Source organism: Psychroserpens damuponensis (assembly GCF_000826655.1).
GTDB lineage: Bacteria > Bacteroidota > Bacteroidia > Flavobacteriales > Flavobacteriaceae > Psychroserpens > Psychroserpens damuponensis.
This window is the reverse complement of sequence record NZ_JXJO01000016.1, coordinates 235,001-437,291: the sequence shown is the minus strand read 5'-3', so window position 1 is coordinate 437,291 and position 202,291 is coordinate 235,001. Positions and strand designations below refer to the sequence as shown.

General features: G+C 32.7%; 189 protein-coding genes and 1 other RNA gene (1 of these 190 only partly in view). 101 read left to right on the top strand and 89 right to left on the bottom strand.

What is annotated here, in order from left to right; genetic code table 11:
• The 8 genes from TD29_RS08845 to dnaK all read right to left on the bottom strand — a co-directional run.
• Positions 1 to 4,042: vWA domain-containing protein (locus tag TD29_RS08845; RefSeq protein ID WP_040280106.1), on the bottom strand; the 4,042-nt coding region annotated here is incomplete at its 3' end.
• A 355-nt stretch (positions 4,043 to 4,397) separates the two neighbouring features.
• The gene (locus TD29_RS08840) at positions 4,398 to 4,718 is read right to left on the bottom strand and encodes a YtxH domain-containing protein (RefSeq protein ID WP_040280104.1); all 321 of its coding nucleotides are present in this window, start codon (positions 4,716 to 4,718) and stop codon (positions 4,398 to 4,400) included.
• Positions 4,719 to 4,841: 123 nt separating this feature from the next.
• Positions 4,842 to 6,092 carry an RNA polymerase sigma factor gene (locus TD29_RS08835; protein ID WP_040280103.1) on the bottom strand — a complete coding sequence of 417 codons (1,251 nt, stop codon included), beginning with the start codon at positions 6,090 to 6,092 and terminating at the stop codon, positions 4,842 to 4,844.
• Entirely contained in the window at positions 6,092 to 6,439 is a 348-nt protein-coding gene (locus tag TD29_RS08830) for a YciI family protein (protein ID WP_040280102.1), read from the bottom strand. Before TD29_RS08830 ends, TD29_RS08835 begins: the two co-directional genes overlap by 1 nt.
• A gap of 78 nt (positions 6,440 to 6,517) precedes the next feature.
• Entirely contained in the window at positions 6,518 to 7,798 is a 1,281-nt protein-coding gene (locus TD29_RS08825; protein WP_241485260.1) for a HipA domain-containing protein, read from the bottom strand.
• Between the two features lie 78 nt (positions 7,799 to 7,876).
• The gene (locus TD29_RS08820; protein WP_040280101.1) at positions 7,877 to 8,824 is read right to left on the bottom strand and encodes an NAD(P)H-dependent flavin oxidoreductase; all 948 of its coding nucleotides are present in this window, start codon (positions 8,822 to 8,824) and stop codon (positions 7,877 to 7,879) included.
• Between the two features lie 56 nt (positions 8,825 to 8,880).
• Positions 8,881 to 10,110 carry a class I SAM-dependent rRNA methyltransferase gene (locus TD29_RS08815; protein WP_040280100.1) on the bottom strand — a complete coding sequence of 410 codons (1,230 nt, stop codon included), beginning with the start codon at positions 10,108 to 10,110 and terminating at the stop codon, positions 8,881 to 8,883.
• Between the two features lie 212 nt (positions 10,111 to 10,322).
• A complete protein-coding gene (gene dnaK, locus TD29_RS08810; RefSeq protein ID WP_040280099.1) occupies positions 10,323 to 12,230 on the bottom strand; it encodes a molecular chaperone DnaK in 1,908 nt (635 codons plus the stop codon).
• Between the two features lie 282 nt (positions 12,231 to 12,512).
• Here dnaK and TD29_RS17885 point away from each other — a divergent pair, with 282 nt between their 5' ends.
• Positions 12,513 to 16,070 carry a choice-of-anchor I family protein gene (locus TD29_RS17885; RefSeq protein WP_052467039.1) on the top strand — a complete coding sequence of 1,186 codons (3,558 nt, stop codon included), beginning with the start codon at positions 12,513 to 12,515 and terminating at the stop codon, positions 16,068 to 16,070.
• A 122-nt stretch (positions 16,071 to 16,192) separates the two neighbouring features.
• Positions 16,193 to 17,617 (top strand): L-serine ammonia-lyase, encoded by a 1,425-nt coding sequence (locus TD29_RS08800; RefSeq protein WP_040280098.1) that lies wholly within the window; start codon positions 16,193 to 16,195, stop codon positions 17,615 to 17,617.
• A gap of 37 nt (positions 17,618 to 17,654) precedes the next feature.
• Here TD29_RS08800 and TD29_RS08795 read toward each other — a convergent pair whose 3' ends face one another.
• Entirely contained in the window at positions 17,655 to 18,134 is a 480-nt protein-coding gene (locus TD29_RS08795) for a nuclear transport factor 2 family protein (RefSeq protein WP_040280096.1), read from the bottom strand.
• 104 nt (positions 18,135 to 18,238) lie between these two features.
• Here TD29_RS08795 and panB point away from each other — a divergent pair, with 104 nt between their 5' ends.
• Positions 18,239 to 19,057 (top strand): 3-methyl-2-oxobutanoate hydroxymethyltransferase, encoded by an 819-nt coding sequence (gene panB, locus TD29_RS08790; protein WP_040280095.1) that lies wholly within the window; start codon positions 18,239 to 18,241, stop codon positions 19,055 to 19,057.
• A 31-nt stretch (positions 19,058 to 19,088) separates the two neighbouring features.
• Positions 19,089 to 19,799 (top strand): RluA family pseudouridine synthase, encoded by a 711-nt coding sequence (locus TD29_RS08785; RefSeq protein WP_040280094.1) that lies wholly within the window; start codon positions 19,089 to 19,091, stop codon positions 19,797 to 19,799.
• A gap of 15 nt (positions 19,800 to 19,814) precedes the next feature.
• Here the strand turns inward: TD29_RS08785 and TD29_RS08780 are convergent, their stop codons facing one another.
• From TD29_RS08780 to TD29_RS08745, 8 genes are all read right to left on the bottom strand, one after another.
• Positions 19,815 to 20,633: a sensor histidine kinase gene (locus TD29_RS08780; RefSeq protein ID WP_084203422.1), complete on the bottom strand. Its 819-nt coding sequence runs from the start codon at positions 20,631 to 20,633 to the stop codon at positions 19,815 to 19,817.
• Positions 20,585 to 21,295 (bottom strand): hypothetical protein, encoded by a 711-nt coding sequence (locus tag TD29_RS08775; RefSeq protein ID WP_040280092.1) that lies wholly within the window; start codon positions 21,293 to 21,295, stop codon positions 20,585 to 20,587. Before TD29_RS08775 ends, TD29_RS08780 begins: the two co-directional genes overlap by 49 nt.
• Positions 21,296 to 21,306: 11 nt before the next feature.
• Positions 21,307 to 21,831: a hypothetical protein gene (locus TD29_RS08770; protein ID WP_040280164.1), complete on the bottom strand. Its 525-nt coding sequence runs from the start codon at positions 21,829 to 21,831 to the stop codon at positions 21,307 to 21,309.
• 90 nt (positions 21,832 to 21,921) lie between these two features.
• Positions 21,922 to 22,770 (bottom strand): 5-oxoprolinase subunit C family protein, encoded by an 849-nt coding sequence (locus TD29_RS08765; protein WP_040280091.1) that lies wholly within the window; start codon positions 22,768 to 22,770, stop codon positions 21,922 to 21,924.
• A complete protein-coding gene (gene pxpB, locus TD29_RS08760; protein ID WP_040280090.1) occupies positions 22,763 to 23,494 on the bottom strand; it encodes a 5-oxoprolinase subunit PxpB in 732 nt (243 codons plus the stop codon). Before pxpB ends, TD29_RS08765 begins: the two co-directional genes overlap by 8 nt.
• A gap of 7 nt (positions 23,495 to 23,501) precedes the next feature.
• Complete coding sequence (gene pxpA / locus TD29_RS08755) at positions 23,502 to 24,236, bottom strand: 5-oxoprolinase subunit PxpA (protein WP_040280089.1); 735 nt, start codon at positions 24,234 to 24,236, stop codon at positions 23,502 to 23,504.
• Positions 24,237 to 25,448, bottom strand: a complete 1,212-nt coding sequence (locus TD29_RS08750; protein ID WP_040280087.1) for an Nramp family divalent metal transporter — start codon at positions 25,446 to 25,448, stop codon at positions 24,237 to 24,239. It lies immediately after the preceding gene.
• Positions 25,441 to 26,559, bottom strand: a complete 1,119-nt coding sequence (locus tag TD29_RS08745; protein ID WP_040280086.1) for a DUF2891 domain-containing protein — start codon at positions 26,557 to 26,559, stop codon at positions 25,441 to 25,443. The genes TD29_RS08750 and TD29_RS08745 overlap by 8 nt, the downstream gene beginning before the upstream one ends.
• A gap of 304 nt (positions 26,560 to 26,863) precedes the next feature.
• Here TD29_RS08745 and TD29_RS08740 point away from each other — a divergent pair, with 304 nt between their 5' ends.
• The 5 genes from TD29_RS08740 to TD29_RS17880 all read left to right on the top strand — a co-directional run bounded on the left by TD29_RS08740 (position 26,864) and on the right by TD29_RS17880 (position 31,867).
• Positions 26,864 to 27,610, top strand: a complete 747-nt coding sequence (locus tag TD29_RS08740) for an SDR family NAD(P)-dependent oxidoreductase (RefSeq protein WP_040280085.1) — start codon at positions 26,864 to 26,866, stop codon at positions 27,608 to 27,610.
• A gap of 9 nt (positions 27,611 to 27,619) precedes the next feature.
• On the top strand, positions 27,620 to 28,441 hold the full coding sequence (locus TD29_RS08735) for an SMP-30/gluconolactonase/LRE family protein (protein WP_040280083.1): 822 nt from the start codon (positions 27,620 to 27,622) through the stop codon (positions 28,439 to 28,441).
• Positions 28,442 to 29,683: a glycosyltransferase family 2 protein gene (locus TD29_RS08730; protein ID WP_040280082.1), complete on the top strand. Its 1,242-nt coding sequence runs from the start codon at positions 28,442 to 28,444 to the stop codon at positions 29,681 to 29,683.
• A gap of 41 nt (positions 29,684 to 29,724) precedes the next feature.
• Positions 29,725 to 31,005 (top strand): ATP-grasp domain-containing protein, encoded by a 1,281-nt coding sequence (locus TD29_RS08725; protein WP_040280081.1) that lies wholly within the window; start codon positions 29,725 to 29,727, stop codon positions 31,003 to 31,005.
• Between the two features lie 94 nt (positions 31,006 to 31,099).
• Positions 31,100 to 31,867 carry a hypothetical protein gene (locus TD29_RS17880; RefSeq protein WP_052467037.1) on the top strand — a complete coding sequence of 256 codons (768 nt, stop codon included), beginning with the start codon at positions 31,100 to 31,102 and terminating at the stop codon, positions 31,865 to 31,867.
• A gap of 8 nt (positions 31,868 to 31,875) precedes the next feature.
• On the opposite strand, the gene TD29_RS08715 is transcribed toward TD29_RS17880, so the two are convergent.
• The 5 genes from TD29_RS08715 to TD29_RS08695 all read right to left on the bottom strand — a co-directional run bounded on the left by TD29_RS08715 (position 31,876) and on the right by TD29_RS08695 (position 38,500).
• Positions 31,876 to 33,414 carry a YifB family Mg chelatase-like AAA ATPase gene (locus TD29_RS08715; RefSeq protein ID WP_040280080.1) on the bottom strand — a complete coding sequence of 513 codons (1,539 nt, stop codon included), beginning with the start codon at positions 33,412 to 33,414 and terminating at the stop codon, positions 31,876 to 31,878.
• 78 nt (positions 33,415 to 33,492) lie between these two features.
• Positions 33,493 to 34,647: a hypothetical protein gene (locus TD29_RS08710; RefSeq protein ID WP_152611490.1), complete on the bottom strand. Its 1,155-nt coding sequence runs from the start codon at positions 34,645 to 34,647 to the stop codon at positions 33,493 to 33,495.
• A gap of 5 nt (positions 34,648 to 34,652) precedes the next feature.
• Positions 34,653 to 35,054 (bottom strand): hypothetical protein, encoded by a 402-nt coding sequence (locus TD29_RS08705; protein WP_040280078.1) that lies wholly within the window; start codon positions 35,052 to 35,054, stop codon positions 34,653 to 34,655.
• A gap of 17 nt (positions 35,055 to 35,071) precedes the next feature.
• Entirely contained in the window at positions 35,072 to 35,896 is an 825-nt protein-coding gene (locus TD29_RS08700; protein ID WP_040280077.1) for a hypothetical protein, read from the bottom strand.
• Between the two features lie 12 nt (positions 35,897 to 35,908).
• Positions 35,909 to 38,500 (bottom strand): hypothetical protein, encoded by a 2,592-nt coding sequence (locus TD29_RS08695; RefSeq protein WP_040280076.1) that lies wholly within the window; start codon positions 38,498 to 38,500, stop codon positions 35,909 to 35,911.
• A 260-nt stretch (positions 38,501 to 38,760) separates the two neighbouring features.
• On the opposite strand from TD29_RS08695, the gene TD29_RS08690 reads away from it, so the two are divergent.
• On the top strand, positions 38,761 to 40,230 hold the full coding sequence (locus TD29_RS08690; protein WP_040280075.1) for an SLC13 family permease: 1,470 nt from the start codon (positions 38,761 to 38,763) through the stop codon (positions 40,228 to 40,230).
• A 6-nt stretch (positions 40,231 to 40,236) separates the two neighbouring features.
• Here TD29_RS08690 and TD29_RS08685 read toward each other — a convergent pair whose 3' ends face one another.
• The 6 genes from TD29_RS08685 to TD29_RS08660 form a co-directional block, all read right to left on the bottom strand.
• Positions 40,237 to 41,223: an aldose epimerase family protein gene (locus tag TD29_RS08685; RefSeq protein WP_040280074.1), complete on the bottom strand. Its 987-nt coding sequence runs from the start codon at positions 41,221 to 41,223 to the stop codon at positions 40,237 to 40,239.
• Complete coding sequence (locus tag TD29_RS08680; RefSeq protein ID WP_040280073.1) at positions 41,224 to 44,742, bottom strand: T9SS type A sorting domain-containing protein; 3,519 nt, start codon at positions 44,740 to 44,742, stop codon at positions 41,224 to 41,226.
• A 36-nt stretch (positions 44,743 to 44,778) separates the two neighbouring features.
• Complete coding sequence (locus tag TD29_RS08675; protein ID WP_040280071.1) at positions 44,779 to 45,744, bottom strand: YheT family hydrolase; 966 nt, start codon at positions 45,742 to 45,744, stop codon at positions 44,779 to 44,781.
• 23 nt (positions 45,745 to 45,767) lie between these two features.
• Complete coding sequence (gene ade, locus TD29_RS08670) at positions 45,768 to 47,411, bottom strand: adenine deaminase (protein ID WP_040280069.1); 1,644 nt, start codon at positions 47,409 to 47,411, stop codon at positions 45,768 to 45,770.
• Positions 47,412 to 47,494: 83 nt separating this feature from the next.
• Positions 47,495 to 48,766: a tRNA lysidine(34) synthetase TilS gene (tilS, locus tag TD29_RS08665; protein ID WP_241485259.1), complete on the bottom strand. Its 1,272-nt coding sequence runs from the start codon at positions 48,764 to 48,766 to the stop codon at positions 47,495 to 47,497.
• Between the two features lie 106 nt (positions 48,767 to 48,872).
• Entirely contained in the window at positions 48,873 to 50,174 is a 1,302-nt protein-coding gene (locus TD29_RS08660; protein ID WP_052467036.1) for an anthranilate synthase component I family protein, read from the bottom strand.
• An 86-nt stretch (positions 50,175 to 50,260) separates the two neighbouring features.
• On the opposite strand from TD29_RS08660, the gene TD29_RS08655 reads away from it, so the two are divergent.
• Together TD29_RS08655 and TD29_RS08650 are read left to right on the top strand one after the other, a co-directional pair.
• On the top strand, positions 50,261 to 51,622 hold the full coding sequence (locus TD29_RS08655; protein ID WP_040280067.1) for a DEAD/DEAH box helicase: 1,362 nt from the start codon (positions 50,261 to 50,263) through the stop codon (positions 51,620 to 51,622).
• Between the two features lie 91 nt (positions 51,623 to 51,713).
• Positions 51,714 to 52,493, top strand: a complete 780-nt coding sequence (locus tag TD29_RS08650; RefSeq protein WP_040280066.1) for a S1/P1 nuclease — start codon at positions 51,714 to 51,716, stop codon at positions 52,491 to 52,493.
• 126 nt (positions 52,494 to 52,619) lie between these two features.
• Here the strand turns inward: TD29_RS08650 and TD29_RS08645 are convergent, their stop codons facing one another.
• The 4 genes from TD29_RS08645 to TD29_RS08635 all read right to left on the bottom strand — a co-directional run bounded on the left by TD29_RS08645 (position 52,620) and on the right by TD29_RS08635 (position 54,819).
• Positions 52,620 to 53,447, bottom strand: coding sequence for a mechanosensitive ion channel family protein (locus TD29_RS08645; protein WP_040280065.1), 828 nt, complete (start codon positions 53,445 to 53,447; stop codon positions 52,620 to 52,622).
• A 21-nt stretch (positions 53,448 to 53,468) separates the two neighbouring features.
• Positions 53,469 to 53,612 carry a hypothetical protein gene (locus TD29_RS18655; protein WP_162483906.1) on the bottom strand — a complete coding sequence of 48 codons (144 nt, stop codon included), beginning with the start codon at positions 53,610 to 53,612 and terminating at the stop codon, positions 53,469 to 53,471.
• Positions 53,613 to 53,644: 32 nt separating this feature from the next.
• A complete protein-coding gene (locus tag TD29_RS08640; protein WP_040280064.1) occupies positions 53,645 to 54,220 on the bottom strand; it encodes an RNA polymerase sigma factor in 576 nt (191 codons plus the stop codon).
• Positions 54,221 to 54,396: 176 nt separating this feature from the next.
• A complete protein-coding gene (locus tag TD29_RS08635) occupies positions 54,397 to 54,819 on the bottom strand; it encodes a MotA/TolQ/ExbB proton channel family protein (protein ID WP_040280062.1) in 423 nt (140 codons plus the stop codon).
• A gap of 336 nt (positions 54,820 to 55,155) precedes the next feature.
• Here TD29_RS08635 and TD29_RS08630 point away from each other — a divergent pair, with 336 nt between their 5' ends.
• From TD29_RS08630 to TD29_RS08620, 3 genes are all read left to right on the top strand, one after another.
• A complete protein-coding gene (locus tag TD29_RS08630) occupies positions 55,156 to 56,070 on the top strand; it encodes a sensor histidine kinase (protein WP_241485258.1) in 915 nt (304 codons plus the stop codon).
• The gene (locus TD29_RS08625; RefSeq protein ID WP_040280060.1) at positions 56,063 to 56,779 is read left to right on the top strand and encodes a LytR/AlgR family response regulator transcription factor; all 717 of its coding nucleotides are present in this window, start codon (positions 56,063 to 56,065) and stop codon (positions 56,777 to 56,779) included. Before TD29_RS08630 ends, TD29_RS08625 begins: the two co-directional genes overlap by 8 nt.
• Before the next feature lie 70 nt (positions 56,780 to 56,849).
• Positions 56,850 to 57,440 carry a hypothetical protein gene (locus TD29_RS08620; RefSeq protein ID WP_040280059.1) on the top strand — a complete coding sequence of 197 codons (591 nt, stop codon included), beginning with the start codon at positions 56,850 to 56,852 and terminating at the stop codon, positions 57,438 to 57,440.
• Between the two features lie 43 nt (positions 57,441 to 57,483).
• Here TD29_RS08620 and TD29_RS08615 read toward each other — a convergent pair whose 3' ends face one another.
• From TD29_RS08615 to TD29_RS08575, 9 genes are all read right to left on the bottom strand, one after another.
• Positions 57,484 to 58,197, bottom strand: coding sequence for a hypothetical protein (locus tag TD29_RS08615; protein WP_040280058.1), 714 nt, complete (start codon positions 58,195 to 58,197; stop codon positions 57,484 to 57,486).
• A gap of 24 nt (positions 58,198 to 58,221) precedes the next feature.
• A complete protein-coding gene (locus TD29_RS17875) occupies positions 58,222 to 59,004 on the bottom strand; it encodes a DUF6090 family protein (RefSeq protein WP_052467035.1) in 783 nt (260 codons plus the stop codon).
• On the bottom strand, positions 59,001 to 59,735 hold the full coding sequence (locus tag TD29_RS18650) for a hypothetical protein (protein ID WP_162483905.1): 735 nt from the start codon (positions 59,733 to 59,735) through the stop codon (positions 59,001 to 59,003). Before TD29_RS18650 ends, TD29_RS17875 begins: the two co-directional genes overlap by 4 nt.
• A gap of 17 nt (positions 59,736 to 59,752) precedes the next feature.
• The gene (locus TD29_RS18645; protein ID WP_162483904.1) at positions 59,753 to 60,451 is read right to left on the bottom strand and encodes a hypothetical protein; all 699 of its coding nucleotides are present in this window, start codon (positions 60,449 to 60,451) and stop codon (positions 59,753 to 59,755) included.
• A 35-nt stretch (positions 60,452 to 60,486) separates the two neighbouring features.
• Positions 60,487 to 61,251, bottom strand: a complete 765-nt coding sequence (locus tag TD29_RS17865) for a DUF6090 family protein (RefSeq protein WP_052467033.1) — start codon at positions 61,249 to 61,251, stop codon at positions 60,487 to 60,489.
• Between the two features lie 244 nt (positions 61,252 to 61,495).
• Positions 61,496 to 62,893, bottom strand: a complete 1,398-nt coding sequence (gene lpdA, locus TD29_RS08590) for a dihydrolipoyl dehydrogenase (protein WP_040280055.1) — start codon at positions 62,891 to 62,893, stop codon at positions 61,496 to 61,498.
• Positions 62,894 to 63,122: 229 nt separating this feature from the next.
• Positions 63,123 to 63,893: a LuxR C-terminal-related transcriptional regulator gene (locus tag TD29_RS08585; RefSeq protein WP_040280053.1), complete on the bottom strand. Its 771-nt coding sequence runs from the start codon at positions 63,891 to 63,893 to the stop codon at positions 63,123 to 63,125.
• Positions 63,894 to 63,940: 47 nt separating this feature from the next.
• The gene (locus tag TD29_RS08580) at positions 63,941 to 64,567 is read right to left on the bottom strand and encodes a CPBP family intramembrane glutamic endopeptidase (RefSeq protein WP_040280052.1); all 627 of its coding nucleotides are present in this window, start codon (positions 64,565 to 64,567) and stop codon (positions 63,941 to 63,943) included.
• A 17-nt stretch (positions 64,568 to 64,584) separates the two neighbouring features.
• Positions 64,585 to 65,046, bottom strand: a complete 462-nt coding sequence (locus TD29_RS08575; protein WP_040280155.1) for an Lrp/AsnC family transcriptional regulator — start codon at positions 65,044 to 65,046, stop codon at positions 64,585 to 64,587.
• A gap of 138 nt (positions 65,047 to 65,184) precedes the next feature.
• Between TD29_RS08575 and TD29_RS08570 the strand changes: the two genes are divergently transcribed.
• Positions 65,185 to 66,270 carry a flavin-containing monooxygenase gene (locus tag TD29_RS08570; RefSeq protein ID WP_052467032.1) on the top strand — a complete coding sequence of 362 codons (1,086 nt, stop codon included), beginning with the start codon at positions 65,185 to 65,187 and terminating at the stop codon, positions 66,268 to 66,270.
• Between the two features lie 37 nt (positions 66,271 to 66,307).
• Here the strand turns inward: TD29_RS08570 and TD29_RS08565 are convergent, their stop codons facing one another.
• A complete protein-coding gene (locus TD29_RS08565) occupies positions 66,308 to 66,853 on the bottom strand; it encodes an HNH endonuclease (protein ID WP_040280153.1) in 546 nt (181 codons plus the stop codon).
• 331 nt (positions 66,854 to 67,184) lie between these two features.
• Between TD29_RS08565 and TD29_RS08560 the strand changes: the two genes are divergently transcribed.
• The 6 genes from TD29_RS08560 (at position 67,185) to TD29_RS08535 (ending at position 72,331) form a co-directional block, all read left to right on the top strand.
• Positions 67,185 to 68,411 carry an aminotransferase class I/II-fold pyridoxal phosphate-dependent enzyme gene (locus TD29_RS08560; protein WP_040280051.1) on the top strand — a complete coding sequence of 409 codons (1,227 nt, stop codon included), beginning with the start codon at positions 67,185 to 67,187 and terminating at the stop codon, positions 68,409 to 68,411.
• 313 nt (positions 68,412 to 68,724) lie between these two features.
• Positions 68,725 to 70,398, top strand: a complete 1,674-nt coding sequence (locus tag TD29_RS08555) for a Na+/H+ antiporter NhaC family protein (RefSeq protein ID WP_040280050.1) — start codon at positions 68,725 to 68,727, stop codon at positions 70,396 to 70,398.
• 202 nt (positions 70,399 to 70,600) lie between these two features.
• A complete protein-coding gene (locus tag TD29_RS08550) occupies positions 70,601 to 71,245 on the top strand; it encodes a peroxiredoxin (protein WP_040280049.1) in 645 nt (214 codons plus the stop codon).
• A gap of 7 nt (positions 71,246 to 71,252) precedes the next feature.
• Positions 71,253 to 71,561 (top strand): thioredoxin family protein, encoded by a 309-nt coding sequence (locus TD29_RS08545; protein ID WP_040280048.1) that lies wholly within the window; start codon positions 71,253 to 71,255, stop codon positions 71,559 to 71,561.
• Between the two features lie 44 nt (positions 71,562 to 71,605).
• Positions 71,606 to 71,863, top strand: coding sequence for a DUF6952 family protein (locus TD29_RS08540; RefSeq protein WP_040280047.1), 258 nt, complete (start codon positions 71,606 to 71,608; stop codon positions 71,861 to 71,863).
• 141 nt (positions 71,864 to 72,004) lie between these two features.
• Positions 72,005 to 72,331 (top strand): DMT family transporter, encoded by a 327-nt coding sequence (locus TD29_RS08535; protein ID WP_040280046.1) that lies wholly within the window; start codon positions 72,005 to 72,007, stop codon positions 72,329 to 72,331.
• 15 nt (positions 72,332 to 72,346) lie between these two features.
• Here the strand turns inward: TD29_RS08535 and TD29_RS08530 are convergent, their stop codons facing one another.
• The gene (locus TD29_RS08530) at positions 72,347 to 72,973 is read right to left on the bottom strand and encodes a LysE family translocator (protein WP_040280045.1); all 627 of its coding nucleotides are present in this window, start codon (positions 72,971 to 72,973) and stop codon (positions 72,347 to 72,349) included.
• Positions 72,974 to 73,080: 107 nt separating this feature from the next.
• Between TD29_RS08530 and TD29_RS08525 the strand changes: the two genes are divergently transcribed.
• The 10 genes from TD29_RS08525 (at position 73,081) to TD29_RS08480 (ending at position 82,032) form a co-directional block, all read left to right on the top strand.
• Positions 73,081 to 73,962: a LysR substrate-binding domain-containing protein gene (locus tag TD29_RS08525; RefSeq protein WP_040280044.1), complete on the top strand. Its 882-nt coding sequence runs from the start codon at positions 73,081 to 73,083 to the stop codon at positions 73,960 to 73,962.
• Positions 73,963 to 74,039: 77 nt separating this feature from the next.
• The gene (locus TD29_RS08520; RefSeq protein WP_040280043.1) at positions 74,040 to 75,275 is read left to right on the top strand and encodes a cytochrome-c peroxidase; all 1,236 of its coding nucleotides are present in this window, start codon (positions 74,040 to 74,042) and stop codon (positions 75,273 to 75,275) included.
• Complete coding sequence (locus tag TD29_RS08515; RefSeq protein ID WP_241485257.1) at positions 75,244 to 76,581, top strand: sulfatase-like hydrolase/transferase; 1,338 nt, start codon at positions 75,244 to 75,246, stop codon at positions 76,579 to 76,581. The genes TD29_RS08520 and TD29_RS08515 overlap by 32 nt, the downstream gene beginning before the upstream one ends.
• A 59-nt stretch (positions 76,582 to 76,640) precedes the next feature.
• Entirely contained in the window at positions 76,641 to 77,192 is a 552-nt protein-coding gene (locus TD29_RS08510; RefSeq protein ID WP_040280042.1) for a TetR/AcrR family transcriptional regulator, read from the top strand.
• A gap of 53 nt (positions 77,193 to 77,245) precedes the next feature.
• Positions 77,246 to 78,106 carry an SDR family oxidoreductase gene (locus tag TD29_RS08505; RefSeq protein ID WP_040280041.1) on the top strand — a complete coding sequence of 287 codons (861 nt, stop codon included), beginning with the start codon at positions 77,246 to 77,248 and terminating at the stop codon, positions 78,104 to 78,106.
• 237 nt (positions 78,107 to 78,343) lie between these two features.
• Complete coding sequence (locus TD29_RS08500) at positions 78,344 to 78,907, top strand: TetR/AcrR family transcriptional regulator (RefSeq protein ID WP_040280040.1); 564 nt, start codon at positions 78,344 to 78,346, stop codon at positions 78,905 to 78,907.
• 56 nt (positions 78,908 to 78,963) lie between these two features.
• Complete coding sequence (locus TD29_RS08495; RefSeq protein ID WP_161792613.1) at positions 78,964 to 79,959, top strand: alpha/beta fold hydrolase; 996 nt, start codon at positions 78,964 to 78,966, stop codon at positions 79,957 to 79,959.
• A gap of 12 nt (positions 79,960 to 79,971) precedes the next feature.
• On the top strand, positions 79,972 to 81,279 hold the full coding sequence (locus tag TD29_RS08490; RefSeq protein WP_040280039.1) for a beta-propeller fold lactonase family protein: 1,308 nt from the start codon (positions 79,972 to 79,974) through the stop codon (positions 81,277 to 81,279).
• 11 nt (positions 81,280 to 81,290) lie between these two features.
• Positions 81,291 to 81,626, top strand: a complete 336-nt coding sequence (locus TD29_RS08485; RefSeq protein WP_040280038.1) for a TfoX/Sxy family protein — start codon at positions 81,291 to 81,293, stop codon at positions 81,624 to 81,626.
• Between the two features lie 7 nt (positions 81,627 to 81,633).
• Complete coding sequence (locus tag TD29_RS08480; protein ID WP_152611489.1) at positions 81,634 to 82,032, top strand: hypothetical protein; 399 nt, start codon at positions 81,634 to 81,636, stop codon at positions 82,030 to 82,032.
• A 123-nt stretch (positions 82,033 to 82,155) separates the two neighbouring features.
• Here TD29_RS08480 and TD29_RS08475 read toward each other — a convergent pair whose 3' ends face one another.
• On the bottom strand, positions 82,156 to 82,587 hold the full coding sequence (locus tag TD29_RS08475; protein ID WP_040280036.1) for a winged helix-turn-helix transcriptional regulator: 432 nt from the start codon (positions 82,585 to 82,587) through the stop codon (positions 82,156 to 82,158).
• Between the two features lie 157 nt (positions 82,588 to 82,744).
• Here TD29_RS08475 and TD29_RS08470 point away from each other — a divergent pair, with 157 nt between their 5' ends.
• The 5 genes from TD29_RS08470 (at position 82,745) to TD29_RS08450 (ending at position 88,283) form a co-directional block, all read left to right on the top strand.
• The gene (locus TD29_RS08470) at positions 82,745 to 83,611 is read left to right on the top strand and encodes an SDR family oxidoreductase (protein WP_040280035.1); all 867 of its coding nucleotides are present in this window, start codon (positions 82,745 to 82,747) and stop codon (positions 83,609 to 83,611) included.
• Positions 83,612 to 83,619: 8 nt separating this feature from the next.
• Complete coding sequence (locus TD29_RS08465) at positions 83,620 to 84,360, top strand: SDR family oxidoreductase (protein ID WP_040280034.1); 741 nt, start codon at positions 83,620 to 83,622, stop codon at positions 84,358 to 84,360.
• 18 nt (positions 84,361 to 84,378) lie between these two features.
• Entirely contained in the window at positions 84,379 to 84,726 is a 348-nt protein-coding gene (locus tag TD29_RS08460) for a nuclear transport factor 2 family protein (RefSeq protein ID WP_040280033.1), read from the top strand.
• Between the two features lie 279 nt (positions 84,727 to 85,005).
• Positions 85,006 to 85,917 carry a HamA C-terminal domain-containing protein gene (locus TD29_RS17860; protein WP_052467030.1) on the top strand — a complete coding sequence of 304 codons (912 nt, stop codon included), beginning with the start codon at positions 85,006 to 85,008 and terminating at the stop codon, positions 85,915 to 85,917.
• Complete coding sequence (locus TD29_RS08450; protein WP_040280032.1) at positions 85,884 to 88,283, top strand: DEAD/DEAH box helicase; 2,400 nt, start codon at positions 85,884 to 85,886, stop codon at positions 88,281 to 88,283. Before TD29_RS17860 ends, TD29_RS08450 begins: the two co-directional genes overlap by 34 nt.
• Positions 88,284 to 88,326: 43 nt before the next feature.
• Here TD29_RS08450 and TD29_RS18205 read toward each other — a convergent pair whose 3' ends face one another.
• Entirely contained in the window at positions 88,327 to 88,467 is a 141-nt protein-coding gene (locus tag TD29_RS18205; RefSeq protein WP_174435342.1) for a hypothetical protein, read from the bottom strand.
• A gap of 80 nt (positions 88,468 to 88,547) precedes the next feature.
• Here TD29_RS18205 and TD29_RS18515 point away from each other — a divergent pair, with 80 nt between their 5' ends.
• From TD29_RS18515 to TD29_RS08415, 8 genes are all read left to right on the top strand, one after another.
• Positions 88,548 to 88,718: a hypothetical protein gene (locus TD29_RS18515; RefSeq protein ID WP_161792612.1), complete on the top strand. Its 171-nt coding sequence runs from the start codon at positions 88,548 to 88,550 to the stop codon at positions 88,716 to 88,718.
• 123 nt (positions 88,719 to 88,841) lie between these two features.
• Positions 88,842 to 89,435 carry a sigma-70 family RNA polymerase sigma factor gene (locus tag TD29_RS08445; protein WP_052467029.1) on the top strand — a complete coding sequence of 198 codons (594 nt, stop codon included), beginning with the start codon at positions 88,842 to 88,844 and terminating at the stop codon, positions 89,433 to 89,435.
• A gap of 112 nt (positions 89,436 to 89,547) precedes the next feature.
• Positions 89,548 to 89,793, top strand: coding sequence for a thioredoxin family protein (locus tag TD29_RS08440; RefSeq protein WP_040280031.1), 246 nt, complete (start codon positions 89,548 to 89,550; stop codon positions 89,791 to 89,793).
• On the top strand, positions 89,794 to 90,768 hold the full coding sequence (locus TD29_RS08435; protein WP_040280030.1) for a permease: 975 nt from the start codon (positions 89,794 to 89,796) through the stop codon (positions 90,766 to 90,768).
• Positions 90,769 to 90,771: 3 nt separating this feature from the next.
• A complete protein-coding gene (locus TD29_RS08430) occupies positions 90,772 to 91,134 on the top strand; it encodes a hypothetical protein (RefSeq protein WP_040280029.1) in 363 nt (120 codons plus the stop codon).
• Between the two features lie 11 nt (positions 91,135 to 91,145).
• Positions 91,146 to 91,481, top strand: a complete 336-nt coding sequence (locus TD29_RS08425; RefSeq protein ID WP_040280028.1) for a heavy-metal-associated domain-containing protein — start codon at positions 91,146 to 91,148, stop codon at positions 91,479 to 91,481.
• Positions 91,482 to 91,485: 4 nt separating this feature from the next.
• Positions 91,486 to 92,556, top strand: a complete 1,071-nt coding sequence (locus tag TD29_RS08420; RefSeq protein WP_262501113.1) for an ArsO family NAD(P)H-dependent flavin-containing monooxygenase — start codon at positions 91,486 to 91,488, stop codon at positions 92,554 to 92,556.
• A 280-nt stretch (positions 92,557 to 92,836) separates the two neighbouring features.
• Positions 92,837 to 93,748, top strand: coding sequence for an NAD(P)/FAD-dependent oxidoreductase (locus tag TD29_RS08415; protein WP_040280026.1), 912 nt, complete (start codon positions 92,837 to 92,839; stop codon positions 93,746 to 93,748).
• Positions 93,749 to 93,850: 102 nt separating this feature from the next.
• Here the strand turns inward: TD29_RS08415 and TD29_RS08410 are convergent, their stop codons facing one another.
• The 3 genes from TD29_RS08410 to TD29_RS08400 form a co-directional block, all read right to left on the bottom strand.
• Positions 93,851 to 94,324 (bottom strand): ankyrin repeat domain-containing protein, encoded by a 474-nt coding sequence (locus TD29_RS08410; protein WP_040280025.1) that lies wholly within the window; start codon positions 94,322 to 94,324, stop codon positions 93,851 to 93,853.
• A 71-nt stretch (positions 94,325 to 94,395) separates the two neighbouring features.
• Positions 94,396 to 96,621, bottom strand: a complete 2,226-nt coding sequence (gene katG, locus TD29_RS08405; RefSeq protein ID WP_084203421.1) for a catalase/peroxidase HPI — start codon at positions 96,619 to 96,621, stop codon at positions 94,396 to 94,398.
• A 209-nt stretch (positions 96,622 to 96,830) separates the two neighbouring features.
• Entirely contained in the window at positions 96,831 to 97,355 is a 525-nt protein-coding gene (locus TD29_RS08400) for a fasciclin domain-containing protein (RefSeq protein ID WP_040280145.1), read from the bottom strand.
• Positions 97,356 to 97,773: 418 nt separating this feature from the next.
• Here TD29_RS08400 and TD29_RS08395 point away from each other — a divergent pair, with 418 nt between their 5' ends.
• Positions 97,774 to 98,010, top strand: a complete 237-nt coding sequence (locus TD29_RS08395; protein WP_040280024.1) for a putative signal transducing protein — start codon at positions 97,774 to 97,776, stop codon at positions 98,008 to 98,010.
• A gap of 50 nt (positions 98,011 to 98,060) precedes the next feature.
• Here the strand turns inward: TD29_RS08395 and TD29_RS08390 are convergent, their stop codons facing one another.
• Entirely contained in the window at positions 98,061 to 99,686 is a 1,626-nt protein-coding gene (locus TD29_RS08390; RefSeq protein ID WP_040280023.1) for an ABC-F family ATP-binding cassette domain-containing protein, read from the bottom strand.
• A 258-nt stretch (positions 99,687 to 99,944) separates the two neighbouring features.
• Between TD29_RS08390 and TD29_RS08385 the strand changes: the two genes are divergently transcribed.
• The gene (locus TD29_RS08385) at positions 99,945 to 101,348 is read left to right on the top strand and encodes a TlpA family protein disulfide reductase (protein WP_152611488.1); all 1,404 of its coding nucleotides are present in this window, start codon (positions 99,945 to 99,947) and stop codon (positions 101,346 to 101,348) included.
• Positions 101,349 to 101,531: 183 nt separating this feature from the next.
• Here the strand turns inward: TD29_RS08385 and fsa are convergent, their stop codons facing one another.
• The 4 genes from fsa to ffs all read right to left on the bottom strand — a co-directional run bounded on the left by fsa (position 101,532) and on the right by ffs (position 103,826).
• Positions 101,532 to 102,185: a fructose-6-phosphate aldolase gene (gene fsa / locus TD29_RS08380; RefSeq protein WP_040280021.1), complete on the bottom strand. Its 654-nt coding sequence runs from the start codon at positions 102,183 to 102,185 to the stop codon at positions 101,532 to 101,534.
• 90 nt (positions 102,186 to 102,275) lie between these two features.
• Positions 102,276 to 102,701 carry a hypothetical protein gene (locus tag TD29_RS08375; protein ID WP_040280020.1) on the bottom strand — a complete coding sequence of 142 codons (426 nt, stop codon included), beginning with the start codon at positions 102,699 to 102,701 and terminating at the stop codon, positions 102,276 to 102,278.
• A gap of 47 nt (positions 102,702 to 102,748) precedes the next feature.
• Positions 102,749 to 103,552, bottom strand: coding sequence for an SDR family oxidoreductase (locus tag TD29_RS08370; RefSeq protein WP_040280019.1), 804 nt, complete (start codon positions 103,550 to 103,552; stop codon positions 102,749 to 102,751).
• Positions 103,553 to 103,727: 175 nt separating this feature from the next.
• An RNA gene (ffs, locus tag TD29_RS18195) (signal recognition particle sRNA small type) lies at positions 103,728 to 103,826 on the bottom strand.
• Positions 103,827 to 103,924: 98 nt separating this feature from the next.
• Here ffs and TD29_RS08365 point away from each other — a divergent pair.
• From TD29_RS08365 to TD29_RS08335, 7 genes are all read left to right on the top strand, one after another.
• Positions 103,925 to 104,956 carry a glutaminyl-peptide cyclotransferase gene (locus TD29_RS08365; RefSeq protein ID WP_040280018.1) on the top strand — a complete coding sequence of 344 codons (1,032 nt, stop codon included), beginning with the start codon at positions 103,925 to 103,927 and terminating at the stop codon, positions 104,954 to 104,956.
• An 83-nt stretch (positions 104,957 to 105,039) separates the two neighbouring features.
• Positions 105,040 to 105,786: a carboxypeptidase-like regulatory domain-containing protein gene (locus TD29_RS08360; protein WP_040280017.1), complete on the top strand. Its 747-nt coding sequence runs from the start codon at positions 105,040 to 105,042 to the stop codon at positions 105,784 to 105,786.
• A gap of 2 nt (positions 105,787 to 105,788) precedes the next feature.
• A complete protein-coding gene (locus tag TD29_RS08355) occupies positions 105,789 to 106,868 on the top strand; it encodes a carboxypeptidase-like regulatory domain-containing protein (RefSeq protein WP_040280016.1) in 1,080 nt (359 codons plus the stop codon).
• 39 nt (positions 106,869 to 106,907) lie between these two features.
• Positions 106,908 to 107,294: an acyl-CoA thioesterase gene (locus TD29_RS08350; protein ID WP_040280015.1), complete on the top strand. Its 387-nt coding sequence runs from the start codon at positions 106,908 to 106,910 to the stop codon at positions 107,292 to 107,294.
• A 97-nt stretch (positions 107,295 to 107,391) separates the two neighbouring features.
• A complete protein-coding gene (locus TD29_RS08345; RefSeq protein WP_161792611.1) occupies positions 107,392 to 108,129 on the top strand; it encodes a carboxypeptidase-like regulatory domain-containing protein in 738 nt (245 codons plus the stop codon).
• A 119-nt stretch (positions 108,130 to 108,248) separates the two neighbouring features.
• Positions 108,249 to 109,811: a hypothetical protein gene (locus TD29_RS08340; protein ID WP_040280013.1), complete on the top strand. Its 1,563-nt coding sequence runs from the start codon at positions 108,249 to 108,251 to the stop codon at positions 109,809 to 109,811.
• A 120-nt stretch (positions 109,812 to 109,931) separates the two neighbouring features.
• Positions 109,932 to 110,861 (top strand): alpha/beta hydrolase, encoded by a 930-nt coding sequence (locus TD29_RS08335; RefSeq protein ID WP_161792610.1) that lies wholly within the window; start codon positions 109,932 to 109,934, stop codon positions 110,859 to 110,861.
• A 640-nt stretch (positions 110,862 to 111,501) separates the two neighbouring features.
• Here the strand turns inward: TD29_RS08335 and glyA are convergent.
• Complete coding sequence (gene glyA / locus TD29_RS08330) at positions 111,502 to 112,773, bottom strand: serine hydroxymethyltransferase (RefSeq protein ID WP_040280011.1); 1,272 nt, start codon at positions 112,771 to 112,773, stop codon at positions 111,502 to 111,504.
• A gap of 199 nt (positions 112,774 to 112,972) precedes the next feature.
• On the opposite strand from glyA, the gene fahA reads away from it, so the two are divergent.
• Both fahA and TD29_RS08320 read left to right on the top strand, forming a co-directional pair.
• The gene (fahA, locus tag TD29_RS08325; protein WP_040280010.1) at positions 112,973 to 114,265 is read left to right on the top strand and encodes a fumarylacetoacetase; all 1,293 of its coding nucleotides are present in this window, start codon (positions 112,973 to 112,975) and stop codon (positions 114,263 to 114,265) included.
• 422 nt (positions 114,266 to 114,687) lie between these two features.
• Entirely contained in the window at positions 114,688 to 115,872 is a 1,185-nt protein-coding gene (locus TD29_RS08320) for a hypothetical protein (protein ID WP_040280009.1), read from the top strand.
• Between the two features lie 64 nt (positions 115,873 to 115,936).
• Here the strand turns inward: TD29_RS08320 and TD29_RS08315 are convergent, their stop codons facing one another.
• From TD29_RS08315 to TD29_RS08300, 4 genes are read right to left on the bottom strand one after another with little or no spacing between them, the layout of a single operon-like run.
• Positions 115,937 to 116,467, bottom strand: coding sequence for a hypothetical protein (locus TD29_RS08315; protein WP_040280008.1), 531 nt, complete (start codon positions 116,465 to 116,467; stop codon positions 115,937 to 115,939).
• Entirely contained in the window at positions 116,460 to 116,867 is a 408-nt protein-coding gene (ytxJ, locus tag TD29_RS08310; RefSeq protein ID WP_040280007.1) for a bacillithiol system redox-active protein YtxJ, read from the bottom strand. The genes TD29_RS08315 and ytxJ overlap by 8 nt, the downstream gene beginning before the upstream one ends.
• 36 nt (positions 116,868 to 116,903) lie before the next feature.
• Positions 116,904 to 117,320, bottom strand: a complete 417-nt coding sequence (locus tag TD29_RS08305) for a response regulator (protein WP_040280006.1) — start codon at positions 117,318 to 117,320, stop codon at positions 116,904 to 116,906.
• A gap of 2 nt (positions 117,321 to 117,322) precedes the next feature.
• Positions 117,323 to 120,556 carry a PAS domain S-box protein gene (locus TD29_RS08300; protein ID WP_161792609.1) on the bottom strand — a complete coding sequence of 1,078 codons (3,234 nt, stop codon included), beginning with the start codon at positions 120,554 to 120,556 and terminating at the stop codon, positions 117,323 to 117,325.
• A gap of 429 nt (positions 120,557 to 120,985) precedes the next feature.
• On the opposite strand from TD29_RS08300, the gene clpB reads away from it, so the two are divergent.
• Together clpB and TD29_RS08290 are read left to right on the top strand one after the other, a co-directional pair.
• Positions 120,986 to 123,595, top strand: coding sequence for an ATP-dependent chaperone ClpB (gene clpB / locus TD29_RS08295; RefSeq protein ID WP_040280004.1), 2,610 nt, complete (start codon positions 120,986 to 120,988; stop codon positions 123,593 to 123,595).
• Between the two features lie 162 nt (positions 123,596 to 123,757).
• Positions 123,758 to 124,162 carry a hypothetical protein gene (locus TD29_RS08290; protein ID WP_241485255.1) on the top strand — a complete coding sequence of 135 codons (405 nt, stop codon included), beginning with the start codon at positions 123,758 to 123,760 and terminating at the stop codon, positions 124,160 to 124,162.
• Here TD29_RS08290 and mqo read toward each other — a convergent pair.
• Positions 124,152 to 125,642: a malate dehydrogenase (quinone) gene (mqo, locus tag TD29_RS08285; protein ID WP_052467028.1), complete on the bottom strand. Its 1,491-nt coding sequence runs from the start codon at positions 125,640 to 125,642 to the stop codon at positions 124,152 to 124,154. The two genes, TD29_RS08290 and mqo, sit on opposite strands and share 11 nt — an antisense overlap.
• An 85-nt stretch (positions 125,643 to 125,727) precedes the next feature.
• Here mqo and TD29_RS08280 point away from each other — a divergent pair, with 85 nt between their 5' ends.
• The 3 genes from TD29_RS08280 (at position 125,728) to TD29_RS08270 (ending at position 128,073) form a co-directional block, all read left to right on the top strand.
• Positions 125,728 to 126,588, top strand: coding sequence for a TraB/GumN family protein (locus TD29_RS08280; RefSeq protein WP_040280142.1), 861 nt, complete (start codon positions 125,728 to 125,730; stop codon positions 126,586 to 126,588).
• A gap of 225 nt (positions 126,589 to 126,813) precedes the next feature.
• Entirely contained in the window at positions 126,814 to 127,476 is a 663-nt protein-coding gene (gene deoC / locus TD29_RS08275) for a deoxyribose-phosphate aldolase (RefSeq protein ID WP_040280002.1), read from the top strand.
• Between the two features lie 69 nt (positions 127,477 to 127,545).
• On the top strand, positions 127,546 to 128,073 hold the full coding sequence (locus tag TD29_RS08270; protein WP_040280001.1) for a SixA phosphatase family protein: 528 nt from the start codon (positions 127,546 to 127,548) through the stop codon (positions 128,071 to 128,073).
• On the opposite strand, the gene TD29_RS08265 is transcribed toward TD29_RS08270, so the two are convergent.
• Positions 128,066 to 128,845: a DUF6503 family protein gene (locus TD29_RS08265; RefSeq protein WP_040280000.1), complete on the bottom strand. Its 780-nt coding sequence runs from the start codon at positions 128,843 to 128,845 to the stop codon at positions 128,066 to 128,068. The two genes, TD29_RS08270 and TD29_RS08265, sit on opposite strands and share 8 nt — an antisense overlap.
• A gap of 83 nt (positions 128,846 to 128,928) precedes the next feature.
• Here TD29_RS08265 and smpB point away from each other — a divergent pair, with 83 nt between their 5' ends.
• The 3 genes from smpB (at position 128,929) to TD29_RS08250 (ending at position 132,462) form a co-directional block, all read left to right on the top strand.
• Entirely contained in the window at positions 128,929 to 129,387 is a 459-nt protein-coding gene (gene smpB, locus TD29_RS08260; RefSeq protein ID WP_040279999.1) for an SsrA-binding protein SmpB, read from the top strand.
• Positions 129,388 to 129,554: 167 nt separating this feature from the next.
• Positions 129,555 to 132,014, top strand: coding sequence for a DUF5686 and carboxypeptidase regulatory-like domain-containing protein (locus tag TD29_RS08255; protein ID WP_040279998.1), 2,460 nt, complete (start codon positions 129,555 to 129,557; stop codon positions 132,012 to 132,014).
• A gap of 4 nt (positions 132,015 to 132,018) precedes the next feature.
• A complete protein-coding gene (locus TD29_RS08250) occupies positions 132,019 to 132,462 on the top strand; it encodes a cytochrome c oxidase assembly factor Coa1 family protein (RefSeq protein ID WP_040279997.1) in 444 nt (147 codons plus the stop codon).
• A gap of 118 nt (positions 132,463 to 132,580) precedes the next feature.
• Here TD29_RS08250 and TD29_RS08245 read toward each other — a convergent pair whose 3' ends face one another.
• Positions 132,581 to 133,222: a protein-L-isoaspartate(D-aspartate) O-methyltransferase gene (locus TD29_RS08245; RefSeq protein ID WP_040279996.1), complete on the bottom strand. Its 642-nt coding sequence runs from the start codon at positions 133,220 to 133,222 to the stop codon at positions 132,581 to 132,583.
• A 184-nt stretch (positions 133,223 to 133,406) separates the two neighbouring features.
• On the opposite strand from TD29_RS08245, the gene TD29_RS08240 reads away from it, so the two are divergent.
• The 12 genes from TD29_RS08240 (at position 133,407) to TD29_RS08190 (ending at position 144,018) form a co-directional block, all read left to right on the top strand.
• Positions 133,407 to 134,366, top strand: coding sequence for a Gfo/Idh/MocA family oxidoreductase (locus tag TD29_RS08240; protein WP_040279995.1), 960 nt, complete (start codon positions 133,407 to 133,409; stop codon positions 134,364 to 134,366).
• A 10-nt stretch (positions 134,367 to 134,376) separates the two neighbouring features.
• Entirely contained in the window at positions 134,377 to 134,553 is a 177-nt protein-coding gene (locus TD29_RS18510) for a hypothetical protein (protein ID WP_161792608.1), read from the top strand.
• A gap of 75 nt (positions 134,554 to 134,628) precedes the next feature.
• On the top strand, positions 134,629 to 135,519 hold the full coding sequence (locus TD29_RS08235; RefSeq protein ID WP_040279994.1) for a 3-hydroxyacyl-CoA dehydrogenase family protein: 891 nt from the start codon (positions 134,629 to 134,631) through the stop codon (positions 135,517 to 135,519).
• 85 nt (positions 135,520 to 135,604) lie between these two features.
• Entirely contained in the window at positions 135,605 to 135,973 is a 369-nt protein-coding gene (locus tag TD29_RS08230; RefSeq protein WP_040279993.1) for a four helix bundle protein, read from the top strand.
• A 26-nt stretch (positions 135,974 to 135,999) separates the two neighbouring features.
• Positions 136,000 to 137,238, top strand: a complete 1,239-nt coding sequence (locus TD29_RS08225) for a DUF1015 domain-containing protein (RefSeq protein WP_040279992.1) — start codon at positions 136,000 to 136,002, stop codon at positions 137,236 to 137,238.
• Between the two features lie 38 nt (positions 137,239 to 137,276).
• Complete coding sequence (locus TD29_RS08220) at positions 137,277 to 137,792, top strand: hypothetical protein (RefSeq protein ID WP_052467027.1); 516 nt, start codon at positions 137,277 to 137,279, stop codon at positions 137,790 to 137,792.
• A 17-nt stretch (positions 137,793 to 137,809) separates the two neighbouring features.
• On the top strand, positions 137,810 to 138,481 hold the full coding sequence (locus TD29_RS08215; RefSeq protein ID WP_040279991.1) for a YggS family pyridoxal phosphate-dependent enzyme: 672 nt from the start codon (positions 137,810 to 137,812) through the stop codon (positions 138,479 to 138,481).
• 100 nt (positions 138,482 to 138,581) lie between these two features.
• Positions 138,582 to 139,946 (top strand): exonuclease domain-containing protein, encoded by a 1,365-nt coding sequence (locus tag TD29_RS08210; protein WP_040280140.1) that lies wholly within the window; start codon positions 138,582 to 138,584, stop codon positions 139,944 to 139,946.
• Positions 139,947 to 139,954: 8 nt separating this feature from the next.
• Positions 139,955 to 141,916: a DUF3857 domain-containing protein gene (locus tag TD29_RS08205; protein ID WP_040279990.1), complete on the top strand. Its 1,962-nt coding sequence runs from the start codon at positions 139,955 to 139,957 to the stop codon at positions 141,914 to 141,916.
• 21 nt (positions 141,917 to 141,937) lie between these two features.
• Positions 141,938 to 142,804, top strand: a complete 867-nt coding sequence (locus tag TD29_RS08200) for an ion transporter (protein ID WP_040279989.1) — start codon at positions 141,938 to 141,940, stop codon at positions 142,802 to 142,804.
• Between the two features lie 11 nt (positions 142,805 to 142,815).
• Positions 142,816 to 143,736 (top strand): tRNA (adenosine(37)-N6)-dimethylallyltransferase MiaA, encoded by a 921-nt coding sequence (miaA, locus tag TD29_RS08195; protein ID WP_040279988.1) that lies wholly within the window; start codon positions 142,816 to 142,818, stop codon positions 143,734 to 143,736.
• Positions 143,737 to 143,826: 90 nt separating this feature from the next.
• A complete protein-coding gene (locus TD29_RS08190) occupies positions 143,827 to 144,018 on the top strand; it encodes a cold-shock protein (protein ID WP_040279987.1) in 192 nt (63 codons plus the stop codon).
• Positions 144,019 to 144,086: 68 nt separating this feature from the next.
• On the opposite strand, the gene TD29_RS08185 is transcribed toward TD29_RS08190, so the two are convergent.
• From TD29_RS08185 to TD29_RS08105, 17 genes are all read right to left on the bottom strand, one after another.
• Positions 144,087 to 144,797, bottom strand: coding sequence for a response regulator transcription factor (locus tag TD29_RS08185; protein WP_040279986.1), 711 nt, complete (start codon positions 144,795 to 144,797; stop codon positions 144,087 to 144,089).
• Positions 144,798 to 144,800: 3 nt separating this feature from the next.
• Positions 144,801 to 146,345: a sensor histidine kinase gene (locus TD29_RS08180; RefSeq protein WP_084203419.1), complete on the bottom strand. Its 1,545-nt coding sequence runs from the start codon at positions 146,343 to 146,345 to the stop codon at positions 144,801 to 144,803.
• 99 nt (positions 146,346 to 146,444) lie between these two features.
• Positions 146,445 to 147,044 carry a dephospho-CoA kinase gene (gene coaE, locus TD29_RS08175; RefSeq protein ID WP_040279984.1) on the bottom strand — a complete coding sequence of 200 codons (600 nt, stop codon included), beginning with the start codon at positions 147,042 to 147,044 and terminating at the stop codon, positions 146,445 to 146,447.
• Entirely contained in the window at positions 147,041 to 148,006 is a 966-nt protein-coding gene (locus TD29_RS08170; RefSeq protein WP_040279983.1) for a CdaR family protein, read from the bottom strand. The genes coaE and TD29_RS08170 overlap by 4 nt, the downstream gene beginning before the upstream one ends.
• Positions 147,996 to 149,009, bottom strand: coding sequence for a glycosyltransferase (locus TD29_RS08165; protein WP_040279982.1), 1,014 nt, complete (start codon positions 149,007 to 149,009; stop codon positions 147,996 to 147,998). Before TD29_RS08165 ends, TD29_RS08170 begins: the two co-directional genes overlap by 11 nt.
• A 74-nt stretch (positions 149,010 to 149,083) precedes the next feature.
• Positions 149,084 to 150,661 carry a T9SS type A sorting domain-containing protein gene (locus tag TD29_RS08160; protein ID WP_040279981.1) on the bottom strand — a complete coding sequence of 526 codons (1,578 nt, stop codon included), beginning with the start codon at positions 150,659 to 150,661 and terminating at the stop codon, positions 149,084 to 149,086.
• A 204-nt stretch (positions 150,662 to 150,865) separates the two neighbouring features.
• Positions 150,866 to 153,583 (bottom strand): T9SS type A sorting domain-containing protein, encoded by a 2,718-nt coding sequence (locus tag TD29_RS08155; RefSeq protein ID WP_040279980.1) that lies wholly within the window; start codon positions 153,581 to 153,583, stop codon positions 150,866 to 150,868.
• A 369-nt stretch (positions 153,584 to 153,952) separates the two neighbouring features.
• Positions 153,953 to 156,544, bottom strand: a complete 2,592-nt coding sequence (locus TD29_RS08150) for a fibronectin type III domain-containing protein (RefSeq protein ID WP_040279979.1) — start codon at positions 156,542 to 156,544, stop codon at positions 153,953 to 153,955.
• Positions 156,545 to 156,683: 139 nt separating this feature from the next.
• Complete coding sequence (locus tag TD29_RS08145; RefSeq protein WP_084203418.1) at positions 156,684 to 158,390, bottom strand: FG-GAP-like repeat-containing protein; 1,707 nt, start codon at positions 158,388 to 158,390, stop codon at positions 156,684 to 156,686.
• A gap of 102 nt (positions 158,391 to 158,492) precedes the next feature.
• Positions 158,493 to 159,308, bottom strand: coding sequence for an enoyl-ACP reductase FabI (locus TD29_RS08140; RefSeq protein WP_040279977.1), 816 nt, complete (start codon positions 159,306 to 159,308; stop codon positions 158,493 to 158,495).
• A gap of 50 nt (positions 159,309 to 159,358) precedes the next feature.
• Complete coding sequence (gene recN, locus TD29_RS08135; RefSeq protein WP_040279976.1) at positions 159,359 to 161,011, bottom strand: DNA repair protein RecN; 1,653 nt, start codon at positions 161,009 to 161,011, stop codon at positions 159,359 to 159,361.
• 57 nt (positions 161,012 to 161,068) lie between these two features.
• Complete coding sequence (gene porD / locus TD29_RS08130; RefSeq protein WP_040279975.1) at positions 161,069 to 161,956, bottom strand: type IX secretion system protein PorD; 888 nt, start codon at positions 161,954 to 161,956, stop codon at positions 161,069 to 161,071.
• Positions 161,949 to 163,163 carry a bifunctional phosphopantothenoylcysteine decarboxylase/phosphopantothenate--cysteine ligase CoaBC gene (gene coaBC, locus TD29_RS08125; RefSeq protein WP_040279974.1) on the bottom strand — a complete coding sequence of 405 codons (1,215 nt, stop codon included), beginning with the start codon at positions 163,161 to 163,163 and terminating at the stop codon, positions 161,949 to 161,951. Before coaBC ends, porD begins: the two co-directional genes overlap by 8 nt.
• 7 nt (positions 163,164 to 163,170) lie before the next feature.
• Complete coding sequence (locus tag TD29_RS08120; RefSeq protein ID WP_040279973.1) at positions 163,171 to 163,500, bottom strand: DNA-directed RNA polymerase subunit omega; 330 nt, start codon at positions 163,498 to 163,500, stop codon at positions 163,171 to 163,173.
• 12 nt (positions 163,501 to 163,512) lie between these two features.
• Entirely contained in the window at positions 163,513 to 164,328 is an 816-nt protein-coding gene (locus TD29_RS08115; protein WP_040279972.1) for an outer membrane protein assembly factor BamD, read from the bottom strand.
• 120 nt (positions 164,329 to 164,448) lie between these two features.
• Positions 164,449 to 165,330 carry a 4-hydroxy-tetrahydrodipicolinate synthase gene (gene dapA, locus TD29_RS08110; protein ID WP_040279971.1) on the bottom strand — a complete coding sequence of 294 codons (882 nt, stop codon included), beginning with the start codon at positions 165,328 to 165,330 and terminating at the stop codon, positions 164,449 to 164,451.
• Complete coding sequence (locus tag TD29_RS08105) at positions 165,331 to 165,849, bottom strand: DUF6913 domain-containing protein (RefSeq protein ID WP_040279970.1); 519 nt, start codon at positions 165,847 to 165,849, stop codon at positions 165,331 to 165,333.
• 72 nt (positions 165,850 to 165,921) lie between these two features.
• On the opposite strand from TD29_RS08105, the gene TD29_RS08100 reads away from it, so the two are divergent.
• Together TD29_RS08100 and TD29_RS08095 are read left to right on the top strand one after the other, a co-directional pair.
• A complete protein-coding gene (locus TD29_RS08100; RefSeq protein ID WP_040279969.1) occupies positions 165,922 to 166,680 on the top strand; it encodes a 5'-nucleotidase C-terminal domain-containing protein in 759 nt (252 codons plus the stop codon).
• Positions 166,681 to 166,684: 4 nt separating this feature from the next.
• Positions 166,685 to 167,599: a bifunctional metallophosphatase/5'-nucleotidase gene (locus TD29_RS08095; protein ID WP_040279968.1), complete on the top strand. Its 915-nt coding sequence runs from the start codon at positions 166,685 to 166,687 to the stop codon at positions 167,597 to 167,599.
• A 2-nt stretch (positions 167,600 to 167,601) separates the two neighbouring features.
• On the opposite strand, the gene TD29_RS08090 is transcribed toward TD29_RS08095, so the two are convergent.
• Entirely contained in the window at positions 167,602 to 168,210 is a 609-nt protein-coding gene (locus TD29_RS08090) for a hypothetical protein (protein ID WP_152611486.1), read from the bottom strand.
• Positions 168,211 to 168,527: 317 nt separating this feature from the next.
• Here TD29_RS08090 and TD29_RS08085 point away from each other — a divergent pair, with 317 nt between their 5' ends.
• Positions 168,528 to 168,911: a DoxX family membrane protein gene (locus TD29_RS08085; protein ID WP_040279966.1), complete on the top strand. Its 384-nt coding sequence runs from the start codon at positions 168,528 to 168,530 to the stop codon at positions 168,909 to 168,911.
• On the opposite strand, the gene TD29_RS08080 is transcribed toward TD29_RS08085, so the two are convergent.
• Together TD29_RS08080 and ligA are read right to left on the bottom strand one after the other, a co-directional pair.
• Complete coding sequence (locus TD29_RS08080; RefSeq protein WP_040279965.1) at positions 168,908 to 169,648, bottom strand: hypothetical protein; 741 nt, start codon at positions 169,646 to 169,648, stop codon at positions 168,908 to 168,910. The genes TD29_RS08085 and TD29_RS08080 overlap by 4 nt on opposite strands.
• 98 nt (positions 169,649 to 169,746) lie before the next feature.
• Entirely contained in the window at positions 169,747 to 171,741 is a 1,995-nt protein-coding gene (gene ligA / locus TD29_RS08075; RefSeq protein ID WP_040279964.1) for an NAD-dependent DNA ligase LigA, read from the bottom strand.
• A gap of 48 nt (positions 171,742 to 171,789) precedes the next feature.
• Here ligA and TD29_RS08070 point away from each other — a divergent pair, with 48 nt between their 5' ends.
• The 3 genes from TD29_RS08070 (at position 171,790) to TD29_RS08060 (ending at position 177,323) form a co-directional block, all read left to right on the top strand.
• Complete coding sequence (locus TD29_RS08070; RefSeq protein ID WP_040279963.1) at positions 171,790 to 174,081, top strand: beta-N-acetylhexosaminidase; 2,292 nt, start codon at positions 171,790 to 171,792, stop codon at positions 174,079 to 174,081.
• Between the two features lie 73 nt (positions 174,082 to 174,154).
• Complete coding sequence (locus tag TD29_RS08065; RefSeq protein ID WP_040279962.1) at positions 174,155 to 174,862, top strand: copper homeostasis protein CutC; 708 nt, start codon at positions 174,155 to 174,157, stop codon at positions 174,860 to 174,862.
• The gene (locus TD29_RS08060) at positions 174,852 to 177,323 is read left to right on the top strand and encodes a beta-mannosidase (RefSeq protein WP_040279961.1); all 2,472 of its coding nucleotides are present in this window, start codon (positions 174,852 to 174,854) and stop codon (positions 177,321 to 177,323) included. Before TD29_RS08065 ends, TD29_RS08060 begins: the two co-directional genes overlap by 11 nt.
• Before the next feature lie 86 nt (positions 177,324 to 177,409).
• Here TD29_RS08060 and prmC read toward each other — a convergent pair whose 3' ends face one another.
• Together prmC and TD29_RS08050 are read right to left on the bottom strand one after the other, a co-directional pair.
• Positions 177,410 to 178,279, bottom strand: coding sequence for a peptide chain release factor N(5)-glutamine methyltransferase (prmC, locus tag TD29_RS08055; protein ID WP_040279960.1), 870 nt, complete (start codon positions 178,277 to 178,279; stop codon positions 177,410 to 177,412).
• Entirely contained in the window at positions 178,276 to 178,767 is a 492-nt protein-coding gene (locus tag TD29_RS08050) for a GNAT family N-acetyltransferase (RefSeq protein ID WP_040279959.1), read from the bottom strand. Before TD29_RS08050 ends, prmC begins: the two co-directional genes overlap by 4 nt.
• A 53-nt stretch (positions 178,768 to 178,820) precedes the next feature.
• On the opposite strand from TD29_RS08050, the gene TD29_RS08045 reads away from it, so the two are divergent.
• The 5 genes from TD29_RS08045 to TD29_RS08025 are packed head-to-tail and all read left to right on the top strand — an operon-like array spanning position 178,821 to position 182,464.
• Positions 178,821 to 179,285, top strand: a complete 465-nt coding sequence (locus tag TD29_RS08045) for an NDR1/HIN1-like protein (RefSeq protein ID WP_040279958.1) — start codon at positions 178,821 to 178,823, stop codon at positions 179,283 to 179,285.
• Positions 179,282 to 180,379: a bifunctional diaminohydroxyphosphoribosylaminopyrimidine deaminase/5-amino-6-(5-phosphoribosylamino)uracil reductase RibD gene (gene ribD / locus TD29_RS08040; RefSeq protein ID WP_040279957.1), complete on the top strand. Its 1,098-nt coding sequence runs from the start codon at positions 179,282 to 179,284 to the stop codon at positions 180,377 to 180,379. Before TD29_RS08045 ends, ribD begins: the two co-directional genes overlap by 4 nt.
• A complete protein-coding gene (locus tag TD29_RS08035; protein WP_040279956.1) occupies positions 180,366 to 180,983 on the top strand; it encodes an HAD-IA family hydrolase in 618 nt (205 codons plus the stop codon). Before ribD ends, TD29_RS08035 begins: the two co-directional genes overlap by 14 nt.
• Positions 180,983 to 181,843 (top strand): DMT family transporter, encoded by an 861-nt coding sequence (locus TD29_RS08030; protein ID WP_316931852.1) that lies wholly within the window; start codon positions 180,983 to 180,985, stop codon positions 181,841 to 181,843. The genes TD29_RS08035 and TD29_RS08030 overlap by 1 nt, the downstream gene beginning before the upstream one ends.
• Positions 181,844 to 182,464: an IMPACT family protein gene (locus TD29_RS08025; protein ID WP_040279954.1), complete on the top strand. Its 621-nt coding sequence runs from the start codon at positions 181,844 to 181,846 to the stop codon at positions 182,462 to 182,464.
• On the opposite strand, the gene TD29_RS08020 is transcribed toward TD29_RS08025, so the two are convergent.
• Positions 182,461 to 182,871 carry an acyl-CoA thioesterase gene (locus TD29_RS08020; protein ID WP_040279953.1) on the bottom strand — a complete coding sequence of 137 codons (411 nt, stop codon included), beginning with the start codon at positions 182,869 to 182,871 and terminating at the stop codon, positions 182,461 to 182,463. The genes TD29_RS08025 and TD29_RS08020 overlap by 4 nt on opposite strands.
• A 190-nt stretch (positions 182,872 to 183,061) precedes the next feature.
• Between TD29_RS08020 and dnaA the strand changes: the two genes are divergently transcribed.
• The 4 genes from dnaA to TD29_RS08000 all read left to right on the top strand — a co-directional run bounded on the left by dnaA (position 183,062) and on the right by TD29_RS08000 (position 187,154).
• Complete coding sequence (dnaA, locus tag TD29_RS08015) at positions 183,062 to 184,489, top strand: chromosomal replication initiator protein DnaA (RefSeq protein ID WP_040279952.1); 1,428 nt, start codon at positions 183,062 to 183,064, stop codon at positions 184,487 to 184,489.
• Between the two features lie 6 nt (positions 184,490 to 184,495).
• On the top strand, positions 184,496 to 184,951 hold the full coding sequence (locus TD29_RS08010) for a low molecular weight protein-tyrosine-phosphatase (protein WP_040279951.1): 456 nt from the start codon (positions 184,496 to 184,498) through the stop codon (positions 184,949 to 184,951).
• Between the two features lie 74 nt (positions 184,952 to 185,025).
• A complete protein-coding gene (locus TD29_RS08005) occupies positions 185,026 to 186,435 on the top strand; it encodes a PQQ-dependent sugar dehydrogenase (protein ID WP_040279950.1) in 1,410 nt (469 codons plus the stop codon).
• 2 nt (positions 186,436 to 186,437) lie between these two features.
• On the top strand, positions 186,438 to 187,154 hold the full coding sequence (locus tag TD29_RS08000) for an SAM-dependent methyltransferase (RefSeq protein ID WP_040279949.1): 717 nt from the start codon (positions 186,438 to 186,440) through the stop codon (positions 187,152 to 187,154).
• 59 nt (positions 187,155 to 187,213) lie between these two features.
• Here TD29_RS08000 and TD29_RS07995 read toward each other — a convergent pair whose 3' ends face one another.
• From TD29_RS07995 to dapF, 5 genes are all read right to left on the bottom strand, one after another.
• Positions 187,214 to 187,900, bottom strand: a complete 687-nt coding sequence (locus tag TD29_RS07995) for a hypothetical protein (protein ID WP_040279948.1) — start codon at positions 187,898 to 187,900, stop codon at positions 187,214 to 187,216.
• A gap of 107 nt (positions 187,901 to 188,007) precedes the next feature.
• Positions 188,008 to 188,931, bottom strand: a complete 924-nt coding sequence (locus TD29_RS07990; protein ID WP_084203417.1) for a DUF2279 domain-containing protein — start codon at positions 188,929 to 188,931, stop codon at positions 188,008 to 188,010.
• Positions 188,931 to 189,974, bottom strand: a complete 1,044-nt coding sequence (gene mltG / locus TD29_RS07985) for an endolytic transglycosylase MltG (protein WP_040279947.1) — start codon at positions 189,972 to 189,974, stop codon at positions 188,931 to 188,933. Before mltG ends, TD29_RS07990 begins: the two co-directional genes overlap by 1 nt.
• A complete protein-coding gene (locus tag TD29_RS07980; RefSeq protein ID WP_040279946.1) occupies positions 189,964 to 190,494 on the bottom strand; it encodes a GNAT family N-acetyltransferase in 531 nt (176 codons plus the stop codon). Before TD29_RS07980 ends, mltG begins: the two co-directional genes overlap by 11 nt.
• On the bottom strand, positions 190,494 to 191,267 hold the full coding sequence (gene dapF / locus TD29_RS07975; protein ID WP_040279945.1) for a diaminopimelate epimerase: 774 nt from the start codon (positions 191,265 to 191,267) through the stop codon (positions 190,494 to 190,496). Before dapF ends, TD29_RS07980 begins: the two co-directional genes overlap by 1 nt.
• Positions 191,268 to 191,424: 157 nt before the next feature.
• Between dapF and TD29_RS07970 the strand changes: the two genes are divergently transcribed.
• The 10 genes from TD29_RS07970 to murQ form a co-directional block, all read left to right on the top strand.
• Complete coding sequence (locus tag TD29_RS07970; RefSeq protein WP_040279944.1) at positions 191,425 to 192,843, top strand: trypsin-like peptidase domain-containing protein; 1,419 nt, start codon at positions 191,425 to 191,427, stop codon at positions 192,841 to 192,843.
• 169 nt (positions 192,844 to 193,012) lie between these two features.
• Entirely contained in the window at positions 193,013 to 194,461 is a 1,449-nt protein-coding gene (locus TD29_RS07965; protein ID WP_040280138.1) for a glyceraldehyde-3-phosphate dehydrogenase, read from the top strand.
• 140 nt (positions 194,462 to 194,601) lie between these two features.
• Positions 194,602 to 195,225: a hypothetical protein gene (locus tag TD29_RS07960; protein WP_040279943.1), complete on the top strand. Its 624-nt coding sequence runs from the start codon at positions 194,602 to 194,604 to the stop codon at positions 195,223 to 195,225.
• Positions 195,226 to 195,367: 142 nt separating this feature from the next.
• Positions 195,368 to 195,808: a GNAT family N-acetyltransferase gene (locus TD29_RS07955; RefSeq protein ID WP_040279942.1), complete on the top strand. Its 441-nt coding sequence runs from the start codon at positions 195,368 to 195,370 to the stop codon at positions 195,806 to 195,808.
• A 73-nt stretch (positions 195,809 to 195,881) separates the two neighbouring features.
• Positions 195,882 to 196,559: a tRNA (guanosine(37)-N1)-methyltransferase TrmD gene (gene trmD, locus TD29_RS07950; RefSeq protein WP_040279941.1), complete on the top strand. Its 678-nt coding sequence runs from the start codon at positions 195,882 to 195,884 to the stop codon at positions 196,557 to 196,559.
• An 11-nt stretch (positions 196,560 to 196,570) separates the two neighbouring features.
• Positions 196,571 to 196,906, top strand: a complete 336-nt coding sequence (locus TD29_RS07945) for a hypothetical protein (RefSeq protein ID WP_040279940.1) — start codon at positions 196,571 to 196,573, stop codon at positions 196,904 to 196,906.
• A 298-nt stretch (positions 196,907 to 197,204) separates the two neighbouring features.
• Complete coding sequence (gene rplS / locus TD29_RS07940; RefSeq protein WP_040279939.1) at positions 197,205 to 197,555, top strand: 50S ribosomal protein L19; 351 nt, start codon at positions 197,205 to 197,207, stop codon at positions 197,553 to 197,555.
• 783 nt (positions 197,556 to 198,338) lie between these two features.
• Positions 198,339 to 198,911: a pentapeptide repeat-containing protein gene (locus tag TD29_RS07930; RefSeq protein WP_040279937.1), complete on the top strand. Its 573-nt coding sequence runs from the start codon at positions 198,339 to 198,341 to the stop codon at positions 198,909 to 198,911.
• Positions 198,912 to 199,066: 155 nt separating this feature from the next.
• On the top strand, positions 199,067 to 201,286 hold the full coding sequence (locus TD29_RS07925) for an NADP-dependent isocitrate dehydrogenase (RefSeq protein ID WP_040279936.1): 2,220 nt from the start codon (positions 199,067 to 199,069) through the stop codon (positions 201,284 to 201,286).
• 261 nt (positions 201,287 to 201,547) lie between these two features.
• Positions 201,548 to 202,291, top strand: partial view of an N-acetylmuramic acid 6-phosphate etherase gene (gene murQ, locus TD29_RS07920; protein WP_040280136.1) — the 5' portion only. The gene runs 75 nt beyond the window's last position; only the first 744 of its 819 coding nucleotides appear in the window; its start codon is at positions 201,548 to 201,550; its stop codon lies beyond the right edge, outside the window.

The following is a 202,291-nucleotide window of genomic DNA, read 5'->3' as shown; positions in this document are numbered from 1 at the left end:
CTGGTGTAACTTCATATGCTGATACGGTTAAGACTGTTTTGTATGAACATCCATTTACATCTGTTCTTGGGATATCATAAGAGCCTACTGCATATTCTGTACCTTCATAATTAAATGTACTCCCTACACAAACTTCTCCTGCAGCTGTGTCGTCTGGTGTAACTTCATATGCTGATACGGTTAAGACTGTTTTGTATGAACATCCATTTGCATCGGTTCTTGGAATATCATAAGAGCCTACTGTATACTCTGTACCTTCATAATTAAATGTACTCCCTACACAAACTTCTCCTGTAGCTGTGTCGTCTGGTGTAACTTCATATGCCGATACGGTTAAGACTGTTTTGTATGAACATCCATTTCCATCGGTTCTTAGAATATCATGTGATCCTACTGTATACTCTGTACCTTCATAATTAAATGTACTCCCTACGCAAACTTCTCCTGTAGCTGTGTCGTCTGGTGTAACTTCATATGCCGATACGGTTAAGACTGTTTTGTATGAACATCCATTTGCATCTGTTCTTGGAATATCATGTGATCCTACTGTATACTCTGTACCTTCATAATTAAATGTACTCCCTACGCAAACTTCTCCTGAAGCTGTGTCGTCTGGTGTAATTGGATAAATTTCTATATCATCACTTGCAGAATTTGAACACCCATTTTCATCTACAAAATCATAGGTTATTGTATGAACCCCTGCTCCAACGACTGCAGGATCAAAACTATAAGTCATTCCATTACCATCATCTGTTACACCTACTCCAGAATAGACTCCACCTTGTGGAATACCACCATATAAATCGCTTTGCACACCTACTTCTAAGCACACATCTTCGGGTGCAGTAAAATTGACTATTGGTAGTGTATTAACTGTTAACTCAAATGTTGCTGTAGCTGCAGTACACAAACTGCCTTGAGGATCTGGATTATTAGTTACTACTGTTATTGTAACTACATTACCTTCGTCCCCAACTACTGGTGTATACATAAAACTAAAAGGAGATGTTGTTGCTGAATAGACATCTAATGCTCCTGCTCCATCTGTTGTAATACTTTCAACAGCTGTAGCACCTCCTCCAAATGTATTTCCGAAAATTGTTATAGGAGTGTCCACACACGTTGCTTCAATTCCTGTAGACAAAGCTAATGTTGGTGGATTATCACAAATTACAATTACGTCTACTATAATATTTCTTACGTCAATAATGCAAGAATTATTAGGATGAGTAATGGTTACCTCGTATGTTCCCGCATTGGCTGAAGTAACCACACCAAAATCAAATGTTTGCCCATTTGGACCAGATTCGGTTGGTGCTATTGAAACTGGGCCTGAACCATTATCAAAAGTCCATGTATAGACCAAATCGTTTGTAGAATCTATAGCTGATGGTGCAAAATAATCAGGAGTAAAAGGCGTTGTCGTACTATAAACATCTGTAGATATAGAAGTTGCATCAGAATTAAGGATAAAGGAATCTCCTTGATTAAGAACTATAGTTCCATCAATTAATGTATCTTCTAAATAATTTACTGGTGTAATTGTAGCTGTAGTATTTAATTGACCTCCATTAGCATCATTTGGTACACCTAAAAAATTAACATCTGTTTGCGTAATATTATTAGAACTTCCACCATTACTACCTCCAGTTAAAATATTTGGTGCAGGTAAATTTTGAAAAGCCTCCAACGCGTCGGGACAGCCATCATTATCGCTATCTGTATCAATATTATTTGGTAGACCGTCACCATCTGTATCATCACAGTCTGTTGAAGTTAACCTCATAAAGTCTATATATAATGACTCATCACCAGAATCATTAGGTCCAGTAGTAGCTTGTAGTCCATAAAAAATATCTCCGCCATTATATACAAAAGAGGCATAGAAATCTTTCCAATCATCTGCATTTCCTTCTCGAAAATTTGTAGAACCCCAAGATCCAGGGAGCACTGTTTCTGTAGGAGTCGAAGGTATTGTAGCACTCGTCACAACACCGTTTCCATACCAAATATTAAGTGTTGTATCATCGTCAGATTTTCTACCTGCAAAATAATTAAAACCTGGAGCATACTTAACTGTAACATTCAAAACATCTCCTACCATTACACCTTTATCAGCCAATTCGGAAGCTGTCAAGGTTACAAAAACACCATCATTAGCATATGTATTTGTTCCTGGAATATTATTTTTTGCTTGTAACCAAGCAAATGAATCTCCTTGAGGTACAGCATACCATGGAGAATCTATAGCATCTGCTGCATAATCTGGGGTTCCTAAAGTAAAATCCACATCATCTATAACCAAAAAGTTGAAATCTGAGAACCAATGATTACGAGGATCACCTTCGGGATAAATAGTCACTCTCTCTTGCTGCCCATCAAATCCAATAGGTATAATTAAATTTATTCCACAATCATCATCATCTAAAATACCATCATTATCATCATCTAAGTCACAGATATCGTTGATACCGTCACCATCTGTATCAACTCCCGAAGGATCTGTACAAGGATCTACACAATCAACAACTTCTACGCTATTAGTTGCAAAACATCCATTATCAATATCTGTTACTGTAAGCACGTATTCTCCTACTTCATTTACAGTGATATCTTCGGTTGACTCACTAAAACCATTTGGTCCACTCCATGAAAACGATAAATTTGAATTTACATTTGTGGAACTTCCTGAACCATCTATGTTAACTTCTAAAGTCGAACAATCTAATGCTACATCTGCTCCTACTAATGCAATTGGAACATCTTTATTAACCGTTACTGTGGTTTGATCCACTTCACTTATACAGCCAGATGAGCTATCAGTAACTATTAAACTATAATCGGTAGTTATTATTGGTGTCGCTGTAGGTTGAGCTAATGTAGCATCATCCAAACCTGTTGATGGTGTCCATAAATAGGTATAACCTGTTTGGGCGGCTGTTCCTAATTGAACACTCGTAATATTACAATCTATTGTATGATCATCTCCTGCATTTGCAATTGGATCACTTGTTTCTATTACAACGCTCACGTTTCCTTCTAAGTAGCAACCGTCATCTGATTCAACTTTTACATCATATATTCCTGCGTCTAAATTGGAAATTGAAAATAAGACTTGTGCTGTTCCAAAAGGAGCTACATATGTTGGACCACCTGTCACTGTTACTGTAAAAGGTCCTTGAGCAAGTGTAGTTAATTGTATATCTATAACACCATCTGAAGCTCCTTCACATATTGTAGAACCTTCACTCTCTACAATTATTGAGCAAATGTTATTTGCTATATTTCGGAAACAAGCTGCAAGATTTGCAAAATTTGGATCTATTTCATAGTCTGAATCTGAGATTTGATCTCCAACACCAGGATTGTATTCATTTGTTCCAGTTATACTTGGAATGTAGGTAGCATCAACATTTCCAACACCTAACACAAACATATGTGTGTTTTTTGCTTTTATCAAATTGGCAACTATAGCTGCATTATAAATCTCAGCCTCTTCTGTCTCAGCACCATCATCACAAAAATCATAACTTGATCCTGGATTATTAGCATTTGGTGAATATGTAGTGGGCTTACCATCTGTAAACATTAACAGTAGGTCTGCATTTGGTAAAGCATTTGCCCGCAATAAAGCGGCTTGCCAATTAGTACCTCCTAGTTGATTGTTAGAAAAATTATCTGGTGTATAAGTATTACCATTAAACCCTACATTATCGTCAAAATAATCCTCCATATCAGGCAAAACACTCGCTACTGATCTATAGGTTGGTACAACATAATTAGCTACAGAACCAAATTCTATAATAGCCACATTAACTGGTTTGCATTCTAATTCAGTAAGAAAAGCTAAAACACCATCTTCAACCTGATCTTCGAGCGTTTGAGAATCTATAGAATTAGATTCATCTATTATTAATATAACATCAATTTCATCCTCACAATTTACCAACATATCTGGATTGATACTTACGGGTATTGTAGGACAATCATCACAACCTCTACCAGGAATATCCTCGCAAAACGTTTGTGCAGATGTCATAAAAAAACTTAGACTCAATATTGCAAGCAATAGTGATCTTTTACCCAACAATATATTGTTTGGGCAACAATACATGATGTGTGAAATAATAGCAATGATTTTCATAGTGTTTTAGTTTAAATGTTAAACCACAACAGTATAGAAAAGTCATACGTAGACTTGGTTGATGTCGCTATTAATCAACCATATTTAAAATGCTATTATTTCATTCTTATTTCTAATAATCTAGAAATAAGACGTTAGGGAAAGCTGTAAATATAGATGTATTATATTTGAGTATAGAAATTAATTCGTTGAAATACATTGTTTTACTGTGGAAATGTAAACAATACAAAAATTATCTAAACAATGATTTTCAACTTGTCTTTTGTAATGTTTTATTTTTTTCTTTTAAAATTGCTAATTGCTTTTCTAAGAATGTAATGGCTTGTTCTGTCTTATAACTTGTTTTAGACGCTATATCATTAAATTCTCTTTTTAAAACGTCTTTCCCAGAATTCGCAGCTTTGGATAAATCATCTTTAACTTCAGTTAAATCACTAGATAATTGTTCTTTTATCTCTTTGCTTTCTTTTTTCAGCTTTGCTCTTGTAGCACTTCCTTTTTCCGGAGCTAATAAAACACCAGCTGCTGCACCAATTAACACTCCTAATATTATAGTTCCTTTATTAATCATAATTTATTTTTTTAGTTTAGCGTATTTATATATCAGTAGTAAAACTCATTACAATGTTACAAACAAACTCTATACCAAATACTTGAAAGTTGATTGGCTCACATCATTTTAGCCTGAGAACTTTCAAAAATTATATGTATTTAACCATCTTAATTTTTTTTGCTCAAGAAATGCTTTTTCAAAACTATTTGTAACCGTATTGATTGCTAAGTCTAAATATTTAATAGCTTTATTACAATTATTTATGACATAGAAATAATCTGATTTTGCTGCGTAAAACAGGTACATTCTCTGGGCAAAATCTTCAGGATTAAGTTGATTAAATAATGATTCTGCCTCTTTATAACTAGAGTTTTGCACACAAATTACTGCCATTGTTAAAACGTGTATTGGCATTGGTTGTAGTTGATTGAGTTGTTCGTACCAGTATAAGATTTTATTCCAATTTGTGTCCTTAAAAGTTTTAGCTTGTAGGTGTTCTGCAGCAATTGCAGATTCAAAATGATAATGTGAAAAGTTAGTCGTTTCTACTGCTTTGTTCATCATCGAATTCCCTAATGCAATTAATGGAAAATGCCAAAGACTTCTATCTTGATGTTTTAAATCTAAGAGTTCATTTTCAGAATTAATTTTAGCATCTAATCGAGATGAATGAAAACACATTAGTGCAAAAAGAGCGTAAACGTCTGGTGTTCTCAAAGATTCTCGTTTTAATAGTAACTGGCATAATCGCATGGCCTCACCACATAAATCTTTACGAATTAATTGCTGTTGAGAATTAGAATGAAATCCTTCATTGAAAATAAGATATAAGACTTCCATGACGCTTTCTAAACGATTTTGAAGCATTTTACCTTGAGGAATCCGGAACCTTAAATCGTTTTTTAGAATTGATTTTCTTGCTCGTGATAAACGCTTTTTTATAGTGTCCTCTTTGGTTAATAATGCAGAAGCTATCTCTTTAATACTAAATCCTGAAACCGTTTTCAATGCAAATGAAATACGATCTCTAGGATCTAGTTTAGGATGACAAGCTGTGAAGATCATTCTCAATTGAGCATCTTCTATTTCGGTATCTAAAAATAATTCACTGATGGCTATGGTTTGAATGCCATGCGTAAGGTTAGGTGAATAATTTGTTTCAGATTTGAGCTTTCTAAAAATATCAACAACTCTATTTTTTGCTGCTTGAGTTAGCCATGCTTCTGGGTTTTCTGGTTGTTTAGTTCTCCAACTTATACTGACTTTTAAAAAAGTATCTTGTACAGCATCTTCAATAATCTCTAAATTAGTAAATCCAAAAATTCGGATTAAAACAGAGACCATCTTACCACTATGATGACGAAATAGATGGTCTATGTTATTGTTATCCATTAGTTGTCAAATACCATAATTTCACGTATTTCTACTGTATTTCCTAAATCGTAGTCTGGGAAATCTTTGGCAATCTCTTGCACTTCATCAAAATCTTTTGCTTTAATCAAGTAAAAACCACCTACAATCTCCTTAATTTCTGCAGAGGTTACATCGGTCACGGTTCTATTTTTACCAGTAATACGCCTAATTTTAGGTGTTAAGGCTTCACCTCCATTCAAAATACCTGCTTTTTCCATTTTTGCTCCCCAAGCAAACCATTTTTCCATTCTGCCTTGTAACTCATCTGGTGATAAACCTAAATCAACGTACTCTTTACCGACAAAAATCATCATAAAATTTTTCATAATCTTTAAAATTTGATTGTTTATACTATTAAGACGTATCTCGAATAATAAAAGGGGACATTTTTTTGAGTTAATGTATTAGTTTTTCATCTCACATTCAAAACACTGCATTACATGTGATGGTAAATTTAAGTCTTCAGAGCCTTTCAAAGGTTGGTCAAGCTCACCTTGGTTATCCACTTCCTGTTTTAAGGCTCTAGCATATTTTAAAAGCTTATCTCGCCTACTTTTAATTTTAGTTGCTATCTCTTCTCCATTGAGTTCTATAATATTTTTAGGCCATACCAAAAGTGCTTGATCTATCACATCATCAGTCAATACCTTTTGAATATGTAAGGCTTCGTTAACAAATAAACTTTCAGGACTATTTAAGAGAAAATACCGATCAAACGGATATACTAAACCTTCTATATAATCAATATCATCTTCAAAAGGCCTAAGTTTTGGTACTACATTTTCATTAGATAGTATTGATGGAATAATGCCATCTGTATCAAAAAACGCATTATCTCTGTCACCTGCAATGGGTATCGCCAAATACTCATTTGCTTTCTTTTGCACAGCCCAACCCCATTGTTTAGAATGTCTATCCCAATCTCCTATCAAAAAATCGAATAATCGCAATCTTATCAAGCCTTGTTTATCAATGCTTAAGTTCTCGCCAAACTCTAGTTTAAGTTCCTGTAATCCTTCAGTCTCAACAATGGTAATGATATCACGATAATCTGTCCAATTCACATCACTTTCAGTTTCATATTCTAATAAAAACATCCGGTTGCCAAATTTGGTGTTAAAATCTTTGAGGAGTTTTTGTTTTGGAAGAAATACAACTTTAGGATGTGTATGTAACACCTCTAAAGTTTCAGATAATTTGGCTGCTAAAAGTGCTCCATAAGGATGCTGTGCAGAAATTCCGTCAACAATAATGTTTTCGAGACCTAAGGTTTTAGCAAATTCTGGAACAAGAGCTTGAGGATCTTTATTTATGCTTCTCAAAGTATACATGATACCATTGTTAGCTTTTAATTTTAACGAATGCGTTTGTTTCCCTCCTCCTTCTTTAATAATAGTTGCACCACCAAACAAGGTATCTAAAAACAATACAGGAACTTTTATAGGAGCCGCCCAAACGTCTCGATAATGTTCTCCTTGCATTAAAATTTTAACTTCATCAGCATCATATAAGGTAGTTGCAGCAACCATTACAGAGTCGTAATCCTTAAAATTAATCGAGTTTACATTTTCGATATTGATGAGTTCGCTTCGTTTATTGTTTTTATCTGTGCTTGATAACGACCAATACATTAACATGATAAAAACAACGGTAGCTACGATAAATCCAATGAGTAATTTCTTCAAGTTATAAGATAAAAGTTATGGATTAAATTTAACCTTATTTATTGAAGTAACAGAACTCTAATCTTAATTAATTTGGTTTTAGTTCACCAAATTAGCAACAATAGCTTTAACGGGAAGAATTTCTTTAGTATGCTCAATACTTGGTCCTGCAACCCAAACCGTTTTATATGTTGCTTTTTTGGCTGCATTTTCGGTAGCTTTCATTCCTATTGAAAACCGTACCATTTTCACCCATTTCTTTAAACTCTTATTTTTATTGAGTAAACTTTCTAACCAAGTGGCTTTAGTTCCTATTTTTTGTACATAAGGTGTATTGATTACTGTACAAGGTGTGCCAGAAATACGTTCTGTCATTATAATATCTTTTTCACCATAATCAACGCAAGCTTGTTTATATTCTTCTGTAACTCCAGCTTCTATTGATGCTATAAACGGGCTCCCAACACTAACGCCTTCGGCACCATAACTAAGCATTGTATCAATATCTGCTCTACATCCTACACCACCTGCAGAAATCACAGGAATACTAAGTTCTTTACTGAGTAAGTTGGTTAATTCTTCTGGAGACAAATTACCTCTATGACCACCAGCTTCATTATTTACAGCTATGGCTGCATCTGCTCCTAATTGTTCTACTTTTTTAGCAAATCGTAAATCGGTGACATCACAAAACACTTTAATACCAGCAGCATGAGCTTGATTTATAGTTTCTTCTGGACTACCAAGAGAGGTAATAATAAAATCACAACCTTCATTACAAATTACTTCTAATTGGTCTTTATATTTAATGTTAGATTTATTTACAATCAAATTAAACCCAAATGAACCGCCTTCAACTTTATTCGATTTTAATTCACGAATTGCAGCACGAAGCTCATCAAGCGTTCTATAATTTAGGGCTGGAATACAACCTGCAATCCCGCCCTTCATAGCTTCTGTTACCATGGCAACATTAGACACTAAAAACATTGGCGCTTGTATAATTGGGTATGTTATATTTAAGAGTTGTGTGATTTTGGTTTGCATAAATATTAAATTGAGTACTACAAATATAATAAATATTATGCATGCATAGTAGTTTACTAGTCTTGAAATCTATAATATCCGGTTTTTAAATAGGAGCCTTCAGGAAAACCAACAGGATGGTCAATATCATGTTGCGTTTTTTGTTCTACAGAAAATGAACGTTTAGTAGATATTAACGTTTGTTCATTAATATCATAAAATGCTCTAGCTGTCACTCTAGACGAACATGACGCTAGTACTAACAAGCCTTCTCTAGCAGTAAGTTTCTCTCCTAATCGAGCTAATTGTGCATACTTTTTTTTAGCAAGTAGAATTTCAGATTGTTGTTTGGCAAAACTTGGCGGATCGATAACAACCACATCAAATCTTTTTCCTTCGGAAATGAGCTGCTCCAATATTTTAAAAGCATCACCAGCAAGTGTGATATGTTTACCAGAATACGTATTTAATGTCCCGTTTTGAACTGCTATTTCTAAGGCTTGTGAACTTATATCTAAGCTAGACACTTCTTTTGCTCCATTGGCAAGTGCATGTACTGAAAATCCGCCAGCATAAGAAAACACATCTAAAACGGTTTTGTTTTTACTTAACAATCCTACTTGACGTCTATTCTCTCTATGATCTAAAAAGTAACCCGTTTTATGACCTTTAATCACATTTGCCGAAAACTTAACGCCATGTTCTACAAATTCTACCACCTCATTTTCTAGAGTTCCATAAACCACTTCTCCATCTTTTAGTTGATGTGAGCTAGATTGTTGAAGACCACGACTCAATCTAATAACTACGGTTTTGCAACCAGATACATGCACTAAACTTTCTAAAATAGTGTTTAGATAAGGTAGCCAGATTTCAGAATAGAGTTTTACCACTAAAACAGAATTATAAACATCTGCAATGAGCGAAGGGAAACCGTCGTTCTCTCCAAATAATAATCTGTAACTAGTGGTTTCGGTCTTTAATAATGGAAGACGTTTTTGATATGCATTTTCAATGTTCCGAAGAAAAAAAATAGCATCTATTTGTGTTGGTTTCCCTTCATTATAAATCATTTTAATTCTTATTGGAGACTCGGCGTCGTATAAACCTATACCAATCATGCCGTTTTTACGCTTTCCGAAGATAATAGCTAAGTCACCACTTTTTGCATCTGCATTGAATTTCACAATACTTTCTGAAAACACCCAAGGATGTCCTTGTTGCACATAATTTTCTCCTTTTGCCGTTAGTTTTATGGCTAGGCGTTTGGGTAGAAGTGTCGTTTTAATAGATGCTGAAAATGTCATGTTTGCAAATTAACGAGTTTTATATATCATTTTAGCTGTATGCATAAAAAAACGCAATCATTTCTGATTGCGTTTTTTCAAATGTTAAGTAATATTACTTTGTGAGATGCTAAAAACTAGTTCAGCATGACGTTGTGTATATTTGAGATCCCAAAACTAATTTGGGAGCAGTGATTCGCTCAAGTTTTATGTTTCAAAACTTGGCTATCTACTTACTTCACTTCTTCGAAATCTACGTCTTCCACATCACTTCCTTCTGCTTCACCATTTTGGCTTGCATCTGGTCCTGGTTGACCTTGTGCTCCTCCTTGAGCTTCGGCTTGTGCTTTGTACATTTCTTCACTAGCTACTTTCCAAGCTTCGTTGATTTTATCTAAAGCTGGAGTTATTACTTCAACGTCTTTAGTTTCGTAAGCTTTTTTCAACTCTTCAAGTGCTTCTTCAATTGGTTGTTTTTTATCATCAGATAATTTATCACCAAATTCCTTTAATTGATTTTCTGTTTGGAAAATCATAGCATCTGCTTCGTTTAATTTCTTAGCGTTTTCTACTGCTTTAGCATCTGCATCTGCATTTGCTTCTGCTTCTTGCTTCATTTTAGCAATTTCATCTTCTGTTAATCCAGATGATGCTTCAATACGAATATCTTGCTTCTTCCCTGTTGCTTTATCTTCTGCAGAAACTTTAATGATACCATTAGCATCAATATCAAAGATAACTTCAATTTGAGGTGTTCCTCTTTGTGCTGGTGGAATACCATCTAAATGGAAACGACCAATTGTTTTATTATCTGCTGCCATTGAGCGCTCTCCTTGTAATACATGGATTTCTACTGATGGCTGATTATCTGCTGCTGTTGAGAATACTTGTGATTTCTTTGTAGGAATCGTTGTATTTGCTTCAATCAATTTTGTCATTACATTACCCATAGTTTCGATACCTAGAGATAAAGGTGTAACGTCTAATAACAATACATCTTTTACATCACCAGTTAATACTCCACCTTGGATTCCTGCTCCTAAAGAAACAACCTCATCAGGATTAACACCTTTACTTGGTGTTTTTCCAAAGAATTTCTCTACAGCTTCTTGTACTGCAGGAATACGTGTTGATCCTCCTACTAAAATAACTTCGTCAATATCACTTTTTGATAAACCTGCTGCTTTTAAAGCTGATGCACATGGCTCAATTGTACGTTTTACTAAATCATCAATTAACTGCTCAAATTTAGAACGTGTTAATGTACGTACCAAGTGTTTTGGTCCTGATGCTGTAGCTGTAACGTAAGGTAAGTTGATTTCTGTTTGCTCAGAAGATGATAATTCAATCTTTGCTTTTTCAGACGCTTCTTTTAAACGTTGTAAAGCCATAGGATCTTCACGTAAATCAATACTTTCTTCTCCTTTAAACTCTTCTGCTAACCAGTTAATGATTTTTTGATCAACATCATCACCACCTAAATGTGTATCACCATCTGTAGATAATACTTCAAATACACCATCACCTAATTCTAAGATAGATACATCATGTGTTCCTCCACCAAAATCGAAAACAACGATTTTTTGATCAACACCTTTTTTGTCCATACCATAAGCTAAAGCTGCTGCTGTAGGTTCGTTGATAATTCTACGAACTTTTAAGCCTGCAATTTCTCCAGCTTCTTTAGTTGCTTGACGTTGAGAATCATTAAAATAAGCTGGCACAGTAATTACTGCTTCACTTACTGATGTTCCTAAATAGTCTTCGGCAGTTTTCTTCATTTTTTGAAGAATCATAGCCGATAATTCTTGAGGTGTGTATAAACGACCATCAATATCTACTCTTGGTGTATCGTTATCACCTTTTACCACTGTATATGGTACACGTTCTGCTTCTTTTTTAGATTCAGAATATTTGTTACCCATAAAACGCTTAATAGAATAAACTGTTTTTGTTGGGTTTGTTACTGCTTGTCTTTTAGCTGGATCTCCAACTTTAATTTCTCCACCTTCTACAAAGGCAATTACTGATGGTGTTGTTCTTTTACCCTCAGCATTTGGGATAACTACTGGCTCGTTACCTTCCATTACAGAAACGCAAGAGTTGGTAGTTCCTAAATCGATTCCAATAATCTTACTCATAATTATATTTGTTTTAAAGTATTTCCTTTTACTTCGGAAATGTTATGTTCATTTTTGTTTACGTTTTCTATATGGCAATCTTTATGCCATGACAAAATATATGACATGATGTCATAATATGTAATTGTTAACTAAGCTTTAATTAATTAACACTACATATTGAGATTATTACGTCTTAATGGATTGACACACAAATTTGTTTAAGGTTTCTTAATCTACACTTTATTTTCTATAAACGTTTGGGTAATAATTTCACGAAAAAATTAATCCAACTATCTTATTATGAAAAAACTTGTACTCTTATTACTATTTCTTATCACTAATCAATTGTTTGCACAATTAGATAGTGGTGACATGGCATTTATAGCATTTAATGCTGATAATGACGATGATTTTGCAATGGTTACCTTTGTAGATATACCTGTAAACACAACGCTTTATTTTACGGATTCTGAATGGACCGGAACCGCATTTGGAACTGATGAAAATGACTTCTCTTGGAACTCTGGAAACTCAATTATTACAGCTGGAACAGTAATTACCTTTAACACTATTAGTGCTACCGTACCTTCAGTATCTGTTGGGACAATTACAGGAGAACCTGGAGGTATCTCTGCAAGTGCAGAAGCCATTTTTGTATTTCTAGTAAATGATGCCAACGAACCCAGAGTACCATCTACATTTATCGCTGCTGTAGCAAACTCTAGCTCTGGATATGGAAGTTTAGATGGTACTAACCTTATAGAGGGTACAACTGCCATAACTTACCCAAGCGGTACAGACGTTGCTCAATATGTTGGCCCTAGAACTGGCTTACAAGCCAATGGCTATTTAGTCGCTTTAAATGACATGACTAATTACACACTAGATGACGCAAGTGGTGACCAAAGCGCGTTAGTTTTACCTTTTGACACCACTTCTTTTGTAATGTCATCCATAGATACTACTGCACCTTCGGTTAGTACAGTTAATATAACTAGTGCAACAACTTTAGATATCGTATTTTCTGAAGACCTCACTCCTGTATCTGCAGAAAACTTAACCAACTACGCTATTACTAATGGTGTCACTATTACTACTGTTTCCTATAATACTAGTACTCATACTGCAACTGTGACACACTCTGGCTTCTTAACAGGTATTGCATACCAACTTACAGTTAATGATATTGAAGACTTGTCGTCTAATATGCAAAATGCGCCATTTCAAAGTGATGATCTATTTTTTAATACTCTTACATCAGGATTAGTTATTACTGAAATCATGTACAATACTGCATCAGATAATGATGCACTTGAATTTTTAGAAATTTATAACGCATCCTCATCTGCCATTAATTTAGGAGGTATACAGGTTAAAGACGAAAGTAATTTCATTTTTACATTTCCGCAGCAAACCTTAGCACCACAAGAAATCGTACTACTAGCAACCGATAAAACTACAGCAGATGCCTTTTATGGAGTTACTTTTTTAGATATGCCTCAAGGCATTTCTAATGCTTTAGGAAATGGTGGTGAAGTTTTACAGATACTAAACTCTGAACAAACTCTAATTTTTGAGATGGAATACAGTGACGATGAACCGTGGCCAACATCTGCTGATGGTGATGGACCATCATTAGAGTTGCAAAATCCAAATGGAAATTTTAATGAGGGTACAAACTGGGTTCCTGCAACAAATTTGGTTGGTATTGACAACGGATTTGATGTTTTCGCTTCTCCAGGAGTTTTTGAGCCAAATACAAATGTGGCACCAGAGATTACCTTTGCCGAAACTGTATATAATGTTTCTGAAAACGATTCTAGTATTTCTATTGTTATTGAAACTAGTACTGCATCAACAAATGACATTACCGTTGATGTCGCTTTGGTAACAGAATTGCAAACCGCAACATTAACTACAGATTTTACATTTACGAATCAAACTGTTACAATTCCTGCTAATAGCACTGCACCTATCACTTTAACCATTGAAATTATTGATGATATCACTTTTGAAGCCGATGAGTTATTTTTGTTAGAATTAACAAATCCTATCAACGCAACATTAGGCAGCAATACTGTTATTGGTATTTATATTCTTGATAATGATGTGGTAGTACCTGCTGCTTCCAACTTATTAGATATTAACTTTGCTACAAGCTATTTGGTAGATGATGCTGGTTCTGCTGAAATCTCTGCATATGATGCAGCCACACAACGTTTATTTGTATTAAACTCTACAGGTGCTAAGATTGAAATTTTAGATTTTTCAGATTTAACAGCAATCAATACCATAACCTCTATTGATTTATCTGCTTATGGTACAGAAGGACCAACAAGTGTTGCTACTCATAATGGATTTGTAGTTGCTTCAGTTTCAAATGGACCTACAGCAGATGGTATCGTTCTGTTTATGGATACAAATGGTACTATTACTTCTACTGTTACCGTCGGAAATTTGCCAGACATGGTCACGTTCTCTCCAGATGGTACAAAGGTATTGGTTGCAAATGAAGGCCAACCAAATAATGATTATACCATAGATCCGGAAGGCAGCATCACTGTAATAGACGTCACTGGCGGATTAGAAAATATTACACAAGCTAATGTTATACACATCAACTTTAATAATTTTGATGCAGATTTAGCGAGTTTAAAAGCTGAGAACGTTAGAATCTTTGGTCCTGGATCATCAGTATCTCAAGATTTAGAACCTGAGTATATTACGTTTTCTGAAGATTCGCAAACGGCTTGGGTCTCTTTACAAGAAAATAATGCAATTGGTGTTATTGATCTTACCACCAATACAATTACAGATATTATGCCTTTAGGCTTAAAGGATCATAGCCTATCCAGAAATACAATTGATACATCTAATGATACCAATTTTATTTTTATGGCTAATTGGCCAATAAAAGGAATGTATATGCCAGATGCCATTGCATCTTATAACATTGGAGACATTACATATTTAGTAACAGCAAACGAAGGTGATGCCAGAGAATACGATGCTTTTGAAGAAGAAGTATCTCTAGGAGATATAACGTTAGATCCTGCCGTTTTTAATAACCAAAATCAATTAGCATTAGATACCAATCTAGGAGCGCTTTCTATCACAAATGCAACTGGAGATATCGATAATGATGGAGATTTTGATGAAATCCATGTATTTGGAACTCGTTCGTTTAGTATATGGAACACAACAACTGGTGCATTAGTTTATGATAGTGGTGACGATTTTGAGCGTATTACTGCTGCAGATCCTATTTATGGAGCACTATTCAATGCAAGCAATAGTAATAATACGTTTAAAAATCGAAGTGACAATAAAGGCCCTGAACCAGAAGGGGTAACTGTTGCTCAAATTGATGGAGAATTTTACGCTTTTATCACCTTAGAACGTGTTGGCGGATTCATGACTTACAATGTTACAAATCCTGAAAACCCAGTTTTTGAGAGCTATGTGAATAATAGAGATTTAGGAAACGATGAAGGTGGTGATTTAGGTCCAGAAGGGATACTTTATATTTCTCCAGAAGATAGCCCTAGTAATACTGCATTAATTGTCTTATCAAATGAAGTAAGCTCTACTGTAAGCGTTTATTCTTTAGATAAGGTGAAATTAAGTAGTAATGAAATCTCTAGCACAGATAACAACTTGAAACTATTTCCTAATCCAAGTGCAGCCAACCAGACTGTGTTTTTCAATAAATTAGTAGATGTTACTCTATTTGACATTCAAGGTAGAGTGATTACATCTCAGTTACAAACGGGATCACTTAAAATACCAAATGTTATTTCGGGCACTTATATTTTAAAAACAAATACTGGAGAAACTAAAAAAATAATTATTAAATAAACCTCTAGTTTAAGTATTTACTAAAGCACTTTCAACATATTTGAAAGTGCTTTTTTATTTTATAATTGTGGTACTAAAATTCAATATATACTTTATATTTGCGCACTTAAACGATTTCGTAAATGGAGTGTATTTCTGTCTTTGACATGCTCAAAATTGGCGTTGGCCCATCAAGTTCTCATACATTAGGACCTTGGAGAGCTGCCGAACGTTGGATTAAAGATCTTAAACTTACCAAGAAATTTGATAAGGTTGAACACATAACAGTGGATCTTTTTGGGTCTTTATCTTTAACAGGTAAAGGTCATGCTACAGATTTTGCGGTTATACTTGGTTTAAGTGGTGCTGACCCTGAATATGTTCCTGTTGAATCAATTGATATAATTGTTGCTTCTGTAAAAAACACTAATACGCTTTTATTTAATAACGAACGTACCATAGAATTTGATATTAAAAATGATATTGTTTTTAATAGAAAATTTTTACCATTTCACTCTAACGGAATGACATTTACCGCAACAATTAATGGTAGACGTTATAAATCTACTTATTATTCTATTGGTGGTGGATTTGTAGTACAAGAAGAGCGCAAAGTTTCAAAGAAAAATAAAATCACCTTTTACTGTACATTTCCTTATCCTATTGAAAACGGCGTACAATTATTAAAATTTTGTCATCAACTAGATTTACCAATTTCTGGTGTTGTTTTAGAGAATGAAAAATCTATACGATCAATAGAGACTATAGATTCTGAAATTCAACGTGTTTGGGATACGATGTTAGAATGCATGTATGTTGGCTGTCACACCGAAGGCAATCTTCCTGGTGGCTTAAATGTAAGACGTCGTGCTTATGACATGCATCAAAAATTAAAAGGAGATGTGCCTTATACAAATCCAGTAGAATGGCTCTACTCTATTAGAGGAACTGAAGTAAAATTTAGACAAATCTTAAAATGGGTTAGCTGTTTTGCCTTAGCAGTAAATGAAGTTAATGCTTCACTAGGACGCGTTGTCACTGCGCCTACTAATGGTAGTGCAGGAGTAATTCCTGCTGTACTAATGTATTATTTGGTTATAGAAAACCACGATGCTAATTTTGAAGATATCAAACGCTTTTTACTTGTTGCAGGAGAAATAGGAAGTATCTTTAAAAAAGGAGCTACAATAAGTGCTGCAATGGGTGGTTGTCAGGCTGAAATAGGTGTATCATCTGCCATGGCTGCTGGTGCGCTTTGTGAACTCTCTGGTGGCACACCTGAACAAGTTTTAGTTGCTGCTGAAATTGCAATGGAACATCATCTAGGAATGACCTGCGATCCCATTGGTGGATTGGTTCAAATACCATGTATAGAGCGTAATGCAATGGGAGCCATAAAAGCTATCAATGCATGTGAACTCGCTTTAGATACAGATCCTAACAATGTAAAAGTGCCTATAGATAAAGTGGTGCAAACCATGTGGGAAACTGCAAAGGATATGAATACAAAGTACAAAGAAACTAGTGAAGGTGGTTTGGCTGTAGGTGTGCATTTATCGGACTGCTAATAGGTATTGCAAAGGCGCAAAGCTCACTCTTATATCTCTAATCTTTAAGGTGATTAAACTTGTCGTAATTACATTTTTTACGGCGTGTATCAATTAAATAAATAATTTTCCATTGCCCTTTTTCTTTAAATAACTGAAAGGAATTTACACCACAATGGCTAAAATTACCATCAAAATAAAAATTATAAGGCGTCCAGATATGTGCCATATGTCCATCGACTTGAATAGAATACTCTAAAATCGTTTCTCTAAATGTTTTTTCCTTCGGAATTGATACAATTGATTTTAAAAATGAAGAAAAGTCTGAAGTATTTAATACCGTCACTCCTTCTCTATTTTTTGCTATAGATTGCATTTTAATATCTTTATGAACTGTTTGCAAAATCATTATACTATCCTGTTTATGAAAGCCTTCAAAAAATTGTTGAATGGTTGCCTTGACTTTATCTTGTTCTGTAGTTTGCGAAAAAGAAAGGGTATGTATAAAAATTATAATGCAAAAGTTGAGGATTTTCATTCTTTAAAATTTCCGATGAATTATAAAATTAAAGGTTTTTAAGCTTCAGAATAAATAAAGTTTAAGAAATCTCTGTATTTTTACGAATTACTAAATATTACCACATGTCTGTAGCAAAAAAAGATTACAAAAGAGTTACCGTAAAATCTCTAGTAGAGATGAAGCAACATAACGAGAAAATTTCTATGTTAACTGCTTATGATTATACCATGGCAAAAATTGTTGATGGTGCTGGCATTGATGTGATTTTGGTTGGTGATTCTGCTAGTAATGTGATGGCTGGCCATGAAACGACTTTACCTATTACATTAGATCAAATGATTTATCATGCTTCCTCTGTAGTTAGAGCAATTGACAGGGCTTTAGTGGTTGTTGATTTACCTTTTGGAAGTTATCAAAGTGATCCTAAAGAAGCGCTACGATCGGCAATTAGAATCATGAAAGAATCTGGTGGACATGCCGTAAAGATGGAAGGCGGAAAAGAAGTAAAAGATTCTATAAAACGTATTCTAAATGCTGGAATTCCTGTTATGGGACATTTAGGCTTAACACCTCAATCCATTTATAAATTTGGAACATATACGGTTCGTGCCAAAGAAGAACAAGAGGCGCAACAACTCAAAGAAGATGCTTTAATGCTAGAAAAAGCGGGTTGTTTTGGTATTGTTTTAGAAAAAATACCTGCAAAACTAGCTGAAGAAGTTGCAAAAAGTGTGTCTATACCTGTGATTGGAATTGGCGCAGGAGGTGGTGTTGACGGACAAGTTTTAGTACTTCACGACATGATTGGCATGACACATGAATTCAATCCACGTTTTTTAAGACGTTACATGAATTTATACGAAGAAATGACTACTGCCATTGGACAATATGTTGACGATGTTAAATCTAAAGATTTTCCTAGTGATACGGAACAGTATTAGTATACAGTAAATAATAATTATTCTTGTTTTTGTGGCTAAACCTTCTGGAAAAATACTATCTAATACATCTAATCTTCAGGTTGTTTATGAAGACAACCATATCATAATCGTTAACAAACGTGCTGGCGATATTGTACAAGGTGATCGCACTGGAGATAAACCGCTAAGTGATGTAGTTAAAGACTATATAAAAGATAAATACAATAAACCAGGAAACGTGTACCTAGGTGTTGTTCATAGATTAGATCGACCAACAACAGGTATTGTGATGTTTGCCAAAACGAGCAAGGCGCTACCAAGGCTTAATAAATTATTTGCTGATAAAAAAGCCAATAAAACCTATTGGGCGATTGTTAAAAATGCTCCAGAGCAAGCTGAAGACACCCTAATTAATTGGTTAAAAAAGAATCCTAAAAATAATAAATCTAGGGCATTTCCGAAGGAAATAAAAGATAGTAAAAAAGCTATTTTGCATTATAAAACTTTAAAAGCATTAGATAATTATACGCTTTTGGAGATTGAGTTAGAAACTGGTAGACACCATCAAATTAGAGTTCAATTATCTAATATTGGATCTCCAATTAAAGGGGATTTAAAATACGGTTTTGACCGAAGTAACAAGGATGCAAGCATCAATTTACATGCTAGAAGATTACAGTTCATTCATCCTGTGTCTAAAGTAAACATTGATGTTATAGCAAATTTACCAAATGATCCAATATGGAACGCTTGTGAAGCTTAATATTATTCGTTTATTTTAATCAAACGGATACGTGAGTGTTAAGGTTACTCCTTTTTCAATTTGTGATTCTAGATCAAATTGAGTATTAATTAGTTTTGCCCTACTTTTCATGTTTATGATTCCAGATCCTTGTTCGGCCCATGTGATATCAAAACCTTTACCATCATCTGAGGCCTTAACGACTAATTGCTTTTCTTGATAATCTAAAACCACTTTAATTTCATCTGCTTCGGAATATTTAACCGAATTAGAAAAGAACTCTTGCAAAATTCTGAAAATGATGATTTCATGTTTCTTATTCTTAAGTTCTCTTTGGGTGCCGAGTATTTCTAATTCCGTAGAAGAAAAATCCATGCGCTTTAAGCGTTGCATTTCATTTTCAATTGAAGCTTGTAAACCAATATTTGATAATACTTCATTATTTAAGGATTTTGATAATGCTCGTACTTCCTTTAAACTATCTTTTACAATTTGAGTGGTTTCACTAACATTACTTTTTATGTTATCAGGAACTTTTGAATTTAAAGCATTGAGTTGCATATTGGCATAAGCAAGTAATTGACCAACATTATCATGCAACTCTCTACCAACATACTTTAAGGTTTCTTCTTGGATTTCGGTTTGAGATCTAGAGATTTCTTCATCAAATGCTTTTTGTTGCTCTATTTGTTTTAATAACAAACTGTTTTTTCGTTTCTGGAAGGTTACAAAAAACAAAATAGCCATTATACAAAGTAACAAGACTGCAAAAATAACATAAGCTATTAATGCCATTTGTTCTTCATTTATTGCTTGCTCTTCTTGAGCGAATACCAAAAACCAAACGTAAAGCATAAGTAGGTAAAAATGTTTATGATTAATAAAAATACATTTCTAAAATTAACAAAATCTGTATTTACCGCTTTAAAATAAGAATCAAATATAAAAAGAGGTGTTGCGCATAAATACCACAATAATAACGCAATGCTAATGTAAAATGATGGCATTTTTTTAAAGTTGAGTAATTCTTCACTTCTCATTAACTCAATAAAATATAAAATTACATATAAACATATAACTACGGTTCCTAATACAAATGCATAAGGAATAGATCTAGCAAAAAATGCATCGGTTAGAGTAAAAAACATAAACACAAAAACACTAAAAAAGATAAATACGACTCTAATAATATTTCTAAATAATTTAGTACTCATTAGATTTGAATAAAACAGCCCTATTAAACCTATTGCTAAAAAAGAATAGATATTATAGAGCCATCTATTGTTACAAAAATTACTGTTTTTAATAGCTATAAACCAGTTATAGTCATAATTGTGTTGCATGACATAAGTATATAATGCAACTACCTCTATGATAAATGTTATCCAGAGGTATATTACAAAAATCTTAATTACAGAATTTTTATTTTTTCTAATATAGAGTGTTCCTGCAAAAGCAGCAATAAACTCTAATACTTTTGTTATATAAATTCCATTATCAATTAAAAACGCTTTCAATAAGCTAGATATTATTGAGGGTAATTTACACCTGGAGGTGTACCTTCACCACCCATATCTAATCCTTTTGCTCCAGGAATATCACGACTTCCTCCACCTCCTTGAAGTGGTGCTAAGTTAAGAATTTTCCCTTCAGATGTCATAGGAGTTCCTGTTGGCACAAACAACATGGTTGTATAACCTGGCGCTTTTCCTGTTGCAGCCTTAGCTCCTAAATAAATTCTTACGCCATCCATATTATATTTTAAGCCATTAGCTTGTTTTTCGGCTATCGTTAAATAATTACGTAAATCTTCTAACGAATACCACGATGATCTATTATCTCCATCTGGCACTCCTCTAAAAAAGGCTTTAGTAACGGTATCGTACCTTGGATTGTAAGCTTCTGTTAATGTTGTAATTTCTTCTGGATTAATAATTCCACTTGGTGTTGGTGTTTCTGTCATATTATCTTTAGATTGATTGTTTACACAATAAAAATACATGGCTAAAGCGCCAAGAATAAATCCTAAAATTATTAATACTAGTTTTTTCATAATGTATTTGTTTTGAATTAATTGCGAGAGCAATGTATATAAAATCTTAATACAAAACTACTTTTTATGTTAAAATAAGTCTTTTTCCTACTAATTTAAACATTTAAACGCAATTTTACTACCAATAAACTGTTGAACGATACTATTAATTGACTTTTCAGTTAACTGTAACACCCTAGGATAACCACCTGTAGTTTGACAATCTCGCATTAAAATGATTAGTTTCCCTGATGGTGTCAACTGTACTGTTCCTGGTAGCACTAATGACGTTATCATACCACACAATGCATTATCAAAGGGTTCGTCTAACTGAAATGCCATTCGATTACTATCCTTCGAAATCGTAAATAAAGATTCAAATAATTGCTGCTGCTGACGCTCACCTAACAAACAAAACTCTGGACCTTTAAACACCTCAAAATTATAGGTTTCAAAGTGTGATTTGTTAATTTTTACAGATGCAAAAGTTTTATTGATATGGGCTGCAACTTTTAAAGTTGGCAAAACATCTCCTTTAAGCAACTTATAAGAAGCCGTAATACCTTTACACATGCTTCGGCTACCAAATTGCTCACGAGTTTGAAAACCTCCTAAAACGGCTAAATAAGAACGGTAACCATATTGGCAAGTTCCAAATTTAAGCTCATCGTTTGCTCGCACCTCATAGACTGTGTTATTTTTAATTGGCTGCATATTCAAAACAATATTCATATCTGCCCCTGTGACACAAATCAACGTCTCTCGACTAAAACTTAAATGCGGACCAACAGCCACACTCTCTAAAACCGCAGCATTACCATCATTACCAAGAATAGAATTTGCTAAAGCCGCAGAATACTGATCCATAGCACCAGATAATGGCACACCAAATTCTTGAACACCAACTCTACCTTGATCCTGAATTGAATCATACAATCCTGCTTTTAAAACCCTAACCATCAACCACCTCACTTTCTAAATTATAATCGCCTTGTTTAACCTGATGTAAAATAGCATCATATCTATCCCTAGAAATTGGCACAAACTCTATGCTATCACCTGCTTTAGCAAAACAAGGTGAGTCATTATTTGGCATAAATAAATCTACAGGTGAATTTCCAATTATATGCCATCCTCCAGGGCTTGCATTTGGGTAAATTCCTGTTTGTGCTCCTCCTATAGCAACAGCTCCTTTTTTAACCTCTCGTCTCGGACTTGTTTTCCTCGGAAAATGGAGTTGCTCATCCAATCCTCCTAGGTATAAAAAACCAGGTAAAAATCCAATAAAATAAACAGTATAAATAGGCTGAGAATGTAATTGAATAATTTCAGGAATTGACAACTTTTTTTCTTCGGAAATCTCAACTAAATCCAAACCGAATTCCTTTGTATAACACACAGGAATTTTAAATAATTTTGTTCTTGTTTTTTTTACTATCTTACGCTCTAAATAACATGCTTTAAGTGTTAAAATTTCATCATTGATATTATCAATAGTACACTTATAAATAATTAATAATGAATTATATGCGCTATTTACCTGAAGTATCGATTTAATATCTAAATTCAAGATTGATTTTTTAAACAAAAGCACATCCTCCAAGATAAACTCATTAATTTCTTGAGGCCATTCTATCAAAATTGAACGTTCTGAAAACCGCCGAAATTCCAATTCATAATCCATAAATTAATTAAGAAATATTAATATTATTTTCATCTAATTTGCGCCTTACATACAACAAATTTTCGATCACATTTTCACTATCACCATGCACACAAATTGTATCCACTCTTAAGGCCACCTCTACTCCATTTTTAGTCGTTACATTTCCGTAGTAAATCATATTAAAAACATGCTTAAAAATAGCCTCTTTATCATAAATTAACGCATCAGACTCACGTCGTGATACCAACGTTAAATCGGCATTATAATTTCTATCAGCAAAAGCCTCGTACATTATTTTCAACCCTTGCTTCATAGCTATTTTAGAAATAACTGAACCAAAAGGAACATACAAGATAAGCTGCGGATCAACGCTTTTTACAACATCAACCACTGTAGCTGCAACCTCAACATTAACCGAAGCGAGATTATACAAAGCACCATGCGGTTTTACATGATGCATTTTTAACTGCTGCGCTTCTGCGACTGACTTTAAACTTTCAATTTGAAATTTTATACTCTCATATAAATCACTTGACGACATATTCACCACCACTCTTCCAAAATTCTTTACATCTGGAAACGAAGGATGAGCGCCAATTCTCACACCATAAACTCCTGCCAACTCAACAACGCTTCGCATCGTATCAAAATCTCCAGCATGTCCACCGCAAGCAATATTACACGAAGAAATCAATGGCATCACAACAGCCTCATTACCTACACCTTCACCTAAATCACAATTAATATCTATCACGTTCATTTAAACCAATTCAAAAACCCTCAACACACTTTTAACCCCAAGAAACAATGCTATTCCAAAAATTACGAACCCAAAAACATTTTGAACAATCGAGTTTTTATACTTTCCAAGAATAGATGTTTTATTCATCACCCAAAGCAAAAAACCAGCAACAACAGGCAACAACAAACCATTTGCTACTTGAGCAAATTTTATAATTTCAATAGATTTAAATCCGATAGAAGACAACAAAACACCCAACCCTAAAATAAACATCCACACCAATCTAAAGTTTAGAGATTTCATATTAGAACTCCAACCCAAGCAACCTGTTGCCACATAAGCCGCAGCCAAAGGCGCAGTTATCGCACTTGTTATTCCTGCAGCAAACAAACCTACAGACAAAAAACACTTGGCATAATCGCCAAACAAAGGCTCTAAACCTCTTGCCAAATCTGCAGCATTTTGAACATCACCTCCTCTAATCGCAGCAGCCGAAATAATAATACACATAGACACAACTCCTCCAAGAATCACAGCAATAATCGTATCCTTTCTTGCAAATTTTAAATCTGACGGGTTTTTCCACTTCTCTTTAACTAAAGACGCGTGTAAGAATAAATTATAAGGAACCACTGTTGTTCCAACTAATGCAATTACAGTTATAACGTTTTCCGAAGAAAAATTAGGGACAAACAAACCTTTAAACACTTGTGAAAGATTAGGTTTTGTCAATATCGCAGTCACCATAAACGCCAAGCTCATCAACACAACCAATGCTACCAAGGCTTTTTCAAGCACCTTATAATTCCCCATGTACAGCAATACAAAAGCAACCACTCCAATTACAATACTCCAAAGTGATGCATTTGCATCTAAACCTCCCGACAAAGCTTGCAACCCTAAAACTCCACCACTAATATTCCCAGCTTCATAAGCCGCATTACCAATAACGATTGCCGACAAAATCAAAACCACAACCAACCCTTTTAAAAACGGATTTGAAATCTCAGCTCTAATCACTTCAGACAACCCTTTTTGAGACACAACACCTAAACGCGCAGACATTTCCTGTAAAACAATGGTAGCTGCAATTGACAATAACATAGCCCAAAGCAAGGTAAAACCATGAGTAATCCCAGCAATTGTACAAACGGTTACGGTTCCTGGACCAATAAAAGCCGCAGCAACTAAAGGCCCAGGACCTATATTTTTAAGCCAGTGCTTAATCACGATCTACTGAGTTTAGCGCATAAATAGCAAAACTCCCTAACCAATGCCCACCTTCGTAACCATCTCCAACAATACTTGGCAATGAGTAATTTATATGCTGATTAGCTATGTTTTTAAGATGATTATATTCTGGCAAATCTCTAGCTATCTCATTTAAACTCCACGCTCTCGAAAAATTCACACCATCTAAATGCACAAGTTTTCCGTCGGTGCGATCACTTACCCTCCCTGTTTCTAGTGTAAAATTTTCATCTTTTAGCTGCGGAAGAAATTCGCGAAGCCAATTTTTAAAGTCTCGAGCAGGCAACACACGCTTCATCAACGCTGCCTCTTCAAAACACGGTGAGAGAAAATCAAATCCGCTAGGCTCCCAACTCAAAGGACAATTAGCATCGTTCATGTAAAAATCTTTTGCTCGTTGCTCTATTAATGATTGTAACTGCTCATCTCCTAAAGTTTTTGCATAATCATAGGCGAATGACAAGCCAAAAGCAGTGTTAGGATGCTCTCCTACTCTAATTGGGTAATTTAACTTCGGAAGAAAATCCATGTATTTCTCTACAATCAAATTTGTGAGAGGCTGCAAATTAGACTCTAACTCTTTAGAAATAGGATCATTCCACTTGTGGAGTTCTTCGGTTAGTTTTAATAACCAAGCCCAACCATATGTGCGCTCGTATGTTGTGTTATATTTTCCGAAGAAATAATCAACTTCTGCTTTTATATTTTCTTGAGATAGATTTTCTAGCAGCATGCTTTTAATCTCATCTGCATTTTCCAAATTCGGATACTGCCTTAAAAGACTCACCAAACTCCAATGTCCATGAACTGCAGAATGCCAATCAAAACAACCATAAAACGCAGGATGCAAATCTTGAGGAGACTTCAAATCATCACCACTACCTATAGTTTGATTTAGCTTATTTGGATATTCAGTTTGAATGCAACCTATCGGTAATTTAGACAAATTAAAAGCCTCTTCTAAATTGATAACAGGTGTTTTAAACTGCTTTACTTCAACTTTTTCTTTAATATCTTTATTTTTCTTTTCTTCGGAAGTATTACAACTCAAAACAAGGAATACTAAGCTTAATAAGTAATAGTTTTTCATGTTATAAATTTAGGCTTTTATATTAAAACAACATGGCTACTATGAAGTCATCTTAGCTTTTAGCATTTAAAACCGCCAAGTTAAATTAGTCACTATTATTTAAATTATTAATAGGTTCAATCGCATTAAAAGGGACCACGAGCATCTGTTTTATTGCATTCTTTAAAAAAGCTGAACGATTTTTAATAATTCATTCTGACTATCTTGTTTTCGGTGTATTTTGACGAAAAAAATTAACACTAAGATTAACTTTAACTAAAAAATGTATAAATTCGTCCAAATTAGCGGTTAAGCCTTTACCAGTATGAAAACAGTAATGATTTTAGGCGGCACGAAAGGTGTTGGAAACGAAATACTTAAATCCTGCTTAAAAAAAGGCTACAATGTCTCTTTTTGTGGCAGAAATCAAAAAATTGGTGATGATTTTATAAAAGCGCTTCAAAAAGAAGACCAATTATATTTTCATGAATTAGACTTAAATACGACACGTGAAATTGAAAACTTCTACAATAGAACCATAAAAAAGTTCGGTAAAATTGATGCTTTAGTCTTATACGCTGGCATAACTCCAGTTGCTTCTTTGATTGATACTGAAGAAGAACTATTTGATAGTGTGTTTAACGTCAACCTAAAGGCACCATACTTTTTAACAAAACATGTTTTAAAATCTATGATGGATTTAAAACAAGGCTCAATTATATTTTTTGGATCAGCACATATGGATTATGGTCAAGCAGACAGAACCGCTTATGCGCTTACCAAAAGCACATTATACACCTTATCAAATCATATTGCTCATCATTATGCTAAATATGGCATTAGATCAAATTACGTGGTAATGGGATGGACCAACACAGAGGGTGAAGTGAATTTACGAGCTAGCGAAGGTATGAGTGAGGACGAATTAAAAAACGAAGCTAAAGACATTATTCCTATGGGTCGTATGCTCAACCGCTTTGATCCAGTACCTGCTGTTATGCATTTTATTTCTGATGAATCTGCAATGACAACAGGCTCTTTAATTAGAATTACAGGAGGAGAATATATCTAACATACACTTATGACATCATCTTTAGTTTTTTATTCTAATTCAGAGCTTCTTGAAGGACCAGTATTTGATACCAAACACAACCTATTGTATTTTGTTTCGATCTTAGAAGGCTTAGTATATTGCTATAATCCCGAAACCAAAGAAGTTTTAAGTATTAAACTAGATTCTCCTGTAGGTAGTCTGTTTTTGAGAGGTCATAAAAAAGTATTAGCAGCTTCTAAAAACGGCTTCTTTGAGATTAATTTTAATACGCTAAACGCTCAATTCGAATTTCAAATTGACATCAAAAATACGGTTAGATTTAATGATGGCATTACCGATACTAATGGTAGAATAATTGTTGGCACCATGGGATATCCTGAAGTAAAAACAAATCTAGGACAAGTGTTTTCTTACCATAATGGCAACTATAAAACAATAATTGAAAACACGACCATTTCAAATGGCTTAGCCTTTTCATTAGATAATAAATATCTTTATTTCATTGACACTCCAACAAATAAAGTTGCTAGATACGCTTATAATTTAGAAAACGGAACCGTAACCTTTGACTCCTACGTTATTGCATTTAGCGGTCAAAGTAATCCTGATGGTATGTGTATTGACCAAAATGGCATGTTATGGATTGCCGAATGGAATGGAGCGTGTGTCTCCAAATGGAACCCTGAAAATGGAGAACAATTAGAAGTCATTAAAATACCATGTACAAATGTTACATCTTGTTGTTTTGATAACCATTCAAACTTATATGTGACAACAGCTAAAAGCAATTCTCAAAATGACCAATTTGGTGGTGGATTGTTTTATATTGAATTAAATACATTTGATTAAATGGATAAAATTAAAATTAGTGTTATTGTCCCTGTTTTTCGAATTGAAAAATATCTTCCAGAATGTATAGACAGCCTACTAGTTCAAACTTTCAAAAACTTTGAGTTAATTTTAGTTAATGATGGAAGTCCTGATGGTTGTTCGCAAATTTGTGACAATTATGCTAAAACAAATGAAAGAGTAAAAGTCATTCACAAACCCAATGGTGGCTTATTAAGCGCGAGAAAAGAAGGTTTAAAAAATGCGACAGGAAAGTACATCGCCTATGTAGATGGTGATGATTGGGTAGATAATTATTATTTAGACACCTTATATAAACTTGCGGAAGCTAATGCAGCCGATCTAGTTGAAACTGGACATTTTAGAGAATTTGACGGTAAAACTGAAACTATTAAACCAAAATTAGTTGGAGTTTTTGATGCCGAAGACATAGAACACCGTATCATACCAAAAGCAATTTATAATGGTGATTTTTGCCAACACGATGTATCTACCTATGTTTGGAACAAACTTTTTAGAAGAGATTTATTAGAAACTATCTTGTTTGACATCCCAAACGACATAGTTATGGGTGAAGATGCAGCGATAACCTATTCGTATCTTGCAATCTCTAAACGCTTGGTTGTAAGCAAAATCCCTTTGTATTACTACAGACAACGTTTTGACTCCATTGTAAAATCAATTGAAGATCCAAAAACTGAATACTATAGACTAGGCTTACTCATGAGTTTTCTAAAGAAAAAACTAAGCCATGTTTTAGATGAAGATACACTTAACAAACAAATTAAGCTGTATCTCTACTCTCAAATTCTTGTACGATCTGGTGGATTAATTCAAAACAGTAAAGGTGATATTATTTTCAATCCTTTTTTAAGAACTCAGCAGCAATCTAAAGTCGTTGTTTATAGCTCAGGTTCCTTTGGTCAGCATATTTTATCTACAAATACTTCAACAAACTTCTTTCAAATCGTTAAGTGGATAGATACCGATTTTCATAAATTAAATATTGGTAACAATGCAGTACAACCTATTAGTTCCATTAAAAATGACGAATTTGATTTTTTAATTATAGCAACTATCAATCCTTCAATCTATACATCTATAAAAACTGAATTAGGATTAATGGGTATTGACAAGAACAAAATTGTAAAAATTAATACCGACGAAACAGCAATTAATAAACTATTTCAAGATATCGGATTTAATGACGCCTTTGAATTTGAAGGCAGTAAAAAATTATAAATAAAAATCACTTAACACTACGCAAATTATTAGTTTTAGCTATGAAAAAACTTATTATTCTTGGAGGTAATCCTGAGACAGCCATTTTAGTAAAAACCGCAATATCAATGGGTGTTCATACTATTGTTGTAGATCCAAATCCTGATTCACCAGCTAAAAAAGTAGCCAATGACAGTTATGATATTGAAGTGTTTAATACTGACCAAGTCGTTGATTTAGCAAAACAGCTTGAAGTTGATGGTGTTTTAGTAGGCGTAGCAGATATTTTAGTTGCGCCATATAGAGAAATCTGCAAAAAACTAAATATGCACTGTTATGTTACTGATGACGCTGTTGATGCGTATTGTAGTAAAGATGGTTTTAAAAAATATTGTATACAGCATAACATTCAAGATATTCCAGGCATTTATATCGATAAAAATTCTAACATTGATGATGCTAAAAACATGAAATTCCCTGTTATGATCAAACCTGTAGATAATGGTGGAGGTGTTGGCATGAAGATTTGCAGAGATGAAGATGACTATAAAAGCTCAGTTAAGACGGCTTTAAAATTTTCTAAAAAAGGCGTAGTTCTAGTAGAGCGTTATATGGATTGTGATGATATGGCAGCCTATTACACGTTTAAAGATGGCAAAGCATACTTATCTGCTGTCTCAGATAGGTTCACGACAAAAAAACAAGGCGATTCTAGTCCTGTTTGTATTGGTGCCGTATTCCCTTCTAAATATACAGAGCAATTTGTAAAAGACGTTAATCCTCAATTATGTGCCTTTTTTGAGTCGTTAGATGTACAAAATGGAGTTTTAAATCTTCAATTTTTTGTAGAAGACGGTATTTTTTACGCTTACGATCCAGGATTTAGATTACAAGGGGAAGCACCTCACCTACCCATTGCTCATATTAACGGGTTTGACCATAGAGAAATGCTTGTCAATTTTGCTTTAACAGGTCAATTTGGTGATGATGATTTTGAATCTCAAAATGACTTTAGATTTAAAGGAAAAACAGCCTGTACCATTTGGGTGCTTTTAAAAGGCGGACAAATAGATACTATTGAAGGTTTAGAGCAAATTCAAAAAGACGAGAATGTGATTTTCGTCTTAGACCGTTTTAAAACGGGTGATGTTGTTACTTCGGAAATGTTAGGCACCGAAAAACAAGTCTTTGCAAGAATTTATCTCGTCGCTGACACCATTACAGAAATTAATTCAAAAATTATTGAGTTTAGAGATTTGCTTAAAATAACTGATACTAATAACAATGACATGATTTTACAGTGGATGGAACCCTTTGAAGAAGCTGATTATATTAAAAACTAGTAATAATTTTTGAAATTCTAAAAAAGCGAGATAATCAAATTTATGTTGCAGATCTTTTCTTTACTATATTTTTAAACAAATAAATGATTTAATCATGCTCGTATTCGTTATCCCTGTAAAAAGTAAAACTATAGAAAAAAATTGGGCTTCTTTTAGTCGTCTTTTAGATCGTTGTATAGGCTCAATTTGCAATCAGTCAAACACAAATTTTAAAGTCGTTGTTGCTTGTCATGAAATACCTGAAACAAGTTATAATAACGATCCTCGAGTAACATTTTTACAAGTTGATTTTGCTCCTCCTGGTATAAATACAGAGTTAATTGCAAAAGAAAAAGATAAAGGCAAAAAGATAAAACTAGCAACAGATTATGCTAAAAAATTAGAAGCCTCTTATATAATGATAGTTGATTCTGATGACTGTATAAGTAACAAGATATGTGAATTTGTAAACAAAAATAGTGATGATTCAAAATCTGGTTGGTTTGTAAAAAAGGGCTACCTCTATCCTGAAGGGAAAAAATATGCATATCTCAATTTAAAAAACTTTCAAACCATATGTGGCACTTGCGTGATCATTAAACCAGAACACATAGATTTAATGTATGGAGATAATTTTTGGTTTCATCATGATCGGACTAAATTTCCTAATGTAGCATCATTAGAACCACTTCCTTTTCCTGCTGTTCTATATAGTATGCTTAATGGTTCTAATATATGCCTAGATGTAGGAGAGATGAAAAAACGAACAGAAGTCAAACCTTCTAAAATGGTATTTTTCAAAACACTATTTAGAAGATTAGGAAAATATAGATTAATGCCTACTGCTCTTATAAAAAAAGAATTTAATCTTAAAACGATTTAATTTTTAAATTATCCTAGCCAACCCTCTCGATCCATGCTTCTATATTGTATAGCTTCGGAAATGTGAGAGCCATTTATATCGTCAACACCTTCGAGATCTGCGATTGTACGAGATACTTTTAAAATTCTGTCATATGCTCTAGCAGACAAATTTAAACGTTCCATGGCTGTTTTTAATAGTTGCATGGAGGCAGCGTCTAATTTGCAGTATTGCCTTAAGAATTTCGTATTCATTTGTGCGTTATAATGTACTTTGCTAGAATCTTCAAAACGTTTCGTTTGAATTTCACGAGCTGCAGTCACTCGTTTTCTTATGTCTACGGAAGTTTCACCTTTACGTTCATCTGCTAATTTATCAAAAGGAACTGGTGTCACTTCAATATGAATATCTATTCGATCTAATAATGGTCCGGAGATTTTACTTAAATACCGCTGCATTTCAGCAGGAGAAGACGTTACAGGCGCATTAGGATCGTTAAAATAACCACCAGGACTTGGATTCATACTGGCAACCAACATAAATGATGATGGATAAGTTACGGTGAATTTTGCCCTAGAAATAGTAACTTCACGATCTTCCAAAGGTTGTCGCATCACTTCCAGAACTTCGCGTTTAAATTCTGGTAATTCATCTAAAAACAAAACACCGTTGTGAGATAGAGATATTTCTCCTGGTTGCGGATAACTGCCTCCTCCCACCAAAGCAACATTACTAATAGTATGATGCGGACTTCTAAACGGTCGTTGAGCCATCAAACCTGTATGTTCTTTAACACGACCTACAACCGAATGTATTTTGGTGGTCTCCAAAGCTTCATGTAACGTCATTGGTGGCAAAATACTAGGCAATCTCTTGGCAAGCATTGTTTTTCCTGCACCTGGAGGACCAATTAAAATAATATTATGACCTCCTGCTGCTGCAATTTCCATACAGCGTTTAATACTTTCTTGACCTTTAACATCACTAAAATCAAACTCTGGAAAATCAAGGTTTTTATAAAACTCCTCTCTTGTGTTGATAATGGTTTGCTCAAGAGGCTCTCCTGTATCAAAAAACTGTATGACTTGCAAAATATTATCCACACCAAAAACTTCTAGGCCATCAACAATAGCAGCCTCTTTGGCGTTTTGCTTCGGAAGAATAAATCCTTTAAACCCTTCTTCCCTAGCCTTAACTGCAATAGGAAGCGCTCCTCTTATAGGTTGTAAATTTCCGTCGAGAGACAATTCACCCATAATAAGGTATTTGTCGATATCATCTCCTTGAATTTGGTTGGTTGCAACGAGAATTCCAATTGCCAAAGTAAGGTCATAAGATGACCCTTCTTTACGTAAATCGGCAGGAGACATGTTAATAATGATCTTTTTACCGGGAATTTTATAACCATTATTTTGAAGTGCTGCAGCAATACGAAAATTACTTTCTTTGATAGCGTTATCGGGAAGACCAACAAGATGGTAGCCAATTCCTGAATCTACATTAACCTCAACTGTGATGGTTGTAGCTTCTACTCCAAAAACAGCGCTTCCAAAAACTTTTCTTAACATATAGGTTATTTTCTCTAAATATAGAAAATAATCATCATTTATGATTTCATTTCATTAAAAATTGAAAACCACTACAATTTATTGAGTACCAAGGGATACTGAACTGCCATAATCAATTCCCCATTGTATCCCAAAAAGCGCTACAGTATTACCGTTGCTTTTAAAATTTTTACCAAAACCACCATTTAATGTAAAGGCATTATTGATTTTATATCTAATGGAACCCATAGAGCGTTCTTCGTTATCACTATCTATAGCTCTTGTAATATACTCATATCCAAACGATAAATTATCGAGTTCTAACTCCAGTTTTGCGCCATAATCTATAGCCTCTTCAATCTTTAAACCATCTAAATTTGAGTTGATGATAAGTCCGTCACGAAGATATCTAAACACACCATAAAAATGAATGTGGCTATTACTACCAATTGTTGGTGTATAAAATGCTAAATCTCCAGATGCCCAAATACCTAAACGTCCAAAGCCATCATCTAAATCTTGACTTTCGTCTCCCATAAAGTGGCTGTAAGCCGCTGCAACATCGAGAGCAAATAACGGTTTTTGGTTGAGTGTGTTTTCAAAATCGTTAACTATTGTCTTATAGGTTTCAAGATTGGTAATGGCTGTATTTTTTTCCGAAGCACTTAAACTAGGATTTGCGAAAATCATAATCACTTCTTGGCTCGTCATAAATTGTTCGTAATTTGAATACTGTGACACTATTGCACTACGTTGCTCTTTAGTTTTAAAGGATAGTAATCGTGTTCTCGCTCCTACCGAAACATAAGATTGTGCAGTTTCAAAGACATTAAAATTACCATTCATTAATGCTAAAGATACTGACGCTCGTTTCCAAGCATCACCAAAAACATTATATTTAGTATAATCCTTTGGATTTGAAGTTTCAGCATTTATCCCATCATTTTTTTTAAGATTGTTATACTTAAAAAAGCTCATATTATTTCGCTTAACATACCAATAAGGTTGAAATTCTACAGCGTAATTATTGTTTGATAACCCGTTAGAGCTATCACCAGAAAAGGCACTTATGGTTTGTATAGAAAAGGCTTGAATATGCTCTGGCACGATGATATTAGATGGTGTTAAATCCATCAAAACAAAAGCTGGAGAACTTGGAGGTGCTAAATTTTTTAAAGCTGAAACAGGATTGATATTTGTTTGAGCAAAAACAGAAGTTGTAAGCAGAAGGATTATAATTTTAAGATGTTTCATGACTATTAGGTTAACTTCAATTCACTTTCTAAAATACAGGTTTGGCCTTCATAAAAGGCAGTGACTTTAAAATTCATATCTAGTTGCCCTTCGCTTCCTCCATTAATACTCGCTTTATAAGTATCTTTAATTTGTTTAATAGCTAAATTAAAGGTTTCTTGATTTGGAAATGGGTTAAAAAATCGGCAAAATGTCATTACTCTAAACACTTTTGATTGTACTTCATTACCTCCATCTAATTGTTTCCAACCGGTTTTTTGAGTTGGATCAAATGGCGGAATTATAGCATAAGGTGTTTGATCATCTATAGTATGATACAAAAATGCATAGCTTATTGGGATCGCTTCTGTGACAATAGCAACTTTCAATTTTATGGGCTTATTTGTGCCTACTTGATAGGAATCCATACTACTAGTTTTAAAAATTAAGACGCTAATACAGCGTCAATTACAGCATCTAAATCGTGATTATGAGTCATCTCATTTAACCAAGCTGCTGTATCAACATTATCCATAAACGTATTTAAAGCACCTATTACAACATGCTTATTTGCAGAAGGGAGTTGATTTACAACGGTTTCTAAATTTTCTAATAATTGCAATGGTGTGGTTTTTTCTTCGGAAAGTTTATAAGCCACCTTACCAGTGATATCTAAGAATTTTAAGTAATTATCTTTGGTTGTAATTGGCGTACTAATATTTAATCTATGAAACACATCGTGGGTATAACTTCTAGTTTGAGGTCCAGATAAACCATCAATAATGACTGGTTTACCGTAAATATATTTTAGCACCATTTGAAGGTAAAGTGTTTCAGATTTTGAGGCTTCATGGTAATCAACAGGCACACTCGTATCTACATGCCAATGATCTTCGTGACCTCTATAATAATAGTTAAGAACGATTCCGAAGTGCTTCCGAAGAAAAGATTCTATACCTAAATACAGTTCTTTTTGATGAATAAAATTTTTAGAAACTAGTGTGTGATCTTTCCAAAACACAGCATCCAAATCAAATGCTGTACCATGACCATGTTGACCTGGTTTATTGACAAAAATCCCAGCAGTTGTCACGACTTCTGGCACTCCTAAGGGACAATTTGTAAACACCTCATCAAAAGCGCTTTCAAGAACTTTTAAAAAATTAGAATCTATAGAAAACTGACGCTGTTCTCCACGCGTACCATAAGGATGATTAACTAGCCTTGCGTAATGTAACGGAATATTATTAATACTATTAATTGCTTTCATAGCGTTCTAATTTTATTGGTTTAACAATGTTTTTATCTCCTTAATTTGATCTGTGATTAATGTACTTTGAATCACGCGATCATAATATGTTATGGTGCTTTCGCTCAAGTGTCTTGCTAATGTAGGTTCATAGGTTTCCCATTCAAAACCATTATCATTAATTTCTTTTTTGACTTTCGCATTTTCACGATTTAAAAACACTTGAAGCTCGCTCACTTGATCTTTATCAATAAGCTCACCTCCTAAATAACTTTCAATTTCATTATATTCTATTTGAAACGGCAAATAAATGGGTACATATTCAATAGATGGGTCTTTACTTCGATCTCGCATATATGAACTTAGATAATTGGGAATTTTATCGAGATTAAAGCCTGTTTTTAAATCGGCTACGATATTATCTTGCTCTACTTCATCTATTTTTAGGTGCGTAATTTCGTTTTCAGCTTTAAATTTTTGGACTAAATACCAGATATAGTTATTTCTACCATTTATGATTTCTACGAATACTTTTTTCGTTTTATTTAAGGTAGAATCTTTTTGTAAGTAATTGTATAAATCGAGAGAGCTTAAAAGACCGCTGTTATCAAGAGCTCCTGCATCAATATAATGACCATAACCTTTTATTTTGGCAGCCGGACTAAGTGCAGGAAACCTATTTGTAGAAGACACTGCTTCATAGTAGGCAATAGAATTATCATTTCGTAGTTGTGATAAATTGTCTGAATTATAAAATATAGTAGAATCTTGAGGGTATTTCACGGAATAGAACACACCACGCCTACCGTTAGTTTTAGCTGTGTTCACAATTAACGATGGAAAATAGCCAGTTTTATTATCATATATATTTGTTTTCCAATAAGAATTAAAAGACGTTGAATCTAACGTCATTGCAGATTGATCCTCTAGAATATTACGATAGGTAACCATAGAAAAATACGATCTGTCTTTATATTTGCCAATTTTATTTAAGGGGTAAACTTTTCTAACCATATCAAAACCAAAGGCTAACGCTAAATCTTTAGAGGCAAAGTTCTCTCTTGCCACATCATTTATTTTTAATCCAATTGTTGTAAAATCATTAGTATGCTCTCCTCCTAATATTGAATATAACGATACTCCCATCATACCTCCTGAAGCACCTGAAAATGAAACGGTTTGATCAAGAAAGGCACCTTCGGTTTTTATTTGAACTTCGTTTAACACTTTCATCGTCCAAATATTAGCTTTTAAACCTCCTCCATGAGCAGCAACAAAAAACAAAGGTTTACTTGTTCTGCTTCTTAGATTATTTTTGAACGCTTCCATTTCTAGAACATTTTCACTTGTATTTGTTTTATAAGACTGAAGTTCGTGTATTTGAGTTTCCGAAGTAAAACTTAATACGCCAAGTACAATAATGATAAAAGTGACTACCGAAGCTATGAGCCTACGTCGTATTGCAAATGAGTTTTGATGTTCTAAGGGTAAGAGATTTTTTCTGTTATCTGGTAATACTCCAGAGCTATATAAATAATTTTTTTTGGTGACGTATGGATTATTATCTAAGTCTTCTTTTTGAGTTTTAAAAATGGTTAACATAAAAAAGTACTTCACCAAACACGCAATACCATAATATATAACAAATACATAAGACAGTAATATGAGCATTGCATTAGAAAGCTTCCATGTATTATAAACAGCAATATTACTGTAGATTAAAAATAATATAACTACTACTGCAAAAACAAAGTAGTACCTTAAATAACCTACACTACTACTCAAAAAATAAAAGCGATTAAAATTTATGGTTTTAGCATAAACACGAAAAACTCTAAACATAATATAGAGAATTGCTAACAAGAACGTAAAAATTTGAAGCAGCCAATAACCGTAGAGACTAAAGTTAAGAGTAAATGCGATGACAATAGCAAATACAATTACTAAAACGATACATACAAAAAGTGCATTGACGCCTTTGGTTACGAATTTCTTTTTGTGAGCTTTAGCTAAGGTAATGGCTTCATCACTTTTAACTTCTAATAATTTGTCTTGGTAAACATCAAATTTATCTAGCAATATGATTAATAAAAGTGCTGGTAAAACGCAAAGCACTAGCGTTATTAATTGAATCATATCTACATCTAAATCACTAAAATACATTTTGAAATAGAAGGTTTGAAAAATATAATAATGCCAAATAGTAAAAATAACTAAGCCTAGACAATGTCTAAAAAATTTTGCTTTATAATCTTGCTTATAGTTTGGATCTATTTTAGAGAAAATAAAAATGGCATATCCAAACCATTTATATACATACCATTTATGATCATCGCGACTATCATTTATATTTTCGGCATAATAAATATATCTAGGATAATGAGACAGTACTGAAGCAAATACAGAAATAACCACAAAACATAATAGTAGTGATATGGTATCACCTTCTATCATATCTACTAATAACGTATTAGCTTGCTCTAAAGCTTGAACCATTAATAATATAATAGCAAGAAATAAAAGACTTAAATAAGATGATTTAACAAATTTACCAAATGAGGTAATAAGGTTATTAACGAAATTGAGTAAACGAAGGATGGAAATCCCTATTTTTTTGAATAACATAACAATGGTATAAAAATTATTAGTCTTGCGTCAAAACTTAACGTACTCAATTAATTACAGGGATAACTAAAGGTCTAAATTACAAAAAAAATTAAAACCACAAACTAATGCGACGAAAAAGACTTATCACAATTGACTGAAAAACAAATAATTGACGTAAAAAAAACAGCCCAAACCACTAACCCTTTGAAGTTCAATGTTTAAAGATAAAATATAAGACCAATAGAATTGCATATCTTAGTGCGATTAATTTTTTAAATATGACACTCACTAAACGTATAGGTCTTTTTTTAGGCCCAACGCTTTTTATCATAATACTGTTATTTTTTAAACCTGAAGGGCTTTCAAATGAAGCCAATGCAGTACTAGCATCAACAGCATGGATTGCCGTTTGGTGGATCACAGAAGCCATCCCAATTGCCGTAAGTGCTTTACTGCCTATTGTGTTGTTTCCCTTGTCTGGTGGTTTAGACTTATCTTCAACTACAAGCGCTTTTGGTCATAAATATGTATTTCTTTATTTAGGCGGATTTATTATTGCGATAGCTATAGAAAAATGGAACCTGCACAAACGTATTGCCTTAAACATCATTAATATAATTGGTAGCGATATTAAAAAAATCATACTTGGGTTTATGGTAGCCACAGCATTTTTATCTATGTGGATTTCAAATACAGCAACATCTGTTATGATGTTACCCATAGGTATTGCCATTATAAAACAACTAAAAGACAATCCTAATACTATTGAAAACGAAAATACTATCTTCGGAAAAGCGCTCATGCTTGCCATTGCTTATAGTGCTTCTATTGGTGGTATTGGTACGCTAATTGGCACACCTCCAAATTTAGTTTTGGCTGGAGTTGTATCTGATATTTATGGCTATGAAATCACGTTCTCACAATGGTTTATTTTTGGATTTCCAATTTCTTTAATTTTATTAGTTATTTGTTGGCAATATCTCACACGATTTGCGTTTACATTTAAACAAACCGAGTTTCCAGGAGGAAAACAAGAAATTAAAAGGCTCCTAAAAACACTTGGCAAGATTAGTTATGAAGAACAAATAGTTGCCATCGTTTTTGCTATTACAGCCTTTTGTTGGATTACACGATCCTTTTTATTACAATCGTTTTTACCAGCATTAGATGATACTATTATTGCTATGTTTTTTGCTATTGTGTTATTTTTAATACCTGCAAAAAACAAAAAAGAGCACATCATTAATTGGGAAGAAGCCACAAAATTACCTTGGGGAATTATCTTGCTGTTTGGAGGCGGAATGGCCTTAGCTCAAGGATTTCAATCTAGCGGTTTAGCAGAATGGATTGGCAATCAAATGACTTTATTAGCAGGAGTCACCACAATTCTTTTAATCTTTTTATTGGTTGCAGCCGTTAATTTTTTAACCGAAATCACCTCAAATCTAGCAACCACAGCCATGCTTTTACCAGTTTTGGCTCCCATGGCAATCACAGTAGATATGCATCCATTTATTTTGATGGTTGGTGCTGCAGTTGCCGCATCATGCGCATTTATGCTTCCAGTGGCAACACCTCCAAATGCTGTAGTTTTTGGATCTGGTTATTTAAGAATTCCAGACATGGTAAGTAAAGGAATAATAATGAATGTAATATCAATAATTTTAGTCACCTTGTTTGTTTATTTTATACTTCCTGAAGTTTGGGAACTTACGGTTAACGGCTTTCCTGTAGAATTATTAAACTAGACTATTTTAACTTAATACATTAAATTTAAAACAAGTTCTATTCTCATAAATCTCATCTGGCATTAATAAAGTAGACGGGAAATTGATATGATTAGGTGCGTCAGGATAATTTTGAGCTTCAAAACAAATGGCAGGAAAATCATCATAAACCACACCGTCTTTAAACGTCACTCCATCAAAATTTTTAGGAGTAAACACTACCAATGTATTTTGATTGGTATCTACAATCATCTCGATTCCTGTCTCTTCGGAAATGAGCCTTGCACACTCTTTTTCGGTAGTTAAAATAAACGTATCGTCAAATCCATTAAAATCATCTCTAGCAATGTTTTCTAGTACAGTTCTATCTGCCTTAGAATTTTTGGAGTTAAGAATTTCTCCAGAAGGCATCATATTTACATCTATTTCTAAATAGCGCTCACTGTTAATTTGCAGCTTATGGTTTAAGATGGTTCCATTTCCGTGGAGATTAAAATACGAGTGATTGGTGAGATTTACATGTGTTGGGTTATCGGTTTTTGCACTATAAGTGATAGTCAGCTCGTTAGTTTCTAACAATTGATAGCTAACTGAGACTTGTAAGTTACCTGGATGACCTTCTTCAAGGTGTTTACTCACATAAGATAGTGTCATCATTGGGTTTTCAGTACGCTCAACACTTTCAAAATCCCAATATTGCTTATCAAACCCCTTAAAACCACCATGTAAATGTTCGGCTTTATGTTGAGAAAGCGCGAAGAATTTCCCATCTATTTTATAGCCTCCTCCTGAAATTCGTCCTGCATATCTACCAATAGAACTTCCTAAACATCTATTTTGATTAAGATATTGCTCTTTAAGATAATCTAATGGTGATGATAAACCTACAACAACTTCGGTAAGAAAACCTTGTTTATTGGGCACTTTTAAACTAATGATGGTGGCTCCAAAGTTTGAGATGTGGAGCTCCATACCGTTTTTATTAGAAATTATTGCTGTTTTAAGCGATGACATTTAATTTTTAATGAACTTTACAGTGTGTTGTTTGGTTAGGGATTTTAAATTTAGAAAATAAATTCCGTTAGCTAACGCTTCAATATCTATGGTTTTACTTAAATCGGCTTCCTCGTTTGTAAATGTATTTAAAACTCTTCCGTTAATATCTACAATTGTAAAATAATCAAAGCCAAATTTAGTTGTAATTGTTAAGTTAGATTTTGAAGGATTAGGATATACTGTAACTACATTGGTTTCAAACTCCTCTAATGATAAGGTGTTTACAATTTCCGTAGAAACCGTATTTGTAGTTATTGCAGGATTAAAATCAAAGAAAATATCTGCCGTGTTATAGAATATATCTCCTAATACCACATCGTTTTTTGGTTTAATTTTATAGGTTATAAATCCGTGAGAATTTGGCTCGTCACTAAACATATCTGGCAAATTAATAGCATCAAATATGAAGCTCACATTAGTTTGGTTAATAATTTCTACACGACCATTATGACTTAAGCTCTCTACTTGTAATGTGGTCCAATCTAATTTATCATCTAAAACATTATCAACCTTTACATTAATAGCACTTGCATTACCTGTATTTTGAAAACGAATCACATAGTGTAAATAATTATCAGTATCATCTATAGAAATTTCGTCACCTTCTAACACTGCAATATCATTAGGATCATAAGACCCAATGACGGTTTGCTCTAAATTAAAGGTGTTATCATCTTCTGTGAAATCTCCTGCAATTGGGTTTACAGCTGCTGTAGATATAAGCACATCATCTATATTTGTAGTTGGTGGTGCAAAAACTATAAATTCTAATGCGATAGTGCGTGTCTCAAAAGGATTTAAATCTATAAAATCAAACGCTAATGTATTGTTAGTAATAGTTGTTGCAGTCTCACTCGCAGATGCAAATTGTAATTTTGAATCGTCAAACTCAAAAGTCACTGTACCACTTTGGGCTGTTGTACCTACATTGCTATACACCAACTCATAGGTTGTTATAAAACCAGGTCTTGGATCATCAATTGACGGATACACAGCAATATTTAAATCGTTTACAACTGTATTGGCTTCGATACAAAAATTAAATACATCTAAATTATTAACGGTATCATAGTTAGATGCATATGTTAATGGAGAATAATCAAAATATGGAGCTAAACCTTCTAATTGTGTTGTAAAATCACCTTCATAAACCTTATTTTCATAAAAGCCATTTACATTTGTAAATGAAGAAACACCATCTATAGTACTTGTAGTAGATACCATTTGGTTAGGTACAACCAAAGCATTTGCATCACAATTGCCATTAGCCTCATATAATACTTGACCAGAAATTGTATTGGTGACTATTTTATTGTCATACCACACAACTTTAAAGTCATTATTACCAGGTTCTGAAAATAACGTGATAACATCTACAGCATTATTGCTATCTACATCTTCTATTAAAAATTGCTTCGCTAATGTATATGTATTTTCAATAAATATTTCATCTCCAAAAGTGCCTAGTCCATCTACATTCTCAAACCATGAGATATTATTATCTTGACTAGAAATGACATCAACATCACCATCTGCATCAAAATCTCCAGCACTAATAGCTTTTGGTGCATTATTAAATGCGTTAGATATTAAAATTTCATCACTAAAATCTCCTAAACTATTAGTGTTTTCAAACCAAGTAATGGCATTACTAGAAGCCGATAAAACATCAGTATCACCATCACCATCAATATCTTCAACATTTATGAAATGATTATTTGATAATGACGTGGTTATTATATTTGGTGCAGAAAAACTCCCGTTTGTGTTTTCATACCATTGTATCGTGTTTCTAAAAGATAACAAAATATCTAAGTCGTTATCATTATCAAAATCTACCTTGAAAATTTCTTGAGGTGTCATCATACCAGATTCTAAGACATTTTCTGAACCAAAATTACCAGTGCCATCCGTATTTTCAAACCAAACCAGTTTACCATCAAAAAATGAGAGTGCCACGACATCATTATCATTATCTCCATCGACATCAAAAACAGACATAGACGTAACGCTAGACAAGGTATCTGTAATTAAATTAGCTGAGCTAAACGTCCCTAATCCATCTAAATTCTCGAACCATTTAATAGAATTAAAATAATATGAACCCGTAATAACATCCATATCTCCATCTCCATCTAGGTCTTCTGCGTAAATGGTTTCAAAATCTTCATCTAGTTCGGTTATTACTTTTGGGACATCAAATGTCTCTGTTTCTTCTATAAATTCATACCAATAAACAACTCCGTAATTAGAGACTGATAGCACATCTAAGTCGCCATCGCCATCTAAATCTGCTTTATAGATCGATTTTAAGCCCTCAACACTGTGAGACAAAAGCTGTTGTGACGAGAAGTTACCTAATTCATCAATATTTTGGTACCAAGCTATTTTATTATCAATGCTAGAGGCAGACACAACATCCATAAAACCATTTCCAGTTAAATCTGAAGCCACTGCAATTTCACCATCATTTATTGCAGTTGAAATAATTTGTTGATCGCTAAATGCGCCCAAGCCATCTGTATTTTGATAGTAAGACACTTCACTGCCTGCAACAGAAATAACATCTAAAAAAGTATCACCATTAATATCTGCTACAGCAACGCCTTTGGCATTTCCACTGATTGTATTAAGTTGCTGACCAGAGTCAAAATTGTTTGACCCATCGTTTTGACACCAAAACAATTTATTATTTATTGACGATGATATTACTAAATCTACACCATTTATTCCATCAATATCTGCAACTACCACGTCTATAATACCATCTGCTATAGTACTAATATCATTAGCAGTCCATGTGGTTGCATTGCTATTTAAATTATCAAGCCATCTAAGTTCGCTATTACTTTGACTAAATAGAATATCTAAATCGCCATCTGCATCCATATCTTCTGCTATTACATGTGTAGAATAACTATTAGAATCTAGAACAACTTCACTCCCAAAACTCCCTAAGCCATCTATGTTTTCAAACCAAGATATTGTAGAACCAGAACTCGAAATCACGTCTAAATCATTATCGTTATCAAGATCTGCAACCGTAAAATTTAAATTTAAACCTGAAAGACCAGTTGCAATTTGTTGCGAATTACCAAGATTCCCCAAACCGTCAACATTTTCATACCATACAATAGCTTCATCTCCAGTAGATGCTATTATAAGATCTAAATCAGTATCTCCATCCATATCATGTGCTAACGCAGACACTGGAGAATCAACAGTACCAACAAGCAATTGTAATTGAGAAAAAGTACCAAGGCCATCTAGATTTTCTAACCATGAAACTTTATCATCTTGATTGGATGCTACAAGTAAGTCTAAATCTCCATCACTATCAAAATCTACAGATACCAAAGAACTAGGGTTATCGACAACAAAAGTGCTATCTATTATTGATTGTTTTACAAACCCTGTCTGAGCAAAAATGAGGTGACAGCAAAACGTAAATACTATAGTTGTGTAAAGGTGTTTCATAAAAAGCGCTTGATGTAAAAAATTTCTTGCAGAAAATTAATTCTTTTTTAGAGCATTCACAAACTCTATAGCACGTTTCTCATTGTAATAGATGTTCCCTTTTTGTATAAAACCAACATGACCTCCATGGTTTGGCATTTCTAAAAATAAGTTTTCATTCTGTTTTGCTGCTTTTACAGGATAACATTCTGCAGATAAAAATGAATCATTTAGAGCATTTATGAGCAGTGTTGGAATCTCTATCCGATTTAAAAATTGCAAACTACTACTCTTTTTGTAGTAATCCATAGCATCTTCAAAACCATGCGCTTTTGAGGTATAAAACTCATCAAATTCTCTAAGTGTTTTAATATCATTGAGATTTACATCCTTTAAAATTTCAGGAAATTGCACTTGCTTAACACGTAACTTATCTAACAAATGTTTTCTAAACCTAATCGCAAATGCTTTGTTTTTAAATTTATGCAATTCGGTAGCAGAACCATTGAGATCTACAGGAACAGAAATTGCTATAGCTGCCTTTACCTCAGCAGGCACTACTCGATTTTCACCAACATATTTTAAGGTTATATTACCACCTAAACTAATGCCTTTAATGTAAATTTTAGAGTACTGTTTTTGCTCAATACAATATTTCACAACATCATCCAAATCATTTGTAGCACCAGAATGGTAACTATTATAAAATCGATTACCTTCACCACTACAACCTCTAAAATTCACACAAACTGCGTCAACGCCATGGTTATTAAAAAGCTTAGCAGTACCAGTAACATATGGTCGCTGTGCATGACCTTCCAAACCATGAAGGAGAATAATAACCTCTTTAGACTTTTCTTCGGAAAAACTCCAATCTAAATCTAAAAAATCGTCATCACGAGTTTCAATGCGTTCGCGGGATTGCTCTAGTTTTACTTTTCGGAATAACCCTGAATAAACCGTTGAAATAAATCCGTTTTTAAATTGAAATGGAGGTTTAAACGTTGATTGTAGAATTGGCATATTTTAGTCTTCAGTTTGTAATTTCACTCTTGTGGAAGTATTAAATCTGTAAATTTAAAATCTTTACCATTAAATAAGCCTTTATCACTCAATTTTAAAGATGGTATAACTAGTAAAGCCATAAACGACAAGGTCATATAAGGTGCGTTTAAATCGCTACCCAATTGTTTTGCCATTGCATCGAGCTCTGCATACGATTTTCCAATAGTTTCTCCATCTTTATCACTCATAATCCCAGCAACAGGAAGCGATACTATTTTTTCTTCGGAAACATCAACTGCACAAATACCGCCTTTATTTTCGATAATAAGATTAACCGCTTTACAAATCATCTCATCGCTTACTCCAATAGCAATAATATTATGAGAATCATGACCTACAGAAGATGCGATTGCGCCTCTTTTTAGTCCGAAATTTTTAATAAAAGCCATCGCTGGTTGATCATCATTATAACGGTTGACGACCGTCATTTTTAGAATATCATTTATAGTGTTAGACACTATATTTCCGTTATCGCTAGTTGCTTCTTCAATAACTTCGTTAGTTACGAGCTGACCTTCTAGGGCTTCAATAACTCGAATGTTTATCTTTTCCGAAGTACTTTTTATAGCCACTTTAAAATCTGAAACTTCTTTCTTTGATGTATTAAAATTATTTAAATTTTTAAAAGCAATAGTTTGGAGTTTAGAATTTCCGTGGTCACTCACCAACTCGCCATTAATGTAAGTTTTTAAGACTTTAAAATCTTTTAAATCTTCAACAATAATACAGTCGGCAGCATCTCCATTTTGCAATAGTCCCACTTCTAAGTTATAATGTTCTACTGGATTTATACATGCAGCCTGCAGTACTTTAAAAACATCAATATTTTTAGCCACTGCTCTAGCACACAACTTATTTATGTGGTCTATAATTAAATCGTCTGGATGCTTATCATCACTACAAAACATCATGTTTTTATAATGCTCTGGCATCAAGCCTATTAACGCTTCAAAGTTTTTGGCAGCACTACCTTCTCTTATGAGAATTTTCATGCCTTTTTGCAGTTTCTCTAAACCTTCTTCATAAGTAAAACACTCATGATCTGTAGAAATTCCTGCGTTTATATATTTGGTAATATCATCACCAACAACGCCTGGAGCATGACCATCAATAGGTTTGTTATAGTGTTTTGCCCATTCTAATTTTTTAAGCACCTCATCATCATCAAATAAAACGCCAGGATAATTCATCATCTCAGCGAGATACTTAATATCTGGATTTGCCATGAGTTGTTTTATCCCATCGCTATCTATTACTGCTCCTGCAGACTCAAAACTTGTTGCAGGTACGCAGGATGGCGCACCAAAATTGAATTTAAAATTGGTTTGCTTTCCATTTTCTATCATAAAATTAACACCATCAATACCTAAAACATTTGCAATTTCATGAGGATCTGAAACCGTTGCAACAGTACCATGATTTACCGCAATTTTAGCAAACTCTGTTGGCACCAACATAGAACTTTCTATGTGAATATGTGCATCAATAAAACCTGGTAAGATATAGTGATTTACATCGTGCTCCTTTTCTTGGATATTTGTGATTTTCCCTTCGGAAACATGCACTTCTCCTTTAAAGATACGTTTGTTTTTTATGTCTACTATTTGGCCTTGTAATATTTTCATTTATAAATATTAATGAGATTATGAAGTCGTGCTTTTTGTTTAAATGAAAATTTTTATCCCATTCAGTGCGCAACGAAGCATCTTTAATTTATTTCAATTTTTAAAATATGTTTGGTCTTTTTGGTAACCTTAAACCGTTCATCGGCTCTTCTATCTATCACCCAAACGATATTGTCTTCAGAAATGAGCAACCATACATTTTCTTTATCTACCAAAGATAATTTCTCATCTTTAAAGTATTTGCTGAGTTTCTTTTTACCTTTCATTCCTAAAGGGTAAAAGGCATCTCCTTTTTTCCACTGTCTTAATTCTAGAGGGAATTTCAATTTATCCTTGTCTACAAAAATCACATGGGTTCGTCTACCAAAAATTGCATCGGCTTCGTCAAAAAACAGCATTCCTGCTGGAGTTTTTAAATGCTTTGTAGTTGCTTTAATTTTTATAGATTCTTTGTTGCGCTCTAAATAACATGTATCAACAACATTCAATTCTATTAAAATTAAATGTTCTCTATCTTTTATTAACCTATGAGTTTGGGACAAAATTTGTTTACCAGATTGTGCATCTAGCAAATTCAAAACATCATTCCACTCTGTAAAATTATACGCATTAAACAATTCAAAAAGGTATGCTTTGAGATTATCTAACTTTTTTAATTCGGAAATTTTAAATTTTAATTGATTATCATCTGTCTCATCAATTGCGCGTTTTACAACATTATTAATACTTTCGTCCACAATATCTCGTGAATCATTGAGGTTATCTAAAGTGGTTTTAAAATTTTTAAGCAAGTTTGGATTCGTCTCTTTTAAAACCGGAATCACATGATGACGTAATTTGTTTCTCAAATATTTATCTGATGCATTACTACTATCTTCTCGCCATTGTAAATTTTGCTCTTTAGCATAATGTTCTAACGTGTCTCTTGAAAATGGTAATAATGGTCGCACGATAGTATCATTTACTTCTGGGATTCCTGTTAATCCGCTTAATCCTGTTCCTCTAGTGAGATTAATTAAAAATGTTTCTAAATTATCGTCTGCATGATGTGCTGTTAAAATGTAATCAAATTTTAAACTTATGGCTAAATCAGAAAACCAATTATATCGTAATTCTCTAGCTGCCATTTGAGTTGAGAGTTTTTGTTGGCTTGCATAATCTATCGTAGAAAAATGCTCTACAAACACTTCTAAATCTAAACGGTCTGCCAATGTTATAACAAAATTCTCATCTGCATCACTTTCGCTACCACGTAAATTAAAATTACAATGTGCTAAAGCTATATTGAGGTTTAATTGGTGGCATAAATGCGTTAAAATCACACTATCCAAACCACCAGATATTGCAATAAGCAACTTACTACTTTTTAAAAAAGATAGTTTATTGTCGATATGATTATTGAAGAATTTTAGCACTAAACCAAAGATAATTTATTAATTGTTTATTTACCAAAAACGACAATTAATTCTCTAAAACCTCACGCATTGCCTTTGCTTTAACTAAGCATTCTTCATATTCTTTAATGGGTTCACTTTTAGCAGTAATTGCGCCACCTACAGAATACGACACATATTTATTAGTCTCATTATATAAAATACTTCGTATGACGACGTTAAAATCAAAATCATTATCTGGTGAAAAATAACCAACAGCACCAGAGTAGAGTCCGCGTTTTGTCTCTTCCAACTCTTCAATAATCTTCATGGCACTAATTTTTGGAGCGCCAGTCATACTTCCCATTGGGAACGTTGTTTTAATAATATCTACAGGATGAGTTGACTCCTTAACCTGTGATGTTACCGTAGAAATCATTTGATGCACTTGATCAAAGCTATACACTTTACACAGTTCTTCAACAATTACACTGCCTTTGGTAGCCGTTTTTGAAAGGTCATTTCTCACCAAATCTACAATCATTACGTTTTCGCTACGCTCTTTTATATCTTCGGAAAGGTGCTTCATCAAAGCCTCGTCTTCTTCTTTATTTTTAGAGCGTTTGGCAGTCCCTTTTATGGGCTGCGATGTTATTTTTAAACCCTCTTTTTTGATATAACGCTCTGGTGAAGCAGATAATAAATACTTATCATAAACGCGCATAAAGGTTGCAAATGGTGGTTTTGAAATAGCGTTTAGTTTTTGATACGTCTCTAAAGGGTTAATTGTTGTGTCTTCTGCATAAAACTCCTGACAAAAATTAGCTTCATAAATATCACCTCTATGAATATGAGATAACATGGTATTGAGCTTATTGAAATACTCGTCTTTATGAATGCGTAGTTTTATTTTAATGTTATTTTCTTCGGAAACAGGATGACCTTCAAACTTCTCACCAATGCTATTAATATCGCTTAAATCTTGTTTTAACTCCTCATCAATCATATTGAGATAGTGCGTTTCTAGCACATTTCCTTTTAGGAAAAAAATCTTTTTAGGTTGAAAGAAAAAAAGCTCAGGAAACCTTAAATCGTCAGGGTTTTTAGAGGTAAGATGTTCTACATCATTTTTGAGATCATAGGTTAAATATCCAAAAATCCAATCGTTGGTTGACGTTTGATATTCTTTGAGTTGATCAAACGCATCAAAATAATCGGTTTGAAAAATAGTAAATGCTTCAACTGCCAAAACCGCATCATAAGAGCTGTATTTTTGTTCATAGTTATTACTATCTAACCACATCACTTCGTCAAACTGTGTACTCCAATTAAGGAGTTGCTTTTTAAAAGTATCTGGATTAGAAATATGTTGTTTTTTGACCTGTCTCAATCGTATAAATTATGAAAAACAAATTTCTGAATTAATGTGGTCATTAACAAGTCTGTTTTTCCGAAGTAAAAAATTATCTTTGCACCATGGAACAACAAACCACTTTTACCGATTTAAATTTAAACACACCTTTGTACAATGCCTTAGGTGATTTAGGTTTTGAATACCCAACACCAATCCAAGCGCAAGCTTTTAATATTGTGTCCTCTGGAAAAGATGTCGTTGGTATTGCCCAAACAGGTACAGGTAAGACGTTTGCTTACATGCTTCCTATTTTGCGTCACTTAAAATATTCTACTCAAGATAACCCTAGAATTTTAGTTTTAGTGCCAACACGAGAACTTGTTGTACAGGTTGTTGATGAAATTGAAAAACTAGCTGCTTACATCAACGTAAGAGTTTTAGGCGTTTATGGTGGTACCAATATTAACACTCAAAAACAGGCTATTGCTGGCGGACAAGATATTATTGTTGCGACTCCAGGAAGGCTTTTTGATTTGGCTGTAAGTCGTGTTTTACAATTAAAGTCTATTCAAAAATTAGTGATTGATGAAGTTGATGTGATGCTAGATTTAGGGTTTAGGCATCAACTTTTAAACATTTTTGACATTTTACCACCTCGTCGACAAAACATTATGTTTTCTGCAACCATGACAGAAGATGTAGATGATTTAATTGTAGACTTTTTTAAGAAACCTAAAAAAGTAACTATTGCAGTTTCGGGTACACCTCTCGATAATATTGAGCAAGAGCGTTATGATGTGGCTAATTTTTATACAAAGGTAAACTTGTTAGAACATTTGCTCCACGATACGCAAACCTTTAACAAAGTACTTATTTTTGTGGCCTTTAAACGTATGGCAGATTTGCTGTTTGACCAATTAGAAGAATTATTCCCTGAGCAATCTTGTGTGATTCACTCTAATAAAACTCAAAATTATAGACTACGAAGTATAGAGCAATTTAGAGCTGGAGAGAATAGAATTTTGATTGCTACAGATGTTATGGCTCGTGGATTGGATATTGAGAATATTAGCCAGGTGATTAACTTTGACACACCAAAATATCCAGAAAATTACATGCATAGAATTGGTAGAACTGGTCGTGCAGAGCAACCAGGTCATGCGATTTCTTTTTCTACGGAAAAAGAGCAAGAATCTATTGAGAACATAGAGTCTTATATGGATATGAAAATTAAATTACTTGATTTCCCTGAAAATGTAAAAGTCTCTAAAGAACTCATTGAAGAAGAGCGTCCGCAAATAAGAGAACGTAACAATCCTATAAAACAACGAGATCTCGATGCTCCTGGACCAGCTTTTCATGAAAAGAAGGACAAAAATAAAAAGGAAAATCTTGGTGGTTCTTACAAATTCAAAATTGCTGCAAAATACAAGAAGCCTAAAACTCGAGGTGATAAAAATTATAATAAGCGTAATAAGAAATAAGGGCTTAGCCTCTAGTTTACCATGCTTACTCTTACATAGGGAAGTCTTCAATGTTCAAATTTTAAAAATTAAATCTCTCAATTACATCCTAATGAAATATATTTTTTTAATCCTATTTTTCTTGTTGTCTAATTTCAACATGCATGCTGAAACACCTCCTGTTTGGGGTAAAACTGGACATCGTGTGGTTGGTGCCATAGCAGATAATTATTTAAAAGGGAGTACAAAACGACAGCTTAAAAAGTTATTACATCATGAGTCTTTAGCTTTTGTATCTACTTATGCCGATGAGATTAAATCAGATTCTCGCTATAAGGAATTTAGTGCATGGCATTATCTTAACATGCCTTTAGATGGTACTTATGAGTCTTCTAACAAAAACCCTAAAGGTGATTTGGTCACAGGAATTGAATTTTGCAAAGACAAGATTACTAACGACCTATCTACAGATGAGGATAAAGCGTTTTATTTAAAATTACTTATTCATCTCATTGGAGATTTACATCAACCTATGCACTTAGGATTATTAGACGATCGTGGTGGAAATGATTTTGATGTACAATGGAATTATAAAGATTCTAATTTACACAGAGTTTGGGACACACAAATGATTGAATCTTACGGAATGAGTTATTCAGAACTGTCAGATAATGCTGAATTTCTTACTAAAACAGAAATAAAAGAGCTACAAAAAGGCACTATTTTAGATTGGATTGCAGAAACACATGCATTGACTGTACAAGTATATGGTTCGGCAAAAAAAGGGGAGAATTTACGTGGTCGCTATTCTTACAAATATTTAAATATAGCGAGAGCTCAATTGCAAAAAGCTGGCATTAGATTAGCTGTTGTATTAAATGACATTTTGTAATACAATTTAAAGGTTTTGGAGTTGTTACATTTCCGCAGTTAATCCCTTATCAAATTAATGACAAGGGATTAGAGAAAACCTTGAAGAGACTAAACTTTTTATAACATAATCCCTAAAAAATAATGTTTAGTCTACGACCTTAATATGGTTTTCTACAATATCCTTAACTGGTACGATGACTTTACCTTCGTTAGATTTTAAAACCACAGAGATATTATTTATAGAATCTATCTCGTACACTTTACCTTCAAATTCAATTTTCTTGCCTACTTCAAATGTTTTTCTAGTGTAAAACGTTTTTAATAAGTCTCCAACAACTTCTTTTGCTCCCAAGCCAAAAGCCAAAGAAAAGGCTAATAAAAAGGCAGCTAAAATCATTGTCAAATTACTTGTAATGATATCTGTATTTATGCCTGCTTGATTTAAAGCGGTTATAGAAATAAATGTAAGTAATAGAAAAAATACAAGTTGGCTTAACATTTTACCTCCAGATAAATCCATAGAATCAAATAGAGATTGTAAACCTTTTTTAACAAAATTAGCAAATAGCAGTCCTATCATAAAAATGACAAGTGCGACCAATAACTTAGGTAAATACGTTAAAAATTCTCCTATTTTTTCTGATAGCATGTCTAGACCTAAAACATCAGAAATCATGATAATTACCATGATGTAAATAATGAGTTTAACAAATTTTGTTATAATTTTTACCGAATTAAAATTGAGCTGCTTCCCTTCTACAATCTCAATCTCATTAATTTTCTCATCTAGTTTGTGCACTTTAGCAAGTTTAAGCGCTTTTTTAATAATTCGAGTTACGACTTTTGCTGCAAGCCATCCCAAAACAAGTATTACTATAGCGATGGCAACATTTGTAGCCATATTGATAATTTCTGGCCACATAGTAGATAGTGAGCCCATTGCAGTATCCTTATATTCAGTTAATTTATCCATGATTTATTATTTTAATAGCTTTTACTTTTTATCTCTTTTACTCATTACTGTCTCGATAACATCCCCTAAATTATATGAAAACAACTCTGCCAACTCCATGATAAGCTTAGCAATAGCAATATCGTTCATAACTTTTGACTTCAGTTCTGGTGGAACTGACTTCAATGGCTGATCTATGTCTTTAAAAGGATTTTCCATTAGTCAAGGTTATTATTATACACAGTTAACAATTTATCTTTAGCGCGTTTAATTCTCATTTTCACTGCGCTTTGCCCTACACCTAAAACACTTTCAATTTCCTTAATAGTAAGGTTATCTTGATATTTTAGTAATAGTATCATTTTTTCATCTGGAGATACAAGTTCTAATGCTTTTTTGAGTTGATCCACTCGCATGTTTGTAAAATCTGACGAATCATCAACGTCTTCAGATATGTTCTCAATATCTGCATAATCTACAGATTGTTTTTCAAATTTTTTAGCTGTATTTCTGGTTACATAATTAACACAATGGTTATACGTAAAGGCATATAGCCAAGTTGAAAATTTTGAGTTACCCTTAAAGCTAGCCAACTTTACAAAAAGCTTCAAAAAGATATCTTGAGTTAAGTCTTTTGCCTCATCTCCATCTTTAGCAAACCCATAGCATTTATTATATACCAACGTTGCAAAACGATCATACAATACTTCAAAAAGCATGGTATCATTTGTTTTAACAATAGCACTTACCAGATCTTCATCTGATAATTTTACAATGTCATTAGAGGGTTGCAAATATTATAAATTGATTATATTGTTTGTATTAGGACACTCAAAATATAGTTAGGTCACATTTAATTTGAATAGTAGGTTAAAATTATGAAATTAAATACTCGCGTGAACTATAAATGATAAAAAAAAGCGAACTTTTAAAAGTTCGCTTTTTATAAATTTGAAATTGAAGGTGCTATTTATTCTGAAATATCTTTCACAGGTAACCTCAATCTTAATATAAGAATTCCTAGCCTCGCGATAACAAAGCTGAAGAGACCAAAAGTTGCTGTTAACAACGACACTTTGAGTCCGCCAGCAAAAATTGCAGGATCAGGATTTCCCATGGCTTCTACAGAATCGAAAGCTGTGATTAATCCAATTACAGATCCTAGAAAACCTATAACAAGTGCTAATAAACTAGAATCTACTGCTAGACTCATCATTTTTCTCGCCTTTGGTAGTGCAGACGTTGTTTTCATAAAACCAATAATTATAAACACTAATGATGCTAAAAGGCATAATAAAATAAGCGTCATAAATAATGGACCTCCATCCATAAATAGATTTGTTGCGATAGATTGCGTAAAGAGACTTTGACATGAAATTGTTAGTGTATTCATAATTATAAATTTAGTTAAACATGCTCAAACTTAAAAATTAAGGCCTTTGATATTAATTAAATGCGACCAACAACCATTTATCTACTGGATTTAACATTAATGTCAAAACCCTTACTAAATTGGTTGTTCATCTCTATTTGATATGTTTGAGAAAAAAAATATGGTATTATTGTATAGAAGAAACTACCCATGTTTACGAACCAAGTTATTATAAAAAAAATAGGACAGGTTTTATTACACCTACTCTTTTGGGCTAGTGTTTTATTTTTTTACACCTATTTTTTTAGAACAAATAGCGCTAGCTTTAATGATACGCTACTTTTTTCAATATTTATTATGCCAACAACTATTGCAACGACGTATGTTTCTGCTTACAAATTAATACCCGATTATTTAATTACAAAAAAGTATTGGCAATTTGGACTTTACAGTTTATACACCTTTATTATTTCGTTGTATTTACTTATGGTGTCTATCTTTTTTAGTCTTATTTACATTTCAAATTTTGAATATAGCGCAATGAATCCTGCTACAAAAAACATCATTTTTATAGCTACTGCTGTGTATTTGGTAGTTGTTGTGGTAAGTGCATTTAAATTATTAAAACTTAATTTAAAGCAAGCGTCAACAACCAAAATACTAGAAACCAAAATATTAAACACGCAACTCAAATTAAAGGAACAAGAACTCAATTATTTGAAAACGCAAATTCATCCGCATTTTTTGTTTAACACTTTAAACACGATGTATGGTTTAGCACTAAAAAAAGCTGAACAAACGCCAGATATGATATTAAAACTGTCTAATTTATTAGATTATTTATTATATCAAACCGAAAAACCAATGGTTCCAATTCATGAAGAAATCGAACATATTAAAGATTATATCGCTTTAGAAAAAATGCGTTTTAACGACACCTTACGTGTTGAAATAGATGTAAATTTAGAATCAAATACCACAACTATTGCTCCTATGCTATTACTTCCTTTTATAGAAAACAGCTTTAAACATGGTAGTATTAAACATGGTAAGTTACACATTGAAATACAACTCACTGCTGGTTTGGATACGGTACATTTCCGAATAAAAAATTCTAATTCTAAAAACCAAACGGCACAACATGGGATTGGATTAGATAACATTAAAAAGCGACTAGAATTATTATATCCTAACAAACACGAACTGTCTATATTTAATAATGAAGCTACTTTTGAGGTAGATTTAAATCTTAAAACGGTTGGTAATGACTAAACATCAAATGATATCGTGTTTAATTGTTGATGATGAATCTATTGCAAGAGAAATTATTGCCACGCATTTATCTAAAATCAAAAACATACATGTGATTGCCAGCTGTAGTAATGCGTTAGAGGCTTTTAACCATATTAGTAATCAAAACATTGATTTGGTGTTTTTAGATATCAACATGCCTGAAATTTCTGGTATTTCATTCGCTAAATCTATAAATAGCAACATTAAAGTCATTTTCACAACTGCCTATAGAGACTATGCTGTTGAGGGTTTTGAACTAAAAGCTGTAGATTATTTATTAAAACCCATTTCGTTTGAGCGATTAAAAAAAGCGCTAGATACGTATTTTGATATCTACGGAAATGTAACCAACTCCAAGACCTCAACTCATGACATTTCAGAATTTATGTTTGTGAGATCAGATCGCAAAATGATTAAAATAGATTATCGTTCTATTTATTATATAGAGAGTTATAGTGATTATTTAAAAATACACTTAGAGCACCAAACTATTGTCACTAGAGAAACGATAAGTGCGATTGAAGCAAAATTACCTAAGCGTTTGTTTATGCGTATTCATCGCTCGTATATCATTTCTATAAATCACATTAAATCGTTTACAAACGAGCATATTACAATTAACAATCAAACCTTACCAATAAGTAGATCGTATAAAAAAGAAGTTTTAAAACAGCTCGAAAAATTTTAGGTTTAGTCAATAAAAACGTAATTTACACGTTGCCTAAGTAATCACCATCTATTTTAAAGTCTGCTTATTAATGAAAGAATACCTACACAACACTATTCCTAATTTAAAACCGTTTAATTATTCGCTACATTATAAGTCGTTATTTATTGATAAAGCTTGGGTATTAGTAAATGGAATTTCTAAAAAAAAATCTACCTACACCTTTAAAGACGACAATATTTTAGAGATTTCTAGAAAAGACTATTCTATTGAAACCTCTTGGACTATAGATATTCAAAACATTTTTTCAATTGAGACTGAAGATGGACTTATCACTGTAAAAGTGTATTTTAAAGATGATGATGTTTTAGTGCTTAACCACCAAAATAAAGAAGAATTTGCGCTTTTTATTAATACAACAAATTATACCGAAGATTTAAACTCTGTTGAAGATGTGCAAACCTTTTTAAGAGAAAAATACAAACGAAAGGTCTCAAATTTAATTTACGATCATGAGTTTTACTACGTAGAAAAATCTAAAGAGTTTGGCCCATTTACAGTTGAACAACTTTCAGAAAAAGTAAAAAAAGAACAAATAAGTGAATTTTGCTTTGTTAGAGATGTCAATGCCTATGATTACAGTAATCGTTTACGCATTTATGATTTGATTAAGGAATTGTAAATCTAGGATTTTTGTGATTTAAATACTTATTAAAATTTTTATATTAGTTACTATTATTTTTATCAAATGCTGCAAAAATAGCTTTTAGTTTATTAAAGGATTTGATTGAACGTTCATAAGCTTCTTTGTTGAGATTTAAAGAGGTTCGTCGTGCTAAAATATAATTTTGAAAATGGATTTCTTTTGCATAATTTTTTGAGCTTAACTGCATTTCAAAAAAGCTCACGTTTTTAATTAAAAAATTCTCGTAATAATCTTTGAACCCTTGAAAATCTAAATCTTCAACGGTTTTTATATCATTAAATGTTTCATATGGTTCTGAAATAGCATTACGCAAGTTTAAATCATCAAACAACTTTAAGTCTCCAGAAAATTTCAAATTTTCATAAGTTATCATTGTTGGGTTTATGTAGCTAGTATGCATTATCCTATCTGATTTTTCGGCAATTTTTGGGTTATCGTAGTCTTTAAAGTATAATATATTCACTAACGTATCAATTTCTTTAAGCATTACAGCTGTAAAATCTTTATGCTCTATTAATCGTTCTATGTTACGATTTGCTTCGTCATTTAACTGAATGATATATAGGTCGCGTAATTTTAAATTATTGTTGTTTTGTGCATTTTCGTTAATGGCTAACGCTATAAGTATACCTATAATTACTAATACTATTTCGCCAATGGCATAAATTAGATATTTACTAAATTTGTTTTTAGAGAGTAATTGCTGTCTTATGCGTCTAAAAAAATTTACCATGTTTACACTTTAGTGATTATGTTCTTATTTCTGCTTCTCTAAATAATCATTTATGATTTTAATTGTTGCTTTACCTTTTTCGTCGAGGGTCGCTCTAACGTTGTTACTGTACAAAATGTTTGCTTTTAGTATGGTAAAATCTTTAAATACTTCTTTTTTTTGAACGTCATTTAAATTATCATAAAAGTGAATGATATCTTCATGAGTGACCACGTTAGTATTTGAATTCCATCGTGGTGCCATAGAAGCCTCATATATAAAGGCATCACCCATACAATCACGCAATCTGTAATAGGCACTTGTCTGTATGGCAATGTAGGTGTTTTCTTGTTTTATAACCTCTTCTACTTGCTTATAATAATTTTGTATACTTTCTCTTAATTCCTCTGAAGCGATTAACGCTAACTTACCAGAAAATTTCATTTCATTGAATACCACATCATTGCCTTCAAACCAGTTGGTCCTTTGAACTTTACTTGAAGCCGTTAAAAAAGCTTGTTGATTTGATGTAATTGAATTAGTCGTTTGTATACGCATTATCTGTGTAAATGCATCTAGTTTTAACGTGTCTGTATTAAAATGCATCTCAAGTTCAGTTTGGTCTTTGTGTAAATCCTTTAGAATTCTTTGAAGATAGTTCTGTTCGTATTGACTATTCTTTCTGTTTTCATTCCAAGTATTAATCTGTAGCGCAATGAGAATACCAATGACGACAAGTACTATTTCACCAATAGCGTATTTAAAGTATTGGGTTGTTTTGTTTTTCTCCATAAGGTCGTATCGTATTTTTCTAAAAAATTTAATCATGGTTTCAAGTTTAGCTCTGAATTTAATAAGTTGATTAGGCGCTCTCTCATAGCTTTAAATTCTTGCAAAGTGTACTTTTGATAAATAAGCATCTCTAACTTAAGCGTAATGATATTCCATGCTTCTAAATTATTAAATAGCTTATCAAAATCTGTTTCAGGCCCTCCAGATACGAGGCTGCCTTTATACATATCTAGAGCAATTTGTGAGTAATTAAGATTTTTGATTATAAATGGATCTATAGTTGATATATATTGATCACCTATGCCTTTATCAAGTGCCTTGAAACGGTTTAATTGAAAACTAAATGCTTGCAGCTCGTCTTTAATTTTGGTGTTATTTACTTTAGCTAAATAGCCTTCATTCATAAATTCTTGAACAATTGGGTAATTAAAATTATTGACCCAAGCAGTACCTAATGCTCCTAAGGTTTTTTGCAGTGTTGGTATAGAATCTTTGTTGTTAGAGCTTAATATTTCGAGCGTTTTTCTATTTTGAATTACTAAACTATCAATCCCATTAATTAAATTGTCTAGTTTATCACGACTACTTTCTAACTCTTCGTGCATACGTTCGTAGTAGTTGTTTAATGTGAGCTTTTGAAGACGTTTTTGGTTCCAATTATTAATTTGTAGGGCAATGAGAATCCCAATAACAACTAGGATGATTTCGCCAAAGGCGTATTTAAAGTATTTTGTGGTTTTGCCTTCGTTAAGAAGATTTTTTCTCATGTTTCTAAAAATTTTTATCATTCTGTTTCTTTAATTATGGCATCAATAATTATTTCTAACTGCTTAAGGTTATTGCTAGCCGATTTCACCCTGTATAAATAATCATCCATAATGTTTTCAAATTGTATGTCTTCGAATATATAAAGCTTGTCTATGTTTAGTAAGGTTTTGCTTTTCCATTGTAACACGCCATGCGTATCGATATCTTTCATGGAATAATGTTTTGATAAATAAGGAATTAATTCATTATCAATTTTTAATTCAACTCTACTGTAACTGACATCAGTTTTCTTTAGGGTTCTTGTCCATTTATAAAGTAAATTTTTTAAATCTTCATTTTGTAATAATTGTAATTTACCTGACTGTAATAAGTCTGAAATTGTATTTTCTGAAGGTCTGAATGAACCAGTTTCTAGCATTACATACATCAAACTATCCAAATTGTGTTGTTGGATAAGTTCTCTTTTTTGTCCAACAAGGTTCATTAACGCTATGGAAGCTTTGCAACCTTGATTGTTTTCTTCAACACCTAATTTTAAAGCAACTTTATTTTCTAAAAATTCAGTGTGTATATTTTTTAGAATAATTTTTTCTTCATTTTGCAGCAGTCTTTCTTGATTCCAATTGTTAATCTGTAGCGCAATGAGAATACCAATAACAACAAGAAATATTTCACCAATAGCGTATTTAAAGTATTGGGTTGTTTTATTTTCCATAATTAGGTTTTGGCGGATTTTTCTAAAGAATTTTATCATTTTTCTATTTCTGAATCTAGTTCAACTAAAATGAGTTCTATGTTCTCTTTTATACCTCCAAAAACTTTTGAGCCATTGGCAGCATTAATTGACAAATAGTAATTTAAAAGGTTATTCTCAAACTCTGTTAAGCTAAACAAGTTTCTATTGCTAACTGTATCTGAAATAGATTGATGTTCAAAATCAATACCTCTATCAAATAGTACTTTTCGTATGTTTCCATTTATATTTAGTAGATGAAACATGTCTTCTTTTATTGAATTAATACCTTTTTCTTGTAATTCAAATGTATCTAACGTGCTTTCAAAAGAAGCAAGATGTTGTCTTAGTTGTTCATTTTGAATTAAATTAAGGTTCCCTGAACTAATAATATCGGTTAATACACCTTTTGAAGGTTGATAGCTTACTGAGCTTCCAAAAAATGAAAACATTAAATCTGAAATTCCTTTATCACTTATGGTATCACGAACTTTACTATCAAATAAAGTGAGCAATTCCTCTATGTTTTGCATTAGTTCTTTATTTTCTGAAATCGTCTTATTTAACTTACCAAGATTGGTTTTAAACTCACTTTGAAGTGATAACAAATAGGCTTGTTCGGTTTTGCGTAGTTGCCTGTTATTACTCCAATTATTAATATTTAAGGCAATTAAAATCCCAATCACTACAAGGATAATTTCACCAATAGCATAGATGAGGTATTTTGAAAATTTATTTTCGGTGAGAAGTCGCTGTCTAAAACGACGAAATAATGTAATCATTTACTTTCTTATAAGTTGAAAGCAAATTAAGTTGACAACTGTAGTTGAGGCTGGTTAACTATTTGTGTTTAAAGATATTAAATTGTTATAGACAATTGTTAAAATCTTACAAAAATTAAGTTGTATTTTAAAAACTCAAATAAAACCTCCAATTTCCGTAGAAAAAAGACACAAAAAAAGCGAATCAATTGATTCGCTTTCTTATAATTTTATATGTCATTTTAAGAACGACATGTTAGTGTACTTAAAAATGCAGTGCACTATCATCTACATCTAGAGCAGCTTCTTTAATAGCTTCTGTAAATGTTGGGTGTGCGTGAGACATACGAGCTACATCTTCGGCAGATGCTCTGTACTCCATGGCCACAACAGCTTCGGCAATCATATCTGCTGCACGAGCTCCAATCATGTGAACACCTAAAATTTCGTCTGTTTTTTCATCGGCTAGGATTTTTACAAATCCGTCTGTATCCATACTTGCTCTACTTCTACCTAAAGCTCGCATAGGAAATTGACCTGTTTTATAGGCAACACCTGCTGCTTTTAATTCTTCTTCAGTTTTTCCAACTGCAGCCACTTCTGGCCATGTATAAACTACACCAGGAATTAAATTATAATCTATATGTGGTTTTTGACCTGCTAATTGCTCTGCAACTAAAACTCCTTCTTCAGATGCTTTATGAGCTAACATAGCGCCTTTTACAACATCACCAATGGCATAAATATTTTTAGCACTTGTTTGTAGGTGAGCATTAGTTTCTACCTGACCTCTATCTGTAACCTTTACACCTGCAGCTTCTAAGTTAAGTCCTTCTGTATATGGTTTACGACCAACAGCTACTAAACAATAATCACCTTTAAACTCTACAACTTCACCTTTTTTATTTTCGGCTGTAACGATTACCTCATCTCCATTGCGCTCAACAGATGTGACTTTATGAGACACATTCATTTTAAACTTAGCCTTTTTAAATACTTTGTTTAATTCTTTTGATAAGCCTGCATCCATACCAGCAATGATACGATCCATAAATTCTACAACGGTGACTTCTGCTCCTAAACGCTTATACACTTGTCCCAGTTCTAAACCAATAACACCACCTCCTATTACGATTAAGTGTTTCGGGATTTCTTTAAGCTCAAGAGCTTCAGTAGATGTGATGATACGTTCTTTATCTAACTTTATAAATGGTAAGTTAGCGGGTTTTGATCCTGTAGCAATTATAGTATGTTTTGCTTCTATTTCGGTTTTCTCATTGCCGTCGATAGAAATATGCGTAGCATCAATAAAACTCCCTAAACCTTCGTAGACATCAATTTTATTTTTTTTCATTAAGAAATCAATTCCGCCTGTAGTTTGATCTACAACAGATCGTTTACGAGCAATCATTTTCTCTAAATTTACTTTGATCTCGCCTGGAATCTCGATACCATGTTCTTCAAAATGTTTAATTGCATCTTCGTAGTGATGAGATGAATCTAAAAGGGCTTTACTTGGAATACAACCTACGTTTAAGCATGTGCCACCAAGTTTAGAATATTTTTCAATGATTGCGGTTGACATTCCTAATTGTGCGCAACGAATTGCTGCTACATATCCACCAGGTCCAGAACCTATTACTGCTACATCGTATGATTTCATAAACTATTTATTTTTCTAATTATAATACGTAAACAAAAGTACAATTTAGATTAAAGAATTACTATTATTTTTCTAGGTTTAAGAAGCTATACATAAAAAAAGCCCATTCTCTATAGACGACAAAATCTAAATAGAATGAGCATATTTTTTCCCTATTCAATTAATAACGATTCAAAATTCGTTAATTTCATTGGGTGGTGCAATACTCAATTTGAGTATTTCTTAAAATTTATATAAAATGTTGGTTCATTTTAAGCATACCAATAAGCTCTCCTGTTGAAGAAACATTAAGTTTTTTTAAAATATTTCTGCGATGTGTATCTACCGTATGCGGACTAATACTTAGTTTTTCTGAAATGAGCTTACTGGAGTAATCTAGCAGTAATAACCTAATCACATCACGCTCTCTATTACTAATACCATCGCTTAATAATTTTTGCGAAAAATTATCAAAATAAATGGTTTCGTATTCATTTTGAGCATTTAAAAGTTTTGCAGATGCAGTAATTTCCATTTTAATTTTAGGATCTAAAACCGTGTAATGTGCTAAGCCAATTATTGGTTTTCCATCTGAATCAAATGCTAATGGTGTTGTGTTTTGAACAATATTAACATACGATCCTGCTGCGTTTTTAAATCTAAAATTCCAGGTGTAATTTGCTTTTTTTCTATTCTCTTCGGAAATTTCACCAAGAGTAAATTCCATAAGTTTGTTTAACGCTTTTAACCAGCTCTCAATATCATCAGGATGAATTCTACTCCAAAAATAACGCATTCCGTTAGTTTTCATCTCAATAGGATCTAAACCTAAACATGTCCTGAAATTTTTACTAATAAATTCAAATTTTAAATCTTGAGTATTGGTCACACAGAAAAATGTAGAACTATAAGGCAAAAACTCATCTAGCTCAATAATTTTTTTAATATGTTCTTCTAATGATGGTTTATCATAAGACTTAAATATTGTTTTATAAAGGTCTTTAATTTGATTGTATTTCATTATTAAGGATATTAGAAATAGAGCTGCATAAATTTAATGGTTTTTTCTTAACTAGGAAAACCGAGCATGTCTCCCATACCAACCGTGAATAACCAACAGCCATAAATGGCATGTTCTATAGACACCAATAACGTAGATTTTGTTTTGTAAAATGTTCGTGCAAAAAGTAGTCCTCCAACGAAGGTCAGGATCATGACTAGCATATTTCCGAAGAACAAATGTGCCAAAGAAAACAGTATCGCATTTAAAATTATAAAGCGATTTTTATTAGTGAACAAGGCCTGATAACGTTGAAAAAAGAAGGTTCTATAAATTAATTCTTGAGGATACACCGAAAAAAAACTATACACAAAAAGAATTCCCAACCACAATAACGGCTTATGTAAAATTACCACATAAAGGTTTGATTGGTCTACAAACCACATGTATAAAGTTGTGAGAATGGCAATAATAATCAATTGCAAACCTGTGCGCTTAAAAAATGTACTCCAACGTAACTGTGGTGCAACTTTAAACTTATTTTTTTCAATACGCAATAACACAAAAAGAACATATATAAATCCTAAAACACTTATTAACATTTTAATCCATATAGGATATTGTATTGCAAAACTTATTGGTATTAAAATAAAAATGATACACAATTCGGAAAGTTTATAAATGGGAGATTGCATCTTTTTAAGGTCATCAATTATTCTACACTAATTGCCGTTGTATGCTTGACTTCACTCATCATAAAGGCGCTATGTGTGCTTCCTATGTGACTAATTTTAGTTAATTTTTTTACCATAAACTCTCTAAACTCTTCCATATCTGCAACAATTACTTTGAGCAAATAATCATAATCTCCACTTATATGATAACATTCTAAAACCTCCTCTAATTGAGAGACTTCTTTTTCAAATTTAACCACAAAATCTTGAGTATGCTGTAACAGTTTAATGCTACAAAATGTTACAAAAGACCTATCTATCTTTTTTTTATCAACTAAAGCAACATAACCAGAAATGATTTGAGCACGTTCAAGTTTTTTAATACGTTCATAAACCGCAGTTACCGATAAATTTAATTTACTTGAGAGCTCCTTATTAGTTTGCTTACTGTCTATTTGAAGTAAATGCAGTAATTTTTTGTCTATAGCATCTAATTGAATCATGTGATTTAAAAATTTATAGTTTTAAAACCTTAATAGGTAAAACAAATATAATTGTTAATCCTTTAGTAATAGTTTAATAGTCTAAATAAAGCATTATTACTTGTATAATCATCTAAATAAATGGAAATTTGCAACATGACAGACTTTATAATTATAGGTGCTGGTCAAGCAGGTTTATCTATAGCTTATCATCTTACACAATTAAAAAAAGATTTTCTAATTATTGATGCCAATAGTGAAACGGGAGCGCCTTGGTTAAAACGTTGGGATTCGTTAAAATTATTTACGCCTACAGAGTTTAATCATTTACCAGGACTTGATTTTCCTAGTAAAAAAGGCTACTATCCTAACAAGTACGAAGTTGCTGCCTATTTAAAATCTTATGTAGACACTTTCAATATTCCTATAACTTTTAATCAAAAAATCACAGAGTTAAAAAAGGAAAATGGTCATTTCATTCTAAAAAGCGACACCAAAACGTTTAAAGCCAACAATGTTATTGTTGCTACTGGACCGTTTCATAAACCGTTTACGCCTTCGTTTCATTCTAAAATTTCCGAAGAGATTGTTCAAATACATAGTGAGCACTATAAAAATCCAAAACAACTGCAAGATGGTGATGCTTTGGTGGTTGGCTCAGGAGACTCTGGCGTTCAAATTCTAAATGAAATATCTCAAACCGACCGTAAGGTCTATTTTTCTGGAGATACAAATATCACATCCATACCTCAAGAAATTTTAGGCAAAACATTGTGGTGGTGGTTTAAAAAAATTGGTTTCCTATCGGTTAGCAAATTTTCTTACATAGGAAAAAAACTTAGTAAAGGCGGACAACCTATTATTGGAACTGATGTAAAAACCTTATTAAAAAAACAAAATGTATGCTGTGTTGGCAGAACTCTCGATGCCAAGAACACCAAAATAAAATTTGAACATGGCGACTATAATACTATAAAAAATGTTGTTTGGGCTACAGGTTTTAAGCCTAATTTTGAATGGATTGATGGTGTCACATTAAATGATTACAACTACCCAAAAAACTACAGAGGTATTAGTGAAGTTGAAGGGCTTTACTTTTTAGGCTTGCCTTGGCTTTTTACCAGAGGATCAGCAACATTGGGAGGCGTCAAAAAAGATGCCGAATTTTTAAGCAATTACATTAAAAAGTTAGAAACAAAACCTAATTATTTTAATAAGATCTTGAAAAAGAAGTTTGCATAACTGCTATGCTTTATAAAAAATAGTGCTCTACCCTATTTTATTCTGATACAGAACTCCAGTTCTCTCCAGTTTTAATTCTATGAATTTGCATATCTGAGACACCAAAACGTTTTGCAATCATTTTGATTCTAGTTCTATTATTTTTTAATTGGCGTTTTATAATTTTAACCTTTGCTTCGTTTAATTTACCAATATTTTGACTTCTTTTTTTAACAACGTCTTCCCAATTTGGGTTATTAAATTGATGAAGCTCTTTTTCTCGTTTGGTTGCCCACTTTAGGTTTTCAACACGATTGTTGGTTTTGTCATAATCTAAGTGAATCACACAAATTCCATCTCCTTTTTCCAAAAAATGTTCGGCAACCAGTTTATGAACGTATCTACTGGTTTGTTTCCCATTCTTTTTTTGCTTTAATGGCAAATTTTGATATCCGTTTATGTAGTACTTTTTAACTAGAAAATTTTCTTCTGTTTTACAGTTTATAATTCTACCGTAATTTGATATTTTAAATTTCTCTTTTTCCGAAATTTTTTCATCAAATTCAATCGTTCTCCATTCTTCATTCCAATAATTCCTGATAATCATTTTTCTAATCTTAAATGCAAATAACGTTTGCTATTCGCATAATTATGTGTATGCAAATTTAATGATTTTCATTAATTATCAAGCCATAGCCATAAATGATAATTAAGCACAAACCTTATGAACACTGGTTTACAAGCAATTAACGTTTGATTTTGAAAGATTTTCAGTTAAACAATCTAAAAACCCTTAATTAATATAAAAACAACTAATAAATTCTAAAATATTAGTTTTAAAATCTATTTTCACACTTAAGTATTGTTATATAATCTAAATAACACAATATTTGATGACATATAATAAGACTAATTTTTAATTTAACGCAATAAATATGGCTTTTAAACCAGCAAATAATATACAAGATTTACAGTATTTTGGAGAATTTGGAGGTGTTAATCCTTCCATTTCAGATTCGTCAACCTATACATTTCTTTCAGCAAAAACAATGTTTGACACCTTTGAAGGTAATGCAGACGGTTGCTATTTATACTCTCGTCACTCTACCCCTTCAAATTTATATTTGGGTGAAGCTTTGGCTGCTATGGAAGGTACAGAAACCGCAAATGTATCTGCCTCAGGTATGGGAGCAATTACACCTGTAATTATGCAACTTTGTGGTGCAGGAGATCATGTAGTCTCAAGTAGAACAATTTATGGTGGTACCTATGCTTTTCTTAAAAATTTTGCACCTCGTTTTAATGTAGAAACGTCGTTTGTAGATATCACGAAATTAGATGTAGTTGAAGCTGCCATTACAACAAACACAAAAGTATTATACTGTGAATCTGTAAGTAATCCCTTATTAGAAGTCGCAGATATTAAAGGATTAGCTCAACTTGCAAAAAAATATAATTTAAAATTAATAGTAGACAACACCTTTTCGCCATTATCTATTTCTCCAGCTAAATTAGGTGCAGATGTTGTGATTCATAGCCTAACAAAATTCATAAATGGTTCTAGTGATACCGTTGGAGGTGTTGTTTGTGGTACCCAAGAATTCATAAACGATTTAAGAAACGTAAACGATGGCGCATCAATGCTATTAGGATCTACAATGGATAGCTTAAGAGCAGCTTCCGTTTTAAAAAACTTAAGAACATTGCATATTAGAATGCAACAGCACAGTAAAAACGGTTTGTATTTAGCCCAAAAGTTTCAAAACGACGGATTAAAAACAGTCTATCCAGGATTACCGTCTCATCCTTCACATGAGTTATTTACATCAATGATGAATGAAACATATGGCTTTGGAGGCATGCTCACTATTGACGTTGGCTCTTTAGACAAAGCCAATGCTTTAATGGAGTTAATGCAAGAACGTAATCTTGGTTATCTAGCTGTAAGTTTAGGCTTTTACAAAACATTATTCTCAGCTCCAGGAAGCTCTACATCCTCTGAAATCCCTGAAGACGAACAAAAAGAAATGGGATTAAGTGATGGCCTCATTAGATTCTCAATAGGTTTAGATGCAGATATTGAACGCACATACACCATGATGCGAGAATGTATGGAAACTTTGAATATTTTAAATTCTAAAGAAGATGCGGTTTTGAGTTAAACCCTTAATCTACAAAAAGCCTTTCTTATAATTTTGAAAGGCTTTTTTTATCATCTTATCGCTCTCCATTTCTCACAGCATTTTATTGAGCTACGTTTAAATCGCTTTTCTTCGGAAATGTTCTGCACTTAAAAAATCGTCAACAAAAACTAAGTGATTTATAAACCAACGTTAGCATCAGTATTTCCTGATACAAATTAAGTTAACGCCTTCTTTTTTTTAGAATTGAATACCAAATTCTGTTAAACATTGCGATTTGCAGAATAGACGACAAAATCGTAACATTACAAGACAAAACTATCATTATTATCACATGAACGACAACGATAACATTTCAGAATTTAAAGCTAAAGATCAAAACATTGTTGATAATAAGGAACTTAACATTTTTGAAGCCTTAATTCCTGTAGTGATATTAATGGGTTTACTTGCTTACAACATCTTTTTTGTTGAAGACCAAGAGTGGTTTGGTGCTTACACAAATCAATTAATTTTATTAATAGGTGGCTTCATAGCCATGATTGGAGGTTTCATGAATAAAGTTTCTCCACGAGTGATGGTGAAAGAAGTTTGGGAAAACCTAAAAAGTGTATTTGTACCAATAATGATTTTGTTTTTAGTTGGCGCCTTAGCCGGAACTTGGCTCATAAGTGGTGTAATTCCTGCAATGGTATATTACGGTTTACAAGTGTTAAGTCCCGAAATATTTTTACCAGCATCTGTCATTATAGCTGCAGTAATTTCTATTGCCACAGGAAGTTCTTGGACCACCTCAGCAACCGTAGGTATTGCTTTAGTTGGTATTGGTACTGCCTTAGGTATTAATCCTGGCATGATTGCAGGTGCAGTAATATCTGGAGCGTATTTTGGAGATAAAATGTCACCTCTTAGTGATACCACAAACCTTGCTCCTGCTATGGCTGGAACAGATTTGTTTACGCACATCAAATACATGTCCTATACAACAGTACCTACAATTGTGGTGACGTTGGTTGTATTTGGAATTATTAGTGCATCAATTGACACATCTGGAAATGCAGACATTTCTCAAATCTTAGAAACCATAGATGCTACGTTTCATATAACGCCATGGTTATTTGCAGTTCCTATTGCTGTTGTTGGCCTAATATTATTAAAAACAAAACCCTTAATTGCATTAGGAACTGGTGTAATATTGGCTATTATTTTTGCAGTTATGTTTCAACCAGATGTAATTGAAAATGTCACAGGTTCTAAATCTAAAACCATTGTAAATTCTATATTAACAGATACAAATATTCCTATTGATGATTCTGCGTTTATGGCAAATCTCAATCCTCAAGATCTTGAAGCTATAAAGAGCAATGAACATCTAGAAACCCTATTCACAGATGGCGGAATTGAAAAAAGCTTTACTAATACAGAATTAGAGCAAGTATTTTCAAATTCAAATTATGATAAAAACACATTATCGACGAAAGCCGAAAGCTTAAGTTACCTTTTAACGATAGACAAACTAAAACAACTGTTTGGCGCTGGAGGTATGAACGGCATGCTCTGGACCATCTACTTAATTATTTGTGCTATGGTTTTTGGCGGAATTATGGATGCCATTGGTGCATTGTCTAGAATTACAAAAGCACTATTATCTATTGCGACATCTGTATTTGGATTATTTGCTGCAACTGTGGCAAGTTGTTTAGGTTTAAACGTCGTAGCATCCGATCAATATTTAGCTCTAGTCATTCCTGGTAAAATGTTTAAACAAGCTTATGAAGACAAAGGTCTTGCACCAGAAAATTTATCGAGAACTTTAGAAGATTCTGGAACCGTAACCTCTGTATTAATCCCATGGAATACCTGTGGCGCTTATCAATCTGGAGTTTTAGGCGTTGGTGTTGGTGAATATATATACTATGCTATCTTCAATTGGTTAAGTCCATTTACAACGTTACTGTTTGCAGCTTTTAATATAAAAATCAGACAATTAAAAAATAAACAAAATTAAGTTTTCAATAATATTCATCTATAATTACATAGTTGATAATCACATAGCAATTTTATTGTCAAATTAACAAAAATACACACCCTTTCCAACACTTATTACTTCATACTATTACTTCATAGTTTCTTATAATAAATTTCTATTGCTATTAGCTGTTCTTATCTTTAATTTTGTTGAAAATTATAACAATAAATAAAAAATAGATATGGCTTTAGTAGGTAAAAAATTTCCAAATTTAGATGTAAATGCAATGAACGAAATGGGTGATACTTTCAAACTCAATGTTCTTGATGAAGCAATAAACAATAACAAAAAAGTAGTTTTATTTTGGTACCCAAAAGATTTCACTTTTGTTTGTCCAACAGAATTACATGCATTTCAAGCAGCTCAAGAAGAATTCGCAAAGAGAAATACAATTGTAATTGGTGCTTCTTGTGATACTGCCGAAGTTCACTTTGCATGGTTAAGTACTGCAAAAGATAATGGTGGAATTGAAGGTGTAACTTACCCAATTTTAGCAGATTCTAACCGTAACTTAGCATCAGCTTTAGGAATCTTAGATATTTTTAACGAGCAATTTGACGAAGAAACAGGACTTGTAACTGTAGAAGGTGACAACGTTACTTTTAGAGCAACTTACATCATTGACGAAGAAGGAACTATCCAACACGAGAGCGTTAACAATATGCCATTAGGTAGAAATGTAAACGAATACTTAAGAATCGTTGATGCCTTAACTCACGTACAAGAAAAAGGTGAAGTTTGTCCAGCAAACTGGGAAGAAGGTAAAGATGCTATGCAAGCAAACGCTAAAGGTACAGCTGAGTATTTGAAGGCTCATTTAAACTAAAATAATCATGGTAAAGGAGTTAGAACAAGATAATTTATCTGAAATCATTTCAGAAAATGACACTGTGATTGTACAATATTCTGCCACTTGGTGCGGTAACTGTAGAATCATGAAACCTAAGTTTAAAAAGTTAGCTTCGGAAAATGAAAATATCACCTTTATTATGGCTGATGCAGAACAATTTCCTGAATCTAGAAAACTTGCAACTGTAGATAATCTACCTACGTTTGCAACTTTTAAAAATGGCGAATTTGTAAATCAAACACAAACCAATAAGTTCGACGTTTTAAAAGACTTAGTTAACGAAGTAGTTTAAGAAAGATCATTTTTCGCTATCGCGGAAACTAAATATATGTATCAATGAAATTACCAGTAATAAAACACCTAGCACAATTTATAGAAGACAATGATGAAGATTACATTATTGAAACTATTGAAACCTTAGAGGCATTAACCGAAGTTCCTTCTCTTAAAGACGAAGAATTAGACGTTATAGGAGAATTAATCTCTAACATGTATGGTGCTATTGAAGTGCATAAAATGATTAAAGATGGAGCGACTAAAAAAGATGCCGTTAACAACTTTATGAAACGTGTTTTAGGATCTATTGATAAATAGAAATTGACACATTACATTTTATAAAACCACCTTGTGAAAGCATGGTGGTTTTTTTGTATCAAAATTTAATACCGTTTTAAGAATGATAATGCATCAAACCAAATTTTATATCACGATATTTCAACCAAAATTTCACACCAAATGAATTGGATACTTTTAATTATTGCTGGCCTATTTGAAGTCGCTTTTGCTTTCTGTTTAGGTAAAGCCAAAACTGCTCATGGAAACGACGTTTACGTATGGTATGCTGCTTTTTTTGTATGCTTAATCATTAGCATGACCTTGCTAATAAAAGTTATTGAAAAACTTCCAATAGGTACAGCTTATGCCATTTGGACAGGTATTGGAGCCGTGGGAACCGTTGCATTAGGTATTTTAGTATTTAAAGAACCAGCCAATTTTTGGCGTCTCTTCTTTTTAACTACACTTATAAGTTCTATTATTGGGTTAAAAGTGGTGTCGCATTAAAATCAACTAGTTGCCTTACCCAAAAGCAATCTGTAATCCCATTAACACAAACACAAATCCGCTTATTTTATTAAGCAAAATCCCTGAGTTTGGATGCCCTTTAATTTTAGTTGAAAACGTACTGGCAAACAAGGTCAAAATCACATACCAAACCACACCAATTAGTGCAAACGTAACACCCAATAAAACAAAAGGCACAGGATCTTCTAATTTTGAAGGTGTAATAAACTGCGGAAAAAATGCCAAAAAGAATAATGCAACTTTAGGATTTAAAGAGTTGGTAAAAAACCCAGACCAAAAGTCGTTTTTAGAACTGTTTTTAACTTCACGTACCATATTTTCTGTAAATAAAGCAGAAGTATCCCTATACTTTTTTACACCAATATAAACCAAATACACTGCGCCAATATACTTTATTGCCATAAAGGCTATTCCAGATTTTGCAATTAAAACCGTTAAGCCAATTGCAGACAAAAACGTGTGCGTTAAAACACCTGTGTTAATACCCATTGCTGACAGTATTCCAGACTTACGACCTTGACCAATAGACTTATTTAATACAAATACAGTATCAATTCCTGGTGTCATTACAAAAAACAAAGCCGTGCCTATAAAGGTCATAAAATTTTCGATGCCTAACATACTATTTCAGTTTACGAGTTATAAATAAATGTGATACAAAGAAACCTCGATGATAAGTACTAAAAAATACATATTTTTGATTCAGTAATGCAAAAAACGCATTTGTTATGACCACACAGCAAATAAAATACTTTTTAGTTTTAGCCGAAGAGCTTCATTTTTGGAACACTGCCGAAAAAGTCTTCATCTCACAATCCTCATTAACCAGACAAATACAAGCGTTGGAAGACGAGCTTGGTTTTTCACTATTCGAAAGAAATAAAAGAAACGTAAAACTAACCGATGCTGGAAAGTTTTTACAACAACATTGGAGCAAAACCATAAACGAGTTAGACCATATTTACCAACAAGCCAAAAAAATTAATCAAGGTGATGCTGGTGTGGTGTCTATCTCTTATCCTGGTTCTATCACCTTTAGTTTGCTTCCTAATTTCCTAGACCTTATTACAACCAATTTACCAGATCTTAAATTAGAATTAGCCGAACTTACCGACGAAAACCACGAAAAACTACTCCTAAATTACAAAACCGATATCGCTTTTAGTCGCGACTCTATTTCGCATATTAATATACAATCGCTTAAATTATTTACAGAGCCAATTTGTATTGCGGTTCCCAACGACCATTGGTTAAATAAAGATACCGTTAACAATATAGACAAACTGCAACACGAAAACTTTATACTTTCCGGTTTACATCAAACCACTTATTTTTCGTCTTTATTACGTAATTTGTTTAATCAGTATGGTTTTGAACCTAAAATTAGCATCGAATCTGATTTTGGTGGAATGATTTTAAATCTAGTGTCTAAAGGACTTGGTATTTCTATTTTACCGCATTCTTTTAAATATTCAAAATTTAATAATGTGCGTTTTATAGACATCGATCAAACCATTGATTTATTTATTCATTGGCGAAAAAACGAAGTCAATAAAACCATAACTAAGGTTATAGATTGTGCTAAACAGCTAAATACAACGGTATATTAAACAAAAAATAATGCCAGAAAATTAAACCTTTTTTCATCTTTTAAGTCCAAATAGCGCAACCTAACTATTTTTAATTTATGAAAACCAAGCATTTATTATCTTGTGGCTTACTCGCTTTATTGTTTTTTGCTTCATCTTGTTCCGATTCAGATTCAGAAGAATATATTCCCATTCCAGACAACAATATTATAACACAATTAAACCTACCAGACGCCTATTTTAACTACGCAAACATTGGATTACCTAGTTATTATACCGCAAGCGAATTCCCGACACAATTTCAGTTTCAAGCCGTAACAGCTTACGACAATACTCCTGCAGACAATCCAATAACAGATGCAGGTGCAACCTTAGGTCGTGTGCTTTTTTACGATAAAAAATTAAGTGGTAATGGTACAGTTGCTTGTGCTTCTTGCCATCAAGCGGAACATGGTTTTTCGGATGCCAATACATTAAGTCAAGGTTTTGAAGGTGGATTAACCAGAAGACATTCCATGAGCATTGTAAATGCTAGATTTTATGCTAGCGGAAAATTCTTTTGGGACGAGCGTGCCAACACTTTGGAAGAACAAGTCTTAATGCCTTTTCAAGACGATGTAGAAATGGGTTTAACGCTTCAAGAATTAGTTAATATAACCAGTAGCCAAGATTACTATCCGCAATTATTTCAAGACGCATTTGGCGATCAAACAATTACAAGCGATAAAATTTCTAAAGCCTTAGCACAATTTATACGTAGCCTAGTTAGTGTCACTTCAAAATATGATGTTGCAAGAAGCGAAGTGGCCTCTCCTATGGCAAACTTTCCGAGTTTTACAGACCAAGAAAATCAAGGTAAAACCCTATTTTATGCACCACGCACGTTAACCAATGGTGTTAGCGGAAACTGCGTTGGTTGTCACCAAACGGAAGCCTTTATTGGACCTTTTCCAAACACTAATTTCCCACTTACAACTTTTGCAACATCTAATGGTTTAGACGCCACCTCTACAACAGATTTAGGTGTTAGCGAAGCGACAGGAAACAGCAACGATATTGGTAAGTTTAAATTCCCATCGTTAAAAAATATAGGTGTGCGTCCGCCTTATATGCACGACGGAAGGTTTGCCACTTTAATGGAAGTTGTTGAGCATTACAGTTCTGGCATTCAAAACCATCAAAATTTAATTACACCTTTAGTAAATGATGCTGGCGAGGTTGGACAATTTAATTTTTCCGAAGAAGAAAAAAATGCATTAGTCGCTTTTCTAAATACATTAACAGACAACGACATGCTTACTGATGAAAAATATAGCAACCCGTTTATTGATTAATATGAAACAGCTTTTTATAATCACCATCCTATGTATACTATTTAGCTGTAGTAGTGATATTAACACTTCCGAAGAAACACAAAACCCAATAGAAAATCCAACACAAAACACACCAAATATTCTGTTTATTATTGCAGACGATTTAGGTAAAGATGCCATAAATGGCTTTTCGGAAGGAAGCATTAAACCAAACACACCACATATAGACGCTATCCGTAATGCAGGATTAACATTCAACAATTTTTGGTCGTATCCAACGTGCTCGCCAACCAGAGCCTCCATTTTAACTGGAAAATATGGTTACCGTACTGACGTAAAATGGGCTGGAGACGTCATTCAAAATTCCGAAACCAGTTTGCAACAATATATTAGCAACCAAACCAATACTAGCTATGCGACTGCAGTTGTTGGTAAATGGCATTTGGCAGGCAACAGCAGCACTTTTAATCCCGAAATATTTGGTATCGATTATTATGCTGGTTTACTTAGAGGCGAACCACAAAGTTATTATAACTGGCTCTTAACAGAAGACGGAAGCAGTACTCTACAAACCGATTATAGTACAACTGCCTTCACAGATTTATCCATAAACTGGATACAACAACAAAACAAACCTTGGTTTATGTGGTTGGCCTATAATGCTCCACACACACCGTTTCATGTACCACCAAGCAACATGCACACGCAAGGTAATCTGCCAGAATATGCTAACGGAATGGACGAAACACCCTATTATATGGCAGCTATTGAGGCTATGGATTTCCAAATTGGACGTTTATTAGATACCTTATCCGAAACTGAAAAAGCCAATACTACCATTATTTTTATTGGAGATAATGGCACACCAAATGAAGTTGCGCAAACCCCTTATTTAAGCACAACTGCAAAAGGAACCTTGTACCAAGGCGGAATAAATGTACCGCTTTTTGTCTCTGGATATGGTGTAACCAGAACAGGAATAGATCCAAATTTAATTACAAGCACAGACCTATTTGCAACCATTGCTCAATTAGCAGGTGTTGGCACAGACCAAATTAACGATAGTAAAAGTTTTAAATCCTTACTTACTGAAGACACTACTATAAGAACGTTTCAATATGCCGAAAAAGACGATGGAAACGTTAATAATTGGGCGATAAACAACGGAAGCTATAAGCTGATAACGTATGCTAATGGCACACAAGAATTTTACAACTTAAGTAACGACCCTTACGAAAGCAATAATTTGCTAAACACAACATTAACTGATGAGCAAGCCAATGCTAAAGCCACTTTAGAAACCGAACTAAGCGTTATTAGAAACTAAAGCTTTAAATTAAAGTTAAAACTTTGGAATAATCATTCCAAAATAGATACCTTTGCCTTGTGAATAAAAAAGAAGCCATACTATCTGCTGCCATTACGTTACTAACTGAAAAAGGCGTACACAATACACCTATGTCTGCTATTGCTAAAGCTGCAGGAACTGGTATGGGAACTATTTATAATTATTTCCCTAACAAAGACGTATTAATAAATACCATTTACGTTAGTATAAAACACGAAGAAAAAGACTTGTTTTTAGATTTTGATGCTAACAAATCCATTAAAACACAATTTGAAACGTATTACACTGCTATGATCGATTTTTTTATAGCCAATCCTACCTATTTTAAATTTATGGAACAATTGCAAGCCTCTCCTATTATTACAGAAAAGAGCAGAAACGAAGGTGTAAAATCTATTACAGAAGTCAATAAACTATTAGTTAAAGGACAGCAAGAACGCATTATAAAAGACATTAATATAGACGAACTTTTAATGTTTATTGGTGGTTCTATCCTATCCTATTTACGATGGTACTTTGGTCAGAAAGAGACTAACAAAGTATCACTTAACAATCAAATGCACATGCTTTGGGATGCTATAAAAGCATAAAAAAAATTTAAGATTAATTTAGAATGAACATTCACTCCAGAAAAACAATCCATATGAAAAGAAACGTATTAATCACAGGAACATCTACAGGAGTTGGTTTTGAAAGCGCCATCCTATTCGCAAAAAACAACTTTAAGGTTTATGCATCTATGCGAAACCTAGACAAAGCAACTGCTTTAAAAAAACAAATAGAAGCTGATAATTTAGACATTCACATAGTGCCTTTAGACGTTACAAAAACCGACACCATAAAAGCTGCAGTAGATACCATTATTAAAAACGATGGTAAAATTGACATCCTTTTTAATAATGCTGGAGCAGGATTCGCTAAAACTACAGAACAAGCTTCCGAAGCAGAAATTAAATGGGTAACAGATGTTAACTATCTTGGTGTGGTGTATTGCACGAAAGCGGTTTTACCTTATATGCGCAAACAAAAATCTGGACAGGTAATAAGCATAACCTCTGTTGGTGGTTTGGTTGGCCAACCTTTTAATGAACTATATTGCGGAGCTAAATTTGCAGTAGAAGGTTTTATGGAAGGCTTAGCCACTTATGTTAGCGATCCGTTTAATATTAAAATTACCTGCTTAGAACCTGGCGGAATTTCAACCGAATTTATGGCGTCTGCTATAGACAAAACAGCTACCGAAGGACAATTTGCAACTGGCGAGTATGCTCCTATTTTTGAGCAATATATGGCTGGAAACCAACAAAGAGCAAAAGAAAGCGCAACACAAGTATACCAAACTGGTTTAGAAGTCGCACAAGTTGCTTTAGATGTAGCACAAAACGACAATCCGCCTTTACGAATACGCACCTCACAATGGGCCGAAGATTTTACGCACCTTAAAACCAAAGCAGATCCAGATGGTACTAAATTAGTGGCTCAGGTAAGAGCTAGTTTTTTGTAGACTGCTCTCCACATAAATTAAAAATCACCTGGCGAAAGTAAGGTGGTTTTTCTTTTATATTCACACGCTAACATGTTTCTAAAACACTTTCAGGCATCAAAAAAATGAATAATAATTTTTAGTAGAAAATAGTTTACCTATTGAAAATCCCTCCTATTTTATAAAAAAATCTTAAAAAACAGTAAATATTTTTTTGTTTCTAATCATTTGATTAGTTTTGTAATGTAATTTAGTTTTATGCCTAGAGAAAAAAAATATAATGAAGAAGAAGTCATAGAAAAGGCAATGGCTCTGTTCTGGAAAAACGGTTATAGAAATACATCATTAAGAATGCTATCTAAAGAAATGGGGATCAATCAATTTTCTATAAACGCTAGTTTTGGTAACAAACAAAAGCTTTTTCTAGAAAGCTTAAAATTGTATAGAAGCAAATTGCAAAAATTAATTAATGCACTTAAAAACGCTTCTAATGGCATCGAGAGTATTAAAGACTTTTTCTATCAGTTCGCTGAATTTGCTAATCAAAACAATTCTAAAAACGGTTGTTTAATGGTAAATACCATGTCAGAATTTGGTTTAGATGTAGATAAAAAAGTAGGTATCATTATTTCGAACTACGAGGAACAATTAAGAACCTTGTTTAAACACAATTTGGAGTTAAATAGCATAAAGGACAACCAAACTATAGAAAGACACACAAATTATCTTGTTTTAGCATTAAGTGGTTTGGCTTTAGCAACAAAAATTCAAAATGAAATTACCATTAACGACTATATAGAAACCACATTTCAGCACTTCTAATATTTTTTTACCGTAAAACTAATCAAATGATTAGAAATAAATTTAACAAAATACAAATGAAAACAAAAAACACATTCAGAAAAACAATTGTACTAACCTTAATACTTGCAATTACTATGGCTAATATATCTCAAGCTCAAGACATCTACAATAAAGATGAAACCAATAAAAAAGAAAGACCCTTTACAGTAGATAAAAAAGAATATCCTTTTAAAAGCAACTGGTTTGAAAAAGACGGAATTTCAATGCATTACATTGATGAAGGCGAAGGTATTCCTATTGTTTTAACACACGGAAATCCAGATTGGTCTTTTTTAAACAGGAATATAATTAAAGCACTTTCAGGTGAAGCTAGAGTCATTGCATACGACTTACCTGGATTTGGTTTTTCCTATACTCCAAAAAACTATGGTTACACACCACAAGAACACGTAGAATGGATTAAAGCCTTACTTTTTGAGCATTTAAAATTAGAGAAATTTATAATTGTGGTTCAAGATTGGGGCGGACCAACTGGTTTATCTGTGGCAACAAGTAATCCAGATAAAGTTTTAGGTATTGTAATTAGTAATACTTGGGCTTGGAAAGCCGAAGGCAAATTAAAAGAATTTTCAATGTTAATGAGAACGCCAGAAATGGAAAACAAAGTTTTAGACGAAAACTTTTTTGCAACTGCTCTAATGCAGAATTCCATAAATGAAAAATCGCGTAATAACAAAGCCATTACAGATGCGTACGCCATGCCTTTTCCTACAAGAGAATCTAGAAGAGCTACCGCAGTTTTTCCGCAACAAATTACACTTGCAGCATCTTGGTTAGAAGACCTGGAAACTAAATTACCGAAGTTACAAGACAAACCTGTTGAGTTAATTTTTGGATTAAAAGATGATGCTGTTGCCTCTCAACACATACAAGACAAATGGCGTGCTCTTTTTCCTAAAGCACCAGTACAGTTACTACCAGAAGCAGGTCATTTTACACAAGAGGACAGTCCAGAAAGTTTTGTGTTCTCTTTACGAAGAATGATGAAGAATTTAGAACCGAACAAATAAAATATACGCAAAATGAAAACAAGAGTTTTATTGGTTTTATTTGTCTTAAGCGGTATGCTTGGTTCAATTAATGCACAACAAAAATTTAACTACCTAGATTTTAAAGCAAAAAAACTAGTAGTCTTGTCTGATGCAGACCAGTTGGCCTCAACTTATGTTGATGGAAAATCAGGAAATAAAACAGCCGATTTAGTAGACCAATTAACCATAATAGATGGTGATAATTTAACTAATCCCAAAGCATTAAAAACAGCTTCTGTAAGTAACTCGGTTAAATATTGGCCAAACAGCTTAACGGTAACACCAGACGGAAAATACGCTTTAGTATCAGAATTATTTGGTCCTGCTCCATTAGGTGAATCAATGATCAATGATACACCTGTGGGCAGAAAATTGACAATAGTAGATGTTGAAACAGCCAAAGTGTTAAGTGTTACAGACGTTGCCGATGGTATTAACGCCATAGATGTACACCCAAGTGGCAAATACGTTGCGGTATCGACTATGGAAGAAGGGAAAGAGGTCATTATTTTTCCATTGAAAAACGGAAAACTGGGTAAAGCAAAAAATATAGCTTTAGAATTGGCAGCATCTATGCTTCCGGGTTCAAAAGCATCACATTTAACTTTTGACCCAACTGGTGAATTTTTAGCTATTTCAAGTTCTTTTGGCGATGAAACCGTTCGTTTTTTTAAATTCAACGAAAACGACTTAACATTAACACCATATGGTAATGCTGTAAATCCGGGAAAATTACCAGGAATTATGTACTGGTCTCCAAACGGAAAGTACTTATTGGTCACCAATATTGGTTGGGGAGCAGATCTTCCAGGCTTATATTTAGCACCAACTAGGGGAACCGTTGCAGCTATACGATTAGACAGAGCAAATAAAGGAGATAATGGACCACAAAACCAAATTGTATCTATTGAGCCTTCACGAGTTTCACCCGAAAATATTGCGGTAAGTCCCGATGGTAAATGGGTAGTTGCCTTAAATTTTGAGGCATCGCTCTATCCTGTTGAGAGCCCAAACTACCAGCCTTTTTACTCAATATCTTTATTTAGCTTTAATGAAGATACAGGAAAAATCACTTTAAAAGACGAATTTTTCTTTGAAGGTGTAATGCCAGAAGGTGTGGTTTTTGACGGTTCTAGTAATTTTTTAGCGGTAGCTGTTTTTGACCATCACGATAGTAATCAAAAAGGTGGTTCTGTAGATTTCTTTAGGTTAATAGATAAAGAAAACCCAAAATTAATTCAGACCAAATATTCAATTCCGGTAATGCGTGGTTCACATATTATTAAAAGAATCGATTAATAAAAGGCAAAATGACAACTTCCACCGACTATTTAGATTTTATTCTAGACCAATTATCTAGCTGGAAAACGATTCACCCAAAACGAATGTTTGGTGTCATCGGATTGTATGCAGATGGTTATATGTTCGGTATCATCTCCAAAGAAATGGTTTATTTTAAGGTAGCCAACAGTAACCAAGCACATTATAAAGCAGCAGATGCTCAATCTTTAAAATTGTTTAAAAACAATAGTGTGGTGGCTTCCTTTTACGAAGTTCCAATAGCGGTTTTGGAAGATGCAGACCAGTTAACAATTTGGGCAGAAGCGTCATTGAACATTCAGAAAAAAAATAGTAGTAAAAAGTAATTCTAAAATGAAAAATTCAAACAATTTATTCAAAAAGTTCGTCCTAATTACGGGAATTTTTAATTTCCCAATAGGTATATGGATGATTATAGAAGCCTTATCAAATAAAACCGGAGAATCGTTAATTACCAATGCGGTATCTGGCGAATTCATCATATTTGCTGGAGCAGCATTGGTATGGGCAACAAAAAAAATAGCTACAAGAGCATCTATTATTGTTTGGAACGGTTTAGTGCGTTTCTTTAGTGTGTTATTTGTGTTCTACGCTTCAACAAATGGCGAAGTTCCTGAACCTATGTTGTACATTACAGGTATGGATTTAATATTAGCGCTAACCTATATTATTGGAAGCACAAGGGTGACAGGAATACCATTTTCTAAACTTGTATTAGGAAAAACAAATTAATACCACTAACAGGTTTTAACAACGTAAATAAAAAATGGCAGTTAAGATTTAAACCTAACCTTTAATTCTTTTCTGCTATAATTATTTTATAATGTAATAGCACAAATAAGTCTGCTAATTTACTTATACCTTACTGTGTTCTGCCCTATACTTCCCTATCGTATTTTTAATATAAGTCGTTTTATCTTGTCTAATAACATCAATAGCATCTCCAGAATACAATTCCGGATGAAAATCACGCATATGTTTATCACTCCAAAGCGATAACTCTACTATTACAGGCGTTAAATCAAGACCTTTATCGGTTAACGTATAAATATTGGTCTTTTTATTTTCAGGAAGTTTTCCTTTAGTAATTATATTAAATTCTTCAAGCATTTTCAATCGCGAAGACAAGATGTTTGTTGCTATAGCTTCATCACTTTCAATAAAATCTTTAAACGTTTTTTTACCTTCAATAAGCATCTGCTTAATAATGATAATAGACCATTTATCCCCTACAACATCTAAAGCTGTACTAATTGGGCAGTTACATCTAAATTCTGTTTTTATCATAACAAAGGGCTTTTTATTAATCCGTTACAAAGGTACATTTTTTAATTTATTACTTGCAAAATGAAATTAATTTCATTTTTTACTTGCAAAACAAAAGTAATGTTGTAATTTTGCTTGCATAATAAAAGTAATAATTAAAATATAAAATTTCAAAAACATGAAAAACGTAATCATAACAGGAAGTAGCAGCGGATTCGGATTATTAGCAGCTAAACATTTTGCAGACCACAACTACAAAGTATATGCAACGATGAGAGCCTCTCAAAAAAACGAGGCTATAAAAAAAGAATTAGAAGCCTATGCTTCACATATTAAAGTAGTAGATATGGATGTCGCTACAGATGCTTCTGTAAATAAAGCCATGGAAAGCATTTTGGCTGAAGCCGAAACCGTAGACGTACTAGTAAACAATGCAGGAATAATGCATATGGGAATTGCCGAAGCCTTTAGCGTAGAGCAAGCCAACCAATTAATGAATGTGAACTACTACGGTATTATTAGAACCACACAAGCTGTTTTACCAAGCATGCGCCAAGCAGGACAAGGCTTAATTATAAACACAACATCGTCTTATGGTAGAGTATTTGCACCTTTTGCAGCGACCTATGGTGCCTCTAAAGCAGCTGTAGAAGCCTATACACAAAGTCTAAAATACGAGTTAGCGCCTACTGGTGTAGAAGCTGTTATTGTAGAGCCTGGACCATTTGCAACCAATTTAGCAGCATCGTTTGTACCAGAAGCCAGAACAGAAATTGTAGCACAAAATAGCGACTTACAAAGCATATTTCATGGTATGATGGAAGGTTTTGCCACACTAATGCAATCGCAAGACATTCCTGCACCAACTTTAGTAGCTGAAGCTTATTTAGATCTAGCCGAAATGCCACAAGGCAGCAGACCAACACGTACAGTTGTAGGTTTACCATTTGGAGCAGACCAAGTAAACCAATTAACACAACCCATACAAGATGGCTCTTTAAAAGCCTACCAAATGGAATACTTATTAGAAACAAAACTTAAATAAAAAGTAAAATGAAAAATAACATCGAAGATAAAGTCGTAGTCATTACAGGAGGAAGTAGCGGATTAGGAGAAGCTACAGCTTATTATTTGGCCGAACGCGGAGCAAAAATAGTTTTAGGTGCGCGTAGAATAGAAAAATTAGAAAACGTAGCAGCTAAAATTATAAAAAACGGTGGAAAAGCCGAAGTTTTAAAAACAGATGTTACCAATGCAAATGATGTAAAAGCTTTAGTAGAAAAAGCCATTAGCAGTTTTGGTAAAATTGATGTTATGGTTAATAATGCTGGTATCATGCCTTTAGCACCATTAAGTGCGCTAAAAATTGACGAATGGGACAGTACAATTGATGTCAACATAAAAGGTGTGTTATACGGTATTGCAGCAGCCTTACCAGAATTTCAGAAGCAAAAATCGGGTCACTTTATCAACTTAGCATCTGTTGCTGGCTTAAAAGTAAGTCCTGGCGGAGCAGTTTACAGTGGGACAAAATATGCTGTTCGTGCCATAAGTGAAGGCTTAAGGCAAGAAGTTGGTAAAGATATTAGAACCACTATTCTCTCACCAGGTTTAATAGATTCCGAACTACAATTAGGAAGCTCAGATCAGGCCACCTCACAATTTATACAGCAGGTGTACAAAGATGCTATTCCGGCAATTTCTATTGCAAAAGCGGTAGCCTACGCTATCGAGCAACCTGCAGACGTAGATATTAACGAGTTAGTAATTCGACCAACAATACAAGAATTTTAAAAACTAAAAACCACAAAAATGAACGATTTTAAATACGCATGGAATGTATGGTGCAACAGTTGGACCATCACCAATACCACAGAAAGAGCGCAAGAATTACAACATATTTTAGCGCAAAACTTTACCTATACAGATCCTGTTATGGCTGTAAAAGGTGTCGATCAAATAAACGAAGCCATACAACAGTTTCAAGCACAAGCGCCTGGTATTACCTTTGATGCAACACACATCTCTACCCACAATAACCGATTTTTAGTAAAGTGGAACATGCTTAACGCTGAAAACGACATTATTAATGAAGGCTCTAGTTTTATACAAACCGAAAACAATAAATTTAAAGATATTACCGGTTTTTTTGAAGTGTAATACAAACCCTAAAACTTTTAATAGAGTATTTAAAAACCACTTGGCGCAAGCTTGGTGGTTTTTTTTTGCTTATTACGGTTAACCGTAATTAATCTAGAATAAAAATTTTAAATTGCTGACTAATTATTAGAACCTTACGGAAAATTACACATAGATATTAATAAATATAATTAAGTTCGTAGTTCATGACTTTATAAGTTTAAAAGCCTATTTAGTTTATGGGATATGAGTTGTAAATGTTATGATATAACGAGTTAGCAACATGCTGAAAAACCACCAATGAAAGCAAGTCTAAAAAATTTAATAAGTAAAACTATTCTTCTCGAATGCAGTTTACCTGACTTAACAACTAAGATTGACAGAACTTGTGTTACTTCGACAAATATTAAAGATAACTGCTATAAATCAAATAATGATTCAGGTTTAGCAAAAATAATTTACGAAGGTATTTTATATTATGCTTATGACGAATTTCAGCTAAATGATGCTAATCATCAGAAAATGTTTCTAAAAGCATTTAATAATAAGTTTAAATACAATTATTCTGCTAGTGACCTAGCAAAAAGGAAATTGGGTATTTATGGAGAATCTCTACTCTATTGTATTCTAAAGCATTTTTATAAAACTGACACCTTAATATCAAGAGGATACTTTTACGACATTCAAAAGAAAACCGAAGTTACGGGCTATGATGCGTTTCATTTAGTTCAAAGAAAAGATGAAATTGAATTATGGTTTGGCGAAACAAAATTTTATGAAGATTGTAAAAGCGCAATAAATAGCGTTTTTAAGAGTATTGAAAAAGCAATTTCTGATGACTATTTAGTAAACACAAACTTCACTACAATACTTCAACATAAAGGCAATATAGTTGATAAAACTTCAAAATTATATTCGATATTAGATAAATGGGACAAATGCATCATAGATTCTCTGGAAAAAGAATTAAATGATAATAATATAAGTTTAATTTATCCAGTACTGGTTACATACAACTCGATTAGCGAAACTTATAGTGATTCAATCAAACTAGCAGTCGAACATATAAAAGACAAATTCAGTCATATTAGCTTTGATGATATAAGTATTGATTTTTCAATATTTTTCATATTCTTACCAATAGATGATGTTAAAGCAACAAAAGAAACAATAATTAAATGGATAGACACGAAAGAACCCTTAATGTCGTAACAGCACTAAATTCATTTAACAATGGAGAATTGGAAGACTACCATCTTTTAAGTAGTGTTTGTGAATATTTTGATTTCATTAAAAACGAAGACCTTGATGATGCTGATAAAAGGTTTCTACTATATCTATCTAATAAAGCAGGAATACCACATTATTACGATATTCTAACAAATTTCAACAATGAAAACTCTTTAAAAATAGATGACGAAAATATTGGTTTAAGTACAATATCATCTTTGCTTTACGAATCAACTCTTTACACAGATGATAATTCAAAATTACATCAGTATCAAAAAGAAATATTAGACCTTTTCGTCTTTGGCAACAAAAATCGTTTTTTCCTTTCAGCATCAACTTCATTTGGCAAAACCCATTTAGTATATGAAGTTATTAAAAAAATTCAATATAAAAATATTGTATTAATTTTTCCGAGTATTGCTCTTTTATCAGAAAATCTAGCAAAAATAAAAGAGGGAAAAATTAATTTCCCAATAGATTATGAGATTCATACTTTAAGTGATATTGATAATGACTATGGAGAATATAATATTTTTATTTTTACGCCTGAAAGATTCCTTTCATTCCTTGACAAAAAAAATGAAGGTCTAAACCTAGATTTCATATTCGTTGATGAAGTTTACAAAATAGATAATGGATATATTATCGATGATGAGGCGCGAGAAAATGAAAGAGATGTTGCCTATAGAATGTCTATTTTTTATGGTCTTTCCAGATTTCCAAATATCGACATATTATTAGCTGGTCCATATATTGAAGTTTTAAATGAAAACTCAGATTTTTACAACCCTTCTTTTGACTTATTTCTAAACGATTTAGAGATAACAAAACTACTTAGAAATGAATATGAGATAGTAAAAGTTAGCCAAACCAATATTGAAAATGTCAAAACAGAAATTACTGTAGATGGCATAACGTTTAACTTAAAAGGAAAGAAATCAAAAAAGCAAAAAATTCAAGAACTTTTAGATAGAATACTTATAAATAATGAAAACGCTATAGTATACTGTAATACAAAAGCCATTGCAGAAAGCGTAGCATCAAATTACGAAAGAAGCAATATTACTAGTGAATACATAAATTCATTTCTAAATCACCTTAAAAATAAATATAATAACGAATGGATTATAATAAAAGGCTTGGAAAAAGGGATCGGAGTTCATCACGGAGTTGTGCCAAAATACATTCAAAAAGAAATTGTAAATCTCTTCAATAATTCAGAATCAGGTCTCAATATTCTCTGTTCAACTACAACAATCACAGAAGGCGTAAATACAACTGCAAAAAATATGATTGTTTACAAAAGTCTTAAAGGTTCTGGTAATCACGCCAAACCATTGCTGACATTTGATGCTAAAAATATTGCAGGAAGAGCAGGTAGATTTATGGAGCATTATACAGGTCGAGTTATTTCGCTCGATACAGAATTTATATCGAAATTAAATCAACAAGGCGAACCAATAAAGCATAAAAATTACGACCCAAATCAAGTGAAGTCAGAGATTGATGATGAAATGACACCAAATCAATTTTTAGATGATAGAAGTAAAGAAAGACTTGAGGAAGTCAGTCAAATGCAAGCTGAAAGAGGAATACCAAATGATATAATTTCTCAATTTAAAGCTATGAGTAAAAGGGATAAAATTATTTTTTATGATAAAATTATTTTATTAAACATAAATGAGTTACAAAAAATTAAACTTCTTATTAGAAGATTAAATTCCCCTTCATTAAGGATAAATAAAGAAGGTTTACAAATAATTTTAAACTTATGTCTAGAGCTAATTCAGAATGAAAATTTGAGAGGATTAATTACAAATACTTATTTTGATAAGTTTGATAATAAAGAATACTCTATCTTGATAGTTTCTCTAAATAGTTATCTTACTAAAGGATTTAATGGAAATTATGAGTTTTATTATAATCGTTATATTAAACAACAAGAAAAGAAAAAATTTCTTCAAGAACAAAACGGAAATGAGTTTACAATTAATTACGGTACAATAGTAAACAAAGCTATGAGAGATAGTGCTAGTTTAATATTCAATACTTTCAAATATCAATTAGTGAAATACCTAGGAATATTCAATTTAATGTACAAATACATTGAATCAAAAAAACTAAATACTACAATTGATGAAGTTCCTGGAATTGACAAATTATTAATTAAGTTAGAATACAATGCATTTAGCGAAGAAGCTAGAATTGCAAGTGATTTTGGTGTTCCTCAAAAAATTGTAGATTATTATGATTCTAACAATGCAACAGACAGTAAAAGAATATTAAATGAATTTGACAGTTATGAAAAGACTGTATTTGAAAGAATAAAACGAATAATTGAAGAATAAAGCCAGTGGTTAACATCGTGAATAATTCATGGCTAGCTCTATCCTACCCCAAAACACCAGCTAAAAAAGCACGATACTGTTCTAACTCTAAAGGTACATCTGCATTTTTTTCCATATCATGAAAATGGTGTGTGGCTAAGCACGTCATACCTGTAAAGGCATTCATTTTATGAAAACCAAACATAGCAGCTTGGTTGACACTGGTTGCATTAAAAAACAAGACTCATAAAAAGAATAATAGCACGAGCTTTAATTATAATTGCAATGCAACTCACAGTTGCACAAACCGATAATTTAAAATGGTTGGACCTACAATTATCTAACTACAAGTATCCTTTTCCGGTTTCAACTCTAGAATTAAACATACAAAACCAAACGCTAAACATGGCGTATATCAATGTAAAAGCAAGACATCACAACAGGTTGATACAGTGAATTAGGAAAACAAACTCAAAAAGTCATATTAGTATTGGCAAATGCTTAAATTTCTTTTACTATCTTAGATTTATCAATTAATTTAACTTTTAAATTAGCACTTCCGTACTTTAATAAAAACCAATGAAAAAAGAATGCTGTAACATTAATGAAGTCGTTCAAGAGTTTTATAACTACTTAAAATCTTATATTTTAAGTAAAGTTAACAATGTTACAGTTGCAGAAGACATTGTGCAAGAAGTGATGATAAAACTAATTGAATCTCATCAGAAAAATAAAGAGATTAACAATATAAAAGCTTGGCTTTTTCAAGTGAGCAGAAATACCATTTATGATTATTATAAAAAACATAATATGGAATATAATTTAGATAATGAATGGCATCTTGAAGCGGAAGTAGACAGTGATCTTTCAAAAATATTAGTGTCAGATTATGTTATTCCGGCCATTAAACTATTACCAGAAAAATACGCCACACCTTTAATGCTCAGTGATATTGATAAAATCTCTCAAAAGGACATAGCAAAACAATTACATTTAGAATTATCGGCCACTAAAATGCGTATTCAACGTGCACGAACAAAATTAAGAGCCTTGTTTGTAGAATGTTGCCATCTTGAATACGATAAACAAGGTAATTTTATAGACTGTACTATAAAAACATCTTGCGAACCACTTCAAAACATTGCAAAAGAACTTAAAACTAAAACACTCTAAATTAGCGTTTTAAAATACAAATGCATTTTTTTTTAAAAATAATGTAAAAAACTTGTGTCTTTTTGTGACCTATTTCAGACTTCATATAAACGTTTAATTAAAAACACAAATTATGAAAACTGAAATTAAAATTTTACACTCTTCGTGTTGTGCCAAAGGTTCTCCAATTAAAGCACAATTAGAAAAAATTGCACAGGAAAACGAGCTTTTCGTTACTATAGAAGAACTTTCTGAATTACAAGACACTATGGTTTATGGCACCATGTCTTTTCCTTCCATAGTTGTTAACGGAAAAGTTTACGACTTTAAATCTTTTAAGTCTGATGCAGATTTGATTACTGCACTAAAAACAGTTTAGATGGAAAAATTAACAGAATTACTCTCTAATTTCTCAGGCTATATTGTTTATGAAATTCTAGGCTTAGAACAATCTGGACTCTTGGCTTCTGCCCTACATTATTTTATTACAACATTTATACTAATTTCAATATTAGTTGTTGTGGTAACATATGTAATGGGTATTGTTACAAGCTATTTGCCCATGGATAAAATACGCCTGTATTTGGAGCGCCATAAAAAATCTGGATTAGGAAATATTTTAGCCTCATTATTAGGTGCTGTAACACCATTTTGTTCTTGCTCTTCCATTCCTTTGTTTGTAGGTATGATGCAAGCGAGAATCCCATTAAGTATTGCTTTATCATTTCTAATAACATCACCATTAGTTAACGAAATAGCAATTGTATTATTTTGGGTATCCTACGGTTGGAAAGTGACACTCATCTATATTTTATCTGGTATTATTTTAGGGATAATTGGTGGAATTATTTTAGATAAAATGGGAATGTCTGAGCATGTCGCTGAATGGTTAAAAGAAATAAAACCTGCTACAAATAATACAATAGCAAACCAAAAATCCTTAATGCAACGTTTTCCTGCAATTAATAATGAAGCCAAAAATACATTAAGAAAACTAGTGCCCTATATTTTTATTGGGATAGGAATTGGAGCTTTTATTCATGGTTACGTACCACAATCTTTTTTTGAAACTTACATTTCAGAATCTAATCCTTTTGCCGTACCAATTGCTGTAATAATGGGAATTCCGTTATATATAGATGCTGTTGGAGTATTACCTGTAGTAGAAACACTTGTTGACAAAGGTGTACCACTTGGTACTGCCATTGCTTTTATGATGGGATCTATTGGTTTATCCTTACCAGAAGCACTCTTACTAAAAAAAGTTATGCAGAAAAAACTCATTATAGCATTCTTTTCGGTGATAGGTATCGGAATGATTATTTCGGGATACATTTTTAACTTAATATTTTAAATCATGAAATCAATTATATCTTCCATTAGTGCCATTTTGTTAGCATTAATAGCATGTACATGTTGCATTGGTCCGTTAATGGCTCTTGCAGGTATGTTAGGTGCTAGCGTATCGCAATTGGTATGGGTAGCAACAATAAAACCTTATTTAATAGCCTTTAGTTTAATAACTATTAGCTACAACCTTTATCGTGCTTACTATCCTAAAAAGCAAGAACAATGCTGTGCCGTTGAAGACCAAAACGTCATTAAAAATTTAGATAAAAAACAAAGAAAAGCGCTAGCATTCTTAAACTCAAAACCCTTTTTATGGAGTATTGCTATACTAACAATTCTCATCTTAATTTTTCCTTATTTAATCAACTAAAAACATAAAAAATGAACATTTTAAAATCAAAATCCTTAATTTTATTTAGCAGTTTACTTTTAACAACTTGTGTTGGAATTAGCCAAACAAAGACAGATTCTGAAGTCAAAACAGAAACCAATCAAAACAAAACGATTAAGAAAACGTATCAATTAAAAAGATTTAAGCAATCGTGTTGCACAGGCATTGTAGAATTTTCACTAAAAAAAGTAAAAGGTTACATAAGTTCTAAAGCAAATGTAAAAAACCAACAATTAACAGTTTGGTTTGACTCCTCTAAAACCACAGAGAAACAAATAAAAGAAGCCATTAATAAAACACCTTATAAAATAGAAAAAACACTCTAGTTTTATACTAAAAAACTATGCAATGGATATGAAAACGTATGATGTAATTATAATTGGTGGTGGACAAGCAGGATTGTCTGTTGCATATTTTTTAAAACGAACTCATTTAAAATATCTCATTTTAGATAATCAAACACAGCCTGGAGGTTCTTGGTTAAAAACTTGGGATAGTTTAAAATTATTTTCACCATCTGCTTATAGTTCATTATCCGGTTGGGCCATGCCAAAAAGTAAAACTGAATATCCAACCAAAACAGAGTTTATAAACTACCTTAAAGCTTATGAAAATCGATATAATTTTCCTATTCAAAGAGAAACAGAAGTCATAACTATTAAAAAAGAAACCGAGTATTTTAAAATAGAAACCTCACAAGGTATTATCTATTCAAAAGCAGTTGTAAGCGCAACAGGAACGGCGAAACATCCTTTTATACCGTCATATCCCAACAGCAAATTATTTACAGGAGAACAAATCCACTCTGCTCATTATAGCAACTCAAATCATTTAAAAGATAAAAAAGTTTTGATTGTTGGAGGTGGAAATTCTGGTGCGCAAATTTTGGCAGAAGTATCAAAGCATGCTCAAACGAAATGGGTAACATTAAATGACCCTCAATTTTTGCCAGATGATATTGATGGTCGTTATTTATTTGAAGACGCAAACAATAGGTTTTTTGATAAATCAAATACTAACAATAAACCAAAAATATCATTATCTAGTATCGTTATGATACAAAGTGTAAAAGAAGCAAGAGAAAGAAACGTTTTACATGCAGTTAGACCATTTAAATCATTTTATAATGAAGGCGTTATTTGGCAAAACGATGTAAAAGAAAAGTTTGATACTGTAATTTGGTGCACTGGTTTCAAGGCGAACTTAAATCATTTAAAATCACTTCATGTTATTGAAGATCATAAAATAAAAACCGACTATACGCGATCTATTTTAGAACCTAATTTATGGCTTGTTGGCTATGGTAATTGGACTGGTTTTGCATCGGCAACTATCTATGGCGTTGGTAAAACAGCAAGGCAAACAGCTAAGGAAATAAAGGAAATGTTTCTGAAAAACTAAAAGCACAGCTTTCAAAAAAGCACTATAGTTTTCTAACTCTAGAGCACATCTGATTTTTTTTTCCATGTCATTAAAATGCAGTGTGGCTAAGTAAGTCATTTTTATAAAGACATTCATTTTTAAAATTACTAACGCAACTTAGTTGCATTAATAAATATTTATTTACATTTGTAACATAAATGGATATGAAAAAAAAAAGAGTTTATTATATAGAGTGCATCAGCAGTAACAGCTGCAGCGCTACCTTTTTTCATCATCTGCAATCACAACATATAATGCTATGAAAGACAAAAAAGAATTTGACGTTATAATAATTGGAGGTAGTTATTCGGGTTTATCTGCAGCAATGACGTTAGGACGATCACTTAGAAACGTACTCATTATAGATGCCGAAAAACCTTGTAATCGAAACACACCACACTCACAGAACTTTATGACACAAGATGGCGAAAAACCTCACGTAATTGCAGAAAAAGCAAGAGCTCAAGTTTTAAAATATGATACTGTTAAACTTGTTAAGGGTTTTGTCACCGAAGCCAAAACAACCAATCTCGGATTTAGTGTAAACACAGAATCTGGAACTGCCTATGAAGCCAAAAAACTGATTATAGCCACAGGAATTAAAGATATTTTACCAAATATTAAAGGCTTTAAAGACACTTGGTCAAAATCTGTTATACATTGTCCGTATTGTCATGGCTATGAGTTTAGACATAAAAAAACGGCTATATTATCTAATGGAGACAAAGCTTATCATATGACACAATTGGTGCACAATTTAACCAAGGCTTTATCTGTAATTACGCAAGGAGATGCTAATTTTTCCGAAGTACAAATAAAAAAATTACAAGCGCATGAGATTTCGATAATAGAGAAAGATATTACAGAAATAGTTCATGACAATGGCACAGTAAAACAAGTGATTTATAACGACGGAAGTACAGAACATTTTGATGCCATTTATGTACAATTACCTTTTGAGCAGCACACCAATATTCCACAAAACTTAGGTTGCGAAATGACAGAAACAGGTTATATACAAGTAGATGAGATGCAACAAACAACGGTTTCTGGCATATATGCTTGTGGAGATAATGCAACTAGGTTTAGATCGGTAGCCAATGCTGTGTGTTCTGGTAATGTTGCTGGATCTGCGTTAAACATGGCATTATCGCATGACGATTTTAACTAAAATAGTTCCGTTTAGAATATAAAAAAACCTCAGACGCTCCTGAGGTTTTTTAAAATCATATGTTCTATTCACTTCGGAAATATCCACTTAAAAAAGATGGTATCACTTTAAAAGACCAGCAATCTCGATACATCCTTTTTCCGAAGCATAAGTTAAAGCCGTTTTCCCAGAATTATCTTCGATAGATTTATCAGCATCATGCTCCAACAATAGTTTTACAATGTCTATTTTATTGTATTGTGTTGCAAATATTAAGGCAGTCGTTCCGTCTTTATTTACAGCATTTACGTTTGCATCATGAGCCAACAATGTTGTAGTTAATGACAAATTCCCTTTAAAACTTACACCAATTAAAGCTGTATTACCAGATCCATCTTTGGCATTGATATCTGCATTATTCTCAATAAGAATGCGTGTCGCTTCTTCATTATCAAAGTAAGTGGCTAAAATTAATGGTGTAAAACCTCGTGCATCTTTTTGATTAACTAAATTAGGATTAATACTTATCAACGCTTTTAATCGATCTTTATCTCCTACTCTTATAGCTTCAAAAAAAACATCTGTATCTTTTTTCATTTTTAAAAAATTTTAAAATAAAAAGGAATGTCCATAGGGCCATTCCTTTCCATATCAATGTCTATTATTTTTTATATATCAAAACGATTTGCGTTCATCACTTTTGTCCAAGCAGCAACAAAATCTGTTACAAACTTTTCTTTACTGTCATCTTGCGCATATAATTCTGAATACGCACGTAAAACAGAGTTAGATCCAAATACTAAATCTACACGAGTGGCTGTAAATTTAACGTCGCCTGTTTGACGATTTTTAATTTGGTAAGTACCATTATCTAGTGATTTCCATTCGTAAATCATATCTGTAAGATTTACAAAGAAATCGTTAGTAAGCGCACCTTCGTTATTAGTAAACACACCATGTTTTGTACCTCCATAATTGGTTCCCATAACACGCATACCACCTACTAAAACTGTCATTTCGCCTGCTGTTAAGCCCAATAATTGTGTTTTATCTAGTATCATTTCTTCGGGACTTACAACATATTCTTTTTTCTGAAAGTTTCTATAACCATCGGCAAGTGGCTCCATTGATTCAAAAGATTCAATATCTGTCATCTCTTGTGTAGCATCTCCTCTACCTGGTACAAAAGGAACACTCATGTTCATTCCTGCATTTTTTATGGCTTTTTCTACACCAACATTTCCAGCTAATACTATTGTATCTGCAACGCTTATTCCAAATTGTAAAGCAATTGGTTCTAAAATAGATAACACCTTTTGTAGTTGAGCAGGCTCGTTAGCTTCCCACGTATTTTGTGGTTTTAAACGAATTCGTGCACCATTAGATCCGCCTCTATAATCTGATCCTCTATAAGTTCTTGCACTATCCCAAGCGGTAGATACTAATTCTGAAATTGTTAAATCTGTACTTGCTATTCTAGCTTTAACAGCGTCCACATCATAATCATTATTTCCTTTTGGAATAGGATCTTGCCAAATTAAATCTTCTTGTGGTACATCTGGACCAAACCAACGCTCTTTAGGTCCCATATCACGATGCGTTAATTTAAACCAAGCACGCGCAAATGTGTCTGAGAAATAATCAAAATCATTCATAAATTTTAATGAAATCTCTCTATAAATAGGATCCATTTTCATGGCCATATCTGCATCTGTCATCATTGGATTATGCTTTGTTGTTAAATCTTCAACATCTACAGGCTTATCCTCTTCTTTAATACTTACAGGCTCCCATTGATCGGCTCCTGCAGGACTTTTTCTAGATTCCCACTCATGGTTAAATAACATTTCGAAAAAACCATTATCCCATTTTGTTGGGTGTGTAGTCCAAGCGCCTTCTAAACCACTAGTAACTGTATATCTACCTTTACCAGATTTTGTTGGGTTGGACCAACCTAATCCTTGTTGGTCTACTCCTGCACTTTCAGGATCTGGACCCAAAATACTTGCATCTCCATTTCCATGTGTTTTACCAACGGTATGTCCACCAGCCGTTAAAGCAACCGTTTCTTCATCATTCATTGCCATACGCTTAAAGGTTTCGCGTACTTGCTGTGCTGTTTTTAAAGGATCTTGTTTACCATTTACACCTTCTGGATTGACATAGATTAATCCCATTTGCACGGCAGCTAACGGATTTTCCATAGTATCAGGGTGATCTACATTTGCGTAACGCTCATCGCTTGGTGCTAACCATTCTTTTTCTGCTCCCCAATATACATCCTTTTCTGGATGCCAAATATCTTGACGACCAAATGCAAAACCATAAGTTTTTAATCCCATACTCTCATAAGCGATTGTACCAGCTAAGATGATTAAATCGGCCCAACTTACTTTATTACCATATTTCTTTTTGATTGGCCATAGTAAACGTCTCGCCTTGTCTAAGCTTACATTATCTGGCCAAGAGTTTAATGGTGCAAAACGTTGGTTGCCTGTTCCTCCACCACCACGTCCATCAGCCAATCTGTAAGTTCCTGCTGCGTGCCATGCCATTCTAATCATTAATCCTCCATAATGTCCCCAATCTGCAGGCCACCAATCTTGAGAATCGGTCATAAACTCATGTAAATCTTTTTTAAGGGCATCTACATCTAATTTTTTTAATTCTTCCTGATAATCAAAATCTGCACCTAAAGGATTCGTTTTTGAATCTTGCTGATGTAAAATATCGAGATTTAATGTGTTTGGCCACCAATCGGTTACCGTCTTTTCTGTAGTTGTAATAGCGCCTTGCATAAAAGGACATTGACTGATATCTGAACCACCATGATGACTTGTTTCTTGGTTTTCGGCATGTATTGGATCTGCTGAATCTTTAGCTGAGTTTTCCATATTATAGATTTTATGATTTATACTTTAATTCGGAATAAAATTAGATTTATTTCCTTTAAAATTAAGATTAAAAAAATTGATTGTTCTTATTTAATGATAAATAAAAGCTATAACGAAATAAAAAGCTATAATTAAAAATTATAATAAATAAAAAAACCACTTCATTTACGAAGTGGTCTATTTAATAAAGTTTTACTTACATATAGTTATTAAGATTTAGGTAATAATACTGTATCAACGACATGAATAACACCATTAGATTGATTAACATCTGCAATAGTAACTTTTGCCGAGTTTCCTTTTTGATCAGAAATATAGACATCTTCACCTTTTACCCATGCCGTGATCATGCCTCCACTTATGGTTTTAATTTCAGCTTTTCCATTTCCTTTTTCAATCAGTATTAAAATATCTTCGGCATTCCATTTTCCTTCCACTACGTGATAGGTTAAAACAGTTTGTAATGATTTCTTGTTCTCTGGTTTTAATAATGTTTCAACCGTTCCTGCTGGTAATACATCAAAAGCTTTATTTGTAGGTGCAAATACTGTAAATGGACCTTCACTAGATAAAGTTTCTACTAAATCTGCAGATTTGACTGCTGTCACTAAAGTGGTATGATCTTTAGAGTTGACTGCATTTTCTACAATATTACGTGTTGGAAACATTTTTGCGCCTCCTACTACAACAGGTTTCGCATTGGCTTGCATTGTACTGTTAGTTTTCATGGACATTTTATCTTTTTTGTCCATTTTATTTGCCATTTCTTTTTTCTCCATTTTAGTTTCTTGCGCAGTTGCGTTTTGACCGACTACCATAAAACCTGCTACTAATGCGATACTTAATACTTTTGATACTACGTTTGATGTTTTCATGTTTTTTTATTTAAGTTATAATTAATTGTTGTTTTGCTATAGATACGCACATAACGAAATTACGGTTTTGTGACATCTAGAATTTAACAGACAATTAACCAAATATTATGATTTAACACTTTTTTTCATAAAAAAATAAAGACTTCATAAACTTTAAATCATTTTAACAAATAATAACCACCTCATAGACGTTAATTTTGTATTAAATGTGATATATTTTTTGTAACTTAATGTACCTATTTACGACCTACAATTTATAAATCTAAATTCTTTTATTATGTCAAATACATCATATACAAAAATATTCTCAGGAAGTTTCATTATTATTCAATTGGCTTTAGACAGACTTAACAGCGCAGGCATTAATGCTGTGGTTAAAGATGAATCTGAATCTGGCAGACTTGCAGGTTTTGGAGCCTCAATACAAGGTTACCAAGAACTTTATGTCCATGACGACGAATTATCTCAAGCCGAACGAATTATTTCTAGTATTAAAGAAGAACTAGAAACTTAAACAGGCTTGGAGTTTTAGAATTTCCGAAGTAAAAAAAATGATATAATTATTTATGCTGTGACGGCATACATTTTATCTCGCATTTCTTTAATTTTCTTATCACTCATGTATTCATCAAAAGTCATGTAGCGATCAATAACTCCACTTGGTGTTAACTCGATTACACGATTTGCAACGGTTTGCGCAAATTCATGATCATGGGTTGTAAATAAGACTGTGCCTTTGAAATTTTTAAGTGAATTGTTAAACGCTGTAATACTTTCTAAATCTAAGTGATTTGTAGGTTCGTCTAGCATTAAAACATTGGCTCTTACCATCATCATACGGCTTAACATGCAACGTACTTTTTCTCCTCCAGAGAGTACGTTTGAGGTTTTTAAAGCTTCTTCTCCACTAAAGATCATTTTACCAAGAAATCCGCGAATATGAACTTCTTCACGCTCTTCTTCGGTAGTTGCCCATTGACGTAACCAATCTACAAGGGTTAGATTATTATCAAAATACTCACTGTTATCTAATGGTAAATAAGATTGAGTTGTAGTTACTCCCCAAGAAAATGTACCAGCATCTTGTTGCTCTTTACCATTTATAATTTGGTAGAAGGCAGTGGTTGCTCTAGAGTCTTTAGAAAAGAACACTACTTTTTCTCCTTTATTAAGGTTGATATCGATATTACTAAATAAAACATCTCCTTCTAAGGATTTTGAAAGGCCTTCTATATTTAAAATTTGATCACCAGCTTCACGCTCACGCTCAAAAATAATTGCAGGATAACGACGACTAGAACGTCTAATCTCTGCTATATTTAATTTATCGATCATTTTTTTTCTACTTGTTGCTTGCTTAGACTTTGCAACGTTGGCAGAGAAACGTCTAATAAATTCTTCTAATTCTTTTTTCTTCTCTTCGGCTTTTTTGTTTTGTTGAGCATGTTGTCTCGCTGCTAATTGCGAAGACTCATACCAAAATGTATAGTTTCCTGAGAAGTGATTGATTTTACCAAAATCAATATCTGAAATATGTGTACACACGGCATCTAAAAAGTGTCTATCGTGAGAGACCACAATCACACAATTGTCATAATTGGCTAAAAAGTTTTCTAACCAAGAAATAGTTTCATAATCTAAATCGTTGGTAGGCTCATCCATGATTAAAAGGTCTGGATTACCAAAAAGCGCTTGTGCTAATAACACACGTACTTTTTGTTTACCATCTAAATCTTTCATTAATGTGTAATGGTGCTCTTCTTTAATACCAAGATTAGATAGCATTGCTGCAGCATCACTATCTGCATTCCAACCATTCATTTCTTCAAACTGCACTTGAAGTTCACCTATTTTTTCGGCATTTTCATCAGTATAATCAGCGTAGAGTGCATCAATTTCTGATTTTAACTTAAATAACGGTTTGTTACCCATTATGATGGTTTCTAAAACGGTGTGCTCATCATATAAATTATGATTTTGCTCTAAAACCGACATACGTTTACCAGGTTCTAAATGCACATGTCCAGAAGTTGGATCTTGCTTACCTGCAATAATATTTAGAAAGGTTGATTTCCCTGCTCCATTTGCACCAATGATTCCATAAATATTTCCATTATTAAATGAGGTATTTACTTCATCAAAAAGAACTCTTTTTCCAAATTGCACCGAAAGATTTGATACTGATAACATACTGTTTTTGTTTAAGTTACAACTTTTTGCGTTTTAAAATTTCCGAAGACATTTATATGCTCAAAGTTTCAGGTTGCAAAAGTAGAGAATTCTAACGATTGTATGAAACTAAAACGGCTAATTTTTTAAAGCTATGATGCCTTAAACATTAGTAAAATCAACATTTAACAACGTATTAACAAGAGTTGGACCTTGCAATCTTTATTTTTGTTATCAATATAATACCTACGATTTTAATTATCTATGAGACTAATATTATTGAGCATATTAACATGTTTATTATTTATAGGTTGTGATTCAAAAACCGAAATTGGTGATACGGCCTATTTTGGTGGAGAAATTGTGAACCCAAACAATAATTATGTTACTATTTATAATAATGAAAGTGAGCGTGATACGATTTTGCTCGATAATCGAAATAGATTTATTTACAAAATAGATGATTTAAAAGCAGGTTTATATCATTTTACACATGGTGGTGAATATCAAACGCTCCTTATTGAACCTAATGATAGTATACTAATACGTTTAAATACTAATGATTTTGATGAATCATTGGTTTATACTGGACCTGGTTCTAAAAAAAACAATTACTTTATTAAAGCATTTTTAAATGATGAAGTTGCTAATAAAGAATTCTCTAAACTTCAACACTTAGAACCTGAGGTTTTTGAAAAGCATATTTATTCTGCTAAACAACAAAAATTAGACTATTTAGATCGTTTTGTTGCTGAGCAAGAATTCTCTCTTTTGTTTAAAAAAATTGCTGAAGCAAGTATAAATTACAACTACTACACGCATAAAGAAAAGTATCCTTTTGGGTACTTCGGAAATAATAAATTAATACATTATAAAGATCTTCCTGAAGAATTTTACGATTATAGAGAAAATGTTGATTTTAATGATGTCTCATTAAGTGGTGTGTATTCTTATAATAAATTTATGGATTGGTATTTTCACAATACTGCTTTAAATAAATACTACCATGATGGGAATCATCATAAGTTTAATAGGCAAGCATTAGATTACAACTTAGAAAAATTACGATTAATAGATAGTGTGATTGATAACGTTACTATTAAGGATTACGTGCTTAAACATGCTACAAAAGTATTTGTTTACAATAGTTCGAGTGCCGAGCAATCACAAAGTATGCTAGACTCTTATTTAGAAAAAAGTTCTAATGAGATTGACAAAACTTATATCAATAACTTAGCAAAATCGATAATCAATCTATATCCAGGAAACCCATTACCTAATATTGATATTTTAGATTTTAATAGTAATGTAATAAATCTTAAGGACGTTATTAAAGCGCCTACTGCGATTTACTGCTGGTCATCAAATTTTAAATATAGCTATAGAAACAATCATTATATGATGAAAAATTTAAAGGTTAAATATCCTGATATGGATTTTATAGCCATTAACATTAATGATATGAATACTTATGCTTGGAAAAAAACATTAAACATTTTAAAGTATCCTACTGAAAACGAATACATGTTTAAAAACCCTAATGAAGCTATACAAAAATTTGCCATTGCCAATTCTCAAAAGGTATTAATTGTAGATAAAAATGGGTATATTGTTGAGTCAAATACCGATTTGTTTAGCCATCATATCGATCATCTAATTAAAACGGCTATAGCTTCAAAATAGGCAGACACTTCTAAATACTGTTGGTTAGTTTCAGTTTAAATGCTAATATCCTTTGTACTCATTTTTAAGTATAGAAGTCACATACATTTTTAAAGCATTAAAATTTAATTAGCAATACTTTTAAACAAAAAGCGCTTGAATTCAAGCGCTTTTTGTTTATAATTAAATCTAAATATTTTTGATTTAGTTTCCTTTTTTATAATCGGCTAAAAACTTCTCTAAACCTATATCTGTTAAAGGATGTTTTAATAAGCCAACAATAGAACTTAATGGTCCTGTCATAACATCTGCACCAAGTTTTGCACAGTCAATTACATGCATGGTGTGACGAACTGAAGCAGCAAGAATTTCAGTTTCAAAACCGTAGTTATCATAGATCATTCTAATCTCTGCGATAAGGTTTAAACCATCTGTAGAAATATCATCTAAACGACCAATAAATGGAGACACGTACGTTGCTCCTGCTTTAGCTGCTAATAAAGCTTGACCTGGTGAGAATACTAATGTTACATTTGTTTTAATGCCTTTATCTGTAAAATATTTACATGCTTTGATACCATCTTTAATCATTGGTAATTTTACTACGATTTGAGGATGTAAATCTGCAAGTAATTCACCTTCTCTCACCATACCTTCAAAATCTGTAGCAATAACTTCTGCAGAAACGTCTCCATCTACAATATTACAGATGTTTACATAATGTTTCATAATATTATCATGACCTGTAATACCTTCTTTTGCCATTAATGAAGGGTTGGTAGTTACACCATCTAAAATACCAAGATCTTGAGCTTCTTTAATTTGTTCAAGGTTGGCTGTATCAATAAAAAATTTCATGTGTAGTTGTGTTTAATTTATAAGGACGAATTTACGATTTTATGGCGCTTTCCGAAGCACATATTATTAAATAATATTAACAAAACATAACTACTGATAATTAACAGTAATTGTATACTCTTTAGAAGTAGTTGTAGAACACATATTGTCTTGATGTTCTCCAGAATATTCATCATAACTATAAGGAGCTTCTACTTCTAAATATATTGTAAAATTAAAAGTTCCAGCCATTTGAGTAACACCTTCAATTGAAACTGTTCTATAATCAAAATAGACATGCAATCCTTCTGGTAACTCTCCATTAAAATCAAAATAATACCCATAATCGTCATCTCGAGGCTCATTTGAGATTTCTGCGTCAAATGAGTCTTGATAATAAGTATTGACGAGACCTTCTTGAAACGTTTTATCTGGTAATTCTGGACTACGTGCTAGAATCACACATTCTAGAACATCATCGCAACTTATAAATATAAAAACGCTAAAAATTAAAAGTAGAGGTAATACACGTTTCATGTTGTTAGATTATTGTAATAATTATTCACAAAAAACATACCAAGTAATTACAGCTTATAATGATTCAATAGCATCTTCTCATACACTTTATCTGGCAAGATTCTCTTTAAAACAACTGAGAATTTCTGCATAAATGCACCAACCTTGTAATGTATTCTAGGATTTGGTGTATTAATGATTTTATAAATCATATTAGACACCATAATTGGGTCATCACCACTATCAACATCTTCATCTATAGCTTTTAAAACTTTACCATAAGTTGTTTCATAAGGAGACCCTTTTACTACAGGTGCATGATAGCGTCCTGCAGCAATATTAGTTGCAAAATCTCCAGGAGCCACATTAGTCATATGAATATTAAAATCTTTAATTTCCATCCTAAAAGCTTCAGTAATTAACTCTAATGCACCTTTACTGGCGCTGTAAATTCCGCGATATGGTAATCCCATATACCCAGCAATTGAAGTGATGTTAATAATTAATCCCGATTTTTGTTGACGCATTTGAGGCAAAACCGCTTTAATCACATTAATTGGTCCAAAAAGGTTGGTTTCAAAATTACGTTTGATTTCTTCGTTTGGGATATCTTCTATAGGACCAGTAATTCCTGCTCCTGCGTTGTTAATGACCACATCAATTCGTCCAGCATCTTTGGCAACAGTTTCTATTGCTTTTTCTACAGAAAACACGTCTGCCACATCTAAAGCAACTAATTTGATTTTAGAATCTGGATAGCGTTCTGGCGATCTACTTGTACCATAAACTGTAAATCCTTTTTGTGATAAAAATTCACCTATAGATTTACCTATTCCTGACGATCCTCCTGTGATTAAAACAACTTTAGACATTTAAAACGGGTTTTAGCGATTAGCAATTAGCCTATGACGCTTACTTAAAGGTGTAAAATTACTAATGAATTTTACAAGTTTGATAAAAATGAAAAAAGATTTGCCAGTTTTAACTAACAAATCTCTTCTATTTATAATAATCAGTCTTAAAAAAGACGTCAACATTGAGCACAAAAAAAGGCAAGCTACCTACATCACACCGCTACGACCATTTACCTTTGCTTCGTTCCCGACCTGGAGGATTCAACAGGAGCTGGTTGTGTAGGACTTGCCGAGTGCAAAGATACAATCTTTTAAAACTATAATCCAAAAATATATTTGATTTTTTAAACTGAATTTTATTAAATAACTTGCACACAAATCTCTATAAAAATGCAATCAATTAAAGCGTTCGTAATCACCATTTTAAGCATCACTATTATTTCCTGCGGAAATTCTAATACTCAAAAATCTAGCCTTTCAATAACAACAGATGCTAAAAACAATGTTGTATCGCTTGGTGAAACGTTGAAACTTTCTATAAAAAACCCTAAAGGCGTTGAAATTTCTTCAGTTAATTATACATTAAATGGAGCGACAGTTAGTGAGACTTTTAAATTAGATGATGCACTTTTAGGAGTGCAAACGGTAACAGCAATAGTTAACACAGGAGATGTTTCCGAAGAAATAAAAACAAACATTACCATTTTAAATAACCAATCACCAAAAGTGTATGGTTATAAAATCATTAATGAATATCCTCATGATATCACGTCTTACACTCAAGGTTTAGAATTTTATGAGGGCGTTTTATATGAAAGCACAGGTCAATACGGCGAATCTAAATTAAGAAAAGTAGATTATAAAACAGGAGAAGTACTTCAAAATAAAGCCATAGATAATCAATATTTTGGTGAAGGTTTAACCATTATGAATGATCACATTTACCAGCTTACTTGGCAAGAAAACATGGGCTTTGTATATGATGTAAATACATTTGAAAAAACAAGTAGCTTTACCTACGGAAAAAGTAAAGAAGGCTGGGGAATTTGTAATGATGGTACAAACATTTATAAAAGTGATGGAACAGAGCAAATTTGGTTGCTAAACCCTGAAACTCTAGTTGAAGATTCTAAACTTCAAGTCTATACCAACAAAGGGAAAATTGTTGGCATTAACGAATTAGAATACGTTAATGGAAAAATTTATGCTAATCGTTATCAAAAAAATGGTGTCGCTATTATTAACCCTAAAAATGGTGCCATTGAAGGGGTTATCGATTTTTCACCACTACATAATTTAGTAACGCAACATGCAGGTCTAGATGTTCTAAACGGTATCGCTTACAATCCTGAAACTAAAACACTTTTTGTTACTGGTAAACGTTGGGACAAATTATTTGAGGTAGAGGTTTTTGAGAAATAGATAATTAATTGGTTCACTCGCTCAAACGTACCGTTCACTCATTCTTACTTTTAAAACATCGATTTCTTTTGGTTCTTTGAATCATGAGAACAACACTAAACATCAACATTCCAACACCTTGTCATGAAGATTGGAGTAAAATGACACTACAACAACAAGGTCGTCATTGTTCATCTTGCGAAAAAACAGTTTATGATTTCACTTCAAAAACCGATGAACATATTATCAAAACATATCAAGCTCAAAATAATCTTTGTGGTAGATTTAAAACAACTCAATTAGATAGAGAACTCGTTTTAAGTCGAAAAGAAAAAAACAATTACCTCTCATACGTTGCCTCAACCTTTTTTGCTTTTTTAAGCTTTGGCTCTATAGATGCACAAGCTCAAGAACCACCTAAGATTGAAGCTGTAAACGCTACTCATAATCCAACGATAAAAGGAAAAATCGCTGTTTCAGTGTTACATAAAATTATTTCTGGCACAGTAACAGATAGTCAAAATGATTTGCCCATGCATGGCGTTACTATTGTCATTAAAGGAACTAAGAAAGGGACTCAAACTGATGTTAATGGTCATTATAAACTTGCAGTAAAAAAAGGTGACATATTAGTATTCTCATATTTAGGTTATGATAAAAAAGAAGTTAAAGTATCTCATTCAAACCTGTATAATATCGCGTTTGAATCTTCAGATATTTCAATTATGGGAGAAGTTATTCTACATGATCCCAAAATAGAAGACACACACAGCAAAAATGAAAGCAAAAAGCGTTCTACAACAGGACAACTACTCTATGATATGAGTAACATTTTTCGAAGAAAACAGTAATCATGAGAACCAGCCTAAACATAAACATCCCAAACCCGTGTCATGAAGATTGGAGTAAAATGACACTACAACAACAAGGTCGTCATTGTTCATCTTGCGAAAAAACAGTCTATGATTTCACTTCAAAAACCGACGAACAAATTGTTAAAACATTTTTAGACAAAGGTAAAATCTGCGGTCGTTTTAAATCTACACAGCTCAACAGAGAACTTGTTTTAAGCCGAAAAGAGAAAAACAACTATTTGAGTTATGTAGCCTCCACCCTTTTCGCTTTTTTTAGTTTTGGAACGCAAGATGTGAAAGCGCAAGGTAAATCTAGAATTGTAAAGGTAAATTCCCTAAAAAACCAAATGGTTAATGGTAAAATGGGGACTTCAATTTTAAATAGTAAAACTATTCATGGCACTATTTATAATTCTCATCAATTTCCGATACCTAATGTAAATGTAATGGTTAAAGGAAGCTATAATTCTACACGTACAAATATTGCTGGAAATTTCAAATTAAAAGGAAAATTAGGTGACGTCCTAATTATTGAAGCCAAGGGTTTTAAAACTACAGAAGTCACTATTACAGATTTTGGAAACCATCAAATTTATATAAAAACAAATCATCTCGAATCTGATAACAAGGCAGTAAAAACAGATACAATATCCACTCTTATAGCATCAATAAAAGGAAATATCGTTTCTAAAACTGATGGTTTACCATTACCTGGAGTTAAGATTACTAATTTACAATCAAAAGTTATTACTCAATCAGATTTTGATGGCAACTTCTCTATTGAAGCTGAAACAGGAAATAAATTAAAATTTGAATTTGTTGGTGTAAAACCTAAGAAAGTTAAGATAAATGATAAACGGTTTTATAAAATAAAAATGACAGAAGATCTGTCAGAACTTACAACAATTGTTGCTTCTGGATATCCAAGTTACATCATTAGTAATTATGACAAGAATAAAACAGAGAAAAACAAAGCAAGAAAAGTAAAACGCCAAAACATTAAAAATCGTGAACTCGATCGTACCACTGTTGGAAACTTTCTATATAACATCACTAATATTTTCCGAAGAAAAGAATAATACATACTTTTAAATTTTAATTCAAGAAATTTAAAAAAAATGCAAACCTACGAGCAAGAACTTACTGTTACTAAAGATCATTTAGACCATTTAAATCATGTCAACAATATAGAATATGTACGTTGGGTTCAAGATATTGCTGCGGCTCATTGGGAATTTAAAACTTCAGAAACTACACATAAATCCTATTATTGGGTTTTACTTAGTCATCACATACAATATAAAGCCGAAGCCTTTTTAGATGATCAATTAGTATTAAAAACCTATGCTGTAAAATCTGGCGCTTTACGATCTATAAGAACTGTTGATATCTACAATAAAAAAACCAATAAACTTCTTGCCACTTCAGAAACCAAATGGTGTTTTATGTCTTATAACACCAATAAACCGACACGTATTCCTGATGATGTCATGCAACTTTTTTAGTTAAGAGAACATTAATATAGTTGTTAAACTCTCTTAACGTGTCATTATTTTCTTCGGAAATGTCTTAGATTTAGACATACAACCAACAATTAAACTATTGAAATCTCTAAAACTTCTCGTTGTTTTGCTCGTTCCCTTAGTAACGCAAGCACAAATTATAAAAGGCGTTGTATATGACAGTGAATCTGCTGTAAAAGGTGCTAAAATTATAAACAGAACACAAAACATTTTAACCTATACTAATGATAAAGGCACATTTCAAATAGAAGCTAAAGTCAATGATGTTTTAGTGATTAACTCTTATTTTCATGAGCAACAATTTATAAGCCTATCACAGTCTCATTTTGAAGATGACATCGTTATAGAACTTAAAAAAATTACTAACGAGTTAGATGAAGTTGAAGTCACAAAAATTAAAGAAAAAATGCTAGACACCTTGTCTTTGGCATCAAACACAGCAAAACAAGGACAAATAGCCTATAAAAAACGAACCTTTGAAAGTGGAGACAACTTACAACCAACCTTAGACCTAATTGCGGTTGCCAAATTAATAGGCAACCTCTTTAAAAATAAAAACAAAGCACCAGATGTGGTTTATATCATGCCTGAAGATTTAATCACATTTTTTGAAACAAACACCTATTTTAATCAAAAATATTTGATGTCACAATTAGAAATCCCAAAACCATATCAGCAATTATTTTTCGATTATCTAAGCGCTCAAAACTTAAATATCAAACTTCTTAAAAAAGAAAATGAATTTGAGTTAGTTGACGTCCTTCTCACACATAGTAACGACTTCAAAAAAATTCTCAAAGAGCACACCAAAAACTAGATTAAAAATATTTTACTCGTAACCATAATAAATGTGAACTCCAAAAGTTATATTTGTGTATCTAAGAGTGCCTAAGGCACATTTAGTAGTTCACTCACGCGCAAAAAGTGGTTATAAATATGACGAAAAAAATTATATACTTTGTATTAACTATTGGCATTTTAATGTCTTGGAGCTCTTGCCGAAAAGATTTTGATTTTGAACCAAGTTCAGGAAATCTTGGGTTTTCTAAAGATACCATTTACTTAGACACTATTTTTTCAAATATCGGCTCAAGCACCTATAATTTAAAAGTGTATAATCGAAGTGATGATGATATTTCTATTCCTACTGTACGTTTAAGCCAAGGCGAAAGTTCAAATTATAGATTAAATGTTGACGGCCTTCCTGGTAAAGAATTTGAAAATGTAGAACTTTTAGCCAATGATAGTTTATTCATATTTGTTGAAACCACAGCAGATATCCAAACACTTGCACTTAATAGTTTAGAGTTTTTATATACAGATGCAATTGAGTTTGATAGTGGTAATCAACTACAAAAAGTAGAATTGGTTACCCTCATAAAAGATGCCGTATTTATTTATCCAAATCGAGATAACACTACAGGTATTGTAGAAACATTAACCTTTGATGTTGATGGTGATGGCACAGATGACGAAACGACATTACAAGGCCGTTTTCTTGAAGATGATGAACTTACCTTTACCAACGAAAAACCTTATGTCATTTATGGTTATGCAGCCGTAGATCAAGGCGATGTATTAACCGTTGAGGCTGGAGCGCGTGTTCATTTTCATGCCAATTCTGGTCTATTAGTAACTAATAATGCCTCGTTAAAAGTTAATGGAGCGCTAAGTACAGATCAAGAAACCTTAGAGAACGAAGTCATTTTTGAAGGCGATCGTTTAGAGCCTCTTTTTGAAGATATTCCAGGACAATGGGGAACTATTTGGTTGTACAATGGTAGTATTGATAATGACATTGATTACGCAACGATTAAAAATGGAACTGTTGGTATTTTAAGCGAAGGTAATTTTAATGCTACACAAGACAAATTAACCATCACCAACTCTCAAATTTATAATTCTAGTAACTTCGGAATATTAGGTCGAGCTACTTCAATCACTGCAGAAAATGTGGTAATTAATGCAAGCGGGCAATCTTCATTTGCTGGAACTCTTGGCGGAAAATACAATTTCACGCATTGTACCATTGCAAATTATTGGAATAACAGTTTTAGACAATTTCCAGCCGTGTTTTTAAATAACTATGTAACAGATGAAAACAATCTAGATCAAGGCATTGACTTAATAGAAGCTAATTTTAATAACTGTATTATCTTCGGAAATGATAATCCTGAAATTGGTTTTGATAATATTACATCACATGATTTTAATTTTAAATTCACAAATTGTTTGATCCGTTTTCAGGATACTAGTGGTAATTTTTCTAGTGACGACAATTACCTAATAAGTAATACTGAATTATATGACGATTGCGTTTTTAATAGCAATCCAGATTTTGAATCACCTTTTGAAAACAAGTTGAGAATTGGAGCAGACTCTGCAGCAAATGGAGAAGCTAGTGATGTTTTTATTATAGCTTCAGATATTTTAGGAGCAACAAGAACATCTCCTGCAGATTTAGGAGCTTACAAGAGCACCATTTTTGTTGAAGATTGATTTTGATTTTAAAATTTCAAAACAACGCATAATACGTTATTGCGTAGGTTTGAAGTATTGAGGAGCCTCGATTTCAATAGAATGATTGTTCCGGTAAAAAAAGCCTTAAAATTATATCGTATGACTAAGAAAAAAAGACTGAAATTTTTCAAACACTTTCTATTCATCATATTAATTTCAGGTTTACTTTTTATCCATTTCTTCGTGCCTAGACTAATAACAGAAATACGAAACCCAGTTGTTGGATTAATTAAACGAAATCATAACGTAAGCTATAAAATAAACGCAGACCCTTTTTCTAAAATAAAAAGAAAGGTAATAACCGTTAACTCATTTGATGGATTTAAATTATCTTCTCGAATAACATATACAAATTTTGAAGAACCAAAAGGCACTATTATTTTATTACACGGTATTCGTTCTAATAAAAATCACTTCATAGAACTTAGCGAGTTACTTTCTAAAAATGGGTTTAATTCTGTTGCGTTAGACTCTAGAGCTCATGGTGAAAGCGAAGGTGATTTTTGCTCTTTTGGTGTTAATGAAAAAAAAGATATACAATCATTAATAAGTTATTTAATAGCTACTGAAAATTTAGATCACTTTGGTGTTTGGGGACAATCATTAGGAGGTGCTATTGGATTACAAGCAATGGGTTATGATGATCGTATAAAATATGGCATTATCGAAAGTGCGTTTTCAGATATCACTATGACTGTAAATGATTATTTTCAATTATATACTGGTTTTAGTGTTAAACCTTTTTCAAACTATCTTATTAAACGAGCTGGTGCTATTGCTCAATTTGATATAAATGACGCTAAACCATTGAAGTATTGCGCAACTATAAACCAACCAATTTTGTTGGTTCATGGCAATGAAGATGAACGCATTAGTTTTAAATATGCTCAAGATAACTTTGATAAAATTTCTAGTTCTCAAAAGGAGTTATTAGAAATTGATACAGCAAAGCATGCTGATGTTTGGAATGTTGGTGGAGACGACTATTTTAATAAGGCGCTAGAGTTTTTGAATACAAATTCAAAGTAAATTTAAAAGCGAGCTGTCATTCCGAAGTAGTGAGGAATCTCCATTTTACATACATATGAGATTTTAAATCATGTTCAGAATAACGATACACACTTAATGTTTTAGTTTTTAATCTTAACTAAAATCGCGCATTCTATCGTGTTTTTATGATGTAACGTTTCCGAAGAAAAATTAAGCAATTTATTATTTTAACGTATTGAGGAATTTCAAACAAATTCAATGTAAATTTAAAAGCGGTACATCAATTTAATTGAAAAGCGAGCTGTCATTCCGAAGTAGTGAGGAATCTCCATTTTACATACATATGAGATTTTAAATCAAGTTCAGAATAACGATACACGCTTAATGTTTTAGTTTTTAATCTTAACTAAAATCGCGCATTCTATCGTGTTTTTATGATGTAACGTTTCCGAAGAAAAATTAAGCAATTTATTATTTTAACGTATTGAGGAATTTCAAACAAATTCAATGTAAATTTAAAAGCGGTACATCAATTTAATTGAAAAGCGAGCTGTCATTCCGAAGTAGTGAGGAATCTCCATTTTACATACATATGAGATTTTAAATCAAGTTCAAAATGACAACAAAAAAAGACCTTTCAGGTTTGAAAGGTCTTTTATATTTTAAAAGATGTATCTCATTAAGCAAATAAAGGCTTACCGCTCATCATCTCATTTACTTGATTTGCAATCGTTTCTAACTTAGCATCATCGTCATGGTTAGAGATTGTTTGGTCAATAAACTCAACAATAGTTTCCATATCTGTTTCTTTTAAACCTCTTGTTGTAATAGCAGCTGTACCAACTCTAATTCCAGAAGTTACAAACGGACTTTTATCATCAAATGGCACCATGTTTTTATTCACCGTAATATCAGCTTTACCCAAAGCTTCTTCTGCAGCTTTACCAGTAATATCTTTGTTTCTTAAGTCAATAAGCATCATGTGATTATCTGTTCCTCCAGAAATAATATGGTAACCTCTATCTACAAGTGCCTTAGCCATTGCTGCTGCATTAGCTTTAACTTGTAGCATGTAATGCATGAAATCATCTGTTAACGCTTCTCCAAAGGCAATTGCTTTTGCTGCGATAATGTGTTCTAATGGTCCACCTTGATTTCCTGGAAAGACAGCCGAATTAAATAACGATGACATTTTTTTCAGGTTTCCGTTTTTTAATTTTAATCCAAATGGGTTATCAAAATCTTCTCCCATTAAAATCAATCCGCCTCTTGGTCCACGTAATGTTTTATGCGTTGTTGTTGTAACCACGTGACAATGCGGAATTGGGTCATTTAAAATCCCTTTAGCAATTAATCCAGAAGGATGAGAAATATCGGCCAACAATAAAGCGCCAACACTATCTGCAATAGCACGAAAACGCTTAAAATCAATATCGCGAGAATAAGCAGATGCTCCAGCTATAATCATTTGAGGCTTTTCACGTGTGGCAATGTCTTGTATTTTATCATAATCTAAAACACCAGTTTCTTCTTCTACGCCATAAAATGTTGGCTTGTATAATTTACCAGAGAAATTCACAGAAGAACCGTGTGTTAAATGTCCACCGTGAGATAAATCAAATCCTAATATTTTATCGCCAGGATTTAAGCATGCAGCAAAAACAGCAGTATTTGCCTGACTTCCTGAGTGTGGTTGCACATTAGCGTATACTGCGCCAAATAAGGTTTTTGCTCTATCAATAGCCAATTGCTCAACCTCATCAACGATTTCACAACCACCATAATAACGTTTACCTGGATACCCTTCGGCATATTTATTTGTTAATACAGAGCCTGCAGCTTCCATAACTTGGTCACTTACAAAGTTTTCTGAAGCAATAAGTTCTAAACCGTTTATTTGTCTGTTTTTTTCAGCTTCAATAAGCTCAAAAATCTGTGAATCGCGTTGCATATATAAAGATTAAATTAAATTTTATCAAAAATAAGAATCATCTCATTAAAAGGATTCAAAAATGAAGTTTTATAACAAACTTTTATGAGCATGTTATTAACAGTTAAATTATCGCTATTTTTTTATGCTTTTATAGGATTAGAATAAAAAAATTATGTAGGTTTGACTAGAAATAACAAACAACAAAACACTCTACAATATGCCTTTATCTGCAAATAATCCTGATCGCTCATCGTGGCTACACGTTGGAAAAAGTTCTGATTTTCCAATTCAAAACATTCCATTTGGAGTTTTCTTAACTCGTGATGATATAATAACCATAGGAACTCGAATTGGTGACACAGCCATTGACCTTGGAGCTTTACATCAATTAGGATATTTTGAAGGTATCCCTTTAACGGATGATATTTTTCTTCAAGATACCTTAAATGATTTTATTGCTGACGGTAGAAAAACATGGCGTTTGGTGCGTAATCGTATTGCTCAAATTTTTGATGTAGAAAACGAAACGCTTAAAAATAACAATCCGCATAAAGAAGCCATTTTATTTCGTTTAGATGAAATTGAAATGCAATTACCAATACAAGTTGGTGATTATACCGATTTTTACGCAAGTAAAGAACATGCCACTAATGTTGGTACCATGTTTAGAGACCCAGACAATGCATTATTGCCAAATTGGGTTCATATGCCAGTTGGATATCATGGCCGTAGTTCGTCAATTATTCCTTCAGGAATTCCTGTTCATCGTCCGCAAGGTCAAACTATGCCAGCAGATGCTAGCGCACCAGTTTTTGGGCCCTCCAAATTAGTAGATTTTGAGTTAGAAATGGCTTTTATTACAACAGATGCTAACGATTTGGGAGAGCCTATTCCTATTGCTGAAGCTGAAGAATACATTTTTGGATTAGTATTATTTAATGACTGGTCTGCTCGTGATATTCAAAAATGGGAATATGTACCATTAGGACCATTTTTAGGTAAAAACTTTGCCTCTTCAATGTCGCCTTGGATTGTGACACTTGATGCCTTAGAGCCATTTAGAGTAGAGAGCCCAAAACAAAACCCGAAACCTTTAGATTACCTTCAAACCAAAGGAAAAAAGAGTTTTGATATCAATTTAGAAGTTGGAATACAACCAAAAGGTGCTAAAGAAACAACGGTTGCAAAATCTAATTTTAAATACATGTATTGGAACATGTCTCAACAATTAGCACATCATACAGTTAATGGTTGCCCTGTAAATTCTGGAGATATGATGGGAAGTGGAACGATTTCTGGACCAACACCAGACTCTTACGGATCTATGTTAGAATTATCATGGAAAGGTACAAAACCACTTAAAATGAAAGATGGTAGTGAGCGTAAATTCATAAACGATCATGATACCGTAATTATGAGAGGTTATTGTGAAAATGATGGTACACGTATTGGGTTTGGATCTGTAAAAACACAATTATTACCTGTTTTTAATCCTAAGAAGAAAAAGTAGCTTTTAGGCTTCGACAGACTCAGCTTCTGCGAAACATACAAACATATATATAGCAGCTTGAAGTTAGAAGGATATCCTTTTAATTTCAAGCTTTTTGCTTTTAATCACTTCGGAAAGTTTAAAGTATTAAATAATTTTAAACATGTTGTTATAGGTCGCTCTAGTCGATTCTACGTTAAAATTTCAAACTATATCAAGAGGATTACATCCATATTTTAGGATACTCAAATAGAGCTTTACACTTCAAAAACCTACATATTTGTACTAACGTTAAAAAAAACAAAAATCAACTCAACCGTTGGGTTTTACTGTACTTTAAGCCCTTAACAAACTTCAATTAAATATTCTGAAAACTAAGCCTTTTGAAGTCTGGCACGATGATTGGATATCTACTAAAATAGAAACCAATAAAACCAAAAAAGATGAAAAAATTACTACTCTTATCAGTACTTATTTCATTACTAGCATCGTGTAGTGGAAGAAAACAAATTGAAAAAGCAATTAGTCATGGTAACTATGACCAAGCTATCAATGATGCCTTACAAAAACTCGAAAACAACAAAGACAAAAAGCGTAAGCAAGACTATATCGTTATGCTTGAAGATGCGTACTACAAAGTTTTAGAGGAAGACCTACAGGATGTTGCGCATTTAAAAAAGGATGGAAACCCTGAGCAATACAAGGCGATCTATGAAATCTACTTAGATTTAGACGCAAGACAAAACGCTATTAAACGTGTAATGCCATTGCAAATAAATGGTGTAAATCTAGACTTAAATTTTAATGATTATTCTTCGGAAATCGTCGACTACAGATATAAAACATCAGATTATTTAATTGATCAAGGTATCACACTTTTAGACTCTGAAGATAAATACAATGCGAGAGAAGCTTACAAGCTATTTAGCTATATAGAACGTATCAATCCTAATTTTGAAGAGACTAGAAGTTTGATGGCTGAAGCTCATCAAAAAGGAACTGATTATGTGATGGTATCTATAGAAAACCAAACCAATCAAATTATTCCGCAGGAATTAGAAGCCGACTTGTTAAACTTTGATACTTACGGATTAGACCAGTTTTGGACGGTGTATCATGCACAGCAAATTTCCGAAGTAAACTATGATTATGCGATGCAATTGCAGTTAAAGCAAATTAATATTTCGCCAGAGCAGGTAAACTCTAAACAAGAACTGAAGCAAAAAAATATTATTGATGGTTGGGAATATCAAACCGATAACAATGGTAATGTAATGGTTGATAGTTTGGGTAACAAAATTAAGATAGATAAAATTGTTAACGTAAAAGCAAGGTATTTTGAGACCAATCAATTTAAATCTACACAAGTAGTTGGTGAAGTGGTTTATACAGATTTAAAAACAAATCAAACCTTAGATGCTTTTGCTATACATAGTGAGTTTGTGTTTGAGCATTTTTATGCAACTATTAGAGGTGACGAAAGAGCCTTAAACAATCAAGAATATAAGTTAACTAGAAATAACAGACTCCACTTCCCTAGCGATGCCCAAATGGTGTATGATACTGGAGAAGATTTAAAACTAAAATTAAAAAATATTATTAGTTCTTATAGAATGAGACGAAGTTAATTTCTATATATTCTCAATACACAAAAGCTCCTGCAATGACTATTAATGGTCAAATGTAGGAGCTTTATTTTTTTGATTTTCCTACTTTAAAAGATTGTTTAAAGCGTTGTCTCTTTTTTGATTGTTTTACTGGTTTTGAATTATTGTCACGTTGTTCTCGTTTCAAATCTTCAATAAGCTTTGATTTAACTAATCGTACTAAAACAGCATCTCGTTTTATATAACTAAAAACGCAGCCTATAAAAAGCACAATACTTCCTGCAATAGCAACTGAACCATTAGAGATAAGTGGAAATTTAGTATATAAATTGACCGCAATTTGTGGCTCTTGATACATAAATTGATACCAACCTAACCCTAAACAAATTACAGCTAATATTAAAAGTACAACTATATTATAATTAATATGCTTGAGTGTGTGTTTTTCAACTTTAGAAATATGAGTAACAGATAGTAATGGATTGCTTTGTTTTTGTTGCTCTGTAATGTAGTTTAAAAAACTATCTGTTAAAAGATGAGATTGAAATCCATGGCTTCGTTTTAAAAGATCTTCTTTGGTAATAGCGTACTTAAGAACTACACTTTTTTTATTCAAAACGTTTTAAGTCTAAATCATTAATAGCACCATGACTTGCGTGAGCTACTGTAGTTCGGTTTTTTATAATTAATAGTTGAGGAGATTGATGAATGACTTGAAATGTATAACCAACTTCGTTAGATACTTCTCTATAGTTAAGTAAATCTAAATAGTATAAGTCAAAATTAGCCTCTAAATCATACATGCTTACAAATTGTTTCATGACCATACTACTTATTCCGCATCGCGTAGAGTGCTTAAAAATAAGTTGTGTTTTGGTTTGGGAACGCTTTTCTATCTCGCTTAGTTGAGATACCTCTGTTAACGCTTGCCATGGCAGCACTTTGTCTTCTTTTTTAGTATTTCTTTCGTTTGAAGATCCGTTAGAAGATCCAAACATTTTATCAAAAATCCCCATGTCACTTATTGTTATATTTTATAAAAAAAATAATGATTAAATTTTACCTTCTTCATGCAGCTTATTCATAATAGCTATTAATTCACCACGTTTAATAGGTTTAATAATATAATCTGAGATTTCACTTATTTTTTTAACACGCTCTATATCTATAGGATCAACAGATGAGGATACCATATAAATAGTTATTTTTTTGCCAACTCTAGGTTTTAGTTTTACATACTCCTCCATAAATTGAAACCCATCCATAACTGGCATGTTAATGTCTAATAGAATGATATCTGGTAAATTTTTTGGGGTATCAATATTGTCTAATAAGAAGGAATAAGCTTCTTCTCCATCTGAGAACGCTTCTATTTTTTTATTAAAATCTATAGATTCTAAAATTTTTATTACAGTAAATTTATAAATTTCGTCATCATCAATAACGCAAATATTTATTTTATCACTCATAGTTATTTATTAAAATTTATAATAAAAGTTGATCCTTTATTTACTTCGCTCTCAACTCTTATTGTTCCGCCTAGAGACTCTATTTGTAACTTAGTCATAAACAACCCTATGCCTTTTGCTTTTGGATGTCTATGAAATACTTTATTAAGACCAAACAATTTATGTTTGTGTCTATCTATATTTATACCTAAGCCATTGTCACTAATTTCTAAAACAGTATGTCCTTCTACAAGTTTTGTTTTTAGATGAATTTTAGGTGTTCTATCTTTAGATTTATATTTTATAGCATTTTCAACTAAGTTAAGAAAAATACTCTCAAAATAAATTTTATTATATAGTATTTTATTGACGACTTCAAAATCAGCTGTGATAATAGCATCTGTTTCAATTATTTGAGCTGCTAAAATTTCTTTAGTTTTATTCAACGTTATGGCAAAATCTACTTGCTCTATAGATACATTTTCCTTTTTAATTTTAAGCGCTTCAACTAAGGTATTTAAAATTTCTGTTAAATGATTTATAACCTTTTTAAATTTATTGAACACCAAATCTTTGTCTTCATCCTTAGACAAGTAATACATATCTATTAAAGAGTTTAAATTACTTACAGGTGCCCTCAAATTATGTGAAGTAATATGAGCAAAATCTGCCAACTGGATATTTTGTTTTTTGAGTTTATGAGCAAGTAATTCTAGATTGTCTTTTGAATTTCTAATACTACGTTCTACTTGTTTTTGAATAGAAATATCTCGAATGGCCGATGACACAAGCAAACCTTCATCTGTCTCTAAAGGACTCAAACTTATTTGAATAGGAAATTCTTTACCAGCTTTATTTATACCTATGAGTTCTCTATTTTCTCCCATGGCTATAGATTTTGGGTCTGAGAAATATTGGTCTCTATAAACTTTAAAATTTTCTACAATACGCTCTGGCATTAGTTTTTCTATTTTTTCTCCTCTTATTTCTGAAGCCGTGTATCCAAATAAATTTTCGGCTTGTTTGTTAATTAGGTGTATACGTTTTTGATCGTTAAGAATAATCATAGCATCTGGAGCAGACTCTAAAAGACCTCTAAACTTATTTTCTGCCATTTTTTGGCTAGTAATATCTTGTGTGGCACCAACAATTTCTTTAATTTCTCCCTGATCATCTAAAAATACTTTTCCTGAGACCCTAAGTGTTTTTACAGTTCCTTTTGGAGTTATTATTCTATGTATTAATTCACCTGTAAAGCATTTATCTTTAAAGGTGTTTTGCATATGATTTTCTACAGCTTCTTTATCTAGTGGATGGGTCATATCTAAAATGGTTTGAGGTCCAATTTCAATAGATTCTTTACTATAACCCAGGATGTCATATAAATTATCTGACCACACTATAACGTTTGCTGCCGCATTCCAATTCCAGTGACCAGTTTTAGTAATCTTTTCAGCAAAATTTAATAAATCATTTTGTCTCAATAATTTTTCCTCTGTGTCTTTACTATGAGTTATATCCTGAAAACTCCCAACTACAGAAATGATTTCATTATTTTCATCTGTAAAAACTTTACCTAAAACCTGTATAATTTTAACTTTTCCTTTATCAGTAATTATACGATGTATTAAGTCTCCATCAAATGTTTTATTTTCTAAAGTTCTTTCTACATGTTGTTGATGCATCTCTTCATCTTCAGGGTGAACATATTTTATAAGCTCTTCAATTGTTATAATCTCATCCTTTTGTTCTCGTTCTAAAATAGTATATAAACCAGAGGACCATGACATTCTATCTTTTTTGTAATCCCATTCCCAATTTCCAATTTTATTAATTTTCTCAGCAAAGTTTAAAAGTTGATTTTTTCTTCGTATTTCTTTTTCTGTATTTTTTATATGAGTTATATCTTGAAAAACACCAAAAAGTTTTACGCATTTGCCTTCTACATATTCTGCTTGTCCAATATCTCTTATCCAAATTACGTCACCTTCTGAAGTGACCACTTCAAGTTCTAAATCGAAAGGCTTCCCAGTATCTACTAGTTCATGAAAGGCATTTATTATTTTAACTCTACTTAATCCTTCTTTATAAAGATGTAAACTATTTTTACTTAAAACTTTATAATCTTTGGGCAACTTTAAAATCCTCTTTGAAATATCACTAAAATTTAATTCATCTGTTTCTAAATCTAGCTCCCAAGTACCTATACGAGCGACAATACTTGTTCGTTTCAAAATTTGCTCTATTCGCTGTTTATCTAAGGCTTGTTCTTTAACATGGGTTATATCTCCTGTATGCATTAGCAAGCCACCAATTGTATTGTCATCTAAATACCAAGGTCTAACATCCCAAAAAATCCATTGTACCGATCCATCTTCACGTACAAAAGGAGCTTCTTCACAAGTATCTATATATCCATTTAAACACTTTTGATGTTGTGCTTTCCAATCCTCTCCTATTTCAGGAAAAACTTCATAATGAGATTTGCCTATAATATCTTGGCCTTCTTTATTGTAATCCTTTTTCCATTTCTCAGACACTGCAATGTATTTCATATCTTTGTCTAACATGGCCAATGATGGAGCTGCTTGCTCAACAAATATGGTGTTGTAGCGATTTTTTTGTTCTAATTCTTGTTTTAATTGCTTAAGTTCGTTTAGGTTACTTTTTATTTCGTCTTTCGATACTTTTAAACTTTTATTTGATTCATCTAACTCATCATTTTTAAGAATTAACTCTTTAATAGTAGGCATGAGTAAAAAGAAAAATCCAATAGCTAAAAGGAGTATTGACAACACTAATAACACATAAAAATTAAGCTGTAATTGCCTTGTATTCTCTTCAGCTTTGCGTTGAAATTCAAACACTATAGCATCCATGGTGTTAACAAAGGTGTGCTCAGATTTTGATAAATTTATCGCACTATTCTCATTGTTAGCGAAGTTTCCCGAATTCAGAATAGCTACACTCGACGCTAAAATTGTATCTGATGCCTCTTGGATAATTGTAAATAAAGAATCTACTTTTGCGTTACGCTCTCTCCTTTTGTAGGTATCATACAAATAATTATGAGACGTCTCAAATTCATTTAAAAGTAATGTAATGTCTTCTTTAGAGACTTTAGATTTATACACATTTAAGTTTGTATGATAGGCTAAAACATTTTTAGTTATGTTTTGGCTTAACATACGTTGTCTCCCAGATTTATTTATTAAATAGGCGTCATCTTTCTGCTTGGTTACATGGTTTTGAACCAAAACAAAAACTATTATAAAAAGCAATAGAGAAGCTATAGCAAAGATACTAGACCTTTGCTTGATTTTTTTTTTGAGGCTGATCATTAAATTTCAATATATAAACAGGTTAAAAACATAAAGTCTTCAAAATGTTTGCGTTGCATTTAACTATATAGCTTAAATGTACTAGTTTTTTTTAAATTTCTTTATATTATGCAATGCATTTATCTAAAATATATAGAATATAAATAAGCTTTTTTGACAAAAAGTCATTATATCGCAGAATACCACTGTCATATTGTCTCAAAAACATAAATAATTTAAAATGGTAAGGTAATTGAATTACCTATTTAAAATTACAATAATTACAAACAAAGGTTCATTTTCAAGAGCGACTGTACTACAAAAAGCAACATCATCTCTTTTTTATGACCTATCTAAAAATATACTATGAATTTTAACAATTTTACCATTAAATCCCAAGAAGCTATACAGCAAGCACAACAGCTCGCTCAAAGTTTGGGTCATCAACACATAGAAAACGAGCACATCGTTAAAGCTATTTTTGAAGTTGATGAAAACGTATTGCCATTCATTCTTAAAAAATTGAATGTCAATATCGACATTTTGAAATTAGCACTAGACAAACAACTAGAAAGCTTTTCAAAAGTATCTGGAGGTGAATTATCCATTTCTAGAGAAGCTAGCAAAGCACTTAACGAAGCGTCTATCATTGCTAAAAAAATGAATGATGATTATGTTTCCGTAGAACATTTAATCCTTGCTATTTTTAAATCTAAGAGTAAGATTGCTCAAATGTTAAAAGATCAAGCTGTTACTGAAAAAGGTCTGAATACTGCAATAGAAGAATTAAGAAAAGGCGACAGAGTAACGTCTCAAAGCCAAGAAGAAACCTACAATTCACTTAACAAATACGCTAAAAATTTAAACCAATTAGCTAAAGATGGAAAACTAGATCCTGTGATTGGCCGTGATGAAGAAATAAGAAGGATTCTTCAAATTTTATCGCGTCGCACTAAAAACAACCCTATACTTGTTGGTGAACCTGGAACTGGAAAAACTGCCATTGCCGAAGGTTTAGCACACAGAATTGTAGATGGAGATATTCCTGAAAACCTCATCGATAAGCAAATTTATGCTCTCGATATGGGAGCTTTAATTGCAGGTGCAAAATTTAAAGGTGAGTTTGAAGAACGACTAAAAGCCGTTATTAAAGAAGTAACCACAAGTGATGGAGATATCGTTTTATTTATTGATGAAATCCATACCCTTGTTGGTGCAGGAGGCGGACAAGGAGCCATGGATGCAGCCAATATTTTAAAACCAGCTTTAGCTCGTGGAGAGCTGCGCGCTATTGGCGCAACAACTTTAGATGAGTATCAAAAATACTTTGAAAAGGATAAAGCTCTAGAACGTCGTTTCCAGAAAGTGATGGTTAATGAACCAGATACCGAAAGTGCTGTTTCTATTTTGAGAGGGATAAAAGAAAAATACGAAACCCATCATAAAGTTCGTATTAAAGATGAAGCAATTATTGGAGCTGTTGAATTATCTGAAAGATACATCTCCAACCGATTTTTACCAGATAAAGCCATTGACTTAATGGACGAAGCTGCTTCAAAGCTGCGTATGGAAATTAATTCTAAACCTGAAGAACTCGATGTTTTAGATCGTAAAATCATGCAATTAGAAATTGAGATTGAAGCGATAAAGCGAGAGAAAGACGAGGTAAAACTTAAATCTTTACGTGCAGATTTAGCAAATCTCAAAGAACAACGCACAGAGATTAACGCCAAGTGGAAAAGCGAAAAAGAGGTTGTAGACAATATTCAAACTACAAAATCTAACATTGAAGAATACAAGCTTGAAGCCGAACGTGCTGAGCGTGATGGTGACTACGGAAAAGTTGCTGAAATTAGATATGGAAAGATAAAAGAAGCGCAAGAAGCCCTCGAGAAATTTCAAAATGAATTAAAGGCAAATCAAAATGACAGCTCCTTAATAAAAGAGGAAGTCACTTATGAGGATATTGCAGAAGTGGTTGCAAAATGGACTGGTATTCCTGTGACCAAAATGCTACAAAGTGATCGTGAGAAATTGCTAAAACTAGAGAACGAATTACACAAACGTGTCGTTGGTCAAGAAGAAGCAATCACAGCTGTAAGTGATGCTGTAAGACGCTCTAGAGCCGGTTTACAAAATCCTGAAAAACCAGTAGGTACATTTTTGTTTTTAGGAACAACAGGAGTTGGTAAAACAGAGCTTGCTAAAGCCTTGGCAGAATATCTTTTTGATGATGAAAACGCAATGACTAGAATTGATATGAGCGAATACCAAGAAAGTCATAGTGTGAGTCGTTTAGTTGGTGCACCTCCAGGATACGTTGGTTATGATGAAGGTGGTCAATTGACCGAAGCTGTGAGACGTAAACCGTATTCTGTAGTATTACTAGATGAAATTGAAAAAGCACATCCTGATACGTTTAACATCTTATTACAAGTGTTGGACGAAGGTCGATTAACAGACAATAAAGGTCGTGTGGCCGATTTTAGAAACACCATAATTATTATGACATCTAACATAGGAAGTCATATTATACAAGAACGTTTTCAAGCAACTAAAGATGTAGACTCTGCCATAGAAGCTGCAAAAGTAGATGTATTAGGCTTACTTAAAAAAAGTGTTAGACCTGAGTTTTTAAACCGTATTGATGACATTATCATGTTTACACCTTTAACCAAAAATAACATTAAAGCTATTGTTGGTTTACAATTAAAAGGGCTTCAAAAAATGCTAGAAAGTCAAGGAATTACGTTTGATGCAACTCCAGAATCTATTTCTTATTTAGCCAATAAAGGTTATAACCCAGAATATGGAGCAAGACCAGTAAAACGAGTCATACAAAAGGACGTTTTGAATGAATTAAGTAAGGAAATATTATCTGGAAAAGTAACAACAGATAGCATTATTTTATTAGATGCTTTTGATGACAAATTGGTATTTAGAAACGAAGCCAGTTTAGTTAATGAAGACATTTAAAAAATAATTAAAAAACACTGTAACAATTTTACGTTGTTACAGTCTTTTAAGTGGTTGGTTAGTTGAAAAGCAATGTGATTTTTAGAAATAAAATGAACATTGCTTTTCTTTGTTATATACTAATTTTGTATCTTAACTATATCAAATGCATCAAACATGGGAATGTTTCATTATTATGATTTAGGTCATGCCGAACTATTTATTTTTGACGACTTTTTAATTAAACAAGTTAGAGAAGGTGAAGTGATCGATTTTAAAGAGACCGAAGAATTTATTACCATCGTAAAAGAGCATTTTTGTGGTAAAAACATGGCCTACATTTCTAATCGTATGTCTTCTTTTTCAATAAACCCTTTAGTGTATAAAGAAGCAGATTTGATACCAAATATGGTTGCTATAGCTGTTATTTCTTCGGAAGAAAAAATTACCAAAAGTGCCAAATACGAGAGTCAGTTTTTTAAGGGACCATTTGATATTTTCGATAATTTAAATGATGCCATTAAATGGGTTCATAAAATCATAGACCAAGAGAATAAAAAAGCATTAAACAAAACGCTTAAAGCTTAAGCAGCTTTTTACTTTTTTCTAAATGGCTTTTAAACAGTGTTTCACTTATGTTTTCTCGCCAACTCGGCACAATTTGAGCTTTTAATTGCTTTCCTTTTTCAGAATTTAGAAGTTCAGGAAATGCTTTATCTAAAACGTCTAACATTACATAAGTTGCAGTAGATGCACCTGGAGAAGCACCAAGCAAACACGTAATACTTCCATTTTTACTACTTACAACTTCGGTACCAAATTGCAGTTTTCCTTTTTCAAAGTCGTCCTTTTTTATAATTTGAACGCGTTGTCCTGCGACCAATAATTCCCATTCATCACTTTTAGCGTCTTTATAAAATTTCCGAAGGTCTTCCATACGATCTTCATGAGACATTGCCAATTGCTCCATTAAATATTTTGTTAGCGGTAAATTATGCCAAAAAGCGCCAAACATTGAAGACACATTATCCAATGTTATAGATTTAAACAAATCAAAATTAGAACCTTCTTTCAAAAATTTAGGACTAAAGCCTGCAAAAGGTCCAAATAACAATTCACGTTTACCATCAATATATCTTGTATCTAAGTGAGGCGTTGACATTGGAGGATCATTAGGTCCAGCTTTACTATACACTTTAGCATTGTGTTGATTGATGATTTCCTCATTTTTACACACCAACCATTCGCCACTTACTGGAAATCCGCCATAACCTGCCTTCTCCTCTATCTCTACTTTTTGCAACAATAATAAACTTCCGCCTCCTGCTCCAATAAACACATGATGTGCATCGTAATATTTATGTTGATCCATATTTAAATCGTTTACAATTACAGACCATTCTACATCAGCATCAGGATCTATATCTAAGACTTCTTGACGACATTGTACTTTAGTATCATATTGATTTTCTAGGATTGAGAAAAGTTGACGTGTTAAATTTCCGAAGTTAACCTCAGTACCACGCTCTATTTTACTGGCTGCAATTTTTTCTTCGGAAGAACGACCTTCTGCAATTAAAGGAAACCATGATTTCATTGTTGAAATTTGTTCTGTATATTCAATAGAATCAAACATAAAATGTGATTTCATCGCTTCATAACGTCGCTTAAGATAATTGACATTGTCTTCACCAAAAACACAACTATAATGTGGTACATTTTTTATAAAATCTTCGGGAGCATTAATTAAACCTTTGGCTACTAAATAAGACCAAAACTGTTTTGAAACTTCAAATTGATTGCAAATAGTAGCTGCTTTGTCTATAGAGACTTCTCCGTTTTGGTTTATCGGACAATAATTAAGTTCACACAACGCCGAATGCCCTGTTCCTGCATTGTTCCATGCTGCAGAACTTTCTAAAGCCACATCATCTAAACGTTCTAAAATAAGAATATTCATATTAGGATCAAATAGTTTGGCCAATAATGCTAATGTTGCACTCATGATTCCTGCACCTACACAAATTAAATCGTAGTCTTTATCTATGTGAATATTAGATGTGCTCATCGTAAATTTTTCACCCAATTTAATTAACTTTTTGTAACATATTAGTATGAATAACTACATATAAGTGAATCTTAACATAAAATTTATGAAAAACATTATTTGTACACTCGCCTTAACTTTATCTAGTTTTATTTTACTTCAAGCACAAGAATTGGAAAAATCATTGTTGTGGGAAATTTCTGGAAATGGACTAACAGAATCCTCTTATATTTATGGCACCATTCATATGACTTGCGATGCCACCTTAAGCGAAGGCATCACTAAAGCTTTAGACGAAACATCACTTCTAGTTTTAGAATTAGATATGGATGATCCCAAAATGCAAATGAGTATGATGAAAGGGATGTACATGAAAGATGGTAAAACTATTAAGGATCTCGTGAGTGAAGAAGACTATCTTACCATCTCAAAATTAGTAAAAGACCAAATGGGAATACCTTTAGATGCTATGGGCAACATTAAACCGTTTTTTATTTCAGCTATGTTCTACCCTAAACTATTAGACTGTCCTGTACAATCATACGAAGAAGCTTTAATGAAAGTAGCTCACGAACAACAGGAAGAAGTTTTAGGCTTAGAAACTGTAGAAGAACAAATGAGCGTGTTTGATGAGATTCCTTATGAAGATCAAGCCATAGATCTATTAAGATCTGCTAAAAATAATTTGGCCGATGACACAGCCTCTTTCAAAGAATTAATGGCCCTATATAATGATAAAAACATTGAAGGTATGATTACTATGATGGAAACAGATAAAAACCTGAGCACTTCAAAACATAGCGATAAAATTCTTTATAATCGAAATAAAAATTGGATTAATAAAATTACAGATCATGCTAAAAAGCAACCTACATTTTTTGGTGTTGGTGCAGCACATCTTGCAGGAAATAATGGTGTCATAAAACTTCTTAGAAAAGCTGGTTATACAGTACAAGCATCTCATTAAATTTTACATTGAAAAATCATGAAGCCCCTAAACAAGGGGCTTTATTGTTGAAAACATGTTAAAAACTCAATAATAATCCTTTAAAAATTTAGTGATTAAGGTTATGATAATAAAATTTAATCACTAACTTTGGCGAGCTATTAATTCCCAAATTTACATTTTTCAAAACTACTGTTGATTCTTTTACTAAGAAAGAGTTAGCAAAAAATTCACCTACTTAACAATATGAATATAAACTCATATATAGACCATACGCTTTTAAATGTTACGACTACTGAACGTGACATAATTGATCTTTGCAACCAAGCAAAGCAACATCGATTTTATTCAGTATGTGTTAATAGTTGCTATGTGCCTTTAGCTAAACAATTATTAAAAAATACTGATGTAAAAATATGTACAGTTGTTGGTTTTCCATTTGGAGCTTCATCTACAGCATCAAAAATTTTTGAGGCTAAACAAGCTATTAATGATGGTGCGCATGAGATTGATATGGTTATGAATATTGGTGTTTTTAAAAGCAAGAACTATGTTGAAGTTTTTAAAGACATTAAAGAAGTTAACAATTCTATAGGTAAAATTCCATTAAAAGTTATCATTGAAATTAGTGAACTCTCTAAAAACGGCATTGTTAAGGCCTCAGAGATTTGTTTAGACGCTAAAGTAGATTTCATCAAAACTTCAACTGGATTCTCAAAAAGTGGTGCTACGCTTACAGCTGTTAAAATTATTAGAAAAACAGTTAGAGATAAATGTAAAATAAAAGCATCTGGAGGCATTAGAGATTACGAAACTGCTAAAAAATACGTCGATCTTGGTGTTGAACGTGTTGGGACTTCAAATGGTGTGGCTATTTCTAATGGAGCGCTTTCTAATGCAGATTACTAATTAATAGCATTATTTAAGACGATTTCAGCAAAGAGTTTTTATATTTGAGAAACCACTTATTTTCAATATATGAAAACGCTATTTGCAGTATTTTTTGCTATCTCACTCAGTTTAACAACTTGTTCTCAAAAGTCATCTAACACAACAGCTAGTAATGAAGCCGAAACGACGACTTATTATTTTATTAGACATGCAGAAAAAGATAGAACGGATGCCACAAATAAAAACCCTAATTTAAACGAATCTGGCCTTAAACGTGCCGATAAATGGGCAAACTATTTTAAAGACATCAAGCTTGATGCTATTTACTCTACCCATTATAACCGTACTCAACAAACAGCCCAACCTACAGCTAATGCCAAAAAACTAGACATTTTAGATTACGACCCAAGAGCTTTATATACTACTGATTTTGCCAAAGCCACTAAAGGAAAAACGGTTCTAGTTGTAGGTCATAGCAATACAACACCTGCATTTGTAAATATGGTTTTGGGCCACGATAAATATAAGGATATCGATGACAATGATAACAGCCAATTGTTTATGGTTACCATTTCCGAAGAAAAAACTTTAGATGAAGTAATTTCTATTAATTAAGCCTCACTGCAATATTCTCCAATTCTATTTTAGAGAGCAACAATAATTTCCCACTTTCAAATAATTGAGGCAGCTCTGCCAACAAAACAGTATGGTCTTTTGGTTTGTAATTATTATAATCTACAAACCTCACGCCTTCTATATAGCGTTCGTTAAAAGCCTCTCTAAATCTAATACCTTTACCGTTAACTTCATTATATGAATAAGCCAAAAAATCTACATTATTCGTTTCTACATTCACCCAATACATAAAAACATCTTCAAAATCTTCTCCTCCTCCATCTTGATCAAATGTTACTTTAACCGTTTTGTAAGTATTTTGTTTTATTGTAACATCTTCCAACAATGTTTTATTAACCGCATTATCGTTAAGTCCAAATGGTAATACCGAAAAATAATGCACCGAATTTACTGATGCCGCATATTTCACTGCCATAGAATCAACAACAGCCATCGGAAAATTATTCACATAACGTTGAAACCCTTTATTATTAACCACATCTCTCACATTAGAAACCGTGTCTAAATGCATCGCTTTATCATCTACAAAATGTCGCTCTAAACTAAAAATCCCTTTATCTCTAGTGGCTAGATAATGCGTGTTTCTAAAATCAAATTCTATAGTAGATGTGTGTAATTTATCTACTCCAGCAATTATAATCGAGCTATCAATAACAGACTGTGCGGTTTGTTTCTCTTCGGAAACATCTTTCTTCACATTATTGCAATTAAAAAGAACCATAGTTAATAATACGAGCGAAATGTATTTCATAATTTTAAAAATTTTAATGTAAGTCGCAAAACTAGTGTATTAATAACAGACAAAAGTATTAAATTTATTTACCTTTGTCATCCATGCAAAAACCAGTTAACATAAAGAACAAAAAAGCTAAATTTGAGTACGAGATTCTCGATACTTATACAGCTGGTATTGTACTAACTGGCACCGAAATAAAGTCCATTAGAGAAAGTAAAGCCTCTATTGCCGAAGGATTTTGTGAATTTAATGATCGTGGAGAGCTTTTCGTTATTAATATGACGATTCAAGAATATGTTTTTGGTAATTACTACAATCATAAACCAAAAGCCGAACGCAAACTGCTTCTCAACAAAAGGGAATTAAAAAAATTAGAAAAAGCGGTAAATATTAAAGGTAATGCTATAATTCCCTTACGACTTTTTATCAACGACAAAGGGTTAGCTAAATTAGACATCGCTTTAGGAAAAGGTAAAAAACTCTTTGATAAACGCGATACTATTAAAGATCGTGACAACAAGCGCAACCTAGATCGTATTAAAAAAATCTACAAGTAATTCTCCTCTTACATACTTGATCTTGTAAGAAAATATTTAACAAAACTATTCGTTTTATTTATGATTGTTTAACAAAAGGCATGTAATTAAATGTCTAAGTTTGGAATCTCTAGGCAACCTTTTTTTAATATTGCGCGTCTATATAATAAACCATCAATCAACTTCATATGAAAACAAAACTACTCTCAGCGCTTACTCTTTTATGCGCATTCGCTTCATTTGCCCAAATTAAAGGAACCGTTACAGACGACAGTAATAAACCCTTACCGTTTGTAAACATTTACATAGAAAACACCTATACAGGAACTACAAGTAATGAAGACGGTAACTACGAGCTTAACATTTCCGAAGAAAAAAATTATACCATTGTATTTCAATTTTTAGGGTATAAAACGGTTAAAAAGCAAGTAGATATTACTTCGTTTCCGTTTACCTTAGATGCGGTTCTGGTTGAAGAGGAAGTTTCCTTAAATGAGGTGGTGATTAATTCAGAAGAAAATCCTGCCAACATCATCATTCGTGCTGCAATTGCCAAACGAAAAGAAAACCTTGAAAAAATAAATAGTTATAAAGCCGATTTCTATTCTCGCGGATTGATTAGAATTAAAGACGCTCCAGAAAAAATATTAGGTGAAGAGATTGAAATTGATGGGCTAGATTCTACCAGAAGTGGTGTAATCTATTTATCTGAAACGGTTTCTAAACTAGAATTTTTAAGACCTAATAAACTTAAAGAAAAAATTTTAGCCTCAAAAGTAAGTGGAGACAGCAAAGGCTTTAGTTTTAATAATGCTATTGATGTAGAATTTGACCTTTATGAAAATACCATTGAACTTGGCAACCAAATCATTTCCCCAATTGCTAATAATGCCTTTGGATATTATCGCTATAAATTAGAAGGTGATTTTTATGATGATAGAGGGAATCTCATCAATAAAATTAAAGCCACTCCTAGACGAGAAAATGATCCTGTTTTTGAAGGTTACATTTATATTGTAGAAGATCAATGGACTATTTATGCCTCAGAATTAGATATCACAGGAACACAAGCAAAACTTTTTGGAGTTGATAAAATTACGATAACTCAAAACTATTCGTTCTCTGAAAATGATAATATTTGGACTAAAATATCTCAAAATATCGATTTTAAATACGGTCTCTTTGGTATAAAAGGTGACGGACGTTTTACAGCCGTTTTTAGTAATTATGAATTTAATCCAGGACTAACTAGAAACGATTTTTCTAGAGAAATCGTTTCTTTTGCAGATCAAGCCAATAAAAAAGATTCTACCTTTTGGAACACAACCAGACCAGTACCATTAACCACTGAAGAAATTACAGATTACATCAAAAAAGACAGTATCCAAATCGTTAAGGACTCAAAAGTCTATAAAGACTCGGTAGATTCGGTTAGAAACACCTTTAAACTTGGCGATATTATTGGAGGTTACACATACACCAATACACATAAAAACTGGAGAGCCGGAATCACATCACCTATTGAAGCCATTAGCTTTAATACAGTACAAGGTTGGAATGGCAATATTGGAGCATTTTACACAAAAGGTTATAACGATTACGAACGTTATTTATCTATTGGCGGGAACCTAAACTACGGTTTTAGTGATGATCGCTTGCGTGGTACACTCTACGCACAGTATAAATTCAACAATAAAAGCAGACCTTATCTTACGGTTTCGGGAGGTGTAACAACACAGCAATTTAATGGTAGTAATCCCATTTCAAAATTAATCAACACATCGTTTTCATTGTTTTCTGAACAAAATTTCATGAAAATCTATGAAAGTAGTTTTGCACAAGCCTCCTACTCTAACGAACTTTTTAATGGTTTTAGACTCAGTACAAGTATAGGCTATCAAAAGCGTAAAGCCTTATTCAACACAACAGATCAAGCGTGGTACCCACAAGATGATAGAGTGTATACAAGTAATAATCCTTTAGATGCAACGGCTTATGGTATTGCGCCTTTTGCAACCCATAACATTATTAAATTTGCAATTGATGCTCGTATCAATTTTGCTCAAAATTATTTGAGTTATCCAGATGGCAAGTATAATATACCTAGCAGAAAATATCCAACGGTGAATATTGGTTATGAAAAAGGATTCGGTTCTACGATTGATGCTTATAATTTTGACCAAGTTAAATTAAGAATAAGGCAAGGCCTCAATATTGCAGATAAAGGTCGTTTTGACTATAACATCAAAGCAGGTAAATTTTTTAATGGAGACGATATTGCTTTTGTAGATTACCAACATTTTAATGGCAATCAAACGCAAATTGGATCTGGATCTTACCTCAACGTTTTCAATAATTTACCATATTATGCAGCGAGTACAAACGACTCTTATTTAGAAATGCATGCCGAACACGATTTTAATGGATTTCTCCTCGGAAAAGTGCCATTGCTAAAAAAGCTCAACTTTAATTTGGTAGTTGGTGCTCATGCACTTGCAACTCCAGATAACAAACCGTATCAAGAATATACAATTGGTTTAGACAATATTGGTTGGGGTAAATTTAGATTCTTGCGATTAGATTATGTGCGCTCATATCAAAGCGGATTTCAAAGTGATGCCATTTTATTTGGATTGAAATTTTTCTAAACTCATGAACAATACAACACTTCAACAAAAAAATTGGTGGAAACGTCATTGGAAATGGTGCGTACCAACTACAATAATCATTTTAGGAATACTGCTATTTATGTTTTCCGATTTAGGAAGTGCTGCCAAAGATATATCTAAAGCTTATGCAGATAAAGAGATTTTTAATACTGCGTTTTCAAAAGTGAAAGCCAATGAAAACGCAGTAAACGTTTTGGGAGACTTACAACCCATAGATGATTTAGCAATTTTAGAAGGCTCAGTACAATACACTAATAATAACAACACGTTTAAATCATCAACCAGAATTGTCGGTTCAAAAGCTAGTGGAAAACTAGATCTCATTGCTGATAAAATTGATAATATTTGGGTGTATAAGCTTATTAAAATTCGTGTAAAAAAGCCTAAAGCCTCTAGGCAAACTATTGTGGTTTTAGATTTAGAGTGATTTTGTTTTCGTAAAGTAATTGCATCGCAAAGGCGTACTCTAATTGCCAATCTCAATTATATATTTTATTTTGAATAATCACATAAAACTTAGCATCTTTTCGGTTATGAGAGACATACTAATTCTTATCCTCTAATAAAGGTACAAATCGAAATTCTCCAAATTCATGTTGTTCAAAATCTTTGGGTCCTTTTCTAATAAACAAGGTCATTACTTGTACGTCATCACCAACAGGAATCACTAAACGACCTCCTATTTTTAATTGGCTCAATAAAGGCTTAGGCACAAATGGCGCACCTGCAGTTACGATAATACTATCAAATGGTGCTTCGGTTTCTAAACCCATATATCCATCTCCAAAAATGAGTTTTTTAGCACGATAACCTAATTTAGGTAAAAACTTACTCGTTTTTTTATAAAGTTCGTTTTGACGTTCTATACTAAACACTTTTGCTCCTAACAAGCATAAAACAGCAGTTTGATAACCACTTCCTGTACCTATTTCTAAAACATTATCTCCTGGTTTTACTTGCATTAATTCGGTTTGAAATGCCACAGTATAAGGTTGAGAAATCGTTTGGTCTGCAGCAATTGGAAACGCTTTATCTTGATAGGCATGATCCAAAAAACTTGAGTCCATAAATAAATGTCTAGGAATTTTACCAATAGCGTCAAGCACTTTCTTATCGGTTATTCCTTTGGTAATTAGAATGTCCACTAATTTTTGTCGTAAGCCTTGATGTTTAAATGTATCTTTCAAAGTCGGTTGTTAGGTTAGTTTAGAGTGTTTGAATGAAAACACTATGTAAAAATAATAGAAACATTTTTATACTGAAAGTTAAATTTAACCGAATTATCAACGACGTAAAATTGCCTTATTTTTATTATCAATTTCACATAAATAAACACTTAAAAATCTTATTTTTGAGAAAAATCGAAAAACAATGCTAAAAGCTGGTGTACTTGGTGCTGGTCATCTCGGAAAAATTCATTTAAGACTTCTTAATCAATCTGATAAATATGAACTTGTTGGGTTCTTTGATGCAGACGAAGTCAATGGTAAAAAAGTAGAAGAAGAGTTTGGTTACAAATACTTCAAAACGATGGAGTCACTCATAGAAGCTGTTGATATGGTTGATATTGTGACACCTACGCTATCTCATTATGAGTGTGCTAAAAAAGCAATTTCTTTTGGTAAGCATATTTTTATTGAAAAACCTATTACAAATACAGTCGAAGAAGCTGAACATGTGAGACAATTATTGGCTGAGCATGATATTCGCGGGCAAGTAGGACATGTAGAGCGTTTTAATCCAGCATTTATAGCTGTACGAGAGCAAATTAACAACCCAATGTTTATTGAAACACATCGTTTAGCAGAGTTTAATCCTCGTGGTACAGATGTACCAGTAGTTTTAGATTTAATGATTCACGATATTGATATTATACTAAGTGTAGTGAAATCTAAAGTTAAAAATGTAAATGCAAGTGGAGTTTCGGTTATTAGTGACACTCCAGATATTGCTAATGCACGTATAGAATTTGAAAACGGTTGCGTTGCCAATCTTACAGCCAGTCGTATTTCATTAAAAAACATGAGAAAAACACGATTTTTTCAAAAAGACGCGTACATCTCTGTAGACTTTCTTGAGAAAAAATGTGAAGTTGTTAAAATGAAAGATGCTCCAAAATCACCAGGAGATTTTGATATGATACTTCAAAATGCCGAAGGTATAAAAAAACAAATCTATTTTGACAACCCAGAAGTGGCTAATAATAATGCCATTTTAGATGAGTTAGAAACCTTTGCATATGCTATAAATAACAACACAACTCCAATTGTAACTTTACATGATGGAACAGAAGCATTGCGTGTAGCAAAGATGATTATTGATCAGTTTTAAAATCTAATTCATGATTAAAAACCTTTTACCAATCTTATTAATTATAGCGTGTCTCGTCATGATTGTTGTCAATGTCATTACAACAGATGATTATGATAACGGTTTTTGGATGCAAACACTCTCAAGTGTTCTATTAATATTTGCAATGATTGCAACGCTTTATAGTAGGCATAAAAGCAAAAAATAAATTTTCTTTTCTTCGGAAAAATCAACTCTTAAATAATAGGTTCTTATTACATAAAAGAATCAAAAAAAATTAAATATGAAAAATGTAGCAGTTATAGGAGCAGGAACTATGGGAAACGGAATTGCCCACACCTTTGCTCAATCTGGATTTAAAGTACAATTAATTGACATTAGTGAAGCCTCATTACAACGAGGCATGGATACTATTGCTAAAAATTTAGACAGAATGGTGTCTAAAGAGAAAATTTCCGAAGATGATAAAAAATCCACTTTGGATAACATTACAACGTTTACAGATATGACAGCTGGTGTTAAAAATGTAAGTTTAGTTGTTGAAGCTGCCACCGAAAATATTGATTTAAAACTCAAAATATTTAAACAATTAGATGAGACTTGTGATGAAGATACAATCTTAGCATCAAACACATCGTCTATTTCAATTACGCAAATTGGAGCTGTAACCTCGAGACCAGAAAAAGTTATTGGGATGCATTTTATGAATCCTGTGCCAATTATGAAATTAGTAGAGATTATTCGTGGTTATAACACAAGTGACGACGTAACAAAAACCATTATGGATTTGTCTAAAACTTTAGGGAAAGTTCCAACAGAAGTTAATGATTATCCAGGCTTTGTTGCAAATCGTATTTTAATGCCAATGCTTAACGAATCTATAGAAACTTTGTACAATGGTGTTGCTGGTGTTGAAGAAATTGATACTGTGATGAAATTAGGTATGGCTCACCCAATGGGACCATTACAATTAGCAGATTTTATTGGTCTTGATGTGTGTTTGTCAATTTTAAACGTGATGTACGACGGATTTAAAAACCCAAAATACGCACCTTGTCCGTTATTAGTGAATATGGTAAGAGCTGGGAAATTAGGTGTAAAATCTGGTGAAGGTTTTTATGATTACTCTGAAAGTAGAAAAGCAGAAGTTGTGGCTAAGCAATTTGCTAAATAAGTAGTGTTCAGTGTTCAGTGTTCAGTGTTCAGTGTTCAGTGTTCAGTGTTCAGTAAATAAAAAATAAGCAAAACAAAAATAATACATGCTAAGGTTTCAAGGTTTATTAGCTTATAAAAAAGGATTTGCTTTAGCAATGAAAATTTTTGACATTTCAAAATCATTTCCAAAAGAAGAAACCTATTCTCGTACTTACCAATTTAGACGATCTTCTACAAGTGTATGTACGAACATAGCTGAATCATACAGAAAAAGATTGTATCCTAAATATTTCTTAAGTAAATTGAGTGATTGTGATACTGAAAATTCTGAAACTCAAACTTGGATTGAGTTTGCTTATGCATGTAACTTTATTTTAGAAAATCAATTCAACGAACTTATTACGGAAAGTTTAGAAGTCGGAAAATTAATAAATTATAAGATTTTAAACCCAAATAAATTCGGTTTGAGTTAACACTGTTTACAGAACACTTAACAAAAATGGCAAAAATACACCCTTTTAAAGCAGTTAGACCAACACGAGATAAAGTAAGCCTCGTAGCTTCTAGATCATACCAAACTTACACGCAGGCTGAACGTGAAGCGCGTTTAGATTACAATCCGTTTTCATTTTTGCATATTGTTAATCCTGGATATAAATACGCTAGAGAAATTACTGGTAAAGAGCGTTATCAACTGGTAAGAAATAGGTATTTAGAATTTAAAGAAGATAATGTATTTGTGCATGATAAAACGCCATGCTATTATATTTATAAAATTGTAGACCGAGACAAGCAAGTGTTTAATGGTATCATTGCTGCTGCTAGTGCTGAGGATTATGAAAACGATATTATTAAAAAACATGAAAACACCATTGAGTATCGCGAGCATATTTTTAAAGACTATTTAAAAACGGTTGGCTTTAATGCAGAGCCTGTACTACTCACCTATCCTGACAATACTATCATTTCAAATATAATTAAAGACATACAAAAAGAGCGTGCAGAATTTGAATTTACCACAACCTATCGTGATACCCATTACCTGTGGAAATTAGAAGACTCCACTAGTATTGCTACTATTCAAAACCAATTTGAACAGATGCCAACCATTTATATTGCAGATGGTCATCATCGCTCTGCTTCTTCATATTTGCTGTATAAAGATGAAAAGAATCTGAACTCAAATCATACAGGTAAAGAGACTTACAATCAATTTATGACATTTTTAATTCCAGAATCTGAATTACAAATTCATGAGTTTAACAGGCTCGTGAAAGATTTAAACGGATTGACCAAGGAAGAGTTTTTGATTCAATTAGATACTATTTTTAGAATACAAAATAGAGGCATCATGCCTTACAAACCATCAAGAAAACATCATTTTAGCATGTACTTAGATGGTGAGTTTTATTCTTTATATCTTCGGAAAACCGAATACGATTTTAAAACATCGCTTGATGCCTTAGATCCTCAAATTTTATACAACACCATTTTACAACCCATTCTTGGCATTGAAGATTTACGCAACGATCAAAGAATTAGCTATATTAACGGAAAGAAAGATGTGATTAACGTTAAAAGCGCTATCGATACTGGTGAGTTTGCTGTTGGTTTTGGTATGGTTCCTGTTGATATTAATGAAATGAAACACATTGCAGACGACGGACTCAAAATGCCACCAAAAAGCACCTTTATTGAACCAAAATTGAGAAGTGGTGTAACTATTTATGAGTTTTAACAAATTCTAATCAGTATCAATCTTAAAATAAACATACAATGAAAAAACCAATGTCTCTTATTGCTATAATTTATGTTTTGTTTCTTTTTAGTTGTGGATCTAATGATGATGATTGCACTAAAATAATAACAATCCCTCAAACCTATTTTGCTGGCAATCAATATTACACTTATGATATCACGCAAGAAGTGTCATGCGATTTCCCCGAACCTGAAGATGCTGTTACTATAGAGCCTCCTAGGTTAGAGAATTTTACTTATGAAATATTATTTTTTACCTACACACCAGATACTGGAAATAATACATCGCGATTAGAGTTTGAGATTAAACTTAACAACAATAATGGATATGCTGTTGAAGGTGTACCAATTTTAACCATAAACTCTGACGGATTAGTCCATACTGGGAGCTACTCAAACAATGCATCTGTTCCTTGTTATTCTATAAATGCTAATTCTAGCTGTATCTTAACTTTTGAAGCAGAAGATTCTTTAGATTTAGGTGCTTCAAATACTGTTGAACTTCTTAATGTTGAATATTTTTTAACTAATTAGATTATTTAAAACTTACAATGAACATAACAAACAACTTAAACCAGATACTATCACAACTCCCAAAACACGTCACACTTGTTGCTGTTTCAAAAACAAAGCCTGTAAGTGATATCATGGAAGCTTATGATGCTGGACAGCGCATTTTTGGAGAAAACAAAATCCAAGACATGGCAGATAAGTATGAGGAAATGCCAAAAGATATAGAATGGCATATGATTGGTCATGTACAACGTAACAAGGTTAAATACATGGCTAAATTTGTTAGTTTAATTCATGGCGTTGATAGTTTAAAATTGCTAAAAGAAATTAACAAACAAGCTTTAAATCATAATAGAACCATCAATTGTTTACTCCAAATTAAAATTGCGGAAGAAGACAGTAAATTTGGAATGTCTGCAACTGAAGTTAGAACGATGTTGTCTTCGGAAGACTTTTCAGAATTAAAAAACGTTTGCATTAAAGGTCTAATGGGAATGGCAACATTTACTGATGATACCAATCAAATTGAGCAAGAGTTTAAAAAGCTTACATCAATATTTAACGATTTAAAACCTATCAATCACAGTAATAGTGACCTACAAATTATCTCAATGGGAATGAGTGGTGACTATAAATTGGCAATTGATTGCGGAAGTAATATGATTCGTGTAGGAAGTAGTATATTTGGAGCTAGGACTTATAATAAGTAGACGATGACTTGAGTTATTACATTTCCGAAGAAAAATAAAAAAAGAGTACTCACATTTCGCTTGGTATTTTAATCCTTTGCGAAAATTAAAACATATTTATATTTACGCAATATTAGACATAGAAACCACTGGTGGAAAGTACAATGAAGAAGGCATCACTGAGATTGCGATCTATAGATTTGACGGTCATCAGGTGGTTGATACATTTATAAGTCTTGTAAATCCTGAGCGAGAGATTCAACCTTTTGTTGTAAATCTTACTGGAATTAACAGCAATATGCTTAAAAGTGCTCCTAAATTTTATGAGGTTGCCAAACGAATTGTTGAAATTACCGAAGACTGTATTATCGTTGCTCACAACTCCCAATTTGATTATAGAATATTACGTACCGAATTTAAGCGACTAGGCTTTACTTTTAAACGTAAAACTTTATGTACAGTAGAACTTTCACAACAACTAATACCAGGTCAAGCGTCGTATAGTTTAGGTAAATTAACGCGCGCTTTGGGCATACCTGTAAGTGATAGACATCGTGCTAATGGTGATGCCATGGCAACTGTGAAATTATTTAAAATGCTTTTGGCCAAAGATGTTGAGAAAAATATCATTAAAGATAATGTAAAACAAGATATTTCTAAACGTATAAAAGATACGCATCGTGCCATCATTGATAGATTACCATCTGTTACTGGTGTGTATTATATTCATGCCGAAAATGGCGATATTATTTACATTGGAAAGAGTAAAAATATAAAGCATCGTATCAATCAACATTTTACGAATACAAGCAAAAAATCTAAGAAACTTCAATTACACGCAACATCAGTGACTTATGAAGCCACTGGAAGTGAACTGGTAGCATTATTAAAAGAAAGTGAAGAAATAAAACGTAATAAGCCTATTTATAATCGTGCTTTGAGACGAACTATATTTACACACGCTTTATATAGTTTTAAGGATAGTAATGGCTATATAAATTTAAAAATAGACAAGACTAATAATAATGATGAAAAACACATTACCACGTTTAGCAATATGCAAAGCGCTAAAAGTTTTATGTTTAAAATTGTTGAGCATTATTCTCTATGTCAAAAATTAACTGGACTATATCCTACCAAATCTAATTGCTTCAATTATACCATTAAAAGCTGTGAAGGTGCTTGCATAAACGAAGAGTCTCCTGAGTCTTACAATGAACGTGTTAATGAATTTATAACTAAACATAGTTATGACAATAAAAATATGCTCATTATAGATCAAGGTCGAGACATTGATGAGAAAAGTGTTATCTATATAGAAAATGGTGTGTTTAAAGGTTTAGGTTTTTATAATCTAAATCATCAAATTACGAATTTAAAAGTATTAGAGTCTATTATAACACCAATGCAAAACAATAGGGATTCTAAACACATTATACAAAGTTATTTACGACGCAATAAAAGAGTTAAAACCATCATTTTATAAATTACTAAATGAAATATTTTGCCTTATGTATTTGTTTAGCTCTTTCTACACTGCAGGCTCAAAATAATTATAATTCTGAAAGTTTTAAAGTCACTAGAGCAGATATTGAGAGCACAGGTTTTATAAATGACTCAACAGCAAATGCTTTAGTGATTTATGAAGTTGGTGATAGCTATGTTGATAATTCTAGTTATAGACTCAACACTACCATCAAACGAAAATTAAAAATCTTAAATCGTAATGGTTTTGAACATGGTACAGTTGCAATCTATCTTTATAATAACAATAATGGCAGAAAAGAAAAGATAGAAGACATTAACGCTACTGTTTACAATATAGTCAACGAAAAAGTTGTAAAAACTACACTTGAAAAATCTAGCATTTTTGAAGAACATTATAATGAGAATTATACCATTGTCAAATTTGCATTACCAAATTTAAAAATAGGCTCTGTTATTACTTACAGCTACACAGTAGAGACACCGTTTATGCATAAATATAAAAGTTGGTATTTTCAAGACAAAATCCCAAAGCTACATAGCGAATACAATGCTAGTATTCCTGGAAATTGGGAGTATAATATAAAATTAGTAGGAGCCAATAAATTAGCCACTAAATATTCTACAATTGAAAAAAACTGCTTACAAATTTCTAATGGAGCCAACTCTAGTTGCGGTATTTACAAATATATTATGAAAGATATTCCTGCGTTTATTAACGAGGACTTTATGACTACTCAACTAAATTATTTATCAAGAATAGAATACGAATTAAAGGTGTTTAGAGGTTTTGATGGTACCATTGAAAACATTACTAAAACATGGAAAACTACAGATAAAGAAATTGAAAAAGACACAGATTTAGGAAAACAATTAAGACGAACAGGTATAGTAAAAAAATTATTAAAAGACTCCATTACTACCGAAACTGATGAGCTTACCAAAGCAAAAAAAATATTAAAGTATATGCAAAAGGAATATACTTGGAATAAAAATCTTAATGTGTTACAAAATGTATCTATCAAAGATCTCATCACAGAAAAATCTGGTAATGTAGGAGAAATCAATGCACTACTTTACAACCTATTAATTACAAATAATATTGATGCTAAACCTATTCTTTTATCCACAAGACGTAATGGATTTATTACTCGGTTATATCCTGTGATATCAGATTTTAATTATTTAATTATTAAAGTAAATATACAAGGTGAAACGTATCTACTTGATGCTACAGATGATTATTTAACATTTGGTCAAATTCCATTTAGGTGCCTTAATTCTTATGGTCGTTTATTAGATTTTGACTCTAAAAGCGAATGGTATTCAATACATATCAAAGATTATAGTGCCAAAATATTTAGATATAATTTAGATTTTGATGAAACCAAAACATTAAAAGGTAAGGTTAATTATAGTTCTAAAGGCTATCATTCATTGTACGATAGAGAACGTTATTTTTCAAATATTGAAACTTATAAAAATGATTATATTAATAAGTACAGTACTATTGCGTTTTCAAACTTTAATACAAAAGATACCCATAAAACAAGTGAAGATTTTAATTTAGATTTTCAAATTGAGCATGCACCAGATGAAGTTGGAAACACGATCTATATCAATCCTTATGTTTTTAAGTTTTTCGATAAAAATCCATTTCAACTTCAAGAACGTAGCTATCCTATAGATTTTGGTTATAAAGACACGTACACGTATGGTATTCAAATTAATATTGACAATACTTTTGATATTAAATCCATACCAGAGCCTACTAGCTTAGCACTTCCAAACAATAAAGGGTCATTTATATGCTCTGTTAAACAAGAAGAACATACTATTACTATTTATTTTAAACTCACATTTAAAGAGGCTATTTATGAGCCCATATATTATGATGGTTTAAAAAAACTTTTAGAAGAAGTTATAAATACGCAAAACAACTCTCTTATTGTCGTAGAGAAAAAACAATAAAGTTTTAGTACATTTGATTTAATGAGTACCAACAAAACAACGAGCAATTGGAAAGACAAACTTCATGAAATAATTTATGAAGCAGATACTCCTGCGGGTAAATTATTTGATATTGTTTTACTTGTTTTTATAATCGCTAGTATTGCGTTGGTTATGCTGGAGAGCATCAAACACATTGATAATAAATACCATGAAATCCTGTATTATGGAGAATGGGTCGTTACTATTTTATTTTCAATAGAATATATTGCTAGAGTCATAACGGTACGTAAGCCTTGGAAATATATTTTTAGTTTCTACGGAATTGTAGATTTTCTTTCTACAATACCAATGTATTTATCATTTCTATTTGTTGGCTCTCACGCTTTAGTAACCTTACGTGCCTTACGCTTGTTACGCGTATTTAGAATTTTAAAAATTGCGCGATACTTAGGTGCATCAAACCAACTCAAAGACTCCATTATTGCGAGTAGAGTAAAAATTGCAGTATTTTTATTTGCTGTAGTGATCTCATCTGTAATTTTTGGCACTATAATGTACTTAGTTGAAGGTGAAGAGAACGGATTTACAAACATTCCGAAAAGTGTGTACTGGTGTATTGTAACGCTAACAACTGTTGGCTTTGGAGACATAGCACCTCAAACACCACTTGGTCAATTTATTACATCTATTATTATGATTCTTGGTTATGGTATTATTGCGGTTCCTACCGGAATCGTTTCTGCAGAATACATGAAAAGTAGTACAAAAAAAGACAAGGAAATCGCTGAAGGTAAACCTCAAGAAGAACTACAACTAAACACTCAAAGCTGTAGTAATTGTCATGCCTCAGACCATAAAGACAAAGCAGATTATTGCCATAGCTGCGGACATAATTTACACCTTTAAATCTAACTATTATCATAACAAAACAACCAATACTTATCTCTATTGTTGGTCCAACTGCTATAGGAAAAACAGCACTTAGCTTAGCATTAGCTCAACATTTTAATACCGAAATTATTTCGGCAGATTCTAGGCAATTTTATAATGAAATGCAAATTGGAACAGCCGCTCCTACTCCATCAGAGCTCGCTGCAGCACCTCATCATTTCATCAAACATATTTCGGTAGAGAATTATTATAATGTTGGCGCTTTTGAAAAGGATGCCATAGCATTACTCAACAAGCTCTACAAAAAACATGATGTCGTTATCATGGTTGGTGGCTCTGGCTTGTATGTAAATGCAGTAACAAAAGGGCTAGATGAACTTCCAAAGGTGGATCAAGAGATTAGAAATACATTAAATGAAAGGTTTCAAAAAGACGGTCTTGACGACTTACAATTTCAGCTAAAAGAGTTAGACCCAAAAGCATACCAAACGATTGCTATTGATAATCCGCAACGTTTAATTAGAGCTCTAGAAGTATGTATATCAAGTGGTAAACCATATTCTTCGTTTTTAACTTCGGAAGCTAAGCAAAGAGCATTTAAAACCATCACCATAGGATTAACAGCAGATAGAGAGATTATTTACGACCGAATTAATAGACGTGTAGATTTAATGATAAACGATGGTTTATTAAAAGAAGTTGAAGCATTACTTCCAAAGAAACACTTAAACGCATTAAATACGGTTGGCTATAAAGAGCTATTCAATTTTCTAGAAAAACAGTGGACATTAGAGTTTGCGGTACAAGAAATAAAGAAAAATTCAAGACGTTTTGCCAAACGCCAATTAACTTGGTTTAAAAAGAACGAGGAGACATTTTGGTTTGATTACCAAACAGATATTAAATTGATTATCAATACCATAAAAAACAAAATTAACACGCTTTAGCTTGCGTTCATTTTTCAAATAAAACTCAAAAAACATTGTATTCTAATAAATTACACTACCTTTGCAGCTTAATTAAATTAATATTATATTATGAGTAGAGGTACAGTAAAATTCTTCAACGATTCTAAAGGATTTGGATTTATTACAGAAGAAGGAAATGACAAAGAACACTTTGTACACATTTCAGGATTAATCGATGAGATTAGAGAAGGTGATGTAGTAGAATTCGACTTAACTGAAGGAAAAAAAGGATTGAACGCAGTAAACGTAAAAGTTATCTAATATTTCGATATTTTTTAATAAAAAAGCCAATCTTATCGATTGGCTTTTTTTTATTTATAATGTATAGATTAATGTTCTTGATTAACAACTAGTCTAAATCCTTCTCCATGAATATTTAGAATTTCAACATTAGGATCTAATTTTAAATATTTTCTAAGTTTTGCAATATATACATCCATACTTCTAGACGTAAAATAATTATCATCTCTCCAAATTTTTGTTAAGGCCAGTTCTCTTGGCATTAAATCATTTTCATGAAGCGCCAACATACGTAATAACTCATTTTCTTTAGGCGAAAGCTTGATAGGATCTTTACCGTCACATTTTAAAAATCTTAGTTTTGAATTTAAGTCAAACCGTCCGATTTTAAATTCAAATTGCTTGCTATCTGCTATAGTATCAGTGGCTTTACGTTGTATAATAGCTTTAATTTTCATTAACAGTACTTCACTATCAAAAGGTTTATTGAGATAGTCATCTGCACCAACTTTGTAACCTTTAAGCACATCTTCTTTCATGGCTTTGGCAGTTAAGAAAATAATTGGAACGTCGGTATTTTTCTCTCTAATTTCTTTAGCAAGTGTAAAACCGTCTTTATAAGGCATCATGACATCTAAAATACATAGATCATAATCGTCTTTTTTAAACTTCTCGAAACCTTCCATTCCGTTTTTAGCATGAACAACGTCGTAATCGTTCATGTTTAAATAGTCTTTTAATACGGTTCCAAAATTTGGATCGTCTTCAACTAATAGTATTTTCTTATTTTGCTCTTCCATAATTTATGATATTAATGGTAGTTTTATTGTAAATATACTACCTTTTCCTTTTTCACTTTCTACTGATATGTGACCTTGATGGTCATCTACAATTCTTTTTACATAAGCTAGTCCTAACCCATGACCTTTTACATTGTGTACATTTCCTGTATGCTCTCGATAAAATTTCTCAAACACTCTTTTTTGAACTTGTTTAGACATCCCATTACCTTGATCTGCTATTTTAATTAGAATATTGTTACCAACATTCTCTGTGTAAACATCAATCTTTGGTTCTTCATCACTATACTTAATTGCATTATCCAAAATATTAACTATAACGTTTGTAAAATGCGTTTCATTAGCTAATACAGATGCTTTCTCTGCTTCTAAATGCGTTTTTACATAACCTCTTCGATCTTCTACAATTAATTCTACATGAGTAATAGCATCTTCAATTAAGTCGTTAAGCTCTACTCTTTCCTTACTAATATTAAGTTCGTTTTTTTCTAGCTTTGATATGCGTAATACATTTTCTACTTGTGCATGCATGCGTTTATTCTCGTCCTTAATCATTGTCAAATAACGCATCACCTTTTCTTGGTCACCTATTATTTTTGGGTTTCTAATAGAATCTATAGCCAAATTAATTGTTGCAATTGGCGTTTTAAATTCATGTGTCATATTATTAATAAAATCGGTCTTAATCTGTGAGATTTGACGTTGTCTTATCAACTGATAAATTGCACTTGAATAGGCTAAAATAATAATAGAAGTAAATAAAATTGATAATACTATCATACTTAAAATAGATGATAACAAATATTTTTTACGCTCAGGAAAATCTACATATAAACGAAAATTACTTTTACTTTCATTATCTAAAAAAATAGGAACTCCAATCGTAGTTCCTGGTGTGCGCTCAAAATTATCTGATCGTATTTTTGTTGATAAGTCTTTATCATAAATAGCATACTCAAATGTTGTTTTAATTCCGCTTAATGAAAATTGAGACTCTAATAAATCTAGAACTTCTTCATTTGAGATTCGTTTATAAACAGGATAATTTTTATATGCTGCTCTATAATCGTTCTTATAAAAAATTCGACCCAAATCATCCATCGCGCTATAGTCTTTAGATATTTGAATTGGTTGCAAATTAATTTTCCCATCAATTGGATTGTGGTCTATAACGCTTTTTTCACTAACGCTAATAAACCTTTTAAAATCTATACTGTCGTTACCTATACCAATGTCAAAGAACAATGATGGTGCTTTAAAGCTTTCTTCAGTTATAGTGCTTTTAAATTGAGTTGATTGATTTGTGTCTTCATTAAATGATTCAAAAATCAAAAGTCTTCTTATTTCACTACTATCTGGTGTTCTACCGCTTTTTGTTACTTCCTTATATAGTTTATCATAACTTAAAAGCTCTTTATCTTCTATGGCTTTAGACACCAAACTAAGCGAACGAAATACATCTGAAGTGAAGCGTTGTTCTTCATTTTCTAATGCATTATTTATAAAAAATGCTTGAACGAATATAATACCAATGAGTGATAAACTCATTAGTACTACCAATAAAACGAATAGCCTTTTGCCCATCATTCAAATTTAATATTTTAACATTTAGAATGATTACTGTTTAACCTTACATTAACACAACTGTTAATTTTTAAGTTTTTTGATACGTTTTAGAATAGATAAATGAGTGTTTTTAACTTGTTTTTTAGTCTCCTCTAAATTATCATTAACAATTACAAAATGAGATTTTTTGATTTTTTCTTCATCGCTCATTTGATTATTAATAATTGCTTTTATTTTAGACCTACTAGAATTATCCCTTTTAATTACACGGTTTATACGTTCTTCTACACCTGCAGTCACTGTAATGATAATGTCGTAATTAGCTTCATTATTATGCTCAAAAATAATTGCAGCTTCTTTGATAACATATGGAGACGTTTGCTTTTTTAGCCAACGTTTAAAATGCGATGCCACTTTTGGGTGTACAATAGCATTCATTTTTTGCAAATACATGGTATCGTTAAAAATCTTAGAAGCTATTAAAGGTTTATTGAGTTCATTATCCGTATAAACCTCTTCACCAAACAATGCAATCAATTTTCGTTTGATAACTTTAGACCTGAGCATTAATTGCTTAGCTTCTTCATCTGCAATATAAACCGGTATATCTAGCGCTTTAAAAAAGTTGGCAACGGTAGTTTTTCCGCTACCAATACCTCCTGTGAGTCCTACAACCATCATTTTATGATATATTCTACTTTATGCTGTTTCATTCTGGCTGATTTTATTTGAGCTGAATTTACAACAAGTTTAGGTTTAAAAAATGAATGACCTGATTTAAGTATGTCATTATAGTCACATTCAATTATAAAATCTGAAGGTTTTACTACATTGTATTCCTCGAGACTAACATAGTAGGCTACTTTTATATGCTTCGGAAAATAATTCATCTCAATAGTATTGGGCAAGTTTAATAGCGTAATTGGAATGTCAAAGGTGCCCTCGGTAAATTTCTCGACTTGAGCTGTAATAGTTATATCCGATTTTGAAAGTTTTAACCTTTCCGAAGAACGAGAAAAATCTAAGCTTAGTTTTGTCTCAATATTGGCCTTTACATCATTGAGATTTAAAGGTTTTGTATCTACATAATTAATGGTGTCTATTACCTTTTTAGCTCCAATAATATTAACTGAATCTGGTGTTATTTTCAAACCATTCAATGTATCATATCCTAAGGCAAAATTTATTTTAGATTTTAAATTTATTGGTACTTTTTTAACACTCAATATTCCAAACGGCAGAATTAAAGTATCAGGTTTAACCGAAATTACATCTACATTTTTACCTACAAATTGTTTTAAGTCATAAATTCCTTTATCTGCTAACCATACATAATTATTATCCTTAATATACATATGATTATCAAAATCTAAGGGGTAGTTTTTATGTTGAAAATAATAAGACAACAACTTAAATCCATGAGTAGACACTGTTACATCAACTTTAGGCATACTATCTAAGGTTACAATATTATTCTCAGGAAGATTTTTATAATACACACTAAACGGTATTGTTTCTACATACGTATCTGATAATTTAGTGATAACCAATATTAAAAAAGCCAACAAAAAGAAGAGCCCAAAAACATTGAGTTTTTTACTTTTAATGGACTGCCCTATTTTACGCTGTAGACTATTTAACATTTTTAAAAAATAGATTTGGATACTGATTTTGAGGATCTCTATTTAATATCCCAATTGACAATGTCGATTTAAAAAATCCATAACCATAGCCAAAAAACTGAATAAAAATTGCTAATATAGATTGAACAGCAATACGTATACTTTTATTTTCAACCAAAGATAAAATGAAAGCGAAGGTGATATAAATTCCATAGAAACATATAGGAATACTCCATCCAAAAAGGAGTAGCACCATGGCTAGTATAAACCCAAGAGAAAACACCGTAGGAAACCAATAAGTTAACTTTCTAGTCGTGGGATGCCAAGTATTCAAAATAGGTCTAACCATACCAAATTTATAAACTTGCATATAAAATTTTCGCCATGAAATACGACGTTTATGATACACGTAGGCCTCTTTAATTAAAACAGTTTTAAACCCTAAATTAAGTAATCTAATGGATAAATCTGGATCTTCTCCTGGATGTATTAATCCAAATCCTCCAGAAGCTTCAAACCCTTTTTTAGACAAGCCCATATTAAAACTGCGAGGTTGGAATTTATCTCCGGAAATTTTACCTCCTCTAATTCCTCCTGTTGTAATAAATGATGTCATTGCAAAATTAATTGCTTTTTGAAGATCTGTAAATGATTCATGAGCAGCATCTGGTCCTCCAAAACAATCTACATAATTAGATGTAAGATAAGCATGAACAGTTTTTAAATAGTGAGCTGGTAATAAACAATCAGAATCTAATATAATAAAGTAATTCCCTTTGGCTTTAGACATGCCATAATTTCTAGAATCACCAGGCCCTGAATTAGGTTTGAAATAATATGAAATATCTAACTTAGACGAAAACTTGTCAATTATAGATTTGCAATCTACTGTTGATCCATCTTCAATCACAACGATTTCAAATAGAAAATCACCTTCTAAGTTTTTAAAACTATTTAAAAGCTCTTCTACCTCATCTGGTCTGTTATATACAGGAATAATAAATGAAAAATATAATGACTCCATACCTCACAAAGGTAAGTAAACAAAATACAAAAGCCACCTTTAAGGTGGCTTTTGAAAACTATTTATTGTAAAGCTTACTGCTTAATAATTCTAACAGTTTCTGTAACGTTACCAATAGTAACTTGAACAAAATAAGCACCTTGACTTAATTCACTCATACTAACAACACTATCAACGGCGTTAGGAGCAGTTCTAATTACTTCTTGACCTAACATGTTATAAATAGATACATTTTGAATATCGTTTTGAGCATTTAATGTTAACTCATCATTCACTGGATTAGGGAAATAGGTAAATGTATTCTCATTCACGAATGAATCTACAGATAATGTGGCATCTGAAACTTCAACATCAAAGGTCCCTGTTGCAGCTCCATATCCATCAACAGAGAAGTAATATGTATTTCCTGACACAAGACCTGTTACTACCATATTTGCATGAAGTCCACTTCCATCTCCTACAACATTGTCATCATCGTCATCATCACAAGCAATTTCAGTCGCTGTACTAAAATCTGTACAATCACCAATTGTATATACCATCAATTGAGTATCTCCTAAAGTTCCTCCACCTACTGGCTCAGTTGCAATAAGTACTTCTCCAGATACAGGAGCTACAAATGAAAACCATACAGATTCACTAGGATCTGTATTAAAAGAACAACTTGGACCTGTTTCACCAGTTTCAATGCTACCTCCTTCATTGGTATAAGGAGCTGTAGTTGTAACTGTACCTATTGCGACACTAATAGCATCACAAACATTATCATTAACAGGTGGTGTTATAGGGGTAGTAAAAGAAGCAGGTCCAAAAATTGCACTACCATCAGCGCCACAATTTGTAACTATATATAAATCATATTCTGTTAATTCTGACAATAACATACCTGTTGAAGCCGAAGTTCCTGGAAATGCTACCGTTCCAGATGCTACAGTTCCAACACCTTGATCATTACCAACAGGAACTACTTCCCAGAAGTAATTTACAGGAGTACCTGCAACTGGCGCTGTCCAACTAAAATCTAAATTATTATAGGTCAAAGCGTCAGCAATAACTCCTGTTACAACGTCACATGTTGGAGGCACTGCAGATGTAATAGTTGGAGGATCTAAACACCAACCATATTGCCATCCAGTTAGATCATCATAAGAAAAACGGTATTTGAAACCTGATAATTGGGTAGCCGTAAACCCAGAAATATCTATATCTGGAGATACATAAGCTCCTGTACTAACACAATTTTGATAATCAGCGACTTCATCTGTATTTCCTACAAAAGCAGCAACAGCTACCCAAGTAGCAGCATCTGCATCCCAATACTCTATTGCTAAAACATCTCCACCAAGCGCATAATAATCAAAGTTTCCTGATATATTTAAAAAAGTTTCTCCTGCACCAGCGGCAGCAGTAAGATCAATAACTGGCGATTCAGATTCAATTGTATCTGCTGAACCATTTCCAGCAGCATCATCATCCCATGTAAATAAACCGTCGGTTGCAGGATCATTTAATAATCCAGCCGCTGTATAAGTCCCTGAAGTGGTCCATGAGGCATCTGTCCAGTTAGCTGTTTGATTTAAAGTTTGCGCGATACTCACGGTTGTAAAAACAAAGGAGAACACCAACAAACATAATAAAGTAATTTTTTTCATATTAGTTGAATTTATAAATTAAGACTTAAAAATATGACAAATCTTCTATTTTCAACAATCCTAATCATTTTATCGTTAAATGGATATAAATACCGACAAAAAACACATAACTAATTGATTAACTATATGATATATTAATTAAAAGAACAGAAAAAGACCTTGTTTTCACAAGGTCTTTTAATTTAAAAATTATAATTTTTAGAATTACTCTTTAATAATCCTAAGTGTTTTTATTTGATTCCCAATTGAAACTTTCACGAAGTAAGCTCCAGCTTGAACCTCAGACATATCTATATTTTGTATTGTATTACCACTATCAATAGCGACAATACGTTGACCTAAAATATTAAAGACTTCAATAGAGTCTATAGTATTTGGCGACTCTAGTGTTAACCCATCCTTGACAGGGTTAGGATAATACGTAAACCCGTTAAATGTATTGTTAACTATACCTAAAGTAGATGGTGACCATGCACAGATATTGAATGTTCCTTTTAAGTTATCACCATACTCCCAAACTCTTACTAAAAGTACATCTCCAGGAGCTATTCCGTCATCACCAGTCAATTCCACTTTAGAAAAAGCAGCATCACCATCATCATCACTACAACCTACTTGCGTTAAATTTCCAGATGTTCCAAGGTAAACTGTCATTACAGTATCTGAAATCCCACCAGAATCACTAGTTTCAATAATAAGTTCTCCTGTACTTGGCACAATAACTTTGAACCAAACATCACCAAGTGGAATACCTTCAGCAAAAGTACAATCTGCAGTATTAATATTTTCTATCGAATCTGTAGCACCTTCATTAGTTCCTAAAACGGTTGCTTCACAAACTGAATCACCAACTGGTATATTTATAGCTTCTGCAATATCATCATTTTCTGGTGCTGGTTCTGGACAAGTGAATTCAAAATCACCAAGAGAATACGTACAATCAGAATCAAGAGCCACAACATCAATAGTTACCGTTTCACCACTGTTGTATGGTCCAGTAACAACAGTTCCATCAACTACCGGATAAGTTGCAACACCATCACTAAACAAAGTACCTTCGTCTCCAGCATTGGACACAAAATGTTCAACAGTAAATGTTCCAGTACCATCTGGTTCACAAGCATCAACAATTGTAGAACTATCAATCACCGCTGCTGTACATGTTGGTGGAGCGACACAAGTTATACTTAAATCAAAGGCACCAGTAGCAGCACCAAAACCACTAACATAAATAAAATAATCTGTACCAATAACAGTCTCAAACTCTAATAACGATGTATTACTTGTACAACCTGCTGCACTGTTATCATCATTATTATCTAAGCAAGTAAAATCGCCACATACACCTGTATACACAGTAATTTCAGTATCAAAATCTGCTTGAGCACAAGTTGAAGCTGTGACAGTGTCTCCAGTCCCAGCATATACATACCATACACCGACTGCTGTGGATGATGTACCACATCCATCTCCTGCTACTTCATCTCCATCTGTTGCTAATACATTAGTTCCACTTAGGGTATCACCACAAACAACTGGTACAGCATTAACACACAAATCGTTATCTGGAGCTGGTAGAGGACAAGTAAATGTAAATGTACCTACAGTAGAACCACAATCTTCATCTAAAGACACAAGTTCAATAGTCACAGATTCTCCACTGTCATATGGTCCTGCACTTACTGTTCCAGCGATTACAGGGTATGTATTAGTCCCGTCATCAAAAACACTACCTGCATCTCCTGCATCAGACACAACGATATCTACTGTAAACGTTCCTGTACCATCAGGATCACATGTTTCAATGACATCTGCACTATCAATTATTGCTGGTATACATGCTGGTGGTGCAATAAACTCAAGTGTCCAATCAAACTCATTGGCTCCCGATGTATATCTATTATCCCACTCTATATAATATGTAGTTCCCGCTGTTACACTAATAGTAAGCTCTGAAGCGTAATTATTCCCTAAACCAGAAGCACAAGAATCATCATTAGAACCTTCAACAAATAAATCTCCACATGTTCCCGAACCAATATTCAAGTATGTATCTGCTCCACCATCACATGAGTTCACATAAATGGAACCATCTTGTGTAGGTGTATAAGCAAAAAAGGCAGAATCATTTCCTGTCCCCATTTCGGCACCTCCAGTTCCTGTATTAATTGTCGTTGTATATGTGCCTTCTGTTACAGCATCAGCGGTAGCACATGTATCTTGATTTTCTGGACAAGTAAATGATAAAGTTCCAAAAACAATATTACAGGCAACATCAATGTGAACCACTGTTAAATTTACATCTTCTCCACTTGCATATGGTCCTACTAAAGCTCCTCCATCAATAATAGGATAGGAAGTTGTTCCATCTGAAACTTCTACAGCATCGCCCTGAGAAATAAAAGGCACATAAATACTATATTGTGTATTATCACAATCTTCTATGGTCTGTAGTGTATCTATTTCTGCTGATGTGCATGATGGAGCTGGTGTAAAAGTTAAACTCCAATTAAAAGGACCTACACTCCACTCATTTGACCACTCGATGTAATAATCTGTTCCAGCAACTACAGCATAACCATCAATCTCAGAAGCATATTCATCTCCACCTCCTAAGTCACATGAATCATCATTATTAATTGTATTTATCAAGGCACCGCAAGTACCAGTACCAATACTTAAATCGGTATCAGCACCTCCAAAGCAAGAATTAACATTTATAGTTCCATCAGTAGTTGCGGTGTAAACAAACCATGCCGAGTCTGCGCCACCTCCCATTTCTCCACTACCAGTTTCTGTAGTGATTACGGTGCCAGTAATCGAACCAGGTGTAACAGCAACTGCCGAGGCACAATCGTCCTGTGCAATACTTTGCCAGCAGAATGCTAACAAAGCCATAAAAATAATCGTAATTTTTTTCATTTTTAGTTGGTTTTTAAGTTAATGAATTAATTTTGAGACCGTAAATTATTCATAATTAAAACTTTAAGTTCAAAAAAACCTTAACAAGATGTTAACAATTCGATGAATCACAAAAATTAACGATTAAAAGCCGCTACATTATATAGTATTTTTATTAAATGAGTTAAAATAATAGATAATTAACAGTTTTTATTATAATTTATTAATAAGCAACCGGAAACACCTTCGTTTTACACCGGATTTACATAGCTTTTCATCTATTTTAAGTTTCTATTATTTACTCAAAGCTGGATGTAAAAAACCTTTTTAAACAAAAAAAAGAGACCATTGCTGGTCTCTTTTCAGAAGAAATTAAATTCTTTAACTTACTTACTGCTTTACTATTCTAACAGTTTCTGTTGTATTATTTATAGTAACGTTTACAAAATATACTCCCATTTGTAATTCAGACATATCAACTACAGAATCAACACTGTTTGGTGACATTCTTAATACCTCTTGCCCAAGCATATTAATTACAGAAACATTACTCATCTCATTTTGAGCATTTAATGTTAATGTATTTTTCACTGGGTTAGGAAAATATGTAAATGCTGTTGCATCCTCAAATTGATTCACACTTAATGTATTACAAGATACTGTTGCTTCCCAACCATCTTTTGTTACAGAACTATCTGAGCTAAACACAAAAGTTATACATCCTGAAGGATCAGTAGACGTGATAGTCATGCCTTGTAAATCTCCTGTACCTGCTGCTGGTGTATCATCTCTATCCCAACACCAAATTGTTCCACCTCCTGGAGGATCTATAGTAGTTGCAGTAGCGTCTGCACCATTGTAAATAGTTAATCCATCATAACAAGCTGAACTTCCGTCGTTCTCTGTTGAGAATGATGTAAATTCTATAGACACCGTGTCTCCTGGAGAGTCAGGACAAATAGTATATGTGATATCTTCACCAGAAGAATAATCTCCTGAAGTTCCACCAGAATCTAAGAAAATTCCAGTAGTACAATTTGGATCAACAGGAACATAAGGTGTGGTAAATGCAAATGGTCCAGCCCAAGCTGATGCTCCATCTCCTCCACAATCTGCTTGCACATAAAATTCATAGCTATTATCTCCAACTAAACCAGTTTGAGCATAAGGATTTGTCACACCACTTGCTGTTGCTGTTCCTGTTGCTGCTCCTCCAGCAGTAACATCAACTAACTCAATGTTCCAAGACGTAGCTGTTCCATTTTCTATCCAACTAAAATCAGCTGTAGTTTCCATAATATTAGAAGCTATTAAAGTTGTAGGTGCAGGACAAGTTTCTAAAGTAGTGAACGCAAATGGTCCAGCCCAGTTACTAGTATCTCCACTACAATCTGCTCTAACATAAAAAGCGTAATCATTATTTTCTAATAATCCTGATGCCGCATAAGGGTTTGAAACACCTGTTGCAGTAGCAGTTCCTGTTACAGCATCACCAGCAGTAATATCAACAATCTCTACATCCCATGCAGTAGCAGTACCATTTTCTGTCCAACCTAACTCAGCAGTTGTATCAGTAATCGTAGATGCTGTTAACATATTTGGAATAGGACACGATGGGAATTCTGTAAAAGATACATTATCAATAGCTATATCTCCTTCAAACGTCCCAGCACTCGTTGCTCTAATTGTTATTGAAATTGATTGCCCAGCATATGCAGCTAAATCAACTACTGCTAATTCCCATGGTGCTGTATCACTTCCTTGTTGTTCTCCACTAAGTGACCATACATTTGTAGTTCCATTCACAAGAATATCTAAAGTCCCTATTTCACCACCAAACATATGATAATCAAATGTTAAAGCAGGAGCTGTCAATGCTGTTAAATCTACTAATGGAGATACTAATTCTGTTATATCACCAGCTATTCCAGCAGAGGATTCTGTAAAAAAGTAATTTCCTGTTGTAATTGATGGATCTGGTCCAGTTCCGCCTGAACTAGTATCAGTACCTGCAGCAGCTTCCCAGAAATATGTTCCACCTGTTCCTGTCCAGCAATTTTCAAAAGTAAAAACAGCATCTGTTGCAATTGTAAAAGTCTCGAAATCTTCAGCATAAGGTGCTGTGATTGCAGCACATGTTGTTCTAAATGCTACAGGTCCTGTATAATTAGATACTCCAGAACCTCCACAATCAGCTAATACATAAAATTCATATTCTGTGTTATCAGATAAACCGGTTGCTGTATAAGGGTTTGTAACTCCAGAAACTGTAGCTGTTCCTGTTGGAGGTGTTCCTGCGATCACAATTTCTATATCCCATGCTGTTGCAGTTCCGTTTTCTGTCCATGCTAAATCTGCAGTAGTATCAGTAATATTAGAAACTGTTAACATTGTAGGATCTAAACATGATGGTGGAGTCGCAGATGTAATTGTTGGTGATGATAAGCACCATCCCCAATTCCAACCGCCTTGGTCATCATAAGTTATACGATATTGAAAACCAGACAATTGTGTTGCCGTAAATCCAGAAATATCTAAAACAGCAGTAGTATATGCAGCTGTTCCTGCACATGTTCGATAATCTGTATTTGTTGAATTCCCAACAAAAGTTTCTAATGCTGACCAGGTCATTGCGTCTGCATCATAGGTTTCAATTGCTAAAACATCGCCTCCTAAAGCTCTGTACACATAATCACCACTAACAGTAATCCAAGTTTCTCCTGCACCACTAGCAGCAGTTAAGTCGATAACTGGAGACGTAGCCTGAATATCATCATCACTCCCATTACCTGCAGCATCATCATCCCAAGAAAATGTAGCGTCTACTGAAGGATTTCCTAATAATCCTCCTGCTGTGTAATTTCCAGTAGTTGTCCAACTAGCATTTGGCCATGCTGCTGGTTCGTTTAAGGTTTGCGCATATGAGCTAAATGTTAAAGCTCCAAAAATGGCAAACACTAATAAAAAAGTAATTTTTTTCATAAAAATATAGTGTTAGTTTAAAAATATTAGAAATCTAATTTATTATTATTATTTAAACTAACCTCTATATTTGAAGAGCAATCGATAAAATACAATTTAATCGGTTGAAGCGTCCGAAAGTATGGAATAACTTACAATCTTATTCTATTACAACCTTTTTTACTGAAACTCCTCTAATAGTCTGAATGTAAAGAAGATAGTGTCCTGATTGAAATTGTGACACATTTAATTGATCACTATTATATTTTATAAGTATTTTTTGCCCTAATAATGAAAACAGTTCTAACTTAAGAACAGGTAAAGTTGAAACAACATTAATGACACTATTTACAGGATTGTTTTTTAAGTAAATTGTATCAACATAATTATCATGTAATGACAACGAATTAGAACCTTCTACAATTTGTAAAATTTGGTTAGTAGTTACGTTGTTAATAACATCTTCGACGCCACTCAACCAAGTGACTTTAATATAATCAACAACTGTAGCGTCACCAACTCCAAAACTAGTTGTTGTTGAGTTTTGAGAAAGATACCCTTCACCAGCATGTGTATATCGATATTGTTTATTTCCATTTATAGAAATTTCAATTTTAGAACCTATACCATCCCTATTACTTACCACACCTTCTAAGTTAACTTTTAACCAATTATTGGTAGTAACACTTTGATTTTCCCATACGGACAATAAGTCATCTCCTCCATTATTTACAACAATATCAATTAAACCATCATTATTTAAATCTGACACTGCATTAGAATAGCTCTCATTATTATCTCCATTAAAACCTGAAGTATTTGAACTATTAAACGTCGTATTTCCTAAATTTTCGTAAAAAGCTGCCGAAACAAAACTTGGAATAGACCCATCCAACTGTCCACTAACATATAAATCTAGATCGGTATCATTTTCAGCATCTAAAAATACAGCTCCCCAACCAAAACTATTAAAACTTGTTCCAGATTGTTGGGTTGCGTTATAAAAAGTGCCATCACCTTCATTTCTAAATAATACATTTCCTGAAGGACCATTAGTAACATAAATATCAAACCAACCATCATTATTATAGTCACCAACGGTTGTTGTCATAGCATCAATTGACACATTTGTTAATGATGACTCACTTTCATCAGTAAAAGTATTATCTCCATTGTTTCTATATAAAATATTAGCATAATTAGTTTTATCATTAGAGATGTATAGGTCTTGCCACCCATCATTGTTATAGTCAAAGAACACTGAACAAAATGACATGTGACCCAAGTTAGAAATACCAGCCAAAACACTCACATTAGTAAAGGTATTGTCGCCATTATTATGATATAATATATTGGCGATTGCTTCACTTCTATTGGAAATAAAAACATCTAGATAACCATCATTATTATAATCTCCCCAAGATGCGCCATAAGAATACATATTAGCGTCGTTAATTCCCGAAACAGTAGTAATGTCTTGAAAAATTAGATTACCCATGTTTTCATATAATCTATTTCCGTTGGTATCACTAGTCACAAAGAAATCTTTATCACCATCATTATCTATATCTACCCAATTTACAGACTTGGTTTGATAATTAAAACTTGGTATATTTAATATTTGCTCTGTAAAGCTACCATTAGTATTGACAAAAAACCGAAGCTCTTGACCATTTTCAGTAGCTAAAGTTATATCATCAAACCCATCACCATTAAAATCTACTAATGATAATCCGTTTCCCATTATTGGACTCCCAGTGGCAATACCCACTCCTAATGCCACGGCTTCATCTTGAAAATTGATTTGAGCAATACTAGTGTTAAAAATAAAACAAACTAAAAAAAAGGACACGTAATACTTCATCATATAGAACACTATTTTACAGTTACATATTCATTAATAGATGTATAAAAATAAAAAACCTTGACGAATTAACGTCAAGGCTTAAAATAATTATATTAAAAAAGTTTATTCTTCTGTGAATTTATCCATAACAGCATCACTTACTCCCATATTACTAAAACCTCCATCATTATACAAATTTTGAAGTGTAACACGTTTCGTTAAATCACTAAATAATGTAATGGTATAATTCGCACAATCTAAAGCAGTTGCGTTTCCTAAAGGTGACATTTTTTCAGCATAAGAAATAAATCCGTCAAAGCCTTTTACTCCACTACCAGCTGTTGTTGGTGTTGGCGATTGAGAAATCGTATTCACACGCACTTTTTTATCTCTTCCGAAGAAATAACCAAAACTACGCGCTATACTTTCTAAATATGCTTTGTTATCTGCCATATCATTATAATCTGGAAATACGCGTTGAGCTGCCATATAAGTTAAGGCAACAATACTTCCCCATTCATTCATAGCATCTGCCTTATAAAGCGTTTGCATTGTTTTATGAAAAGACATTGCAGATACATCTGTACCTTTTTGTGTCCAGGCATAATTTTGATCTGTATAATGTTTACCTTTTCTAACGTTTATAGACATTCCAATAGAATGCAATACAAAGTCAATTTTACCTCCAAGAATTTCCATAGATTGCTCTACCAAATTTTGCAAATCTTCTTCAGATGTTGCGTCTGCAGGAATTATTTGAGAACCCGTTTGCTCTGCCAATTCATTTATTTGTCCCATTCTCATAGCCACAGGCGCATTGGTTAACACAAATGTACCTCCTTCTTCGTGTACTCTTACGGCTGTTTTCCAAGCAATTGAGTTTTCGTCAAGCGCTCCAAAGATAATTCCTCGTTTTCCTTTTAATAAATTGTATGACATGCTTTTATAATTAAGTTGTTAGTTGTTTCTATTTAAGTTCAAAGATACTATTAATTGAGTAATTGCTTAGCATGTTCTAATGCCGAATTAGAAACATCAACGCCTCCAAGCATTTGCGCAATTTCAACAATACGCTCTTCGGGCGTTAATTTTTTGAGTTGTGTTTGCGTCACCTCATCAATATCTTGTTTAAATACTTTATAATGATGATCTCCTTTCGCAGCAATTTGAGGTAAATGTGTAATTGTAAACACTTGCATAGCTTTACTCATCTCTTGCATGATAATTGCCATTTTATTAGAAATCTCACCAGAGACTCCAGTATCAATCTCATCAAACATAATAGTTGGCAGTTGCGTATAATTTGATAAAATATATTTTATAGCCAACATAATACGTGACAGCTCTCCTCCAGATGCCGACTTTTTTAAGTCATTAAATTGTCCGCCTTTATTAGCAGAAAACAAAAACTCCAACACATCACTACCATTAGATAAAAATATGTTTGATTGTTTTAAATCAATACTAAACTTTGCATTTGGCATACCTAATGTTGCTAAAATAGACTCCAATTGCTGTATTAATTTTGGGATAACCTTAACTCTGTTATTGTGTATCGTTTTACAAATGGATACTAGTTTCGTTTTTAATTGTTCTTTATCATTCTCTTTTTCTGCGATATGAGCATCTAAATTTTCCGTTTCTGTCACTTTACTTGCTAGGTCTTCGCGTATCGCGATAAGTTCAGTTTCAGAAGACACTACATGCTTTTGCATTAAATTATGAAGCGTTTGCAGCTTTAGATTAACCACTTCTAAGCGATTTGGATCTGCTTCTAACTGCTCTTCAAGGTTTTCAATTTCCGTGAAAATATCATCCATCTCAATTAAACTACTGTCAATTCGATTATAAATAGATTGATACTGTGACCCATAATTTACCAACTTTGATAAGTGCTGTTTGATGTCTCTTAATTGAGACGTAATCCCAACATCTTCATTATCTAGCAATTGATGAGATTGCCCAAGTTTATCTTTAATCTCTTCAATATTATTTAGGGTCTCGTATTCACTTTCTAGAGTTTCTAACTCGCCATCAACCAACTTAGCTTCTTCTAATTCTTTTAAAAGAAATAAATTATAATCGAGTTCTTTTAATGATTCTGCTTTTTGGCTATGGAGTTTTTCTATTTCCGCAGAGAGTGATTTAAAGGTTTTTACTTCGGAAATGTAACGACTCAAATAGTTGTCATTATTTGCCAAAGCATCAATAATTTGAAACTGAAAATCATCATTTGTGAGCTGCAATGTTTGATGCTGCGAATGAATGTCTAACAAATGTGCACCTAAAACTTGTAAATCGTCTAGTCTAACTGGTGTATCATTTATAAACGCTCTAGATTTCCCTGAAGGTAAAATCTCTCTCCTTATAATGGTAAGCGATTCATAATCTAAATCTTGTGTTTTAAACAGTGTTTTTAAATTATACTTTGCAATATCAAACACACCTTCTATCACACATTTTTTTGAAGAATCTTTGACACTTGCAAGATCTGCTCTTTTGCCTAGTATAAGTGACAAACCTCCAAGTAGTATAGACTTTCCTGCTCCAGTTTCACCTGTAATAATGGTAAGTCCATTGTTAAAGCTTACTTGAAGCTCATCAATAAGTGCATAATTTTTTATGGTAAGTTGTGTAAGCATGACCTTATAAATCTTACGTGAAGTTAACTAAATTACTTGTGGTAATACCCTAAACTTTTAGAAATTTATATTACGCCATTTTGAAGAGTGCATGGGTGCAATTTTTGTTAAGGTTTCGATTAAACTAGACACATTAACATTTGGACCTCCACTAAATATTTGTTCTATTTCATCTGCTTTAGTATCAAAAAACACACGCATAAGGAATGAATTAGGTCGTTTGGTATTCATTTTTTGCAATAATTGTACCGACTCAACAATACTGCTTTTGGCAGTTTTAGGATTTACACTCATTTGATCCATACCTTCACGATGATACGAATATAAAACATCTCTAAAATCTTTGAATGTTGGTGATAACATATTATCAATTAAAATAAATCTCGTTTGTCTCCCATCTTGTAGGCTCCATCCTTTTGCACTATTTTGTTGTGAATAGTTTGAAATGGTTTGCGCTTGTTGAAAATACTCATCTCCACCATTTGGACTAAATGTATCTGCATCAATACCTAAAATCATATATACATGAAACGACAAAACAGATACAAGATTAGACTCAAATTGTGTTGGGTTGAATACAAAATTCTGAAATTCTAAATATTGAAAATCAAAATCTTTATCATTAAAATTATAGGTAGGCGACCCATAAGTTGAGCCAAAAACCGGTCTTGACGCTTGAACTTGAAGGCTTGCTTGAAAACGATCTGTGTCATAATCAGTAATAGTCACAACCATACTGCAATCTATACGCTCTTGATTTTTATACGATTTGTTGGTCCATTGTGTATTATTAATAAACTCTTTAAGTTGACGCTCTAATGTTTTAAAAACTTGAACATTCTCATTACCTGTTTGCTGAGCATTTACAACAACGTTACAATTAAGCTCTTGAGACCAAGATGTTGTTACCACTAAAATTAAAAAAATGTATAAATACTTATGCATGTGTTTGTTTTAAAATTTGTTGCATTAAATCTTGAGCTACTTCCGCTTTTGATTTTAACTCATGAGCTATAATATCATGAGATGCAGTTATAAAAGTAACTTTATTTGTTGAACCTCCAAAACCTGCTCCTTTATCATTTAAAGAATTTAACACAATAAGGTTTAAATTTTTAGATTTTAATTTCCCTTTTGCAAACTCCAATTCATTATTAGTTTCTAGTGCAAAACCAACTAAAAACTGTTGTTTTTTTATCGCTCCAAGAGATTTTAAAATATCCTTCGTTTTTTCTAACTCAATAGTAAACGTTGGTTCTTTCTTTTTTATTTTTTGATTGGCAACATTTTTTGGTCTATAATCTGCAACTGCTGCCGAAAGTATAGCAATATCTGAGGTTTTAAAATATGCATGACAAGCGTCATACATTTGTTGCGCACTTTTAATGCGAATTACATTAATAAAGCTATGATTTACTGTTTGATGTGATGGTCCTGAAACTAAAGTGACCTCAGCACCTAGATTTGCTGCTGCTTTAGCGATTTCAAAACCCATTTTACCACTAGAATGATTCCCTATAAAACGAACAGGGTCAATGGCTTCATAAGTTGGACCTGCAGTGATGAGTACTTTTTTTCCTCTCAGCGGTAATTTTCCCAAGACATCATTTTCTACAAAAGAGAGGATATCTTCAGGTTCTGCCATGCGTCCTTCTCCAACAAGACCACTTGCCAATTCTCCAGATGTTGCTGGAATCATAACATTTCCGAAGGCATTCAACTTTTCAAAAGAATTTTTGGTAGATTGGTGTTTATACATATCCAAATCCATTGCTGGCGCAAAATACACTGGGCATTTTGCTGAAAGATAGGTTGCCATCAATAAATTATCGCAAGTACCATTTGCCATTTTAGACAAGGTATTTGTGGTTGCTGGTGCTATGATAAAAAGATCTGCCCAAAGCCCAAGTTCTACATGATTATTCCACATAGCAGTATCGTCCTCTTCATTTGTAAATGTAGAAAACACTGGGTTTTTAGATAATGTTGAAAGCGTTAAAGGTGTAATGAAGTCTTTAGAAGCAGGCGTCATAACGACCTTTACGTTTGCGCCTGCTTTTATGAATAGCCTTACAAGGCTAGCTGACTTATAAGCGGCAATACCAGCAGTTATGCCTAGTAGTATATTTTTGCCACTTAGTATTGAAGACATACTTATATTATTCCTTGATGTCGTCGTCAGTATTTCTGTAATAGATCTTATCATCTAACCACTCTTGAACTGCTAATGCGTGTGGCTTTGGCAATTTTTCGTAGAATTTAGATACTTCAATTTGCTCTTTGTTTTCAAAGATTTCTTCTAGACTATCGTTGTATGTTGCAAACTCTTCTAGTTTATCAACTAACTCACGTCTAATGTCTGTATTAATTTGTTCGGCTCTTTTAGAGATTACAGAGATGGCTTCATAGATGTTATCTGTTGGAGCGTCAATGATATTTCTATCATAAGTTTCTGTTGATACAGGAGCGTGTGTTTTCTTTAAATCCATTGTATGTGTAAATTAACTTTTCGTATTGTATTGTTGAGCTGCACTTGTCATCTCTTCATTCATTTTATCTGCTTCTTTTTTAAATTCAGAATTTGGATAAAATTTATTGAAACTATTGTAATAATTAATTGCAGTGTTTAACCTTGTTTCTTGTTTTGATTTGATACTATTAATACCAAGTTTATAAGCAGAATCTAATCGGTAAAACATTGCCTCTTCTCTAAAGCTTGTTCCTGGGAAATCTGCTAAGAAATTATCAAATGCTTTGATAGCTGCTGTATAATCTGAAGACTCAAAATAAGCAATACTATTATATTGCTTAGCAATTTCGAACGCTTTTTTCTCTAGCTTAAAATCTAATTCTTTGATTAAAGCATTGGCTTGAGGTAAAAATTCAGAATCTGGATATTTATTAACAAATAGTTGCAATTTCTCTAAAGCTTCAATAGTTTCATGCTGCTCTTTACTATAAACAGGTGACACTTGATAATAACTTTTAGCAGCTAAAAAAGAAGCCTCTTGTGCTTTTTCACTTGTAGGATATCCATTTTCAAAACGGGTTAATTGATAACCAGCTGTAATGTAATCTCCCATTTCATAAAAAGATCTACCATACATGTACATTAATTTTTCGGCTTGAGGTTTTCCTCTATAATTAGGTACAATTAAAGCTAAAATTCTATTTGCTTTAGACCATTTTCCAGCTTCAAATAGTTTAGTACCCATTTCAAACTTAGTTGCTATATCTTCAGATTTAAGTGCTTTTTGATATTCACTACATGAACTCAAGACTAATGATAGTGCTAATAAATAAAATAATTTCTTCATAAATAAAAAACAGGTTGCAAAAGTACGTATTAATAACGTATAATAAAAACATTAATTTCACTCAAAAATAACCGATGAATTTAGGCTCTCATTATGTTTAAGTAATATTTAACTTTTAAATTAAGAATCTAATTTTTCAAGCGCTTGTTTTATATTTTGCTTCAACTCTTTTGACGCTTCAACCAAGGGTAGTCTTACTTTAGGAGTAGATAAGTTTAAAGCCTCTAGCACACCTTTAATTCCGGCTGGATTATTTTCAGAAAAAATAAGTGCTGTTAAATCCATTAATTTATAATGAATCGCATAGGCTTCTTTCGCTTTCCCTTCTAACCCTAAGTTAATCATTTTTGAGAATTGTTTTGGTAAAGCTTGACCTAAAACAGAAATCACTCCTGCTCCACCAGCCAATACAACACCTAATACTAAATCATCATCTCCTGAGATAATGAGAAAATCGTCTGGCTTATCGCGCAATAATTTTAAATATTGATGCACATTATTACCTGCTTCTTTTACCGCAATGATATTTTCAAAATCATTGGCTAAACGCAATGTAGTCTCTGGAGACATATTTGAAGACGTACGGCCAGGAACATTATACAGTATAATATCAACTGGTGATGCTTGAGAAATTGCTTTAAAGTGCTGATAAATGCCCTCTTGCTGTGGTTTGCTATAATATGGAGATACAGATAGAAGTGCGTCTATTTGAGATAAATTTGTAGCTTTAATTTCTTCAATTACGGTAGCTGTATTATTACCTCCAATACCTAACACTAATGGCACACGACCATTATTGGCCTTAATTATGGTTTGCATAATCGCGTGCTTTTCTTCTTTGGTTATAGTTACACTTTCTCCAGTGGTTCCTGCTATTACGATATAGTCAGTACCATTATCTATGTTAAAGTTTACCAAGTTAGCTAAGGCAGCATGATCTACTGTTAAATCATCATTAAAAGGTGTAATGATGGCTACACCTGTACCATGAAATTTTGTCATTTATAATTTATTTAATACGGTTAGATATTTTTTTAATTCGTTTTTAAAAACCCGAAACTCGTTAGGCTTAACATTAATCATTAAATCATATAAACGTTCATCGTCATTTGTTAATCCTACTTTAAAATTAGCTTTTGAAGCTGCAGTAATTAAATTAAGTTCAACATGTGACTCTTTATAATAACTAATGAGTACATCAAACTTTGTATCTACAAACGTTTGTAAGTCGGTATTATTTATTTTTCCTTTCCAACCAAAATGTTTTGGATTAAAATAGGTGTCCCATAATTCATTTGAATCTTTAGGATCATCAACAAAAGCTATAATTTTTGCCTTAGATGCTTGTATACCTAAACTCTTAAAAAACAACCTAAAAGCTTCGAAATCAGAAAACTCATTCATATTTAAAATAACACCAACAGTATTTACTTTAGTACTACTTACAGCAACTTGTCGTGCATTTAACAATTTGTTGATGTATTTTTGATTTGATTTTACTTTGAAAACTTTTAAAATCATTTATATTTATGCTTTGTACAAATGTAATAAAAACAGTGTGTACGATATTCTAAACATTTCATAATAAAATTCATGAATTATAAACAAGTTATCCTCCTATTTACAATCTTAAGTTTAAGCGCTTGTAAAAAACAAGATGTTTATCTTAACAAAATTGAAGGCAAGCAAATTAATATTTCTGATAGTCTAGAAATCAATCAAAATATAGAGGATATCATAAAACCTTATCGCGAGCATGTGAATGCAAATCTAGATAGCGTTCTGGCTTATGCCGTTGATACGTATTCAAAGAGTGATGGCGATTATAATACTGCCATTGGTAACATGATGGCTGATGCCGTTTACGAGCAATCTAACCCTATTTTTAATAGCCGAACAGGTGAGAATATTGATTTTGTTTTATTAAATCATGGTGGTATACGTTCAATTATTTCTAAAGGAAATATTACAACGCGAACAGCTTATGAAGTCATGCCTTTTGATAACTCTGCAGTAGTTGTCAAACTAAAAGGTGCGCAAGTTAAAGAACTTCTCGAGTATTTGTCTAAAGCTAAACGCGCTCATCCAATTTCAAAATTACATATTGTTCTTGATGTCGACGGAAATTTTAAATCGGCAACATTAGGTGACCAACCATTAGATTTTAGTAAAACTTACAATGTAGCTACAAATGACTATTTATATAATGGAGGTGATCGTATGGATTTTTTTAAAACTAATGACAGTTTATATGTACTCGATTATAAAGTTAGAAATGTACTTATAGATTATTTTACCAAAATAGACACCCTAAAACCAGTTATTGATAATCGTTTTATCCAATTAAAATAAACACATGAAGAGAAGAGATTTTATACAACAAACAGCAGCAGCTTCAGCATTAATTGGACTTGGAGGAATGAGCCTCACCTCATTTACACCTTCTACAACAAAAAAAATAACCATTTTACACACTAATGACGTTCATAGTCATATAGATGCTTTTGGACCTGATGACGGCAGAAACCCTAATCAAGGCGGAGTTGCAAGACGCGCTAGTTTAGTTGAAGCCATTAGAAAAGAAAACCCCAATACATTGCTGCTTGATGCAGGAGACATTTTTCAGGGCACACCTTACTTCAATTATTATGGTGGAGAATTAGAATTTAAACTCATGAGCATGCTTAAATACGACGTTGCCACCATTGGTAATCATGACTTTGATAATAGCATCGAAGGTCTCTACGCACAATTACCTCATGCTAAATTTGATTTTGTATCTGCTAATTATGACTTTTCTAACACTGTATTAGATACACATGTTAAACCTTATCGTATCATAACAAAAGACGGCATTAAAATTGGAATATTTGGTCTAGGAATTGAACTAGAAGGTCTAGTAGAAAAACGCATGTATAAGGAAACTGTGTATTTAGATCCTACAGAAGCTGCTCAAGAAATGACCAGGATTTTAAAAGAAGATGAACAATGTGACCTTATTATATGTTTATCCCATTTAGGTTACAACTACAAAAACCGTCCTGAGAAAATTTCAGATTTAAAACTAGCAGGAATCACTAAAGATATAGATCTTATAATTGGCGGACACACACATACCTTTTTGAAAAAACCTACGGTTGTAAAAAATTCCGAAGGAAAAAATATGCTCGTGAACCAAGTTGGTTGCTACGGAATTAATTTAGGTAAAATAGATTTTTATTTTGATTCCGATAAAAATAAAGCCGCTAACGGCACCTCTATAATCGTTTAAATTTACGATAAATTAACAGGGATTTGACGCAATTTTTCTGTTGTAGGAATACCGTATTTAGATAAGTGTATTCGTTTATCACTATAATTATTGGTATGATGATCATACACATACTTATATAGTAAAAACAAACCTGCTATATGTAACATATGCTCAAATACTTCAAACACCCAAAAATACACATACATACCACAGATATAATGTAATACATCTGAAAAGGCAAAACAAAATACCATTAATAGGAATGTAATAGATTGCGCAGTTTCCCTACTTAAATAAACTGCAAAAGAAAAATAAGTTAGCGCAATAATGACTATGCCGTGACAAATATAAATAAGGAGGTTTGCATGATCTACAAAATTATTTTTTGCAACACCATAAAGTATATATAGAAAATAAGAATTTAATAGTAAAACTACTGCTAAATACACAGTCACTAGCCCCTCAAACTTAACCCGCTTTAATTTCCCTAGCAGTACACATATTAATAATACATAAGATCCTAAATATGATATCTTAGATAATTTGGATGACAATTCACCAAATTCAAAAACAGAGAACGCATCACCAATAAAAAACACTAAAAAAGTGAGAATAAATACATTTGCCATTTTATGTAATTGACAAAAATAAAATGTAAGCAAAACAGTAACCGTGGTCAACTTTACAATTTTCGATACCATATGCATATTAAAATATAGAGCTACATAAGTACATAATAACAATAGTAACATTACGATAACTAACACCTTATTTGGCTTTAATTTATGTGATTTTAGCATAGCACATTCAACTTGGGTAACACAAATGTAGTAAAAATTATGTATTTCGACGTTATAAAACTACACTTTATCGATTTTTATTAAAACATTTATAGACTTTGTAGGTTTTCAACTTTTAATCGTCTAACACCATAGACTGTTATATTATGAAAAAATACATCCCTTTTATTTTACGCTTAGCAATAGCTATAATTCTTTTACAAACATTACGATTTAAATTTTCTGCACATCCAGATAGTGTCTACATATTCACTAAAGTAGGATTAGAACCTATTGGGAGAATTGGTATTGGCATTGCAGAATTATTTGCAGGTATACTATTACTGTTTAAAAAAACAGCATGGTTAGGCGCCACCTTAACCTTAGGCATAATTGGTGGAGCAATACTAATGCACCTCACACAATTGGGCATAGAAATAAATGGAGATGGAGGCGTTTTATTTTATACAGCGCTCGTAACGTTTGTATTATCAGCAATTGTACTATACATTTCCAAAAAGAATATTCCCTTTATTGGTCATAAACTTTAAGCTTCTACACTTTCTAATGGCTCAACCAACACATGTTGTTTAGGCTGCAACTTAGACTGAAAATAAAACATTGCGAAGGCTGTAATAGTTAAAAAAGAATAAATAATATTCAATGCATTTTGCAGGTCTGTTAAAAAATAATATGCCATTTGGATAACCTCAGAAAAAACAATCATTACTGTACCAGAAAGTAAAATCATAGATTTTTTAGAGTCATTATAAATGTAATTCATAACAGACAAGCACATCATAAATACAATTACAGTTATATAAATGATTTGAACAATATTTACATCTACTGAATCAGAATTTGACGTCGTCAAATCTGTAATCATATACACAACAAAAACACCTAAAAACATAAGAGACAAGGTTTGAATAGGATATTTTGTAGTAGATTTAATGACGTTTATTAAGTAGAATATTCTAAGTGTTAAGAAAATATAAGCCAAAACATAAAGCCCATTACATACCACATAATACACATCTATTTGATTGTAACTCCATACAACATCATAACTAAAATAATCAAGACACAAAGCAACAGTAAACGTTAATAAAAAAAGCATAAAGAATTTATTTCTTTTAACAACAACAATCGTATAAAGCAGTATTAATAAACACATTGCAATTGCCTTTACTCCTATAGCGCTTTGCTCAAGATTATTAAGCTCTAAACTTAAAAGTAGTATACTTAAAAGCAAGAGAATTAACCCTAATATTTTACTTAATTTCATAATTTGTTCCTTAATAGCAAAACAAAAATAACTAAAAAACAACACTTTAACGAATAATAATGCATTTAATCGATAAAATAAACAAATTTGTAAGAATTTTATTTCAATTTCTCTAAAAATTCCTGCTCCGAAATTATCGCAACACCCAGTGTTTCCGCCTTGGCAAGTTTGCTAGGTCCCATTTTATCACCTGCAACCAAATAACTAGTTTTAGAAGATATTGAAGATGAGACTTTTCCGCCATTATCTTCTATCATTTTTTTCAACTCATTTCTAGATACGGTTTCAAAAACACCAGATACAACAATAGATAATCCTTTTAATAAATCGGTTTGGTTTGCTAATTTTTCTGCAGAAATTTCCATTTGCACTCCAACCGTTCTTAACTTTTTAAGATTTAACTTATTCGCTTCCGAAGAAAAGAAATCTACAACACTCTCAGCAATACGGCCACCAATTTCATCAACAGACACCAAATCTTCAATTGTAGCATTAGCAAGCGCATCTATACTTTTATAATGTTTGGCTAACTTTTTAGCGACAGTTTCACCAACAAACCGAATTCCAATAGCAAATAACACACGTTCAAAAGGAATTTGTTTTGAAGCCTCAATACCATTCACTAAATTCTCAGCACTTTTCTCGGCCATACGCTCTAATGGCAACACATCTTCTTTAGTCAAAGTATATAAATCACTATAATTTGAAATCAAACCTTCGTTTACTAAAAGCGCAACCGTTTCTCCTCCTAAACCTTCAATATCCATCGCTTTTCTAGAAATATAATGCTGAATTCTCCCAATAATCTGAACACTACAACCATTATAATTAGGACAATAATGTTTAGCATCACCTTCCGTTCGCTCTAGCTCTGTATCACATTCAGGACAATGTGTTATATATTGTGTAGGTTTAGAATTCACTGGACGCTTTGACAAATCAACTGCAATTATTTTAGGTATGATCTCTCCACCTTTCTCTACAAACACCTCATCACCTTCCCTGATATCTAATTTTTCAATTTGATCTGCATTATGCAAAGACGCTCGCTTTACGGTTGTACCTGCCAACTCTACAGGTTCTAGGTTTGCTACTGGAGTTATAGCTCCTGTTCTCCCAACTTGATATGTAATCTCATTTAAACGCGTAGACACTTGCTCTGCTTTAAATTTAAAAGCCATTGCCCAACGTGGTGCTTTTGATGTAAAGCCCAACTCTTCTTGCTGCTGTAAATCATTAACTTTAATCACTACACCATCAGTCTCATATGGTAAGTCATGACGATGCACATCCCAATATTCAACAAACTCTAAAACTTCATCAACAGAAGTTACTAATTTTGACGCATTTGGCACTTTAAAACCCATTTGGCGTGCTTTTTCTAAACTTTCAAATTGCGTGTCAAACCCTAAATTGCTACCCGTTATATTATATAACAAACACTCTAGAGGTCGTCTAGCAACTTCAGCACTATCTTGCAGTTTCAAACTTCCAGACGCTGTATTTCTCGGATTTCTATAAGGCTCCTCTCCTATATCTAGCCGTTCTTCATTCATTTTATTAAAACCCTCAAAAGGCAATACAATTTCTCCTCTAATGTCAAATTTCTTCGGAAAATTGCCTTTCAATTTCAATGGTACAGATTTAATCGTCTTTATGTTAGCTGTCACGTCATCACCTTGCGTACCATCACCTCGTGTAACTGCTCTAAGCAAACTTCCATTTTCATAAGTTAAACTAATTGATGCACCATCATATTTAAGCTCACAAGTATAACCAACCTCACCATCAATCATTTTCTTGATACGCTTTTCCCAATCCAACAAGTCTTCTTTAGAATAAGAATTATCTAGTGAGTACATGCGATGCTCATGAACAACTGTATTGAAATTTTTAGTCACTTCGCCTCCCACTCTTAATGATGGTGAATTAGCATCATAAAATTCAGGATGCGCAGCTTCTAAGCCCTGTAATTCCTTTAATTGTATATCAAAATCGTAATCACTAATGGTAGGATTATCTAAAATATAGTAGTTATAATTATGTTCTCGAAGTTCATTGCGAAGACCTTCTATTTTTTGTTGAATGCTCATTAAAATGGTCGTAAAAAAAGTTATCTTTAAAACCTCTAATATAGTAAAATGTCAATCAAAAAAACTCTAGTATTGTTTGTTTTTATCAGCTTTTTATACAGTTGTGAATCCAAAGAGTACACTGCCAAAATTCCGCAAATTATTCCAATCCCAAATAGCAAAACTATTAATCAAGGGTATTTCTTATTAGAAAATTCTATCGGAATCTCATACGACGATACCTTTAAAATTTCTGGTGATTTTCTTCGGAAATATCTACAACAACAAAACCATATAACTATAACAAATGATAATAACATCCAATTGCTATTAGATGATACCATCAAAAACCCTGAAGGCTATAAACTAGACATCCAACCCGATAACATTATAATTAGTGCAAAAACAGATCAAGGTGCTTTTTATGCCGTACAGACCTTACGTCAATTATTACCTGCTGAGTTTGAAAACGGTTCAATTTCCGCAGAAAATAATTTTAGCATTCCATGCATTACAATTATAGATGCTCCACAATTTAAATATCGTGGAATGCATTTAGACGTAGCTCGACATACATTTTCTGTTGAATTTATCAAACAATATATTGATGCCATTGCTATGTTAAAAATGAACACCTTTCATTGGCATTTAACAGATGATCAAGGTTGGCGTATTGAAATCAAAAAATATCCTAAACTACAAGAAATCGCTGCTTATAGAAATGAAACTTTAATTGGCCATTACAGTGATCAACCACATCAATTTGACGGCAAACGCTATGGCGAATTTTATACTCAAGAACAAGTTAAAGCTATTGTTGCCTATGCCAAATCACAACACATCACTATTATCCCAGAAATTGAAATGCCTGGCCACGCACAAGCTGCAATTAGCGCATACCCAAATTTAGGTTGCACAGGAAAACAAATTGATGTCGCACAAAAATGGGGCGTTTTTGATCACATTTACTGCTCTAAAGATGAAACTTTTGAGTTTTTAGAGGACGTTTTAGATGAAGTTGTAGCGTTGTTTCCAAGTGAGTATATCCATATTGGAGGCGATGAAGCACCAAAAACAAACTGGAAAACCTGTGAGCAATGCCAAAACCGAATTAAAACCGAAGGCTTAAAAGACGAGCACGAACTTCAAAACTATTTTATTACGCGTATTGAAAAATACCTCAACTTAAAAGGCAAACAAATTATTGGTTGGGACGAAATTTTAGAAGGAGGTCTCGCTCCAAATGCCACTGTAATGTCTTGGCGAGGAACCAAAGGCGCTGTAGAAGCTGCCCAACAAAAACATCATGTGATAATGACACCTACATCTCATTGCTATTTTGATTATTACCAATCTACAAATACTAATGAGCCTACTGCAATTGGCGGATTTCTACCATTAGAAAAAGTATATGATTTTAAACCTATTCCTTCGGGATTAACCACAGAAGAGCAACAATACATTTTAGGCGCTCAAGGAAATCTATGGACCGAATATATCCCAACCGAAGATCAGGTTGAATACATGATTTTCCCTCGAATACTAGCCATGAGCGAAGTAGTTTGGTCTAAAAACGAAAACAAAAACTATTCTAATTTTGTAAAACGTGTGGAGCATTTCAACACACGTTTAGATGTTTTAGACATCAATTATGCGAATCATTTATATGAGATTGAAGGCGAGCTCATTTCCGAAGACAATAAAAACAACTACAAACTATCAACTATATTTAACGATAAAACCATTTATTATACGCTAGATGAAAGTCCTGTAAATTTGTTTTCACATAGATATACAAAACCAATCCCAATTACTAAAAGCACCAATATAAAAGCTGCGGTTTTTGATACAGAAAAACGATTGGGTTCTATTTTTTTTGAAACGATACAGTATCATAAAGCAGTTGGCAAAACTATTACTATTAACAAAACACCTCATAAATCATACTCAGGAAGCGGTCCAGAAGGCTTAATAAATGGAATATCAGGAAGTGATTCTCGATATGGTGATAAGGAATGGTTAGGATTTTGGGAAGAAGATTTAGAGATTGTAATTGATTTGGGTGAGGAAATGGCAATCAATTCTATTGAGACGCGATTTTATAACGGACAAGGACAATGGATTTATGCGCCAAAAAATATTAGAGCCTATTTTGATGATGGTAGTAGTGCTAAAATTAATTTTTCTGAAAGCGATGACCTTTTAATTACTGCAAAATTCGTCAATAACAATGGTTTAATTAAAGGATTAAAAACACGATATATTAAACTAAAGATCCCAAATTACGGAACCATTCCTGATGACAAACAAGGAGCAGGACAAAAAGCTTGGACGTTTATTGATGAGATTATTATAAATTAATGTTTGTTTTAGCACAGTCGAGAACTATGATTCTCTTATCTCGATTACGCTCGATATGATAGAAAACTAAACCATGATACTAGAAATCTGCGCAAACTCATACCAATCTGCAAAGAACGCTCAAACCGCTGGAGCAAAACGCATAGAACTCTGTAGTGAACTTTCTATTGGAGGCACCACTCCAAGTTACGGATTGATTACCAAAGTTATCCATGAATTAGACATAGAAACTTTCGTTTTAATTAGACCACGAAGTGGCAACTTTTATTATACAGATGCTGAATTTGAAATCATAAAAAAAGACATACAAATTTGTAAAGATTTAGGCTGTCATGGGATTGTTTCGGGCCTTTTAAATGAAGATAATACTATTGATTTAAAACGAACTCGAGAACTTATAGAATTATCAAAACCGCTACCTTTTACGTTTCATCGTGCGTTTGATGTGGTTCCAAATACAAATACAGCTTTAGAGCAATTAATTGACTTAGGTGTTGAACGTATTCTAACTTCAGGACAGCAACATAAAGCTATTAATGGATTAAAAACTCTAAAAGAATTAAATAAACAAGCAAAAAATAGAATTATTATTTTAAGTGGAAGTGGTATATCTTCGAAAAATGCTAAAGCTTTTAAAGAAGCTGGTTTTGATGAAATTCATTCATCAGCTTCAAAAGTAATAATTACTGAAACTTCAAATTATTTTGGAAACACACCACAAACTGTTTCCAGTGTAAAAGAAATTAAAGCCATTTTAAAAGTGATAGCAGATGAAGTATAGTATTTACCTAGTTTTTCTAATTACTTTAATAAATTGCCAGCAAAAGCATGATCTTCCTACAACTAGAGAGCTGCACGAGAATTGGCAATTTAAAGCCGTAAAAGATTCTATTTGGTATCCTGCAACAGTTCCTGGAAATGTACATTCCGATTTATTGAATTATAAATTAATTGAGCATCCTTTTATTGGTGCTAATGAAGATAGTCTGCAATGGATTTCTAAAACCGATTGGGAGTATAAAACACAATTTTGGCTAGATGCAAAAACATTACAAAACAAACACATTGAGCTCAATTTTGAAGGCCTAGACACTTATGCTTCGGTATTTTTAAATGATAGTTTGATTTTAGAAAGTAACAATGCATTTCGAGAGTTTTCGGTAGATGTGAAATCAGTATTACAATCTCAAAATGACTTACGCATTGTATTTGAGCAAAGTTCAATTTCCGAAGACAAAGAACAAGCAAAATTAAACTATCAACTTCCCGAAGGCAATCGCATATTTACTAGAAAAGCACAATTTCAATACGGTTGGGATTGGGGACCAAAACTCAATACAAGTGGTATTTGGAAACCTATTACTTTAAGTGCTTGGAATGATTTTAAGATTAATGAAATTCAAATAACACAGGAACAACTTAATAGCTCCAACGCCAAATTATCATTAGAACTTAAGAAATTCTCTAATGTAGAGTTAGATAAACTATTAACATATGATGTTTATTTAAATGATACGCTTCATCATTCTTCTAAAGCCATTTTTAAAGGCTATTCATGGATAACTCAATTTGAAATAAAAAACCCAAAACGTTGGTGGCCACATAATCTTGGAGAACCTTATTTGTACGATATTAAAGTCGTTGTAAGGGCTAACGAAAAAATTCTTGATAGCGTTTCAGTTAAAAAAGGGTTGCGAACTATTGAACTCGTAACAAAAAAAGATAGTGTTGGAGAATCCTTTTATTTTAAAGTTAACGAGGTTCCTGTGTATATGAAAGGTGCTAATTATATTCCGCAGAACAGTATGCAAAACCAAGTGACAAATACGCATTATGAAAATTTATTAAATAATGTTGTTGATGCCAATATGAATATGTTGCGTGTTTGGGGTGGAGGCATCTACGAAAATGATATTTTTTATGATCTATGTGATGAAAAAGGCATTTTAATTTGGCAAGATTTTATGTTTGCTTGCGCTATGTATCCTGGAGATAATGACTTTTTAAAAAACGTGCAACAAGAAGCCACGCAAAACATAAAACAACTTCGTAATCATGCGTCAATTGCATTATGGTGCGGTAATAATGAAAACTCCGAAGGTTGGCATCGTTGGGGCTGGCAAGCCAACAGAAGCATTGAAGAGAAAGATGAGATTTGGAGTAACTATCTCAAAGTTTTTGATTCTATTTTACCTAAAACAGTTACCAAATTAACAGATATACCGTATTGGGAAAGCTCTCCAAAATTTGGGCGAGGCAACCCAAAGTATAAAACCGAAGGTGATGCTCACGATTGGTGGATTTGGCATGACGCCTACCCTTTTGAGCATTTAGAAAAAAACGTTCCGAGATTTATGAGTGAGTTTGGATTTCAGTCGTTGCCAAGTTATGAAACGATTAGATATATCAACCAAAGTGACACTATTGATATTGCTTCGCCTGGCTTTAAAAATCACCAAAAGCACACTCGTGGGTTTGAACTTATAGAAGAGTATATGCAACGTGATTTCCCTGTTCCAAACAATGCAGAAGATTATGTTTATGTGAGTCAGTTACTACAAGCCTACGGTATCACAAAGGGCATAGAAGCTCATCGTCGTGCAAAACCATACAATATGGGAACACTCTATTGGCAACTTAATGATTGTTGGCCAGCGGTTTCTTGGTCTAGTTTGGATTACTTCGGAAATTGGAAAGCCTTACATTATCAGGCTAAAAAAAGTTTTGAGAACGTTCTTATTTCTTCGGAAATTGAAAACGACATACTAAAAACTTACATGATAAATGATAATCTTGAAGGTATTGGAAGCGCTTTACACATGAAAATCATAAATTTTGATGGAAAAGTAATTTGGAGTAAAACAGAATCTATGTACATAAGCACAGACAACACAATGGTTAATAAGATAGATTTAAAAACCCTTGATATCAATCTAAATGACGCTGTTCTAGTTTCAAATTTTAATCATCACACTTCTTATTTCTATTTAGCAAAACCAAAAGATTTAAAACTCAAAAAAACACCAATTGAGCAAATTATTATAAACAACAATAACGGATTTACAATCACTTTAAAAAGCACAACCTTACAAAAAAACGTCTTTTTACATACAAAAGCTAAAGGTCATTTTAGTGATAACTTTTTTGATTTAATGCCTAACGAAACAATTGAAATCAAATTTAAAACCGACGCTAAAAACTTAGATGATTTAAAAATTAAAACTTTGAATGACGTATTGTAATGAGATACTAAAACAAGTACAGCATGACGAAATAATAAATATTTAATTCTTAATAAAGGGGATGAAAGCGAGGTGGTCTTAAAAATCTACTTTCTTCCAAAAATCATCCTATCCTTTCCAAACATATCTTTTTTAAACTCAATATCTTTAAAATTAAATTCTTTCATCAATGCAATCATCTCCTGCCCAAGATATTCATTAATTTCAAAATACAACGTTCCGCTGTCTTTGAGATTGAGTCGTGCGAATTCACAAATGACCCTGTAGAACTGCAATGGGTTGTCATCGTCCACAAACAGCGCCAAATGCGGTTCGTTCTCGAGAACGTTTGGCTGAATTTCTACTTTTTCTAGGTTTCGAACGTATGGCGGATTTGAAACTATGACATCAAAATTAACCGCAGCTAAATCGGTTTTAGCATGACGTGAATTCAAAATATTATCATGTATAAAATGTACGTCAACCTCATTTAATACAGCATTTTGTTTCGCGATTTTTAGTGCGTCTTCGGAAACATCTAACGCAGAAACTTTAGCTTTTTTAAGATGTTTTGCTAGAGCGATTGCAATGCATCCTGTTCCTGTTCCTATATCAAGGATTTTCAGTTGAGATGCTTCGTTGTGCTCTGTATGAGAATTTATTATCCAATCTACGAGTTCTTCGGTTTCTGGCCTTGGTATTAAGGTATGCTCATTAACCTTAAATGGTAATCCGTAAAATTCAGTTTCTCCAATAATATATTGAATAGGTTTATGCTGTTTTAATTGTGCCAATGCTTCAAAAAGCGGTTGCTCCTCCTCTTTTGTTACGGCATATTCTGGATATAAAACCAAATGAATACGTTTTAAATCGAGATAATGCTCAATCAATAGGTTGAAAAACGAGTTGACCTCCTCATTTCCGAAGAGATTATCTAATTCATTGTGATATATATGAAGTATGTCTTTTAAAATCATAATGTTTTCTCCATCCAAACACCACATGAGTAATGCCCTGTATTACCTAATGGTTTTGTTCTATGTGTAAATCCGTAAGTTTTATAAATATGAATGGCGGCTTTAAGCTCAGGTATTGTCTCTAAATAACAGGTGTCATAGCCAAATTTTTTGGCAGCTATTAGACATTTTTCTATGAGTTTTTTACCATAACCTTTGCCTCTTACCAAAGATGAAAAATACATTTTTTGAAGTTCACAAACATGACCATCAACATCTTTAAGTTGTTTAATTCCGCCACCTCCTAACACTTGAGTTCCTTTTGCTACAACAAAATAAACAGCTTTATCCTCTTTGTATGCTTCATACATAAACGGTGTTTCGGCATCTTCATAGGCAGTTCCTGTTAATGGCAAATTAAAATCTACAAAACAACGTTTTATGACAGCTTCCATTTGCTTATTGTCCTCTGCTCTAATTTCTCTAATTATTATCGCGTCTTCACTCAACTTATTATCCTATTTTTGTGGCTCGAAGATAATGATAAATCTATTTTAAGACGATGCGTAAACTTATTTTATTATTAACATTAACCATCACATTAGTGAGTTGCTCTGTGAAAGAAAAACCCATTTTTAAAGGTATTGATAACATCGAAGTGGTAGATTCTAATTCAGAAATAATTACGTTAACAGCAACTGCTCTTTTTGAAAACCCAAATGACGTTGGAGGTAATTTAAAAAGTGACGATATATCCATTTTTGTAAATGATATTAAGTTAGCAAAATTATCTTCAGAAAGTTTTGACGTACCTGCACGTAAGGAATTTACAATTCCGTTAAAAGTAGATATTAGTACAGATAGTATTTTGAAATTAAGAGGAACAGATGCCATTGGCTCGTTAATAAGCAGTTTATTAAAAAAGGAAATCAAAGTACAATACAAAGGTGATATTGTGTATAAAACATTCGGATTTTCCTACACCTACGCGGTTGATGAAACTGAAATGGTAAAACTAGAGTATTGAAAACCCACGACATTTACATACAACGCTGTATTGACATCGCCAAAAACGGTTTAGGCACTACTGCTCCAAACCCAATGGTAGGTGCTGTTATTGTGCACCATAATACAATTATAGGTGAAGGCTACACAAGTGCTTATGGTGGACCTCATGCCGAGGTTAATGCTATAAACTCAGTAGAAAACAAAACATTACTTAATGATGCCACACTTTATGTGACATTAGAGCCTTGCTCTCACTTCGGAAAAACGCCACCTTGCAGTGATTTAATTATTAAGCACAATATTGCTAATGTGGTTATTGGTTGCGTTGATGACAATCCCGAAGTAGCAGGAAAAGGCATCGCCAAACTGAAAGCTGCTGGATGCAACGTCACTGTTGGTGTTTTAGAAGCAGAATGCAAACAACACCACCAACGCTTTTTTACGTTTCACAACAAAAAACGTCCATATATTATATTAAAATGGGCAGAAACTGCCAATGGTTTTATTGCTCCTTCGCAAAGAGATGAAAAGAAACCGGTTTGGATCACTAATGCACACTCAAGACAATTAGTACATAAATGGCGAGCAGAAGAGCAGGCTATTTTGGTTGGCACAAATACAGTGTTGGAAGACAACCCAAGTTTAACGGTTAGAGATTGGACTGGTAACAACCCAATAAAGGTTGTTATAGATAGAGCCCTAAAACTCTCAAATGATCATGCCGTTTTTGAAGACACTTTAGACACTATCATTTTTTATGAAGATAAAGACACTTTTGAAAAACCATTTAAAACTGAAACCGGATGGACTGTACACTCTCCAAACTCTAAATTTGGCAATGGTATTTATCATCAAATAGATTGGTCTAAAAAACATGAAATTGCTCAACAACTTTGCAATGCATTATATAAAAGCGACATCAATTCCATCATCATTGAAGGAGGCGCAAAAACACTTCAAACTTTTATTGATGAAAATTTGTGGGATGAAGCTCGTGTTTTTAAAGGACCAGTAACTTTTAAAAACGGAATTACATCGCCAAAGTTTCAAGGCATGCTCATTTCAGAACAAAAAATAACAGACGATACATTACATATATATGTCAACAATTAAAACTCTCATATTTGATTTTGGAGATGTGTTTATCAATTTAGATAAGCAAGGTGCAATGACAAATGCCTTGCAATTGTTTGAAGTAGATGAATTACCAGAAGAACTCGTATCGATAAATACATTATACGAACAAGGTTTGATTTCTACCAAAGAATTTATTGATTTCTACACTGAAAACTTTCCTAAATTATCAGAAAAGGAAATCATTGATGCCTGGAATTTCATCTTAAAAGATTTTCCTGAAAACCGATTAGAATTCTTAAAAAAACTCGCTAAAGACAAAAAGTATAAACTCATTTTATTGAGTAACACTAATGATTTACATATGACTTGGATAGCTAACAACGTATCTTTCTTTGAGGAGTTTAAAGCCTGTTTTGATGTATTTTACCTATCTCACGAGATTTATTTAAGAAAACCTAATGCAGATATTTATGAGTTTGTACTCAAAGAAAACAAACTTAAAGCTGAGGAATGCTTTTTTATCGACGACACAAAAGACAATACAGATACAGCATCTAAACTTGGCATAAAGGTTTGGAATATAGACGAAACCTCACAAGATATAGTAGATTTATTCACTATAAATAAGACTCTATTTTGATGTATTTATTACTAAGCATCCTGGCATCAACGTTTATATTTATCATTTTTAAATTATTTGATAAATATAAAATCAATACGCTTCAGGCTATTGTTGTTAATTATTTTACGGCATGTATATTTGGGTTAATAATGTATGATAAACCCATAAATGTCAATCAAATTGTATCATCAAAATGGATTTATGGAGCTATTGGTTTAGGCTTTCTCTTTATTGCCATGTTCAACGTTATGGCTTTGACAGCGCAGCGTAAAGGTCTTTCTGTAGCATCTGTGGCTTCTAAAATGAGCGTTATTATTCCAATAGTTTTTGGCATTTATGTTTATCATGAAAGTGTTGGTGTTCAAAAAATTATTGGTATTGTGTTGGCTTTAGTTTCGGTGTATTTAAGTTCGGTTAAATCTAGAACCTTAGAGAATCCTACAAAAGGCTTATGGCTTCCTATTATTTTGTTTTTTGGATCTGGTATCATAGACACGTCTATAAAATATATTGAAACCACTTATTTGCCAGAAAATAGCATTCCTATTTTTTCTGCCACTATTTTCGCTTTTGCTTTTGTTATTGGTTCCAGCATTTTACTATTTAAAGCTATTAAGAAGTCTTTTACATTTCCGCTGAAAACCTTAATTGGAGGTATAGCATTAGGAATTACCAACTATGGTTCTATTTACTATTTATTAAAAGCACTTAATCACGAAAGTTTAGAAAGCTCTACCTTATTTACTGTTAATAATGTGGCCATAGTAATGATTTCAACACTATTAGGATTGCTATTTTTTAAGGAAAACATCTCAAAAATAAATTGGGCAGGAATTTTATTAGCAATCATATCCATTGTAATTGTTACTTTAGCATAAATGGAAACAACAGATATTTACAAAACTATAACTAAACCTTCTCCAGAAGTTCTTTTTAAAGATCGAAACAGTAAGTTTTTTGGCTACGCCTTTCCTGTATCTAATGAAGACGAGGTTAAACAACATCTTGAAGACTTAAAAAAACAACACCATCAAGCGAGACATTGGTGCTATGCGTATCAATTTGGAATGCAAGAAAAAGACCATGTATTTAGAGCAAATGACGATGGTGAACCAAACAATAGTGCAGGAATGCCAATTTATGGGCAAATTCAATCTTTTGAAGTCACCAATATCCTTATTATAGTAGTACGCTATTTTGGAGGTACAAAATTAGGAGTTGGCGGATTAATAAACGCGTACAAAACTGGAGCACAAATGGCTTTAGAAGCTTCAAAAATTTTAACCAAAACTGTAAACGTAGAATACAGCATCATTTTTGACTATAAAAACATGAACAAAGTGATGCGAATTATTAAAGAAAAAAATTTAAAAATTAAAAATCAAACCTTAGAGTTACGATGTGAAATTATCATTTCGGTACGATTAAAAGAAGCCAATTCTATATTTGAAATTTTTGACGCGCTTTACGAAATTGACATCAAGGATTTAAACGATTAATTTCGCAGTTTGTCTAAAATATAATCAGGACATTTTGTAGGTCTATTCTTATTTACATCAATGAAGACTAATACAGAATTTCCAGTTGTTAAGATATCGCCTTTCTCATTTATAATTTCATAATTAAACTCAATTTTAGCTGTTGGCAATTTCACCAATGTTGTTTTTACTTTAATCAAATCATCGTAACGCGCTGATTTCTTGTAGTTTATACTTAACGAAACCACAGGCAACATAATTCCACTCTCCTCCATTGCTTTATATGAAAATCCCATTTCTCGAAGCCAACCCGTTCTTCCCATTTCAAAATATTGCGCATAATTACCATGATAAACGACTCCCATTTGATCGGTTTCACCATAGCGAACTCTGAACTCTATCTCAATTGTTTTAGTTAGGTTTTCCATAAATTTTGATATTTTTTTTGTAATTTCGAAACGAACTAAACATGAGAAAAAATTTCTAAATAATCAACCACTTTTGATTTTTTTATTAAGAATTTTGTTCACATATTTGTCACCTGAATGATTGAAGAGAAACTCTGCTTTCTCTTTTTTTTGCTAACTAATTTATCAACACAAAAATTAACCTTAAAGAATGGATATAACTGCGCAATCGGTATGGGATAACTGTCTTTCTTTTATAAAAGACAATATTCAACCACAAGCCTACAAAACATGGTTTGAACCTATAGTAGCAGTTAAGCTTACAGACAATGCTTTAAGCATCCAAGTACCAAGTAAATTTTTCTATGAATGGTTAGAAGAACATTACGTTAAAATTTTAAAAGTTGCGCTTACTAAACAATTAGGTGAATCTGCTAAATTGGTATATGTTATCAAAATGGAAAACACCTATGGTAACAAACAACCATTTACAGAAAAAATACCGAGTTCAAATCGTAGTGCTTTGAAATCTCAAGACGTCGATGTACCTTTAAATAATAAAAATCGAGAACTCAAAAACCCATTTGTAATTCCAGGAATTAGAAATGTAAAAATTGAATCGCAACTCAATCCTAACTATAGTTTTGAAAACTTTCTTGAAGGAGACTCAAATCGTCTCGCAAGAAATGCTGGTTTGGCTGTCGCTAATAAACCTGGAGGCACATCATTTAATCCATTGTTAATTTTTGGAGGTGTTGGCTTAGGAAAAACACATTTAGCTCATGCTATTGGTGTTGATATTAAAGACAAATATCCAGAAAAAACAGTTTTATATATTTCTGCGGAAAAGTTTACACAACAGTATATTGATTCTGTAAAAAAGAATAATAGAAACGATTTTATACATTTTTACCAAATTATAGATGTTTTGATTATTGATGATGTACAATTCTTGTCTGGAAAATCTGGAACTCAAGATGTATTCTTTCACATATTTAATCACTTACATCAAAATGGTAAGCAAGTTATTTTAACTAGTGATAAAGCTCCTGTTGACATGCAAGATATTGAACAACGTTTATTATCTAGATTTAAATGGGGACTTTCAGCAGAATTGCAAAGCCCAGATTTTGAAACCAGAGTGTCTATTCTTAAAAACAAACTCTATCGTGATGGTGTTGAAATGCAAGATGACGTTATAGAATATGTTGCAAAACATATCAAAACTAATGTTCGAGAACTTGAAGGCGCTATAATATCGTTAATCGCTCAATCTTCATTCAATAAAAAAGAAATCACAATAAATCTTGCAAAAGAAATTGTTGAGAAATTTGTAAAGAACACAAAACGTGAAGTCTCTATTGATTACATTCAAAAAGTAGTCTCAGATTATTTCCAAATGGATGTGAGTACATTGCAATCTAAAACCAGAAAGCGTCACATTGTACAAGCGAGACAATTAGCCATGTTTTTTGCTAAAAAATACACTAAAGCCTCTTTAGCTAGTATTGGTTCTCAAATAGGAAAACGTGATCACGCAACAGTACTTCATGCTTGTAAAACTGTTGATAACCTTTCGTCTACAGATAAACAATTTAGAAAATACGTAGAAGACCTTTCTAAAAAATTATCTCTATAAAGTATTATGACTAGTATTCTAATGGTTTGTTTGGGCAACATTTGTCGTTCTCCATTGGCTCATGGTCTTTTAGAATCAAAATTACCAAGCAATCGGTTTTATGTAGATTCTGCAGGTACAGCAAATTATCATGTTGGAGATGCTCCCGACCCTCGTTCTATTGCAGTTGCTAAAACTCACAACATAGACATTTCAAAACAACAAGGACGGCAATTTAAGGTTTCCGATTTTGATACTTTTGATTATATCTACGTTATGGATCAATCTAATTTTGAAAACGTTATTAAACTTGCCAGAAACACGAATGATATGGCAAAAGTTAAACTTATACTTGAAGTAGATACTGCAACTCTAGATAAACAAGTACCTGATCCTTATTATGGTGGTAATTCAGGATTTGAAAACGTATTTCAACTTTTAGATAATGCCACGACCATTATTTCTCTACAACTTTTAAATTAGCCAATATTAAGCCTACTCGGCTTTTCGCCATTTTTTTTCGTATTTTGTAAAAAAAATTCTAAAAATCTAAGACAATGAAAAATATTACATGCCTCCTAGCATGCTGTATGATGTCGTTAACTTTTGCCCAAGACATCTCTTTAGAATCTTTCGCTACAGGACTATCTAGCCCTGTGAATATTAAACACGCTGGAGATGATAGATTGTTTGCAGCAGAAAGAGCAGGAACAATAAAAATCATCAATACTGATGGATCTTTAAACACAACTAATTTTTTAGATATTGATAATTTAGTTACTGATTTAGGAGGAGAACAAGGCTTATTAGCCATGGCTTTTCATCCTAACTATGCCACAAACGGTTTTTTCTATGTTAATTACATAGACAATAATCAAAACACTGTGATTTCGAGATTTACACGAAGCTCTTTTGGTATTGCCGATCCAAATTCAAAAGTTATACTACTAAACATACTACAACCTTTTTCTAATCATAATGGAGGCGATTTACATTTTGGACCAGATGGATACTTATACATCTCACTAGGTGATGGTGGCTCTGGTGGTGATCCAGATAATAGAGCACAGAACCTAAATACCTTATTAGGAAAAATGTTAAGAATTGACGTTAATGTGACTCCAGCAGAAATAGCAGCAGGTACAACCTATCTCATTCCGGCCGACAACCCTTTTATTAGTGATTCTGCAGCATTAGATGAAATTTGGGCCTATGGTCTAAGAAATACATGGAAATTTTCATTCGATAGATCCACTGGTGATTTATGGACAGCTGATGTTGGACAAAATTTTATTGAAGAAATTAATAAGGTCGACGCATCCTCAACAGGCGGAGAAAATTACGGTTGGAAATGTTTTGAAGGCACCTCTATTTTCTCTAGCCAAGCGGGTTGTGACACTATCAATCATGAAACTCCAGTTGCCGAATATAGTCATGGAAGTACTGGCGGATGCTCCATAACAGGAGGTTATGTATACAGAGGAACCAATCAATCCACCTTAGATGGCTTATACTTCTTTGCCGACTTTTGCAATGACGATATTGGTTACGTAGAAGAGGTTTCACCTGGCAATTATGACCTTACCTTTGTTGAAGATTTATCAGGCTTAGGTCTCTCTGCCTTTGGCGAAGATGTTAATGGAGAATTATATATTGTAAGTTTATTTCAAGGTACCGTTTTTAAAATCAATGAAGACAATTTAAGTGTTGACAATCACTCAACAAGCGCTATTAAAATGTATCCAAATCCAGCAAACACCCTTTTAAACTTCAACACTTTAGATACCACAAATCAAATAGAATCTATAGCTATACATGATGTTCAAGGCAAATTAATTGCTAGACATTCTAATTTTGAAGAACAATTAATAACAATATCTACGGAAATGTTAACCACAGGATTATACATCGTAGACATTAGAAACAGTAATGGAGACAAAAGCATTCGCACACTTATTATTAAATAATCATGAGTAATACTTTAGGTAAATTGTACCTCATACCAACACGTCTTGGCGATAATCCTCCTTTAGAGGTCTTGCCTATTTCAGTAAAAAAAATTATTGAAATGATAGATGATTATATTGTAGAGAATGAAAAAACTGCTCGTCGGTTTATTAAAAAAGTAGATTCGAGAAAACAACAATCTTCATTAAACTTTAAGGTTTTAAATAAATACACAACTCCAGAAGAAATTCAAAATTTTCTTGACGATTGCAAAAATGGAAAATCAATGGGATTACTTTCTGAAGCTGGTTGTCCTGGCATTGCTGATCCTGGAGCAGATATTGTGAAACTTGCACATGATAACAATATTCAGGTTGTTCCGTTAGTGGGACCATCGTCAATTGTGCTAGCTTTGATGAGTTCTGGAATGAACGGACAATCATTTGCATTTAATGGCTACATTCCAATTGATAAATCTGAAAGAAAGGCAACACTTAAACGCTTAGAACGCTTGTCTTTTGAGCAAAACCAAACTCAGTTATTTATAGAAACACCTTATCGAAATAATAAAATTTTAGAAGATATTTGCGCAACACTTCACCCTAACACAAGAGTTTGCATAGCTTGCGACATTACATTGCCTTCAGAATATATTAAAACAATGACGGTAAGTGACTGGAAACACGCCAAAATAGATTTACACAAGCGACCAGCAATTTTTGTGATACATAAAGATTAATAAAAAAAGGCAGAATGTAAAATTTACATGCTGCCTTTTTTATACTTTAAATCTATTCGTTACAAAATAGCTTTTGCTTTTTTATCTGCTTCAATAAACGATGTATCGTAACCTGAGAATTTTTTCATATAATATTTTACAGAAGAACCATATGCATCAGATACGTTTGTCCTACCATAGCTTCTTAAAAATTTCTTTACACTTCCAGGTCCTGCTAAATGCGCAGCAGCCAAGATACCAGACTCAGTAACCTCTACTCCATTTATAAATTTACCCTCAAAACGCTTGATGTCTTTTCTTAAAATCCATTTGTTACGTTCTGCATTAGCTAAAAATGCTTTTTCCTGAAGTTTTGGATTATACAAAAACTGATTAGGATTGTAAATTCCAATAAGTTTCAAAGTTTCTGCTCCAAATTGATATTTACCTAAATACCCCAAAGTATTCACCGAGAAATAATTTCCTCTAGATTCTTTAAAAGCCAACGCTTCTTTAAAACCTATATAAGATTTTCCTAAATGCGGAAAATACAGATGCGTAGAATGAAATGGATTTGATAATTGCAAATGATCATACTCAACCTCTTCATCTAAAGATGCAAGATTATGACTCATATCATAATTAAGCTCTAAACCTACCGTAGAATAATCATCAATATTTAATGATTCTTGAGGTTTTAGTGCCACATAAAGCATGGCACAAATAGCTAATGGAATGACGAAATAATTACTTATTTTTTTTATCATAAAGCTAATTTTCTTTAGGACTAAATGTTCCCTAAACTGTCCTAAAATTTCAGCATGCAAATATACGACTTTTATTAACTTATTGAAAATAAGCTGTTAAAGTGTTGTTAAAAGTAGATGTAGTGGAGCTTCGTGCCATTTTCTCGGTCAAACGAAATTGTTGGAGCTGGCACTTTTATGATGTTCAAAACGTCAAAAACGGTTCTCAAAACGCGAGATTTTGTCTTTATTCGACTTAAATCTACATCAAAACTAAGGTAAAATTGTCGCCTCCTATTTTGAGATATATAAAGATTATCTACGCTTTCTGTTCTTGCCGTTAGCATGCCCTCTGCTCCATAACCAAAGGCAACGTTAAACCATTTTGGAATTTTACTATTTTTAAAAAACGAACGTACATTAGCACTTAACCAATATGTTTGTCCGTTATAATCTTTTAACACTTCCTCCAAAAAACCGTCTCCCAGTTTATCTGGACGCTGATTTGCAAAATGAGTTTGATGAAATGAATATTTTAATGCAATACGCTGTTCATCCCAAAGTAATTCTTGACCTACATACAAACCTGTTCCTGTAGCATTCGCTGCCATATCAGACCAAGAAAATCCCCATTCCTGAGAATAACCATCAAAAATCTCAACAGCTGTTAAAAACCCAAAACCTAAAGTAGCACCATATATTAGTTGATCTTTTTTACCAACACCTGCCCAATTAAGTGTGTTGGCTCCAACACGACCTAATTGGTATGATGAAAACACATGACCTAGCTTATCCATTTGTAACCACTCATCAGCATCATTAATGGTTTTAAATTTAGAGCGCTCAAAATCTGCATACCATAATTGATTTAAGCCAATTAAAGTAAGTGAAGCCAATGAGGCCTCTGTAATAACAACAGCATTTCTTCTAGACGTGTTAAGAGAATCACTTGGCTTTAAAAAAATATCAAATTTTGATTGCGTGGGTTGAGCATTTACACATAATGTTACACAACAAGAAAACAACAGCAGTAAGTAACGATTGATAACCATTACTTATTTATCCCTTGAGACGATAAATATCTATGGTATTCTCTCGCATTTGAATTGTGCTGGCTTAAGGTTTTTGCAAATTTATGAAATCCTAACTTTTTGGCATTTGCCACAAAATACAAGTAACTATGTTTTTCAAAATTAAGAACTGCATCAATAGCACTTACGTCTGGCATTGCAATTAAACCTGGAGGTAAACCTAAATTAATATAGGTATTGTAAGGTGAGTTAATTTCTTTATGTTTATTAAGAACGCGTTTAATAATAGTATTTTGATATTCTGGCAACTGATAAGCAGCAAATTTCAAAGTTGGATCTGCTTGTAATGGCATGCCTATTCTAATTCTATTCATGTAAACACCAGCAATACGAGGTTGTTCACTTGCTTGCTTAGATTCTTCATGAACAATAGATGCTAAGGTCAATACTTGATCTCTAGTTAACCCAATAGCTTTTGCTTTGGCATTTCTACTTGTATTCCAAAAACGATTATATTCTTTTAACATGCGATCCCTAAAGCCTTCTGCAGAGGTGTTCCAGAAAAACTCATAGCTATTTGGTATGTACATACCAAGCGCTGTCTTATTTGTAAAACCACTAGCTTTTAAAAATTTAGAATCTGTCATCGCAGTTATTAGTGACACACTATCTGCTTCAATTTGAGTACTAATACGACCTGCTAATTTTTGCAATGTCTCTTGATTATTAAATGCAATTTGAAGCGGCAAATTATGTTGACGTATAGAATTAATAATATCATTATTACTCATCCCATTTTGTATTGCAAAACGTCCTGCTTTTAAATTTGTTGTATATTTTTTTTGTTTAGCTAAAGCATCAAATGCATCTATATCTAGAAGTAAAGGCTCCAATTGTAACCTAACTTCAGCGTAACTTGCATCAGAAGGCACAAAAATATAAGCCTCATCATTATTAAATGCAGTATTTGGCGCGAGCATTGCATTATAAATAAAGTAACCAAAAATTGCAGCTAATATTAAACCAATAATAGCAATTGCCCAAAGTATTTTTTTAATGTACATTTAATATAGATTGTAATAAGTATTCATTTTTATAAGAACCATTAACGAAGTTCCAATCTTTTTTTAGTCCTATGATTTCAAAACCTTGATTTTTAAATAACTTCAAGCTATGATCATTCTCTTCGGAAATGTTACAATACAATTGATGCAAATCTAGATGTGATTTACAATAGCTTATTAATAATTGTAACGCTTCTTTTCCGTAGCCTTTTTGCCTATGATTAGAATCATTTATTAAAATTCCAATTCCTGCACGTCTATTTTTAAAATCAAAATCAAATACATCTATCAAACCCAAAGCATCGTTATTATAATTACAAATTACAAGTCGTAATTGCTTCACTTCAAATATATCTTTATGAGCGTGTTCTAGATATTGTTTTATTAAAAACTTAGAATATGGTGTAATTGTATTACTTATTTCCCAAATATCTTGATTATTTTCAATGTGATGAATAAATTCTAGATCTTCCGGCTCTAGCGCTCTTAAATAAATATGTTCTCCTTTGAGTGTAATCATTAAATATGTCCTTTAAAAACCTGGGTTGCAGGACCAATAAGCCAAATATTTTTATAATCAGTATTAGAGATTTCAAAAGACACTTGTAATTCACCACCTTCCGTTTTTAGTGTAATTAGATTCTTTTCGGTTTCTCCAATAAAATGCATAGCTAAAGCTACTGCTGTCACACCTGTTCCGCAAGATAAGGTTTCATCCTCAACACCTCTTTCGTAGGTTCTTACAGCAAATTTTTCTTCGGAAATTTTAGATACAAAGTTAACATTGCTTCCTTTTTTATTATAAGGAGCTCCTTGTCGAATTTCCCTTCCGAAGTGCTTAACATCAAAAGCAGATAATTGGTCTTCCATTTGAACATGGTGTGGAGAACCCGTATCTAAAAACACATGTGTTTTATGGTTTTCTATATGATGTACATCTTGCATTTGCAGACGAACAATGCCGTTATCTATACATGCTTTGTGCAAACCGTCAATAGCTTCAAAAGTTGCCTCATTTTTAATCACCTCTAGGAAATTGGCGAAAGCTACAATACAGCGACCTCCATTACCACACATGGTGCTTTCATTTCCGTCGGCATTGAAATAGACCATTTTAAAGTCACACGACTCATGGTTTTCTAACAATATCAAACCATCTGCGCCAATACCAAAACGTCTATCACATAAAAATGCAATGTTTTTAGTATTCGTTTTATCAAACGTTTGCTGACGATTATCAATCATCACAAAGTCGTTACCTGTTCCTTGATATTTGTAAAAAATTTGTTTCATAAGTCGTGCAAATATAGCAATAATGAATCAAAAATTAGACTGTTAAATGAGCGTTAATAGCGACGTTAAAAATCGTTAAAGTTGAATTTCGATTTCAATAAATACTTAATTTTAATCGTTAATATATTTTAAATAAACAATAAAAACCTAATTACTAATGAAAAAGATTTTAACCTTAGTATTTGCTTCTGTGTTAGGTGGAGTAATAGCATTATCTACCTACACATACTTTTTTAATAATGAACAAACGGTCACTTTTGAAAACAATAAAGAGCAACCGTCATTTTTAAACGCAAATTACAACCCGAAAACAACAAATTTAATTAATGCTAACACACCAGATTTTACACTTGCTGCAGAACACACAATACACTCTGTAGTTCATGTTAAAAATACAGCTATGGTGAGTGGCAGGCAAACGTTACAAGATTTAATTTATGGTCGTCAATCAACTCAAAGAGCTCAAGTAGGTACTGGAAGTGGTGTTATAGTATCACCAGATGGTTATATTATAACCAATAATCATGTGATTGCTGGGTCTAATAAAATTTCAATTACTTTAAATGATAATCGCACCTATGAAGCCCAATTAATTGGTACAGATGAAAAAACCGATATTGCCCTTTTAAAAATAGAAGCCGAAGATGATTTGCCTTCAATTGAATTTGGAGATTCTGATACTGCAAAAATTGGAGAATGGGTTTTAGCTGTTGGTAACCCTTTTAATTTAACGTCTACTGTAACTGCCGGAATTATTAGCGCTAAAGCTCGTGATTTATCTGGTAGAAATTCTCAGTCATTTATTCAAACAGATGCGGCTGTAAATCCTGGTAATTCGGGTGGAGCTTTAGTAAATTCTACAGGTCAACTTATAGGTATCAACACAGCGATCTCATCTCAAACAGGTTCTTACATTGGGTATTCTTTTGCTGTACCAAGTAATATTGCAAAAAAAGTAATTCAAGATATTATAGAATACGGTGATGTTCAAGAAGGTGTATTAGGAATTTCAATATTAAATAGAAATTCTCAAGAAGCAGTAGAAAAAGGTATAAACGAAATTGAAGGTGTGTATGTATCAGAAGTTGAAGAAAAATCTGGAGCTAAAAAAGCAGGCATTCAAAATGGAGATATTATCAAAAAACTAGATAATATTAATATAAATAAGTTTACAGATTTAAGTGGGTATTTAAAAACAAAACGTCCAAATGATGTTGTTAATGTTGAAGTTCTTAGAGATGATGAAATTAAATCCATACCTGTAACGCTTTCAAAAAGTGATATTATTAGTGTAGATTTTATTGATATGGAGCTACGCAACCTTCCGAAGAAATTTAAAAAAGCAACGAGCATCAACGAAGGTGTTGTTGTACAGAATATAAAAAATAAGTTTTTATACGCAAAATTAGGAATTAGACCAGGATACATAATTACAGGTATTAATGATATACCAATTAAAACGGTTGAGGATATTTCAGACTTTGTTGCAAAACATGGTGATAAAGCCCAAGACAATATTTTTAAATTAGAATATATGAATTCGAAATTAGAACGTAAAGAAGTAATTTTTAGATAAGAATTGAAGGTGAATTAGTTAGTGAAAAAGACCTTTGGAAATTTAGTTTTCTGAAGGTTTTTTTATTTTTTAGAAATACACTACGAAAACGTTTGAAATATACTATTTTTGCAAAAAATTTATACAACACAACCAGACTGCCTAACTAGCAGACACTAAATTAATGACAATGAGTTTTAACGGAACTTACGAAAAAGAACTTGCTTTTCAAGCAGATCGAAGACGAGCTACAGTAGAATTTATTAAAATTGTAAGCGATCTTTGGTATGACAAATCAATAGAATTGGTACTTTTTAGAAACCAGTTGATTGACCGCAATGTGAGCGAAATTTTAAATCTTCACGAGTATGCTGGAGAATTTGTACAAAAACCTATCTCAATTTTTGATTCGGTAGAAATTGCTCAAGCTATTTTAGCTTTAGATATGCCTCCTGCAAAATTAGATATTGGTAAATTAACTTATGAGTTTCATTTAGAAGACCAAACTTATAGCAATGCTACAGCATTTGTTGCTTCTAAACTTAAAGATGCAAAAAAGAATAAAGTAATAGAGCCTAAAGATGTAGTTCTTTATGGTTTTGGAAGAATTGGCCGTTTAGTCGCAAGAGAATTAATGACGAGAACTGGTAAAGGCAGTCAATTACGCTTAAGAGCTATTGTTACTCGTGGTACAGTTGATGAAACTGTTTTAGAAAAACGTGCGTCTTTATTGCGTAACGATTCGGTACATGGTGATTTTTCAGGGACTGTAACTACTGATATTGATAACACTGCATTAATAATTAATGGTACGACTGTAAAAATCATTTCTGCAAATAATCCAGAAGATATTGATTATACTAGTTATGGTATTAATAACGCATTAGTGATCGATAATACTGGAGCTTTTAGAGATGATAAAGCATTAAAAAGGCATTTAAAATCTAAAGGTGTAGAAAAAGTATTATTGACTGCTCCAGGAAAAGGCGTTCCTAACATTGTTCATGGTGTTAATCATTTAGAACATAATCCTGAGAAAGTTGATATTTTTTCTGCCGCATCTTGTACTACAAACGCTATCACTCCTATTTTACAAGTTATGGAAGATACCTTTGGCGTAGTAAGTGGACATTTAGAAACCATTCATGCGTATACAAATGATCAAAATTTAGTTGATAATTTCCACGGAAAATATCGTCGTGGTAGAGCTGCTGCACTTAATATGGTTATAACAGAAACAGGTGCAGGTAAAGCAGTCACAAAAGCATTACCTTCGTTTGAAGGTAAATTAACGTCAAACGCTATTAGAGTACCAGTACCAAATGGATCTTTAGCGATACTTAATTTGGAGTTAAATAAAGAAACTTCAATTGAAAGTATCAATACAGTTATGAAAAAATATGCTTTAGAAGGTAATCTTGTTGAGCAAATTAAGTATGAAATGAATGATGAATTAGTATCTAGCGATATTGTTGGTTCTTCGGCTCCTGCTATTTATGACAGTAAAGCCACAATAGTTAGAACCGATGGTAAAAATGCCATCTTATATATTTGGTATGATAATGAGTATGGTTATAGCCATCAAGTAATTAGATTGGCAAAATACATTGCTAAAGTAAGACGTTTTACTTATTATTAGTAGACACTAACATCCAAAATAAATTTTGAACCGTATATAATCTAGCCTTGCATTTTGTGAGGCTAAATTATATACTTGTTACACTATAAATTATTATATTGCCATTTATTAATTAGCTATTAATTTTCAACCAAACCAAAATGAGATTTTTTAGAACGCTTTTACTCACAGCTTTAACACTTTTATTGTTTTCTACATCTAATGCTCAAAATTCAGATGATGATCAAGAATTATCTTTAAATAGTGGAACAATAGATAATCAGTTTGAATATGTTTTTAGAAAATCTGGAAACTTTAAAGGCACTAAAGGTCAGCAATACGAAGCCGTAAAGCAAGCTTGGTTATTAAGACTAAAAGCAAATGTTTTAGACTCACTAAAAACAACTTACAAGGAGCTTGACGAAACTCAAGTAGTCGTGTCTACTCAAGCTAAAACTATTGATAATTTAAATACCGAATTAAGTAATACGAAGGCTGAATTAACAAATACAATTTCTGAAAAAGATAGTATGGAATTGTTTGGAATACCAATGACAAAACCCAATTACAGCTTAACACTTTGGAGCATTGTTGGTGTATTATCTGCCTTGTTATTATTTTTTATTTTTAAATACCGAAATAGTAATGCCATTACTAAGCAGTCTAATAAAAGTTTAGCTGAGATAGAAGAAGAATTTGAAGAGCATAGACGTAATGCTTTAGAACGTGAGCAAAAAGTAAGACGTCAATTGCAAGATATGATTAATGAGCAGAAAAAGGCTTAGTTAATCAATTGTCATTCAGAGGTGCTTTTTTTAAGCGACGAAGGAATCTAATAATATCAATAAAAATCTGTAATTTTAATTACAGATTTTTTTTGTTTAACCATACCACGCTCGTTCGTTTAATAAAATCGAAACATTTATTATGGAAATAAATCGTGCAAAACTCAAAGACCTTGACCAATTAGCTCCGCTTTTTGATGGGTATCGTATATTTTACAAACAAGACTCTAATATCGAAGCTGCCAAACGTTTTCTAAAACAGCGCATGATAAAAAACGATTCTATTATTTATATCGCTTATGAAAATGAAGTTGCTGTTGGGTTTACACAATTGTATCCTTTATTTTCTTCAGTATCAATGAAACCCATGTATATGCTTAATGATTTGTTTGTAAGTTTAACACATCGAAATCAAGGTGTTGGCGAAGCATTGATTAATCGTGCAAAGCGTTTGTGCCAATCTGAAAACAATAAAGGTCTCGCCATACAAACCGCTTTTGATAATACTGCACAACTATTATATGAACGTTTAGGTTTTGAAATTGATACAGATTTACAGTTTTTTTGGAGTCATACTAAATAAAATATACACAAAAGATATTTGTTTTAAGTTCAACTTATAATTATCCTATCTTCGCAATCCAAAATTAATTATCATGCGCATAGATATCATAACCGTATTACCAGAATTACTTAAAAGCCCTTTTGAGGCTTCCATTTTAAAACGTGCCATAGAAGCTAATTTGGTGAGTGTGCACTTTCACAACTTGAGAGATTTTGCTACAGGTGGCTACAAAGCTATTGACGACACTCAGTTTGGAGGTGGTGCAGGCATGGTCATGATGATGGAACCTATAGATAAATGTATTACCAAATTACAAAGTGAACGTGATTATGACGAGATTATTTATATGACTCCTGATGGTGAACGCCTCAATCAAGGCATTGCCAATCAAGTATCACTTAAAGAAAATATTATAATTCTCTGCGGACATTATAAAGGTGTAGATCAACGTGTACGTGATAAGTTTATAACTAGAGAAATCTCTATTGGAGATTATGTTTTGTCTGGTGGCGAATTAGGTGCTGCTGTTTTATGTGATGCTATAATACGTTTAATACCTGGAGTTTTAGGTAATGAAACGTCTGCCTTAACCGATTCATTTCAAGATGGATTGCTCGCTCCACCCATTTATACAAAACCAAGAGAATATGATGGCATGAAAGTTCCTGAAGTTTTATTTAGCGGAAATTTTCCTGAAATCGAAAAATGGCGAGAAGAACAAGCCTATTTAAGAACTAAAAAATTGCGTCCAGATTTATTGGAAGACTAATCATTATAACTATGGAAAATTACGAATACCTCTACTCTATTAGTTCTGTTATTTATTTTCTAGCAGGAATATGTGTCATTACAGCCAGTATCATATTATATTCTAAAAAACGAACAGTAGCAACTCTACTTATCTTGATTGGAAGTATTTCTGCTTTTATATTAAATACAGGCAGTATATTCTTAGGTTTGATAACTGGTCGTTTTGATATGGATACATATATTCAAATTAATGCTATAGTAAATATTATTAGTGGTTTAGCTTATGCTTTATTTTGTATAGGCTTGTTACTTTTTGTGGTAAACGACTATAAAAAAGAAGCAACTATAACTAAATCTTTAGACTAAAGCTTAAGCTTCAATCCATTCTCATTTCAAATCTATATATATTATAGTCAGCACTTGTGTTAAGGATTGTAGCATTGTTGGAGCTCCTCGAAGAGAGCGACTGCGAAAAGCCTGACGTTTTGCATATGACATAAACAACGTTTAATCACCCAACATTCTTGCAAAAGGGAACACCCAAAAAAAACAAACTAATAATTGCCAATTATCAATTATTAATTATCTTTGCACCCACTTTTAGATTAACCTCTGGCGAGAATCGTGAATGTTGATTTGAAACAATCATTATAAATAGTATAAAATGAGTTTAGTAAAATTTGTACAAGACGAATTTGTAACAAAAAAAGATTTTCCAGAATTTGGAGCTGGTGATACATTAACAGTGTATTACGAAATTAGAGAAGGTGAAAAAGTACGTACACAGTTTTTTAAAGGTGTCGTATTACAGGTTAAAGGATCGGGTTCTTCTCAAACATTTACCATTAGAAAAATGTCTGGTACTGTTGGTGTTGAGCGTATCTTCCCAATTAATTTACCTGCACTTCAAAAAATTGAAGTTAATAAGAAAGGTAAAGTTAGAAGAGCAAGAATCTTTTACTTTAGAGGTCTTACTGGTAAAAAAGCTAGAATTAAAGAAGTTAGAAGAAAATAAGTTTCGACTACATACATTAAGAAAAGCCTTGACAATTGTCAAGGCTTTTTTGGTTATTAACTTTTGTTAATAACTATGGTTTATAAAATGTGAATATCTAAATAGTTAAAAAATTGACAATAATCAACTTAAACCATATATTTATAAAACAATTAACAACAAACTTAGTTTGTTTTTGAATTAACTTTTGAATTAATGTTAAATTGTATCAAAGAAACGTTCTTTATATAGTATTGTTATTTGAGGTTTTAGAAAAAGTATGTGCAAGCATATAACTATAAAACCATGAAGCTAAAAATGTATTGGATGTGTAAACAGGCAATAGATTTTCAAGCGGAAAGCTTTGAAAAAGTAGCAGCATCGAAAGTGAATGTGAAAAGGACGAGCAATGTTATTGTAGTGTGCAACACGACAGTGAAAAGTGCAAACAGTATACATCAAGAAAAACAATCTAAAAACGAAACGTAGTAGTAACAGGTCAATACATTTTGAAAGTTATGAACTGTTTCATTGTTTTAGTAATACAGATTTAATAACGTAAGTAACATTTGTTTATTTATCTTAGTCTTAACAGCAATGTTAAAGAAATCGTGTTAAACTAATTCAAAAAAAGCCATATCAAAGTAGTCAGCTACAGTGATATGGCTTTTGTTTTTTATAGAAATTTCATTTTATAAATCAATAGCGATTTCAAAATGAATAATCAAACCAATCTCAATCGCAGTACAAAATTGAGTTTTCATTTGCTTTTTATAACTTTGGTTATTCCAAGCCATAGAACACATGATCCTTCCATATATACATGATAAAACATTTAAAAGTAAAAATTATACTAGTAATCACTTAACTCAAGCAGAATATGATGATTGTGTATTCATTAATTGTGATTTTTCCGAATCTTACATTTCTAATATTAGTTTTTTAGAGTGTGAATTTATAGACTGCAATTTTAGTATGGTAAAATGTAAAGGTACTAGCTTTAAAGATGTCGTTTTTAATAACTGTAAACTTGTTGGTTTCCCTTTTCATGACTGTAATCCTTTTTTAATGTCTATAACTTTTACAAAATCACAATTACACCTAGCTTCCTTTTATAATTTACAACTTAAAAACACAACGTTTAAAGCATGTAAACTACAACAAACAGATTTTACCAATGCCAATTTAAATGGCTCCACATTTGATAACTGCAATCTAGATCAAACTATTTTTGACAACACTATATTAGAAAAAGTAGACTTCTCAACGTCATACAATCTTACTATTAATCCTAATAGCAATCGCATAAAAAATGCTCGTTTTTCAAAAGAAAACGCCTTAGGTCTTTTACATGTTTTTCAAATAAATATTGATTAGATCTTTAAATTTTAACTCATACTTAAGTAAAACTTTTTATACCATAAAAAAGTAGAGTTAATCTGGTATACATGTTTCTAATAAACATCAGTTTTTCGTATATTAGCGAAGCTTAATTTCTAAGCATTTTTAACACACTAAATTCTAAATATTTTATGGCAAATACTCCTACAATCATTTATACTAAAACAGATGAAGCTCCAGCATTAGCAACACACTCACTGTTACCTATTATAAAATCATTTACAAAATCGTCAAACATAAATATTGAAAGTAGAGATATCTCTCTTGCCGCTCGTATTTTGGCAAATTTTCCTGATTTTTTAAATGATACACAACGTGTACCAGATGCTTTAGCAGAATTAGGAGAATTAGCAAAAAGTCCTGACGCAAATATTATAAAATTACCAAACATTAGTGCATCTGTACCGCAATTAAAAGGTGCTATATCTGAATTACAAGATCAAGGTTACGAGCTACCAAACTATCCAGATGAGCCTTCAAATGACGAAGAAAAAGAAATTAAGGTGCGTTACGATAAAATAAAAGGTAGTGCTGTAAACCCAGTGTTACGTGAAGGAAACTCTGATAGACGTGCACCTAAAGCTGTTAAGAATTTTGCTAAAATGAATCCGCATTCAATGGGTGTTTGGTCTAAAGATTCTAAATCACATGTAGCCACAATGACTCATGGTGATTTTGCGCATAACGAAGTTTCAGTAACTCTAGAAGAGGCAACTACTGTGAAAATTGTTCATACTGACTCTAAAGGTAATGCTACAATTTTAAAAGATGGTTTATCCTTACTAAAAGGAGAAATCATTGATGCAACAATTATGAGTAAAAAAGCATTACTTGAGTTTTTAGAAGAACAAGTAGAAGATGCTTTAGATAAAAGTGTATTGTTCTCTCTACATATGAAAGCAACAATGATGAAAGTATCAGACCCAATTATTTTTGGTCATGCAGTTCGTGTGTTTTTTAAAGATTTATTTGAAAAACATGGAGCTACGTTTGATAAAATTGGAGTTGATGTAAATAATGGTTTCGGTAACCTTTTAGATAAGTTAAGTGAACTCTCTGAAGACAAACGCGATGAAATTAGAGATGATATTAGATTTGCTCTTGACCATGGTGCAGATTTAGCAATGGTAAATAGTGATCGTGGTATTACTAATTTACATGTACCAAGTGATGTCATAATTGATGCTTCAATGCCTGCAATGATTCGTACTTCTGGGCAAATGTGGAATGCAGATGGAAAACAACAAGACACAAAAGCTGTAATTCCTGATAGTAGTTATGCCGGGATTTACACAGCAACAATAGATTTCTGTAAAAAACATGGTGCTTTTGACCCAACTACGATGGGAACTGTACCTAATGTAGGACTTATGGCTCAAAAAGCAGAAGAATATGGTTCTCACGATAAAACATTTGAAATAGCCTCTAAAGGAAAAGTAGAAGTTATCAATGCCTCAGGTGATGTATTAACATCACATAAAGTTGAAGAAGGTGATATTTGGAGAATGTGCCAGGTTAAAGATGCACCAATTCAAGATTGGGTAAAATTAGCAGTAGCCCGTGCAAAAGCATCAAACACTCCTGCAGTTTTCTGGTTAGATAAAAAGAGAGCTCATGATGCAGAGTTAATTAAAAAAGTAAATACTTATCTACAAGATCACGATACAACAGGTTTAGATATTAGAATCCTCTCTCCTATTAAAGCAACCGAGTTTACACTAGAAAGAATAAAAGATGGAAAGGATACAATTTCTGTATCAGGTAATGTTTTACGTGATTATTTGACAGACTTATTTCCAATCCTAGAATTAGGAACGAGTGCAAAAATGTTATCAATCGTTCCATTAATGAATGGAGGAGGCTTATTTGAAACTGGTGCTGGAGGTTCTGCACCTAAGCATGTGCAACAATTTACTGAAGAAAACCATTTGCGTTGGGATTCACTTGGTGAGTTTTTAGCGCTAGCTGTATCTTTAGAGCACTTCGGAAATGTAAACGATAATAAAAGAGCAATCATTTTATCAGAAACTTTAGATGAAGCAACAGAGAAATTATTAGCAAACGGTAAATCTCCATCTAGAAAAGTAAATGAATTAGATAACCGAGGGAGTCACTTTTATTTATCATTATATTGGGCTGAAGCTTTAGCAAACCAAACTAATGATCAAGATTTAAAAGCCGAATTTACTAAGGTCTATAAAGATTTAAATTCACAAGAAGCTAAAATTGTTGAAGAATTAAATACAATTCAAGGTAATAGTGTAAATCTAAATGGGTACTTTGAACCTAACGAAGGTTTAACCACAAAAGCTATGAGACCTAGCACTACATTTAACAAAATAATCGATTAACATACTGTATATATTACCAATAAAAAGACCGTCAAAATGATGGTCTTTTTTTATTAATAAAATAAACTTACACTTTTAATAGGGTATTAATAATTGCAGACATTAATAACCTACTTTTTAATATATAATAACAAATTTTGGACGTTACCCTTTAAAGTTCTAACTTTAAAGGGTCGTGTCATCCACTATATCTTTTTGTAAAAAACAAAAAGGATGCCGCTTCTACCACTAACGCAGAAAAAAATAGCCTTATTTAACATTATGACCTTTACAAAAACAACTGAGCAAGATTCAAACTATAACCATTTAGAAAAAATGACTATAAATGAATTATTAACTCATATCAATAATGAGGATAAAACAGTTCCTTTAGCTGTAGAAAAAGCAATGCCTCAAATTGAAAATCTAATAGAACAAATAGTAATAAAACTAAAAGCAGGAGGTAGATTATTTTATATTGGAGCTGGTACAAGTGGTAGGCTCGGCATTTTAGATGCCTCCGAATGTCCTCCTACATTTGGAGTTTCTCACGATTTAGTGATTGGCCTTATAGCTGGAGGTGATACAGCAATAAGAAAAGCAGTCGAATTTGCAGAAGACTCTACTAATAAAGGCTGGGAAGATCTTAACACGTATAATATTTCCGAGAAAGATGTTGTAATTGGTATTGCGGCTTCAGGTACAACACCTTATGTAATAGCCGCATTAGAACATTGTAATTCTAAAAAAATTATCACAGGATGTATTACATGTAACAAAAACAGTCCACTATCACAAGTATCTAAATATCCTATTGAAGTTATTGTAGGTCCGGAATTTGTTACCGGAAGTTCTCGATTGAAAGCAGGAACAGCTCAAAAATTAGTACTAAATATGATATCAACATCAGCAATGATTAAGCTTAATAAAGTAAAAGGTAACAAAATGGTTGATATGCAACTAAGCAATAACAAATTGTTTGATAGAGGGATAAGAATGCTTGTAAAGGAACTAAATATTAATTAT

What these genes read in the sequence shown, in the direction of transcription:
- TD29_RS08840 (WP_040280104.1), bottom strand. Translation starts at nt 4,718, where the DNA reads ATGATTAATAAAGGAACTATAATATTAGGAGTGTTAATTGGTGCAGCA.
- TD29_RS08835 (WP_040280103.1), bottom strand. Translation starts at nt 6,092, where the DNA reads ATGGATAACAATAACATAGACCATCTATTTCGTCATCATAGTGGTAAG.
- TD29_RS08830 (WP_040280102.1), bottom strand. Translation starts at nt 6,439, where the DNA reads ATGAAAAATTTTATGATGATTTTTGTCGGTAAAGAGTACGTTGATTTA.
- TD29_RS08820 (WP_040280101.1), bottom strand. Translation starts at nt 8,824, where the DNA reads ATGCAAACCAAAATCACACAACTCTTAAATATAACATACCCAATTATA.
- TD29_RS08815 (WP_040280100.1), bottom strand. Translation starts at nt 10,110, where the DNA reads ATGACATTTTCAGCATCTATTAAAACGACACTTCTACCCAAACGCCTA.
- dnaK (WP_040280099.1), bottom strand. Translation starts at nt 12,230, where the DNA reads ATGAGTAAGATTATTGGAATCGATTTAGGAACTACCAACTCTTGCGTT.
- TD29_RS17885 (WP_052467039.1), top strand. Translation starts at nt 12,513, where the DNA reads ATGAAAAAACTTGTACTCTTATTACTATTTCTTATCACTAATCAATTG.
- TD29_RS08800 (WP_040280098.1), top strand. Translation starts at nt 16,193, where the DNA reads ATGGAGTGTATTTCTGTCTTTGACATGCTCAAAATTGGCGTTGGCCCA.
- TD29_RS08795 (WP_040280096.1), bottom strand. Translation starts at nt 18,134, where the DNA reads ATGAAAATCCTCAACTTTTGCATTATAATTTTTATACATACCCTTTCT.
- panB (WP_040280095.1), top strand. Translation starts at nt 18,239, where the DNA reads ATGTCTGTAGCAAAAAAAGATTACAAAAGAGTTACCGTAAAATCTCTA.
- TD29_RS08780 (WP_084203422.1), bottom strand. Translation starts at nt 20,633, where the DNA reads ATGCTTTACGTTTGGTTTTTGGTATTCGCTCAAGAAGAGCAAGCAATA.
- TD29_RS08770 (WP_040280164.1), bottom strand. Translation starts at nt 21,831, where the DNA reads ATGAAAAAACTAGTATTAATAATTTTAGGATTTATTCTTGGCGCTTTA.
- TD29_RS08765 (WP_040280091.1), bottom strand. Translation starts at nt 22,770, where the DNA reads ATGGTTAGGGTTTTAAAAGCAGGATTGTATGATTCAATTCAGGATCAA.
- pxpB (WP_040280090.1), bottom strand. Translation starts at nt 23,494, where the DNA reads ATGGATTATGAATTGGAATTTCGGCGGTTTTCAGAACGTTCAATTTTG.
- pxpA (WP_040280089.1), bottom strand. Translation starts at nt 24,236, where the DNA reads ATGAACGTGATAGATATTAATTGTGATTTAGGTGAAGGTGTAGGTAAT.
- TD29_RS08745 (WP_040280086.1), bottom strand. Translation starts at nt 26,559, where the DNA reads ATGAAAAACTATTACTTATTAAGCTTAGTATTCCTTGTTTTGAGTTGT.
- TD29_RS08740 (WP_040280085.1), top strand. Translation starts at nt 26,864, where the DNA reads ATGAAAACAGTAATGATTTTAGGCGGCACGAAAGGTGTTGGAAACGAA.
- TD29_RS08735 (WP_040280083.1), top strand. Translation starts at nt 27,620, where the DNA reads ATGACATCATCTTTAGTTTTTTATTCTAATTCAGAGCTTCTTGAAGGA.
- TD29_RS08730 (WP_040280082.1), top strand. Translation starts at nt 28,442, where the DNA reads ATGGATAAAATTAAAATTAGTGTTATTGTCCCTGTTTTTCGAATTGAA.
- TD29_RS08725 (WP_040280081.1), top strand. Translation starts at nt 29,725, where the DNA reads ATGAAAAAACTTATTATTCTTGGAGGTAATCCTGAGACAGCCATTTTA.
- TD29_RS17880 (WP_052467037.1), top strand. Translation starts at nt 31,100, where the DNA reads ATGCTCGTATTCGTTATCCCTGTAAAAAGTAAAACTATAGAAAAAAAT.
- TD29_RS08715 (WP_040280080.1), bottom strand. Translation starts at nt 33,414, where the DNA reads ATGTTAAGAAAAGTTTTTGGAAGCGCTGTTTTTGGAGTAGAAGCTACA.
- TD29_RS08710 (WP_152611490.1), bottom strand. Translation starts at nt 34,647, where the DNA reads ATGAAACATCTTAAAATTATAATCCTTCTGCTTACAACTTCTGTTTTT.
- TD29_RS08705 (WP_040280078.1), bottom strand. Translation starts at nt 35,054, where the DNA reads ATGGATTCCTATCAAGTAGGCACAAATAAGCCCATAAAATTGAAAGTT.
- TD29_RS08700 (WP_040280077.1), bottom strand. Translation starts at nt 35,896, where the DNA reads ATGAAAGCAATTAATAGTATTAATAATATTCCGTTACATTACGCAAGG.
- TD29_RS08695 (WP_040280076.1), bottom strand. Translation starts at nt 38,500, where the DNA reads ATGTTATTCAAAAAAATAGGGATTTCCATCCTTCGTTTACTCAATTTC.
- TD29_RS08690 (WP_040280075.1), top strand. Translation starts at nt 38,761, where the DNA reads ATGACACTCACTAAACGTATAGGTCTTTTTTTAGGCCCAACGCTTTTT.
- TD29_RS08685 (WP_040280074.1), bottom strand. Translation starts at nt 41,223, where the DNA reads ATGTCATCGCTTAAAACAGCAATAATTTCTAATAAAAACGGTATGGAG.
- TD29_RS08680 (WP_040280073.1), bottom strand. Translation starts at nt 44,742, where the DNA reads ATGAAACACCTTTACACAACTATAGTATTTACGTTTTGCTGTCACCTC.
- TD29_RS08675 (WP_040280071.1), bottom strand. Translation starts at nt 45,744, where the DNA reads ATGCCAATTCTACAATCAACGTTTAAACCTCCATTTCAATTTAAAAAC.
- ade (WP_040280069.1), bottom strand. Translation starts at nt 47,411, where the DNA reads ATGAAAATATTACAAGGCCAAATAGTAGACATAAAAAACAAACGTATC.
- TD29_RS08655 (WP_040280067.1), top strand. Translation starts at nt 50,261, where the DNA reads ATGGAACAACAAACCACTTTTACCGATTTAAATTTAAACACACCTTTG.
- TD29_RS08650 (WP_040280066.1), top strand. Translation starts at nt 51,714, where the DNA reads ATGAAATATATTTTTTTAATCCTATTTTTCTTGTTGTCTAATTTCAAC.
- TD29_RS08645 (WP_040280065.1), bottom strand. Translation starts at nt 53,447, where the DNA reads ATGGATAAATTAACTGAATATAAGGATACTGCAATGGGCTCACTATCT.
- TD29_RS08635 (WP_040280062.1), bottom strand. Translation starts at nt 54,819, where the DNA reads ATGAATACACTAACAATTTCATGTCAAAGTCTCTTTACGCAATCTATC.
- TD29_RS08630 (WP_241485258.1), top strand. Translation starts at nt 55,156, where the DNA reads ATGCCAACAACTATTGCAACGACGTATGTTTCTGCTTACAAATTAATA.
- TD29_RS08625 (WP_040280060.1), top strand. Translation starts at nt 56,063, where the DNA reads ATGACTAAACATCAAATGATATCGTGTTTAATTGTTGATGATGAATCT.
- TD29_RS08620 (WP_040280059.1), top strand. Translation starts at nt 56,850, where the DNA reads ATGAAAGAATACCTACACAACACTATTCCTAATTTAAAACCGTTTAAT.
- TD29_RS08615 (WP_040280058.1), bottom strand. Translation starts at nt 58,197, where the DNA reads ATGGTAAATTTTTTTAGACGCATAAGACAGCAATTACTCTCTAAAAAC.
- TD29_RS17875 (WP_052467035.1), bottom strand. Translation starts at nt 59,004, where the DNA reads ATGATTAAATTTTTTAGAAAAATACGATACGACCTTATGGAGAAAAAC.
- TD29_RS18650 (WP_162483905.1), bottom strand. Translation starts at nt 59,735, where the DNA reads ATGAGAAAAAATCTTCTTAACGAAGGCAAAACCACAAAATACTTTAAA.
- TD29_RS18645 (WP_162483904.1), bottom strand. Translation starts at nt 60,451, where the DNA reads ATGGAAAATAAAACAACCCAATACTTTAAATACGCTATTGGTGAAATA.
- TD29_RS17865 (WP_052467033.1), bottom strand. Translation starts at nt 61,251, where the DNA reads ATGATTACATTATTTCGTCGTTTTAGACAGCGACTTCTCACCGAAAAT.
- lpdA (WP_040280055.1), bottom strand. Translation starts at nt 62,893, where the DNA reads ATGAAATCATACGATGTAGCAGTAATAGGTTCTGGACCTGGTGGATAT.
- TD29_RS08585 (WP_040280053.1), bottom strand. Translation starts at nt 63,893, where the DNA reads ATGAAATACAATCAAATTAAAGACCTTTATAAAACAATATTTAAGTCT.
- TD29_RS08580 (WP_040280052.1), bottom strand. Translation starts at nt 64,567, where the DNA reads ATGCAATCTCCCATTTATAAACTTTCCGAATTGTGTATCATTTTTATT.
- TD29_RS08570 (WP_052467032.1), top strand. Translation starts at nt 65,185, where the DNA reads ATGACAGACTTTATAATTATAGGTGCTGGTCAAGCAGGTTTATCTATA.
- TD29_RS08560 (WP_040280051.1), top strand. Translation starts at nt 67,185, where the DNA reads ATGGCTTTTAAACCAGCAAATAATATACAAGATTTACAGTATTTTGGA.
- TD29_RS08555 (WP_040280050.1), top strand. Translation starts at nt 68,725, where the DNA reads ATGAACGACAACGATAACATTTCAGAATTTAAAGCTAAAGATCAAAAC.
- TD29_RS08550 (WP_040280049.1), top strand. Translation starts at nt 70,601, where the DNA reads ATGGCTTTAGTAGGTAAAAAATTTCCAAATTTAGATGTAAATGCAATG.
- TD29_RS08545 (WP_040280048.1), top strand. Translation starts at nt 71,253, where the DNA reads ATGGTAAAGGAGTTAGAACAAGATAATTTATCTGAAATCATTTCAGAA.
- TD29_RS08540 (WP_040280047.1), top strand. Translation starts at nt 71,606, where the DNA reads ATGAAATTACCAGTAATAAAACACCTAGCACAATTTATAGAAGACAAT.
- TD29_RS08535 (WP_040280046.1), top strand. Translation starts at nt 72,005, where the DNA reads ATGAATTGGATACTTTTAATTATTGCTGGCCTATTTGAAGTCGCTTTT.
- TD29_RS08530 (WP_040280045.1), bottom strand. Translation starts at nt 72,973, where the DNA reads ATGTTAGGCATCGAAAATTTTATGACCTTTATAGGCACGGCTTTGTTT.
- TD29_RS08525 (WP_040280044.1), top strand. Translation starts at nt 73,081, where the DNA reads ATGACCACACAGCAAATAAAATACTTTTTAGTTTTAGCCGAAGAGCTT.
- TD29_RS08520 (WP_040280043.1), top strand. Translation starts at nt 74,040, where the DNA reads ATGAAAACCAAGCATTTATTATCTTGTGGCTTACTCGCTTTATTGTTT.
- TD29_RS08515 (WP_241485257.1), top strand. Translation starts at nt 75,244, where the DNA reads ATGAAAAATATAGCAACCCGTTTATTGATTAATATGAAACAGCTTTTT.
- TD29_RS08505 (WP_040280041.1), top strand. Translation starts at nt 77,246, where the DNA reads ATGAAAAGAAACGTATTAATCACAGGAACATCTACAGGAGTTGGTTTT.
- TD29_RS08500 (WP_040280040.1), top strand. Translation starts at nt 78,344, where the DNA reads ATGCCTAGAGAAAAAAAATATAATGAAGAAGAAGTCATAGAAAAGGCA.
- TD29_RS08495 (WP_161792613.1), top strand. Translation starts at nt 78,964, where the DNA reads ATGAAAACAAAAAACACATTCAGAAAAACAATTGTACTAACCTTAATA.
- TD29_RS08490 (WP_040280039.1), top strand. Translation starts at nt 79,972, where the DNA reads ATGAAAACAAGAGTTTTATTGGTTTTATTTGTCTTAAGCGGTATGCTT.
- TD29_RS08485 (WP_040280038.1), top strand. Translation starts at nt 81,291, where the DNA reads ATGACAACTTCCACCGACTATTTAGATTTTATTCTAGACCAATTATCT.
- TD29_RS08480 (WP_152611489.1), top strand. Translation starts at nt 81,634, where the DNA reads ATGAAAAATTCAAACAATTTATTCAAAAAGTTCGTCCTAATTACGGGA.
- TD29_RS08475 (WP_040280036.1), bottom strand. Translation starts at nt 82,587, where the DNA reads ATGATAAAAACAGAATTTAGATGTAACTGCCCAATTAGTACAGCTTTA.
- TD29_RS08470 (WP_040280035.1), top strand. Translation starts at nt 82,745, where the DNA reads ATGAAAAACGTAATCATAACAGGAAGTAGCAGCGGATTCGGATTATTA.
- TD29_RS08465 (WP_040280034.1), top strand. Translation starts at nt 83,620, where the DNA reads ATGAAAAATAACATCGAAGATAAAGTCGTAGTCATTACAGGAGGAAGT.
- TD29_RS08460 (WP_040280033.1), top strand. Translation starts at nt 84,379, where the DNA reads ATGAACGATTTTAAATACGCATGGAATGTATGGTGCAACAGTTGGACC.
- TD29_RS17860 (WP_052467030.1), top strand. Translation starts at nt 85,006, where the DNA reads ATGAAAGCAAGTCTAAAAAATTTAATAAGTAAAACTATTCTTCTCGAA.
- TD29_RS08450 (WP_040280032.1), top strand. Translation starts at nt 85,884, where the DNA reads ATGGATAGACACGAAAGAACCCTTAATGTCGTAACAGCACTAAATTCA.
- TD29_RS18205 (WP_174435342.1), bottom strand. Translation starts at nt 88,467, where the DNA reads ATGTTTGGTTTTCATAAAATGAATGCCTTTACAGGTATGACGTGCTTA.
- TD29_RS18515 (WP_161792612.1), top strand. Translation starts at nt 88,548, where the DNA reads ATGCAACTCACAGTTGCACAAACCGATAATTTAAAATGGTTGGACCTA.
- TD29_RS08445 (WP_052467029.1), top strand. Translation starts at nt 88,842, where the DNA reads ATGAAAAAAGAATGCTGTAACATTAATGAAGTCGTTCAAGAGTTTTAT.
- TD29_RS08440 (WP_040280031.1), top strand. Translation starts at nt 89,548, where the DNA reads ATGAAAACTGAAATTAAAATTTTACACTCTTCGTGTTGTGCCAAAGGT.
- TD29_RS08435 (WP_040280030.1), top strand. Translation starts at nt 89,794, where the DNA reads ATGGAAAAATTAACAGAATTACTCTCTAATTTCTCAGGCTATATTGTT.
- TD29_RS08430 (WP_040280029.1), top strand. Translation starts at nt 90,772, where the DNA reads ATGAAATCAATTATATCTTCCATTAGTGCCATTTTGTTAGCATTAATA.
- TD29_RS08425 (WP_040280028.1), top strand. Translation starts at nt 91,146, where the DNA reads ATGAACATTTTAAAATCAAAATCCTTAATTTTATTTAGCAGTTTACTT.
- TD29_RS08415 (WP_040280026.1), top strand. Translation starts at nt 92,837, where the DNA reads ATGAAAGACAAAAAAGAATTTGACGTTATAATAATTGGAGGTAGTTAT.
- TD29_RS08410 (WP_040280025.1), bottom strand. Translation starts at nt 94,324, where the DNA reads ATGAAAAAAGATACAGATGTTTTTTTTGAAGCTATAAGAGTAGGAGAT.
- katG (WP_084203421.1), bottom strand. Translation starts at nt 96,621, where the DNA reads ATGGAAAACTCAGCTAAAGATTCAGCAGATCCAATACATGCCGAAAAC.
- TD29_RS08400 (WP_040280145.1), bottom strand. Translation starts at nt 97,355, where the DNA reads ATGTCCATGAAAACTAACAGTACAATGCAAGCCAATGCGAAACCTGTT.
- TD29_RS08395 (WP_040280024.1), top strand. Translation starts at nt 97,774, where the DNA reads ATGTCAAATACATCATATACAAAAATATTCTCAGGAAGTTTCATTATT.
- TD29_RS08390 (WP_040280023.1), bottom strand. Translation starts at nt 99,686, where the DNA reads ATGTTATCAGTATCAAATCTTTCGGTGCAATTTGGAAAAAGAGTTCTT.
- fsa (WP_040280021.1), bottom strand. Translation starts at nt 102,185, where the DNA reads ATGAAATTTTTTATTGATACAGCCAACCTTGAACAAATTAAAGAAGCT.
- TD29_RS08375 (WP_040280020.1), bottom strand. Translation starts at nt 102,701, where the DNA reads ATGAAACGTGTATTACCTCTACTTTTAATTTTTAGCGTTTTTATATTT.
- TD29_RS08370 (WP_040280019.1), bottom strand. Translation starts at nt 103,552, where the DNA reads ATGTCTAAAGTTGTTTTAATCACAGGAGGATCGTCAGGAATAGGTAAA.
- TD29_RS08365 (WP_040280018.1), top strand. Translation starts at nt 103,925, where the DNA reads ATGCAATCAATTAAAGCGTTCGTAATCACCATTTTAAGCATCACTATT.
- TD29_RS08360 (WP_040280017.1), top strand. Translation starts at nt 105,040, where the DNA reads ATGAGAACAACACTAAACATCAACATTCCAACACCTTGTCATGAAGAT.
- TD29_RS08355 (WP_040280016.1), top strand. Translation starts at nt 105,789, where the DNA reads ATGAGAACCAGCCTAAACATAAACATCCCAAACCCGTGTCATGAAGAT.
- TD29_RS08350 (WP_040280015.1), top strand. Translation starts at nt 106,908, where the DNA reads ATGCAAACCTACGAGCAAGAACTTACTGTTACTAAAGATCATTTAGAC.
- TD29_RS08340 (WP_040280013.1), top strand. Translation starts at nt 108,249, where the DNA reads ATGACGAAAAAAATTATATACTTTGTATTAACTATTGGCATTTTAATG.
- TD29_RS08335 (WP_161792610.1), top strand. Translation starts at nt 109,932, where the DNA reads ATGACTAAGAAAAAAAGACTGAAATTTTTCAAACACTTTCTATTCATC.
- glyA (WP_040280011.1), bottom strand. Translation starts at nt 112,773, where the DNA reads ATGCAACGCGATTCACAGATTTTTGAGCTTATTGAAGCTGAAAAAAAC.
- fahA (WP_040280010.1), top strand. Translation starts at nt 112,973, where the DNA reads ATGCCTTTATCTGCAAATAATCCTGATCGCTCATCGTGGCTACACGTT.
- TD29_RS08320 (WP_040280009.1), top strand. Translation starts at nt 114,688, where the DNA reads ATGAAAAAATTACTACTCTTATCAGTACTTATTTCATTACTAGCATCG.
- ytxJ (WP_040280007.1), bottom strand. Translation starts at nt 116,867, where the DNA reads ATGGGGATTTTTGATAAAATGTTTGGATCTTCTAACGGATCTTCAAAC.
- TD29_RS08305 (WP_040280006.1), bottom strand. Translation starts at nt 117,320, where the DNA reads ATGAGTGATAAAATAAATATTTGCGTTATTGATGATGACGAAATTTAT.
- clpB (WP_040280004.1), top strand. Translation starts at nt 120,986, where the DNA reads ATGAATTTTAACAATTTTACCATTAAATCCCAAGAAGCTATACAGCAA.
- TD29_RS08290 (WP_241485255.1), top strand. Translation starts at nt 123,758, where the DNA reads ATGTTTCATTATTATGATTTAGGTCATGCCGAACTATTTATTTTTGAC.
- mqo (WP_052467028.1), bottom strand. Translation starts at nt 125,642, where the DNA reads ATGAGCACATCTAATATTCACATAGATAAAGACTACGATTTAATTTGT.
- TD29_RS08280 (WP_040280142.1), top strand. Translation starts at nt 125,728, where the DNA reads ATGAAAAACATTATTTGTACACTCGCCTTAACTTTATCTAGTTTTATT.
- deoC (WP_040280002.1), top strand. Translation starts at nt 126,814, where the DNA reads ATGAATATAAACTCATATATAGACCATACGCTTTTAAATGTTACGACT.
- TD29_RS08270 (WP_040280001.1), top strand. Translation starts at nt 127,546, where the DNA reads ATGAAAACGCTATTTGCAGTATTTTTTGCTATCTCACTCAGTTTAACA.
- TD29_RS08265 (WP_040280000.1), bottom strand. Translation starts at nt 128,845, where the DNA reads ATGAAATACATTTCGCTCGTATTATTAACTATGGTTCTTTTTAATTGC.
- smpB (WP_040279999.1), top strand. Translation starts at nt 128,929, where the DNA reads ATGCAAAAACCAGTTAACATAAAGAACAAAAAAGCTAAATTTGAGTAC.
- TD29_RS08255 (WP_040279998.1), top strand. Translation starts at nt 129,555, where the DNA reads ATGAAAACAAAACTACTCTCAGCGCTTACTCTTTTATGCGCATTCGCT.
- TD29_RS08250 (WP_040279997.1), top strand. Translation starts at nt 132,019, where the DNA reads ATGAACAATACAACACTTCAACAAAAAAATTGGTGGAAACGTCATTGG.
- TD29_RS08240 (WP_040279995.1), top strand. Translation starts at nt 133,407, where the DNA reads ATGCTAAAAGCTGGTGTACTTGGTGCTGGTCATCTCGGAAAAATTCAT.
- TD29_RS18510 (WP_161792608.1), top strand. Translation starts at nt 134,377, where the DNA reads ATGATTAAAAACCTTTTACCAATCTTATTAATTATAGCGTGTCTCGTC.
- TD29_RS08235 (WP_040279994.1), top strand. Translation starts at nt 134,629, where the DNA reads ATGAAAAATGTAGCAGTTATAGGAGCAGGAACTATGGGAAACGGAATT.
- TD29_RS08230 (WP_040279993.1), top strand. Translation starts at nt 135,605, where the DNA reads ATGCTAAGGTTTCAAGGTTTATTAGCTTATAAAAAAGGATTTGCTTTA.
- TD29_RS08225 (WP_040279992.1), top strand. Translation starts at nt 136,000, where the DNA reads ATGGCAAAAATACACCCTTTTAAAGCAGTTAGACCAACACGAGATAAA.
- TD29_RS08220 (WP_052467027.1), top strand. Translation starts at nt 137,277, where the DNA reads ATGAAAAAACCAATGTCTCTTATTGCTATAATTTATGTTTTGTTTCTT.
- TD29_RS08215 (WP_040279991.1), top strand. Translation starts at nt 137,810, where the DNA reads ATGAACATAACAAACAACTTAAACCAGATACTATCACAACTCCCAAAA.
- TD29_RS08205 (WP_040279990.1), top strand. Translation starts at nt 139,955, where the DNA reads ATGAAATATTTTGCCTTATGTATTTGTTTAGCTCTTTCTACACTGCAG.
- TD29_RS08200 (WP_040279989.1), top strand. Translation starts at nt 141,938, where the DNA reads ATGAGTACCAACAAAACAACGAGCAATTGGAAAGACAAACTTCATGAA.
- TD29_RS08190 (WP_040279987.1), top strand. Translation starts at nt 143,827, where the DNA reads ATGAGTAGAGGTACAGTAAAATTCTTCAACGATTCTAAAGGATTTGGA.
- TD29_RS08185 (WP_040279986.1), bottom strand. Translation starts at nt 144,797, where the DNA reads ATGGAAGAGCAAAATAAGAAAATACTATTAGTTGAAGACGATCCAAAT.
- TD29_RS08180 (WP_084203419.1), bottom strand. Translation starts at nt 146,345, where the DNA reads ATGAGTTTATCACTCATTGGTATTATATTCGTTCAAGCATTTTTTATA.
- coaE (WP_040279984.1), bottom strand. Translation starts at nt 147,044, where the DNA reads ATGATGGTTGTAGGACTCACAGGAGGTATTGGTAGCGGAAAAACTACC.
- TD29_RS08170 (WP_040279983.1), bottom strand. Translation starts at nt 148,006, where the DNA reads ATGTTAAATAGTCTACAGCGTAAAATAGGGCAGTCCATTAAAAGTAAA.
- TD29_RS08165 (WP_040279982.1), bottom strand. Translation starts at nt 149,009, where the DNA reads ATGGAGTCATTATATTTTTCATTTATTATTCCTGTATATAACAGACCA.
- TD29_RS08160 (WP_040279981.1), bottom strand. Translation starts at nt 150,661, where the DNA reads ATGAAAAAAATTACTTTATTATGTTTGTTGGTGTTCTCCTTTGTTTTT.
- TD29_RS08155 (WP_040279980.1), bottom strand. Translation starts at nt 153,583, where the DNA reads ATGAAAAAAATTACGATTATTTTTATGGCTTTGTTAGCATTCTGCTGG.
- TD29_RS08150 (WP_040279979.1), bottom strand. Translation starts at nt 156,544, where the DNA reads ATGAAAAAAATTACTTTTTTATTAGTGTTTGCCATTTTTGGAGCTTTA.
- TD29_RS08145 (WP_084203418.1), bottom strand. Translation starts at nt 158,390, where the DNA reads ATGATGAAGTATTACGTGTCCTTTTTTTTAGTTTGTTTTATTTTTAAC.
- TD29_RS08140 (WP_040279977.1), bottom strand. Translation starts at nt 159,308, where the DNA reads ATGTCATACAATTTATTAAAAGGAAAACGAGGAATTATCTTTGGAGCG.
- recN (WP_040279976.1), bottom strand. Translation starts at nt 161,011, where the DNA reads ATGCTTACACAACTTACCATAAAAAATTATGCACTTATTGATGAGCTT.
- porD (WP_040279975.1), bottom strand. Translation starts at nt 161,956, where the DNA reads ATGCATAAGTATTTATACATTTTTTTAATTTTAGTGGTAACAACATCT.
- coaBC (WP_040279974.1), bottom strand. Translation starts at nt 163,163, where the DNA reads ATGTCTTCAATACTAAGTGGCAAAAATATACTACTAGGCATAACTGCT.
- TD29_RS08120 (WP_040279973.1), bottom strand. Translation starts at nt 163,500, where the DNA reads ATGGATTTAAAGAAAACACACGCTCCTGTATCAACAGAAACTTATGAT.
- TD29_RS08115 (WP_040279972.1), bottom strand. Translation starts at nt 164,328, where the DNA reads ATGAAGAAATTATTTTATTTATTAGCACTATCATTAGTCTTGAGTTCA.
- dapA (WP_040279971.1), bottom strand. Translation starts at nt 165,330, where the DNA reads ATGACAAAATTTCATGGTACAGGTGTAGCCATCATTACACCTTTTAAT.
- TD29_RS08105 (WP_040279970.1), bottom strand. Translation starts at nt 165,849, where the DNA reads ATGATTTTAAAAGTTTTCAAAGTAAAATCAAATCAAAAATACATCAAC.
- TD29_RS08100 (WP_040279969.1), top strand. Translation starts at nt 165,922, where the DNA reads ATGAATTATAAACAAGTTATCCTCCTATTTACAATCTTAAGTTTAAGC.
- TD29_RS08095 (WP_040279968.1), top strand. Translation starts at nt 166,685, where the DNA reads ATGAAGAGAAGAGATTTTATACAACAAACAGCAGCAGCTTCAGCATTA.
- TD29_RS08090 (WP_152611486.1), bottom strand. Translation starts at nt 168,210, where the DNA reads ATGGCAAATGTATTTATTCTCACTTTTTTAGTGTTTTTTATTGGTGAT.
- TD29_RS08085 (WP_040279966.1), top strand. Translation starts at nt 168,528, where the DNA reads ATGAAAAAATACATCCCTTTTATTTTACGCTTAGCAATAGCTATAATT.
- TD29_RS08080 (WP_040279965.1), bottom strand. Translation starts at nt 169,648, where the DNA reads ATGAAATTAAGTAAAATATTAGGGTTAATTCTCTTGCTTTTAAGTATA.
- ligA (WP_040279964.1), bottom strand. Translation starts at nt 171,741, where the DNA reads ATGAGCATTCAACAAAAAATAGAAGGTCTTCGCAATGAACTTCGAGAA.
- TD29_RS08070 (WP_040279963.1), top strand. Translation starts at nt 171,790, where the DNA reads ATGTCAATCAAAAAAACTCTAGTATTGTTTGTTTTTATCAGCTTTTTA.
- TD29_RS08065 (WP_040279962.1), top strand. Translation starts at nt 174,155, where the DNA reads ATGATACTAGAAATCTGCGCAAACTCATACCAATCTGCAAAGAACGCT.
- TD29_RS08060 (WP_040279961.1), top strand. Translation starts at nt 174,852, where the DNA reads ATGAAGTATAGTATTTACCTAGTTTTTCTAATTACTTTAATAAATTGC.
- prmC (WP_040279960.1), bottom strand. Translation starts at nt 178,279, where the DNA reads ATGATTTTAAAAGACATACTTCATATATATCACAATGAATTAGATAAT.
- TD29_RS08045 (WP_040279958.1), top strand. Translation starts at nt 178,821, where the DNA reads ATGCGTAAACTTATTTTATTATTAACATTAACCATCACATTAGTGAGT.
- TD29_RS08035 (WP_040279956.1), top strand. Translation starts at nt 180,366, where the DNA reads ATGTCAACAATTAAAACTCTCATATTTGATTTTGGAGATGTGTTTATC.
- TD29_RS08030 (WP_316931852.1), top strand. Translation starts at nt 180,983, where the DNA reads ATGTATTTATTACTAAGCATCCTGGCATCAACGTTTATATTTATCATT.
- TD29_RS08025 (WP_040279954.1), top strand. Translation starts at nt 181,844, where the DNA reads ATGGAAACAACAGATATTTACAAAACTATAACTAAACCTTCTCCAGAA.
- TD29_RS08020 (WP_040279953.1), bottom strand. Translation starts at nt 182,871, where the DNA reads ATGGAAAACCTAACTAAAACAATTGAGATAGAGTTCAGAGTTCGCTAT.
- dnaA (WP_040279952.1), top strand. Translation starts at nt 183,062, where the DNA reads ATGGATATAACTGCGCAATCGGTATGGGATAACTGTCTTTCTTTTATA.
- TD29_RS08010 (WP_040279951.1), top strand. Translation starts at nt 184,496, where the DNA reads ATGACTAGTATTCTAATGGTTTGTTTGGGCAACATTTGTCGTTCTCCA.
- TD29_RS08005 (WP_040279950.1), top strand. Translation starts at nt 185,026, where the DNA reads ATGAAAAATATTACATGCCTCCTAGCATGCTGTATGATGTCGTTAACT.
- TD29_RS08000 (WP_040279949.1), top strand. Translation starts at nt 186,438, where the DNA reads ATGAGTAATACTTTAGGTAAATTGTACCTCATACCAACACGTCTTGGC.
- TD29_RS07995 (WP_040279948.1), bottom strand. Translation starts at nt 187,900, where the DNA reads ATGATAAAAAAAATAAGTAATTATTTCGTCATTCCATTAGCTATTTGT.
- TD29_RS07990 (WP_084203417.1), bottom strand. Translation starts at nt 188,931, where the DNA reads ATGGTTATCAATCGTTACTTACTGCTGTTGTTTTCTTGTTGTGTAACA.
- mltG (WP_040279947.1), bottom strand. Translation starts at nt 189,974, where the DNA reads ATGTACATTAAAAAAATACTTTGGGCAATTGCTATTATTGGTTTAATA.
- TD29_RS07980 (WP_040279946.1), bottom strand. Translation starts at nt 190,494, where the DNA reads ATGATTACACTCAAAGGAGAACATATTTATTTAAGAGCGCTAGAGCCG.
- dapF (WP_040279945.1), bottom strand. Translation starts at nt 191,267, where the DNA reads ATGAAACAAATTTTTTACAAATATCAAGGAACAGGTAACGACTTTGTG.
- TD29_RS07970 (WP_040279944.1), top strand. Translation starts at nt 191,425, where the DNA reads ATGAAAAAGATTTTAACCTTAGTATTTGCTTCTGTGTTAGGTGGAGTA.
- TD29_RS07965 (WP_040280138.1), top strand. Translation starts at nt 193,013, where the DNA reads ATGAGTTTTAACGGAACTTACGAAAAAGAACTTGCTTTTCAAGCAGAT.
- TD29_RS07960 (WP_040279943.1), top strand. Translation starts at nt 194,602, where the DNA reads ATGAGATTTTTTAGAACGCTTTTACTCACAGCTTTAACACTTTTATTG.
- TD29_RS07955 (WP_040279942.1), top strand. Translation starts at nt 195,368, where the DNA reads ATGGAAATAAATCGTGCAAAACTCAAAGACCTTGACCAATTAGCTCCG.
- trmD (WP_040279941.1), top strand. Translation starts at nt 195,882, where the DNA reads ATGCGCATAGATATCATAACCGTATTACCAGAATTACTTAAAAGCCCT.
- TD29_RS07945 (WP_040279940.1), top strand. Translation starts at nt 196,571, where the DNA reads ATGGAAAATTACGAATACCTCTACTCTATTAGTTCTGTTATTTATTTT.
- rplS (WP_040279939.1), top strand. Translation starts at nt 197,205, where the DNA reads ATGAGTTTAGTAAAATTTGTACAAGACGAATTTGTAACAAAAAAAGAT.
- TD29_RS07930 (WP_040279937.1), top strand. Translation starts at nt 198,339, where the DNA reads ATGATCCTTCCATATATACATGATAAAACATTTAAAAGTAAAAATTAT.
- TD29_RS07925 (WP_040279936.1), top strand. Translation starts at nt 199,067, where the DNA reads ATGGCAAATACTCCTACAATCATTTATACTAAAACAGATGAAGCTCCA.